Raw genomic sequence first — 230,686 nt, 5'->3', positions numbered from 1 at the left:
GTATAAACTAGCAAGCCGGGCACCGTAAGGGTCCGGCTTTTTTTATACTTGTTACTTTGTTTACACTTACGTTATTAAAAGGATAAATGGAATGAAGGTTCTACAGACCTTTGCTGCGGTAGTTATCACCTCAATGAGCTTAGCCGTTACCAGCACATGCATTGCCAGCGATGAAAGCGTCAGTTTTGACGAAGTGACCATTGCTATAAAAGGCAATGAATACAAATTAGAATATGCAAAACATTTCGAACAGCGAGCGCAGGGCTTGATGTTTCGTAAATCTTTATGTGCTGATTGCGGCATGTTATTTTATTTTTCTCCACCTAAACAAGCCAGTATGTGGATGAAAAACACATTTATTCCCTTGGATGTAGCATTTTTCGACAGAAATGGCGTGATTACTGACATAAAACCATTACAGCCCCACGACTTAACTTCAGTGGGAGCCTCTAAAATGGTGACGTACGCGCTCGAGATGAACCAGGGTTGGTTTGCCGAACACAACATCAAAGTCGGTGACCAAATTATTGTTAATCCATAGCGTTTGGCCCGCTGCTAACGCAGTGTTGCCAGGCCGAAATCGGAGATAACCGTGAAAAATGCTTTAACCATTGCCAAATTTGGCGGTACCAGTGTAGCTAACTACAAAGCAATGCAAAATTGCGCTCGAATTGTTGGCAGTAACGACAGTACGCGGATTGTTGTGGTCAGTGCTGCAGCAGGTGTGACTAATTTGCTGGTGAGTCTTGCTCATACCCCTATGACGCAGGAACAAATTACCAGCACGTGCCAGTCAATTATCGATATTGAAATGGCTATATTCGCCGAACTTAAAGATAAAGCTTCCGTTGAGCCAAAGCTAAATGAACTTATTGATGAGCTGCGCGCTTTAGCGCTACATGAGGAAATTTTGCACCGCAACGATTTAAAAGATCAGTTGCTTTCTATGGGTGAACGGATGTCGTCACTGCTGTTCAGCGCTGTGTTGGCTGAAGAAAATGTGCAAACCTTGAATTTCGACGTTCGTAAGGTACTTCGAACCGACAGCGAATTTGGTGCGGCGGCGCCTCAACTGGAGATTATTGCTGAACAGGCAGAAGCCCTGTTACGGCCGGAAATAGCCAACGCCATTGTGGTAACTCAGGGGTTCGTGGGTGCCGATGCCGAAGGACGTACTACCACGTTAGGACGAGGCGGTTCTGACTTCACCGCTGCTTTGCTGGCAGAAGCATTAAAAGGGGATGTATGCGAAATATGGACTGACGTTATCGGCGTTTACACAACCGACCCCAGAATTACCCCGGCGGCCAAACCATTACCTGAACTGAGTTTCGAAGAAGCCGCTGAAATGGCGACTTTTGGCGCTAAAGTCTTGCATCCGGCCACGATGGAGCCAGCGCTAAGACAGGATATAAAAGTTTTTGTGGGTTCAAGCAAAGAGCCGGAAAAGGGCGGAACCTGGATAGTTCGGGATTGTGAACATGAACCTGCGTATCGGGCAATTACCCGCCGTAAAGAACAAGTCATGGTAACGGTAAAAACGCCGAAAATGATGTATGCACAAGGCTTTCTGCAACAGGTTTTTGCGATTATTGCTAAACATAAGCTTAGCGTGGATTTAGTTACCACATCGGAAATCTCGGTGTCTTTTACTTTAGACAATCCCGCCAATTCTGTAGCCCAGCGTCTCAACAAAGAAACCATCGCTGAACTGGAAACCATCTGTGATGTGAAAGTTGAGCATGGTTACGACCTGGTAACTGTAGTAGGTAACCATATGCAGAGCGCGAAAGGCGTGTCGAGCAAGATTTTTGCTGCAGTTGCCGATTACAATTTACGCATGATTTGCTTTGGCGCAAACCCCCACAATATGTCGTTTCTGGTGAATGAAGAGAATAGCTCGGAAATTGTTACGCAGCTACACCAAGCTTTATTTGAATAACCTTTACATTGACGGGCAGCTTTTGCTGCCCGATTTCTCCAATCAAATACCTGGTGCAACTTCCACACGATTTCTACCCGCGCGCTTAGCAGCATAAAGAGCAGCATCTGCCTGGTCGAATAGTTTCTCTGCTTGTAGTGGCGTACCAGGAGGTTTTCCTGCCACACCGACTGATAAAGTAAGAATATCTACACCAATGGCTGATTCGTGATGTATTTTGGCGGCTCTCACTGCCACGCAAAGATTTTCTGCAACTTTTACCGCTTCATCTTCGGCAGTGTTCTGAAGTACCACTACGAATTCTTCGCCGCCATAGCGACTTACCAGGTCGGTTGCGCTGTGGGTAGACTGCTGCAATAGAGATGAAACCTGCTTTAATACCTGATCGCCCCGGCTATGGCCGTAGTGATCGTTATAGGCTTTAAAATAATCGATATCCATTACTAATAAAGCCAGCGGACGAGACTCCGTAGACGCATGACTGGCAAGAGTTTGCAAATATTGGTCAAGGTAACGCCGATTCGCCAGCCCTGTTAGTGGGTCGGTATTACTTATCCTCTGAAGTTCCTGGTTTCTCGCCACCAGCTCGCTACGCTGTTTACCAATTAGCGCAAACAAATCATCTATACGACGCCCCAGCTTGAAAATCTCATTGCGTCCCTGCATACCACTACGTATAGAAAAGTCTCTGCTTCGCGTGGCGAGACAGACGGTATCTAATAACCGCTCCAGTGGCCGTAGCAGCTGAAAGTGCATAAACATGTAGAACAGAGTCAAAATAGTGATGGAAATAACAATACCGCTTATCAGGGAGGCGTCGAACAGAGCGCTGTCAAAAGGACGTTCCCGGATGGCAACGGATACGGCAAAAACCGGCGTCCCTTGCGTATTTTGTATACCGATATAAAGCCGATTTTGAAAAGGCACAGCCTGATTGGGAACCCCTTCACCAAACACCATCGTAAAGTAAGGAGCCAGTTGCCGCACCTCTTCTCCTGTATGTAGTTGAATGTCTCCGGGGATACCAGGCGTTAGCGTTTCGATAAACCTTTCATCCATGTATCGCCATAACACGGCAGTGCCATGGGAATTTCCCTTTGCGCCAGACGGAGCAATACTGTGGGAAACCACTACCGCTGGCATATCTAATATGTCGATAAAACCAATTTTTGATACTGGCATTAGACCATTTTGGCGGACTGACTCTGGCGAAATCAGAATATCGCTTAATTCGGATGACCTGCTGCTTTCAAAAAAGGGCACTTTCAACTCAGCAGTTGCATGTTCAGTACTAAAACCAGCAATAGGGGCTCCCTTAATGTCATAGAAATACCAGCCATTAATCCCTAAGTGTTGAAACGACTCCGGTATGAAAAAGGTCTCCTGGAACCAGTTTACGTCGCGTTCTGCCGAAGCCTGATAAATTTTATCCCACACAGCATTGTCATAGACAAGGTTTTTCAGTGAGGTGATTTCTTGAGTAAGCTGGCTTTCGACCCTTTTTAAATCCAATAGATCGTTATGCGCAGCCATGGCCTCAAAAGCAGGTAATGTCCAGAATTGGCGGATGAGCGTTTGCGCTGCCAAGATGGATACACAGGCAAAAAGAACAGCAAAGAAAAGTTGAAAACGTAAATTATTTTTCGATAACATAGCCAATCGTCATACACTCATCGTGGGCGAACCCTAAAGGGTGACGGTATGAGTAATTATATATGGGTTCTGGTGAGATGCAGTAATGTTTGGCAGATAGCCAGATCTTAACTTCGCTGCTTTGGGCTTAAACAAAAGCGAGCCGGAAATCAATTGCACGTACTTAGTTCGGAATGGCTTTTTAAAATCTTGCTCCCGTCTTCCTGCTCAATAAGATATGCCGGATTATCTGAACTTGCGTTGCGAGTAACCTCACTCCCTTTAAGGGTTTTAGTGACTCGCTCTTGGTACACCTCATGGATAAAGCCGGTTCCTTCTCCTTGACCCCATGCCCATTTCACTTTGGCGTTCTTTTGATAAGCTTTGCTCATTTTAACTCTCCTCTACCTTCGCCAATTTTTCAACTATTGAGCTGCGCCTAATGCGTTCAATTTAGCCCTAATAAACCTTCACAAAATTGAATTGTCAAAAGATGAAAAATTCTCGTGAGCACACGTCAAAGCGGACTAATATTAGTTTTAATTTAGTACGTGAGGATGAAATGCCTGGATTAATGACCATAAAAAAACCGGGCAGAGCCCGGTTTAGCTAAAGAGCAGGTTACTACACTTTAAATTGACGAATAGACTGCTGCAGTTCTTCTGCTAATCGAGCCACTTCCTGGCTAGAATCTGAAGTCTGTTGCGCGCCCGAGGTGGTTTCTTCCGCGATGCCCACAATTGTTTCGAGCTTTTCACTTATTTCCTGAGACACCGTATTTTGCTCTCGTGCTGACTGTTCAATTTGCGAGCTGACATCGTGCGCTTTATGCACGGCTTCAGAAATAATATCTAAAGCTTCCGTAGCTTTTTCTGTCTGTGCAACACATAACGCCGTCTGATCCTTCCCTTGATTCATTACCGATACCGCTTTTTCTGCACCCGCTTGCAACACTTCGATCATCGCATTGATTTCCTGGGTCGACTGCTGCGTACGACTAGCCAGCGTTCTTACTTCGTCGGCTACTACGGCAAATCCCCGGCCTTGTTCCCCTGCGCGCGCAGCTTCAATAGCAGCGTTCAGTGCTAACAGATTGGTTTGATCCGCTACGCCGCGAATAACATCCAGGATCCCGCCGATACTGGCGCTGTCTTGATGAAGCTTGTTAATAACCATAGCGGCTTCTTCAACATCTCTGGCCAACACTTCAATGGTATTTCTGTTTTCAATAGAGATTTGACGAACGTTTTTCGCCTCAGCATCAGCGTGTCGAATTTGGTTAAGTGTATCTTCTGCATTATGCATAACCAGTTGTGAGGTGGAATGCATTTCTGTAGTGGCAGTCGCCACCTGAGCAATTTGCGACTTCTGATCCTGAATAGAATGCGTGGTTTGTGCAGTAACCGTAGACGTTTGTTCTGAAGCGGCGGCCAGCTGCTCGGCCCGTGTATTAATTCCGGTAATAAGCGATTTCAGGTTACCAATTAACTTATTGCAGTTACGCGCTAATTGACCAAACTCATCGGCGGCTGAATCATCTAAACGGTGCGTCAGATCGCCAGATGATGCTACGTTTAATAATTGATTTACGCGATTAAGTGGACGAGTAATAGCAATAACAGTGAAATAACCAATACCTGCTGCAATTGCCAGCGAAACCAATACCACAACAATTACCACCATGTTGCCTGTAGATACTTTCTCACTTACCTGATTGTCGATATCATTGGCGCGCTGGTTAGCCAGTTGCAAAAGCGCTTCCAAGTCAATCACGGCTTCTTTAATGTTTTCATCAGAACGATTAAGCGCCTGCTCAGAAGCATTCCGAAACCCGAGACGTTCAACATGTAGTTGCTTAACTCCATCCACGGCGGTAATAGCATTTAATGCTTCACCGACTAATCCGTTTATATCTTCCAAAGTGCCTGAGGTATCTTGATTATTGGCAACTCTTAACATGTTAGAAAGTTGCTCGGCGACATTAGCGACAACCAAATCTACTTCGTTGCCCAGCGTCTGCGCACGGACCATGGTTTGCGTTTTAATGTATTCGGAAGAAACTGTGAGTAAAGAGAGTAGCGAGGTTTCCAATTTGCTTCCAACTGCAGCAGCTTCTTGCAGCGCAGGATTGGTTTGAACGGCATCCAAATCGGAAAAATCAAGTAAATAGGTAGAGGCATCATCGGCGCTGTCTTCTGCAACGCCTAATCGAGCTTGAATGGTGTTACGCATCTGCATATAGTTGCGGTGACTGGCATACATATCGTCAACATTCGCAACATACTGCTCGTACGCTGCTTTTACGTTAGCTAACTTTTTCTGTAATTCTTCGTCGTCAGTTACCACTTGCTCAAGGTTATTATATTCCTGCTCAAAGTTGCTTTTGCTCTGGTTAAAGCTTGCTTGTTTCGCTTCTAAACCTTGCAAGTCTTCTTCAATATAGGCTTCAAACGTTAAACGGCCCATATTCAAAAAATTCGCTTTTAAAGCATTACTACCCGATAACGTGGGAATGGCTAGCTTATTAACCTCATCGGTGGCAGAGCCCACAGAGTTCAGATTGTAAAGAGACGAAATACTGATAATAATCAATAGAAGGCTGATGGTAAGAAACCCACCGATAATGCGCATTGCCACCGTAACTTTCATCGAAACTCCTGATTTTTATGATTTTTATTCTTATGGGTATAAAAAATAATCTACGAATTCTGGCAAAATTTACCAGAACCACATTTGAATTAAAGAAAATAGCTCTTGTAAGTGAATGAGTATACAACCACTAATACATTTTATCGTCAATGTGAGGCGATACTTTAGTGTAAGAGTGCATACTTTTTTACCATGTCGAGCAGAATATAGACACCAAGACGACATGGGAAGGAGAGCAGGAGGCCAACATTACCTAACTTATATCGATGCGGAGTTATCGCGAGAAAAAGGGCGCTAACCCTTTGCTTCTACTTTAATAATGGCATTGTCTTCTAACCGCAGTGCTGTCATAGTTTGGCCCCACACATAGCCGGTATCCAGTGCAATAAACTGCGACGATTGCGTTTTGCCGTTTAACGCAGCCCAGTGGCCGAAAATAATCTTTTCGTCTGTTTGCAGGTGCGGATTTTCAATAGCAAACCATGGCTTTAAACTTTTGTTTGTTTCTTCTGGCGTACCCTTAGAATCAAAATCAAGCTTTCTATCGTCGGTTAAAAAACGCATTCGTGTGGCAGCGTTGATGATAAAGCGTAAGCGCTTGGTGCCAGTGAGCTCATCTTTCCACTTACGGGGGCTGGACCCATACATATCGCTTAACAGATTCTTCCAGTTGGAAGCTTGGAGCACTTGGCTCACTTCACCACTATAGGCAAGAAGGCGGGAGGTCGACCATCCGGGGTAAAGGCCAGCGTGTACCAAAGTGTGATTGTCATCAATAGCTAGCGCCAGCGGAAACTGGCGAAACCAATCGATGATGTCTGGCAATATTTTACTCGATAATAGCGGGCCAAGCTTATCTTTCTTTTTGCTATTCTTAATACCCAGAGCAACGGCAAGAAGATGCAGGTCATGGTTGCCCTGCACGCTGGCAAAGCGATCCCCCAGTTCCATCAGATACTTGACCGTTTCCAGCGAATCTTCACCCCTTGCTACCAGATCTCCTACGGCATAGAGACGATCCCGTTTTGGATCAAAATTTGCTTTTTCAAGCAATCTCATCAGTCCGGTATAGCAGCCTTGGATGTCACCAACAACCAAAGTTTGCGATTCTGGCATAAAAGCTCCTGCGTAGGGGAATGAATGGAAGAGGATCAGTTAACGGCGTGTGGAACCGCAAGACGAAATACGTTGATGTTTACTTTAAACATACTGCCATCCGCTTTTTTCATCTCATAGAAACCTTGCATACTGCCAACCGGCGTATCAATGATGGCACCACTGGAATACTGAAAATCTTCGCCGGGCGCCAGAGTCGGTTGTTTACCTACCACTCCACTACCTTGTACTTCCGAAGTTTTGCCGTTGCCATCTGTGATCAACCAACACCGGTTTATCAACTGCACCGTTTCATTAGAATTATTTACAATTGTAATTTGATACGCAAAAGGGTACTTATCTGGTTCATCAAGGGGATGATTTGCTAAATACCGAGTGCTAACATTAATTGCGATTGCGGGATCATTCATCGGGATTTTGAAGATTTTCCTGTTCGTATACCACATTAGCAATACTCGCAAAATCTGCTAAAGAAAGTGTTTCTGCGCGAGCAGTGGGATCCAATCCCAGCAAAGAGATCTGCGCTTCTGTCATGCAATCTTTGAGGCTGTTGCGGATAGTTTTACGCCGCTGGTTAAACGCCATGGCACATACTCGTTCCAAAGTATGAGCGGAAGCTACCTCTACCGGCGGGCTTGCATGGGGTACCAGACGCACTACCGCAGAGTCTACTTTGGGAGGCGGTTTAAAAGCATCAGGCGGCACGCTTAGCACTGGAATGACAGAGCAATAATACTGCGCCATTACCGAAAGGCGGCCAAAGTTCTTGTTTCCCGGTACTGCAGCAAGCCGGTTTACCACTTCCTTTTGCAGCATAAAATGCATATCGCTGATGAGATTCGAAAATGTAAAAAGATGAAACATCAGCGGCGTGGAAATATTATAGGGTAAATTGCCAAACACCCGTAACGGTTTTTGTGGATGCGGCAGATGCTCTTTGAGAGAAGAGAAATCCAGTGCAAGCGCATCTTGCTCAATGACCGTCAATTTCTCAGCATTGAAAGGGTGGTGACGCAACCGCTTTGCTAAATCTCTATCCAGCTCAATGACAGTGAGTTTATCAATGCGCTCGCAAACAGGATCGGTTAACGCGCCAAGGCCAGGGCCGATTTCCACTAAATTCTGTTCGTTTGTTGGATTGATAGCGCTGACGATTTTATCAATGACATACTCGTCATGGAGAAAGTTCTGGCCAAACCGTTTACGGGCGGTATGACCTAAATGTGTTTTACTCATTGATGGCGATTCGCTAATTCTATGGCTTTTTGTAAGGCTTTACGAAAACTTCCTGCGTCTGCTTCGCCGGTGCCGGCAAGCTCAACGGCTGTGCCGTGGTCAACAGAAGTACGGATAAACGGTAGCCCAAGCGTAATGTTTACAGCAGCACCAAAGCCTTTGTATTTTAATACGGGTAACCCTTGATCGTGATACATAGCCAGCACTACATCTGCGTCTTTCAGATATTTTGGCTGGAATATGGTATCAGCCGGTAACGGGCCTGTTATTTGAATCCCTTCTTCGCGCAATGCATCCAGCGCCGGAATAATGGTTTCAATTTCTTCTTTGCCAATGTGTCCTCCTTCACCCGCGTGTGGATTTAAGCCACAAACGAAGATATGAGGCTCAGCGATACCGAATTTTAACTTCAGGTCCGTATTGATAATATGGATGACTTTATGAAGGCGTTCAGGCGTGATGGCTCTTGAAACATATTCAAGCGGAATATGGGTAGTCGCCAGCGCCACATTCAGCCCTTCCGTGGCCAATAACATCACTACATCAATTGTATTCGACTGATGTGCAAAAAATTCGGTATGACCGCTAAATGACACTCCTGATTTATTTATTATTCCTTTGTGTACAGGCCCGGTAACGACCGCGGCAAAAGTGGCGTCCATATTTGCCTGACAGGCCAAACGCAATGTTTCCACAACATAACGGCCATTGTCGCTATTAAGCTCGCCGGGTACCACATCCACAATCGCATTTACTTGTTGGATATACAGTTCACCCGGCTGCTGTATCTGCGGATTATCGACGCTAAAAGGAATAAGCGTCAGCGGCAGGCCAAGCTGCCTGGCTCGCGTTCGCATTACATCTGCATCAGCAAACACAACGAGCTGCGCATCCCACTGCTCCTGCGCAAGGGTAATAATAAGATCCGGCCCGATACCCGCAGGTTCACCGGGCGTAACGGCTATTCTCAGTGGAGTCATTTACACTTGCCCGTTCAGTCAGTTATTCCAGTACTTCTATATAGGCAGCGTCGCGCATTTCTCGCAGCCAGGTTTCGGTCTCTTCTTGAAACTTACGGTTAAAGAGCAACTGAGACGCTTTATCTTCTTTTTTCTTTTCAGTCGCATCGTCGAACCGCCGGTCTAACAGCTGGATAAGATGCCAACCGTGAGTCGAACGTATAGGTGCACTGTATTCATTGGGCTGAAGCTGCGCTAGTGCATTTTTAAATGCAGGAACATAGAGGTTCGGATCCGCCCAACCTAACTCTCCACCCTTCAATGCAGAGCCGGGATCTTCAGAATGTTCTTTCGCCAAATCAGCAAACTTAGCCTCTCCGGCATCAATCTGTTTCTTGAAGTCTTCCAGCATTTTCTTAGCTTTATCTTCACTTAGGATGATGGACGGTTTAATAAGAATATGACGTGCATTAACTTCTTCTATGGTGACTTTTTCAATGCCGCGGGTATCTTGAATTTTTAGTATATGAAACCCAGCACCGCTACGAATAGGGCCAATTAACTCACCTTTCTCTTTACCTTGTACTGCTTCAGCAAAAAGAGTGGGCATGGAATTAATGTTCAACCAGCCCATATCTCCACCTTCAAGAGCTTCAGAGCCGGAGGAAGAGGCAATGGCGATTTTGGCAAAATCGGAGCCGCCTTTTAGTAATTCAATAACTTTATCTGCGCGGTCGCGGGCATCAGCAACGTCGGCGTCGGTGGGTTCAGAAGGAAGACCTATCAGAATATGACCTAAATCATACTCAGCCTGTTCTGCACCTTGTTCGTCCATGAGCTTAACCAGGCTTTCGATCTCCTGAGGCGTGATGTAAATTCGGCGGCGTACGTTCGCGCGGCGAACTTCTCCCACAATAAGCTCTTCACGCACATCTTCACGATAGTCATCGTAACTTACGCCTTCTCTCGCTAATTCCTGACGTAAGTCTGCGACGGAAGCATCCTGACTAGCGGCAATATTCGCGATAGTTTGCTCCAGTTGCGGATCGCTAACCTGTATGCCCATGCGCTCAGCCATCTGCATTTGCAGACTTTTCAGTATCAAGCGTTCAATCGCTTGCGTACGAAGTGCACGATCAGAAGGAAGCGATTGATCGTTTGTCTCAGCATTACGCTTAACTTCGTCGATCAGAGCCTGGATTTCACTTTCCAGAATAACACCCTGATCAACAATCACCGCCACGCGGTCTAGAGGAACTTGTTGCGCCCAACTCGTAAAAGATAAAAGGGCACTTAAACAGATGGCCCGGATAATGAACTTCATAATCTCTCTTTTTTTTGATTAATTCTGTGCGCGTTGTTCACCAAAACAGGCGCAATACGCTAATTTAAACTATAAGGCTGCCGGTAGCCAAACATACCATCTTCCAGCATGCGGCGGCTAGAACGGCTTGAGCCAATTCCTTTGAATATAAATTGTAATGCTACGCCTGAATCATAATCATCCGTCGACTGCAGGCCTGCTGCGGTGTACCGGTTGCTAAGATGGCGCTGGGCGATAACCTGAATTGCCCAGCAGCAGGACTCATACTGCAACCCAAAGTAAGATTCAACACTTCGATTGCGTTCGATATCCCGATAGGTTCTGCCAACCCACTGCCAGTTTTTCGAAATGGGCCAACTTGCAGATAACCCTACTTGGTCAATCGTTTCGCCTGACAGTTCCCGCACATAACGATGAGTAAGCTGAACCAGGCTGTCTTGATTTTTACGATATTCCAAGGTTACGCTGCTTCGTTCCACTTTATCTGTCTGTGTTGTCACCTGCACATCGCTATGGAAATACCAACGGTCGTTCATCCGCCAATTGAACTCGGCTGCCAACGCCGAACGGTCGACTTCCTTACTTGCCGCAATAACCCGATTTCTCTCAAGGTAGAATATCTGACCCAAACTTATAACAAATCGTTCCCTATTGGCACTATCAATCGTACGGGAAGTGACGCCCAGGGTGATTTGGTTATTATCACTGATACGGTCAAGGCCCGTAAATTCCTGCCCGCGGAATAAGCCTTCAACATCAATAAGCAACGGCGTTGAATCGTACATCCCGATATTCGACTGGTCTTCATAGGAAGTATATAAATATTGGATTTTGGGTTCCAAGGTCATGCGCATATTGTCATCAAACCAGGCTTCATCCCGCTCAAAATAAAGTGCACCGAAAAGCCTTGCCTGTCCCAGAGTCCGGTTCACTTCCTCTTCAAGTTCAGTACCTTCGATATTATCCTGTTGATAATAGGTATTCAGCAAAGAGGCTTCGGCCGTTAACTCACCCCAATGTCGTTGGTAAGGTATGGCAATGGTAGGAGCAACGTGCCAACGGACTGCTGTAGGCTGTTCGCTTTCGGAGGTGTCAAAATAAGCGAGTTCAGAATCCAGTTTAAACTGCAGTAAACTTCCCAGCTTCTTTACGTAATTTAGCTGCGCTTCAGGCAGTGCACGATAGGCAGATTGCTGATCGCCAATCGTGACAAAATCTCGCACATTAACGTTAAACAGCAAATTATCAGAAAAATAATTCAGCCCCGCGGTACGAGAGAGGTGGGTATCGGCACGATTATAAAATTCAGACCCTAAATCCACAAAGTAATTGTCATCACTGATGCCGTTAAGCTCAACGTTCATCAACCAGCTTTCATTTAGCTCGCCTTCGTGTACCAGTCGATAAAAATACCGGTCGGTGTCCGCGGCCATATCGTTGTCGTTTGGCAAATATTCAACATCAATCTGGCTATAGCTGCTTTGCGTCAAGTAGCGGAATTCCGTTTGCAGTTGTACGCCGCGCTTTGTCATGTAACGTGGCGCAATAGTCATATCGTAGTTGGGCGCCATATTCCAATAAAACGGTTGGGTAAAATCGACGCCGGTTGTACTGGAACTGGTCAGTTCGGGAAACAGCAGCCCTGTTTGTCGCTGATTACTGATAGGAAATGCAAAATAGGGCAGATAAAAAACGGGCACGTCGCCGACATAGAAACGGGTATGCTTTGCCTGACCCCAAAAGGTTCCGCGACGAACGCTGATTTCAGAGGCGCGAATCATCCAATCTTCTTCACCTGGTGGACAGGTAGTAAAACTCACGCCATCAAGAATGGCGCCTGCCTCACTACTCAGATTAATACTTTCAGCTGTCCCATGTCCGTTTGAGCCGTTTAATTGGTACTGTGTATTTTCCATATCCAGGGTTTGGGCCAGCGAATTGACGTCAACGGAATCACTGCTAACCCGCATTTGTTCGTCCTGATACACTACGTCGCCTTGCGCATGTAACTGGCGACCGTTATCTTTTACTTCCGCTTGTCGCGCCTGAATGGTGGCGCGATCAGAGATAATATCCACATTACCGACAAAAGAGGCTACCCGTTTCTCAATAATTTCAGCGCGATCAGCTTCAACCTTCACCTGACCAGCAGGCATAAGCTTAGTGCTGGAAAACCGTACTGGCGCAACTGAACAAAAACCCATGGCGTTACCGGTGTCAGAATTTTCAGCAGTCTGTGCCTGTTGCGCTTGAGCGTATTGCCAGCTCAATGCAAGGACCAAAAAGGATGCGCAGGTCTTTTTCATGCGATGGTGAAGGGCCTGTTGTGTTGCGTAACAGTCTTGGGTACATACACCTTTCGAAGCAGGTAAATATGTAAATTAAAGTACTGTGTTCTGGTTAATGTTCTACTCGCTAAACGGCGGCTATAGGCGATATAGTAAAGCGTTAATTCTAAGCACTTATTTCCCAATAACCAACCGCTAACGCTAAAAAATTAGAAAAAGACCTTAACGCGCCTCACGGTTGGGTGAAATTTCAACAATAACCCTGGCGAATGTGCCTTTTACAACGTTTCTGGATTCTCACCTTTAAAAATCGTGGCTTAGCACTATATCTGTTTGTTCTGCCACCTGATATGGCTTTGCCTGAGCAACGAAAAGTCGTGGGATCAATAATTTCAGCGGAAAAAGTTGATAAGCACAGTCGCTTCTCAGCCGGGTTATCAAAAGGTATAGTGCAACACATATCCGTTCTATGGAGACTCCAACATGCGATTTTGGGGAAAAATCCTCGGTTTTCTTTTTGGTTTCATGTTCCTAAAAATACCTGGTGCCATTTTAGGCCTCATTGTCGGTCACTTTTTTGACCGGGCGTATTCGCAGGATTTTAGCCAACTGGGTGGCTTTGGTCGATTTTTTACTGATCAATCGGCGTTAAAGCAACAGGCAATTTTTTTCCATAGCCTGTTTGCCTCACTAGGACATCTGGCAAAATCAGATGGCCAGGTAACAGAAAGAGAGATTCAGATTGCCACTGCGCTAATGGATGATATGCGCTTAACGGGCGATGCGAGAAAAGAAGCGCAGCAAGCGTTTCGCGAAGGCAAGTCGCATGATTTTCCGGTTGTGGAAACTTTAAAAGGTCTCTATGAAGCGTCGCATGGACGCCGCGATATTCTTCAGGTGTTTTTGGAGATTCTCATTCAAGCCGCCTTTGCCGACGGAAAAATCTCTCCACAAGAGTATAAAGTGTTGGAAAAGGTAGCCCGTCCACTTGGGTTTAAACGCCAGGATCTGGATTATCTCATTTCAGCCTATGAAGCGGAAATACGTTTTCGTCAGCGGGAATACGCGCAGGGTTCGGGCCACCAACGTGGTGACAGGCAAGGACAGCAGCGTCAGCGCACATCATCTTATTCAGCCACCCAAACCTTGGACGATGCTTATCAAATTCTGGGTGTAAATGCTGCCGACGATGATAAAACGATAAAAAGAGCCTACCGTAAACGTATGGCTGAACATCATCCGGATAAATTGATTTCAAAAGGTCTGCCGCAACAAGCGCTGGAAATTGCCAAGGGCAAAGCGCAGGACATACAGGCAGCTTACGAACTTATTAAAGAGAAGCGAGGCATCTAGGGCGGAATAAAAAATACGCCGAATTGCGCCAGGGCTGGATGGTTATGCCTGCTCATGCCAGGTCACTGTGATATTATTAGCGTTAATTAACAAATTTGTTTACTGAGTTGGCGGGTTCAAACCAGCTAAAGCAGTAATTAGGAGTTGAGGTAATGAAACAACTTTTCAGAACATCAGTATTGATGTTAGGACTTTTTAGTATCTTTGCGCTGCAAGCGGCAGATGCTCCAGTAGACATTAAAGCCAAGGTGGAAAATACGCTGGGTCTGGAAGTAAGCAGCGTTGCTGATTCTCCTGTTAAAGGTTTATTGCAGGTGAATACCAGTCAAGGTTTGTTTTATATCAGTGAAAACGGGCAATATTTATTACAGGCGCGGGTATTTAATATTGACGAAGGCATGCGCAACGAAACAGAAACCGCACTTTCTGAAATGCGTCGGCAGGGAGTAGAGGAATTCGCGTCATCTGCTATCGAATTTAAGGCGAAAGACGAAAAGCATGTGCTGACGGTATTTACTGATATTACCTGCGGCTATTGCCGGAAACTTCACAGTGAAGTGGGCCAGCTAAATAAGAATGGGATTACTGTCAGATACCTGGCGTTTCCTCGTAGCGGTTTAAATAGTCAGAATTATTTGGATATGGTGTCGGTATGGTGTGCCGCAGATCCGAAAAAAGCATTAACCGAAGCGAAAAACGGTGAAGATGTGAAAATTGCCAACTGTAAAAATAAAGTGGCGCAGCAATATCAATTCGGTCAGCAGGTCGGTGTGAACGGTACACCTAACATTATTTTGGAAGACGGGACCATGATTCCCGGCTATCAGCCCGCCAAGGTGCTAATTGATGCCCTCGAGCAGTCAAGCTGATAATTCTTCAATCAAGCTGCCGGCTCTCAGGGTTGGCGGCGTTGTTCTTGTTCCTCAAATCCCGCTATCATAGTCTTTCAGTTATATTATCAGGTGCCAAGTCGTTATGGGATTGCCTATTGTCCGTCGCAACATTGAATACAGCCCGTTATCAAATGAGTTACATCCGGTATTGGATCGTATCTATCGTGGCCGCCAAATTGCTTCCATAAATGAATTGGATCACCGGGTTAGCGGGTTACACCATTACCGCGAATTGAAAGGTATTGACGAGGCTGCCTCTCTACTTGTCGCGGCAATTCAGACGAATAAGCGCATTATTATTGTCGGAGATTTCGATGCCGATGGCGCCACTAGTACGGCTGTTTGTATATTGTCTTTGCGGCAGATGGGCCACTCTAATATAGACTATCTGGTTCCCAACCGTTTTGATTTTGGCTACGGATTAAGCGAAGGGATTGTAGATGTTGCTCATTCCCAAGGCGCAGAGCTGCTGCTGACAGTGGATAATGGTATTGCCTGTCTGGCAGGGGTATCACGAGCCAAATCGCTGGGAATGCAGGTTATTGTTACTGATCATCATCTTCCCGGCAACGAACTTCCTCTGGCCGATGCTATTGTTAATCCCAATCAGAAAGAATGTACTTTCCCTTCAAAAAATTTAGCAGGAGTGGGAGTCGCTTTTTATCTGATGCTGGCATGTCGTGCGCAGCTGCAAGAAAAACAGTGGTTCTCCTCTCATAACTTGCCAGTTCCCAATCTCGCCACCCTGTTAGATATCGTAGCGGTTGGTACTGTCGCAGATGTGGTAGTGCTGGATAAAAACAATCGTGTGCTGGTCCATCAAGGGCTCCAGCGTATCCGTAGCGGCAAGTGTCGCCCTGGTATTCGGGCTCTGGTAGAGGTCGCCAGGCGGGAAATCAGCCACTTGAGCGCCGCAGATTTAGGTTTTGTTGTGGGGCCACGGCTTAACGCTGCCGGCAGATTGGAAGATATGGCGCTGGGTATTGAGTGCTTATTGTGCGAGGACGATACGCAGGCGCGCCATATGGCAGCGGAACTGGATGGGCTTAATCAGCAACGTCGTGCCATTGAAGAAAGTATGAAAGCCGAGGCGGAAATGGTTCTTCAGTCAGTGGTGTTGGGGGAGGCTACAATGCCCTCAGCACTGGTAGTCTATAAGGAAGACTTTCATCAAGGGGTTATCGGGATTGTAGCGGGCCGAATAAAAGAAAAGTATCGCCGCCCGACTATTGCCTTTGCGCATCAGGATGAGCAAATCATTAAGGGCTCTGCTCGCTCGGTGCCAGGTCTGCATATTCGCGATGTGTTGGACGAAGTGAATAGACTTTATCCAGGCATTATTATTAAATTTGGCGGTCATGCCATGGCGGCTGGATTAAGTTTGCCAGCGATAAAATTAAAAGAATTTGAAGTTGCTTTTCAAACAATAACTGACAGATACATGGCAAAGGCCGGTGAGTTGTTTACCATTGTGAGTGATGGTGAATTGGCGGATAACGAGCTCGACCTTTCACTGGCTAAGACACTCCGTCAGGCAGGCCCTTTTGGACAAGGGTTTGAACCGCCGTTATTCGATGGGATATTTGAACTGGTTTCGCAAAAATTATTGCAGGAAAAGCATTTAAAAGTCGTCTTTCGTTTACCCTCGGGCAATGAAGTCGATGCCATTGCGTTCAATGTAGATAACAAAATTTGGCCGAACATTGCAGCAAAATGGGTGCAGGTGGCATATCGGCTGGATGTGAATGTATTCAGAGGCAAAGAAACCGTTCAGCTAATGATTGAGGAGTTGAGTGTTTATGAAGGATAAACGTAATCCTCTGCTTGAACGGCATAATTCCCTTACGCATTCTGAAGACAAAAAAGTGACGTCTCATGTTCAGCGCGATGAAGGCGAGTGGATTCGTCATACATTAATGTTGGAGAATGTTGATGTGCCGTTTGTCTTTCGCCGTAAAAAACCGTACCAGAGGCTGGTAGGCGCCAGAGTGAATGTAACCTATTATCCTCAGAGCGAAATCGTTGCCGGAATCGAATTTGAATTTATGAAAGTAGTCAGAATCAGGCGCGCCTGAAAGCAGGAACAAGAATATGGCAGAACGCCAATGGCTTCAGGCTTATGTACTTCATCGAAGGCCCTATCGGGAAACCAGCTATATTGTTGATTGCTTTACGTTAGAACTAGGCAAAGTGAGTGCTGTGGCAAAGGGTGTCCGTAACAGCCGCTCTGATCGAAAAAGCCTTTTGCAGCCGTTCCAGTCGCTACGCATCCAGTTAACCGGTCGTTCGGAACTAAAAAATTTAGTACAAGCTGAAGGGGAGCGAGGGCAAATATTGCTTCAAGGGACCTCGCTGTTTTGCGGGTTGTACGTCAACGAATTGTTGAACCGGGTAATGCCCGCAGGACTTGTCAGCGAAAGTCTCTATAGTCATTATCAGAAAGCGTTAGGTGAACTCAGTGCCGCGGTAGATATTGAACTTACCTTACGCCGGTTTGAATTTGCAGTGTTAAAAGAAATGGGGCTGCTTGCGGACTGGACGCAGGAAGGAATAACTGGCGAACAGGTGCAGGCAGAGAAATGGTATGCGTATTCCTCCGAAGAAGGAATTGTGCCTGCGCTACCAGATATCATTAAAAATCCAATTCCCGGTTATGCGTTGTTGGCTGCGGTAGCCGAAGACTGGACGCCGTCAGCGAGAAAAGTGGCGAAACACCTTAACCGACTGGCGCTTCTGCCACTGGTGGGGGATAAGCCACTCAAAAGCCGCGAACTTTTCGTAATCCGGTAGTTCTACAGCAACAGGCATTGCGCCTTCTTTTATATTAAACCCACCTTGATGTGCGCTCTGAGCTGATTACACATCAAGGCGGATGAGTATTACATGATTTTACTCACCTACAGGAGTAATTTTGGTACACTTTAGTTGTTATCAATAACTCTGGCTTTAGGTGAATGAACGATATCTTTCTTGGCGTTAATATTGATCATATCGCTACGTTGCGAAATGCACGTGGTACTCGTTACCCTGACCCGGTACACGCTGCTGATATAGCAGAACGTGCTGGAGCGGACGGCATTACCGTTCATCTGCGTGAGGACCGCCGCCATATTAAAGATCGCGACGTGCGACTACTGGCGCAAACCATCAATACGCGGCTGAATTTGGAAATGGCAGTTACTCCTGAGATGCTTGCTATCGCCACCGATGTAAAACCAGCATTTTGTTGCCTGGTGCCTGAAAAGCGTCAGGAACTGACAACAGAAGGCGGGCTGGATGTGGCAGGAAATATTGCACAGGTAAAAGACGCGTGCCTTCAATTGGCCGATGCAGGTATCCAGGTCTCTTTGTTCATTGATGCCGATGAAAAGCAAATAGATGCCGCTCAAGAATGTCGTGCGCCATTTATCGAAATTCATACCGGACAATATGCTGAAGCGAAAAACGAACACGCAATGCAGCAGGAACTTATCCGCTTAACGCAGGGAGTTCGTTATGCGGCCAGTCTCGGGCTGTCTGTTAATGCGGGGCACGGACTGCACTATCACAACGTGAAACCTATTGCCGCCATTTCTGAAATCATCGAACTGAATATCGGTCACGCCATTATTGGGCGAGCAGTGTTCGACGGTTTACATAATGCCGTGGCAGAAATGCGAAGCTTAATGCAGGAAGCCCGGCTGGCTTCGTTATCCCCGCGTTAATGCTATGGCTATTGCCGGTATGGGAACAGATATTATTGAAATTGATCGTATTGCGCAGAATCTTGCGCGTACTCCTCGTTTAGCAGCCCGAATTCTAACCTCAAGAGAAATGCAAATATTTGCTGAGCATTCAGAGCCAGCCAGATATCTTGCAAAACGTTTTGCAGCCAAAGAAGCTGCGGTAAAAGCGTTAGGCACCGGCATCGGCAGAGGGATAAGCTGGCAGCATATTGAAGTGTGTAACGATCAATTAGGCGCACCGTTTTTATTGTTCTCGGGCGAGTTCGCCGTACACTGCGACAAGCGAGCAATAGTGTCGAGTCATCTTTCTATTTCTGATGAGAAGCATTATGCCGTCGCTACCGTCATTCTGGAAACTGCAACAGCCTAGGATTTAAAGTGGCTAATTTTTACACTCCTACAAAGCGTAAACTGGTTAAACAAACGCCCATTACGGTTTATATCGATGAAATGGATATGCAAGGGCAGGGGGTGAGTACTTCTCATTCGCCGGTGCTGTTTGTAGAGGGCGCGTTGCCGGGTGAAACCTGCGAAGTGGTTATCTTTCAACGTCAGAAACAATTTGCCAAGGCGCGGCTATTAAAGGTACTGATACCCTCTGCTCAACGTACTACGCCCTTTTGTCCGCTGATCGCCCGGTGCGGCGGCTGCCAGTTGCAACATGTTTTTGCAGAAAGTTCATTGGCAGGGCGTCAAAAAGCGTTAGGAAGCTACTGGCAAACCCGGTTGGGATTAACAGATATTCCTTGGCAACCACCGCTCACGGGTAGGAAGCCTGATTATCGCCGTAAGGCAAGGTTGGCGGTAGATGCCAGAGACTGCAATAACGTAAAAGTGGGCTATCGTGAACAAGGCGGCAAAAACATAGTTAATGTGCCTGCGTGTCCTATTCTGGAGCCTGAATTATCGGCAGTTATTGCGCCTCTGAAGCAGTTGCTTACCCGTCACGCTGGCCGCCACAATGTCGGGCATATCAGCTTACTTAAAGGTGATAATGTCGCGCAAGTTACCGTAAAAATTGTTCGTGCTTTAGGCCAGGAGATGATGAACGCGTTGGTGCAGCTGGGGAAATACCACGCAGTCAATATTGTCCTGGAGCGACCCGATGGGGAATTTGAGGTTGCTTATGAACACGCGCCGCTTCTTTGCCAGACCGAACCCGGAATAACTTTATCGCCTATGCCCAACGATTTTGTACAGGTGAACAGCGATGTAAATCGCCAAATGATTGAACGGGCGATGGAGTGGCTTGCGCCTCAGCCGGACGATAAAATTGCTGACTGGTTCTGTGGTCTGGGTAACTTTAGCTTGTCATTGGCGAAACGCGCCGCTTCGGTGCAAGCCATAGAAGGGGTTGCAGAAATGGTGCGTAACGCCAGGAATAATGCACTCCAGCAGGGCATTACAAATATTGATTGGCTACATCTTGATCTTGGTGATCCGGCGGCAGTTAAAAATGTATTAGCTGAACCTGTAGACAGTTTACTCCTGGACCCTTCCAGAGAGGGAGCCCAGAGTGTGTGTGAGCTGCTGGCAAGGCAGCCAGTGCCAAAAATTTTGTACGTTTCTTGCAATCCCAGCTCTTTCACAAGAGACGCAAAAATTTTGTTAAGTGGCGGATACCAAATGGATAAAGTAAGTGTAATTGAAATGTTTCCCTATACGCGGCATCTTGAAACCATGGCTTTATTTACGCACAACAAAACCACCTTAGCGAGTTGATGTTTTATGGTGTCAACACGGAAAGTACACGAACCCGATAGACCCTCCTTTGAAAGCTGGTTAGACAGCTTGTCTTTGGCTGAAGAAAGCAAGCGTAAGCTGCGCGCGATTTCCACAATTCCCGAACGCTTATTGGTAGGGCAGGAGATGGTGGAAATTCTACACCAGCTTAATATGGATGATGCAACGCTTCAGGCCGCACTAGTTTATCCTTATTGCGAGCAGCATCAGCTGTCTGACGAGGATATTCTGAATGAGTTTGGCAGTGATATTGAACAATTGATCGTCGGTGTGCGACGTATGGATGCCATCAAGGCGCTGCATAGTCGGCGCACAGATACTGGTAAACACATAGGTGGCGTAACCGACGAGCAACATATCGACAATATCCGTCGGATGTTGCTGGCGATGGTAGAAGATGTACGTGCTGTGGTTATTAAAATGGCGGAACGCATTTGCGCGCTACAGCAAGTTAAAAAGGCCGATGAAGAAACGCGGGTGATGGTGGCGCGTGAATGCGCTACTATTTATGCACCGTTGGCGAACCGTCTGGGAATCGGGCAGCTAAAATGGGAACTTGAAGATTTAGCCTTTCGCTATTTGCATCCGGTTTCTTACAAACAAATCGCTAAACAACTCGACGGTAAACGCAAAGAACGCGCGCTTTATATCGACAATGTGGTAAGCCACCTACAGGCGCTGGTGGATGAAGAGCACATAAAAGCTGAAGTACATGGCAGACCGAAACACATCTACAGTATCTGGAAAAAAATGCAGAAAAAGCGGCTCACTTTCGAGCAGCTTTTTGATATTCGGGCAGTGCGGATTATTGCCGAACGCTTGCAGGATTGCTATGCGGCTTTAGGTACGGTTCACGCTAATTATCGCCATATTCCCACCGAGTTTGATGACTATATCGCTACGCCTAAGGCGAATGGTTACCAGTCGATTCACACTGTCATTGAGGGGCCCGAGGGAAAGCCGGTAGAAATTCAGATCCGGACCCAGAAGATGCATCAGGATGCAGAGCTGGGCGTTGCTGCACATTGGAAGTACAAAGAAGGCTCAACGGGGAAAACATCGGGTTACGATGAGCGCATCAACTGGTTACGCCGGATTCTGCAGTGGCAGGAAGAAGTTGCGGAATCAGGCGACTTAGTAGAAGAACTGCGTAGTCAGGTATTCGATGATCGGGTTTATGTGTTTACCCCGAAAGGTGATGTTATTGATTTGCCGCAAGGTTCGACACCGCTAGATTTTGCCTACTACATTCACAGCAATGTAGGTCATCGTTGTATTGGTGCAAAGGTAAATCAGCGAATCGTTCCCTTTACCTACCAGCTGCAAAGCGGCGATCAGGTGGAAATTCATACGGGAAAAGCGCTTAATCCCAGCCGCGACTGGATGCATCCCGGCCTTGGCTATGTCCACTCTTCCCGTGCCCGCGCCACAATCCACTCTTTTTTTAAAAAGCAGGATAAAGAGAAAAACCAGGTGGCGGGTAAGGAGTTACTTGAGAGAGAGCTTGGTCGCGCCCATCTACCGGTAAAAGTTCCTGCAGAGGCATGTGAAAAATTTAATTTTCAGCAGGTTGATGATTTATACGCGGCGATTGGCGCTGGCGATATTCGTGTCATGTCGGTGGTGCACCAAATCGGTCAGCTATATCAACCTGCTCCAGAACCGGAAGTCAGTCCTAAACTGAAAACCCGTAAAGCTGCAGGAGCAAAGGGTAAGAAAAATACTGTGGTGGTGGAGGGAGTCGGTCATCTTATGAGCCAGTTAGCAAACTGCTGCCAGCCGGTGCCGGGCGAATCTATTTTAGGCTATATTACGCAAGGGCGGGGCGTTAGCGTGCATAAGGAATCATGTGATCAGCTTCAGCATCTTTTAGAGCAACACCCAGAGCGTCAAATTGAAGTCAACTGGTCGCAGCAGCTAAATGTTGGGTTTGAAACCGGTGTGGATATTTATTGTACCGATCGTACGGGGATTTTGCGGGATATCACAACTGTACTTGCCAATGAAAATGTTGCTTTGCTGGGGGTTAACAGTTTGAGCGACAAACCTCGTCAAACCGCCGTTATCTCTATTTCCATTGAAGTACCTGATTTAGAGACTGTCTCTAAAGTGATGGTGCGGTTAAGACAATTAAAAGGCGTTGGCGATGTTAAAAGAAAAACTCATTGATATTGATCAGTTGGAGCGTCTTCTTAATATTATGGCCACGCTGCGCGACCCGCAACATGGATGCCCCTGGGATGTAGCGCAAACAATGGCGTCGCTTACGCGCTACACAATTGAGGAAGCTTATGAAGTTGCCGATGCAATTGCTCGCAATGATCCGGCCGCTATTTGTGATGAACTGGGCGACTTGCTCTTTCAGATCGTGTTTTATGCCCAGGTAGCCAAAGAAAAGGGCGATTTCGAATTTAATGATGTGGCCCGCGCCGTTAGCGATAAAATGGTGCGTAGACACCCCCACGTATTTTCGAAGAAACCTGCATCCGGTTTGCCACCAGAAACGCCGGTCGCGCTAAACAAGCAATGGGAAGCGATTAAAGCACAGGAAAAACGAGCACAAGGCACCACTGAGCAATATCATCTTGATGACGTTCCTGAAGGATTACCGGCATTAATGTATGCGCAAAAGCTCCAACAACGTTGTGCAAAAGTTGGTTTTGACTGGAATGACATCGCACCCGTATTAGCGAAGGTGCGAGAGGAAATTGAGGAAATTCAACAAGAGATAGATGCCGACGAGCCTTCTCCGGCAGCAATTGAAGAGGAAATTGGTGATGCGCTGTTTGCCTTGGTAAATCTTGCCCGGCACAGCGGCGTAGATGCCGATACCGCCTTGCGAAACGCCAGTCACAAGTTTCGGCGGCGTTTTAACGGAGTTGAAAAAATGGCTGTCGCGAGTGCAAAGGGATTGCAGGATTTATCCTTAGAAGATATGGAAAAACTCTGGCAAGCTGTAAAAATGTCAGCAGATGATTAGACCTGTTGGCCTTTGCTGTCCGTTTTTCTTCTAAATAAACCTGCTTGATCACGGTGCGAGCTAGAAGCCTCTTCACGGCAAAACGCCTGGGCTTTCTTAAAAGAACCACAGGCCCTGCTAGACATATTAATCAAGAAGTTCTGCCACTACCGCGTCGGGGTCTTCTAACCAATCTGAATGAGGAAGCTCATAAGATAAGTGAGGGTTGATGATTTTAAAGGTAACTCTTTTCGGATCAGCTACTAATTTCAGCGCCTGTGCATGGTTTTTGTGCTGGTTAAATAATTTTTCTAACTCACCATTTGTCACTAATCTTGCCAGTCCGGTCTTCACGCGTTTTACCAGCTCTGGTTTATGTGGTGAGACAAAAAAGTACTCGTAATTCGGATAACTTAAGATATGGTACTTTTCCAGTGTTACCTGCTTATTGTTATGGAGTTCCAAATCATTGAAGACTTCAATAACGTTGCGGGGGAAATAATCGACCATATCCTTTTCCACCGCGATAAACATAGCAGTAGACCACCTGCTCCAGTCTGCCGCGGTGACTGTGAAGCCATTGGCGCTTAATACATCCAGATCCGGCCAGCCAATCCCTTGAACAGCCGTTTTTCGCTTTAGTTCCTGAAGGGTTAAGGTAGAAGGAAAATTTTTCTGCTTATCGGCTTTTATTATCAACACTCGCTTGCCTGCTAAGCCTTTTATCAGAGGAAAGCGCACCGGAATGAGATGTTTCTCGCGCTCGTCACTGGTGACGCACCACATAACGTCAGCTTCGCCGTTAAGCAACGTAAGTATTTGCCGCGCCTGAGTCATAGGCTGAGGATGAACCACTGCTTCTGCCGCACCAAAATCAGCAGTGGCGCCAAGCACTGCGTGTAACACTGCCGCCTGATAAGAGCCATAATACTCGTTATCGAATCCCTGCGTGTAAACTATCTTTTGAGTATCTGCTTGAGACTGCGCGGCGAAAACCAGCCAACCAAACAATAAATAAAGTAAATGGCGCATCAGTTTGTCGTTGTTATTCTCTCTTCTTTAACTTAATCCATTTTCTGAACATTACCAGCAGAGTTTTTTGTTTTTGGGGGTTCGCTTTTTATTCAAATACTGTATAATTCGCGCCCTGCCCAGTTACGCCCACCTTTGGGAAGGTGGATGAATCAATCAGCTCGAAGGGGCTTTAGCATTGATTTTTAACTTGATTTCCAATGGTTGGGAGTCAGTAACGACGATATTTTTCGGGTGAAATATAAATGAAAACTTTTGTTGCAAAGCCAGAAACGGTAAAACGCGACTGGTATGTGGTTGATGCCACAGACAAAACCTTAGGCCGTTTGGCTTCTGAAATTGCTATGCGTTTACGCGGTAAGCATAAGCCAGAGTACACGCCTCACGTAGATACTGGTGATTACATTATTGTAGTTAACGCAGAAAAAGTGACGGTAACCGGCAATAAGGCAAAGGGTAAAATGTATTACTCGCATTCTGGTTATCCAGGCGGTTTGAAAGAAACAAACTTTGAAAAGCTGATTGCTCATAAGCCAGAAATGGTTCTTGAGAAAGCAGTAAAAGGAATGTTGCCAAGAGGTCCTTTAGGCCGTGCAATGTTCCGTAAATTGAAAGTTTATGCTGGTGCAGAACATTCGCATGCAGCACAGCAACCACAAGTTTTGGACATCTAAGGGGCAACTGACATGGCAGATACTCAATATTACGGCACTGGCCGCCGCAAAAGTTCTACTGCTCGTGTGTTCCTGCGTCCAGGCTCAGGTAACATCACAGTAAATTCACGTGCTCTTGACGAGTACTTCGGCCGTGAAACCGAGTGCATGGTTGTTCGTCAGCCACTTGAACTGGTAGAAATGGGCGAAAAATTCGATTTGTACATTACCGTGCGCGGTGGTGGTTCAAACGGTCAAGCTGGTGCAATTCGCCACGGTATTACTCGTGCTCTTATGGAGTATGACGAAGCTCTTCGTCCTGCACTGCGCAAAGCTGGGTTTGTTACCCGTGACGCGCGTCGTGTTGAACGTAAGAAAGTGGGTCTACACAAAGCTCGTAAGCGTCCTCAGTTCTCAAAACGTTAATTGTTACGCTTTACGCAAGAGCCCGGCAATGCCGGGCTTTTTTATATATATTTTTTTTCCTGCCTTTTGTCGGATTTAGAAAAAGCTTTGGCTATACTTGCTATTCGATTTACCAATTCAGCCTGCCCAGAAGAATAATGTCATTGAAGAGAAGCAAGGCAACGATGCAAATTATGGCAGCACGTGAAAATGCTTTTACATTTTAATTACGATCTTCTCCATTTTTTGTCTAATTATCACTGCGGACTGATCTCATTACGCTCGTTTTTTTATTCTCATCCAAATACTCTGCAAATCACATTGAAATATCAGCTAAAAATCAATAGCCTCAGTGAAATAGCATGGCGTACCAATGGAAAATTTATAGCGTTTGTTGAATACTTTTCACACAAAACCTTAAAAATAGAAAAAAGAGAATCAATTTTTAAAGTTTATTAATAAAAATTAAAGCAAAGTTTCTATGGTAGTTAGCTAAAATATCGCTTTAATGCCAGTAAAACCTTGTAACAATCAGGGGTTTTCACTTATCATTCTGCGTTGAAAAATTTATAAATTATCGTGAAACGCAAAGGCATTAGAGTGCTTCAACGCGTCACTCATGACAAGTCGATATGGATACCTGACTCTGACCAAACTTGATATGGTCAGGTGCCATAACTATCCGAACCTGGAGAAATGTGGATGAGCAATGTATCTATAGATGCAAAAGAGTCTGCACATAATGATAACCAGCCAGAAAACAACACACGTCGCAGATTTTTGACTGTTGCTACATGTGTCGTTGGTGGAGTGGGTGTTGTTGGTGCGGCAGTACCTTTTGTTGCGTCCTGGAATCCTAGCGCTAAAGCCAAGGCCGCAGGTGCTGATATCGAAGTCGATATCAGCCAAATTGAACCAGGCCAGCTTATACGAGTCATGTGGCGTAGTAAGCCGGTATGGATCGTTCGCCGTCCGCCAGCCATGCTAGATGAACTGGCGAAACATGAAGATAAGCTGAAGGATCCGAATTCGGAAGCGGAACAACAGCCTACTTTTGCCAAAAATCGTTATCGCTCTTTAAAAGAGGAATATCTGATCCTGGTCGGCATCTGTACTCACTTAGGATGCTCGCCACAGTACAAAAAAGAAGGAGCCTTTGAGGAAGCCGTAGAAGGCGTACCTGATGGTTTCTTTTGTCCTTGTCACGGTTCAAAATTCGATATGGCTGGCCGCGTATTTGAAAGTGTGCCAGCGCCACTGAATTTAGTTGTGCCGCCTTATCAATATGTTGATGACACGACCGTAATCATCGGCTCCGAAGCGGAGGTGGCGTAATATGAAAGGTTTTTTAACCTGGGTTGAAGAGCGCATCCCGATGATGCGAGTAGCAAATATGCATGCTATTCAGTATCCCGCGCCGTTCAACATGAACTTTTGGTACGTATTTGGCTTTTTGGCCACTATCGTATTAGTTAATCAGATCCTTACTGGTATCTGGTTAACGATGAACTTTGTACCTAACGCAGAAGGTGCGTTCAGGTCAGTTGAATTTATCATGCGGGAAATTGACTACGGTTGGATTATTCGCTACATGCACAGTACTGGTGCTTCAGCGTTTTTCATCGTGGTTTATTTACACATGTTCCGTGGCATGATTTACGGGTCTTATCAGAAACCCCGAGAGTTGCTATGGGTATTCGGCATGTTTATCTATTTGGCGCTGATGGCTGAGGCTTTCATGGGATATGTACTTCCCTGGGGTCAGATGTCGTACTGGGGAGCCCAGGTAATTGTATCGCTGTTTAGTGCAATTCCTGTTATTGGTCCAGACCTCGTCATCTGGATTCAAGGTGATTATGTTATTTCCGGAGCCACGTTAAACCGGTTCTTTGCCTTGCACGTTATTGCTCTACCTCTGGTTATAGTGATTCTTGTTTTCCTACATATTATTGCTCTGCATGAGGTTGGCTCTAATAATCCTGATGGAATTAACATCAAGTACAAGAAAGGCTCGCTGAAAGAAGATGAAAAAACTCAGCACATAATTCACGAGTATTATACTGACAAATATGACATCGTTGACGACGTAGTGCCGTTCTTCCCCCATATCGTCCTTAAAGATATGGTGGCATTCTGTGTCTTCCTGTTTATCTTTTGCTATATCATGTTCTTCGCACCGGAAATGAGCGGAAAATTCCTGGAGCATCCAAACTTTGAAATTGCAAACCCGCTGAAAACTCCTGAGCATATATTTCCTGTTTGGTACTTCACGCCGTTCTACGCAATTCTTAAAGCCGTACCTGACAAACTGATGGGTGTGCTTGCAATGTTTGGCGCAATTGCTGCCCTGTTTGCCTTACCATGGGTCGATAGGGGACGGGTTAAATCCTGGCGTTACCGTAGTGGTTTGCATAAAGTAAATCTGATTGTTTTTGCTATTGTATTTATCTTCTTGGGTTACCTTGGCGGTACGCCACAGGAAAACTGGAAAATTATCGCGTCGCAAATTGCTACGGTGATGTATTTCGGTTTCTTTGTTGCGCTGTTCCTGTACAGCAGAAATGAAAGGACTAAACCTGTACCGGCGAGGATCCCTAGATGAAAAAATTGATGTGCTTTTTTGCTTTCTTTTTGCCAGGTGTTGTTTTAGCCGCTACCGGGCATGAGGTTCACCTTGATGAAGCGCCTATCGATTTAACCGATAAAGCTTCGTTACAGCGCGGCGCTAAGACATTTATGAATTACTGCTCTGGTTGTCATTCAATGAAATATCAGCGTTATCAGCGCACCTTCTCTGATTTGGGTATTTCGGATGAATTAGGGGAAGAATATCTGCAGTTTACGGGTGATAAAGTCACAGATTATATCACCCGAGCCATGCCTGAAACGGCGGCAGCTGGTTGGTTTGGAGCTGCGCCGCCGGATTTGACGTTGGTAGCCCGCGTTCGCGGTGTAGATTGGCTATATACCTATCTGCGTACTTTTTACGTAGATCCTGAACGTCCTTTTGGGGTAAACAACAAAGTTTTCCCTGAAGTCGGTATGCCGCACGTGCTGCAACCTCTGCAGGGAACGCCAGTTGAGACCTTTGAAGAGGTGATGGTCGATGGTGAAATGGTAAAACGGTACGCAGGGATCAAATCGGCTGGTGACGGAGCTCTATCTCCAGAGGAATATGATCAACTGGTTGGCGACTTAGTAAACTTCCTGAAGTACACCGGCGAGCCTTTCCGTCTGCAGTCTGAAAAGATTGGGAAATGGGCACTGGTATTTATTATTGTGCTGTTTGTGTTTGTTTACTTGCTGAAAAAAGATTACTGGCGAGAAATACACTAAAGCCAGTAGATTTATGTATAATATGGGAAGGGGCGTCTTGCCCCTTTTTTAGCATCTTGCGTATTACCTATTATGGGCAGGGTAATGCAAACTCTCTCGACGGAGGAAATTGAATGGCCGTAGCCGCGAATAAACGCTCTATTATGACGTTGTTCTCAGATACCATTGATATTTATAGTCATCAGGTACGTATAGTATTGGCTGAAAAAGGAGTGGGTGTAGAAATCAGTTATACCGATCCCAATAATCTGCCAGAGGATCTGATTGATTTAAATCCCTACGGTACAGTCCCAACCCTAGTTGATCGTGAATTGGTGTTGTATAAATCTCACATCATTATGGAATATCTTGATGAACGGTTCCCGCATCCACCATTGATGCCTGTTTATCCCGTGTCACGAGGTCAAAGCCGCCTAATGATGCATCGCGTTGAAAGCGATTGGTATTCGTTAGCCGCGCAAATTTTCCGGGGTGAAGGGGATGTTGAAACTGCTCGAAACGAATTGCGTGAAGCTTTGCTTTCTCTTGCGCCTGTCTTCGCTGAAATGCCATACTTTATGAGTGAAGAGTTTAGCTTAGTTGACTGCTATTTAGCGCCTCTGTTATGGCGTTTACCGGCTCTGAACATTGAGTTAACCGGTGCAGGCAGTAAAGAAGTAAACGGCTATATGACGCGGATATTCTCTCGTAGCTCATTTAAAGCGTCACTTACGGATCAAGAACGCGAAATTCATAATCCATTATGAGCAAAATGACGTCAAACCAGCCTTACTTGTTAAGAGCGTTCTTTGACTGGATAGTGGATAATCAGTTAACGCCTTATATTGTTGTTGACGCAACAAACGAGCTAGCTAATGTACCACAAGAGTTTGTCAAAGACGGGCAGATAGTGCTTAATGTTTCACCTGCAGCTTGTGTTAACTTTGCGTTGGATCTTGAGTCGCTGTCTTTTCAGGCGCGTTTCGGTGGGCAACCGAGAGTGATAAGTATGCCTTGCCAAGCAGTCCTGGCTATCTACGCCAGGGAAAACGGCGCGGGCACTGTCTTCGCGGTGGAGGACGAAATGATTCCTGATCCTAATCCTCAGGAGCCGAAAACCCGACCTTCTGGTGATACTAAAGATGGCGATGCGGAAAGTGCGCCGGTACCTCCTAAAAAAGGTAAGCCTACTTTAAAAGTAATTAAATAAAAATTTATAATAATAAATCCGGCCTAGCCGGATTTATTATTTATAACGCTATTTCTCTAAACAAGCTTCTGCCTTTCATTACTCTTCTTGTTCTACACTCAAGCTCCGGATGATGCCACTTTTAGCCGAGGATTCCTTACCCTCGTAGTCTCTGAAACAATAGAGCATTTCGTTTGTAGCGCCACCTTTTCAATCCCTTTTTTGATCGCATACAAAAAGAAGAAGGCGGTATAAGCGCAAAATATTTCGCTTTGGGCAAACGTATGAATCAGGGTGTCGTCAGACTAAACAAGAAACAGCGTTGCAGTACCTAAAAACGCAAAGATACCGACAACATCGGTAATGGTCGTAAGAATAACGCTACCGGCCAGAGCAGGATCGATCTTCAGCCGTTTCATCACAAGAGGCAAGGTTGCACCCGATAACGCCGCTGCAATCATGTTAATCAGCATCGCAAACGCAATCACTACGCCTAACATGAAATCGCTTTTCCAGACGGCGATTACGGTAGCAATGAGCACCGCCCATAGCATGCCGTTAAGAAATCCCACTGCTAATTCTTTGCTTATCAGCCAGCGGGCGTTGCTCATGTTTACATGTCCTAATGCCATGCCGCGGATCACCAGCGTCAAGGTTTGATTGCCGGCTACGCCACCCATGCTTGGTACAATGGTGTTCAATATTGCCAATACCGCCAGTTGACTTAATGTTGCCTCAAATAAGTCACTTACCGCAGCAGCGAGCAGCGCGGTAACCAGGTTTACTGCTAACCACACCGACCGGCGTTTGGTACTTTGCCACACTGGAGCAAAGGTATCCTCTTCATCATCCAGACCGGCCATACTCATCATGGAATGCTCAGCATCCTCACGAATAATATCTACCACATCATCAATGGTGATGCGCCCAACTAAGCGATTTTTTTCATCGACTACGGGCGCAGACAGCCAATTGTACCGTTCAAACAGACTGGCAACCTCACCATCTGGCATATTGACAGGAATGGCTTCAGCGTCATCATCCATGATTTCCGAAATTTTATCTTCAGGATCAGCCGTTAACATTCGCGTGACTGGAACAATACCAATAAGATTATCAGTGCGATTTACCACATAAAAAGTATCGGTATTTTCCGGCAGATTGCCTTTCAAGCGAACATAACGTAACACCACATCTACCGTCACATCGGGGCGCAACGTAATGGTATCGGTGTTCATAACAAAACCGGCGGTTTCTTCGCCGTAGGAAAGCGCTTGTTCGGCCCGCGCTCTGTCTTGCGTACCCATTGTTTGCAGTATGCCCTGCAACACTTCATCGGGAAGACTGCTGAGAGTTTCAGCAAGATCATCGGTGTCCATTTCTTCCAGGGCATCGACCACTTTTTCTGGCATCATCTTAGTGATAATGCCGTTCCTCACATCTTCTGAAAGCTCTTCCAGTACATCCCCGTGAAAATCGGCATCTAGCAGTTCCCAGAGCTCATCACGGGTGCGGGTGGGGCTGGACTCAAGAATAAGCGCTACGTCACTGGAAGCCAGCTCATGAAGCAATTTACGCACAGACACAAAACGACCGTCTGCCAAGGCGGCATTCAGTTGTCTTAGCTGACTTTGGGCGTATTTTGTTTCAAGGGCTTCGGCCATAGCAGACCTTCAAAAAACGGGAAAAATTAACGACTTATAGGTTACATCAGCACCCACCAAGTGTCATGAAATTTGTGCGATTTATCCAATGGCAACGAGTGAAACGCTCGAGCGCTAACGGTGCAGTAAAGCGAGGCAGATCAGGTTAGCATTTAGCGAGTAAAAGTCGGGCTACAATGGCGTGTTGTGAAGAAGAAACTCGGCTAACTTAGCATTGAATTCACGCATGAAATCTTTGGTGACTGCGCGCTTGCTGAACATAAAATGCACATCTTGAACATTAATTGGGGTCTCGCTTATTATAAGGTTTTTAACATTAAGTAACTTAGCATTTGCTTTCAGCACCTGCCGGTCATCCACGATCAGTTCTACGCGATTTTGATTCACCAGGTTCAGACGTCTGTTAACACTTTCAACGTGCACAATCTGTTTTGGATAGGCTTTAATGACATTGTCGGCAAACCATTCGCCATACCAGCCGCTTTTATTTATCGCGACCATATGCCCTTCGTCAAGCAACATAAGCAGGCTCTTGTCTGCATAGGCGGATTGGTGTTTTTTCAGGTAAGCAAAAGTAATTGTTTCTTTGCGATAAGGCAGCGAAAAAGTATTGTTTCTGCTTCTAACTGAATTTTTCGCTGCGCCGAGAACGACTTCAATATCGCCCTGCTCAATTTTCCTTCCCATTCGCCGCTCAGGAAAGGTGGAGGCGCGAAGTTGATACCCCATCTCGTTCAGCAAATTTTTAAGGATGGTATAATCGGAGCCTCTTACTTTGCGCTCACTGTCATAGTAAACATAGGGATACCAGTTATTCGTCGCTGTCAGCTCTATCACCTTGTCCTGCGCCGCCAGCAGGGAAGGGGAAAAGACGGATAAAATGAATAGCCACACAATACGATGATTCGCGAAGCCTTTGTAGGCGTTTATAACTTCCATTATGATGCGCAATCAAGACCTCTCTACGAAATTAGCAGGAGAAGTTTTTCAGTAAGGAATAGAGAAGAAGACTTTACGGGCGTAATACTGCTTTAGCAAAACAAGCGCTATTCTGCTTCATTGAATTTACCAGCGATAAGCGCTTCAATCGCCTGCATCGCAGCCTCAGCATCCGGCCCATTGCTGATAACGGTAACTAGTTCGCCTTGATGACTTTCCATCATCATCAGCCCCAGTACGCTATTCGCATTGGCCTCTTTATCGCCCTTTATCAGGGTGACTTCAGCATCAAATTGGTTTGCCAGTTGAACTAACTGAGTCGCTGCTCTTGCATGAAGTCCAAGCTTATTCACTATAGTAAGAGATTTTTCTATTCGCATTATTTGTTTAACTCACGATGACGGATCTGAACATCAGGATGAATATCACTGAAATTCTTGGCAAGCGTTTGCGCTACGAAAACAGAACGATGTTGACCACCAGTGCAACCAATAGCAATAGTGACATAGCTACGATTATTGCGCTCTAAATGAGGCAGCCAGGTGGTGAGTAGATTCTGTATTTGCCAGATAAACTTGGTAACAATGGGCAGTGAGCCAAGGAACACTTCAACTGGCGAATCCAATCCATTCAGATGCTTTAAATCAGGCTCCCAATGTGGATTGGGCAGGAATCGCGCGTCAAATACATAATCGGCATCTTTAGGTATACCGTGCTTAAACCCAAAAGATTCAAATACCAATACCAATCTGGAGCTTTTCTTCCCCAGGATGCGTTCTCGAATGAGTTCTGCTAATTGATGAATAGATAAGGAATCTGTATCAATATATAAATCCGCTCGCTCCGCAATGGGAGCAAGTAAACCCGCTTCGGTTTTAATCGCTTCAGACAAGGATTTGTTTAGCTTTGCCAACGGGTGTAAACGACGAGTTTCGCTGAACCGCTTAACCAGAATATCATCGCTGGCGTCGATATAAACTATGGTCATATTCCAAGACGCCGGCAGATAATCAAGAATTTCTACCAGTTCAGCGGGATCTTTGGGCAGATTTCGAACATCAATGCTAACTGCAACCTGATCGTATTCTTCTGCAACAGTATGGGTAAGGGCGGGAAGCAGATTAACCGGAATATTATCGACGCAGTAGTACCCTAAATCTTCCAGCGCGCGCAGGGCGACAGATTTTCCTGACCCGGAACGCCCACTGATAATAATAAGCTTCAATGCCCATCTCCCTGTAAACGTAGTGACGGCTTATTTCAAGGCCGTCACTATATCATCGCTTGTGGTGGCTTTCCGAATTGCTTTAACTGTGTCTCTGTCACTAAGTTTAGAGGCAACCGTAGCTAATGTTTGTAGGTGTCCTTCAGTTTGTTCTTCTGGTACCAGTAATGCAAAGAAAATATCTACCGGTTTATTATCAATAGCATCAAAATCGATAGCGGGTTCAGTGGTAACGACAATGGCAACCACGCGATCCAGGCCCGGCAACCTGGCATGCGGTAACGCAATACCGTTTCCGATTCCAGTACTTCCCATACGCTCTCGAGAAAGCAACCCAGTGAGAACCGCAGCCTCTTCTACCTGAGGATTATTTTTGGCCGCTATACCACTGATGATTTCCAGGATGCGTTTTTTGCTATTGCAATGGACCGCACATTCAGTGCGGTCCATGCTGATTAGAGTTTGAATATCCATGACGGGCATTAGTGCTTTTTCAACTTTTCCTTGTGCTTGATAACTTGCCTGTCAAGCTTATCTACCATACCGTCAATTGCCGCATACATATCTAAGTTTTCCGCAGATGCAAACACCTCAGCACCGCTGAGATGCATGGAGGCTTCAGCTTTTTGGTTAAGTTTTTCTACGTTAAGTATTACATGAACATTAGATATGTGATCGAAATGACGCTCTAACTTGCTGAACTTTGTTTCGACATAATTACGCAAAGAATCAGTGATCTCGACATGATGACCAGTAAGGTTGATTTGCATATTTCGTCTTCCTTATTTTGAGCCGCCTTATCAGATAAGGCTTTTACGTTGGTTAGACGGTGGGATCGATAACGACTCCCGATATTTTGCTATTGTTCGCCGAGCAACTTTTATACCCTGTTCGGCCAACAATTGAGCAATCTTGCTGTCGCTTAGCGGCTTACTCGGTTTTTCTGCTGCCACCAGCTTTTTAATTAATGCGCGAATAGCGGTAGATGAGCACTCGCCGCCAGAATCTGTCGCCACATGGCTGGAGAAGAAGTACTTCAGCTCAAAAATCCCACGGGGCGTGTGCATGTATTTCTGGGTGGTTACCCGCGAAATAGTAGATTCATGCATGTCTACCATCTCTGCGACATCATTTAGCACCATAGGTTTCATCATTTCAGGGCCATGTTCAAAAAAGCCCATTTGCTGCTGAACAATACAGTTAGCCACTTTCAGCAATGTATCATTGCGGGATTCTAAGCTTTTTATGAACCATTTCGCCTCTTGCATATGAGAGCGAATGAACTGTGAGTCACTGCTGTTTCTCGAACGACGACTCATAGCGGCATACTGCTGATTCACACTTAGCTTTGGCAGGCTGTCAGGATTAAGCTCAACTGCCCAACGGCCGTTTTTCTTGGTAACCGACACATCCGGTATTACGTATTCCGGTTCTTTGGTTATTAAGGCGCTGCCGGGGCGAGGATTCAGCGTTTGCAACAAGCGCATGGCCTCGCGCAACTGATCTTCTTTAAGCTTCGATTTGCGCATCAACGTACGATAATCTTTGCTGCTCAACAAATCAGCATATTCATCGATGATCATTTTGGCTTCTTCCAGCCAGGGCGTATCAGGGGAGAACTGCTTTAACTGCACCATCAGGCATTCCCGCGGATTACGGGACCCAGAACCAAGAGGGTCGAACATTTGAATCCGCTTAAGTACACATTCAACTTCGTCTTCTTCGATAGGATCTTCCATATCTTCGTCGTTTACACTTTGTAGAATGTCTTCAACGGTGACAGTTAAATATCCCGATTCGTCTATGGAATCAATAATGGCCATAGCAATTGCACGATCGGTATCAGAAAAATGTGTCAGACGCATCTGCCACAAGAGATGATCCTGAATGTTATCTGTGGTCTCACCCTGAAAAACCTGTTCATCGTCGCCACCACTACCACCAGAAGAGGAAGACGCTGCGGGGGCAGAAGACGCGGAATAATATTCATCCCAGGTACTATCAATAGGAAGCTCGTCAGGCAGGTCGTTTTTCTCTAACGCTTCGCCGGTATCCATATTGTCCGACGGCGTACTTGCCGTTTCATTAAAGTCGTCATTGTCGAGATTGTTTTTCTCACCGACATCATCGTTCCCTTCATCCACCTCCAATAGGGGATTGGAATCCAGAGCTTCCTGAATTTCCTGTTGAAGATCCAGCGTCGACAATTGCAGCAGTTTAATTGCCTGCTGCAATTGGGGCGTCATAGTTAACTGTTGACTAAATTTTAGCTGTAAAGATGGTTTCATCTACGTCTTAATTTCAATGCTCGTGTACGCTTGCATCCGTTAATAAACAATAAGATATGCAGGTTCTTCATATCTTTACTATAGCCTGAATTGTTCACCAAGGTATACATCCCGTACTTTTTGATTACTTAATACCTGTTCAGCACTACCTTGAGCGATCAACTCGCCGTGACTTACAATGTAGGCTTCTTCACAGACGTCCAGGGTTTCACGTACGTTATGGTCTGTGATTAGGATCCCTATTCCACGGTCACGCAAATGTTGGATGATCTTCTTTATATCATTAACCGAAATCGGGTCAACTCCGGCGAAGGGCTCATCGAGTAAAATAAATTGAGGGTTGGCAGCCAGCGCGCGTGCAATTTCGACTCGGCGCCGTTCACCGCCTGACAAACTCATACCCGTACTATTACGTATATGGTTGATATTAAATTCATCAAGTAGCGCGTCGGCTTCTTCTTCCTGTTGTACAGAGGATAAGCCTTTCCGCGTCTGCAGGATAGCCATAATATTTTCATGCACTGTCAGTTTTCGGAAAATAGAGGCTTCCTGCGGCAAATATCCTATGCCTTTTCTGGCCCGTTCGTGCATGGGTTGATGGGTTAACTCGTTATCATCGATAAAGATTTTACCTTTATCTAATGATACGAGCCCTACTATCATGTAAAAGGTGGTGGTTTTTCCGGCACCGTTAGGGCCCAATAATCCGACAATCTGCCCGGTGGATACAGAAAGGCTGACATCTCGTACTACCTGACGGGATTTATAGGATTTCGCCAGATGACTGACGGACAAGGTGGCCATTACTTCTGTGATTCCTCTGATTCTGGGTTCTCTTGTGGTTTTTCCGATTGGTTTTCACCTTCACTTTTTTTCGGGCTGTTCACTGCGTCTGGCCGAAAAACCGTGGTAACACGACCAGGGCTTGATTCATTTCCACCGGTGGCAGACAACTGCTCTTTCGCCATATCGTAGGTAATGGTATCGCCTTTTACTACGCTATCGTTTTGTTGGATCTCAGCATTTCCAGTCAAAGATATAGTACGTTTCGCTACCTCATAACGGATTTCATTGCCGCTGGCTTTCACCTTCGTGCCATCATCCATAATTTGCTGGTAACGTGCAGGTGTACCGCGTGCAATAAAAACCTCTCGCCCTTCACCTTCAGAAGCAATTACCTCTACCTCGTCCGCATTAATAACCAAGGTTCCCTGAGAAATACGTACGTTGTCCTTAAACACTGAGGTTTTATTTTTCCCGTCAATAAATTGTGATTTGGAATCGACTTTGATGGGTTTGCCGAAATCCTTAACATCCGCTAAGGCTGAAGTCGCCACCAGAAGCGAAGCAAAAATACTAGCGGTCAGGAGAGTAAATAGTTTGTACATGATCGATTAACTCATATTTGCGGGTTTGGAGATTGGCTTTAAACCCATTGCTGTTAATAACGTATTCTACACCATGAATTTCCACCGGTTGATCGGAAGCCATGGTTTTTGCTTCAAGATTTATTTTAATAAAGTCGGTCGTAATGGTTTGTACAAAGTCTTCCTGACTTAAGCTTTTAATAATTACATCAGATTCCAACTGAATTAAATTGTTGTTATACAAAGTGCCTTCATTGGCCGTGACCTGCCAGGGTGGAGCGTTTTCTTCGACATACACGGTATATTCGGGCTCCTCAAAGAGCACAAATCCCAATAGATCGTAGTGCTCCATGGATTTTGCGAACACCTGATGGTTAAGCTTACCGTTTTCATCATATAAGGTGGTGGTGAGATTTTTAGCCAGATAAGCAGGGCGTAAGGCATCTAGACCTTTACTTCGTTGCGTCTCATCGGGTTCAGCCAGCCACACGGGCAGGTACATAAGCAATGCCATTACAAATAGCGCGGCAATGCTGATGCCGAGTCGGCTCATATACTCGCTCCGTGGATGCTATTTAGCTTTCCATGAGCCTGCAGAATTACGTCACACACTTCGCGCACAGCACCATAGCCGCCGGGCTTTGTGGTTATCCAGTTTGCTTCTCTTGTAATTGCTGGATGAGCGTCTTTAACGGCAATTTTGGTGTCGGCAAATTCGTAAAGACCTAAATCTGGCATGTCATCACCCATTGCAGCTACTTGCGTAGGAACTAAGGCTAAATCTTTACACAGTTTTGCCATTGCAGTGGCTTTATCTTCTTGTCCCTGAATAACATATTTTACTGACAATGTTCGCATACGGCGTTCGACAATTGCCGACTCACGGCCGGTGATAACGGCAACCTCTACGCCGCTTTTTACCAGTGCCTTAATACCGTATCCGTCGCGAGTATGAAAAGCTTTAAGTTCCTCGCCGTCATTGCCTAAATAAATTCTGCCGTCTGAAAAAACGCCGTCTATGTCGCAGACCAAAAGTTTAAGCGCCTTGAGCTTTTCGAAACGTTCATCTGAAATTACACCATAAAAGGTGACTTCCGGTGCCATTTATAACACTCCTGCTTTAAGCAACATGTGCATATTGAAAGCCCCAATGGGGATGTGATTATCGTCGACTACCATTAACGCACTGATTTTATACATTTCCATTAAATTTAACGCTTCGACAGCCAGTTCTTCCTCGCCGATGGTTTTTCCGCCCCGAGTCATTATTTGCGCCACACAAGTCGCATGAATATCCACCTTGGCATCCAGAATACGGCGTAAATCACCATCTGTAAAAATTCCTTGCATGACTTGATGGTCGTCGACTATCGCCGTCATACCTAATCCTTTGCGGGAAATCTCAAGCAGCGCATCAGACACTGTGGCCGTGGTTTTCACAATTGGCAGTTCCGGACCAGTCAACATGATATCGCTGACTTTTAACAGCAACTTGCGGCCCAAGCTGCCCCCTGGGTGGGATAACGCAAAATCATCAGACGTGAAGCCTCTGGCATCAAGCAGGGCAATAGCCAATGCATCGCCTAACACCAGTGTGACGGTAGTACTGGAAGTAGGAGCCAGCCCGAGAGAGCAGGCTTCTTCTGCCACACTAATATCCAGAACAACATCGGCATATCGGCCAAGCGTGCTGGTTTTGCTGTTCGTCATCGCAATAACGGGCACATTCAGTCGCTTCAGTACTGGCAACAGATTAATAAGTTCGACAGTTTCACCGGAATTGGAAATCGCCAGCAGCACATCATTTTCGCTGAGCATTCCCAAATCACCGTGATTGGCTTCACCGGGATGCATAAAAAACGATGGTGTCCCTGTGCTAGCTAAAGTGGCGGCAATTTTGTGGCCGACGTGACCGGATTTACCCATGCCACTGACAACTACTTTCCCTTTACAATTAAACAAAATATCGCAGGCTTTCTCAAAAGCACTATCTAGCCTGGCTTGCATGGCTTGTATCGCTTTGGTTTCTATCGCGATAACCCGCTGTGCTGATGCCACAAATGAAGAATGCATTTCTGTCATTTATTTAAACAACCAATATTGATACAGCAAGAAACACAGCACGAGTATGGTGCCTTCTGTCCGTCCGATATGTCGCTTACCGAAGAAATTAAAACTAAATATAAACAGCAGCAGGGTCATGCCAAAAACAATATATATATCCCGTCCGTAGACATCAGCGTCCAAAATTCCTGGCGCTATAAGTCCCGGCATACCCAAAACTGCCAATAAGTTAAAGATGTTAGACCCGATAATGTTACCTAGCGCCAGATCATCTTCACCTTTCAGCACACCCGCTATGCTGGCTGCAAGTTCAGGAAGGCTGGTGCCAAGCGCAATAACTGTTAAGCCGATAACTAAATCGCTCACGCCAAAGTAATGCGCAATACTCACCGCGGCCTGAACCATAAAATGGGCGCTTAACAGTAATAAAACAAGCCCTACGCCAATCCAGGATACTGCAGCGCCCATGCTAACGCCTGAAGGAATTTCGTCAGCGGTCTCAGCCATAATGGGATCTTCTTTATCAACTTTTAAAGATATCCAGGCTACACCAGCTAAAACAACAATAAAGAGACCAAACAGAACGATACCTTCAAAATGAGAAAGATGACCGCCTGAAACGAAAAACATCGCTAATATCGTTACTCCCAGCAATAAGGGAAGTTCTCTTTTTAAGGTGGTAGAAGATACCAATAGCGGCTTGATAAGTGCGGTCACGCCCAATACGAGGCCAATATTTGTAATGTTGGACCCCAGCGCATTTCCCACCGCTGTATTTATATTGCCGTTAATAGAAGCAAGGGCTGAGACCCCAATTTCTGGCGCTGAAGATCCCATGGCAACAATAGTCAAGCCAATCATCATGGGCGACATGCCAATATTTTTTGCCAAAGCGGAAGCGCCATAGACAAACCGGTCAGCGCTCCAGCTTAAAGTGGCTAATCCAACCAGAAAAATAAAGACTTGTAAAAGCACAGGCGCTCATTTTATGTGAATTTCTGAAGATTGTCGCAAAAACAAAGGCTTTTGCCTATGGGTAATGCGTATAATCCCCCCACAGTTTGCCAAGAAGCTGACGTGATAAGGAAATTAACCCAATAACCGGACGTCATTCATTGTTATATTGGCTACAATTGTGGCTGGTACTGCGTCCAGTCTCGTCTTGCGTTATTCAGGGGAATAGCTGCAAAGCGTTGAATAACGCTTTCCGATTACCAGTAACAGCAGCCAAGTCTTCAGGTTTAACTTGCTGGAGCGGGACGAGTATTCGTTAAATTAGAACATAACTTGTAACTTTTTACTTTTGGACCGCGCATCAAAAAAGCGTACAATACGCTAAACTACACTGGTCAGTGAACTTTTGAGGCCGAGGTGGCATTATTGCCGCAGTAAAGTCGCTCTGGCAGTGACATCCCATTCGTAACCGGCAAGGACACAATTCTCTTTGGGTATGGATAATTTAGTCGAAATAGACAATATGACATTTCGTCGCGCGGACCGCATGATCTACGACGATGTGTCTATCAAAGTGCCGAAAGGCAAAATTACAGCCGTGATGGGCCCTAGTGGAATAGGTAAAACCACGCTTTTACGCCTAATTGGGGGACAACTGGAACCGGACGAAGGCGATATCCGTTTTGACGGCAGGTCCATCGTTAACATGCGTCGTAGCGAACTGTACCAAATCCGCCGGCGCATGAGTATGTTGTTTCAAAGCGGTGCGCTTTTTACCGATATGAGCGTGCATGACAACGTCGCATTTCCGCTGCGCGAACATACTAAACTGGCAAGCGACATAATTGATACCATCGTTGCGCTTAAGCTTCAGGCAGTAGGCCTTCGTGGTGCTGCCAAGCTGATGCCCAGCGAGCTTTCCGGAGGCATGGCCCGACGGGCTGCTCTGGCTCGTGCCATAGCGCTAGACCCTGATTTGATAATGTATGACGAGCCTTTTGCCGGACAGGATCCAATCTCAATGGGTGTGCTGGTAAAACTTATTCGCCAGTTAAACGATGCGCTCGATGTTACCAGTATCGTAGTAACTCATGATGTCACCGAAGTCCTTACGATTGCGGACTATATTTATATTCTTGCCGATAAACGGATTATTGGGGAAGGTACTGCCGATGAAATCCGTAATAGCGATTCGGAGCTGGTGCAGCAATTTCTGCAAGGAAAAGCAGATGGTCCCGTGCCGTTTCACTATCCCGCCGATGATTTAAAAAGCCGCTTGTTTGGAGATGGTTTATGAACATTTTTCAAACCATCGGCGCAAGCACCATTGAAAAAATTGTCAGCGTGGGACGGGCAGGAGTAATGCTTTTTGGCGCGCTGTTTGCGCTTCCCAAGGCAAAAAATATTTCGCTGACCATTCATCAGTTGTATGTAGTGGGCGTTCAGTCACTGCTGATTATTGTGGTGTCGGGGCTGTTTATCGGCATGGTTATGGCTCTTCAGGGCTATACCATCCTGGTGGGATATGGTGCCGAAGGAAGCTTAGGGCCAATGGTGGCGCTGTCTTTGCTGCGAGAACTCGGGCCGGTTGTAACCGCACTGTTATTCGCGGGGCGGGCCGGTTCTGCACTTACTGCGGAAATTGGTTTAATGAAAGCCACCGAACAATTAAGCAGCCTTGAAATGATGGCTGTGGATCCTCTTCGTCGAGTCGTTGCGCCGCGGTTTTGGGCAGGCATGATATCTATGCCTGCATTAGCCCTTATTTTTAGCGCTGTAGGTATTTTAGGTGGACATCTGGTAGGTGTTGATTGGTTAGGCGTTGACGGCGGCAGCTACTGGTCGTTAATGCAGTCGACGGTAGAATGGGATAAGGATGTCATTAATGGTGTCATAAAAAGCCTTGTTTTTGCCTTGGTTGTGACTTGGATAGCCATATTTAAAGGATATGATTCCATTCCAACCTCTGAAGGAATTAGTAAAGCCACAACAGAAACTGTGGTCTTTTCGTCATTAGCTGTTCTGGGGCTGGACTTCGTGCTGACTGCCCTGATGTTTGGAATCGAGTAAGGGGATAATATGAACAAATACCGTGTGGAACTGATGGTGGGAGTATTTGTCGTACTGACTATCGGTGCCGTTTTGTTGCTGGCACTAAAAGTTGCTAATACTACCATGACCAGTGACGGCGACACTTATACGTTGTATGCGAAATTCGACAACATTGGTGGTTTAAAAAGCCGTTCAGCAGTAAAAGTAGGGGGCGTAACAATAGGGCGGGTAACGTCTATTGCTCTTGATGAAGATGATTACACCCCTGTGGTAACGCTAAGTATTTCCAAACAATATAATGAATTCCCGGATACAAGTTCTGTCTCCATTCTTACTTCAGGATTACTTGGCGAACAATATATTGGTTTCCAGCCAGGTTTTTCTTTTGAAGGCGTGGCTAATCTGGAAGAAGGCGATTATCTGCAAGATACAAAATCCGCATTGGTTTTAGAAGACCTGATTGGACAGTTCCTGTTCAATCGTGGGAAAAACGATTAAAAGCAATTCAGCCGCTTACGCTCATAAGCTGGATTAGAGAATTTTAGGAAATTTAGGAGAAGTCCGTTGAAAAAGATATTAGTGATAGCTGGATTGTGGTTATTTAGCATAGTTGGCATTGCAAGCGCGCAAGAAATAAATGAGGACAATCCCTATAGTTTAGTTCACGGCGTAGCGATGAAAACCTTTGACCGTATTAAAGCCAATCAGGCAGAAATTAAGAAAAATCCGGAAATCATGCGCACCATTATGAAGGAAGAGCTACTTCCGCATATAGATTATCAGTTTGCTGCGTTTATGGTGTTGGGTAAACATTTTAAATCTGTTCCTAAAGACAAACTTTCTGAGTATGTTCAGGTTTTCAGAGAGTATCTAATCACTACTTATGCAGTAGCAATGGGATACTACGATAATCAGGAAGTCTTGTTCGAGCCGGAAGTAGCGTATGATGATAAAAAGTCAGTAACTGTGCGAGCAGTGGTCAAAGATCCTTCCCGTCCAGAAATTAATGTGGCTTTTAAAGTGCGCAAAGATAGCCGCACCAATGAATGGAAAGCCTATGACATGGTGGCCGAAGGTATCAGCATGTTAAACAGTAAAAGAAGTGAGTTTGAATCTATACTGCGCCAGCAGGGAATTGATGCGGTAATTTCGCTGATGCGCGAGAAGATCGAAAATCCAATGGAAATAAAAAAAGAACTGGAGAAGGATAACGCGTGAGCCTATTCCAGTTAAACAGTAACGGCAAAGTAAGTATTCACGGTCATCTTGACCGTGACACTCTCGCCAAAAACTGGTGGAACATGTTAAGCTCAGACGAGAAGAGCGCACTACAACAACTAAAACGCTGTGTACTTGATTTAAGCAGCGTTGAGCGCATTGATAGTGCTGGTCTGGCTTGGCTGATTAATGCAGTCCGGGACGGTAAGAAACAGGGTGTACAGGTCATATTAAACGATGTGCCTGAAAAACTGATGAAGTTAGCAAAAATCAGCGATGTCGATACGCTTTTACCGTTAGAATAGATTCCTGGCAAAAATATCGAGTGTAAAATCTATGGATGTAACTGAAATTGAAGCATTGCTGAAAAAAGAACTGGGACTGGCTGAAGTCTATGTTCGCGGCGAAGGTTCTCATTTTAATATAATCGCGGTAAGCGACCAGTTTAATGATATGAGCCGCGTCAAACGTCAGCAGATCATTTATGCGCCCTTGGCTGATAAAATTGCTGACGGTTCTATGCATGCCATTTCGATTAAGACTTTTTCTGAAAAAGACTGGAAGCGCGAGCGTCAGTTCAATCTTCCCCAATAATTGGTCACCGCCATCGTGGATAAATTAGTTATAAAGAAAGGTTCTCCGTTACGTGGAGAAGTGACAATTTCCGGCGCGAAAAATGCGGCGCTTCCGCTTTTGATGACCAGTTTACTGACCAATGAACAGTGTCGGTATACCAATGTTCCGGCACTTCGCGATATCAATACCACGGTAGCGCTACTGAAAGAGCTCGGTGTGGGAATTGAGCGTCCGGCTGATAATGAAATTATCATTAACGCGAACAGCATTAAAAGCGTTACTGCGTCCTATGAACTCGTTCGCACAATGAGAGCTTCAATTTTGGTGCTGGGGCCGTTATTAGCGAAACATGGCAAGGCCAATGTCTCTCTTCCTGGTGGCTGTGCTATCGGCGCTCGTCCAGTCAACTTGCATCTCGCTGGCCTTGAGCAAATGGGCGCTACCATTGAAGTCGATGAAGGCTATATCCGTGCAGAAGTTAATGGTCGCCTGAAAGGCGCTCGAATCTTTATGGATATGGTAAGTGTGGGCGCAACGGAAAATCTGATGATGGCTGCGGCTCTTGCTGATGGTCACACCGTGCTTGAGAATGCAGCCCGTGAACCCGAGATCGTGGATTTAGCGAACTGTCTGAACCAGATGGGCGCAAAAATTACTGGCGCAGGAACGGTAAATATTCACATTGAGGGTGTGCCTGAACTGAAGGGTTGTAATTATCGGGTCTTACCCGATCGAATTGAGACAGGCACTTTCTTGGTAGCTGCAGCGGTAACCGGTGGAAAAATACGCTGTGTAGCAGCGGCACCAGAGACGCTTGATGCAGTGTTAAATAAGCTACAGCAAGCAGGGGCCGAAATTACCACCGGGGATGATTGGATTGAGCTGGATATGCAAGGGAAAAAGCTTACCGCCGTGCACGTAAAAACTGCTCCGCATCCAGCTTTCCCTACCGATATGCAAGCGCAGTTCGTTACCCTTAACTGCGTGGCAGAGGGAACCGGAGTAATTACTGAAACTATTTTTGAAAATCGCTTTATGCATGTACCTGAACTGCAGCGTATGGGCGCAGAAATTTCCCTTGAAGCCAATAGCGCGGTATCCAGTGGAAGTTCAAAGCTTAAAGGTGCTCCGGTGATGGCTACCGATCTTCGTGCGTCTGCCAGTTTAGTTATCGCTGGTTTAATTGCTGATGGCGAAACTCACGTTAATCGTATTTATCATCTAGACCGCGGATATGAGGCGATTGAAGCAAAACTTAATGGGCTCGGTGCCAATATAAAAAGAGTCAGTGAGTAGACATTTCGGCACAGAATAGCGAATTCTAAGGCAGAATATTCTGCCTTTTTTATACCTTGCGTAGCCGGTTAGCTGTATCTATGCGGATTGGTCTTAAGGCTTTGTTTGGGATCAGGAGCAAACAGTAAGATAAAATCTGCTCCGCCCAAAGAACTGTCCGTTACCCAGCAGTCTCCCGAATGCCAGTGTTGAATGCGCTTTACAATAGCAAGCCCTAAACCCGCCCCACCGCGCTCACGTGAGCGCCCTGAATCCGGACGGTAGAAGGGGGCAAATATTTTCTCTTTATTTTCGTCGGTCACGCCCTCTCCGTCATCTTCTACATGCAAAAGTAATGATGAATTTACAACTTCGGTACGAATTAGAATGTGGCTATGGGCATAACGAAAGGCATTCAACAACAGGTTCTCAAGGGCCCTTTCAATGAAGTGTCCATCACCTAAAATTTCTACATCGCTTTCAATTATGGTAACGGGGATCTTGCGAAGATTATGCGCCGCGATACGTTGTAATATCTGCTCTACAAGCGCCAAAAAAGGAATACTACTGAAATTGAGTTCAGGCACTGAATTTTCTGTTCGCAGATAATCCAGCATTTCCTGCACTAATCGTTCAAGATCGTTTACGTCGTCGCGCATTGCTATCCAAGCGTCAGACCTAGGAGGAGAATCCGATGCCAGAGCAAATTTTAAACGCGCCAGCGGGGTACGAAGTTCGTGAGCGACAGCGCCGGTCATTTCTTTGTGCCGGGCGAGCAATTCTACTACCTGATTGCTCATCTGGTTAAGTGCTTCGGCAATATTGCTAACCAGCGAACGCTTAGGCAGCTTGATAGTATCAAGTTTACCGTCGGCATTAAGGTTCTTCAGTGAAGACGCTATTGCCGTAAGATCGCGCCATAACGGCCACAGCCACAGCGCTATCAGCAAGCCCAAGAGAAGAAAAAACACGCCACTATACAGGCTCACGTTGCGGTGTAACGGAGCCGGTTTATGAATCGAAATTTCATACAGAGTATCGGCAGAAGCCAGCGTGTAGAGTTGAGTAGAATCCTGAGAATGTAACGGTACTATTTCGCCAGCTTGTAGCGCAGTTAAGGCGTCAGAAGGCCATGCAAACATTGCGAGTGGCACCTGTGCAAAGTCTATGTCTGCCTGCTGCAGAAAATGCTCTAAATCTATTTTCTGATATTTAACTTGTTTAAGTATTTTAACCAGTTGCTGTAGTTCTGGCGAGGGTTCTGCTGCTTGCTGTTCAAAAACCTTATCAAGAATGGCGCTGAGAGAAACTAGCGTCAGTGCGATAAAAATATACAGGCTGATGAACAGTTTCGCCATCAGGCTTCCCAAGCGTCTGCTACAAAGAAAAACCCTTTTCCCCAAATGGTTTTGATGCGAAAGGGGTTACTGGGGTTGTCGAACAGCTTTTTACGCAGGCGGGAAATGCGGACATCGGCAGAACGATCGAGGCCGTCGTATTCTCGGCCAATGATTTCCTCATAAATGGTATTGCGATCCACGACTTGCGACGGACGACAGGCAAGTAACCAGAGCATGTCAAATTCGTGGCTGGTAAGAGTAATTAACTGCCCGCCCAACTTTACTGAACGGGCCGTTTTGTCAATAACGAGTCCGCCGTAAACCAGCTTTTGTGGAGTATTGCTAGCAGTCGTCGCAGGTTTCGCGTTCACCCGGCGCAGGAGCGCGTGAACCCTCGCCAGCAGAACCCGTGGCTCGATAGGTTTAGTGACATAATCATCAGCGCCAATTTCAAGCCCTAACACCTGGTCAAAATCATCGTCTTTGGCGGTCATAAACAACAGTGGCCCACTATATTCTTTGCGCAGCGCCTTACATAACGTAAAACCGTCTTCGCCAGGCAGCATCACATCCAAAATTACAAGTGCGGGACGGTGCTCTCGAACTGCATTTACCAAATTACTACCATCAGGATACTCCAGCACCGTAAACTGGCTGACAATCAGGAAATCACTGACCAGCTTACGAAGTCGGTCATCGTCTTCTACGAGAATGATTTTGTCCATTAAAATAGGCTCCAGGGGCTTCTAACCCGTTGTCTAACACGGGACTTCTCTGATTTTACAAATAGTTGCTGAGAAAAAAGTACATCGTCTCGGCCCGTTTTAATATAAAGCCAGGTGTCTTGCTTAAGCGAGATCTTGAAGGTGCTATGTTTGGGCATGCTATCCCAGCATTTTTGCTTCCTTGTATCCAAGAATAAACATAGCCTGCCGGCTGGTAGCGACGGAGGGGAAGTCTCAGAAATCGTTATCTGCATCTGGCAAACTGATCCTGCGTGATCCACAATACAAACCTGTGGCGCTACTTCCCAGGGAGCTGTGGAAGCCTGTGACGATTGTGTGAAAAGCAAAATAACAAGCGTGAAGACTATCCTTAGCAACGATACGCCCCGTTAAAAATGGTAAGTAACTCCGGCGAATATACTACTTATATGGTTGCTTTTCACTAACGGACTGTGAGTTAACGATGATGGCAAGTGCTGGTAGCGAAAGAACAGCAACACGCCCCAGTTTTCATTTATCGGCCGGGCTGCAGAAAGATTGACGCCCGGACGGAAGCCGCTGCCAGCGTGGTAGTGTAGCCGTTCATCCAGCGTATCTTCAGCACCTACGCCGTAGTAGTAGTCGTTAAACGCAGCGCTGTTCCAAGCCAAATTTGGGGTAATACCTATTTGCCATTGCCCCATTTGAATATTCTGCTGATATTGCAGGTTCACCAATTGACCCTGATGCACACCACTAGCATCGGTTTGTATCGCTAATTGCCATTCGCTGGCGGGATTACGCCAGTGGGCGCGAATACCAGCATGAACAGCCCAATCGCGAGATTGAATTTGGCGTAAGCTGATGCGGCTTACCGGCTGACCAAACGAGGGGCTCTGCTGTGTATCATTGTCACTGCTTAGAAAAGCCTCGGTACTGAGTACATCAAAAGAATGCCAGTCTTTGAAAGCCCGCGCTTCCCGATTGAGAACAAAATATGTATCGAATGCAAAATTCTCATCGCTTTGCCATTGATATCCGGCTTCCAGATTATCAAAATAAAAGACATCGCCGTACCACGCAACATCCGCCACCACAACCAGCGGTTGATCATCACCGCCACGCAGCGGATTACTGCGTTCACCTAAGCCGCCCGCTAAACCTATTTGCCAGGAGTCGGAAAAAATGCAGTTGTTGTTGACGCACTCGCCACGAGCGAAGTTCGTAAAAGCCAATAGCAATAAAAGTAAGCCGTGCTTTAACAATAGAGAGATCCCGCAAACGTAATCTGTCACTAGATTACCAAACCGCAGTTAGAAGGACAGCTAGCGATTACAATTATTCACAAATTACAACGATTTGTGGCTGACATCCAAACCGCGGGAATTTACTCTCTTATAAAGGATTTTCCTCTGAACATTTCACTTTGAAATTGGCAAAACGGAGTTGCTGAGGCAAGGGAGTTTACAAGTGTATGTGTATGAGGCGGGTAATGTCACAAATTATGAATATTCGAAAAGAACAAAAACGGAGGTTTTGCGTGAATGGCTGGTGTAACCGTTTTCGAGTTGATCCCCGAAGTGCCATACCATCAATCTTATTTGCGATGATGGTACTGACAATGGTGCTGTTAGGCGAGCCGAAATACGCTATGGCGAAAGCGAAGGGTGATAAACAAGTTTCCTCTTCTGCAAAAGTGCTGAAAGTAAACAAAAAAGGCAGTTACATAAACGGCAAAAATCTGCAAGAGAGCTCTGCAGATAGTTAGTTGAATATATAGCTTATTGAGCTCCAAGCTCAGCTACAATCACTTTCATTGTAACTAAATTGCCACTTCGGCTGACCTTTAATTCCAGTTCGGTTCCCGGTTCGGTTTCAGCGATCATATCCAAAGTTTTTGAAGCGCTTTCCAAACTAATTCCATCAATCGCCATGATAACATCACCTGCGCGTAAACCTGCTTGATCCACCGGGCTGTTATTGGCTACAGCGGTAACTTCGATACCGGGACGATCTCTGACTTCACTTCCGATAAATCCTAACTGCCCGCGAGTTACTTTACCGTTGGTGATAATTTCGTTCATTACCCGGTGGGCTAATTCATAAGGAACAGCAAAGTTGATGCCGTCAACATTTCTGACACGATTTCCAGCATCGCGGACCTGAAAATTAGCGTTGGTAATACCAACTAATATGCCATTGCTGTCGACCAGCGCACCGCCCGAATTCCCTTGATTCAGTACTGCATCCGTCTGTATGAAATCGACATAGTTAGACAGCCCGTTTCTTCCTGCTCGACTGACAATACCGTGGGTGGTGGTTTGGCCAAGATCAAACGGATTACCAATCGCCATAACAATATCACCAACATGTAAATCATATTCGCTGGTCTGGGGAATGACGTGCAGATTGTCATCATTTACTTTTAGCACGGCTAAGTCGGTAAGCTGATCGGTGCCTACAATTTCTGCTTCCAGTATACGGCCATCCTGAATGGCTACAAAAATGCTATCAGCATTTTGCACCACATGATTGCAGGTAAGAATATATCCATTTGCAGTCATAATGACACCCGAACCCAGGCTGGTACGCTCCCGGGGCTGATTGCGGAAAAGCCCGGTGTCGGTTTCAATACTCACACTATAAATATTCACTACCGCAGGCGCTGCCCGACTTAAAGCATTATAGTAAGATTCGCGATTGATATGATCAGCTGAGGCACTGAACCAGCCGAGGCCTACGCCAGAGCTGCCACGTAAATTTGGGATAAGAAATAACACCAGGGCGGCTACTACCAGCCCCAGGCCCACAGATTTTGTGAGGAATAATAAAAATTGCCTGCCTGCCACTTTATGTTCTTATTAACGCGCCTCCGGCATCAAAGAGGAGGGAGGCAGAAAATCTAAGATAAACAAAGAATAACATTCTTGTCAGGTAATACCAATTGCAAAAATGAGCCGGGTGATTATTTAGGAAAAGGGTGATAGAAAAACAGCGCCCGCAGGCGCTGTTTTCATGTTAATTACTATTATTATATTAACGCTTATTCAATGGAACGAATCAACAGATATAACGTCGAGTTGCCGCGTTCAATATTGAGCGCAATTGTGCCATTGGCTTCTTCCAGCGCGTTTCTGAATTCAGCTACGGAAGTCACTCTACTGCGATTTACGCCCACGATAAGGTCTTTTGACTGTAAACCGATTCGGGCCGCCGGACTACCATTGGCCAGCTCAGTTACCTCAACTACCGCGTTACCCGCTTCATCTTTACTATTCGCTAATGTAGCACCTTCCAGCGCCGGATGAATTTGTGCTGCGGTAACTTCAGTTGTAGTAGCATCATCAAGGACGACATCGATATCCATCTTCTCGCCTTTGCGTAAAAGCGAAAGCGTAACTTCGGTGCCTGGCCCCATGCTGGCGATTTTTGCACGAAGCTCCAGGAAGCTGTGCAGCTTATTACCATTGATCCCGGTAATAATATCTCCGGCTTTTATGCCGGCCTTTTCTGCGGCCGTGTCTGGTTGCACTTCACTAACGAACGCCCCTTTATTTACGGACGTGTCCATGGCTTTCGCAAGGCTGGAGTCTACGTCGCTGCCCATAATGCCAAGCAGGCCGCGGCGCACTTCACCAAATTCCGCAATCTGTTTGACGAGGTTTTTCATCATATTGCTGGGGATGGCAAAACCAATACCCACGTTGCCGCCGTTAGGACCAAATATGGCGGTGTTAATTCCTACCAATTCACCGCGTAGATTTACCAGCGCGCCGCCGGAGTTACCGCGGTTTATAGCAGCATCGGTTTGAATGAAATCTTCATATCCGCCGATGTTTAGTCCTGAGCGTCCCATCGCACTAATGATGCCCGAAGTAACTGTTTGAGACAGCCCAAACGGGTTTCCAATCGCCACCACATAATCACCTACACGCATGGCATCAGAGTCAGCAACAGGAAGAGCTTTCAAATTATCAGGATCAATTTTTAACAACGCGATATCGCTTTGTTCATCGGCGCCCAGCTTTTTCGCTTTAAACTCGCGGCCATCGGTTAGTTTGACAGTAATCTCATCGGCGTTTTCAACCACATGATTATTGGTTACCACATAACCTTTGTCTGCGTCGATAATAACGCCGGAACCTAAACCACGAAATGGCCGTTCTTGTACCTGCTCTTGTGGCCCGCCGAAGAAGTAGCGGAACATCTCAGGCACTTGTTGTTTGGCTGTTTGCGTTCCTTCAACCGCTATACTGACTACGGCTGGTGTAGCTTCTTCAAGCATCGGAGCAAGTGAAGGCATGTCATCCTTCTTGTCATTACCAAAAAAAGGAAGGGCCGCATTTGCCGAAAGCGGCATGCCTAATGTGCTGACTACAATACCCGACACCAATAACATCTGGCGAAAAGACTTATTCATAATCGCTTACACTCCTCATGTTCATTGCGATATGTGCTAGTTCAACAAACAGACTCAGACCAAACAACAAAGTTCCGCTACCGATCTTTCTCTGCGGTAGACTGTCCAGCAGAGCCGACAAATAGCCCTGAGCCAGTATTCGCAAAATCTTTCGGTTGCGTAGCCGAAACGGACTGAATCTGCACTTTTTCTTTTCCTTTTAGGTTGTTGCGCAGGTACGTGCTCGCCTGCTCTCCATAAAAGGGCACCCGCGGCGCATCTTCATCGGTATTTTGCACCAGCAGAGTTTCGTATTCATCAACCTGTTGTTTCAATGACTGACACTGCTTTTCTATTGATTCAATGGTTTGGCGGGTCTGATGCACATGATGCTCAGCTTGTTGCGCCATAATTTCTTTAATATTTTGCTCTGCCGTTTTATTGGCTTTGCCCGCCACACCGTCGCGGGTATATTGATAGCGTGCGACAAAAAATCCTATAATTAAGCCTACGACTAACAAGGCTAAAGGAATTAACACATCCATTGGGGTCTCCAAATAATCCAACTAATCACAACAGCGAAGCTGTTAAACCTGCGATTTACTTACTAATACATCTTTGACTATAGCAAGTTCACTTTCCTTTTACGCTTCGCATTGTATCGCAATCTACGTAAAAACTGCGTATGAATCCTATCAAACAGAAAATTTTCACCGTCTGCTGCCCTTCATACTTTGTCGTTGAATGCGGTATAATAGCGTTATCACAGCGTTAGAAGTAAGTGTTAAGCCATTTAAACAAACAACTGGCGATAATTGTCTTGCTCGTGCACGCTGCAATTCTACCGTGATTTAGCCAGAAATTAAGGCCATAATTGTAAAATTCAATAAGACCCGAGCCTTATTTTGTATTCATCTGTGACAAACCAGGAGTAGTATCGGCGATGACGCCATGGGAAAAGTATCAACAGGATCTGGAGCAACCGGATTTTCATTACGATGCTGCTCAGGAAAATGCAGTACGAGCATTGCAGCGCTTATACGATGATCTCACCAAACCTGTCGCCACCGGTGGATGGGGAGCCAAAATTAAGGCGTTTTTTGGCAGTGAACCTGAACGAGCAACTATTAAAGGCATCTATTTTTATGGTGGTGTAGGAAGAGGTAAAACGTATCTTGTCGATACGTTTTACGACTGTCTGCCGTTTGATGATAAAATGCGCGTGCACTTTCATCGGTTCATGCATCGAATTCACGATGAGCTTCGTCAGTTAAAAAATGCGCAAGATCCTTTAAAGACCATCGCCACAAAATTGGCAAAAGAAGCCAGAGTAATCTGTTTCGACGAATTTTTTGTTTCTGATATCACTGACGCCATGATTCTCGGCACCCTGATGGAAGAGCTATTTGAGCATGGCATTGTGTTGGTGGCGACTTCTAATATAGTACCGAATGACTTATATAAAAATGGCTTACAGCGGGCACGTTTTTTACCTGCAATTACATTGATAAATACCCATACTGAAGTCATTAATGTAGATAGTGGTGTTGATTATCGTTTACGCACATTAGAACAAGCGGAAATTTTTCATCATCCCCTTGATGACGCGGCGACCGAAAATCTGCATGCATATTTTGCCCAACTTGCGCCAGAGTGTGGTACAGAAGGGGAGACTATTGAAGTCAATAATCGGAAAATAAAAACCTGTCGCAATGCCGACGGAGTATTAATGGCGGAGTTTAAAGAACTTTGTGAAGGGCCTCGTAGTCAGAGCGATTATATTGAACTCAGTCGGTGCTATCATTCGGTACTGATTGCCAATGTTAAAGCGATGGGCCAGCAAAATGACGATGTTGCGCGGCGTTTTATTGCCATGGTGGACGAATTTTATGAGCGTCATGTGAAGCTCATCATGTCTGCTGAGGTGGCAATGGAATCGCTTTATAGTGAAGGCCGCCTGAGTTTCGAGTTTAAACGTTGTTTAAGTCGGCTGAAAGAAATGCAGTCTCATGATTATCTGTCGACTCAGCATTTGCCATAGCCCTGTTATAACAGTGTTAAACTCGGTAGAATCCGTATAATTCAGATCCCGCCAGCGATATCCTCAGGTGGGGAATTGCCTAACGCAAATCAAGAGAAAGTAAGATGGGTAGAGCATTTGAAGTAAGAAAGAACGCCATGGCTAAAACGGCTGGGGTGAAAACGAAAGTATATTCTAAATATGGGAAAGAGATTTACGTAAGTGCCAAAAATGGCGGTGCGGACCCTGACACGAATTTGTCCTTACGACGGTTAATGGACAAAGCCAAGAAAGATCAGGTGCCAAGCCATGTCATAGAGAAGGCAATAGACAAGGCTGCCGGTGGTGCAGGTGAGGATTTTGTGCCAGCTCGCTATGAAGGTTTCGGACCAGGAAACTGCATGGTCATTGTCGATTGTTTGACAGACAATAACAATCGCACAATTACCGACGTTCGTAATTGTTTTACAAAAACAGGTACGAAAATAGGCGCTCCCGGTGCAGTGGCACATATGTTTGATCATCAGGCAATTTTTGTTTTTGCCGGAGATGATGAGGACGCTGTTTTAGAAGTACTGATGGAAGCAGATGTGGATGTCAGTGAAGTCGAGTGCGAAGAAGGCAAGATTACTGTTTATGCGCCTCAGACCGAATTTTATAAAGTTAAAACTGCATTGACTGAAGCGTATCCTGACATTAATTTTGATGCCGAAGAAATAAGCTTTATTCCTCAGGTTGAAACGCCAATCAGCGATGAAGATTTACCGATGTTCGAGAAGTTCATGGATATGCTAAACGATTGTGACGATGTACAGGACGTTTACCATAACGCTATTTTGCCAGAAGCATAATATATTTGGCGGTGTCGGTTTAGCGGCACCGCTTCTGAAGTTCAGGCTTAACAGCTGGAACTGGCGCTAAATGATAAAACCTCCAGTTAATTAAACCAAGCCTTGCCATGTTCCATGGCCTTATTTTTACGATCAATTAAATTGTAAATTTGAGCATTAGAGGCAACAACCGTGTAAGCAGGAGCCAGCCACTTTTCTTGTTGTAATTCCTTTAGAGCCTGGGCATCCAGCGCTGCCAATTTATCTTCATCAACAGTATATAGCCCATTTACAATGGTTTTGCTTTTATCCAAAAAAACAATGTCTAACGAAAGTGGAGTAATAAGATCATACTTTTGCATGGCGGTAATAAATGCTTTGGTATGACTTTGACCATCGACCCACTGCGCCAGCATTTGCTTTTTCTCTTTTAATAATGTTGTTGCTTTACCTTGGTTATCGAATATTGCATCGCCCTCTTCTTCACTGATGGCATTGCTGCTGCTATCAACACAAATTGTATGCTTAGCCTTCCCTTCCCCTGTTTTTTCCTGAGCCACAAAAAAAGGATGGCGTTCTATTTGGATGGGGATATAGATACCGTTCCAGCGCCCCCCTTGCCAGAAGAGGTTTTCCCCTTCTTCAAAACCTGTTAGCGCAAAAGACTTGAACTCACCTGTTTCGTCATTTTGGGTGAAAACAATGGGGTAGTGCACAATCAATTTGGCAAATTCAGACACCACTACCGGAATAATATGTTGCTTGGCACCGACAGCTTCCACCTGGGCTTGCTGGACTTTTATGTTTGCGTGCTTAGGATAGTGTAATGCCACCATATTTGTCATTGTGTTACCTCTCATTTTTTGAGCCGATGTAACTCGGCATTACTTATCTTTTCATCAGCCCCGGGGGCAGTTGGCATAGCCAGTTAACCGTTTACACGCGGGTGCTACATCACTAATTTTTCTCATCAGTCTCAATACCAGTTTTACAAAGGGGAAGATCAGAAACGTGCCGAGCCAACAGGTACACAGAAACCGTCTGCGTATACTCAACTGGATGTTTAAAACAAGGTTATATGAAAGGAATTGAATCGGGGCTGCGGAAGGTTGTCGCATGATGGAGTAAACTCCGGTAGAATGCGCGGCGGAGTTGGCCAGGCAATCGCCGCTTTCGTTTTGCGAAAGGGGAGGAAAGTCCGGGCTCCATAGGGCAGGGTGCCAGATAACGTCTGGGCGGCGCGAGCCGACGACAAGTGCAGCAGAGAGAAGACCGCCTAAGCGCAGCAATGCGCCGGTAAGGGTGAAAGGGTGCGGTAAGAGCGCACCGCGCGCCTGGCAACAGGTTGTGGCGAGGTAAACTCCACCCGGAGCAAGACCAAATAGGCCCCTATAACGTGCGGCCCGCATGGGGGGCGGGTAGGTTGCTTGAGCCAGTGAGCGATTACTGGCCTAGACGAATGATTGCCCTCGACAGAACCCGGCTTACAGGCCAACTCCACCTTTTTTTTCGGTTCCTAGACATATGTGCTGATATGTGGAAAAGGACCGCAGCGTTAGCGCACTTGCGCTACGGCCGCAAATGCTGCTTTCTTCATTGTGGTTCTTTCCATATGAATTACTGAGCGGGTATTTTCTCTCTGATATAAGTTCAAATGCTTCGTTGATATTGTTAAGAATGGCTTCGCTTTAAGATGGCTTGGGGAACTGCAGCTTTTTCGTTCGAGTCTGCCACTAACGCGTCACTGGTGCGGCGATGAAACAGCAAGATTACATTGCCTAAAGCGAGGATCAATATGAAGCAAAACGGCAGGTAATAAACTGCAGCATTAACATCATAAACAGCCTGAATCATATACGCCACAATTGCACACCGGCATCCCAGCAGCAGACCGTTAAACCTGGTATCCACATTTTTAAATAGATGCACCAGCAGATAACCGATACTTAACCCCAGTAGTGAAAACCCGATTATTCCCTGGGTAGCAAAAGTTTCTAAATAATCATTATGCGCACGTTTTGACATTTGCGAATTGCCCAGTTGCAACGGCTTAAAATAATGCTGAATATAGGGATAAGTGCCTGGCCCCGTGCCAAATACAGGGCTGTGCTCAATAACCTGCACTACTGTATTACGAAGTAAGGTTCTTCCGTTATCTTCTAACTTATCACTACCAAAGCGCTTGAAAATAGACGATTGCGTAAACAAGGCTGCAGCAATAATAAGGGCTACAGCGCCAAGCCCGAGTATTTTCCTATTAAAGATCAGCTTCCGAAAGACGCGGTTTGTCAGTAGATACAACCCCAGCGCTATAATTGCTGCAACAATCAGTGATACCACCGCTCCGCGTGAGCTGGTGTTAAGCAAAGTGATGTAAAGAACAACAATGCTGATTAACAAGATACAGGCGCTGGACTGCATCACCATTTTTACTTTCGCTGTAAACGATGAGTGCCCGGAGAAGTGGAATGCCTGTAGCCGATCAGCAAGTAAGCCTGTTGCCACTGCAATGGTCATTGCAAGATAAATAGCGTACTGGTTTTTATAGCTAAAGGTCCCGCGGATACCGTTTTCCCATTCAAAACCCCAGGGAGGAATGGCGGCTACCCATTCAAACTGTCCTTTAGTACCAAAATTTAACAGCGAGTACAATGCAGTTAAAAGACAGCCCGCCACCAATATCCAGGCTAAACGATGAACGTTTTTTTCCTCCCGAAATAAGGCGGTTACCAGCAAAAACAGCGCTGCCAGGGCAATATATTTGAACAATTCAATAAGCGAGGCTTGCTTATATACCGAAAGGTAAATTTCTTCCGGCGGCTGCCCGCTGTTATACCAGGCGGCGATATTGGGACTTAACACTTCTACAACGGCAAAAGGTAAGGGAATGATATACAGGCAACAGTAGGCCAGCCAAAGGATAAAAAGCATGAAAAACGTTTTGGACGCGGCAGGTAAGTCAACCAGAAGATTGCGTTGGGTAATTGCTAACAGTAGTGCTACAAAAATAAATCCGGCCATGCTTACCTGTTCCCAAGGTAGCTCAGCACCGTGTAACCAGGGATACAGTAGAATCGCTATAGCGATAACAATTCGGGAACATGTGCTGAGAGAGTTATCGATAAGTGGCATTTTCTGTGTGCTTCATCAACGAGCTTGCCATCTCCCTAAGCTCCGCAGATGTTTTCTTATTTGAAGAATAGCTAAGAAAAGGCGTTACCAGAGCATATTCACGCATAGCGGAGTACATACGTTGTTTGGTGTCTTCTTCCCGCAAGGCGCTTTTCACAAAGGGGCCAGCTAACTCTTGCGCATGGGCGGATAGATGCTGCCATTTTTTCACAATCAGCGGGCCGATAGTTAGCTGTGTTTCTTTCTCGAATGCTCCGGCACTTAATGCCTTTTCAATATTCGGCATTGCATCTGCAATGGGAATATTTTGCATGTCATCCAATAGCACAAGCAGGGCTAGGGGCTGGAAGTGAGTGGGTTGAGCCAGGCGGATATCATTCAGCGTGGTACGGGCTGCCTCGTAAAATACTTCAGAATTTTCCGCTTGTCCCCGTAGCAAATATAAACGGGCAAGAGCTAACTCCACACCAGCATCGCTGGGTAAAATTTCGCTAACGCTTTCCAGGTTTTTTTGCATTAGTTCGATATCTGTTGCAGCCGGAATTTCCAGACCTTTAAACCAACGACTCACCGTGGCTTCGGAATGTTGGGCGGTGAGGTATGCTGTACCAAATTGCAGACAAAGCACAGATAAACCTAATGCCACGCAAGCTACCGCTACGCGTAACAATTGCGTTAGCGCGCTCGCCTGCTGTCTTGCCTTATCGGTATTAACCGACAGGTCAGACTGGAACGGGGATTGGGTCATGTTACTACCTGGCAGCGTGAGTAAAATTCTGTGATATCTTCAATTTTAAGCGATTACCGTGCCAAAACACCAGATTATTGCATTGGTGTCGGCTGTGTGCGGAAGGAAAAGTTACTTAGGCGCAACACTGATATCCTCTTTCCCAGGACCTAAAATGTGACTTTGGGAACGCTAATGGCAAAGTAAACTTGCACAAGCGGCCGTCTGCACGTAGCGTATCATTTATATTCCTTTAAACAAACATCAGGCTGTGCGTTCTCGACAATATCCCCCAAGTATCTTAGATATGGAAGCCAGCGGTTTTGGCGCCAGCAGCTACCCCATCGAAATTGGGGTAAAGCGAAGTGATGGCGAACGATTTTGCATGTTGATAAAGCCTTACGACGACTGGAAGCACTGGGATAACAGCGCAGAAGCGTTACACGGTATATCACGGGAACATCTGTTGCGCTTTGGCTCTGATGGCGGCGTGGTGTGCGATCGCCTCAACGGATTCTTGAATGCGCAGACAGCATATTCGGATGGCTGGGTAGTAGATAATCCGTGGCTCATTCAACTATTTGCGCGCGCTGGACGTATGATGACCTTCAGGTTGTCTGCGTTAGAGCATGTACTTAGCGAAGCTCAGATGAAGTCATGGCATAAGGTAAAATCGGACTTGTACTCCCGTCAGTCCCGCTCTCGTCATAGAGCCAGTGTTGATGCTGAGTTGATTCAGCAAACATTCCTTCAGACGTCTTTGGCATCATCGTAATTAAGCAGGAGTTGAAATGGCAAAACAACGTACTGTCGGCATTATTGGTGGCATGAGTTGGGAATCTACGGTTAGTTATTATCAGGCAATCAACCGTGGGATTAATGCGCGAATGGGCGATTTGCATAGTGCCAGTTTGCTGCTTCACAGCGTCGACTTTCAGCCGGTGAGCCAGTGGCAGCATAATAACGACTGGACATCACTTACAGACCATCTGGTAAAAATCGCCGTTAATCTGGAAAAGGCCGGGGCGCAAGGAATGGTGATAGCGACCAATACCATGCATAAAGTCGCGCCTGAAATTGAAGCACAAATTTCCGTTCCATTAATACATATTGCTGATGCGACCGCTATGCAGTGTCAGCTTACCGGAATGCGCAAGGTCGCGCTGTTAGGAACCCGGTTTACCATGGAGCAACCTTTCTATATTTCGCGCCTGAAGCAGCAGGGTATTGATGTGATCACCCCAGATGTGGCCGGCAGACAGGCAATACACGATATTATTTATCAGGAGCTTTGCCGGGGCGAAATTCGTGATAGCTCCCGCCAGATATTCCAGCAGATTATTGAGCAGATGGGAGTGGATGGCGCTCAGGCGGCGGTTCTGGGTTGTACCGAAATCGGATTGTTGATTGGGCAGCAGGATGTGAGTATTCCGGTATTGGATACAGCGCAAATTCATGCAGCCGCTATCGTGGATTTTATGCTTGCTGAATCTTAGTTTTACTCTTGAAGCGATGACCTAAAAGTAATATTGCACGCCCAATAACAGGGAGCTTATATCCACTTCTCCTACTTCCCGATATTCATATTCAACGGCAAGATTTAAATCCTGGGACGCTCCTAATTGCCATCCCAGGCTGGCAGCAGTACCGGCATTGGCAGGTAAATATACCCAATCATGTACATCAAAGTTATGATCGTTACTGGTTTGTACAGATGCGAAAATTCGCTGAGATTTCGTCATTGGTATCATTCGCGCGGCCGATAAGCGAATAGAGTCAATGCTGGGATTTTCACTAATGCTGTCGACCCAAAGCGGATGGAAGTTTACCTTTCGATTATATTTAACGCCAAACGACCATTTAGGCAGACGTTTGCTGCGATAAGAAATTTCCGTTTGATAGGGCGATGCATACAGGCTGGTAATTGAGCTGATACCCTCAGCCTCACCCGCGGTCGCATTGGCAACTACCATCATCGCAATAGTGACAAAACTCCATGTGCTTTTCATTTGCACGTTTCCATAACAGTTGAGCGTTTATCGATTTGTTTATTTTTAGTGTAGAAGGCATAAGTAAATTTCGCAGTAAGAATTGTTTGTTTTTTAATCTCCCGCTGATTTTATATGTGTACGGGAGTTTTAAAAATTTGATCGCCTTATTTAAAATTTCGTTCTGTAGGGGTTGTATTCAGTACTAACCCACCTTTATGTGTGCTCACTCAGCGCGTATTAGTATAATTTACTGGCTCTAAATTTTCGGCTGTTGATGTCGGGAAAGAAGAAAAATTGACGCGACTACCTGATGAGGCGGGCTCGTGTTTTGTCGCGTTATGAGTAAGGAGGTGAGAAAGTACGCTGACGGGATTTGCAGAGCCTTCGCCCATAGAGCAGCGAAGGTTCGCAACAGTGAATAGAACGCCCATAGCGTAATTGATACAGATCTATCAATCAGAAATTTTTGGACAGCCAAGGGCATACGCCCTTAACTATACGGAAGCTCTTAATGCCTCGGCTTTATTGGTGGCTTCCCATGGAAAGCTCTCGCGGCCGAAGTGTCCATACGCGGCGGTGGCTCGATATATCGGGCGCTCCAGGTCGAGCATTTTCAGCAGTCCGAAAGGACGCAAATCAAAATGTTCCCGCACCAGTGCGACCAACGTTTTCTCATCCACTGTACCTGTACCAAACGTTTCTACGCTGATGGAAGTTGGTTCAGCCACACCTATGGCGTAGGAAATCTGGATCTCGCAACGCTTTGCTAATCCTGCAGCTACGATATTTTTAGCGACGTATCGGCCTGCATAGGCGGCAGAGCGATCTACTTTAGAAGGATCTTTGCCGGAAAACGCTCCGCCTCCATGACGCGCCATGCCACCGTAAGTATCAACTATGATTTTGCGGCCCGTTAATCCGCAGTCTCCCATTGGCCCCCCGATGACAAAACGCCCTGTAGGATTAATATGAAAGCGGGTTTTCTTTAGCCACTCAGCAGGTACTACCGGTTTAATGATTTCTTCCATCACCGCTTCACGCACTTGCTCAGTAGATACTGCATCACTGTGTTGCGTTGAAAGCACAATGGCATCAATACCGACAGGCTTGTCATTTTCATACCTAAAAGTAACCTGGCTTTTCGCATCCGGACGTAACCAGCCCAGCTTACCTGACTTTCTTACCTCAGCCTGACGCTGAACTAAACGATGAGCATAGGTGATAGGGGCGGGCATTAATACATCGGTTTCATCGCTGGCATAGCCAAACATGAGCCCCTGGTCGCCAGCGCCTTGATCTTCTGGTCTTTGACGGTCGACACCCTGATTAATGTCCGGTGACTGTTTTCCAATAGCGTTAAGCACCGCGCAGGAATCTGCATCAAAACCCATGTCGGAGTGGGTATAACCGATATCTTTTACCGTTTGGCGGGTAAGTTCTTCAATATCAACCCATGCTGAGGTGGTAATTTCTCCCCCAACCAATACCATGCCCGTCTTAACATAGGTCTCGCAAGCTACACGTGCGCGCGGATCTTGCTCTAAAATGGCATCAAGCACGGCGTCAGAAATCTGATCGGCAATTTTATCCGGATGTCCCTCAGACACGGATTCCGAAGTAAATAAATGCGTTGCCATAAACTCTCCGTAATGGTTAATCACCAAAAATAAGCGCAGTATTGTATCAATATTGCTTTAAATTACCAGTCTTTACTTCTGGACGTCTACAAGTCTATCTGTTACGAATTGTTGACGTTTTTGGTTTACTTTCTTTCCCGCAGTGCTGTCTGTCCGTTACGTCTGTATTCGAAACAATAAATTCCGCAAAATTTATTGAACTGGTTGTGCGCCTGGGTAAGAATAAGCCGAGGTCGTTGTAACGGCAGAGAGGCCAGCTAAATCAAACCACAGTGATGCTTACTCCTGGGAAATTTAGTTGAGCTAAACGCTGGTGATCACGTATGACATTTCTAATGTGTAAAATACAAGGAGACATCATGCCAACTCGTCGTGAACTCGCCAACGCCATTCGGGCGTTAAGTATGGACGCAGTACAAAAAGCTAAAGCCGGTCACCCTGGAGCACCCATGGGAATGGCTGATATTGCTCAGGTTCTCTGGTGCGATTATTTGTCTCACAACCCGGGTAATCCTGCCTGGCCCAACCGAGACCGCTTCGTGATGTCCAATGGTCACGGTTCCATGTTGCAATATTCGGTACTGCATTTAACCGGTTACGATCTTCCTATCGAAGAACTAAAACAGTTCCGCCAGTTGCATTCAAAAACTCCCGGACATCCCGAATATGGTTATACTCCCGGTGTAGAAACCACCACAGGTCCTTTAGGACAAGGTCTTGCCAACGCTGTGGGCATGGCATTGTCAGAAAAGGTTCTGGCCGCACAATTTAATAAAGGTAGCCACAATATTGTCGACCACTACACCTATGTGTTTTTAGGCGACGGCTGTTTGATGGAAGGAATATCCCACGAAAGTTGTTCGCTGGCTGGAACTCTAGGGCTTGGAAAGCTGATTGCGTTTTATGATGATAACGGGATTTCCATAGATGGTGAAGTTGAAGGCTGGTTTACCGATGACACGGTTGGACGGTTTCGCGCCTACGGCTGGCACGTAATAGCAAATGTAGATGGTCATGATGCAGAGCAAGTTCGCAAAGCGATTGAAGAAGCCCGCAAAAATACCGGGCAGCCGACCCTGATTTGCTGTAAAACCATTATCGGTTTTGGCTCTCCTAACAAACAAGGGACTGAAGCCACTCATGGTTCGCCTCTCGGCGATGATGAAATTAAAGCCGCACGGGAAGAGTTGGGATGGACTGCCGCGCCATTTGAAATTCCTGAAGACATTTATGCCGAATGGAACGCCAAAGACAGCGGCGCTAAAGCTGAAAGTGACTGGAATGCGCGCTTTGATGAATATGAAAAAGCACACCCTGATCTGGCCAAGGAATTTAAACGCCGCATAGCTGGTACCATGCCTGCTGATTTTATCGGAAAAGCCGACGAATATATTGCCAGGCTACAAGCAAATCCGGAAAAAATAGCCACGAGAAAAGCATCGCAAAACTGTTTAAATGCTTACGGGCCGTTGCTACCCGAACTGCTGGGCGGTTCGGCTGACCTCGCAGGCTCCAACCTTACCCTATGGGATGACAGCGAAGGAGTAAGCGCCAACAACGCCGCTGGTAATTATATCTACTACGGAGTACGGGAATTTGGCATGTCGGCAATGATGAACGGAATCGCGCTGCACGGCGGCTTTAAACCGTACGGTGCGACCTTTCTGACTTTTATGGAATACGCGTGTAACGCAGTTCGTCTTGCAGCATTAGCAAAAGCGCCTGTAAACTTCGTTTACACCCACGATTCCATTGGATTGGGCGAAGATGGACCCACTCACCAGCCTATCGAGCAGCTTGTAGCGCTTCGCGCAACGCCGAATTTAGATAATTGGCGGCCATGTGATCCGGTTGAATCCGCTGTGGCGTGGAAAGCTGCGCTGTTACGCAAGGATGGACCGAATACGCTGATCTTCACCCGCCAGAGTGTTCCTCAACAGGAACGGTCTAAAGAACAGGTGGCGTCGATTGAAAAGGGCGGGTACATTCTTAAAGACTGTGACGGTACTCCTGATGTACTATTAATTGCAACAGGTTCAGAAGTTCAACTTGCCGTTGAAGCTGCTGACAAATTAAAAGAAAAGGGCAAGGCTGCAAGAGTTATCTCTATGCCGTGTACGGATGTCTTCGATCGCCAGGACGAAGCCTATCGGGAGTCGGTTCTGCCTTCCAATGTTGAACGCCGGGTGGCAGTTGAAGCATTGGCAAAAGAATCCTGGCATAAATACGTGGGCTTTAAGGGCGCAGTTGTCGGTATGGATACTTTCGGAGAATCTGGCCGCGCTGAAGACTTGTTTAAGCACTTTAACATTACAACCGATGCTGTGGTTGAGGCTGCACTTGCACTGAAGTAATCACCGGCAACAGGCGGGATATATGGTAAGAGTTGCCATCAACGGGTTTGGCCGGGTTGGCCGTAACCTGTTGCGTGCGCTGTATGAAACTCAACGCACAAATCTGATACAGGTGGTGGCAATAAATGATATCGCCAAACCTGAGGGCATTGCCCATCTTTTAAAATACGATACCGCTCATGGGCGTTTTGGCTTTCCTGTAGAGCTGAGACAAAACGAGCTGCATGTTGATGGAAACCCCATTCGTCTACTTGCTCAACCCGCTATAGATATGTTGCCGTGGCGGGATTTGGGCGTAGATATTGTGCTTGAATGCACGGGGGTTAATGATGATCGCCGCGCCGGCCAGGCACACTTGGATGCCGGAGCTAGAGCGGTGCTATTTTCTCAGCCCGGGAGTGCCGATCTGGATAACACGATTATTTTTGGTAGTAACGAGGATACGTTAACTGCTGATCATCGGCTGGTTTCCAACGGTTCTTGTACCACTAACTGTATAGTGCCCGTAATTCAGGTGCTGGATAACGCTTTTGGGGTGCTAAGCGGGACTATCACCACGATTCATGCCTCCATGCATGATCAACAGGTGATTGACGCGTACCATGATGATTTAAGACGCACCCGGGCGGCCAGTCAATCCATCATTCCTGTTGATACACGCTTGGCACGAGGGATTGAGCGGATTTTACCTAAGTTCGCAGGGAAGTTTGAAGCCATTGCGGTGCGCGTACCGACTATCAACGTGACGGCAATGGACCTTAGTGTCACACTTAATACCGAAGTCACCATTGCTGATGTGAATAATGCGCTTAAGCAGGCACGCGAAGGGCGGCTCGAGGGTATTTTGGAATACACCGAAGAACCTCTGGTCTCTGTAGATTTTAATCATGATCCTCATTCAAGCATTGTTGACGGCACCCAAACCCGGGTCAGCCACCGTCAACTGGTAAAAACACTGGTTTGGTGTGACAACGAATGGGGATTCGCCAATCGCATGATCGATACGACTTTGGCAATGTATCGTGCTGGCGTAACGAATTCGTAGTAAACCTCATTAAAGGGAAATAGTATGACGATTCCAACTATGCAAGATTTCTCGCTGGACGGCCAGCGAGTCCTGATCCGTCAGGATCTGAATGTGCCGATAAAAGAAGGCAAAGTCACCTCTGATGCAAGGATCAAAGCGTCGATTCCTACTCTTCAAGCCGCTTTGGATGCAGGCGCAGCCGTCATGGTTATGTCTCACCTGGGGCGCCCGACTGAAGGGAAGCCGGAAGAAGAATTTTCTTTACAACCCGTCGTTGACTATCTCAACGATGCGCTGGATGTACCGGTAAAACTGGTAAAAAATTATCTTGATGGCGTAAAAGATGTGTCGCCGGGCGAAGTCGTTATTCTGGAGAATGTGCGCTTTAACAAAGGCGAAAAAGAAGATGATGAAGCGTTGGCAAAGCAATATGCAGCCCTTTGCGACATCTTCGTAATGGATGCTTTTGGTACTGCTCACAGAGCTCAGGCTTCTACCCACGGTGTGGCCAAATTTGCTCCTAAAGCCTGCGCGGGTCCTTTACTTGCAGCAGAGTTGGATGCTTTAGGCAAAGCATTAGATAAACCTGCACGTCCGATGGTAGCGATTGTCGGGGGCTCGAAAGTGTCCTCAAAATTAACCGTACTGAAATCGCTGGCAGAAAAAGTCGATCAGTTGATCGTCGGCGGCGGTATAGCTAACACTTTCATTGCTGCCCAAGGGTATGAAGTGGGTAAATCATTGGTTGAAACCGATCTGATTGAGGAAGCCAAGCGTCTTGTTGCTGATGCCAAGGCTAATGGTGGAGATATTCCTGTACCTACTGATGTTGTGGTGGGAAAAGCCTTTTCAGAGTCGACGCCAGCAACTTTAAAAGCTGTCGACAGTATTGATGCCGATGACATGGTATTTGATATTGGTCCGGATTCCGTTGCTGTGTTAGTGGATATCTTGAAAAATGCCGGCACGATTGTATGGAACGGCCCCGTCGGTGTATTTGAATTTGAGCAGTTCAGCGCAGGTACAAAAGCAATCGCGCAGGCCATTGCAGAAAGTGAAGCGTTTTCGATTGCGGGGGGCGGCGATACGCTGGCAGCGGTAGATAAATACGAAATTGCAGATAAAATATCTTATATCTCGACCGGTGGTGGTGCTTTTCTGGAATTTTTAGAAGGGAAAACATTACCCGCAGTTGCCGTGCTAGAAGAAAAAAATAAATAAAGCACGCAACTGTCTTAGGTAACCTGTTACCGAATTCGCCGGTGCTACAGTGACGTACATCGGCAATAATAATCATAAACCCTACACCTGCCTTTAGGCAGTATAACAAAAAGGAGTGTTGCAAATGGCATCACAAGCTCAACAAGCCATGCTTAATAAAATCAAAGTTCAAAAAGGTTTTATTGCGGCCTTGGATCAAAGTGGCGGAAGCACACCAAAAGCGCTACGTCTTTACGGCATTGAAGAATCAGCTTATCGTAATGATGAAGAAATGTTCACAACCGTGCATCAAATGCGTACCCGTATCATTGCCAGCGAGGCGTTTAACGGCGATCGTATATTAGGCGCTATTTTGTTTGAAAATACGCTTGAAAGAGATATTGAAGGCATACCCGTAGCGAAGTATCTCTGGGAGAAAAAGCGCATTGTGCCTTTTCTTAAAGTAGATAAAGGTTTAACTGATGAAGTTAACGGCGTGCAAACAATGAAACCCATGCCCGCTCTTGAAGCGCTGTTAGCAAAAGCCACCGCACAAAATGTCTTTGGCACAAAAATGCGTTCGGTAGTAAAGCTGGCTAATCACGAAGGCATTAAGGCCGTTGTTGAGCAGCAGTTTGAAATAGGTAAGCAGATTCTTGCAGCTGGACTGGTTCCCATTATTGAACCTGAGGTGGATATCAAAAGTCCGCAAAAGGCCGAAGCAGAAGCCTTACTCAAACTGGAGATTTTGACGCAGCTTAACTTGCTGAACGAAGACCAGCAGGTGATGCTTAAACTTACTCTTCCTGCCAAACCTAATTTTTATAAAGAATTAGTGGATCATCCGAAAGTATTAAAAGTAGTGGCGTTATCTGGCGGTTATTCCCGTGAAGATGCTAATGCCAAACTAAAGGAAAACAAGGGCGTGATTGCGAGCTTTTCCCGTGCTTTAACTGAGGGAGTCTCTGCTACACAATCTCAAGCGGAATTCGAAAGCACCTTGGACAAGGCGATCGCGTCTATTTATGAGGCGTCAAAGTCATAGTCATTGGCGTGGTTGAAGACATTTGTCCTCATCCACGCCTTATTCCATTGAATTCTTTTTAGTAAACCTTCTATAATCGCCTTACGATCAAAGACGATCACCTAATTCTGCAGGAAGCGGAAGTGCGCGTGTCCTGACAGTTGTTTAAACTCACGGCGAGGCGAAGAAATTCGGGCCTTGCCTTAAGTAGGTAAAAAGTTGTTAAGCGCATACGAGTTTATTCTATTTCAGGCTGTAATACTCGGCGTAGTAGCATGCATTGGTATGCTCTTCACCTTTGCGTTACCTCCATCTTCTCATTTTGAAAAAGGACGTTCTGTCCACTTTGCCAGGCTATTTCTTCTATGTATGTGGCTAGGCCATTGTTGCTTATCTGCGCGTCATCTCGATCAAATGATGATATACGTAGTCGGATACAACTTCTTTACCCTCGCAAGCGCCTACCTACTGTTCATGACAGTGATTAAGCGCTATGGGCATGTTATACGCCGCCGTAGCTTTCATTTGATACTGGCACATATGGCAGTAAACCAATTTGCCACGCTGTTTTTCTACCTTGTTTACGATATTGTAGCGGCAAGAGAAATGATTTTGCTGGTCAGTTGTTCCATCCCATTGATCATGACTACGCTGCGTATTCGTCACTATATTGGAAATGACAGCAGCGGAGACAGAGTAATATTTGTAGGGATGCTGTGCGCACAGGGAATTTTGTTTTTGGGCTCTCCCTTATACTTATTTAATGGAGCCGGATCTGAGCTTCGCCAAACCTTCATTCAATTCGGCCTTATATTGGTAATGATGATCTTATTTATGCTGGGGTTTGTGGTAAGTGTGTTGCACTCTCTGGTGCGGCGACTGCGTTCCCAGGTCTACATCGACCCGTTAACCGGTTGTAAAAATCGCCATTATTTTTATGATATGGCACCTAAGTTTGGTGCACATGCTGCACGTGCAGGACACGATTTGTCGGTGGTGGTTTGTGATATCGATCATTTTAAAGCAATCAATGACAAACACGGGCATGTCGTCGGTGATAAAGCATTAAAGCAGTTCGCCAAAATCGTAGGCGCAGGATTGCGTAAAGAAGATTCACTCATTCGATTAGGTGGTGAAGAATTTCTTATTCTTTCACCCAATTGCAGTTTAAATCAGGCTTACGCCATGGCAGAACGCCTCAGAGAACTGGTGTGTGAGCAACCCATGCGCTTTAAAGAAGCCTCTTTTACGCTTACCGCGTCTTTTGGCGTAGGAGCAATTGCTCCCAAAAGCGATATTTTTAAAGGTATAAGCGAGGCCGATGGTGCGTTATACGAAGCGAAATCTCAGGGGCGTAACCAGGTAATAGCAGTGGGAATCTAAAGCGGCTTTACATTACCTGTAATTTTAAATCCAAAGCTCTCCAATAGGCGCTTTCTCGTTCTAGATCAGCAGAGATAATGGGACGTTGCGCCAGCCAGTCTTCAGGAAAGGTAATGGTGAGAGAATTTTTAGTAATATCTGCGACAAAGTCAGGGACAAAGGTTTCCTGACGCTTGATGTTCAGCAACACACCCAGCCGCAATATGGCGATTAGCTTTTTTACTACGTTTTCCTCATATTGATAAAACGCAGGTAACTCATTAATTTTGATTTTCTTGCGATGGAAGCGCAGTAACGTGGCCAACAGTTCCTGTTGTTCCTGCGTAAATCCAGGCATGTCTACATTTGCCAGAATGTAAGCAGAATGTCTTTGTACGCCGCGGGAATTGATTTGCAACCCGATTTCATGCAGCAATGCCGCCCATCCCAGCATGCTTTTATAGTCAGTTCTGTCTAACTTCCAGTTCTTGGCGCAGCGGTTCAGTAAATCTAATGTGGTATTTAATACCATATTCGCCTGTTTGGTATCGACATCATAGCGGGTAGCCAGGCTGGAGGCGGTGCGACTACGAATATCTGCGTTATGCAGTTCGTCCTCCATCTGGTATAGCACACCTTCACGCAACGCCGCTGGCGAATACACCATCCCTTCAATATCAAGCAGTTCAAAAATGGCTATCAGAATTGCCAGGCCTGCAGCAATCACCGTGCGTCGATCTTCGCTGATTTCAGGCATGGATAAATGATTGATATGTCCGACTCTAATAAATTCGCTCATAAGCGATTTTAAGCTTTTCAGGGTGACTGGCACATCGTGACTATTGGTCCTATCTGTTTGCACCAAATTAAAGAGAGTCTTAATGGTGCCTGAGGTGCCAATGCAGTGAATCCAGCCCAGGCGTTTGAACTTAGCTTCAATATGCTCAAGCTCTTGCTCTGCCGCCGTAATAGCCTTAGCAAAAGATGTCTCGTCGAGTTGGCCATCGGCAAAAAAACGTTTGGTATAGCTGACACATCCCATTTGCAGGCTACGACAAACTATGGGATCAAAACCTTCGCCAATAACCAGCTCTGTAGAGCCGCCGCCGATATCCACAACCAGGCGCTGACCATCACTGTGATTGGTATGCGCAACGCCAGAATAAATTAGCCGGGCTTCTTCCGTCCCTGAGATGACATCAACAGGGTAGGGCAAAATTCGCCTCGCCGCATTAATGAAGTCACGGGCGTTTCGCGCACGACGAAGGGTATGGGTGGCGACGATACGTACTGAATCAGGCTCAAAGCCCTGTAGACTTTCAGCGACAATCCGTAAGGTTTGCAGGCCGCGATCAATGGCATCCTGTGACAGAATGTCATTATCATCAAGACCTGCCGCTAAACGAACTTTCTGCTTTACACGATGAAGTATTTGCACGGATCCGGCAACCACTCTTGCAACCACTAAATGGAAGCTGTTCGAACCTATGTCTAACGCCGCAATTTTACTGATTTCACGGCTTTCTACACTGTCAAAAGCAGATTCGTGCTGTGTCATTAATAGAGTTACTCTTTTTCAAGCTGTTGTAGATAGACGTAGGTTTCGATCTGCGAGCGCAATTTTTTACGGTTCCCGCGCCGAACGTAGCGGTTTGTTTGATCTTTATCGATGACACGGGCTTTAAGGGTGTCTTGAAATTGCATTTCCAGAATATCCACGATACGTTGTTGCAATCGCCTGTCATAAATAGGGCACCCCACTTCTATGCGGTTATCCATATTTCGCGTCATCCAATCGGCTGATGAAATATAGACTTTTCTATCGCCTCCCCCTTCAAACACCATAGCACGCGGGTGTTCTAAAAAGCGATCTACAATAGAAATTATCTCAATGTTTTCACTTATACCCGCTAGTCCGGTGACTAATGAGCACATGCCACGGACAATTCCACGAATTCTTACGCCAGCCTGACTGGCGCGGTACAAATCATCAATCAGTTCTTTATCCACCAGGTTGTTAATTTTAAAGGTAATTTGTGCTTCATGACCTTCTTTAAGAAACTGAATTTCCTGACGAATGAGTGATTGTATACGGGTGCGCGCGTTCAGCGGAGAGATCTGCAGATGATGGAATTTATACCGCCGGTAAGGGTACTGGATAAGGTCAAATACGCCTACTGCTTCTTCTGCCAGTTCCTGATTGCGTGTGAACAAACTAAAATCGGTGTAAATTTTCGCGGTTTTTTCATTGAAGTTACCGGTACCAAAGTGCGCATAATTAACCAGCGCCCCACGCTCCTCCCGCGTCACAATACATAGCTTACTGTGAATTTTTAAGGTCGGTACTCCCAGCACCACGCGAATGCCAGCATCGGTCATACGTTTTGACCATTCAATGTTGGCTTCTTCATCAAAGCGGGCACGCAGTTCCACCACAACGGTAACTTTTTTGCCGTTGTCTACGGCGTCTATTAACGAATTAACAATACGAGAATTACTGGCAACCCGGTAAATATTGATGCGAATAGTTTTTACGCTTGGATCGAAGGCTGCCTGACGCACGAATTCGGTAAAATGCAAAAAACGGTGATAAGGGTAGTACAGCAGGATATCGTGAGCAGTAATTGCATCAAACACCGTATTGTATTGCGAAAACTCCCGCGTATCGATAGCGGGAAGTTTGCTGTGTTCGAGATAATCTCTGCCCACATTCGGAAAACTGATAAAGTCTTTAAAATTGCGATAATGCCCAGCAGCATGCATAGTATCAAGACGCGTTACCTTCAAGCGCTTGCGCAGATCCTGAACCATGTCTTCTGGCATGTGGTTGTCATAAATTACCCGCACGGGTTCAGCAATTAAGCGCTGCTTCATGCTTTCCGACATCTTTTCTACGTAACTTTCATCAATTTCATTATTAATGGAATATTCAGAATCCCGGGTAACTTTAAAAGAAAAAGCTTCCAGAGAATCATACTTAATGAAACCGCGAAAAATTTCCTCCAGGCAAAGCTGTATAATGTCGTCTAGCAGCACGATATGTTTTTTCTTGCGGCTTTTTTCCGGCGGAATTTGCACAAAACGCGACATTTCCGCCGCCGGTACCTGTACTGCGGCGTAGCGTGTGGTTCTGTCTTTGCGGCGAATGGCAACATAGAGATAAACCGCCGTGCCATTTATCCGCGTAAGTAGGTCTGTTTTTTTATCAATGAGGATAGGGGCGATGTGCCGTAGTATTTTGTTGACAAAGAAGTTTTTTGCCCAGGTCTTTTGATAGTCGTTGAGATGGTTTTTACGCAAAATGTAGATGTGATATCGCGCCAGCGTCCGCAGCACTTCTTTGTGTATTTCATCGAACTTAACCGATAACTCCACCACTTTCTTTTGGATTTGCTCCATTAGCGCCATCAGGTTGGCGGCTTCTGCATCCTGCTCTTCGTTCTGGGCAATAGTAATCTGGCGTTTTACATCGGCGGCGCGGACCCGGTAAAATTCATCCAGATTATTTGAGTAAATACCTAAAAATCGAATGCGCTCAACTGCCGGATTATTTTTATCAGCAGCTTCCTGTAAGACGCGCTCATTGAAAGCAAGCCAGCTAAGTTCTTTCGGATAATACAACTCTATGTTTTCCATACTTATTGCTACTTCAACTTAAAATGGAGAAAGCCTGACACTTACTTGTGACATAAAGGTGACAGAGAAAAAAGCTAATCTTAAAGCCGTGGAGTGATATCGACAACCAAATCGTTGGCAATGCCTTCCAGCGATGTTTTTAATGCTGAATTATCAAAGGAATCGGGAACCGCAATGACAGTTTTGGCTTTGAACATCAAGCTGCCCCAGTTTGGCGCACTTTCACAATGGGAATCAAAAGAAACGATATTCAGGTTGAACTGGTTCAGAATGCTGGTAAGTTCCTGAACAATACCAGGTTTATCATTGCCCATCACTTCGACGATAAGGGTGTCACTAAACGGAGAACTTTGGGTAGTGGCAGAAACCGATTGCACCGTCAGGTCAGGTAGCGCGTTTAGGGCTTTAACAAGTTTATCATGTTGGTCCTCTGGCACATGGACTTCAACAAACCCTGTAAACAAGCCCGCCATATGCGCGAAGCTGCTGCCTTGCCAGTTGCCGCTGTGTTGATACACGCACTTGGCGACAGTGTCGACCAGCCCGGGCTTGTCCTTGCCCATAATTGTGATAACTAATGACTGCATGAATCCTCCTTCCCCATTGAGAATAATCGCAAGTACCGCCACAAACTGCTATGGTTCATGGCTACTTAACCGATACCAGTAGCTGGTACTCACGGGAATTTGCCTCACCAGCGGCAAACACCAATAGACCAGCGTCAAACTTTCACTTGATAATAACTATTAAAATACCACATCATTGGCGGCTAACCAGTGCAAATTGCGCAATTGTTGTGATGAACCAATGAAGTCTCCGACGACCCAAAGACATAAACAACGCCAGCAGAGGGATACCCGGCTACGGATTGTGGTGACTGCCTTTGGTGCACTGGTGTTGCTGACTCTATTGATTCTGATTGCGCATTTGGTGAGCCAGGCGACACCACTAGCTCTGCGACCGACGCTTACCTTAAACCACCACCTCTACGTGCCAGCAAAAGAGACAATTCTGGCCACTGCTGATGTGGCAGAAGGCGAACCATTAATTATTCGCAGTAGTGATTGCCGCATTTCTTTAAAAACCTTGGTGAAAAATACGCTTACGCCTTTTCACGATTATATACGTCCCTGCCAATATGCGCTAAAAGTAATCAGTGCTGCCGGGCAAAATTACATTGTGGACATTTCTCCTGCAGGTTTAGTGCGCGTGGTGGCGGTAAGAACATTGCGGTTACAGAATAACATCCCTGACAACCTATCCTCATTGGTCAGGATGTCAGCCGAAGCACCGGTAGTGTCCTTTGCTGTGCCTGAAGCTATTTGGAAGGATCAACAGTCATGGTCTGTTTTCCTCTCCGATGAATGGGCGGTTATTAGTATTACGACCCCGGATAACCATCATGTGCGCTGGATTAACCGCCAGAATCCCACCAAGATAATTGAACAAAATTTTCCTGTTGATTTAACGGTGTTGCCTCTGCCGGGCACGCGGCAAACCGCTGTGCTCACTCCTGAGCGGCTATCTTTTGTTGATATTCAACGAGGACTACAAACTTCCCAAAGCTTAAAGGAGCCCATTGTCTGGTGGCAAAGCCTGCCCAAAGACCGAACACTTCTGACGGCTTCAGGCACTGGCGAGATCACGCGTTGGATCTTACGAAATGAAGGTGGCAAGCTGGTGTACAGCCCCACTTACCGAATTCATTTGGCCGATAAGGAAGTGCCGCTGGCTGTGCGAGCGCATGCCAGTTCCAATGCTTTGGCTTTGCTGACAAACAACCAGCGTTTGCTTATATTAAATCGTGTAACCGGGGAGATTGTGTCATCGACTCCCTTGCCGCAGGCCGACACTGGCTTAGCCTGGTTTGGTAGAAAAATCTATTCGTATAATTCGGCTGCGGTGTCAGTGTGGAAGGTAAACTATTTATCGGGAATTACCACTTGGGCCTCACTTTTTGAACCGCAAATTTATGAAGGGTATGATAGTCAACAAACGGTGTGGCAAACCTCCAGCGCCTCGGATTATCAGGAAGAAAAATATAGCTTGATTCCATTGCTGGTCGGAAGCTTAAAAGCATCGCTTCTCGCTTTATTCATCGCGATCCCGGTGGCGCTGGGTGCGGCGGTCTATTCGGCTTATTTCGCTCACGCTAAATTGCGCCAGTGGATAAAACCTACTATTGAAATGCTTGAGGCCATTCCTTCGGTGTTGATAGGCTTCATTGCTGCTATCTGGTTAGCACCGATGGCAGAGCAATTACTATTTTCATTAGGTTTCTTTCTTGTGATTCTGCCGCTGATTCTGTTTTTCTTCGCGCTGCTACAGCACCGGCTGTCGCACTATTTCCCCAAACTTATGAAGAGCGGCACCGAGTTGCTGTTTGTTTTCTTTGGTGTACTGCTGCTCGGGTTTATCAGCATGAAATTCGCGCCGCAATGGATACAAGTTTTGGCGGATTTTATTGGCGTGTCGTCGCTTACCGCGGATTCTGACAGTCCATTAAGTAAAACCACTGTCGTCGTGGCAATTGCCTTAGGAATTGCAATTTCACCGAGTATTTATTCGTTGACGGAAGATGCCATTAGCGGCGTGCCAGAGCACTTGAAACATGCCTCTTTTGCGTTGGGAGCCACGCGTTTACAAACGTTACATCGCGTGGTGTTACAAGTGGCGTTACCGGGAATTTTAGCAGCCATTATGCTGGGGTTTGGCCGCGCTTTTGGGGAAACCATGATTTTGCTGATGGTGACGGGAAATACGCCAGTTTCCAGTTGGAGTTTGTTGGAAGGCTTACGGGCGCTGACGGCTAATTTGGCGATAGAATTGCCAGAAGCTGACGTAGGAAGTATTCATTATCAAATTCTTTTTTTCACAGCCTGTATTCTGTTCGCCTTCACATTCATAGTGAATACCTTTGCTGAATTGTTGCGGCATCGCTTACGGAAAAACGCTCATTATGGTTAGAGAATGGTTGGAGCGTTCAATTTCGCCGGTACAGCGGCAATCGTTTGTGATCAGCTTCACAGCGTTTCTCGCCACTTTGTTGTTAATGGCGTTGTTTAGTGTGCTCCTACTAATATTTGTACGCGGCGGCGCATATTTTTGGCCGACGCCGGTTTATGAAGTCGTTTTTACTCATCAGGCAACCGGTAAGTTAACGAAAGGCTATGCCCAGGTGCACAGTCGCTATCAGGAAAAAGGCGGGGAGGTATGGTGGTTACATTACTCCCATAAAAGCAGCCCGTATGGTTCTCAGGCGCGGGTGGAAAGAAAGGATGTGCAGTTCATTGAAGAAGCTGCAAACGCCGCGCAGATTACGGTAAAAGACGGGCGCACAGTGCTAGGACAGCCTGTCTTCCTGCAGGCACAGCAATCCACCCTGCCGCTGGCAGAATATCAGCAGTTACAGCAGCAGGTTGGGGAGCTCAGTGAGAAAATAGAACTCATACGAGCGCAGCAATTAGCTGGTATTCATCAGCAACTGGCAGATTTAGATACACGAAAAGTGGCTTATGATGCGCCTGCTCGCCAGCGGTTAAATGATGCCTTTCGTAAGTGGCAGGCAAAAATTGAAGTATTGGAGCGGGAGCGTGCAGGGTATCAGATGAGGGTGAGGCTGGCGGACGCCAGCGAGGTGCAGTTATCCCTTTCTGACATTGCCGATGTCACCTATTCCGGTAAATTAAACTATCTGGAAAAGTGGCAGGTAGTACTGGGGCAGATTTGGGAATTTCTCACCCAGTCGCCGAAGCAGGCGAATACTGCGGGCGGCGTATTTCCTGCACTTTTTGGTACGGTATTGATGGTGTTTCTGATGACAATCATAGTTACCCCTTTTGGTGTGCTGGCGGCGGTGTATCTGAATGAATACGCTCCGAATAATGCGCTTACTGCTATTATTCGCATCAGCGTGAGTAATATGGCCGGAGTGCCTTCCATTGTTTACGGCGTGTTTGGGCTGGGCTTTTTCGTTTACGCAGTAGGCGGTAATATCGACGCTATTTTCTTTGCCGATCATTTACCGGCACCGACCATGGGCACGCCCGGTGTTTTTTGGGCGGCGTTAACGATGGCGATACTGACGCTGCCGGTGGTTATTGTTGCCACCGAAGAAGGACTGAGGCGAGTACCGGAAGGATTGAAGTCAGGTAGTTATGCCTTAGGTGCGACAAAAGCGGAAACCATTCTTCACACCGTGCTACCCATCGCCTCGCCGGGCATTATGACAGGCGTTATTCTGGCTATTGCAAGGGCGTCTGGTGAAGTGGCGCCACTGATGCTGGTGGGAGCGGTGAAATTTGCGCCCAATCTGCCCGTTGACGGAGAATTTCCCTATCTGCACCTCGACCGCCAGTTTATGCACCTTGGCGTATTAATTTACGATGGCGCGTTTCATAGCCAGACTGATGCAAAGGGAGCCTCTATGATGTTTGCTGCCTGTTTGCTGTTATTGGTAGTGGTATTTGTGCTGAACATTCTCGCCGTACTCTTACGGACTCGCTTACGAAGACGGTACTTACAAGGCTGAAGGTTTAATTATGCTGAAACTATTCGACTATGACAGGCAGGATGTTGCTAATCTGAGTGACGATGAGACAGCGATTGCCGTCAACCAGCTCAATTTGCGGTTCGGTACTAAACATGTTTTGCAGAATATCAACATGCGTATTCCAAAGAATCGGATTACCGCCCTTATCGGACAAAGCGGGTGCGGTAAATCTACGCTGCTGGGAAGTTTTAATCGTATGAACGATCTTTATCCTTCCTGTCATTATGATGGTGAAATCATCATTAAAGGGCGCAATATCAATTATAAAAAGGAGAATGTGTCGCAGTTACGTACTCAGGTGGGCATGGTATTTCAGCGGCCAAACCCGTTCCCGATGAGTATTTATGAGAACGTTTGCTATGGCTTGCGCTTACAGGGAATTAAAGTCCGAAGGCAGTTAGATGATGCCGCAGAACAAGCATTAAAAGAAGCGGCACTATGGGATGAGGTTAAAGATCGGCTTTTTGAATCTGCCAATACGTTATCAGGCGGGCAGCAACAACGGCTGGTGATTGCACGTGCACTGGCACTCAAACCGGATATTCTGCTGCTTGATGAACCGACGTCTGCGTTGGATCCACTTACCACCTTATTTATTGAAGAGCTTATGGCCGGTTTGAAGAAGCGCTGCACGATTGTAATCGTTACCCACAATATGCAGCAAGCCGCTCGCGTTTCAGATTACACAGCATTTTTACACCAAGGCAGACTGATTGAATATACAGACAGCGACACGCTTTTTACCATGCCCGAGAAAAAGCAGACTGAAGACTATATTACAGGGCGTTATGGTTAATCTGCGGTTTTGAGGAAAAGACGATGAGACAGGTTGCACTAAACACCCATATTTCTGGCAATTTTAATATTGAGCTGGAAAATTTACGTAATTCCGTGTTGACCATGGGCGGGGAAGTTGAGCAACAGCTCATTGATACCCTCAGTGCGATTAAAACAAATAATGCCGGATTAGCAGAACGGATTATTTTAAACGATCTGAAAATCAATTCGATGGAAGTGCAGATAGATGAAGAATGTTTGCGTATTATCGCCAAGCGTCACCCAACGGCCAGTGATCTGCGTCTCATCATGACCGTAGCAAAAGCAATTACCGACATTGAGAGAATTGGCGATGAAATAGAGCGCATTGCGCGACTGGTAACCAACAACAAGTTGCCAGCGTCAGAGACCATCAAAAGCAGCATGTTGTTGATCGGAGACAGAGTCGTTGCGATGATGCGTGGTACATTTGACGCTCTTGCCAGACAGGATGAACAGGCAGCGCTGGAGGTATATGATCAAGACAACCGTATCGACAGCGAATATAAAAAGCTACTGACATTTACGAGTTCCGAAATGGAAAAGAGTTCTGCTGGAATGGAAGATTGGCTTGAGGTGCTTTGGGCCTTGCGCTCACTGGAGCGGATTGGCGATCGGTGTAAGAATATTTGCGAATATGTCGTTTACTTAAGCAGAGGGAGAGATGTAAGACATGTTCCTCTGGAGAACATTCAGCAAAAATTAGAGGGTTTATTTTAAACAACTTTTGTTATTGTCATAAATATGAAACATCTGGCGTTTTAATGTACGTTCGACGAATAAATTGTTTTATTTCGTCATTTTGAACCAATTTCCTCTATGGCAACTGCGTTGATTACGTTATTATGCGCCGCAGCCAAGACGAGAAAAGTATAATAATTGACCTATGCAAAAGCTCGGATATTTATTGTCAATGACTATTAATCACTGCCTTTATTGGCACACTTCACTTCGACGCCAACGGGTGTTCATCAACCCTGATCGCACGTAACTCAGGAGCGATTATCTGTGGAATTACTGCAAAACTATGGCATGATCCTCATCATCATGGCCGCTGTCGTAGGCTTCATTATGGCCTGGGGTATTGGGGCTAACGATGTTGCAAACGCTATGGGAACCTCGGTGGGTTCCAAAGCGTTGACTATCAAACAAGCTATTTTTATAGCAATGATTTTTGAATTCGCTGGCGCTTATCTAGCCGGCGGTGAAGTTACCTCTACGATTCGTAAAGGCATAATTGATCCCCTTTATTTTACTGAGCGACCAGATTTACTGGTACTTGGAATGATTGCATCACTCCTTGCTGCCGGTATTTGGTTAGGACTGGCATCATGGTTAGGATGGCCGGTGTCGACTACACATTCCATCATAGGTGCAATTATCGGGTTTACCGCTACCGGTGTCAGCATGGACGCTGTGTCGTGGGACAAAGTCGGCGGCATTGTGGGTAGCTGGATTGTTACGCCCGCTATCTCCGGGGTTATCGCTTACCTGATTTTTATGAGTGCGCAAAAGCTCATATTTAGCACACCTACGCCTCTGGCAAACGCTAAACGGTACGTGCCTTTCTACATGGGTCTGGCTGGTTTTGTCATGTCATTGGTCACAATCAAAAAAGGGTTAACCCACATTGGCTTAACATTATCGCCAGTTGGCGGTTACCTATTGGCGATTGGTATTGCTGTTTTGCTGGGTATCATGGGTAAATGGCTTATCGGCAGAATGTCTTATACACAGTCTCATGACGCCGACTTGCAAACTGCCAATGTGGAAAAAGTTTTTGCTATATTAATGGTAGTCACAGCTTGTTGTATGGCATTTGCGCATGGTTCTAACGATGTCGCGAACGCTATCGGTCCTCTGGCCGCAGTTGTCAGTGTCGTAAGTTCAGGTGGACAAATTAACGCCAGTTCTACGCTGGCACCTTGGATTCTTCCTCTGGGAGGCTTGGGGATTGTCGCCGGCCTTGCACTATTTGGTCATCGAGTCATTAAAACCATCGGTCAGGGGATTACCCATTTAACTCCTAGTCGCGGTTTTGCTGCTGAACTGGCTGCGGCATGTACGGTTGTTATCGCATCAGGCACCGGATTACCTATTTCTACTACGCAAACGCTTGTGGGTGCAGTGTTAGGAGTGGGAATGGCGCGGGGTGTTTCGGCGCTGAATCTGGGCATAGTGCGCAATATCGTGGTGTCGTGGGTTATTACTTTGCCGGCAGGTGCTATTCTCTCGATTATTTTCTTCTTTATGCTAAAAGGTGTGTTTGGCGTAGCGTAAGAAGCTTCAGAAATAAAGTTGAAGCCAGGCTTTCAGGCCTGGCTTTTCTATTTCACCGCTTTCTTTTTGGTGTTGACGGGTGTAATAAATCCTTCTGGTTTAATACCAATAACGGCACATTTAAGATGCTGAATGGTTTCCTCTGCGGTTCCACCCATAATGAACCCGGGAACACCTAGACGCGAAATTGTACCCATTACAATGGCATCCGCGCCCAGCGATTTTGCGGTAGCTGATATTTCTCTGCGTGGATAACCGTGAACAAGATGCGCATGCGGTTGGAGGTATTCCAGCACGCCAGGTTTCAACTCTTTTTGTAGCTCGAATAACAGTCTTTCAAGTTCATTTTCACGTTCTAAATGGATTTTTGCCAAATCCCGCTCCATGGCATCTTCATCGACACTGATAAATCCGTCTCGCAAAATATTTTCCGGAACGGCATCAAACACGTGAACAATGTGTAGCTGAGCGAATTCCAGTAAGGCAATTTGGGCGGAATAACGCAAGATATCGAGGTTAAGCTTTTTGCGTACAGACACTTCATGAGCAGGATAGTGATAATTTAAATCTATTGCGGCAACGACATTTTTGTACTGATCGGTTTGTCCACGGTGAATCACCCATACCGGGCAGGGGCACTTGCGAAATAGATGCATGTCGTCACTGTTAAACAGCCGTTCGACAAACGCAGACTCCGACAGTTTAATGACCAAATCGTGCTCATCGTTTACTACTTTGCTAATAATATCGACAAATGAATGACCCACGCAGACGACACCGCTCATCGGATACTGGCGAGACCATCCGGCTATTTGATCTTGCAGCCAGTCATTAGCTGCCGCGCCCATTGTATTACTGGATTCTAAATACGAAAAAGATTGCATAATCATGTTAGCGTTAGGCGGCAATGCTTCAAGCGCTAACATGATAGTAAGTTCAGCCTGGTGATTTTTGGCAATATGAATAGCCTGAGCGACAACCTCGTCTTGTTTGTGAGTATCATTTAATACGCAAAGAATATTCTTGAAATGTCCTTTCATCATCGCATCTCCTAGCTTATTTTAATTATAGTCTTCGCTTCCTAAAGATTTTTCGTACCCATAAACCGACTTAAGGCGGCATACGGGGGCGGTCATCAGGAGCTGTACCATGTTACTACATTATAGTTTTTATAAGCGCTACTGCTGCCATTCGTTGATGAACAGTTTATGACAATAAATGAGCATTTCTTTATCGCTAACAGCTGTCCTGCAGAATTAATACCATTGATGCAGCAATGACTAGTTTAATACGAATTGGTGCTTTTGTAATCCTTATGATAGATTACAAATCAAACTTTTAATCTAAAAGGTTGAGATATGAAATGGCCGAATCTCAAGCACCTGCACTACCTGGTGACACTACACCAGGAGCAGCATTTCCACCGCGCAGCACAACGTTGCAATGTCAGTCAATCTACATTAAGTACGGCAATTCAAAATCTTGAAGATCATTTTGGTAGTCAGCTACTAGAGCGGGAACATAAAACCTTCGTATTTACCTCGCTCGGACTTGATGTGGTGGAACGCAGCAAAATACTACTTCAGGAAGCAAGTGAACTGGTTGAGTACGCGCAAAATGCGGGCAATTGGCAACGAGGCAAATTGAAGCTAGGCGTGATCCCCACTATAGCGCCGTTTCTTTTTGAGGGAATGATAGGGGCGTTTAGCACCTTTCTACCCGATATATCGTTAGAACTTCAGGAAGATACCACCGACAACTTGTTGCAACAATTGGCCGATGGCAGGCTGGATCTGCTTATTCTGGCGTTGCCTATGCAAACGCCGGGTTGTAAACAAATGGTGCTGGGGCATGATCCCTTCCATTTAGTTGCGCATCAAGATCTTGCGTGCAAATTACCCGATCCTATGGATATTACTTCGCTTCCCAAAAACAGCATTTTTTTACTGCAACAGGAACATTGCATGACGGGGCATGCTGTTAGTGCATGTGGGCTGCAACACCGTGAGCAGGTAAGTAGTCTCGCTGCCTCCAGCCTTTACACCCTGGTACAACTTGCTAACAGCAAACTGGGCTATACGTTCTTACCCGAACTAGCATTAAATCAGAATATTCTAAGCAATACAGCGTTGAAGGCGCTTCCCGCTGAAGAAGAAGCGTATCGCGAGATAGGCCTGGTATGGCGTGGGGGAACTACTCGTATGCGATTATTCCGCCGCATCGGCGAAATTTTCTCTCCACTACTTCCCATTCCCACTTTGAAATGATCAGGAACAATCCGTAAGCCGACTTATCTCTTAATGAGGTGGCGGTAGAGTATTCGCCCCGAAAGAACGGCATCGGATAGTGGGATTGCTGCTATCCGAAATCGATAGCAGCAGAATCTTACGTTTCTTAGCCGAACTTCTGGAGCAGGGAAGCGCCAGCAGAGCCAACTTAATAACGCAACTACAAATCCTGTTTCCAGCAGCAAACACATCATGACTTTCTACTTATTTGACGCTAAAGTTAGCGCACAAAATGCAGTGTCGGTTCAATGATGAATCCCATAATTATCAGTGTTTCACTACTTGTTGTAAGTAATATTTTTATGACGTTTGCCTGGTACGCGCATCTGAAGGAGTTAAACCACAAGCCGTGGATTATTGCTGCGTTGATAAGTTGGGGAATCGCGCTGTTCGAATACCTGCTGCAGGTACCGGCTAATCGAATTGGCTATACAGCGCTGAATGTTGGCCAGCTGAAAATTCTGCAAGAAGTTATCACCTTGATGGTATTTGTGCCTTTTTCAGTCTTTTACCTTCGGGAACCGCTAAAGCTGGATTACCTGTGGGCTGGCCTTTGTCTGGTTGGCGCTGTGTATTTTGCGTTTAGGAGCAAGTTTGCCTAAGGCCAAAAGAGCGCGGCTTTCAGCTTTCGAGTGCGCCAATTGCGTTCGATTTAGCCCCACTAAACCTTCACGAAATTGGCTTGTCAAAAGTTGAAAAATTCTCGCGCTGAGTGAGCACATATCGATGCGGATTCGCATTACAGGTTTTTTGCCAACATAGACTTACGTAAAGGCCGCCGCGTTTCCCTTTTCAGCCCCACCAGTATCCGCAGTACAGAAACGCGTTTAGCCAGCGCGTAGCCGAATAAGCAACCCAGGCAGGTCAGCGCGATAATAATAACGCTTTCCACACCGGGAGCGATGTCAAAGGGCTTTAGCCACCAGGCAGCCAATACAATCAGAGTTTGATGCAAAATATACCAAGGCAAAATGGCTTGATTTGCGTAACGGATAACCGAGGAGGGGCGGTTGAGCCAGTAGCCGGCATATCCTGTCACGGCGAAGATCCACGCCCAGTGATTCAGTGATAGCAGGCATCCGTGAATGAATTTAATTATCAGCAGGTTGTCCAGCTGTTCCCCGACATTCAGCAGGCCTTGTCTGTCAACTAAGAGCCAACTGTATCCGGCAACCGCCAAAACTCCAAATGTCCTGCGGTTGGTGATAACGGCTTGCCACCAGTTGCCCTGTAACACGAACAGATATCCGGCAACAAAAATTAGAAAATATTTACCGTGATTGTACCCGTCATCAACCAATGCGTGTGTGACTGGAAAATGTTCACGTAACGCTACCCACACGCCTGCCAGCGCAACAACAATAACAATAAATGCGAGCCGCGGCGATGCATTGCTAAGCGCAGTCGATTGAGCCAGCTTCTTCAAAGGCACGCTCATTCCTGACAGCAAGAGGCTGTATACCCACAAATAAGGCAAAAACCATAGATGGTTCCATGTGAGTAGCCCAATGGAAGTGTGATGTTGCGCGAGTAGTGAAGTGCGGGGGTTAATATACTCAGCCCAGAATGCCAGAAAACCTGGCGCAATTGCGGATTGATTGCGTGCTTCAATATAAACTTGCGGTGCAACGATGACAAACATACCAAATAGCAAGGGGATCATTAAGCGTAAAGTGCGGTTACTGATCAGGCGCCAGCCAGAGTACTTATGTTCTACTAATGCTAAAGCCATGGCACTGATAAAAAACAGTAATGACATCCGCCATGGGTTGGTCAATATCATTAGGTTCTGTAAAAATTCCGACGTTTCGTCGCTTTTGATATGCCATTCCCAATCAGCAACATAGTACATTCCCACGTGATACAAAATGAGGATGCCAAAGGCCAGAGTTCTCAACCAGTCTACGTCGTAGCGACGCTCATTTACAGAATTTTTCATCATTGCGCTCCAAGTGATTTTTAGAACATACTGCGCGATGTAGTTACCTAAAAGTAGAGCCCTATTATTGAGTTGCGGGGTTTTTGTGATAAGCGGTGGAATAGTGGGATGAGCATTTTTGAGCGTTTTGATAAACATAAGACAGGTTACTGTTACTTATTAGCGGCGCTATATTTTATTGTCAATAATGGTATCAACGCTTCTTCTGTATGGATGGAATACAGCCGAAATGGCAGCCCCACCGTTGAGGTATGGGAGCCTGTGACCTGGGAGTATTCCAGTGCGATTTCAGTGCTTCTGCTACTGCCAGCACTTGCCTACTGGTTTGCCAGTAATCCTCCACGATTAGGTGATATCAGCCGACAAATTGTATTGCACCTAATCGGCTCGCTGATCTTTTCCATCTGTCACGTGGTCCTGATGGTGTGGTTACGTGAGTTGATTTACGCGCTTCGTTCAACATTGTCCTCCTTCACTGATCGATTCTCCTCGAAAGGCTTTAGCCGCATCCATCGCAGCCACATAATTAATAATCAAGCCATCGACAATATCCGTTATTATTCCAGTGGAGATGGAGAAGTTACGTTAAGAAGCGGTAAGATTCTTAGCTTGTCTCGTCGTTATAAAGATGACTTTAAACAAGCTTTTTGCTGACGCAGAGAGAGCGAGTAATTTTTAAACAATAAGTGAGGATTTCTTAGCCGAACTTCTGGAGCAGGGATGCTCCAGCAGAGCCATCAGTGATGATTTTACGGCATTTCGGCGAAGAAATTGTTGCTTAGTTTCAAGACTGCTGAATTTTTATTCATTCATGCTCTTGCCCAGATCGCTGACGTAATAGTCACTATCCGCTCAACAAAAAAATACTCTCGTAATCTGCGTGAACTTAATGTTGCGGTGGAAAAAATATAAAAAAGTTAAAACTTTTTCGGCCGCCCTCTCGACTTTCTCTACAAATGTAATAACAACATCACTCACAGGAACAACACGTGTTTGAAAAGCGCGATGAAAAACTCATTGAACAAGCCCTGAGTGGAAACAAGAAGGCTTGGCTTGCGCTGATAAAACGCTACGAAAAATCCATTTATCATTATGGAATTCGCATGACTGGAAATTCTCATGATGCTGCAGACTTGATGCAGGACATTTTTATTTCGGTCTTTCGTAGTCTGGGAAATTATCGCAAAGAAGGCAGCTTTAAAAGCTGGCTTTTCCGCGTCGCCCACTATCGCTGTATAGAGTTTTATCGGCGCAAACGCCCGGAACAGGGGATGGACGATGTTCCTGAACCTGTATGTGAAAATAATGGCCCCGAGGCAGATGTACTCAGCGATCGCGCCAGCGCGTCATTAATCAGGGCGATGCAGAAACTACCGCTGACGCAAAAAGCCATTGTGGAGTTGAAATTCTTTGGACAATTTACTTTTGATGAGATTGCCCAGCAGCTAGGGCTTTCTGCCAATACGGTAAAATCGCGACTCTATAGTGCATTATCAAAGTTGAAGCTGGATTTGGAGGTGGAAAATGCATAATTTGAAGTACGAAGCACTATTTGCAAAATGGTTGAATGGGCCGCTTTCGGATGACGAGCAACAGGAGTTTGAGCGTCTTTGTCTGGAAGATCCTGGCTTTGCTTCGCAAGTGGAAACGGCAAATCAACTGAATATGACCGCAGAGCAGTTTGAGTCAGTTCCTGTGCCTCACTGGCAGCGAGAAAACACTTTTCTGGTAGCAGATAAGCCTAAATGGTGGCAGTGGCAGGGACTCCCTGTAGCGTCGATGGCAATCTCTGCTTTTGCGCTGGTCTTAGTAATTACCGGCTTTCATGTAGAAGTAGAAGGCTCAAAAATATCTATGGGATTTAATTCAGCGCCCGATGAACAGGCTGTAGCGCAACTGGTCGACGAGAAACTCCACACCTATCAACAAGCCAATCAGGCACTTTTTGGAAAGTATGTTGATGCAATAGTGGCTCAGCAGAAAGAAGCCAGTACGCAACTTACCCAATACCTGCTGAGCTCAAGTCGGCAGGAAAGGCGTGAGGATTTCTCCGAACTGGTGAAGTTTATTAATGAGCAGCGTAGCGACGATCAACGTTTTTACGCCCGTCAAATAAACAAAATGCAGCAAGAAATTGATGTAATTGCAACGGAATATTCGCAACAGGATATTTCCCGACAAATGAATATTGAGTAAAGGCAGGAAACAGTGATGAAACCTCTGATATTAGTAACCTTGATGGGTCTTTCTACCGTGGCACACGCCGCCGGTAGATACCCGGAGTTAAATAAAGAACTCGAAATTATGACTGGTGTTATTGACACTGCTTTAAAACAAAGTGTCGAAAAACAAAGCATTGGCTACCGTTCGCTGGAATCACTTTATTTGGCAGGCCAAGGGGTCGTATTTACCGTTAATACCCATTCAGGTGGAATGGGAGTGAATTTCAACCTCTCCGATATTCTGGGAAACATTTCAGCTGCGCCTATGCCACCCATCCCAGCTTTTAATAGCGGGAATATGGAATTTGAAGTGGATAGCGAATGGGAAGACATTGCCGAAGACGCTGTTCGTCGGGTTGAAGAAGCGTTTAGAGAAACCAATGAAGAGATTCGCGACTTACGTGAGCAGGAACGGGAAATCGCGTGGGAGAAAAGGGATCTGGAGCGGCGAAAAAGGGATTTGGAATTTGAGATGCGCCAGGTAAACGGTAAACGCGTTAAAGATCTGGAGCGCGAATTAAAAGAGCTAAATACAGAAATGCAAACCCTGGCCACCCGCGAGAAGAAGTTGGCGACGTATGCAGAGCAAATGGAAAAAGAGCAGCAGAATCGCGTAGATAAACAAAAAGAAGCGCAAGAAAAAATGGTGAAGCAATTTCTTGCCAACTTTGAAAGCAGTGTAGGAAATGCGCTTTGTCGCTTTGGCGGCGGCATGCGCGAGCTTAAAGATAATGAAAACATTAATTTTGTTCTGAAGAATTTTTTTCGTGGAGACAACCGTGAATATTCCGACCGAATATATGTTTTTACGAAAGCTAACATACACAAATGTGTGCAGGAGAAAATTTCTTCATCAGATTTACTGTCGACCGCGTCTGTATACCAGTTTTAGGTGCCAAGTCATAAACCACAGCTACGTTGAGAAAAGAGCCACGGTCAGTGGTTCTTTTCATTCATGTTACGCCATAATCTCTTTCGGATCACAAGAATTAACATATCGTTAGCAATAGTTGGCATCTACGGTCAGAGGTATTTTGTATATTTTTCGAAACGTCAGTTTGACAGGAAAATATTACACAACGTAGTTTTATTACATAAGGTTACATATAGCCGCATCTGCTGCCGAAGTGTTGTAATTTTACTACAGTTAAATTTTTTTTAGTAAGTGTATTTAGCTTCCACCGACGCACTGCCTGGAAGTGAATGCCATCAATGGCGTGAATGGAACTGAAATAAGCAGCCTTGGGTAAATAAAATTTTTTATCGGAATGACCCAAAGTCATTCCTGATGGCGCTGCCGAAGTAGCATTGCTCGAAAGCCTGGTTAATCAACCCTTTTTTTAAAAAAAGTATTCGCGATCTTCCCCTGAGGTTTAGATGCTTGATTAAAGATCAGAGGAGTCAGTGGAACGCGAAACCAAAAAAAGCCTTACTGAGCAGGCATCTTCTCATCCAAATAAAAAAAGCGCTGGTATCAGCGCTTTTCCATAGAATATTTAAGCTTAATAAGCGTTTTTATCTGAAAATCCGCCGACTACTGTTTTCAGGATAATCTTGATATCAAACAGCACTGACCAACGATGCATGTAGTCCAGATCAAACTCCACCCGTTTCGCCATCTTATCGACTGTCTCAGTTTCGCCACGTAAGCCGTTAACTTGTGCCCATCCTGTAATACCTGGACGAACCTTATGACGCAGCATGTATCCGGTGATAAGTTTACGATACTGTTCGTTATGTGCAACTGCGTGAGGGCGAGGGCCGACTATGGACATTCTGCCCTGCAACACGTTGATAAATTGCGGTAGTTCATCGAGCGAGGTTTTACGTAAAAACGCACCTAACCGGGTAATGCGAGGGTCCCCTTTTGTCGCTTGTTTGACCACAGACCCATTATCCTGCGTAGTCATAGACCGGAATTTGTATACAGTGATCTCTTTCCCATCCAAACCATAGCGCTTTTGCTTAAAGATAGCAGGACCTTTTGAAGTCAGCTTAACGGCGGCAGCGATGGCTAACATAGGAATGGCCAGCAATAGTAAAATCAAACTGCTCACCACCACGTCTTCAATGCGTTTCAGTACATCATTCGCACCTTGAAACGGAGTATCGTAGACGCTTAGTGCCTGCACGTTACCCACGCTCTGCCAGCGAGAATTCAACAGACTATACATAAAGAAGTTAGGAATAAGATAAACGTTAGCGGTAGTATCACTACACTTTTCAAGAATCGCTTTAATGCGCTCTTCTGCTGCAGTGGGTAACGCAATATAGATATAATCTACTTTATGATTTTTCGCTAATTCGATTGCTTCATCAATATTACCCTGGATTTGGCTGTGAAAATTTTCGGATAAACGGTCTTCGCCGCGATCTTCGTAAATGCCTTTAAAATGAATACCTAACTGGTCGTTTTCCATCATCTGCAACGCCATGTCGTAGCCGATTTGAGTGGCACCGATTATAATTGCAGAACGACTATTTAAACCGCTGCGACGAACCGTGAAAAGGAATTGACGCATTATCATTCTCCAGCTCATCAGCAACAGTGCAGATAACATGAACCACAACAACACTGTGCCAGGGGCGAGGGTCATGCTATGGGAGAAGAAGTAGCCGATAGTTAACGTCACCGCAAAACTGATTATCCAGGTTATTGCGGCGTTTTTTAACATTGCGCTGGTGTGACTACTTCTCCATGAACGGTATAGATCCATAGCTTCAGCTGACAACTGAAAAGAGACTACATTAATAAACAGTAGCACCAGGCCTGTGGTTGTAAGCGTCAGGCCGTAATAAAAAACAGCGGCATAAAAACACACAGTAATGATCGATAAATCAATCAAGCGATATACCGTCGAAAAACTGCTTTGGTAATAGCCTGTGATACCACTTTTCTTCTCATTACCTGAAGTCGTGTTGCTATTTAGCGTCTGACTTTGCAGTAAATTAAATTTCATAACACGTTCGCTCCATCAAGTGGTAAACCAGGAAACACAAGGACTGTAGACACCACACACATATAAGTTCAAAACTTCTGGAAAACTGAAAAAGGCTTCTGAGTGGATATAAAGCAATAACTGTTCCAGTTGTTCTTGGTTTGTACAGAATGTTGATTTACAGGAGAGGGTGAGAGAAGATCATAACAAGCTATTGTGAAAGAATTATTTTGCTGTCCAGATGGCAGCCGATATAAGGGAAGCTACAAATAAAGTGCTAATTATAGTAATCATTTTTTCACGATCCTACGTTTAACTAAGGAAGTCGTCGTGCGAGCAGTAGACTCTTGGCATGTAAATAGCATGGCGTTCACCGAAGCCAGGAGCGGGTAAGAACAATCTAAACAGTGGCCTTTTTGGTAAGGGAGAATCTCCCCTACATTATGTTAGGCGACTTCAAGCTTCTGTTTATTCCATTAAAAATGCGGAGATACCATGTTTAAAAGGACTTCCTGTGTAGTAGCACTTTCACTTTTTGGAGCCTCCGGCGTTACCAACGCTCAGGAAGAAGGCAGAATTCAGATGGGCAACGTAGATTTTGTCCCCGATCTTACCACTGAACTTCTGCATATAGATAATGTAACTTACGCTAACGACAGCCAGGAAAATATCAGTAGCTGGGTTGGTATCATTTCGCCACAAATTAATGCTGTTACCGAGTTTCGTGGAAATGAAGTAGAATTCGGCTACCGAATCGAACGTGGCGAATACTTTTCCAGTGAAGCTGACAACTATACTGACCACTTTGGCCACTTGGCGGGTAAGTATGAAATTAATGACCGCAACCGTTTACGCGCCAGTGCGCGCTATGAAGATGGTCATGACGAGCGGGGCCGCCGCTATTCAAACGGGTTTGGTAACGAATTAACTTCACCCGATACCTATAAAAACTCCGAGGTTGATGCAACCTATTCTTATGGTGCCATGTCAGCGTTTGGCCGTATTGATATAACCGCTGGCTACGAAGATATGAACTATGACATGGACGACGGTGTGTATCTTTTCCGAGACAGAGAATACTTTAAGTACGGCGCGCAGTTGTTCTACCGGGTTGCTCCTAGCACTAATTTGGTACTAGATGCTAATCATCAGGAAATTGAATATGATGAGGCTGCCAGACCGGAAGCGACCTTAGACAGTAAAGAGAATAAAGTTCTTGCTGGCTTGACCTGGGATACCAACGAATATACCCGTAGCTTCGTTAAAGTGGGATATAAGCAGAAAAAATTCGAAGCAGTGGATCGGGAAGATTTTTCTGGGGTGGCGTGGGAAGTAGGCATGACTTGGGAGCCTATGACTTACTCTCAGTTTAAGGTGAATACTAAAGCAGATACCCGCGAAACCAACAGCGAAGCCGACTATATTCGTAGCCGTGATTATAGCTTGAGCTGGGAGCACTTCTGGATCGATCGGTTCTCTACCACGGCACAAGTTGCCTACATGACTGATGATTATATTGGAGATGTCGAGGATTTGCGTGAAGATGACACTACCCGACTGACATTGTCAGCAGATTACGAATTTCGCCGCTGGCTAAATTTTGGTTTGTTCTATCAAATGAATGAGCGAGACAGCAACCGTGACATTATCGACTACGACCGGGATGTCGTAGGTATCACTGCAAAGGTAACGTTGTAATGAAAATAGTAGTAAAGCTTATCGTCGCGATCACTCTGACGTTTTGCTTTCTTAACGCGTTTGCACAGGAAGGCAATTTAAGTATGTCCCACTACCGATTGGGTGTGGGCGATAAGATTCTGATTAACGTATTTGGTCAAAGCGATTTATCCATGGAGACGCGTTTACCAGACGTGGGTAAAATCAATTATCCTTTTTTAGGGGATTTGAAACTGGTGGGGTTAACCCTTTCTGAGGTGGAAAGCCTTATATACAATGGCTTGAAAGGCGACTACCTTGTCAATCCATCAGTGGCCGTTTCGATAATTGAATATCGCCCTTTCTTTATCGATGGTGAAGTGAAGCAACCTGGCGGATATCCCTATCAGCCAGGTTTATCAGTGAATAAAGCCGCAGCACTGGCTGGTGGTTATACAGAACGCGCCTCTCGTTCTGATATTCAGATTGTGCGGGAAAAAGACGGCAAGCAGATTTCAATGGAAGTCAGCGTTAGTCACCAGATCCAACCCGGTGACATTATTACCATTCCACAGCGCTTTTTCTAATTGAACAGCCAGCGCTTGTATAGCAAGAGGACGAAGGAATAGCTATGTCTATAAAAATGAGGGATCAGCTTCAGGCTAATATTCTCGACGATGAAACCATCGATTTTGCACATTACTGGCAAGTTTTTAAGCGGTATGCAGGTCGTATCATCGTACTGGCGATTTTGTTTACTTTACTCGTAGCCCTGGTGGTCATGAAGATGACGCCTATTTACTCAGCTACCGCGAGTCTGTTAATTGAATCTCAGCCTGCCAACGTGATGTCTATTGAAGAGATATACAAATCTGACACCACCCGTAAAGATTATATGCAGACCCAATACGAAATCATTCAGTCGCGCCAAGTGGCGTCTCGCGCTGTAGATGAACTTGATTTGGCCAACGATCCCGTTTTTATGCCACCTTCGGATGGTGGAATCGCAATTCTAAATAAAGCTAAAAACTGGATTAAATCTGCCATTCCTTTCTTACCAAAGCAGGAAAAAACCGAACTCACGGAAGAGCAACGTGCCGATAAACGTCGTCAGGCAGCAATTAATAAATTGATGCGGTCCATTAAAGTGTCTTTGGTAGACAATACTCAGGTAATTGAAATAACCGCCATTAGCGATTCACCACAGTTAGCGGCACAAATTGCCAATACAATGGGCGACGTTTATATAGAAAATTATCTGCAGGCTAAAGTTGACATGACCACCAAGGCGACGTCATTTTTAACAGAAAGTATGGATGGTCTGCGTGATAAACTGGCTGAAGCAGAGAAAAAGCTGTCGGAATTTTACGAAGATAACCAGTTGGTCAATTTGAGTAATGGTGTGGTGGGATTAACTGCTGAAGAACTGGAGCAACTCAGTGATCAGCTTATTGACGCGCAAACTACACTCAAGCAGAATCGCACAATTTATGAGCAAACGCAGCGCAATGGTGCAGATTATGGTGCGCTGGCGAGATTACCTGAAGTGCTTAACCACCCCAATATTCAAAGTGTCCGCAGGCAAGAAGCGGCGGCATTGAGCCGGGTATCAGAACTTAGCAAGGTGTACGGAGCGAAACATCCGCAGATGGTAGCGGCTAATGCCGAACTGGCATCAGTCCGAGACACGCTACAAACGCAAATCCGCGATCTTATTTCCAGTATTACTACACAATTTCGCGCCGCGCAGGAGCGGGTTGCCACGTTGCAGGAAGAAGTTTCTACCGTTAAAGCGGAGTATCGCAAGTTATCTAATTTAGAAAACCAGCGCCGCGCATTGCAACGCGATGTGGACATAAATCAACAACTGTACAACTCGATGTTTACCCGCTTAAAAGAAACCAGTGAAATTGGTGGCTTTGAATCGGTTAACGCGCGCATTCTTGACCCTGCTGTGCCGCCTAATAACCCTACCGCGCCTAATAAATCTTTGTTAATTGGAGCCGCACTGGTAGTGAGTTTTGGATTCGGCGTGCTGCTGGCCTTTGTACTTGAAGCACTCAACAGTGGTGTACGTTCCGTGGATGATGTTGAGAAGAAGCTGGGGCAGCGTATGCTAGGCTTAATTCCCATCTTGGTTCAAAAGCGCAAAGAAGATGTACCGCTTCGGGCTTTCTTCGACAACAAGTTTCATCAGTTCAGCGAAGCGGTGCGTACCTTGCGTACCAGTTTATCGCTTATCAATATTGAAAAGCAGAACCAAGCGATTCTGGTTACCTCAAGTGTGCCGAAGGAAGGGAAAACTACCGTGTCCATTAACCTGGCATTTGCTTTGGGACAGTTAGATAAAACGATTTTGATTGATGCAGATTTACGTCGCCCTGCTGTGGGCAAACGGTTCAATGTTCCAAATTATCAGCCAGGGCTGTCAAACCTGACAATGAAAACCCATTCTTTGGATGAATGTCTGGTACATGATGAGCAATCGGGCATTGATCTTATTTGCGCCGGAAGCATTCCGTCAAACCCGCAAGAACTTCTTGCCGGTGATGGCTTCCGTGCTCTTATCAATTATTTGAAAAAGCATTATAAATATGTTGTCGTTGATACGGCACCTACGCAAGCGGTAAGTGATGCTATGGTGGTGTCTAAATCCTGTGATTCCGTAATTTATGTTGTGCGGGCAGACAGTACCAGCGAGAAAATGATTAAGAATGGTTTGGGCCGTTTTCTTCAGGTGGGTCACCGCGTCGATGGTGTGGTGCTGAACCAGGTAGATTTACGCAAATCAGATGTTTCTGAGCGGTATGGCGGTTTCTACGATCAGTATGGTTACAATGCCCATAGCTAAAGTTGAGGTAAAGTAGTGATTGATGTACATAGTCACATAATTCCCGGTATCGATGATGGCGCTCGTACCATGGATATGGCGCTCGCCATGGCTCGCCAAACGGTAGATGCTGGTGTCACGCATCTGGTATGTACGCCGCACATACACTGGGGGCACTACGATAATACCATTGATACCATTAAAGCTGGCTTTCTTGGCCTGCGAGAGGAAATCATCAAAAACGGCATTGAATTGAATATTTCGTTTGCCGGTGAGGTGCGGGTCAGTGAATTAATACCTGGCTGGATGGCAGAAAAGCAGTTGCCTTTTTTAGGTCAGCATAACGGTAAATCTGTGTTGCTGCTGGAAATGCCTCATAGCCATATTCCGGCTGGGTTTGACAATCTTCTGCGATGGCTCCAGGCGTCTAAGGTTCAGCCTCTTATCCCGCATCCAGAGCGTAATCGGGATATTCTTAAACGACCGGAGAAAATCCAGTGGTTACGCAATCAAGGGTGTTTGTTGCAGGTCACAGCGGGTGCACTCACCGGACGGTTTGGTGAGCAGGTAAGGGATGTAAGTCTGGAGATGCTGGCGAATCGACAAATTGATTTGGTGGCGTCTGATACGCATGATACAGAGCGCCGGCCCAACGATATGGGACAGGCTTACGTCCTTGTCAGCGAGCAGGTCGACCAGGAATACGCAGATAAGTTGTTTAAGCTAACACCGGGAAAAATCGTCGGCGTTTACACTGCTTAGTCTGTAACTGCACTCAGGTTATACAAAAAAGATATTTCAGGCAGCTCGTTACCACAGCTGCCTGAATTTATCCCAAATCCCCAGCGAGATGCCATCGAGCAAGTCGATGCCCAGAGCAGACTTAAGTAAATACAAGAACAGCATTCCCACTGCAAACGAAAATACTAAAAACAGCGTTCCCAGCAGTGCTAGGGTGATACGACTGGTTTGTTGCTCCAGGCGGGTTAACTCACGAACATTTTTTCCAGCTAAAAAAACAAAATAGTAGCTGCCACGCCAAAAATTAAACGATCCCCGGCAGTCGATTTTGTGCCGCGCCCAACTTCTTCCCCCCAATGCTTTATTCAGGTGACGAAGCTGATCATCCGAAAACGTATCAGCCACTTCTGGCGGCATTTCTCTCAATACACGTTGAATAGTGGGAGATTCCCGTACGGTTTGTTCAATTACATACACAGATTAAGCTCTCTGATACTTTCGACACTGGAAACTGGATAGTGATAAAGCAAGCAATACAGTAACATACGCAGCATTTGCTGGCGACTGCAACGGCGTGCTGGCGATCATCTGGATCATCGTTCCCGATAATCCGATAACGCAGGCAAATGCCGCTCCGCGAAAAACCACATGACGGCGTTTCGCCATAGCAACCACAGCATGACCAAAACACCACCCAAACATGGCAAGAAAAACTAAACTAAGAGGGAGGCCGAATTCGATTAGAAACTGTCCGTAATCATTTTGCGGCGCTGCTAAGTGACCAGGAATGGGAATATCCTGAAAAGCGGCCGCCGTGTCTATTGCGGTTCCCGCCCCAGCACCTAGTACGCCAAAATGAAAAACACCAGGTGAGGAAGGCTTTTTAAACAAGTTTGGGTTTAACGACGGCGCCGCGGTAATTGTCTTTTCAGGCAGGTCGGGAGGTATCAGTGCGTGGGTTCCAATTCCCACCACAATATCTACAACTACAAGTAGACCTACAAAATATGTGTAATACGTAGGGCGCGGTTTAAAAACTTTTAACCCGTACAACGCGCAGCCGGTTGTTGCTATACACGCAGCCATTACGCCGATAACAGATTCTGACACCAATATTCCGAAAACAAGAAATAGCACCCCGAGCCGAAACGCGGCTTTTCTGCTGAAAAAATATTTAACCAGTCTTCTGATTTTTTCTCGTGCTGTTGAGGTAACAGAAGGTTTAATCTTTAAAACCAATAAACCGAGTGCCGCGCCTAAGGTTAACAGTAAGAAATGCGAAAAATAGGCGTTCGAAAGAAAGGTGCCGGAGGCGCCGTTCGCAACGGGAAGATCGAGGATCAGACTGTGTGATTGTCCTGAACCACGTGAAAAGCTTCCATACAACGCCTGGAAAATGCCCATTCCGAAAATAAATTGAAGTAGCAGTTTAGTTTTCCGTGCAGAACGGATCATGAGTAGTGTCAGCAAGAAAAGACAGAAAAAACTAAGGGTGCGCAGGAGCGATAAAAGCGTATCCTGATTATTAAATGTCAGTGAAAGCCACTGGCTATCTAAGACAGCCAGATTATGTAGGCGCTCCGGTCTTACCCACTCAATAATAAATAGCGGCAGAGGCAGCAATTGCAATAACTGTCCACAGAAGATGGCAATCCAGCCCCAAAAAAGATAACGGTTGCGCCGAATAATCACGCTAGCGACAGCCTGATGCTGCCACCCGTATATTGCGGATATAGTCACTAGTAGCACAGTTAATGTTAACCATCCCCAAGCTGTCGCAGAACCCAGCGGAAGAGGGAGCCACAACAAAATTAAAATTGTTGCGATGAAACAAGAACGGCTGGGTGTTGCTATTTTCTGAAACTTGGACAGGTGAAAGTTCACCAATGCCTCCCTTCTGGTTATTCCCTTTTATGCTGTAGTAGCGAGGTGAATGCATAAAGAAATACAGGGCGTTATCCTGTCATAAGCCGCATGATTCATTATCAATAATCCTTTCACCACTAGCAAATGCCTGACCACATCGACAAGAATGTCATTCTACCATTATTTTACGGGTGAAAAGCAGATAGCTCAATCATCGGCGCATTGGCAGATAAAGTCTTACCTACATCAAATTTATTGAAGGTCTAGACGACTCTTTTTTTGCATTTCGAATCATAAAAGCTTCAACTAAACATGATATATTATTGCACTCCGGCCAATTCCCTATTAAATGAAATACATGCTATCTGGTAGGTTCGTAGTATTTTGCGAACTGGTACAGTTTGTGAATGGCAAATAGCTTAAGTGAGACTTCGGCATTATTAGAATAAGGACATTTCCCATGCAACAACAGCGCAAACGCGTGGCATTTCTGATCAATTCATTAGAAGGAGGTGGTGCCGAACGCGTAATGTGTAAGCTGTTAGATATCATGGAAGGCTATTTTCGTGAAGAAAACGCCGAAGTTTATCTAATACTTTTAGATGATGTTGAAGAAGCCCATTCCTGCCCGGCGTATGTCGAAAAACGGGTATTAGATACAAAAGGAAGTTTACTCTCAGGTTATTCACTTTTACGTAGCGCGTTGCAAAATATACAACCTGAAATTTGTGTAAGCTTTTTAACTCGCAGCAATATGTTAAATGTAGTGCTAAGCAAGCAGCTAAAATATCGCGCCGTTATCAGCGAGCGGGTAAATACCAGCAGTCACTTTTCAGGGGGCTTGAAGGATACCTTCAGCAAGAAGCTGGTGTCGCTGACTTATCCCTATGCAGAACGAATTATTGCTGTGTCAGAGGGCGTTAAAGCAGATTTGGTCAAGAATTTTTCCGTTGCGTCAGAGCGCGTTGATATCGTTTATAACCCCTATGACATTTCCCAAATCCAGACGCTGGCATCGCAGGCAGTCGAGGATTTACCTACCAACGATTATATTATCGGCACCGGTCGTTTAACCAAAAATAAAAACTTTGGTTTGCTGATTGAAGCGTTCGCGCATTCAACTTTGACCGATGATCTGGTTATTTTAGGGCAGGGGGAAGACAAAGAAGCACTCATTGCCAAAGCTGCATCTTTAGGTGTTGCTGAAAGGGTACATTTTCTGGGATTTAAAGCTAACCCTTACCCCTATATTCAGAAAGCGAAGTTTTTTGTTTCCACCTCAAACGCAGAAGGTTTTCCCAATGCCATAGTGGAGGCTATGTGTTTAGGGAAAGCTGTAGTGGCGACTAACTGCGAATCTGGTCCGGCGGAAATACTGTCCGGTCAATACCCTTTGCAGGTAGAGCATTTTGCTGCCGAGAAATACGGATGTCTGTGCGCAGTAAATGATGTGGCAGGAGTAACGCAAGCGTTAAACTATTTACAGGATGACATTCAGTGCGAAGCCTACGCTTACAAAAGCGCTGCCCGGGCGAGAGATTTTAGTAATGCAATTTTCCGCCACAAAATTATTAATGTGCTAGAGCCTGCAGAGCCGACCGGAGAGAGGTCATATGTTTCTGTTGGTTAAAATACTATTTGGGCTTATCAGTGCTTATTTAGTTTATAAAACCGTTTCCAGACGTTGTAACAAATACCTTGCTTTTGCGGTGTTAGCGGTATGGCTGCGGTACTTTTTGTCTGCTTTTCATCAAATTACTTATACTCCTATTGCTGCTGGCTTCTCGATAAACGCCATTGCCTCCATTGGCATTGCTTTCACGGGGCTATTATTGCTGCCGCCTAAGGTGCTATCGCTGCGTACTTTGTCGGTAATTTATCTGTTTTTTGCGGCAATCATCGTGAGCGGCGTGATTAACGGCAATCTGGTGGGGTTGGTAAACGTAATGGTGAAGTGGGTTTTCTTCACTGTCATTGCGGGAGCGCTGTTTATGGCGATTCGCAAAGTGGGAAAAGACGAAGTCTTGCGCAAGTTGCTGGTCGCGTTTTTCCTGCCGGTATCGCTGGAAATTATGTCCATCATTCTGGGCGAAGTAAAGGCGACAGAAGCTGACGGCTCCACCAGTTACATTGGTGGTTATAATCATGAAGCTGCCTTTTCCATGATCATCGCCGCATTTGTGCTGACAGTCGGATTGATCGCAGACAAACAGATTAAGTACCGGGGTGTCCTGTTTACCCTCGGCTGTGTCTTGCTGCTGTTAGTTAACTATCGCACCTCAATTTTGGCTATTCTTCCACTCACCGCGTTTTTTATTTTTAATGCTGCTGAAGCGAAAATCGCGCAGCGTCATAAACCAGTATTTTTTATCACGTCGATAATCGGTATGGGATTCGTTTTCTTAGCTCTCTCTTACACCATGCAAAATCGTTTCGCCGATGTATTTGTGTTTCTATCGAGCTGGGACGATCTGATAAAAGCGCCGGCATATTATACGGAAGAGGAAAAAGATATTTTCTCAGCCCGGGTTTATCTCTGGAGCATGTACATTAACGCCTATGTAAATGGCGACGCTATTCGTATGTTGATCGGTTATGGGCCTGAATCCTGGTCGGGCGTGTTCCCTAAATATGCACATAATACTTATGTCTCATTTCTTTATGAGTACGGCATGATTGGGCTGGTGTGTTTCTTACTCGCTGTAGGGAGTTTTGTAAAGCACTCGCTAAAAATCAAAAATAAGCGTTTTGCGCTGATGTTATTTTCATCCATGGTGGGGTTTCTTATCATGAATCTGGCCACCATGCCGCTTTGGAATATTGAAGGACTTATTCTTTACGCCATTCTCATTGGCAATACAATTGCGCCTGTTAGATTACCGCAAGCACAGGAAACTAAAGGCCCAGAGTTTTTTTCGAAGCTAGTAAAGCTGTAATTCCTGCCCCGCATTCGGGGAGGAAATTTTTTGGAGAGTACTATGAAACTTTGCGCCGTGGGTTTAAGAGGGATCCCCAATGTCATGGGAGGGATAGAGTCTCACTGCCAGCAACTGTATCCGCGGTTAGTGAAAGCCGGGATGGATGTCACTGTGATATGCCGCTCTCCCTATGTCGACACTTCTGTGAAAGAATATAAGGGTGTAAAGCTACGGTCTGTGTGGACGATAAAGCACAAGTTCGCAGAGACATTTTTGCATACCTTTTTAGCGATTTTCTATGCTCGCTTTGTGATAAAACCAGACATCTTGCATATTCACGGTATTGGCCCGGCTTTGTTTACGCCTCTGGCAAAAATATTGGGTATGCAAGTAATGGTGACGCATCACGGCGCGGATTACGACAGACAAAAATGGAATACTTTTGCTAAAAGTATGCTGCGCTTAGGCGAATCAATGGCAATAAAATTCGCAGATCGGGCCATTGTAGTGGGGCGTTCGCTCACCCAACGCTTAAAAGAAACGTTCAGCAAACGCGCCAATCGTATCCTGTTTGTTCCCAATGGCACCATGGCAGATATGGACGACAACATGAGCCGCGACAAGCTTCCTAAAGATTTAACACTTGAAGCGGAAAAATATATTCTGGCAGTGGGACGGTTGGTTCCAGAGAAAGGGTTTCACGACCTGGTCAAAGCCTATCAAAATAGCAGTACGCCTTTAAAACTGGTAATTGTTGGTAACGCCGATCATGAAGACGATTATTCACGAAAATTAATGGCGCAGCGAAACGAAAACATAATCTTTGCCGGACGTCGGCAAGGTGATGAGCTAAATGCGCTATATAAATTTGCTCGTGTATTCTGTCTGCCGTCATACCACGAGGGCTTACCCATTGTGGCTTTGGAAGCAATCAGCGCTGGCACTGACGTGATTATCAGCGATATTGTGCCAAATGCGGATATTGGCTTACCGGCTGACTGTTACTTTGCGGTGGGCAACGTAGAAGCATTGACCCAGAAAATTAATCAAGTTGAAGCCTTAAATCTAAAAATCAACAAAGAGACTTTTCTGAATAAATTTAACTGGGACACCATTGCGTTAGATACTCATCAGATAGCAAAAGAACTTGTAGTTGGCGGGCCTGCCCAGAGACAGACCGTAAACTGATGCGCAACAATAAGAGTTTGTATATGTACCCGATAGAGCACAACAACAGCTTTATCGCGCGCACGCGAACAGTATTTGAGGAGCTAAATTTTAGGGTAAAGCCACTTAAGCGGTTATTCGCTCTTAGCAATGTTCGTAACCGTAAAGCGAATACGGTGGTGCTGAACTGGTATGAAGATCAGCCTTACCGCAAAGGGCTCGGCGGCGCGAAGCGATTGCTATTTGTGATTGGGTTTTTCATCAGTATTTTGAGTTTGCGGCTTTTCAGCAATAACATTCAGTGGGTGCGACACAATTTTAAACCTCATAACACCGCTGGCAAGCCGTTACTCTTTCGGTTTACCCTGCGGTTGTTATCTGCCGTAACTGATCAAGTTGTGACGTTGGAAGCGACCGATAAATTTGATTCCAGCGTCGTTAAGCATCCGCTCTACAAGAACGAGGGGCAGCTTTATCAGTACATCGCCGCTCTTGGCAGTGGCGCGAGAAATATCGAATATCTTTATTTTGGCTCTATCAAGCCTTACAAAAGACTGGATGCGTTACTGAATGTCTGGCCGCAGCCATTGCCGCTAAAGATAATGGGTTTTTGTTCTGATAAGTCTTACACCCAGCAACTGCATGAAATTGTAGCTGCAAGAAGGCTATCAGTAGATTGGGTGAACGAGTTTGTGGAGGATGCCGCACTGGAGGAAGCCGTGGCGACGTCTCGATTCGTTATTATGGCGCATGATGACGACGCTATGATCTCTTCTGGCACCTTCTACATGGCCCTGAGCCTGGGCGCAAACATCTTGTGTTTTGATTCTGCTTTTGCGCGACTGAAATCGAAAGAGTTCTCTTTTGTAAAGATTATCAGCCCTGAGAACCTGCAGATGCAGCTAGCCGCAATAGATTACGTGGACTCCCATATTGTTATCAGCAAAGCTTTAGAAAAGTATAATGAGCAGGCGATAAGAGAATCGTGGCAAGCGATTCTCTCGACGTAGGAAAAATTATTCTGCCAGAGCGAGATTGTGAATATTTATTAAACAGTAAGTGAAGGTTTCTTAGCCGAACTTCTGGAGCATGGATGCTCCAGCAGAGCCATCAGCGATGATTTTACGGTGTTTCGGATAAAAAACTTTTACCTATTTTCACAGCTGATCGTCTTTCGCTCACTCATGCGGTTGCCCCGCTTATTCTGCTTCAACCAGAGCGGTGACGCGAGAATAGATAGCGTTATCGATGTCGCAAAGCGTATGAATTTTATCCATTATTGCGGCGTTACCCGTGATATCCGATGAGGCAGTTTGGTTAGGGCTGGCGTTTTTATTAGCAATTTTGATAGTGGTGTTAAAGGTTTGATTGAAGCGAGCTTGCCACTTATCCATGTTGTCTAAGGTACCAAATACGGAGAATCGTCTGATATTGGCAACAGCTTCTTCTATAACGGTGTCTCGATTGGCGATAATTTCATGAGGATTAGTGTATCCGGAAAAATATTTCGCATACGTTAATCCTGCGGTTAAACCCTTCTCTGAATCGACATAGGTTTCAATGTCATCATCATGCTTGAGCCATTCTGACTTCTTAAACTTGTTGTAAACAAATTCGGATATAAAACGGTCAACCGGGTTACGTAATATAGTAAGAAAGTGCCAGTCTTTGGCAAAATTTCCCACTACCGACGGACGGGCAATACAGTGACCATGGGTGAAAATCATCTTAGGATCATTAAGGTGGAAAATAAGATGCGTCTCTCGAGCGGTCATCATATCAACGTTTAATAGCTCGCTGCACACGCGGCTGCTTTTAAGGTCGATGCTGCCGGTGAATTTGGTGGCTTTTAAAAATGAAGGATAAATTGAAGAATAAATAGCGTTAGAAAGTGAAACCCCTGCGCATTTGGGAACGTGGCAGAAGAATATCTTCGGATACCTCGCCAAATACTTTTCCGACTGCTGCTTTAAGATTTCTTGCATGATTCTTGCTCCTGAATTTTCATGAAATGGAAATCTCCACAGACTTCCTTGGTCAATTGGAATAACTTTAATCAAAATTCACAGGGACATTATGAGCTTAACTGTTAGCGTAGTAATAACCACATTTAACCGACCGGCAGAATTGAAAGAAGCGTTGGACGGTGTTTTTGCTCAGATTGTGCAACCATTAGAAGTGATTGTTGTTAATGATGCATCTTCCTTGCCATATGATGATGTAATTAAAGAATTTTCTGACAAGACCAATTTTGTTCATAAGCTGTTACCAGAATCGTCGGGTGCAAATAAGGCGCGGAACATCGGTGTGGATTCAGCGGTCGGCGACATTATCGCTTTTCTTGACGATGACGACATCTGGATGCCGGATTACTTACTTGAGCATGTTAAAGCGTATGAAGATGGCGCCGATGCGGTGGTCAGCGGCTATCAAAACTTAGGGAAAGAAAGCGAAATTTACGTCCAACCTTCTCCGGTTGTCGACGCAGACGTTTTACGTACAGGGAACCAGTATTGTGGAATGAGCGGGTTTAGTATTCGCCGCCAATTGGCCTTGAAAGAGCGGTTTGATGAGACACTGCCGAACGGACAGGATTGGGACATGTATGTTCGTCTGTATCAGTTGGGATATAAACTGGTGAATATTCCTCGGGCGATTTTCTACTATCGCTTTATGAACATGGATGGTATCGGCGCAAAAGTTGCCAGCATGACACCAGAAGAGGCGGTTTCACGCTTACGTTCGGCCCAGAAACACAAACTGTTTCTTGGAAAAACCCATTACAGAAAGAGGGTTGCGGCGCAGTTACTGGTCTATCTGCCACTGAAAAAGCATAAGGTAAAGTGGGTAACAAAATCCATTCACATGGCGGGTTTGAAAGTGACCCTCAGTCATATCGCCAACGTAACATTGAAGAAGCTAAGACAGCGAGCCTAACTGACTCAGCTTCACCTTTAACGCCACTACGAGGAATGGAACATGGAGCTCTACGAGGATCAGTTTGCGGATAAATACGATTATCCTCATCAGACGGCGACCAGTAAAATTCTGGTTATTGCATCAACGGTTCGCTCTGGTAGCCATATGCTAGGTCATGTGTTGCGCGAGACGGGTGCATTTGGTTTTCCGCTTGAGTACGTAAACGCCAAAAACCTTGAGAAGTGGAAGAAAAAGTTCGGTGTAAATGATGTAGCCTCTGTATTGCAAGAGCTCAAGGCCAGACGTACTTCTACGAACGGTGTGTTTGGCATTAAAATTCATTATTCTCACGTACAAGCGGCGTTTGGCGGGTTTGAAAAATTAAAGCAACTGCTACCTCAGGCATATTTTGTTTTACTTAGTCGCGATGATGTAGTGGCACAGGCCATTTCCTTAGCCATTGCACGCCAAACCGGATCATGGATAGCCGGGCAGGGTGACAGTGACAAAACGCCGGAATACCGTTTTGAGGAAATTGATAACGGGCTACGGCGAGTGATATTTGAAAACGCATCCTGGCGTTACACTTTTGCTGCTACCGGCAGCCGGTATATGGAGCTGAATTTTAAGGACGTAAAAGCCGATCCTGCCAGCGCTGTATTACGCATTGCTGACTTCATGGACCTGCAAATTGATCCTCAGTCTGTTCCCATGGCGCCGGTGACTAAGAAGCAGAGTAAAGCGATAAACCAGCAGTGGTCAGAGCGTTTTCATAAAGAATTTAATGGGAATGACGAACTTATGCGCTACAACGGCGAAAGCGTCATTCATAGATTAGCCAGAAGATTTTCTTAACGAGTACCGGCCAAGCGCGGTAGTGAAAGGAAGTTTGTAAGTAAGGACAACAGATGTTTTATAACTGGGCAGTAAAACAAAAGCATAAAGAAGAGAAAAAGCTGATTTTCTGGTGGCAGTCCAAGAAGGACCCTCGCCCCAATATCGGCGATTATGTCGCGTACGACTTGGTTAATCGAATCATTGCTATGAAAGGAAAGCAGATTACCGACAAAAAAGATCATAGCAACAAGCTGGTCAGTGTAGGATCTGTTTTGCACTTCGCCAACACCGGTGACACTATCTGGGGCACGGGTTTAAATAAAAAAATGGCTGACAAAGTTAATCGCTTTAAAAAGTTGGACGTGCGCGCCGTACGCGGGCCGTTAACCCGTGATTACCTGATGAAGCGCGACATTGAAGTACCGCAAATCTATGGCGACCCGGCCATTTTGCTTCCGTACTTTTACCCTAAAAAGTTAATGGAGCAACCGCAGAAAAAAGACTTCATCATTATCAATCATATGAATGATGACATGGCTAAATATGCAGGTCATGAGGAGCACTTAGTCACACCGATGCAATATCCCGGTTCTTTCATTGAAAGCATCGTCAATTCAAAGCTGGTCATTTCCAGCAGCTTGCATGGGGTAATTATTGCAGAAGCCTACGGCGTCCCTGCTATCTTCTTTGACTCGGGAAGTGGCGAAGCTATGTTTAAGTACGAGGATTATTATCAGGGAACCGGCCGTAGAGACATTCCCAAAGTAACGACTATTGAAGAAGCGTTAAGCCGCGAAATAGTCTCGCCACCAGATTTCACTCCTATTGCGAAAAAACTGTACAACGCGTTTCCGTTTGATTTATGGATGTAATATTAATCCGCCTTTGTCTCTGAGCTGAGCACACATCAAGGGGGATTAGTATAACCGCAAAAGGCCGATGAACTTTTTCACCGGCCTTTCATTTACCATTTCCTGATCACGCCTCTACCTGATTATCTTTTACGACCTTCTTTGGCATAGGATTCCTTTTAAGTTCGCCAATGACAGAGAAGGTTTTTTGTCGGAAGAACAATAACAGGATAAGACCGTAAATTATCGCTCCAATACCTACCAAGGCCGCTAGTTCAAGAAAGACGTTGGTAATAGGCAGCACATGCATACGCTCAAGATAAAGCACGCTGGCAAACATGGTAAATCCCGCTAATGAAAACATCCAGGTATGTTTAATGGCATCGCTAATTCCAATGCCTAAATGCTTCTTCACCACATTAAACTTCAGAATCACAGTGACGTAATTCGCCACGACCAGTGCAACAATAACCGCATATAGCCCCCATGGAACCGCCATAATTGGCAGAGCCATATTCACCACAAGGTTAATCATGTTCAGCTTGAATGCCTGGCCCGGTAATCCGCGGGAAATTAGCAGATTAGGTAAGTAGTAAGCCATTACCTGTGTGGGAGCCATGATGGCAAGAATAGACAAAAGATACGCACTGGAAGTCCATTTATCGCCAAACACCAAATCGATAAAAGGATGAGCAACTGCGCCAATTCCAAAATAAATAGGGGTAACAAATATAGCAGTCATGCTGACGATTCGATTAAAAGTTTTCTTCAACCGTAGTTCGTCAACCCGCGCTAACCCAGCCAGTGCTATTCTGTTTAACGGCTGGAAGGTAAGATTGTTAATCACAGAAAAGCCTTGTCTGGCCACTGATGAATAAGCAAAAGTCGCGGCGCCGAGGAAAAACGCAATCACGATATTAGATGTTTTCTGCGAAAAGAAGTTTACGAAAGACATTGCAATAAGCGGTTTAGAAAAAGAAATAATTTCCGGTAGATGACTTTTGTCTTTGACCTTTTGCGGACGAAAATCAGATTTGGCACAGGTTAACGCGGTAGACACCACGCTTTGCGCAACCTTCCCATAGATAATCGCCCAGGCTCCGAAACCCTGCAAGGCTGTTACTACAGACACAATACCGCCGATTATTACGCCAGCGGTATCGTAAGCCGCTAATTTCTTATTTTGGAATTCCCGCTCCAGCTTGGATTTATGAATTAATCTGAATCCATTAGAAATGGGAATGATGGCAAGTGCGGCAATAAGTTGCGCCGCCAGCTCAGAGTAGGTGTAATAAGCTATAGGCACTGCTACGGCAAAGATCAGCGCCGCAATGCCTGCCGAGACCACCATCAGTACCCAAAATGAGAGACTGGCAAAATCGTTGTCCCACTCTTTGCGCTGAATAAGATTCTGGCTTATACCCACAGTGACAAATAAATTACAAAACTCCACCACCATTAAACAAATGGCGACCAGGCCGAATTCTTCTACGCCGAGAATGCGAGCCATAATGGCGTAAACAATAAAATTTATGATTTGTGCAAAGCCGTTGGCAGATAAACTGAAAAATGCCCCGGCAATGGATTTGGCTTTTAACGACATGGGCTGAAATACGTTCCCTGTAAGAATAACTGATTGTTGCAATAGGCGAGCCAATTGCTCGCCTTATTTGATGATCCCATAAATATAGTTTTTGCCATCTTCAGAAAGTTGCGTGATGTTATTAATGTAGTATTTGTCGCATACCGGCAACAACATACTGCCTTGCGCTTCCAGTACCTGCTGAACGCCATGAAGAGACTGAAGCTTTTCATAAACGTATGGTTCGGTGATTACGGCATTAACCTTGGGCTCGCCGCTGGCGACATTATACATAAAGTTATTGATGAAAAGAGAGCCAGCGAACTGTTCCGGATCATACACGTTATAGCCCACCATATTGTTATCTTTTTCAGTGACAATAATATTGTTCTGCGCCAATATCCAAAACGTACTGTCGTCCTGAAAGCGTGATGCCGTTAAACCGTTTCGGGCCACCGTGATGAGGTTGTGCAGAATATAGGCTCTGCCCATGGGTGCGGTTAGTAAGCCTCCCAGTTTTATTGCTGCCCACTGCTTGCCGGTTTGATCGCCAAGATCGTGGATAAAGTTGTTAAAGATAAAGCTCGGGCCTACTCTTACTGGAATGGCGCTTATGCCTGTATAAGTGTGCGACACGTCATTGTTGTAGAACAATACATTGCTTTGTCCGCCGTCCAGTTCAATACCGTCGTCGTTGGCGTAGGCTAAAATGTTGTTGTAAATTGCTGAATCGCGGACAAATCCGCCTAACGCCTCTGCGTTTTTTCTACCCTCTATCACATCATTGAAGCGATGATCCGGTGCGCCGGTAAAGACATTGTTGCGTAGGATTATCTGCCCCTTAAATTCAGGATCTGGATGATTGGCATGGGCCAGAAATGCTGTGGGCCCTTTAGGATGGGCAACGGACCAGTCATTGGCCGAGGGAACAGGATCATGAACGTAGCAATTTTCCACGGTAATGACACCCGACTGACGAAAATAAAGACCTGCATCATAGTTTATTGGCCCGGCGCCTTCTTCCTCAAAGGCAATGCCATTCTTCATGATTTTTGGCTCTCGGCCCCAATTCGAAATATCACACTTGTTTATCCAGAGGTGGTGAGCGTTTTCACCATATACTGCATGTACGCGACCGCCACGAACGGTGATATTTTCGAAATAAATATAGCTGTTGTCACCAACGAAAATAGCGTGCTTGTCATCCTCGTCGGCGACAATGGGCGTGTTTTCATCGCCAACAATTTTTACCCAGCCGTCTGGGCTTCCCTGAATATTGAGTTCCTCTAAATCCAGCGTTCCGCCGCGGTAAATGTCGGCTAGCTTGTAGGTTTTAGCAGGGTCAAAAGGCGGCTTATCAGGGCGTGTAGTAAATTTCTGGGATATTTCATCCGTTACGCGGTCACCTTCCTTCAACGAAATTTTTATTTCATAAGAGGTGGCGGGTTGTAAATAGACAATGGGACCTGTCAGCACACTATTTACAGGCTCCCAGACCAGCTCCCGGCCACTCTTCCATGGTGTATCAGAATTTCCCGCTTCGCGATATTGTAATGTGGCTTGCGTTGTTTCGGTCACGCCTGAAAGTGTAACGCTGGCTGATTCGATTAGTGGCTGAATAAATACACTGCCATCATTTGACAGTGCAACAGGGACGGTCTCTGCGACAAGAACGCCCGCCGAAGATGCCCATTTATTCAATTTTCCTGCTTCAATTTCTGATGAGGCTTTTAAACTGCGATAAACCTCATACCTTTCGAGCGGGAACAACACCATAGCGGCTTTAACGTAAGCTCTAGTAGCTTCAGGATTATCAGCAACGAGCTGATTTACCGCCTGGAGAAGTGGCGTGCCAGAACGCAATTGCATAAGTAGCTCGGCAGCCTGAGTATTGTCGGCTGTAGGCAGGTTCTTCATCAATCGGCTATATTTTTTTGCTGCCGCAAGATTAGCAACCAATGTGGTCGCCTCTTCCACTGTTGTAATTTGTTGTTCTTCAATCTTTTGCAGCGCAGCGTTGCCAGGTTGACCAGGAAAAGAGGGCGCTTGTGTTGTCTGCGAACTTACTGGAGCACAGGCAGTCAATGCTGAGCCGGCAGACAGAAGAAAAATGATAAATAGCGAGTAAAAAGGGGATATTTGCATCCTGATCTCCTTAGAGAGGGAATGGGGAATCAGCTGGGTAAATACATACTTGATTTACCGCCAATTCGGTTTAGTTACTTTGATATATTTCAATCTTCTTTGGTGGAGCGTTTCCCGTTGCTGTGATCTTCATCGATCTTCTTCTAAAAACGCTTACCGATCAGAGCAAGAGCATGAATGCTAAAAAAATCAGCAGTCTAAAGAAATAAGCTAAATTTCTCATCCGAAACGCCGCAAAAACATCCCTGATGGCTCTGCTGGAGCATCCATGCTCCAGCAGTTAGGCTAAGAAATCTTCACTTATCGCTTAAAAATCAACGGCAATCTCTCCCTGGCTTACCTATGAGGCTCAGCAAAACAGGTTTTACCTTGCTCGCCACGGGCCTTAAATGGGCATGAATGATAACTGGCAGTCACGACCGGATTGTCACTGCGTCAACTTAAACAGTTGAAGCAACTTACGCAGTTTAAGCAGAATTGATGCCACGGCCATCACAGTAGATCGTAATTATGGCAGTAGTATTAACTGTTCATCCACCCAGAGAACAATTGAAGCGAAAATTCGATGTCTTGGGGAGGCAAATTTAGCGCAATGAAGAACCTAATGCCGCGGCCCATTCCAACTCTTGGCGAGGCAAACCGTTGGCACTTTTGGCATCAAAGCAGTGTAAAGCGGAGTACGCATTGGCAGAGGGCAGGCGCAGATAGTGGCAAAGAGCAAAGAAGAGCAAGCCACAACGTCTTAATGAATTATCGCAATGAAGGTAAACGCTACCGGCTTTTTGCAGCGTTTGTTGAAGCTCAACGATATATTGTTGTAGGTGGGCCTGCTCGCTTTCGCTACATTGGATGGTATGTTCAAAAGGGAGCCAAATCCATGTAACCCCGCTCTCCTGGACAGCATGTTGCACTGTTCTTGCACTTTCGTCGGAGGTTTGCACCGTGGCAATATGGGTAAATCCAGCATTGCGCAAAGCAACGCAGCGCTTCGCATCAGGCGCAGTACCCAGGCAAATACTTCCGCCAGCTATTTTAAATCCAGAGAATGATTCGCTGTAATCTATATCAGGGGGGTGAGCCATAAATCCTTATTTGCAACGTAGCCGCCGATGTCATACCACGTAATAATAAATTGAAAAGTAGTGGCACACACAACCACCGAGAACAAAAAGATGCCAAACGGCATGAGTGTATTTTACTTTTTTCGCCACGTAAAATAAAACCCCGACGCTAAAACAAAGCCACCAGCAATAATTAACCATAAACCGGCGCCTGGAAGCGACATGTATAATGGGTAAATCAGCCCCAGCGCAAACCATCCCATCATTAAATACGTGGCTACCGATACCTTTGGAAAACGGTGCTGGGCTACTATTTTAAAAGTTACGCCGATGAGCGCAAATGTCCAAATTAGTGCTGTCATAGTTATTCCCAACCAACCGCCGATAGACACTACGAGAAAGGGGGTGTAGGTTCCCGCGATGAGAAGATAAATAGCGCTATGGTCGAGAAGCTTAAGCCAGCCTTTTGCCCGCCAATGATGGATACCGTGGTAAAGAGTAGAGCTTAAAAACATGAGAATGAGCGTTGAGCCGTAAACTGCCGAGGCAGTAGTTGATAGCGGATTTTCAGCTCTTAACAACAAAAAGAGCGTGCCGGCGATGGCGGCAATAAGCCCCAGTCCATGACTCAGACTATTCAGTCTTTCTTCAATAACGGAATACGCGCAATGGGGAAGATACGACATGGTACTTCCTTTTCTGTTGTATCTGTGGTCAGTCTAAAATTTCAGCGAACACTTGTAAACTTACTTTCTAAGCCGTTAACACTAACTTAGCCGCTCATTTTTGTCGTATCGGTTATCGTAAATTTATTTTGGCTAATGCGCTTTCCACAGCAGTGTATATGCTTTTCATCTTAAAGGGTTTAGCAATAAACAGATTCATTCCCGCTTTTTTGCATGCTTGTTTATCAGCGTCTGCGGTATTTGCAGTAAGTGCAGCAATGACCGTTTCATCTGCCACTAACCCCCGCTGTCGCAATATCCTAGTGGCATCCAAGCCATCTAGCTCTGGCATTACACAATCCATAAAAATTAAGTCGTAGCTATTTTCCTCGCACTTATAAACTGCGTCTCTACCGTCTACTGCGAAATCAGGCGTTATATGGAATTTATTTAAACTCGCTTCCATTACGAGCCGATTGATTTCGTTATCATCGACAACTAGCACATTTAACCTTGAACCGTCTATTAAAGCAGTGTCGTTGTCATTTCTGTCGGAAAGATCTTCTTGTCCAGTAGCGACCGTAAGCTCCACCCTAAATGTAGAGCCTATATTTTTCTCGCTTTGGACATTAATACTCCCGCCCATCATGTCCACCAGTTCCTTTACGATGGAAAGCCCTAAACCCGTTCCTCTATTTTTCACCGAAATATCTCTGATGTCTTGCCGAAACGGTGTAAATATTGATTTCAAAAATGGCTGAGTCATGCCAACACCGGTATCCTCTATCACAATAGCTAAATGTACTTTACCATTCCCCCCTTTTGCAGATGCAGTTAATTTGACTTCGCCTTTATCAGTAAATTTTAGCGAGTTACTCAATAAGTTTGACACGATCTGGCTCAAGCGTGTGCTATCTACGTATACCCAACAAGAATCGGATATATCCAAGTTGACAAAGAAGTCTATCGATTTTTTAGTAAAAAGGGGTAGGTACATGGACGCAAGGTCAACAAATGACGTCTTTAGCAAAAAGTGGCTGGGCTCTAACTTCATGCTGCCATGGCTAAGCTTGGAGTAATCAAGCACTTCATTGATTATTTTTAACAGATTGTCTGAGCTTCTCAAAGCGACCTGAAGCATTTCCTTTCGTCGTTCAGCATTCCCTTCATCAACTAACGCCGTAAGCATACCGGTGATGCCATTTAAGGGAGTTCTTAGTTCATGGCTAACCTTTGCAAAAAGAATGCTTCTGTCCCTAAGCGCTAGTTCAGCTTCGATTTTTTGTTTCTTTAATTCGTTTCGCAACGTAACCGCTTCAGTTATATCTTGAAATGTACCAAATAACCTTTTGCACTGTCCGTCTTCAAATTCAGCACTGCCATGTGTGGAAACCCAAATATTTTTTCCTTTAGCTGTAATGAGTTCAACTTCCAGATTCCAATCTTCACCATGCGCAACAGCGCTTTCAACAGCTTTAGTTACGGTATCTCTACTGCGATCTTTGTAAAATTGAATCGCTGAATTTAACTCAGGTACGTAATCGCTTGCGACTTCGTGAATTTTACGTGTTTGATCGCTCCATGTGATTTTATCAGTGGCTAAATCAACCTCCCAAGAACCAATTTTCGCAACATTTTCCAATTTGTTAAGCATCTTATTTGCTTGCACTAACTGGGAGACCGATTCTTTGCGCGCGTATTCTGAGCCTAACCACTGGGCTAGAAGTTCAACATAATCAATATGGGTCTCGGTAAAAGGTTTAGAAGCTTTAGCTGAAGAAAAGTTAACTGTGCCAAAAACTAACTCGCCAACTCGAATTGGTGCACCAATGTAAGATTCCAGACCAAAGTTCTTGTAGCAAGGATGTTCCGCAATATCGGTTTCAGAAGCTTGGTGAAAACTAATAGCAGAATTTGCTTCTAACGTATGTACGCAATAGGTTCCTTCTAAATCAAAGGATGTACCTGCTGTAAGTGAGTTATCAGGCGTTTGTGCAAAGAGTACCGTATAATTTGTTCCCTGAACGCGACTAACCAGACCAATATCTAGTCCGAAGACAAGTAAGCCAAGTGAAAGTAACTTTTGTACTTTTTCATCAAAATCCAGCTGTTGATTAGAAACAATATTTTGTAAATCGTGAATAAAGTTCAACCATCGCTCCTTTGGAAAATTTGCCTAAACCTTCTGTCAACAGGAATAACCTGGAAGATATAGCCGGAATTAATTCTGCCGCATGAAAATTGAAGTTAAAAAGGCGAGTCCCCCTCTACGTCTCAGAGATGAAGACAACCTTATTTCTCCCTCTTTCTTTGGCTTTATACAAAGCATTATCTGCAGTGTCTATTAGTTTTGTTAAATTCGTTTGGCTGGTTGTCGATACAGTATTTATCGTTGCCCCCGCGCTTATGGTGACGTGCCCAAAGCCGCTACTTTCATGACGAAGCTTTAGTTGAGCAATATTTATTCGCAAGCGTTCTGCCACAGTAATAACACCGGCCTCATCAACAAAAGGAAGCAGCACCAGGAATTCTTCTCCGCCAAACCGAATTAGCCGATCTAAAGGTCTATGCAATGATTTCTGAAGTGAGGAAGCCACCTCCTTTAAACATTTATCCCCTTGAAGATGGCCCAGCGTATCGTTATATTTTTTAAAATAATCTATATCAACAACAATAACGCCCAGTCTACGTCTATCTCTATTGACTTGTTTGATGATATGGGGAACTTCTTGCTCTAAATACACCCGATTGTATACCTCAGTCAGTGGGTCTTTGTATGTCATCTTCTGAAGAAGATCTACGCGCAATTTACTTTGCAGTTGATTTTTTATACGGTGGATTAACGTTGAAGGTGTAACAGGCTTGACAACAAAATCTGAGGCTCCTACTTCCCAACACTCATTTTGCGTTTGTTCATCTTGTGATGAGGTGACAAAGATAACAGGAATATTCTTTGTTTTTACTGATTGTTTAAGAAGAGAGCAAGCCGCCTTCCCGTCGAATTCTGGCATTACCATGTCGAGTAAAATGAGATCTGGCTGGTAACTTTCACATTGAGACGCTATGTCAAAGGCACTCTCAGCCAATTTCACAATAAAATGCGGGCTGAGTAAGTTCTCAAATATGATGCGGCTGGAAAGTTCGTCATCAATAACTAGAACTCTGCATTCATGAAACGGTTTGATATGCAGATCCATAGACCTCCAAATTTGTAAGGCATTAACATAAAAAGATGATAGTGCTGATTGGATTAACTTTTCAATATTTATATGAGATTTAGACGAATTGAGGACGGATTATCCTTGGGGAAAACGTACAATCTATTACTTTGCCAGCTTACCGTGTTACGAAGTTCTGATATTAGTTTGGGTAACGTCGACGTGTTACTGTGTACCGTCTATCGCTTTTTCACCAGCAATTAAATTTGAATTCAATATTAAAATAAACGTATTGTTCAGCTAAACTGCTTACAGTAATCAACGTATATTTGCGAGTTTAGCGAGCGATTTTTTACAGATTAATAAGGAGCTACCTTTGGATTTTGAAAAGGAACAATATAAGCTGTGGAATCGGGAGGCGGCGTTATCTCGATTAATGGGCAATGAAGAATTATTACAAAGAGTAGCATCCATATTTGTAAATTCCGCGCCTGATAAAATCAATCTTCTTGAGGAAGCTATTGTAAGACATGACCAAGACGCTGTGCGCCTACTCAGCCACACATTGAAAGGATCCGCTGGTGAAATAGGGCTTGAGCGGTTATGGGCCTCAGTCGCCCAGCTTGAGACTCTAGCATCAAGCGCACAGGTAGATGAGTGGTATAAACAATTTCAGTTAGTTAAAGAGGACTTCATGTGTTCTATGGAAATCCTTCGATAACGTCTTAAATAAAAGAGGAGCTTTTATAAGTCGAGAAGATCTCACCCGTTTGATATTTGTGGGTAAGCCAAAAAATATTCTTTCATTATTTCTCTGGCTGAAGGGAGAACATAAGCGAATAAAGTACAGGTACAACCCCCAATGACAACACTGTACCTATCGCCAGTCCAAAAGAAATAGCGGAAGCCATGCCATAAAACAGTACGTCGCCACTTAACATCAGCGGCAGTAATCCCAAAATAGTGGTGAATGTTGACATCAGAATAGGGCGCAAACGCCTGACGCTGGCCTGAATTACTGCTTCCGCTTCCTCTTTTCGCCCGGTATCGCCTTTTTCGCGAACAATATCATCACGTTCAGTATCAATTCTTTCAATAAGAACAATGCCGTTGTTTACGATAATGCCCGCCAGCGCGTACAGCCCCAGAATGACCATAAAGCCGAAATTACCCTGCATAATGAGCAGGCCCAGTGCGGCGCCAATAATAATTAAAGGTATGGTAAATAAAATAATCAGTGTTTTTCGGTAAGAACGAAACTGGGCAATCAGAATGAGGATAATCAGCCCCAGGCACATAGGCAGATACTTATTAAGCGACGCCTGAGAAGTAGCCGATTCTTCAATAACGCCGTCGTATTCAATTACATAACCGTAGGGAAGTTGCTGTCTTAGTTTAGCAACAGCATCAGCAAGCTTTGGAACCATTTCCTCAGCGTTGTAGATGTGACTTTTTGCTTCCACGGTAATGGTGCGAAACAGGTTTTCACGGCTTATGCGGGAGAATCCGGTTTCGTAGCGGATTTCTGCTACCTGCGTTAAAGGTACGCTCACGTTACGTGACTGTGAGTAAATATTCACACTCTCAATGCGGGCAAGATTAAACCGCTCATTGTCGTTAGCGCGAATTACAATAGGTAGAACGTCGTCGCCTTCCAGGAACTCCGAAATAACGCGCCCGCTAAAGTAAGTGTTCAAAGTACGGGCGATATCGCTGGAACTCACCCCAGCGCGGCGGGCCTTTTGCTGGCTGATATCAAGTTTTATCTGCGTAACACGATTCTCCCAGTCATTTTTAATGTCAAAGCTGCCGGGAAGGTTTTGAAGAAGGTGCTCCATTTTTTGCGCGGTTTGAAACAGCAGATCTTTATCCGGGCCCTTCACCTGAATTTCTATTTTGCTGGAATCAGAGGGGCCTAAAAACATTTTTGTCACTTGGGCAAACACGCCGGGATATTCCGCGGCAAACATTTCCCGCAACGCATTAATAGTGGGCTGCGCATACTTACGTTCGCCCACGTCAACCATAATGAAACCTTTCGAAGGTTCTGGATCAACAGGTGTAAGGGAAAGCACAAATCTGGGGCCGCCAAATCCACCATAGCCCACATGTTTCTTCACGTGGGGAAACCGCTCCTTATCATCCAGCTGATGGAAAACCCGTTGTAATACTTGCTCAGTTTCACGAATGGAACTACCCGCTGGCAAGTCGAGATAAATCAGAATCTGTGACCGATCGGAATCGGGGAAAAACTTAGCAGGCACCTGACTGAGTCCAAAGCCTCCTAACAGAAAAAGAAGTACCATCAGCGCCATAAACGTAATCCGGAAGTTCAAAATTTTACGGAGCAGAACTTCATAAAAAGGATTAATTTTGGCAAATAGATCCGTTAGGTCAATTCCTTTTTCATCATGATTTTTCACCGCTTTTGCAGAAATAAAGTGATAGCAGAGGTAGGGCGTAATGGTTTGGGACAATAGCCATGACACCAGCAGCGACACCAAAATGATGATTGAGATAGATCGGGTGTATTCACCGGCAGCACTGTCGGCAAGCATCAACGGCAGAAAGGCTAATATGGTAGTAGCCGAAGAGGTGAGCAACGGAAAAGCCAGAGACCGGCTGCAGTTTGCCAGAGCATCTTCTTTGGATTCCCCGTCTTCCAGTCGGCGTTTGTAGTCTTCGGCAACAACTATGCCGTTATCCACCAGAATGCCCAGCGAGATAATCAGGGTGGCCAGCGACATGCGTTCCAACACCATTCCGCTAAACGCCATTACGGCAATGGTTAGCAGGATTACGCCCGGTACAATAGCACCTACAATTAACCCGGCCCTCACCCCCAGAAACAGAATAACTACCGCACACACAATGGCTAGCGTTTCTAACACGTTAATGCTGACGCCATTAACTGCCTGTTCTACTACATCCGCCTGCCGGGTAATGGTTTCCAGGGAAAATCCCGCAGGAAGCGTCTGATTCAGCTCATCGATCAGAGCTTCCATTTGCGGTGAAAATTTTAATACATCAACATGGTCATTTTGGGCTATGGCAAAGACAATCGTTTTTCGACCGTTATACCATGCAGTGCGCGTGGGCGGATCTACCGGTTGGCGTTTAATGGTGGCAATGTCCTTTAACAGCATGGTTTCCTGCTGACCCGGAACGGCAATTAACGCATTGGCTACAGCCTCTACCGATTGAAAATATCCTGAAGGCTGAATAGTATAATTGGTACCGTGAGTATCCACAGTTCCGCCGGGCTGAATAATATTTTGCTGTTGCAACATGTCGACCAGTTGTGCCGGCGACATATTCATTTGCGCCAGCTTACTGTTGTTAATTTCTATAACAATTTGTTCTGGCAATACCCCAAGTAAGTCAATTCGTTTTACGCCTTCAATGCGAAACAGGGAATCACGTACATGCTGGGCAATATCGAATTGCTCACCCATTGTGTAGCTGTCCTCAGCCACTAAAGCCACAGTCAGGACGGCAACATCGCCGAAATTATCGTTAACCAATGGCGTAGAGGTGCCTTCCGGTAAATCGCTTTGTACTTGCTCCAGTTCATCCCGTAAGTCATCCCAGATTTGTTCAAGCTCAAAATACCGGTCTTGAATCTTCACATGGAGGATCGACTGGCCGGTCATGGAAATAGAACGAATTTCTTTAATTTCTGGTAACTTACGAGCCGCCTCTTCAAGAGTTTTGGTGATCAGTAATTCTACTTTATCTGCAGGTAGACCTGGGTATTGTGTGGTTACTACCGCCTCGCGGATGGTGATGGTAGGGTCTTCCTGGGCAGGTAAACTAAAATAACTGAATAACCCAAAGCCCATCAGCACAAAGACAACAGCCAGCATCAAGCGATTGTGTTGCAGGCTGAGTTGAGAAAACGACTTCATAAAATCAGCCCTTTACTCGTTAAATAATCGAGGTTTGTCAGAAGTCAGATTCACCGCTTCCCCTTCTTTTAAAAATTCCACACCAGAGCGAACCACAGGAAGATCAGCAGTTAAATTTCCCTGAATGAGAGCCGTGTCTTGGTTTAACGAAAGTAGCGTAACGAGCTGCCGGGTGACGGTATGAGTGTGATTGTCGGAGTTGGAAACAATTTTCCATACAAAATGCTGATTTTTATCAGCGGCGCCTAAAGCGCTTAATGGCACCACAAAGGTATTGGTGGCGACTGTCGCTGTATCAAAAGTGAACTTTACCTCGGCGCTCATTCCCGGTTGTAGTGTCGAGTAGCCGTCGTTAAGTCTGACAGTAACAGGAAACGCATTGGCACTTTGCGCTTGGCTGCCAACTTCAAACACTTTGCCGGGAATGGGCGCTTCCTTTAACGCAAATACTGTAACATCAACCTGATCGCCCGGGTGTAGTTGACTGATCAGATTTTCAGGTGCCAATACCGACACTTCAATGCCTCCTGTTCCCTGAATAGAAAAAGCAGGTTCGGCGGGTGTTACCCGTTGTGAAGGCTCAATGTGACGTTCTGCAATGGTACCGGCATAAGGCGCAACAAGTTTGGTATCAGCAAGATCTTCTTCTGCCAGTTCGAGCTGAGCCTGGGCAATGTCGACCTGATCATTAAGCGATTGTAGCTGCGTGGTCGCTACATCAAGAACAGCTTGCGATACCGCACCAGTGGCAATGAGCTGCTCTTTTCTCTCAAAATCAGCTTTGGCTTCGCGAAGCCGTGCGTTAACTTCAGACAATTGCCCTTTGCGCTGCTTTACGTTGAGCGCGAATATTTTAGGATCGATAGTCGCAAGCACATCGCCTTCAACAAAAGTGTCGCCTAAATTCACATTGACGGTTTTCACAATTCCGGAAATTTCAAAGCTTAACTGGCTGGTTTCTGCTGGCTGGGTAATACCTGAAAGAATATGCTGACTTTTGCCATCATAGGGCGCGACATCCACGCTGACTACTGAGCGGTGCAACGGCTCTGGAGGCTGAGGCTTGCTGCACGCTATTAAAATGAAAATTACTGGAATTAAAAGAGAAATACGCATTAACACCGTTCATTCCTTGATTCGAAGGTCCCGTTGATTGTAACCTTTTTTCACCTCCTATGTAACGCTAGCATGAGGCGGGAAGAAGGGTATGTTAGGCAATATGCTTGCCAGATAAAATTGTACAGCCCAGACTGCCTGTAAGATCTGGAAGTGCTTCAAACGCTGGAGCGGGAAGAGCCAGCGTCATCACTACCTGTTCGCGATAAATGCAGTCTTTTATCTTGCCTTGCTGTAACTCAACCCAGTGTCGCAAATATTGCTCATGTCGAAAATCGGTACACAACGTCACGCTGCGCATTGCTATTTGTTGTTGTACAGGAAGTAGCTCAATGGCTTGCTGAGCAGCGGCAGAATAGGCGCGAACTAATCCTCCCGCACCGAGTTTTATACCACCAAAATAGCGCGTAACCACTAGCATAATGTCGCCAATATTTTTATGCTGCAACACATTTAGAATCGGCTTACCCGCCGTTCCACTGGGTTCGCCGTCGTCCGACATAGCAGCGCTGGCAGGAGACTCAGGGTTTCCCAATATATATGCCCAGCAGTGATGCCGCGCATCTGGATACTGGTGCTGGAGATCATCCAGCATCGCCATGGCCGCTTCGCGGGTATCGGCAAATCCAGCGCTGGCGAAGAATTTGCTTTTCTTTATTTCTAAGCGCACTTCATTGCGCTGTGCGGGAATAGGGTATGTCATCCGGTGTATTATAACCATAAATGTCTACGCCGACGAAGACTCTGTTGGCAGACGCCCGGCTTCCCCCCAAAAGCGTGTTGACCTTTCTTACAGGATCGCGCGTAACAACCGTCGTGAAGATTAGGTTAAGTTTAAAAAGCTTAAGCTGGCCTCTATATTGCTTGAAATCGCTCTAATCTGCTGTAATTTGGGTAAAATCGAAATAGTCTTGTCAGAGAGAATAGCCGCTTTGGGTTTTTACAGTACAAGGCATAGCAAAACCTTGTTGGTGACGTAATGTTCGTTAACCCAGGTATCAAAAGGAATAGTATCGGTATGATAAAGGTTTGCGTGATCGGCGTTAGAGGAGTGCCGCTATGTATTGGGGGTATCGAAACCATATGCAGAGAGCTTTATCCTCTTATCTACCAGCTGTCTACTGACTGGGATATCACCATTCTGGCAAGAAACACCGTGAGTGAAAAAAGCTACACCTATAAAGGAATCAAAATTAAGGTGATTCCAGCGCTAACCTTGCCTGGGCTGGAAAATTTCGTGCATACTTTTGTGTCGCTTATTTACGCTCGCCTGTTTCTTCACCCAAAACTGGTTCATTTGCATGGTATTGGGCCGGGTTTCTTTAGCTGGTTTGCTCGTTTGCTGGGCTTTAAAACCATTGTTACTCACCACGCACAGGACTATCTACGCCCCAAATGGGGTTTTGCCGGGCGCAGTATTTTGCGCCTTGGCGAAATTATTAGCTGTATTTTTGCGAATAAAGTGATTTGCGTAAGCGAATCGTTGCAGATATACCTTGATCAACAGTACCGTTTTTTAAGAAGTAAGCGGGTGGTTATTAGAAACGCAGGATCACTAAATTTTGACGCGGTACAGAGTGATCTGACAGTTCTTGAGCGTATGGAACTTGAGCCAAAAAAATACATTCTGGCGGTGGGGCGGTTGGATGAAACGAAAGCGTTTCACGAACTAATCGAAGCGTATAACCTTGCGCAAATTCAAAATTATAAACTGGTTATTGTAGGAGGCGGACATGGCACAACCGCCTATATTCGAAAGCTGGAAAAGCTAAGTTCCGATAATGTGGTGTTTGCGGGTTCTTTTTTTGATGACGATTTAGCAGCAATTTATCGTAATGCGGCCTTACTGGTAAACCCTTCTCACATGGAAGGTTATTGTCTGGTAGTTGCCGAAGCGTTATCAGCCAATCTTCCGGTTTTGGTATCAGATATTCCGCCACACCGGGAATTCGGTTTACCCGGTGAGTGTTTCTTTAATGTGGGTGATGTTGCCGCACTGGCGCGTAAAATATCTGTAGAAGATTACGAGATTTATTATTCCGTTGAAGCATCCAAAAAGCAAATGCTGAACACCTGGCAGAGTAACGCCGAAAAGCACGTGCAATTATTTACTGAAATGATCAGGTAAATTGCGCTATCTGTTGCCAATATTCGCTGGCAATTTTCGTTAATGCGAAATCCTGGCTGCGTTGGTAGGCGGCGTCAGAATACCGTTTGCGTTCCTGCGCATTTTGCATAAAGTTAATGGCTGCCGTCATTTGCTCATTAGAATGCATTGGCACCAGTATTCCATATTTCACCGGCGCAAATTCGGCGCTGGTAAAACGCGAGTTTTTTGCAAGTATTTCCGCAGGACCTGAAGGGCAGTTACTCATAATGATCGGGCGTTTCAAAATCATGGCTTCTACCATTGCATTAGGAAACCCTTCGTTTAGCGAAAAAGATACGTAGTATTTCGCGCGGCGAATAATGGCAAAAGGATTGTGGCTATAGCCCGCCAAAATAACGCGTTTCTGCAATTGTTGCCCAGCAATATAAGCCTTAATTTCCTCTTCCTGCTCGCCGGTGCCTAGAATGACCAAGGGCGCAGTTTCTTTTGAGGCAATAAAAGCATCAATCAGGTTAAAAACATTTTTGCCTTTCGACAAGCGCCCAGCGCTGATGACATACTCCTTGGGCAGGTTCTCTGGCGCTGCGCGTTTTGCCTGTTGCTGAATAAAATCGATGTCGTAAGGGTTAAACACGGTTCCCGCTTTCTCTCGACGTACGTTGAAATTGCCCACCAAATCTTCTGTCACGCCAGTAGATACGCCAAGTGCTTTGGACGCAAAGCGGTACGTTAACGCTGGAAGCTGCTTATAAAGCTTTCGTTTAAACCCCGAATATTTTCCATCCAGATGACTACTCAGGTGCATTCGCTCGCAGATGATGGCCTCTGACGTAGGACTAAAGCGGTTGATGATGGCATTGCAGACATTTGCTCTCACCAGAAAGCTGATACACACCTTGGGCTTAATTTGCTGGTGCAACTGATACAACTGCAATAAGCTTTTACCAAAGCCGCGCTCGCCGTTTAGTACATGAATAATAATATCTTCAGGTAGCGGCCGAACGATTTCCTCATTATCCAGCAACGCAAGATGGATCTGATACTGCGGATAACGATGACGAACACTTAGTATATTGAGCAACGCGCGCTCAGCACCGCCGTAGGCAATGGAGTTTATAACAAACAGAATCGGTGTTTTGGCATGCATAACGTGCGATGTTGAATCCATGTGTGAATCGTCGTCTCTGAAGATATTGAAGTATCCAAAATATAGTGAAAAGATTGAGCCTTTTTCGGTCTCAGTGTTTCCAGGTGGTATCGTTCATTAATAAATAACGCTTAGACAAAGTCCTCTTTTACCGCGATGGCCCGTAAAATTCCTGCACAGTTTTCTGCGCTACCTGTTGTAAAAACAGCGCTTTTTCGGCTCCTAAACCTGCATGGTAGGGATTTCCTACCGGGGAATTTTCAAAAAAAGCGGCATAAAAAACACAGGCCGCTAAGTAGGTTCCTGCCAGGTTAGCGTGTTTATCATCTGCATACAGGTTCAGTTCGGGCTGGGCCTGTAGTGCTTTTTCAAATGCCGGGCCTACGGGCACAACAAAAGCTTTTGTTTCATTGGCTATGTCAAGATAAGCATCATGTAGCGGTGCGGTCATTTCAGGTTTACCGTTGTATGCCCAGGTCATAAAAAACACCGGTTGGGCCTGCTGGGCTTCAATGGTGCTCACCAAATCCCGGGCATATCTTTCAAAACGGGCGTTGTCGGCAAGCGGCCTGTTGCTGTAGCCCTGAATAACCACAGTGCTCCACGGAAAGGCTTTAATGACATCCTGCGAGCCTTGCTTTTCCACGTGCCCCTGCAATGTTTCGCCAGGAAATGTCTGGCGATGAACCACCGGGTTAAGTTTCGGCGCGGTCATGCGCGCCAGCTCTACCATGTGATGTTCAATACCACCGTTGAAATAGGTAAAGCTGTTACCGATAAACAGAACGCTGGTGGGTTTTTCAATGTGAGTAACCAATGGTTGACTGTTGGCAAGGGCTGCTGAAAGCATCGACGCCCACAGCCACACAACCAGCGTTACCCAACGCAAGGGGTTATACAAAACATGTTTCATTTCAATTCCTTTAAGATGAAGGCGTTCTTGTAGTGAGAATCACTCTCCCTACCAGCCATGGGAACGGTTAGCTGCCAAACGGATCGGTAATAGAATTGGCAGGCTGGGTAAACCATTTGGCTCCCGATTCTGTCATATAGAAATGATCTTCCAGTCGAATACCAAATTCGCCTGGCACAACAATCATCGGTTCATTGCTAAAACACATACCAGTGGCTAACGGTACCGGGTTGTCTTTAACCAGGTAGGGCCACTCGTGGATGTCCATGCCAATGCCGTGGCCGGTGCGATGGGGCAGACCGGGTAGCATATAATCCGGACCTAATCCGCGAGTTTGCAGATAGGTTCTTGCTGCGTTATCTACATCGCCACAGGTAACGCCTATGTTGGCAGCATCGAAGGCTTCAAACTGTGCCTGCTTTTCGCTTTCCCACATAAAGCGCTGTTTTTCAGTGGGCTCACCAAACACATAAGTACGGGTGATATCCGACAAATACCCGTGTAACTTACAGCCGGTATCGATCAGCACCAAGTCGTTTTTTTGTAATACCTGAGGATCTTTTACACCGTGAGGGAACGAGGTGGCTATGCCAAACAGTACAATACAAAAATAGTTACCACCGGGGGCGCCAACCTGCTTATGCGCCTGATGAATAAACTGCTCTACCTCGGTGGTGGTAATGCCTTCGCGCAAAATACTGGCCGTGGCTTTATGCACAGCCAGGGTCATGTCCATGGCCCGTTGAATTAACGCAATTTCATTCGCCGATTTATGCATACGGCAGTGGGCGGTTACTTCACTGGCATTAATAATGTCAAAGCCCGCCTGTTGCTTATTTATACCGTCAACAATGAAAAAAGCGGTAGACTCATCAATGCCTATTTTATCGCCGGCAACAGCACCATTTTGCTTCAGCAACTGGCAGAAAAGCGCATAGGGATTCTCGTGTTCCTGCCACCCTTCAATATTGCCAGAAATTATCTGACGCTCTTTCAACGAGTCGATTTCAAAAGTGGGCGCGATATAAATTATGTCTCCCTCTGCAGGCAAAATGGCGCCTACCAGACGCTCGCTGGCGTACCACTGCATACCGGTAAAATATTCCAGATTGGTGCCGGCGTTAAGGTAAATGGCGTTGATTTGGTGTTCACGCATATAGGTTTGCGCTTTGGCGACACGTTGTTGCAGCTCATCAAGCGCGATAGGCGTAGCTTCTGTCGTCATATCGCTTAACGTTGCCAGTGCCTGCTGCGCTGTTTTTCCACCAATACCGTTTCCTGTCATTTTTCCCCCAGAGTTTATTGTTGAAGCCTTACTATAAAATAAATTAATCGTAACGTAACCCACAGTCGCCGGATAAACTCTGTGACCTGCCTTTTGTCCTTTTGTTGGTCAAATATTCACCGGTTAATAGCCTGACAGCCGAATTTTATTTCGTCTTGCCGCGAGTATGGTAACTTTTACCCCGGCCACACCAACCAACGCGCGGACGAAAAATTAATGAAGGTACTGCACACCTCAGACTGGCATCTTGGGCAAAGTTTTTTTACCAAGAGCCGCAAAGATGAACATCAGGCTTTTTTGCAATGGTTGCTCACACAGGTGGCTGAAGAAAAAATTGATGCTGTCATTGTTGCTGGCGACATTTTTGATACCGGCACGCCGCCAAGTTATGCGCGGGAAATGTACAACCAATTTGTGGTGGACTTACAGCGTCTTGATTGTGTGTTAGTCGTGCTGGGCGGAAACCACGATTCGGTTTCTACATTAAACGAATCCCGTCAGTTATTAGCCTGCCTGAATACTTTTGTTGTTGCCAGTACCGGTGTCAGTATTGATGAGCAGGTTTTTGTAATACCGGATCGTGCAGGCAAACCGGGCGCGGTACTGTGCGCCGTTCCCTTTATTCGCCCGCGCGATGTGCTGGAAAGCCGTGCAGGTGAAACCGGTGTCGAAAAACGCCAGGCGCTGGAGGCGGCGATTAAGCAGCACTATCACCGGCTTTACAGCAGGGCGCAAACGTTAAAAATCAATGATAATCTGGATGTTCCCATTATTGCCACCGGCCATCTCACCGCCATGGGCGTGTCGCAAACAGAAAGTGTGCGCGATATTTATATTGGCACCCTTGACGGCTTCGGTGCAGATGGCTTTCCACCGGCGGATTATATCGCTCTTGGGCATATTCATAAGCCGCAAATTGTCGCTAAGTCTGAGCATATCCGCTACAGCGGCGCGCCTATTGCCATGAGTTTTGATGAGCTAAAATCAGCCAAACAAGTGGTAATTGTGGGGTTCGATGGCGCTAAAAGAACCGCTATTCGCAGTATCAATGTTCCTGTATTTCAGGCTATGGCTGTTATTAAAGGTAATCTTGATCATATTGAAAAGGCGCTGCATCAAACGTATGGCGAGCATGATGGCGCCCCCGTCTGGTTATGTATTGAAATAGAGCATCAGGATTATTTATCTGACTTACAGCAACGTATTCAAACTATCACCGACGGGCTGAATGTGGAGGTGCTGCAACTGCGGCGGGTAAAAAATCCTCGGCGTAAGATGTTGAATCAGATACAGGCCGAAACGTTATCAGAGCTTACTCCTGAGGAAGTATTTACCAAACGTCTGGCGATGGAAACCTTCGACAGCGAAGAAGAAAAAGCGCAGATACGCCAGCGTTTTGCGCAAATTCTTTCGGATGTGCAAAGCGAGGGGGCGAGCCAATGAGAATACTTACGCTGCGGCTTAAAAATTTGAACTCGCTTAAAGGCGAGTGGAAAATTGATTTTACTCAATCCCCTTTTAGTGACAATGGATTGTTCGCGATTACCGGACCTACGGGGGCGGGGAAAACCACGTTACTCGATGCTATTTGTCTGGCGCTATATCACCAAACGCCGCGGCTGGGGGCCATTTCCACCTCGTCTAACGACATCATGACCCGTGGTAGTGCAGAGTGTTTGGCAGAAGTGGAGTTTGAAGTAAAAGGCAAAGCCTACCGCGCGTTCTGGAGCATGCGCCGTTCGCGAGGGAAACCAGACGGCAACCTGCAGCAGGCCGACACTGAGCTGGCAGAAGTTGAATCAGGAACGGTGCTGGCAACGCAAATTCGACAAAAGTGCGAAGAGGTCGAGCGTATTACAGGTTTGGATTTTGCGCGCTTCACCAAGTCAATGATGTTATCACAAGGCGATTTTGCCGCTTTCTTAAATGCCAATGACCGAGAGCGGGCAGAGCTGCTTGAAGAGCTAACCGGCACAGAAATCTATGGTCAGATTTCTGTGCGTGTACATGAATACCACAGCGCCGCCAAACAGACATTGCTTCAACTACAGGCGCAAGCTGACACCTTTCAATTATTATCTGAGGAAGAAAAGCACGCGTTACAGCAAGAGCTGGAAACTCTGGCGGGTAAACAATCTCAATTAGACAGCCATGCAAAAGATTTGCAGGCACATCAACAGTGGTGGCAGCAATGTCAGGTGGCAAAGGAGCGCCTCAGCGAAGCCCATAACTCACAGCAGCAAGCCGAACAGGAAATTAAAGATGCTGAGCCGCAACTGGCTCGGCTAAGGCAAAGCGAACCCGCTGAAAAATTGCGCATGCAATTCACTGCATTAACACAAGCCCACGAGCGTTTGCATTCAGTGGCGCAGCAAATTGACTCCGAACAAGCCAATGAACAAGAACTGCGTAAGCAATGCGGCCTTACCGCTACCGAACTTGCCGCTGCGCAACAAAAACTCACGGCTGTCCGCGAGGCTCAGGAGCAACAAGAAGCGCTGATCACCGAAAAAATAATACCGCTGGATTCGGATCTAAGAGCAGCCCAAAAACAGTATTCTGAAGTTAATAGCAACTACCAGCAGCTACAGCAGGAACAGCAAAAGCAAACACAGGAGCAAGCCCGCTTAGCAGCCTCAGAAAAGACATTATCTGGCAAGCTGGAAAAGATACAGGATTACCTGCACCATCACAGTGGCGACAGCAAGGCGGGTGAGCACTTGAATGAATGGGCGGTAACGCTGACGCAGCTCAATCAATACGAAGACGACCTCAGTGACCTGAAAAAAGATGCCGCCGCAGTTGAATCGACGCTGCGAGAGTCTGCTGCTCAGCATGATGGTATGACAGAGAAGCTTACCACAGCCAACGCTGAGGTAGCGCAGTGTCAGGAAAAACTCAGCGAGTTTCAGCAACAGCTTCAGGCAGTGAGCCACGATGCAGATTTACCCACCATGGAGAATCGGCAGAACGACATCAATACGTTGTGGCCGCACTTGCAGCAAGCGCAGGATATTCAGCGGCGATTTTTGCAGGCGAAAGAACAAAGCGCTCAGATATCAGAATCTATCACTGATAGCCGGGCCATCGCCGCACAATTAGCAGAAAAGCGCGCGGCGCTGGTCCATCAGTACAAAGCTTGTGAGCAGCAGGTGAGCGATCTCAGCCTGCTCATTACGCAGGAAGAGCAGTTAGCGCACTACCGCAAACAATTGCAGCAGCACGAACCCTGCCCGTTGTGCGGCGCAACGGCGCACGGCAACGTTGCCGACATGATTGTGGACGTGCCCGATACGCTACTGCGTAAGCAGCAGGCAGAACAGCGTTGTCAGCAAATAAAAGATGAAGGGCAGGCGGTGCGTGATTCTTTGGAAGCGGTAAAGCACAAGCTGCAAGCGCTTGAGCAACAGCAGGCGAGGGTAAACGAAGAATTCGCCGGTTTGCAGCAGGACTGGCAAGGTGTTGCAGAGGTATTAAAACCCGATATTCCCATTGATGACATCCCCATTGGAGATAAGGACCAGCTGACCGCGTGGGAAGCATCACTTAAGCAGGAACTACAGGCGCTCAGCGCGCAGATCAAGCGTTGTCGCGAGTTAGAAGCGGCGTTCCAGCAACAGCGTAAACAAACTGATATCGCTGAGCGCCACGTTGAAAATATTAACAACGAATTAAAGCTACTTACGCAAGCTCGTGAGCATCAACACAATCAGAAATCTCTACTTGCCGGGCAAATTGATAAACTTACCCAAACCACAAAAGCGCAGCGAGATAACCTGAACCAGCAAATCGCAGACGCAGGATTCACACCGACAGCAGGCGCCTTACAAAGCTGGCTTGAAACTAAGCGCGAAGATGTAAAACGCTTGCAGACACAGTTGCAGCAAAAAGATGACATCACGCAACAACTGTATGAGGTTACCAGCCAAAGTAAAGCTCTTAACCGCGAAGTGGAACAGCGCAGCCAGCAACTGGCAGAAATGCAGAAACAGCATCAGTCATTGCTACAAACCATCAAGGAATTACAGGCTACGCGCAGCAGGCTGTTTGGAGATAAAGCTGTTATTGATGCGCGTAGCGATGCCAAGCAAGCGGTGGAGAGCAGCAATAGCATTCATCAAACCCAAGCGCATGCCCATCGCCAGGCCGAACAAAAGCTCGGTGAGGTCAGCGCAACGCTTCGCACACTGCAACGAAGCAAAGATACACTGGCTTGTGAAAAAGCGCAGCACGAAGAGGTGTGGCAAGAGCAGTTGCTGGCAAGCCCGTTTGAGGACCAGCAACACTTTGAGCAAGCACTGTTACCGGAAGCAGAGCGAATCACACTGCAAGATTTAAAAAATCGTTTGGACACCCACCTTCAGCGCGCCGTTACGCTGGTTGAACAGGCCACTAAGCAGCAACAAGCACTGCATCAAACCGAACACGCCTCGCGATGGCAGACAGTGCCACTGGAAAAGGTGCAGGCGTTATTAGCTGATGTCAGTGAACAACTTCAAACCCTGTACAGCCGTAAAGGTGAAATTACTCATCAACTGCATACCGATGCAAAAGAAAGCGGCCGCCAGCAGGCGCTGCACGATGATATAAGCCGACAGAAGCAGGTATACGATGAGCTTCATTACCTGCATGGTTTAATTGGATCGGCCAACGGCGACAAATTTCGTCGTTTTGCACAAGGGCTGACACTGGATAACCTGGTGTATCTGGCGAATAAACAGCTGGAGCGATTACATGGCCGATACCTGCTTAAGCGCAAAGATGAAGAGGGTCTGGCTCTGGCTGTAATGGACACCTGGCAAGGCGATGTTGAACGGGATACCAAAACCCTTTCCGGCGGAGAAAGCTTTTTAGTAAGCCTGGCATTGGCCTTAGCGCTGTCTGATCTGGTGAGCCATAAAACCAGCATCGACTCATTATTTCTCGACGAAGGTTTCGGCACTCTGGACACCCAAACTCTGGACATTGCCCTTGATGCCTTGGATAACCTTAACGCTTCGGGAAAAATGATTGGCGTTATCAGCCACATTGAAGCCATGAAAGAACGCATTCCCACCCAAATTCAGGTAACCAAGAAAAGCGGACTGGGCGTAAGCCAGCTGGCTGCTTGTTTTAAATGTGGATGATAGAATAATAGGTCGTCGTTTTCATAAAGTGAATCTGCGACTCTGAGGTGCAGGGCGTTTTATTGCGGTCTGTGCTTTTCATAAATTTTTTATTCGCAATTGCAAGGAATGTAAGTGAAATACTATTTAATGGCTTTATCCATTATTTTCGCCTTTTCGTCACACGCGGCAAACAATATTTTAGATTCTAAAAGCTGCTTTAGAGGACCCTTCGAAAATCATAGCAATTGGTTAGAAATGCTAAAGTCCCATAAAGTGAACTTTAACGAAGAGCGATTTCTCAATTACTTTTCAGAAAGTAAATTTGAAGAAAGGAAGTCTGCACTTGAGTGTGTTGATTTTAAGTATCGCGTCGATGACTTAATCATCGAAGGATATTACGTAAAACCCAAAGGCACTGCGTTAGCTGCGTCATTACCGGTAGTCATTTTTAATCGTGGCGGTAATGCTGGTTACGGATACGTAGTGTTTGGGGAGAAAATGGGTTTTATCTCTGATATTGCAGCAGGCGGTTATATTGTTATTGGGAGTCAATATCGAGGAGCAAGCACAAAATTTATCGCTGAAAATGGAAGAGACGAATTCGGTGGTAAAGACGTCAATGATGTTCTGGCGTTAGTTGAACTACTCAAGGAAATTCCAGCGGCAGACCCTTCTAGAATAGCATTAGTGGGCTGGAGTAGAGGCGTAATGCAATCCTATCTTGTTGCGAAGCAACTTCCCAAAGTCAAAGCTATTATTTCCATAGCGGGACCCTCAGATGCAAGAAAATTGTTAGAGCGGCGGCCCGCGATGGAAAAAGTTTTTAAGGCCAGAATACCTGATTTTGAAAAAAATCGAGATGAGGCGCTCTCAAAACGTTCTGTAATCGATTGGGCGGACGAACTGCCGTTAAGCCCGTTGCTACTCGTCCACGGCACTGCTGATCGGAGGGTAAGTGTTCACCAGTCGAAGGAACTTGCAAGAGTGCTATCCGCAAAGCAACATCCTCATAAGCTAGTTATTTACCAAAATGATAATCATGCGCTCTCCAACAACCGTGAAAGCCTGGTTAACGAAGTACATGCATGGTTAAAAGAATATCTTTGAAGATGGTTACGAGACTCCTTTTTAAAGGCGTTGACGATCCTTATAAATTGAGCGAGGGCAGAGTACAACAACTAATGACTTCCATGCTTACACTTTAAATATTGAGGTACTGAAATAAGTTTTTTCAGTCGTCACTGGAAAGGACTAATTAGTACCGTTAATTAAAATAACGAAAAATAGATATCTTAAAGCCCACATAGACAGTGGAAACGAGCCAATCAACCAATTAAAAGGCCACAATCGACTCAACGAAAACAAGAGCGCCTGGCTCAAAAGCGCAGTTATTTTCCGCAATACTTTCAAAAATATTTCATTTGTCATACAAATGTGAAATCATTGTAACTCACATTGTAACGCTACTGCCTTTACAAAGGAGAGAGAATGATTCGGTATTTGGTCCTTGCGCTATTAATTTTCCCGGCTATAGCTTTTTCTTGCAAAAGCTTTGGTGAAATTACAGCTTTCAAAACATTGGACAGTGGCGGTAGCGGTAAATTCAAAGCCATTGCTGCTTCGGAATCAGGCCTACCAGGCTATGTGTTTTATCAGCCAAAAAACATCGGTGAAGCTGTAGCACAAGAACATGGTCTTCCGGTTGTAATCTTCGCTAATGGCGGCTGTAATGATACTTCTTTTCCATTCGAACGCATGTTGTCGGAAATAGCGTCCCATGGATATTTAGTTATTGCGCTTGGCGCAATGCAAAACCGCTTAGATGACCGCCCTCTTAAAAAAGCCGCGAACGAAATGATGACTGAGGCTTTGGATTGGATTGGCCGCGCGTCCCAAACTAAGGGCGGTCGATACTTTAGTTCAGTTGACATGAACAATGTGGCTTTCGCTGGTCAGTCTTGTGGTGGAGCACAAGTATTGGCCGTTGCGTCTGATCCTCGGGTAAAGACCTATTTAATGTTCAACTCAGGTATTGGTGATATGACCATGGCGAAAGCGGACAGACAGTCTCTAAACGCACTTCACGGCCCAATACTTTACCTGGTAGGCGGCGATTCTGATGTGGCGACAGACAACGCAAAGTTAGACTATCAGCGAATAAATCATGTCCCCGTTGCTTTTGCCAATCTTCCCGGTGGTGGGCATTCAGGCACGTTTGAAGAGCCTTTGGGCGGTTCCTTTACTCGCGTGGCGCTAAAATGGCTGGACTGGCACCTGAACGGAAAAGATGCAAATGCCTCGACTTTTCTGAAGAGAGACTTAGCAGGTTTTGACGACTGGGAGATAAAAGCAAAGCGCTTCAGTGGAACGTAAGTGAGGCTTTAACAGAAAAGGTCAACACGCCCTAAATAGCTGTTCGTCACTGTGCTACACATGAAAAGGCAGAAAGAAGATATCATTCAGAACTTTCCGCAGGCGCTGTGCAGCAGGCGCTGTGCAGCAGGCGCTGTGCAACAGGCGCTGTGCAACAGCATGGATGCTGCGGCTGAGCGCCCAAGGGTGGGGTTACAGCGTGTTCTCAAAGATCTCCCCGTTATGACTCATACTTCTTACGGACATTAAAAAGTAGTCTCACCCCTTCTGTCTTCCAAGATTCTGCAAAGCCAACAGAATTTTCATTTATGCGGGAAATTTAATAAAGAATTAATCTCATTGACCCCAATCATTCACCTTCTGCGTCTTTGACTAACAAGTGCCGTAAATTAACAATCTAAAAATTAATAAAATCAGTAACAACTGATTAGAACGAGGTACATTTAAACTTTTCAATATTTGTCAGTTTCTTATAAATTCGTACGATGGGGTGGTATTGGTTCTTTGAGGTATGTATGAGCGGCGGCATGTTTAACGCACACAGATAAAAATAATGTCTGTATGCAGATGCGCTGACAAATGAATGACGGTACGAGCTCAACGCACATAAAAATGATTCTGTAAAATAAAGGAAGAAGGATCATGTTTAAAGTTTTTGTGTTTATGAGTTTGCTGGTCTTATCAGGATGTGACAATTATCCCCGGGACACTGAAGCAACACTACAAACCGTACTTGATAGCCAGCGCTTGCGGATAGGTGTCATAGAGCACAAACCATGGGCTTATGGAAGCAGCTTGAACCCTGAAGGTGTTGAAATCAGAATTATTTCCGATTTCGCACGCAGTTTAACAGCTCGTCCGCAATGGGAATTTCTCTCTGAAGCAGAGGCGTCAGACAAAATGGAGCTCAGAAAGCTGGACCTGGTATTAGGCGGACTGACGGCGGACAACCCGCGAATAAAAAAGATGGCCTTGACGAGGCCATACCTGAAATTGAGTGATGATAAAAAGGATCAGCATGTTTTCGCCGTTTCTCGAGGTGAAAATGGCTTCATAATAACACTGGAAAAGTTTTTAAAAGCGCATGAAAAAGAAATAGTAGCCATTTATAAACAGGAGCAGCGAAAATGAAGCTTGTTCCCCAGTATGAATTCACTGAGGAGCAGACGAGAGCTCTTCACAAAGCCCGGGTTCTCGAATACATTTCCATCGCCTATCTGATCAGCGTGATTATTTTGATGTATATCGTGATGGGATCGTCACAAGCTATGAAAACAGCATGGATTGAAGATTGTCTGAGTTTGATTCCGCCCATCTGTTTTCTAATCGGAACTCACGTTTGCTGGCGAAAACCTACAGTCCATTATCCCTACGGATTTCATCGGATCATTTCCATCTTGTTTTTGTGTGCAGCACTGGCGCTTCTGCTGATGGGAAGTTTTTTGCTCATCGACGCGCTCATCAAGCTTTCTACGCAGGAACACCCAACGATAGGAATGAAGGAGTTTTTTGCTAAGGACATCTGGCTGGGTTGGTGGATGATACTGGTCCTGCTATGGGGCATTTTTCCCCCTGTCATACTTGGGTTGGCCAAAACAAAACAAGCCAGAATGCTAAATGATAAGGTTCTATACACTGACGGTAAGATGAATAAGGCCGATTGGCTGACTGCGGTGGCAGCAATTGGCGGGGTACTGGGGATTGGAATGGGCTGGTGGTGGGCAGACGCCGTTGCGGCCGCTTTCATTTCATTTGATATTCTTAAAGACGGGTGGTCTCAGACTAAAGATGCGGTCACTGGCTTGATCAACCGGGTTCCTACCTCTCTTGATAACAACTACCTTGATCTTGTTGATAAAGCAGAAAAGATGTTAACTGAGTTTAGTTGGATAAAACAGGTACAGGTTCGGCTTTTCGAGCATGGGCATCTAATTTACGGCGAAGGATTTGTCAACACTTACGATAATGCTTCCATTTGCCCAGAAGATCTGCGGGACGCCATGAAGAAAGTCCGTGAACTCGACTGGCGCCTGCAAGATTTCGCTCTCACTGTCGAGCCACATGTTGACTCGAAGAAGTGAGTTCGTAGATCAGCAATATGTTGTCGATTCCTTAGGCTAGTGCCAATCGAGCTGTTTGATAGAAACTTTTAATACAAGACTACAAATCTCAACAAGTTTTATTTCGGCAAGTGCAGGATTTGACATAACATGTGTATTCGAACAGAAAGTACTCCATTCGAACAGAAGGTTGCGCGCATCTGGCGCCATGGCTAAAAAACCCTTGATCTAGAGGGTGTGTTTTCCCAACTGGCCTCCAGCTCCTCAAACGCTGTTTCGTTCGATTTAGCCCGACTACACCTTCACGATATGGGATTGTCAAAAGTGAAAACATTCTTGCACTGAGTGAGCACGCATCAACGCGGATTAGTGTTAGGTAACCCCAATCCTGTTTAAGAAATTGAACTAAAAGCCTGTTCCAAGATCGGATCTTTCGACAAAGAAATGACCAAATCAACAAGGAACAAGCATGAAGAATCTAGTTGAATTATTTTGCGATGTCGATGACTTTTGCAAAGTGTTTATTCCCCAATGGCAAAAGCAGCTACTTGAAGACGGCACCAGAAGACGACGACGTGAGTGCCGTATGTCAATGAGTGAAATGATGACAATCATCATCGGTTTTCACATGTCACATCATCGCGATTTTAAGAATTATTACTCGGGATATGTAAGAGTATTTTATCGCAACGCATTTCCTGATTTGCTTAGTTATACGCGCTTTTTAGAAGTAATGCCGCGAACAATTGTGCCCATGTGTGCCTACTTCAGTACTTTAAAGGGAAAGCCTACAGGCATTGAATTCATTGACTCTACCAGCCTAAAGGTTTGCCATAACATTCGCATACCTCGCCATAAAACCTTTGACGGGATAGCGCAAAGAGGAAAAGGAACAATGGGCTGGTTTTACGGCTTTAAACTACACTTGATAGTGAACCATCTGGGTGAAATCGTGGCGACAAAAGTGACGACGGGGAATGTCCATGACACAAAACCTGTCGAAGAATTAGCTCGACATTTACCCGACAAATTGTATGGCGATAAAGGGTATTTGAGCAAAGCATTAGAAGCTAATTTATTTGAGAAAGGCGTCAAACTTATCACCACGGTTCGCAAAAATATGAAAGCAAAAGCGATGTCTTTATGGGACAGAGCGATGCTATCGAAGCGCTTCATTATTGAAACTATCAACGACCAATTAAAGAACATTTCATACATTGAGCACTCAAGGCATCGCAGTATAAATGGTTTTACACTCAATTTAATGGCTGGTCTGGTGGCTTATTGTCTTAAAGAAAACAAGCCATCCCTTAATATCAGTGACATTGAGCGCAATGCCATGGTTGTTGCTTAAGCCGATCTGGGGTTAGGTAAATTATTTTTAATCCTATATCTTATGCACCACCTCCTTTTACTGCTTTAACAGCACTGGTCTTCCCTGTGGTTGTTACAGTTGCATCAACCAACGGCTGTGATAACCTCAGAGCCGCAAAAAATAAAAAAAACAGGCAGAACATCACCACACAGGGGCTTAAAGGCAATAAAATGAAAACGTTTACACTATTAATGTCAGGCTTGCTACTTGGCGTATTTAATTCATCAGGCTACGCCCAGGAAAATCAATTAACTGCTAATGAAAAGCAGGATGGCTGGCAACTTCTGTTTGACGGCAGCGATATGAGCCAATGGCGTAATTATCAGAAGTCTTCGGTCAGTGATAAATGGCAAATTGAGAATGGCGCTCTCAAGCTTACCGAAGCGGGCGCGGGCGACCTGATCAGCAAAAGCAAGTATGAAGATTTTGATCTTAAACTTGAATGGAAAATCTCTGAGGGCGGCAACAGCGGCGTGCTGATAATGGCCGACGAAGAAGGCAAGTACATTTATTCCCATGCACCGGAAATTCAGATTCTGGACAATGAGAAGGCCCACGATAACAAAATAGACACCCATCTTGCCGGGTCGCTTTACGATATGGTTGCGGTGCATAAATCTGCTCTTAAACCGGCAGGGCAGTGGAACCAGCTCCGCATAAAGTTGAATGACAAGTTACTGCAAGTTTGGCAAAACGGCGTTATTACTACCAACGTCGTTATCGGCAGCTCTACCTGGGATACCCTTATTGCCAACAGCAAGTTCGCCGATTGGAAAGGCTTTGGTGAGAATCGCAGCGGCCATATCGGTTTGCAGGATCACGGCAATGTTGTGTGGTTCAAGAATATCAGAATCAAGGAACTGAATTAATGGCAGATGTTAAGCACGATGTTATTGTTGTTGGTTCAGGTGCTGGCGGCGCCATGGCGGCTTACGAACTGACCAAATCAGGCGTGAAAGTGCTGATGCTGGAAGCCGGGCGTGATTACGATCCTAAAACCGAAACCCCCATGTTTAAACGCAATGGCGAGGCGCCGCTGATGGGGGCAGGGAACGTTGATAAAGATTTTGGGTTTTACGATGCCACGGTGGATGGCGGCTGGACCGTACCTGATGAACCCTACACAATGGCAGAGGGGACCGAATTTTTATGGTGGCGGGCGCGTATGCTCGGTGGTCGAACCAATCACTGGGGCCGTTATTCTCTGCGCTTTAGCGAGCATGATTTTAAGGGTAAAAGTCGTGATGGTTTAGGGGCCGACTGGCCGTTTGAATATGATGAATTGGCGCCCTGGTACGACAAAACAGAAACCCTGGTGGGGGTTTGTGGAGCAAACACGGGCCACGAAGACATGCCACCGTCTTCCCCGGGCGTGTTGCAAACTCCGCCCACGCCGCGAATTACGGAATTGCTGGTGGCGGCTGCAGCCAAAAAAGAAGGGATTGATTTAGCGCCGATGCATCGGGCGGTGTTGACTGCGCCAAAAGATATTCGTTCAAAATGCTTTTACGCCACACCCTGTGGTCATGGATGTTCTATTGGCGCGGCGTTTCAAACCACCACATCGTTGATTCCGCTGGCAAGAGAAACGGGTTTGCTAGAGGTTGTTACCGATGCCATGGTGCGTTCTGTAGATACAGACGATGACGGCAAGGTAACCGGCGTGACCTACGTTGACAAGAAAACCGGCAAGGATGAAAAACTGTCTGCCAGAGTCGTTATACTGGCGGCAAGTGCCTGCGAATCGGCCCGAATTCTGCTGAACTCGAAAAGCAAAAAGCACCCCAACGGATTAGCGAATTCCAGCGGTCAGGTTGGGCGTAATATAATGGATTCAACCGGGGCAAATATCGGCGCGATGGTGCCAGCCCTGCGTAATCGCCCACGTTATAATGAAGACGGTCATACCTCAAATCACCTGTTTATTCCCTGGTGGGGACATCAGGCTCAGGCGAAAGGAGAGCTGGATTTTCCTCGCGGTTACCACTTTGAAATCGGCAGTGGCTTTCGTGAACCCGGATCTTCAGTAGCGGGCGATCTGCAAGGCTATGGCAAAGCGTTAAAAGATGAGGCGAAAGCCAATTACGGTGCATATATCGGATTCGCTTTACGAGGCGAAATGCTACCGAACGAACACTGCTATATGGAAATCGACGACAAGGTAACGGATAAGTGGGGCATTCCGGTAGCTAAGTTTCACTGGAAATGGTCTGAGCACGAGCTAAATCAGATTAAGCACGGACTGGAAACCGCCAAAGTCATTTTTGCCAATATGGGCGCTGATGTGGGTGAGCTGCCTACTCCCGAAGAGGCCATTCTTAAAGGCGGTGAAATTATCCACGAAGTGGGTTCTACGCGTATGGGCGAATCCCCTACTGATTCGGTAACCAATCAGTGGGGGCAAACCTGGGATTGCAATAATCTGTTTGTTATGGACGCCGGGGTATTTGCTTCTAATCCTCATAAAAACTGTACGTTGACGATTATGACGCTGGCAATGAGAAACGCCGATTGGCTGGCAACCCAGATGAAGCAGGGGGTAATTTAAGATGACTGATAAACAACCCGATCAGGATTATCAATATCTTCCGCGGCTTAGTCGCCGAGAGTCTCTGAAGTGGATGGGTATACTAGCTGCCAGTGCAGCGCTGCCTGGTCTTGCTGCATGTAGCGATAACACTGCGGTAGCGGCGACTCAAGCTGGACATTGGCCAGAATTGAGCTTAGCGCCTGTTACGGCCAAAGGGTACGGTAAAGATCCAAACCTGATAATACCGCCTGAAACGCCGTGGCCGCGCACGCTTACGCCTGCGCAACTTACCACTGTGGCGGTGTTATCCGATATTCTGGTGCCAAAAGACGGTAACGTTCCTTCTGCCTCGCAAGTTAACGTGCCCGATGTGGTTGATGAGTGGGTAAGTGCTCCTTACGCCAGTCAGCAAAGAGACAGAATTACCATTTTGTCTGCCCTTGCGTGGATTGACGATGAGGCCGAGCTGCGATTCCAGAAGCCGTTTACCAAGCTAAGTTCGGCGCAACAAACTGCCATTATTGATGATATCGCCTACGAGAACGCAAAAACGCCGGAGCAGTTCCAGCGTATTGCCACGGCGTTTAGCCGTTTTCGCTCGTTGGTGTTAGCGGCATTTTTCTGCTCGCCGGAAGGAACCAAAGATATCGGTTACTTAGGCAACGTGGCAATTGCAGGGGATTACCCTGGTCCGACAGAAGAAGCTAAACAGCATCTCGACAAGATGCTGCAGGAGCTTGGCTTAAGTGACTACGCATATCAGGAACAAAGGGCCTGACGGATCAAGCGTGATCGCAAAAAGCCTTGTTGCTCACCAAGCTGCTTAAAACTACCTGCCGCAGTAATATCAGTGGCAGGTAGTTGTATACCAATAAAAACATTCGTCAGTTATCCCGGTTATTAAACGCGGCACGTAAATCCCCCTGCTAAACTGCGCCAGCCCGTGTATCATATCCCTCTTGCAACATTGCTTTGGCAAAAAAATAGTTAATTGGTTGAGTATAAAGAATATATGGAAAACCCGTCCTTAACCCGCTTGAACAAATACATTAGTGAAAGTGGCATGTGTTCCAGGCGCGAAGCTGATCGTTACATCGAACAGGGCAATGTATACCTGAACGGAAAGCGTGCGCAGGTGGGGGACAAAGTGGCGCCGGGCGATACCGTTAAAGTTAATGGAAAACCCATTGCACCTAAGGCCGCCGATGATTTTGTTTTTATTGCGGTAAACAAGCCGGTAGGTGTTGTTTGTACCACTGAAAGAAGCGAAAAAAATAACATCGTCAGTTTTGTTAATCACGGCGTGCGAATTTTTCCGGTCGGACGATTAGATAAAGATTCTCAAGGTCTTATTTTTCTTACCAGCAATGGCGATTTAGTGAACAAAATACTGCGTGCTGGCAACAATCATGAAAAGGAATATCTGGTCACGGTAAATAAACCCATTACCGATGACTTTATTTCCGGCATGGCTGCGGGGGTGCCGATATTAGGAACGGTAACCAAAAAATGTCAGGTAAATAAAGAAGGTCGCTTGGTGTTTCGCATCACCCTTGTGCAGGGACTGAATCGCCAGATCCGGCGGATGTGCGAGCGCTTTGATTATGATGTAGTCAAATTAGAGCGCGTAAGAATAATGAATGTCAGCCTTAAAGGCTTACCCGTAGGGGAGTGGCGAGATTTAACAAAAAAGGAGCTGGATGTGTTGCTTAAATCTATTGAACATTCTTCTTCAGAAGCGCCGCCGGGACACAGAAAGCCCAAGCCTAAACCGTCAAAATCTCCATCATCTGGCTCAGGTAAACAGGGCGAGGAAAAGCGTCCATCAAGGCGGTCAAGATCGGGCGGTAAAAGCCACAGTGCAAGACCGACAGCCACCGGAGCGGGCGCAAAAAGAAGCCCACGTTCGAAAGATCGTAAATCCAGAGCTAAATAAAATAAAAGTTGTGCGCAGCAACGCGCTGTCTTCAGCGGTATATTGGTCTGACAGCGCGACCCGTTTTCTTTAAAAGTTTGGTTGGGATGAAGTAATGATAGAAACATGGCGGTGGTTTGGTCCTTCAGATGGCATTTCACTTGAAATGATAGCGCAGGCAGGCGCTGTCGGAGTTGTCTCTTCTTTACATGAAATTCCCACCGGCCAGGCGTGGCCGCTTGATGCCATTATCGAAAGGAAAACATTGATTGAAGAAAGCGGGCTGGAATGGTCGGTGATCGAAAGTATTCCTTTACATAACGACATCAAAACCCGCACGGGAAACTATCGACAATATATCGATAACTACAAGCAGTCTGTTGAAAATGCAGGCAGAGCAGGTGTTAACACTATCTGCTATAACTTTATGCCGGTGGTGGACTGGACCCGCACCAACTTACTTTATCTGCTTCCAAACAATAGTCTGGCGCTGCGATTTGAAATGACAGATTTTGTGGCTTACGATATTTTTATTCTGCAACGTGAAGGTGCCGAAAAAGATTATTCTGAAACGTTAAAAGCCAAAGCGGCAGCCAGGCTTGAAGCAATGAGCAGCAAGGAAAAAACGCTGCTGGAAAAGAATATTATCGCCGGCTTGCCGGGTGGAGAAGGTTCTTATAGTCGCAATACAATCAAAACAACAATTGAACAATTTATCGCGTTGGGTACAGAAGGTCTGCGGCAGAATCTCTTTCTTTTTCTTCAAGAAATCATTCCTGTTGCAGAACAATACCATGTCAAAATGTGCATTCATCCGGATGATCCGCCGTTTCCATTGTTTGGTCTGCCACGGGTGCTTTCTACTCAGGAAGATGCGAAGAAATTGCTTGATGCCATCCCTAGTCCTGCAAACGGTTTGACATTGTGCGCCGGATCATTTGGCGCAATAGCCGACAACAACCTGATAAGCATGGTGAAAACATTTACGGATCGCATCCATTTTGTTCACCTTCGCAATGTCATTCGTGAAGAGGACGGTTCATTCTACGAGTCTGATCATTTGAGTGGCGATGTCGATATGGTGGGCCTCATTTCAGCACTATTAGATGTTGAGAAAGATACAGGCATTGCCATACCAATGCGTCCTGATCATGGGCATCTTTTAACTGCGGAATTAGAAGCAGAAAACGCGAAACCCGGCTACTCCTATCTTGGTCGATTGAAAGGGCTGGCTGAACTGCGAGGTGTGATGCGGGCTTTCACATATAATAGTAACCCGCAGTAAGAATCGACCGCTCATTGAGAAAAGGGCATCTAATTCAGTCGCTTTAATTGAAAGTTCAGTCGCACGAATTATAGTGCAGAATATGCTCTTTCTCGTAAATCCTGAGTCCGCTAATCGCTAGTTTGCTTTTCCTGATAAAAGTCGCGCAGAACATACCAGGCTTTTTTTCTGATCCCTTTTTCAGAGACTAAACCTTTCCTGTTCCAGAAATCCTGGATATCGTTTAATGGTCTTCTGGGGGAGCGAAAATCTTTCAAAATCCATGGTGTCAGGCCCCGCAGAGCGCTAATGTTTTTTACCATTTCCAAATTATGAATATAAACATTTTCCTGAAATTCTTCCGTCCAACGCTCATGAATACCGCCATGTTTCCCTTGCAGCGCTCCTGCACCTAATTCACTCATAATAATTGGTTTATGGTAATTTGATTGCCAGGTTAACTCTGCGCAACTTTCGGCAGTGTCAGAGTACCAGCCGCAATAGCTATTGATGCCAATAACGTCGACTACGTCTGCTAGTGGATCATCAATGACTTTACCCTGCGTAGAACTGCTTTGAGTATCCATAGCCGCAGTAATCAGCCGTGAATTATCAATGGCGCGGGCTTGATTAACCAGCTTGGTAAGAAACGTCAGTCGCTCAGAGGTATTGGGCGTTTCATTAGCCACCGACCACATAATGATGGAAGCACGATTTTTGTCGCGGGAAATCATCTCCTGCAATTGTCTTTCTGCTTTTTGATAAACAGTGGCATCGTCAAACAATACCGTCCAATAGACGGGGATTTCTGACCACACCATCAGGCCCATTTCATCTGCCATTCGAAGCATTGCTTCGTTGTGTGGATAATGAGCAAGGCGCACAAAATTACATCCTAACTCTTTGGCCCATGACAAAAGAAGACGTGCATCTTCCTTGCTCCATGCGCGGCCTTGGGTAAGAGGCGATTCCTCATGAATGCTAATGCCACGAAGAAATATCGGCTTTCCATTTAGCTTAATGTCTTCACCCTCAACCGCAATAGTTCTAAATCCAATACGATCTTTAACTTCTTCATCTTTATAAGAAATGACGACATCGTAAAGGGTCGGGTTTTCCGGTGTCCATAGAACGGGGGATGCAGAGAACTCAAAGTCTGCTGAACCATCAGGCCCAATCGCCACTTCCTTAGAAAGCTGTAGTGCCGGAATCGCGACGGCTACTGTTTCATTATTCGCTGCTTCGGCATTCAGCTTGAGGCTGCCCCGGATAACCGAATTGTCTTTGCCTACGCTAAATCGATAATCTGCAAGATAGTGTTTTGGTAGCGACAATATTGCCACGCTTCGGGTAATGCCGCCGTAGTTCCACCAGTCGGTATTGACGGTGGGAACCTGATCCCTTTCCCGACGATTATCCACTTTCATCGTAACGAAGTTATCGCCATTTTTCAGGTAATGAGAAATATCAAACTGAAAGCTGGTAAACCCCCCTTCATGCACACCTACTTTCCGCCCGTTTACATAAACAATAGCGTGGTAATTGACAGCGCCAAAATGCAGCACGTAGGTACGATTCTCTTTTTTATCGTAGTGAAAATTCTTGTTGTACCAAACTGTGCCTTCATAGAAGAATAGATCGTCGTACTGCGTGTTCCAATCGCCGGGAACAGAAATTTTCTTAGCAGTATCAAAGTTGTATTCCACTAGATCGGAAGGAGCCCGGGCCTTTTTGTTTTGGAAGTAACCTTCTTTTTCATGAGGCTGATAACGGTGGTTGTAATAGCCGTTTTCGTAAGGATCCACAATAAAAGTCCATTGACCATTTAAGCTGAAAACCTCACGGCCGTACGGGTTTTGAATAAATGGATTATCCGGCATTGCCGTTGACGCATCGGGCTGGTTGGCGCCGTAACTGGCTGACGTCGTAAAGAGCCAAAACATCCAGATGCAGACGAAAACGAGAGTGGCTTTATTCATGGTCTTATTCTAATCCTCTAGCTCTGAGTGAGCACACATCACTGCGGACGAGTATTACAATCCTTGTGGGGCGAGTGCTTTAACAGGCAAACGGTAGCGCGGTCGCAATTACTATCAATAATAGCAACGAAGTGAGATAACACCACCGGATCGAAAAATTACATTCGTTTACGAAATTAAACTAATTGCGACAGTAAGTTATGATTTTTCAGCGTAGGCTGAACTATCCACTAAACGGTAGGTTAATTATGCTTAGTAAACCGCTCTTCGCTTTGTCAGTTTTTACTTTATATGGTTGTAACTCAGACGATATCTCTCTTCCTTTAGCGCCAGACACGGTGAATGTGACTGCTGATTTTGAATCCACAGATAACGGCTGGATACCGGGCTTTTCCGATTTCCCGGCAGGGGAAGATAATGATCACTACGAGATGCAAAGTGATCTTGAAGCGCTGCCCACAGACGAGAAAAAGCATGGTTTGAATCTTTCTGCCTATAACCGCAGCGACGACCTTTTTATGTATATCAAAAAGGAGATCAAGGGACTGGAGCCAAGCACCAGGTATACCGCCACGATAGAATTAGATTTGGTGTCTAACGCTGCTCTTGGCTGTTTTGGCGTAGGCGGTGCTCCGGGAGAGGCGGTGACCGTGAAGTTTGGTTTTGGAGAAGAAGAGCCAAAGCAGTCTGATTATTACATGAATATTGATATCGGTAGTCAATCAAATGCGGGCGCGAATACCGTCGTGCTGGGCAATGTCGGCATAGAAGGCCTGGACTGCTTAGGTGAGGAGTTTGGGGCAAAGACCTTAAAATCGACTACAGAAAATACCCTTGATTTTACCACTAACGTAGATGGCACTATCTGGCTGCTTATTGGTACCGATTCAGGGTACGAAGGTTATACCAGCGTTTATTACGACGATGTACATATTGTGCTGTCGAGATAAAAGGTTTTCCCGTGTAATGCGGTAGCGTGCTTTAATGCCATTTATGGTAATTCCCATAAAGCACGCTTTTTTCCAGATTTCCCGATAACTGGAGGCGACAGCCTTCATCATCGGTGTTCAGTTTCCTCATAAAGGCCAATTACGCTCGCTTGAGCAAGAATATGTCCCTCCATGGCATTTTCCAGCGTATTAGCATCAATACCCGATTCCGCATCAATTAATGTATCCAGCGCATAAACGGTAAAAAAGTATCTGTGAGGGCCGGCGTTTTCGGGCGGGCAAGGGCCGCTATACCCGACATGACCAAAGCTGTTTACTCCTTGAGAAAACGTAACTTGCAAGGTTTCATCAATTTGCCGCTGGTCGGCGGGAATGTTAAAAACTACCCAATGTACAAAGACCCGGTTGGGCACATCGGGGTCGTCCATGATTATGGCAAAACTTTTTGTCTCCTCCGGAGCGTCACTCCATGATAACTGGGGCGATCTATTCAGGCCTTTACCTGTGAATTCAAGAGGGATGTGGCCTTCCGGTTCAAAAGTGGTGCTGGTAACTTTCATGATGATTTCCTTTTGTTTCAGAAAGGGGATCTAACACGGCCTCTATACACCAAATGGGAAGGTGTCACTGCCACCGTGCTCTTTAATGTGAGCCAAAGGAGTAACGGCGTGGGTATCGGCTATCCATATATAATCGTCGAACTGGTTTGCTACTGACGTTTCAAAGTAGTGGCTGGCTCTTTCTGTTTCAGGCCGGTAAATAACCCCGATTGCGCGTTCGAGATAGGGTTTAGACAGAGCTTGGAGTAACGCTGTATCAGCATTGTCTTTATTTAAATAAGCGCAATGAAGACCGGTTTTCTGCCACACCTTTTCAATACTGTCATCGATAGGTGGGCGAACGGTCTTTACTTCCATTTTACCGCCCCAGTAACGGGAAGCGGCAACTGTTCCTTCAGCAGTACCAAAGCCCACCAACCGCGCTTGGTCGCCGAAGGCTTCTCTGCATAACTGGCCCAGATTCAGTTGCCCGTGGAGCTTGCCCATTTCCGTTGCTCTACCATCGCCGATATGTGAATTATGCGCCCATACGATGGCTTTAGCGCTGCTGCCGCGACTGTTCATAATCGCTTTAAGTGTATCGAACATATGACTGTCACGCAGGTTCCAGCTTTCTGCAGAACCGCGGTACATAGCGCGGTAATATTCTTCCGCTCGAGCCACCGTCATGGCATTGCGGATAACATCAAGAAACTCATCGCCATCATTGCCACTGTCGTTGAAACCTTCCCGCTCATTCAGCAATTTTATCAACATATCTACAGCTTGTTTTTCACAGCCGGTAAATTCTGCTGAAGTCACCGAATGGCCATAAGAAGCCGGATCCGCCAGCCAGGGTTCAAAACAGCTATAACAATCTTGTGCAATGTCAGCAAGTTCGGGTTTTGTGGTGGTCAGATAATCTATTACGGCGTGTAGCGATGCTTGCATGGAATACAGATCCAGCCCGTACATCGCCACTTTACGTTTATCGACGCGCTGTTCGTTGCGCTGGCGAAGCTGATTTACAAATTCGCGGAATTGCTCATTCCGCCACATCCACTCGGGAAAACGGGAAAAAGAAGGTTGGCCAATGTGCGGCACTTTGCGGTTTCTGATATAGCCATCGACAACCGCCACATCAGGCCAGTCCGCTTCCAACGCAACAATATTGAAGCCGTGCTCCTGTACCAGAAAGTCAGTTATTGCTGCGCGTGCCTGATAAAATTCAGCCGTGCCATGACTTGCTTCACCTAACAGCACAACTTTGGCATCGGCCAGATGTTCAAAGTGCTCGCCAAAGTCCGCGCTGGTGGGGTCGGGTAGCGAAATAGCCTGGCTTTTCAACAATTCGACTGGACTTTTTTGGGGGCTAATTTTGCTGGCGGTTGAAGAACTTTCAGGTGGTTCTGCAGGCGGCACGTTGTTGTTTCCCTGCCAGCCAAAATCGCCAATAAGCGGTACGAATCTGACGGCGCCAAAACTTGTAGTGGTAAACGAATCTTCCGACGTGCGCCGGATTTGCAATAGTTCCTGCGAATCTGCTGTGCCTACCGGAATGATCAGTCTTCCTCCTTCAGTCAACTGTTGTTGCAGCTGCAGCACAATGGTGGGCGCGGCAGCAGTGACTACGATAGCGTCGAAAGGGGCCTGTTCAGGCAGCCCATAAGTGCCGTCACCCTCCACGATAGTTACGTTAGCGTAGCCTAGTCTGGCTAAGGTCTGGCGCGCATTTGCCGCTAACGAGGCATGCCTTTCTATGGAATATACATGTTTGGCAATACGTCCGAGAACGGCAGCACCGTAGCCTGAACCTGTACCCACTTCCAGAACCGTGTCTGAACTTGTCAGCTCTGCCAGTTCGGCCATTTTGGCAACAATGTAAGGCTGCGAAACGGTTTGTCCTTCTGCTATTCGAACAGCGGTATCTTCAAAGGCCAAATTGCTTTCATCTTCAGGTATAAATGCGTCTCGTGGCACAGTTTGCATAGCATGAAGCACGTTTTGGTCTGTTATTCCCCGGCGCGCTATCTGCCGTTCCACCATGGTTTTTAAATTGCCGCGAGAATCATTATTTTGTAAAGTCATTGAACCGTTACCCTATGTTGATAAGTATCAGCTTTACCTTGATACGATCCCAACGACGTGCAGTAAGCTGGGCAAAACAGAACTACCGCTGTTTCCGCTCCTTAACCAGATTAAGACTCGGACTTCACCCTTTACCAATGTAAAACAAACGGCCCCTTAACATTATGTAGTTGAAGGTTTAGCATGGTTCGGCCCCGCTTAGGTACATCAGCAATTTGGTGAATCAATCACTGTAATGATCGATAACAGACAGTACCTTCTACGCACTAAGCGCAAAATCAGACTTTCGGCGACAAAAAATTTGCGCAGCGCCCGGGGCTATTTTCTTTTCGGTTCTGTCAGTGGGTTTCTCCTTTTTATCCTGTAGCTTTAATGGTAGTTTCTGGGCTTTGTGCCCGATTTTTATTTTCAATAGAAAAGGACAGCTCCGCGGCTCTTTCATGCATACCAAACGTTCTTTATCATCTGCTTCTACACAGTTCCAGTTTAGTCGGGTAAAGCTTTTTCTATTTGTCTTACTGTTTATTTCGCTAAGCGCTTTGGTCCCCTGGACAATTCAGCGGGAGCTGGAAGGGCAGTTCAGTCAGCTTTGGGATAAGCTTGCCACCGCATCGTTTATTTTACCTGCGCTCGCTTTATTGTTTATTTATTATCTGAGTGATGCGTTACGGCTATGGTTTGCGCTTAGGGCGGTGGGACGAAAGCAAGCGTTCCTTTCGATGATACCCATGATATTCATCAATTTGCTGTTTTCCAATGTTACGCCAATGGCCACAGGCGGCGGCGTGGCTCAAGTCTGGTTTCTACACAAACAAGGTGTGCAGGTCGGGGCTGCTGTGGCGGCAACCACCTTACGTACATTAATGGCAAGTATGATGATTTTTATTCCTGCGCCACTTGTTTTGTTTAGTATAAAAGGCTTGTCCGACTCTTCGTTGAGCAGTCGATGGGGAACGTCTTTGGCGATATTTGCGCTGCTGTACGCGTTGTTTTTTATCATATTGCTATGGCGACCCCGCTGGCTGGCTAGCGCAGTGGATAAGGGACTTGCATTAATTTGCATGACAGGAATGTTAAGTCAGAGCCGCCGTCATAGATGGCGACTTCGGTTTTTGCGAGAACTCGTTCGCTTTACGCATTACTTTCGAATCTTTTTTAAAGGTAAACCCGTTAACAGTTTATTTGCCGTTATCTCCACCATGGTCTTTTTGTTGTCTCTTTTTTCTTTCCCTGCACTTATTCTTTGGACTTTAGGCTATTCATTCAACTATTTCACCGTATTGATGTACATGTTGGTAAATACCTTCGTTATGTATTTTGCGCCTACTCCAGGAGCCGCTGGCGTGGCTGAAGGCGTATTCGCGCTTTTGTTTGCCACTGTAGTGGATTCTGTGGATCTGTTTGTACTGGTAGTAGGCTGGCGTTTTCTTACCGTGCACCTGGGAATGTTGATTGGGGTTCCGGTATCGCTTTACGCGATATTCCATCAGGAGCAAAAACTTGGCTAAAAATGCGCTGCGGGTTCTATTTTGGCTGAATCTGATATTAGTGGCAGCACTCGTCACGTACAAAATTTATTTAAATTTTTTTGAAAGGGACTTTGCTGCCGAGCATGCATTTCAGGTAGAAAATATTGAAGAACGTTTGAACGGCAAGAGCAATTATCGTTTTGCGGTAGTGGGGAATGTCAGTAATTCGGTGGGCATTTTCGAACGTAAAATTATCCCGCAGCTCAATCGCGGCAATTATGATTTTGTGGTGTCTGCGGGTAATGCAGTTTCTAGCGGCGGTGAAGATAAATATCGCGCCATTTATCGTACATTATCTCGTTTAAAAATGCCGTACTTGCTTGCCTTTGGACCGCAGGAAGAAAGTCGAATTGGCGGTTATCGGTTCTATGATCATTTTGGACCTCTTCATTTTAGTTTTCCTGCGGGTAATAGCCGCTTTATTTTTCTCGACAGCACTGGCACCACCGATTTCGGCTGGCAATATCGCTGGCTAGAAGAAGATTTGGATGCGGCCGATGAAGCTAATCTAATCCTATTTAGCGCTCACCCTTTTTATCCTGTCGATTTATCCCAGCTATTTGAATTGAATAAAAATTATTTGTTCAATGACAGTGATCGCCTTCGTTTTACCCAACTCATTGAAAGCACCGGCGTAGATGCCGTTTTTTCGGCCAATTTGCCTCGCTACGAATTACAGCAGCATGAGGAAACTCAGTATGTGGTAACCGGTGGAGCGGGAGGCTTAGTGATCAACAATGAACAAAGTCATTACCACTTCGTCGCCGTTACTGTCGAGGGTGATACCATCACTATCGAGGAAAAAAGAATAGACAGTGGGCAGCATCCGGTATGGCGTACGCTGGAAAGTTTTTGGTTTTTTGTTCACTCGCTGTTTTATGTGGGCTACCTAAACTTTATTCTCCTGATAAGTGGCTTCGCTGTTATAGCCACTTGGCTGTATAACCGGGTGTTTACAGAGCGTAACTATTATCCGGACTTCGATAACGATCCCGATGCCCTTAACGGCAGGCTACTTCGCATTGCCATGTTTACCAACAACTATTTGCCTTATGTTGGCGGTGTTCCCATTTCCATTGATCGCCTTCGCCAAGGGCTATCAAAACTTGGGCACAAAGTGCTTATTGTGGCGCCAAGCTATGCTAAGAATGAAAAGAAGGAACGCCTTGTTTTCAGGGTGCGGGCTCTTCTACCTTTAAAGAAGAAAAGCCAGTTCCGTTTAGGCAATGTCTTTTCCGTTCGAACCTTCCGACGTATTTACCGCTTTCGTCCTGATATCATTCATGTACATCACCCGTTTTGGCTTGGAAAGCTCGGCCTGATTATCGGAAACTGGTTAAACGTACCGGTAATATATACTTATCACACGCGGCTGGAACATTACGCCCATTATGTGCCTCTGCCAGGGCCGCTGTTTCGTAATCTGGTGTCGCATACCATAGTACGGCGGTTTGCCAATCGCTGTGACGGTGTGGTGGTGCCAACTGAGTCGGCAGAAGAGTACCTGCGGGCCATTGGTGTCAGAAAACGAATTTTAGTACAACCTACCGGTATCGACTATCAGGCATATCAGAATGTATCTGAAGATGCGATAGCTTCTCTTAAGGCAAAATATGCACCCAACGGGGAGCGCATCTTAGTGAGCATTAGCCGACTTAGCCAGGAAAAAAACTTAGGTTTCCTGCTTAAGGCAATTCGCCAACTACAGGAGCAGGCAGAGCAGCCGTTCAGGCTGCTAATCATTGGTGATGGGCCAGTAAGAAATCATCTCGAAGCTACTATTAAAAAGATGGAATTGACTTCTTCGGTCATACTTATTGGCGCCGTTCCTCCAGATGAAATACCAGCCTACTGTAGACTCGGTGATATTTTCTTATTTGCCTCTCGTTCGGAAACGCAGGGAATGGTGATTCTTGAAGCTATGGCTGCGGGAATGCCGGTGGTAGCCGTTCGTTCAAGCGGTATTGACGATATCGTGGAAAATGGCTACAACGGGTTTAAAACTAAAGTCGACAAGGTAGAGTGGGCGTCACGTATTGAACAACTGCTCAGCGACACATCGTTATATGAAAAACTCTCCACTAACGCGAAAAACTTCGCTGTAGGCTTTAGCATTAACCACTTTAGTATCAATATAAACAAATTCTACGGCAGCGTACTTTGTAGTAAAAAGAAGTCGAAATAGTTTTTGCGCTGGAAAGCTCAAGCTGGGGGCTTTGCAAAGGTAAAACATTAAGGCTGGAAGAGAAAAAGGGCCACATGATGTGGCCCTACAAAGAGCGATTACATTGTGTATCTGGCTCCAAGGAATATCTGGGTTCCGGTGTGGTTATATTCCCGGATAAGGTTTTGTGAGCCGTATCCGGTAGTGAACAGACGCTCATATTCGTCGGTTAAATTAATGCCTTCGATGGTAAAGGTCAGATTCTCGTTGTAATTATAGAACGCTGACAAATCCAGATACGTCGGCCCGGTTGTGCCTTCTTCGGCGTTACCGTTACTGCCTGAATAACTGGTGATATAATCATCCCGCTTATTCAGTGACAAGCGAATACCGTAGGCATCGCGTTCATAGTACAAGGTGGCGTTATAAGTATTTTTGGATAAGCCGGTAATTTCTCCTGCAGATACTCGCGTATAGTTCATCACCACACCTAAACCATCGAATGGCGCTGGCAGGAATCGGAATGGCTGTTGATAAATGAATTCAACGCCTTTAACCGATGTACCTTCACCGTTTACTGGAGAAGTATGAGTATAAGGAACCGTTCTGGGATCCAGAGCCATTGCAGGATCGTACTGCGGATCGGAATCAATAAAGGGTAGATAGACTTCATCAATCAAGCGCTCCTCGGTGGAGCTGGTGATAAAGGTTTCAATATCTTTATAAAAATAATTAGCCGCAAGCAGTGATTCCTCGGCGAAATACCATTCCAGTCCTACGTCCACGTTGTTAGAGGTAAACGGGTCCAGATAAGGGTTGCCTGCGCTTACCGTACCATTAACGTAAGAGAACGAGGGGTTGCCCGGGTTAAGAGAGCCCAAACTTGGACGCGTCATGGTGCTGGAAATGCCCAAGCGGGTAACGACATCGTCGGTGACTGACAAAGCCAGGTTTAACGCCGGTAAGAAGTTGTCGTAATCATTTTCAACGGTGACTTCGTCCAGTTGAATGTAGCCGGTGGCAGTAGAGGTGGTTTTGACATACCGCATGCCGAAATTAGATTTCAGATTCATTCCCGCGATATCCTGGTCGTAATTAAACTCAAGATAACCCGCTAGTGTTTCTTCGCCTATTTCCCAACTTTGCTCAGTGCGTGGCGTCCAGTTTTTCTCCAGTAATTGATCTTCAATTGCAGCAAAATCCGCTACTAAAAAGGTGTTTAACGGACCATCAAAGCCGTGACCGAAATCGTCGTAGGGCAATATTTGCGTAAAGCCTTCAGCCGAGTCCTGATCGGGAAAGTCGTTAATTTGTTCTTCTCTGTAGTTCACCGATCTATCGTTATATGCCAGCCCCATTTTTACCTCGAGCTCAGCGCCCTGGTATGCCAAATCTATCTTTGCAGTATCATTGTCACGATCGACGGCAGTGGCACGCAGGCGGCCATCAGATAAATCATACAAGGTGGGATCGGTATAATCGTAGCCATATTCCATCACGGGAACGTTCGGATTACCGGTAAAGTCAAAGCTGAAGCGATGCGGAGTTAAGTTGGTCATATTGTAACGGTACTGTTCAGAGCGAGCATCTGAACTGGCGGTACCTACCATAGCATCAAGACGCAGGGCATCGGTAAGAAAGAACTCACCTGATAAAACATACTGGCTAAAATCTGTCTCTGATACCTGCTGTCGGTTTTCTACTCGCGAGGTAAGGTTATCAAATGTACCTGCAATGACCTGCTGCCCACTGTCATCAATGGTAATGGCAACCGGAGTAATTTCACTGAACGTGCTGCGAAACATTTCAAAGTTGTTATACATGGTACGGTCGTTTTCCAGTTTCGACTGGAGCGTATCAAACGTAACTGTACCAATGTCTCCCACGGCAAACTGCAGCGTACCGGTTATTCCCAATCTTTCCTGTTTGTTCCCAAAAAAATCGTAGCGCGGCAGGCGGGGAGTCCAAAGGCAGTTGATTGGCGAGACGTTTTCCTCTTCATATTCGCAGTTGTCACTGGCTGGTGAGCCGGTTATCTGTGTGTTCGCCGTAGCTGCACTGGTATAGATACCGCTACCGTCGTCCACTGGTGTGGTCCATCTTACCGTGCCGTACCCTTCCTGTCTGACGGTACGTTCAGATTTCGCCACCGAAAACAGAGCACCAATGGTATCGTCCGCAAAGGTATTGCTGATCATAAACACCATTCTCGGATCGACTTCTTCCGTAACATCATTGTATCCACCCTGACCTGCCGCAGTGACATGAAATCCAGGGTTGCTGAAAGGCTTGGCAGAGTATAAATCTACTGTGCCGGCAATACCGCCCTCTTCGGTAGACGCAGTAGAAGTTTTCTGAATATCCACGCGATTGAATAACTCTGAGGCAAACACATTGAAATCGAATGCACGGCCGCCGTTAACGCCGCCGCCAGAATCGGTACCATCGGTGCTGGCTGGCACTTCCATTCCGTTTAGCGTGGTTCGGGTGAACGCTGGGCCCAGACCTCGCAGGGTAATTTGCCGACCTTCGCCACCTTCACGGGAAATTGCAACCCCGGGCACGCGCTGTAGGGATTCTGCAATATTCAGATCAGGAAATTTACCGATATCTTCGCTCAGTATGGTTTCCTTTGACGTAACAGCACTTCGTTTCTCGAAAAGCGCCCGGTTCAATGCGCCGCGAAAGCCGCCGACTTCAATGACTTCGATGTCAGCTTCAGACGGCGTTTTTGATGTTGTCTCTTGCGCCAATACTGCCGGTGCATGACTTATTCCCAACGCCAGTAATATTGCTGTACCCAGTTTGTTGTATGTTAAGCGATCGGTTTGCATGTTTTCTCCTAGCTTTCTGTGTCCTGGTGATAGTTCGAACAGGGAGAATGCAAGCAGACGCCTTTTCCTGTAGCGTCGAATTTGGACGCGGAAAAGCAGCATTCAGCGAGCACATTCCCTGATATAGATAACATTCAAAACACCTCCTTACGCTACCGGTGGCATTTTTTTGCTATCCTGTTTTTGGTTGTTTTTCATACTCATTATCTGTTATTCGTTGTGGGCTACGGCGCTCATTACCCCGTCGTACCGCTGAGGGCCAATTTGCACATTTTCGAAGGTGAGATTTTTCGCATTTTCAAGAATAAACGGGGTTTTTGCCCGGCGTATTTGAATATTTCTAAAGGTGACATTGGATACCGGTGAAGCGTCAGGCGCATGAATTTCAAGCACTGTTCCTATGTCTTCAGCGCGAATATTTTCAAAGACGATATCTGTATAGGTGGCGGGAAAGTTGCCATTCAAATTGCTTGGGTAGTTAAGTTGAAACCAAAACAGATTGGTGAAGGAGGAAACCTGGCTATTACGAATCCGCACCATCTCGACACTGCCGCCACGATCGAGGTTGCTCTTGAACCGATAGGCTGAATCGCCTTTACGGAAGGTGTTGTCGCTGAAAAATACGCGTTTAATTCCGCCCGACATTTCTGAACCTAATCCGACACCATCTTCACCGCCTAAGTCATTATGCCGAACCACAATATCGGTGCTGGGAATACCAATTGATCTTCCGTCTGCGTCTCTGCCGGATTTAATGACAATGGAATCATCTCCAGTGCGAAAGCGGCTATTTTCCACCAGCACATGCTGGCTTGATTCGATGTCCAGGCCGTCGTTATTGCGCTGATGGCTATCTACGGAAACGCCCTTGACCGTAGCGTGAGAGGTATATAACAAATGATTTACCCAAAATGGCGAATTAATGGCTGTGTAATCTTGTAGCAACACGCGTTTGGCATGAAAAAACTGAATGAGCGGGGGGCGCAGGAAATGTCCCTCACCAAACTGACGCTGCCCAACGGGAACCAGATTAAACCCCATGGACCGCAATGCTGCTACATCCTTGTCCTGCTTATTAACCCAGTCGATAAAGGCAGAATCGGCGTTGCCGTCGATAACACCTTTACCCGTTATGGCGACATCTTCCACATTGGCAGCGTAAATCAAAGGCGAATAGGTAAACACTTCGGTGCCTTCCCAGCGGGTCTTCACAACGGGTAAATAATCTGCTGGCGTTGCAGAAAACAACAGGGTTGCGCCTTTTTCCAGATGCAGGTTCACGCGACTCTTAAGTTGAATGGGGCCGCGGCTAAACCATTTACCTTTAGGTAGTACCACCTTGCCGCCGCCTGCTTCACTAGCTGAGTTGATAGCTGACTGAATGGCTGCCTGATGATCGGATGATTCGCCGTTGGTGACAAAATCAGTGACGGTAAAAGTGCGATCCGGTATTTTCGGTTGTTGAATTTCCTTTACAATCGAATCAGCCAGAGCCCAGTCAGCATCGGTATTAGCAACGCCGTTTTTTATCGAAAGCGCGCTGATGATGAGCAAGCAGCTTAATAAATTGTATTTGCCGGAGAACCTTTGCATAAACAACTCAATGTATTCTATCTAATGTTAAGGTTGTGTTAATATGCCACCGGTGGCACCAAAAGGAAAGGCCTTGTCATAAAAAAGTTAAAAAAATGTTCTGTGATTGTCGAGGTGTTATCAGATGAATAAAAGCTCGCCGATGCGGGAATGTCGGCGGGAGAGAGAAGAATTATTTTGGCGGGGTTCAGCCGTGATAGGAGTACATCATTTTCGCTACCTTGGAAAATGAACAGTGGTAACTGGAATCAACACATTGATTGCGGTGTTAGTAGCAGGCAAAGATTTCTGTCTGGGCCGTCTACAACAACTACGCAAAATAAAACTGGTCATTGTGTGGAGGCTAAATGATTGCGTAGATATACGCTCATTACGGTTAAACATGCTACACCCCCTAACCCTACAAGCGGCGGAGAAATTATTATAAGGCATGCAAACAACGGTAAAATACCTTTAGCCGCAGAGCCAAGAACGTACCGATCCCTTACAAACCATATTCCCCCAAAATAAGCAGCAATGGGAATTGCCACTGCATAGTGAGCGATTAATATTGAGGTGGTGGAGTGACCGGCCAGAATATCTACCTGTAAGGCAAACCCTGCTCCCACGGCTGCGCCAGCCAGATAAATAACCAGGTGGCCATAACCCCAAATAAGTGCCAGCTTTAATTGCTTGTGTTGCAGTTGTTCTTCACGGGAAAAATACAACCACCACAGCGAAAACAAAATAACCAGAGATGAAATCGCCAAATAAACAAAGCGAGTATCAAAGTTATCCAGGTTTATCTGATTGAGGGCCATCGAGCCGGCTAAAAGAGTTTCGCCCAGCACAATAATATTGAGCAAACCATATCGCTCGACAATATGGTCACGATGCCAGGGAGTGGTGCCATGGCGCTCTGCAAGTGCTGGCACAGACAGTTCTAACCCTATTCCAATAGCAAAACCGCCGAAAAATAAGCTCAATGATGACATGTCTGCCAATAGCAGCCCAACCCAATATAACTGTACTAAGGCAATGCCGACGGCATAGCTTAAGGTGGTTTTTCTTCTGGCTCTATCATGTTTTGCCGCTCTTAGCCAAAGTGCGACCATTGCCAATCGTATAATCACGTAGCCCATGACTACCAGACCAAAATCCAGCTGCTCGAAAAACTGTGAGATGCCTGCGGCCAAGGTTAGGGCACCCGCCATAATGACCATGGTTAATAGTCTGAACAACGGATCGTCATTATCGTAGGCGGAAGCAAACCAGGTGTAATTCATCCACGCCCACCAGATAGCGAATATTGCCGCAATGTATTTTGATATTCCGTCAATATAATGAGCTTCAGCAAGTGCGTGATGCAACCCTGCTGCGGCCGCTGCTATGGCAATAACTGAAACCAAATCAAAAAGTAGTTCTAAGGGGGTAGCAGCACGATGTTCCTGTTGCATATCCCGTGGCGACATAGGTTTCAGTCGGATCTTAAATAAACGATGCAGTTGCCCTTGTTGCTTTTCAATTGAAGGTTTTGATGCAAGCATAAAATTTATCCTGGCGCTAAAGATGTAAGTTTGTTTATTTAAACCATTGCTGTTGCTGCAATTCCTGGCAAATCCAGTTTAACGCCTTGCCGCGTTTGCCTTTTACAGTGGCAAAGTAAGCCGGAATGGGTGGGCGAGGTATCGCGGAGGCTTTTGCCACCAGCTCTCCGCTTGCGAGTTGCGCGTTAATCAAATGCAGTGGTAAAAAGCCTATGCCCACGCCAAGCACCTGCGCTTGAATCTTGCTTTGCATGCTGCTTACGCGGATAACTTGCTTACTGTCAAATAATCCGGAAGAACGCCCCGGTAAGGTGCGCGAACTGTCGGCGACTATAATACTGGGATACTGCAATATATGCTGGGGTTCAAGCAGACCCACAAAATCAGCTAGCGGATGGTGTCTGGCAACCGCGAACACAAATTCAATGGTTCCCATTTCACTTATATCAAACTGACCTTTGGGTAACTCGCCGGTCAGTCCAATGGCAATGTCGGCGCGCTTGGTGTACAACGCGTCCCAGCCGCCACCCAGCACTTCTTCAATAACGGTAATTTCAACCTGCTTATCAAGATGACAAAAACCGCCGATAAGTGCCAGCAACTGCGCATCCGGGATCAGCGTATCTTTGGCAATGGTGATTTTTGATTCCCAGCCAGATTCAAGCTGATGCACCTTTTCTTCCAGTCGTGCGGAGGCTTGTAATAATGCAATGCCTTCTTCCAGCACTAATTTTCCTGCAGAAGTCAGTGCTGCTCGTTTTTTAGATCTGTCGAAAATTAACACGCCTAAATCGCTTTCAAGCTTTTGCATGGTATAGGTAATAGCGGAAGGAACTTTCGCTAACTTTGCGGCAGCGGCAGCAAAACTGCCTTCCTGCGAAATGGCTTCTAAAACTCTGATTGCATCGAAGGTGATGGCGTGGCGCATTATCTTATCATCCCTAAAGAAAAGCTGAGCTACTTTACCGGCTGTATTACAACCTGAAATAGCCCAGCAAGATCGCATATATCACGGCAATTCAAGCACTAAAGCAAGAACTTGTTGCTCATTTTGGTTGCGTAAATCCAAAGTGGCCAAATCGGCAATTTGTGCGCCGTCGCCAGCATTAAGTGTCTTTTCATTTACCTGCAGTTCTCCTTCAACCACATGAATATACACTTTGCGACTATCTTCAATCGTTAGCTTTTCTGCAGTGTCTTGCGCAAGGTAGAGCTGTCTAAGCGTGGCTTGCTGCTTTATTTTCAGCGTGCCATTCTCACCTGTTGGAGTAATGATGGTTGTCAAGCCTTGCTGCTGTCCAAAATCCTTTTGTTGATAGCCCGGCGTGCCACCTTTAGTCTCAGGCTCTATCCATATCTGAAGAAACTTGAGCATATCAGTGCCGGAGCCGTTGTACTCGCTATGTGTGACGCCACTGCCAGCAGACATGAGTTGAAACTCGCCTTTTGGTAGTTCCTGCACATTGCCCATGCTGTCTTTATGGGCAATGATTCCTTTCGTAACAAAGCTGATAATTTCCATATCGCGGTGCCCGTGGGTACCAAAGCCTGCGCCAGGGGTAACAGTATCATCATTAATTACGCGTAAAGCGGAAAACCCCATATGTTTTGGATCATGGTACGAGCCAAAAGAAAACGTATGTTTGCTGTCAAGCCAGCCAAAATTTGCTGCGCCGCGTTCGTTAGCTAATCTGATATTAATCATAATAATTTTCCTTAAAAATTGAATTAAGCCTGAAGCTTTTTGTTGATAAGAGCATCGAGAGCAAGTTTGCCACTACCTGAAACCACCAATGACACTGAAGCGGCTAAAAGCGCCAGGCCAAACTCAATGCCGTTACCGGTCATAAAAAACCCGTTGGTAATATGCACAGTAAATATGGCTACCAGCATCGCCAGCGCCAGCACCAACGCCGCTGGCCGGGTGAGTAAACCAAGCAGAATGAACAGACCGCCGAAAAATTCTGCACTACCTGCCATCAATGCCATCAGGTAGCCCGGCTCCAACCCGATTGACGCCATCCATTGCCCGGTTCCTTCAAGCCCGTAACCCCCAAAAGCACCAAAGAGTTTTTGTGCGCCGTGGGCGATAAATGTGATGCCAATAGGAATACGCAGTGCCACCGGCGCAAAGCCTGCATGGGAAGCGGTTAATTTAGTGAAATTTTGTTTGAACATGGTTATTGTCTCCCTTTAGTTAAAATATTTCGAACCGGGTTGCTACATTCTTTTCTGACCGAACCCTTGCCTCTGCTGATGAATGTAATATAGACCTTTTTGAATTAATTAAAATCAGAACAATTTGCATTGATAGTTCAATATTTTTGAATGTGCGGGTGGGGTGAAAAAAGCGTTTAAGGCGAGGTAAACTTCGCTCAGTTGGTTAGCTTATTTTTAGCTGACGAATACGTAATTGCGCTGCTGGTAAGATTTACCGTAAAGTGAACGGCATTAAGTGTAAGGGGGCCGTTGAAGACATCAAGTCTGACCGGCAGACCCCAGTAAGCATGGATTAAAATGGATAAATTTTTAGCGTTAAAAATGTTTGTAGCAACGGTAGATGCCAAAGGTTTTTCGCAAGCAGCACGTAATCTTTCCGTCGCGCCTTCTACCATTACCCGAATCGTTGATGCGCTTGAAGCTGAGTTGGGCACGGTATTACTTAATCGCTCAACCAGACAGGTTACGGTGTCTGAAGCGGGTATGACCTATTATGTAAATGCGAGAAAAATCATCGACAGCGTCTTAGAAGCCGATGAACTGGTTAAAGACTCGCAAGAGGAAGTGTCGGGTCCGCTACGGGTAACCGTGCCGATGTCGTTTGGTCGTCATGTTATTGCCCCACATTTAGGTAGCTTTTTACATCGCCACCCAAAGCTCGACCTGGACATTGTATTAACTGATGACGTCGTGGATTTATCCACGCAGCGCATTGATGTGTCTATCCGGTTGGGATCTGTAGCTCCCATGGAAGATTTAGTCAGCCGAAAGATAGGAGCATTTAAACGACTCGTGATTGCCAGCTCTGTTTATATTCATCAATATGGGCAACCGCACGAGCCAGCTGATTTGCTGCACCATCAATGTTTGCGTTATGACTATGGCAACAGCCAGTTTATGTGGACTTTTCTTGCTAACAAAGAAGAACAGCGTATACCGGTAAAGGGAAAGCTGAAGAGCAATAATGTGGAGGTTTTACACCAGGTGGCTCTTGGCGGGCAGGGCATTGCCTTGCTGCCGGAGTGGTTAATCCGCCAGGATGTAATTGATGGCAGGCTGATGCAAATGCTCAGCACTTACCAGGTAAGCCCCAACAGCGCCAGCTCTGCAATTTCTGCAATTTATCTGCCCAATCATCGTGGTTCAAAACGGACTAGTGCATTTATCGATTTTGTTACGCACCTATTGAAGTCGGATCCTCAATAGTCGTTTAGTCAAGACTCTCCGCCTGACAGGGGGGGGCGAAATAAGCAACAATGTTTTGCGTCTGCACGGTATTCTCTGCACATATAAATGCCCCTATTATATCTGCTTGCGTCGCACTCAAACAATTGACGACACCCAAAATAGCGCCATTACTAAAAAGCCCCGTCAGATTGAGTAAAATCAAAAGGCAAAACCGAACAGAGCTAATGCATGGTAATAAAATTACTGTTTCGGCAAAAGAATCAAACAAGTGTATTCGCTTTTCGCATTCGTATAAATCCGAGTGTAAGCATCTTCTTGTATTAGATGTTCCAGACAATGAGCTCGCATTATTTTTATCAAAAATATGCTTCACAATAAAATTTTCTACAGCTTTTTGTGTTCGAATTTAAAAGTTGCAGACACAAATTTTTTCAAGAACCCGGTAAATTTTTCATAAAAAATTTGCTTAAATTTTCTTTTATTTGCTTCACCTGAATATCTATCTACACTTAATAAGTGGGCACGGTGGTTGCATTTATCCAACCGAAACTTCACCGCCGTTTTCTTTCTACAGAAAGTATCGGCACATTCAATAAACACAATAAAGGGATTATGATATGGCGACAACGAATACTCATACTACTGAACGGCGCACCGGTCTGACTGCCGTAGATTGGATTGCCATGGTGTTGGTAATTGTGGGTGGTATAAACTGGGGTTTGGTGGGTTTACTAAGCTTTGATTTAGTGGCTGCCATCTTTGGAGAGATGTCCGTGCTTTCACGCATCGTTTACACGCTCGTTGGATTATCTGCAGTATGGATGATATTTACTTGCACGAAGATGTCGAAAACCACCTGAGAAAATATTCGCCAAGGAAATAGGCGAATATTATTCTATAAACAGTCATGGGTTAGGGTTGATTTGCTCTTAAATCTAAACGCTAAACACTGGCATAAAGTATTGTAGCTACTTCCACCGACGACAGACTAATAAAGCACCTGATGTTCGCCACAGAAGCTAGGTAGAAGGGACGTGCATTGGGGCGCTTTTTTTCTTAATCGGAATATCATTGCTATCTAACTATTCTATTTCTAAACGATTAACACAGCGGTAAAAATCAAAACCACAATGATTCGTGAACACCTCGTAGCCTTCGTGAGCGTCTTTTCTTTCATCGATTTTGTTACGCACCTATTGAAGTCGGATCCTCAATAGACGTTTAGTCAAGACTCTCCGCCTGACAGGGGGTTTTGCGAAATAAGCAACAATGTTTTGCGTCTGCACGGTATTCTCTGCACATATAAATGCCCCTATTATATCTGCCTGTGTCGCACACAATGTATTGACGAAAAACAGCGCGTAACCGAGCCGCTGGTTGTCTCGGCAATTAACAATTTCTAAGGAATTTAATGAGCCATCTGTTTCAACCCCTTAACCTGGGCAATCTAACATTATCAAACCGCATTATTATTGCGCCTATGTGCCAGTATTCTGCAGAAGACGGTGCCGCTACTGACTGGCATACCATTCACCTGGGAAGATTGGCTTTATCTGGGGCGGGTTTGTTGATTTTAGAAGCGACGGCTGTTAATCCCCGAGGTCGAATTAGCTATGCGGATTTAGGCTTGTGGGATGATAGAACGGAACGCGCGCTGGCTACATCATTAACAGCAGTAAGAAAATATTCTTCCATGCCTGTTGGCATACAATTGGCGCATGCCGGGCGTAAAGCATCGACACAAAAACCCTGGGACGGCGGGAAGGTAATTACGCCCGATAACCCCCATGGCTGGCAAACTATTGCTCCCTCCGCTTTACCTTATGGTGATGAGGAACCCGCCCCAGACGCCGCGACTCCTGAACAAATTACCGAAATTATTACCGATTTTGTTGAAGCGGCAAAACGAGCGGAGCGTCTTGGTATCGAAGCCATTGAACTGCATGCGGCTCATGGCTATTTATTACATCAGTTTTTATCGCCTCTAGCTAATCAGCGGAGCGACCAATATGGTGGCAGCCTTGAAAATCGGATGCGCTTATTGCTGGAAATTACTGATAAAATAAAAGCGGCGGTATCAGATAATATAACCTTGGGTGTACGCATCTCTGCTACAGATTGGGTGACTGGTGGATGGGATGTAGAACAAAGCTTGGTGCTGGCAAAAGCGCTGGAAGAAAGAGGCTGTCAATTTATTCACGTGAGTACCGCCGGCTTAAGCCCCTTACAGCAGATTCCCGTGGCGCCAGGTTTTCAGATACCGTTCGCAACGGCTATTAAGCAGGCTGTTAACATTCCGGTTATCGCGGTGGGGCTTATCACTGATGCGCCAGAGGCCGATAATATTATTGCTTCTGGTCAGGCTGATGCCGTTGCGCTGGCGAGAGGGATCCTGTACAACCCTCACTGGGTATGGCATGCCGCTGCCGAATTGGGTGAGCAAGTGACGGCACCACCGCAATATCTGCGCTCTTCACCACATGGTATGCCCTCACCAATAAAATAATAATAGCGTCAGCCTGAGCTGTGAAAGTTTCAATGTCGTCAGTGCTCACTATTTCAGTGGGCGCTGTTTTTGTAATTGTAAACTCTCTCTGGTTGCGCCCAAGTAAGGCAACGTCCAGTTGTTAATAAGTGCATTGCGTCAATCGCAATAGCGTTTTGCATTTAAAGAGGATTCTCTGCAGGTATAAGGCGCTTTACTATAAGTGTATTGAGAGCTGGTGAGCAGGATTCTCAATACCAAAGCTCATTATTCCAGCAAGTTTATTTTCTCTCTTGGTGCTGCATCGAAGAGCAATCAGGTAATTGCATGTTTGGAACTGTGAGTGTAACCATAGTTTATCTGGAGAACATTATGACAGCTCAAGCTCAACCGGTACTTAGCAGTACGTTAGTCACACTATTTTCTATTTGCTGCGGTGCAATTGTTGCCAATATTTATTATGCCCAACCTATTATCGAGTTAATCGCGCCGGATGTAGGAATTTCTACTGCCAACGCCGGATTTATCGTGTCGCTGACCCAGATAGGCTACGCGTTAGGGCTGTTCTTTCTGGTACCACTGGCAGATTTGCTGGAAAACCGGCGGTTAATGCTCGCGACCCTTGCCGTGACTATTACTAGTCTTGTCGGTATGGCACTAACGGATAGTCCGGCAGGTTTACTGCTGATGTCCACGCTTATCGGCTTCAGTTCGGTATCGGTGCAGATATTAATACCCCTGGCTGCGCATCTGGCGCGCGAGGAGAATCGCGGCCGGGTAGTGGGCAACATCATGAGTGGCTTACTGTTAGGGATATTACTGGCAAGACCGGTATCCAGTCTTATTGCCGATCACTTTGGCTGGCGCGCCGTGTTCTATTGTGCCGCAGTGTTGATGCTGATAATTGCTGTTGTTGTAATTTTTACGATCCCTTCCCATCAGCCGCAGCATAAGGTCAGCTATCGGCAATTAGTGGCTTCACTCGCACATTTGTTTAAACGGTATGCGTTGCTGCGTCAGCGCGCTTTTTATCAAGGGCTTATGTTTGCCGCCTTTAGTTTATATTGGACTGCCGCGCCGCTGTTTTTATCTGAACGTTACAATTTGAGTCAAACTGAAATTGCGATTTTTGCGCTGGTGGGAGCGATAGGCGCCATTGCTGCGCCCATGGCCGGACGTTTGGCAGACGCAGGGCTTACTGAGAAAATGTCTAAGCTGGCGATGATTCTGGCAGCGGTCAGCTTTGTTCCAGGCTTATTCAACCTGCCGTTCGGGCTGATGTTTCTGGCCCTAACCGGAGTGTTGTTGGACTTTGCCGTGCAAATGAACATGGTATTAGGGCAGCGCGAGATTTACGCCCTCGATCCTCATAGTCGCGGCCGTCTGAATGCGTTGTACATGACCAGTATCTTTATTGGTGGTGCGGCGGGCTCGACAATGGCTGGTGCGCTCTACGCGTACGGCGGATGGTTTGCGGTGGCGATTATGGGAAGTGCGTTGCCGCTACTGGCATTATTGGTTTTTTTGAAAAAGTCTGCATCGCGTCCCTTGCACGCGTCAGAAGATGCCACGTGATAAGTAAATTTTTATAGTCGCGAACACAGTTGTGAAGTATTTTTGATATTAACTTCATCTATCATTAATTATCTGGCAGTCGGTTATGTTGCCAAACAGATGAAAACTTCATTTACAGGGAAGAAACGCATGAGTATTGAAACAAGCCAAATAGAATTAGATTGCGATGTTGATAAGGGCTGTAACGCAATCGAAATAATCATTCAGCCCAGAGCAAAAGATTTAGGGGACTTTTCCGTGCGTCGCACGCTTCCCACAAAAGAGCGTCAAATGGTCGGGCCGTGGATATTTTTCGATCATATGGGGCCGGCACATTTTCCTGCAGGGTCGGGTATTAATGTACGCCCACATCCGCATATAAATTTAGCGACCGTGACGTATTTATTTGAAGGTGAAATTCTGCATCGGGATTCCCTGGGAAGCCTCGCCACCATCACCCCGGGCGATATTAATTTAATGGTCGCCGGTAAAGGTATTACGCATTCTGAGCGCGAACGCCCTGAAGTAAAGCATATTGATCATACTTTGCATGGTCTGCAGTTATGGCTGGCGTTGCCGGAAAAAGATGAAGAAATTGACCCTGCTTTTTATCATTATCCAGCTGCAAATATTCCTCAAACTCATATCAACGATGTTGCTGTACGCGTGTTAATGGGTTCCGCGTATGGTTTAACTTCTCCGGTACTGACATACGCAGAAACCTTGTATGTTGAGGCTCATCTGCAAACCACTCAAACGTTAGTGTTGCCCAACTGTGAAGAGCGCGCCATTTACGTTGCTAAAGGCGGCTTAAAAATAAAAGACAGAGTGATACCAGAATTTGCCATGGTGGTGTTATCGGCGGCTGAAGGGGTGGAAATTGAAGCCACAGAAGAAACAAGAATTGCGCTGATCGGTGGTGAGAAAATGGGTAAGTGTTTTATCGAATGGAATTTTATCTCCAGTAGAAAAGAGCGTGTAGAACAGGCCAAACAGGAATGGTTGGCGGGAAATTTTCCTCAAGTAGTTGATGATGTAAAAGAGTTCATTCCCTTTCCTACAAATTAAACCTTCAGGAATAACTTATGAGCGTTATTTTACATAAAAGCGAAACCGGTACCTATTTACAAACTATACGCATTCACCAGCATACCTTGTTTGCCGATGTTGCTGCATCATTGGGAGGTGAAGACAACGCACCTGATCCTCACGATCTTTATGACAGTTCTCTGGCAGCCTGCAAGGCTATTACTCTGTTAATGTACGCAAAGCGCAAAGATATTTCTCTTACCAGCGTGGATATCGAAATTACGCGGGATAACAGTAAGGAAAAAAGCGGTATTTACAGACTCAATGTGAACCTTCAACTTAACGGCGAACTCAGTGTACAGCAACGCCATCTGTTAAAGGACATTGCGGAAAAGTGCCCCATTCATAAGCTGATGGAGTCAGTTGAAACTGAAATACATTCTTCTGTGCAATAGCGTTATAAATGAGGAATGAGCGAAAGATATATTCCCTTCAACCGGGCTTAAATAGGCCCTGCTGAAGGAAAACTGGCATTAGACAATAAGTAAGCATTTTCATTCCTAAAGCATGCCTCCCGGGCTAATATCTCCAGTAGGGTGGAGAACCATACACTTCTACTAAATAATCAATAAAGCACCGAACGTTTAACGATGGTGGCGAGCCTGAGGGTAAAGTGCACTGATATTTTGTGGCTCTTTTTTTATGGCAACTTCATACTTTCCTAGCAGGCTTATCAACTTACCTTCCTTCAGATACTTACCTATTAACCAATCGGGGAACAGGATAATCCCCATACCATTGATTGCAGAAACGAGCAGGGCTTCCGCATTATTTGAAACAAGAGAGGGAGATAATGATTGCTGATACCACGATTGATTGAGACTTTTAAAATACCATTGATTGTTACCTGAGTACCCACTGTATATAAGGCAACGGTGAGTTGCCAAATCAGAAGGCGACTGAGGCTTTCCATATTGTGCTACGTAATCTGGAGATGCAGCTAAATAGTAGGTTTGTTTTCCCAACTCTCTTGCTCTTAACGATGAGTCTGAAAGTGTGCCAATACGAATGATGATATCTGCTGCGTCCGTATGAGGATCAATGTATTCATCAGTAAGAGTTAAGTCGATTTTTATTTTCGAATATCTGCGATAAAAATCTGCAAGCCAAGGAGTGGTATGCGGAACGGGCGTATTCGATAAACATGCGCCCCGATTCTGTAGGGATCACAGCTCGGGTATTTCGTTAAAATAGCTGATACCCAAGCGTTTCCTCCAACTGCGTTATCACCCGGGAAACTAAAGACGGCTTCAATGAAGAGTTTTAACGCTCTAATACTGGCTGAATCCGGGTTCATTTTTGATGCCGAGCAATGAGAACAAGCGCAACGCTAGCAGCAGCGCTTGCTCAAGCCGCTAAACACCAATTGCATGATACTGCAAAAGGCATTGCTTAGAACCACTCCAGAGGCTTGCGGCAATCACAAGTGGCGGGGTTGCTTCACTCTGAGTGGGTTTACAAGCACTAAAACCTGTTCTCGATGCACAGAACGGGTGTCACTTTTAGCAGAATACGCACAATATAGGCAGTAATTTATTCCGCTTACTGTTTTTCAGTTTCATGGCAGGCACAGTATATCATTGCTGGTAGAGGATTTTATTGCCTGGAGCACGTTGCATTAAAGTTTATTCAGGAAAAAAGCTCAAGTAGTGGACCCTCTGCTCCGATACACTCTTTGTCATAGGTAACAGATAATAAACAATGGCTGGTGTGGTAAATCGGCCAGTCATTACTTGTCTTATAAGCACCAGTAGCTAAGCTTCGAAGGTTCTTAGGCTGTGGGTGCACCAGATAGTTTTTCCTGAAGAGGTTTTATGATCAGTTTGTCTAGTATTCGCAACAAACTTATATTAATTAGCGCGCTTGTTTTTACGGGTATGGTGGGTATGACACTGTTACAGAACGTGACAGGAGCAAAGCTGAGTAACCTTAGTCTTCTCGAAGTCGGTATCTATAAAGTCAATAATGGAATGTTGTCCCTCAGACGTGATGAGAAAGATTTTCTCCTGCGACAGGACCTTGATTATCAAGAAGACTTTAACGCCGACTATGATTCGCTGGTATCTGAGGTAAACACGCTGCAACAGGGATTACAGCGCGCTGGTTTCGGAGCACATGAAGCCAGCCAGTTAAAAGCGATTTTAGCTGAGTATAAGAAAACGTTTAATGTCTTTGTGGCAAAGAACATTGCGCTTGGTCTGACACCGGAGGCAGGAATTTACGGCACCCTGCGAGACGCTGTACGGAATGTCGAAGATCAGGTAAATCAACTCGGGAATACCGCGCTAGAAGCTGACATGCTGATGCTCAGACGCCATGAAAAGGACTTTATGCTGCGCGAGGATATGAAATACAAAGCGAGCTTTGATGATGCCTTTGCGGATTTCAACACAACCTTGCGTCAAAGTAATCTTTCCGCACTGGCTAGCAGTCAAATTGCGAGCCTGATGAATGACTATCAGCGTCACTTCCACGCCTTTGTTGAAGGTCAGAATGTACTTGGATTAACCAGCGATCAAGGATTGATTGGGGAGGTAAGGCGTACGGTTCATGCTACAGAATCAATTTTGACTGAGTTATCAGAACAGGTCACCACACAGATAGATGAATACCGCGCTGCGACCAATTTTTTCTCGACATTAATAAGCGCGTTGGCCGTCATATTAATTGTTATAGTAATTGTTTTTGTATCCCTTAGCATCTCCAAGCCCGTTAAATACTTAGCCGGTCTGATGCAAAATATCAGTGATAATAAGGACCTTTCTCAGCGCTATAAGTATGATGGGGCAGATGAAATTAACGCTGTTGGTAAAGCGCTTAATCAAATGCTTGAACGGTTTGAAGAGTCAATGTATGAGGTGTATCAGTCTACTACCATGTTAAGTAGCGCCGCTGAAGAACTGAGCGTTATTACGGCGAGTACCCGTGACGGCGTCAATCGGCAGCAACACGAAACCGAGTCGGTGGCAACGGCAATGAATGAAATGACAACCACCGTACAAGATGTTTCTCACTCGGCTTCAGAAGCCGCTGCTGCGTCTAAACAAGCAGACACCGAGTCAAAGAAAGGGACTCAGTTGGTAAATGATGCAGTCAACGGCATCCGCGAGCTAGCGCAACAGGTAGAAAAAACGGCTCAGGAGATAAATGCGCTAAAGGATGAGGCTGCGAACATCTCTACGGTACTTCAGGTGATTAGCGAAATTGCCGAGCAGACTAATTTGCTTGCCCTTAATGCGGCGATCGAAGCGGCCAGAGCCGGTGAACAGGGACGAGGTTTCGCAGTGGTCGCCGACGAAGTGCGTACGCTGGCATCGCGGAGTCATGACTCCACAGATCAAATTAGAACTATCATTGAGCGTTTACAGCAAAAAACCGGGTCTGCCGTACAGATTATGCAGCAAAGCCGCCACCTGGCAGATAGCGGCGTGGAAAAAGCAGATATAGCTGGTCATGCGCTTGAACAAATTACCCTTGCGGTATCAGCCATTAGTGAAAAAAATTACATGATTGCCAGTGCCGCAGACGAACAAAAAATCGTTTCCGAAGAAATCAATTGCAATATCGTTAATATCAACGACATCGCAAAGTCTTCTACAGAAGCGGCCTCTCAAACTCTGGAAACCAGTAATTCATTGGCGCAATTGGCTACGGAGTTACAAAGCGTGGTGCAACAATTTAAAATAAGTCCAAGGCATGCCTAAAGTTCGTTCGGCGCGTTAAACAGACGCGCCGGCACATCTGCACTTCTGTTCCACTGACGGGGGCAGCGACAGACTTCCATCGATGTAAAGTGCTTTTTAAAGAAGAATGCACCAGCGGGCTTAACGGTCCTACACGCCCGAAGGCAACGGATTTTGAAAAGATAGTGTAAATTTTTTCCATGTTAAAATTAGAGCGTGTTGATCTTTGTGGTATAAAAAATAAACGGCATGAAGACTGGTATAATCCATTTCGCCAAAAACAAACAATACCGAAATCAACATGCCGAGAACTATGTTAACAGATGCCCAATGGGCGATGCTATCCCGCGTAATGTATTTGAGTGGCCGAGTCTATTCAAAGCCGGAACACAGAATGACATTTGAAGGAATACTTTATCGTATGAGAACAGGTATTCCATGGCGTGACTTACCCTCAGAGTTTGGTGATTGGAGCGCCATCTTCCGGCGATTCAATTTATGGTCGAAAAAGGGTGTGTTGGCCTATATGTTTGAAATATTAAGCCGCGACAGTGATACCCAATGGCTGTTTCTCGATGGCAGTATCGTTAAAACACATCAACACGGGTGCGGTGCTGCGAGTGATCATGATGAAGCGATAGGCAAAAGCCGGGGCGGGAACTCGACGAAAATCCACTTAGCAGTGGATAGTGGAGGATTACCTGTCTATTTTGAATTATCGGGTGGGCAAGCGCATGACGTACGCTTTGCCGAGTCATTAGTGTTCAACTCGCCGGCAGCCGAAATAATTGTGGCAGACAAGGGGTATGACAGTGATGGTTTGAGAGAGACCATTGAGGCAACAGGTACAGTATCTAACATCCCGAGAAAGGCGAATAAAAAGCGTGGTAATGCGCATATGGACTGGTGTCTATACAAATATCGCCACCTTGTTGAAAATGCATTTTTGAAAGTGAAAAAATATCGGGCCATTGCGACGAGATATGAAAAACTAGCCAGAAACTACCATTCGATGGTATCTCTGGCTTTTATTATGATGTGGTTACCGATGTATGCTGAATAAAATATGTACAGCAAAGATCAACAGACTCTAGTGGCTTAAATTTAATCTTGGCCAAATAGAGGTATCTAGCAAGAAAACCTAATCCGGCTTTTCTATATTCCGAATCATGCAAAGAAATCGAACTCCCGAACCCGTTGCTTATATAATTTGTTTTAATGTGGCGCGATCATCGGCATCTTTTAACTGTTGTTTTGACAGAGCCAGATACTTGTGCTGGTGCCGTGCTCTCATCGTGCTGACAAAAAGACCAAGAACTTTCAGTCAGCTTTCCTCGTATTGCAGCTATATAGAACGGCTTTACACAAGTGAACGCGGCACGTTGCTGCGACCGTTTCCTGGCGCAAGCCTCATTTACCGAAAATATCGCTAGAACCTAAGCGACAAAAGGGCCTTTTAAGCACATGGCTAATTTAAAAACTAATGATTTTCCTACAAAAATATTCAGGTTTGATGATCTTGCTAAGTTAGCAGATTACTCTTTGCTGGATACTCTCAGCCCTGATCCTGAAGCCACTCAATCCGGTGAGGACTACCGCCCGCGCCAGGTTTTCTCAGGCCACTATGTCCCTGTTAAGCCAACGCCTATAGGCAATCCTAAATATATTGCTCATAGTAAAGAGCTATTTCGCGAATTAGGGGTAGATGACAGTCTCGCGCTGACAAATGATTTTGCCCGATTTTTTTCCGGTGATGTTACCCATGTACCAGAACCAATGCGGCCCATTGGTTGGGCAACAGGGTATGCGCTCTCAATTTATGGTAACGAGTACATCCAGCAATGTCCTTTTCAAACCGGCAATGGTTATGGAGATGGTCGCGCGATTTCCGTTCTAGAAGTTGTTGCTAATGGTAAACGGTGGGAAATGCAGCTAAAAGGGGCCGGACGCACCCCTTATTGTCGCGGTGCAGATGGTAGAGCAGTATTGCGCTCAAGTGTCAGAGAATTTCTGGCGCAAGAGCATATGCACGCGCTTGGCGTTCCTACCTCTCGGTCGCTATGCCTGTTTACTTCTGAGTCGGAAAGCGTTGAACGTCCATGGTATTTGCCTGGGTCAAAATCGGCGGATCCGGAAGTTATGGTGTCAAACCCCGTTGCTATATCAACACGTGTTGCGCCTTCTTTTCTGCGTGTTGGGCAATTGGAACTGTTTGGCCGTCGTGCTCGCAGCAACGCGCATCCTGGCGCAATGAAAGAGCTTGAGATGATTGTTTTGCATTTAATCGAGCGAGAGTACAAAATCGAGATAAATGAAGACCTTCCCATTGCAGAAAAAACATTGCAATTGGCTATGGCGTTTCGGGATCGGCTTACATCACTAGTCGCTGACTGGATTCGTGTGGGATACTGCCAAGGCAACTTTAATAGTGATAATTGTGCCGGGGGAGGATTTACGTTGGACTATGGGCCGTTCGGTTTTTGTGAACGCTTCGATCCTTTCTATCAGTCCTGGACCGGCGGTGGTCGCCATTTTTCTTTCCTTAACCAGCCATTTGCTGCTGAAAAGAACTTCGGGAGTTTCTGTTCGGCATTGCAGCCTGTTCTGCAATCACATCCTACTGCTTTAGCTCAGCTCGATGAGATACGTTCAGGTTTTCCTGCCGTTATGGAAGAGAAGCTGCAAACGATGTGGGCCTCCAAACTGGGACTTGCCGCTTACGATTCAGAACTCACTGTTCAGCTTTTACAGTTAATGGCGCAAACCCCTGTCGACTACACCATCTTTTTTCGGGAACTCTCGACAATCCCCAATGACATTACAAGCATCAGTAAAAGCTTTTATAAAAAAGCCACAGATGAATCAAACCTGCAATGGGACCAGTGGCTTCAAAAGTGGCGCACGCAGATTGATAACCGCAATTCTATTGACATCATTTCGCAACGGATGAAGCGAGTTAACCCGAAATATATTTGGCGAGAATGGCTGGTAGTGCCAGCCTATCAACAGGCAGAGGATGGGGATTTTGCACTTATTAAAGAGATGCAGGAAGTCTTGACCAAACCTTTTGAGGAACAATCAGAAGCGGTAGAAAAGAAATTCTACCGGTTACGCCCTCAGGAATTATTCGGCGTTGGCGGGATATCCCATTACAGTTGTTCTTCATAAGAATTCCAAATAAAAAACGCATTCGTTCAACTTCAACCAACGGCTGGTTTTTTTAAAGCCTGCCCCAAAGCGCTTGAAGGAGCGCATTGACATCATCCAGATTCATGGTGGTAGGGGGCTTTGGCTGATGTGCTTTAAGCGGTATATTACCACTTTCATACGCTGAAGGGGCCGGTCAATAGCATTTTTCATGATCACTCGGTCGCCATGCCTTGGGCGTGCTCTTAATAAGGTAGCGTTCAGACACAACAAAACGGCTCTTGTCGGCTTAATGTTTCTCTCTTCTGTAGACTTGAAAAGAAAGGTACCAGAGGCCAGATTTTGGCCGGGCCACCACTCGGACAGCAAGTCTTTGAAGGCAAGAGATTTTTTATCCATGAATGCGAAACATCCGCCAGCGGACAATTGAATTCATCACTGTGGTTTTAGGTGTCTTTCGGCGTTCTGGCCTACTGGGCAATTAAAAAAACGCCGCGACAAAGAACCGCCTCAGAGGCGATTAGTATTCAATTGCTCTCATTAAAATCAACAACGTTTCTAATTCAAAAATCTCTGATACAAATAAGCCAGTATAAAGATCTATTAATCCATCTGTGCTATCGATTCACTCATTAGAGATGGCATTCTCAGAGGGTTAACTATTGAATAAATTCACATTAACCATGTGTTTCAGTGCATTAGCAATCATTAGTCCAACCGCTTGGGCAGAAGTCGAGGACGTTAGTGCAGATGATTCTCCTAACCGTAATTTAACCGGATTTGAAAGGCTCAATGAAACACAACCTCTTTGGGAAGTTGGCGTTGGCGGCGGCATGGCCGAGGTACCCAACTACCCGGCATCCGGCGAGAGGTACCTTGTTACATTGGCACTCCCATATGCCATATACCGCGGCGATATATTCCGGATTGGAGGGCAAGGTGGTGTCCGCGCCGTATTTGTCGAACAGAATAACCTTGAAGTCGATGTGAGTGTGAGTGGCGCTTTTTCAGCAGAAAGTGAAGAAGGTAGTGTGCGTGAAGGGATGCCGGAGCTCGACTACATGTTCGAAGTAGGCCCGCAATTTTTATGTAAAATAAAAGACTTTAAGTTTGAGGGCGGCGGCAAGGCTAGGCTCAATGCCCGTATGCATACCAGAGCCGTGTTCTCAACTGATTTTAGCGGACTTAATAGCAGAGGCTACGTACTTGAACCGACAATAAGGTATCAACAACGTGGCGTTTTTCTCCCAGATACCGGACTCAGCCTTGCGGCACGGATGACCTGGGGTACAGAAAAGCTGCACGATTATTTTTACGAGTTTGCGCCAGAGTATGCAACAGATTACAGGCCAGCCTACAATGCTAAAGGTGGTTATTTAGGCGCCGAAATTTCCGCTGGGTTGGCATTTCCGATGGTCAAAAATTTGCGTGGCTTTTTGGGGGGCATCAGTGCAATTCAATCAAGGATCCGCTAACGAGGATAGTCCTCTTTACGAGAAGGATATTGTTTATAGCTTCGGGATTGGGTTTGTCTGGCGTGTATACATGAGTGAGGCAAAGGCGAACTGGTAGTCGGACTCAAGTCCGTAATAATGGTTATTTCCGGCTACAAAAAAACCGATGGTAAAGTCGGTTTAGAAGCTAAAATCTCTTGCAAAGAGTGGTACCAGTGGGCGGACTCGAACCGCCACGCCCGAAGGCAACGGATTTTGAATCCGTCATGTCTACCAATTCCATCACACTGGCATTACTTTTCTTATTAAAGCTTCGCTGTAAGAACATTGCGCAATCATTCGCGTATATGCCTCAACAGGAGCCGCATTATAGCGCTGTGAGAGGGGCTTACAAGTATTTTTTCTATTTCTACGGGATTATTGAGGTTAACTGGTTATTTATTATTCAAGGTAATGCTGGGTGGGGGGGAGTGCATCTGTGCATTAACAGAAGTGACGAGAATACGCAGATTATTGTGATTTTGCGTTTGCTCTTAGTGTGGCAAACTATACGGTTTCCAAAAAGACAGTTAGTGTGGAGTGAGTGTTGCTGTGAAGAAAAAAGATGTTGCCGCGACAAAAGAAGAAAACCGCGTTGAGAGGCGTGCCGGTTTCTTCCGGCGTTTACTTGCCATGGTGTACGACACTTTGGTGGCAGTAGCAGTAGGGATGTGCGCGGCGATGGTTATGATTGTTACTATCGTCATTTTGTTGTCCAACGGGGTTTTGGATTCAAGTGGCTTTGAAAATCCCTCTGAACTTATACAATCCTCGCCCGGCTACCAGGCATTAATTCAAGTGTGGGTAGGGATATGGGTAGTGGGATTCTTTCTGTGGTTTTGGCGCCATGGCGGCCAAACTATCGGCATGCGAGCCTGGAGGCTGCGTATTTTCAGTACGGTAGAAGAGCCGGTAACCTGGAAGCGTTTAATTATTCGACTACTTGCTTCTTTAGGCGGGTTGGGCACATTACTGGTATTGTTTGATATTAAACATAAACAATCATTGCAAGATAGATTGGCAAAGACTGAAGTCGTACATCTGACAAAAGCGGCGAACGATCACAAGAGCTGGTAGGCCGCTTTCTGAGTTGCCCCAAAGTTTGCAAGAGCATTATCGTCGAAGCAATAAGGCTGCTACTGCACCGAAAATCAGGCTGGGTAACAATGCGCCTAAATAGGGCGGTAGTTCATATACCAGACTAATCGGACCAAACACTTCGTTGGAGATGAAGAAGCCAAACCCGACCAATACTCCCATAATCACTCGCGCTCCCATGGTCACGCTACGTAAGGGGCCGAAGATAAACGAAAGCGCCATCAGCAACATTACGCCAATAGAGACGGGTTGCAGCACTTTACGCCATAACGCCAGCTCGTAGCGGGAACTATCCTGATCGTTGGAATCAAGATATTGAACATATTCTACCAGCCCGCGGATAGAAAGCGCTTCAGGTTTAACCGCAACAATGCCTAGCTTATCCGGTGTAAGCGTAGAAGCCCATCGCACCCTGGGTTCATTTTCAATATTGATTTCAGTTTCGGAGAAGGTGGTTACGCTAACAGTATTAAGCCACCACGCCTTGCCATCAAAGCTTCCGCGGCGGGCATAGGTGATACTATCGAGTGTAAGATCAGCATTGAAACTGAAAATATTAATATCTTGCAACGATTCTCTGGTGATCACGCGACCAATACTGACAAAATGATCGCCATCTTTTGCCCATACCAGTTGGTCAGAGGAAAACAGGCTTCCGCCAGAAATAGCTTCTGTGCGAAGCTCTTTGGCTTTTGTTTCGCTCAGCGGCGTTACCCATTCGCCCACAGCCATAACAAAAAGAATCATTACCACAGCGGATTTCATCGCCGAGTTGATAATATTCCAGCGGCTAAGGCCAGAAGCCTGCATAACGACCAACTCACTGTTGCTCGCCAGCAGGCCCATGCCAATGAGGCCGCCGAGCAGCGTTGCCATAGGAAAAAATTCTTCTAAATCACGGGGCAGGCTGAGCAGCACGTACAATGCCGCGATCATCATATCGTAGTCGCCTTCACCGACTTTTCGAAGTTGTTCAACGAACTTAATCAGTGCGCTGAGTCCTATTAATACTGAAAGGGTAACGGTGACGGTTCCCAGCAGGGTACGGGCAATGTAAAGGTCGAGTATTTTAAACATCATTTCTTCCCTAGCAGCTTCGCGCGCAGCTGGGTGCCGGTTTTGCGATCTCGAACAATTAATGTCATACCAATTATCAACATAATTCCGTGCACCCACCACAGCCCGAGTTGAATGGGAAGTTTGCCATCTTCAAGTACCCGGCGGCTGGCGAGCAATAACAAAAAGTAGCCCAGGTAAAGCAGAATCGCAGGAAACATTTTACCGAAACGCCCTTGCCGTGGATCGACTGCGCTTAAAGGCACCGCAATCAGCATAAGGAAAGGAATAGATAAAGGAATAGCAATACGCCACTGCAATTCGGCTCGAGCCTCTATGGAATCATCATTCCACAGTTCATCGGTAGGCAACACACTGACTTTCCGTCGTTGTTGATCCGGCGCTTGATCCGCTATTTGAATTTGATACTCATCAAAAGCCACTTTGCGATAATTCTTTTGGGTCTGCACGCCTTCGTATTGCACGCCTTTTTTAAGAACAAGGTTTCGCGTGCCATCAGGATTGTTCTTGATATTGCCGCTTTGCGCATAAACTACCCGCACTTTTGATTCAGTGAGTTCTGCTTGATGTTGCGACAAAAACACACGCTGCAATGTATTGTCACTGGAATTGATATCGTGAACAAAAATCACTGCTTTTTCATTACCGGTTTGTTGGAATCTGCCGGGAATAATGGCAGAAAAACTCGCTTCAGAGCGGGCCTTCTCACGTAGGTGATATTCATTCTCAGCCGCTGTGGGCGCCAAATACAGGGTAATCACGCCGGTAATTATCATAATGAATACAGACAGCAACAACATCACCCGTGTGATATACCATTCACTGATGCCACACGCGCGCATGACTGTCATTTCACTATCAACATACATTCGCCCGTGCGCTAGCATTATACCCAGATAGGCGCTGATCGGGAGCACCAAGGATGCGAGAATGGGAGCGTACAAACCAAGGAAGCCAAGCACGAGACCGGCGGGAATATCGCCATCTGATGCATCACCCAATACCCGCACGAAGCGCAGAGTGATAAATATGGCCATCAATATGCAGAAGATAGCCAGCTGAGACTTCAAAGTTTCCTTTATCAAATAGCGGAATATCAGCATTTCGCCTCTACTGGAAAATTTGGATTTATAGTGAAAGAAAGCACAATTTTGAGTAAACTTACTGTTTTTACAAGTTTTGGCTGTAAATTAACAAACCGTTTGCATGAAATCTGCGCATAACGCGCGTCCTCTAGTATAGTTGAGGAAACTATGCGTTACACGTTCTACCTGCAAGTTTGGCTGCGTATTAAAACATAAAGCAGCACAAAACGTTACGGGATTTTGTGTTCATGCAATCCAAGAAAGTAAAAAGCGAGGTGTTATTGTGGAGTTTAGTGTAAAGAGTGGCAGTCCGGGAAAACAACGTAGTGCCTGTATCGTGGTGGGCGTGTTCGAGCCACGACGCTTAACTGCTGTCGCTGAGCAACTCGACGAGATTAGCGAAGGCTATATTAGCAATTTGCTGCGCCGGGGTGATTTAGAAGGTAAACCCGGCCAAATGCTGCTGCTTCACCATGTTCCCAATGTCTTAAGCGAGCGAGTATTGCTGGTAGGTTGCGGCAAAGAACGTGAGCTGGATGAACGTCAATATAAGCAGATTATTGCCAGAACAATTAAAACGCTGAACGAAACCGGGTCAATGGAAGCCGTCTGCTTTCTGACCGAACTTCATGTTAAAGGACGGGATACCTACTGGAAGGTCCGTCAGGCAGTTGAAGCTACGCAAGATTCTCTTTACACCTTTTTGCAGCTAAAAACCAAAAAAGGCGAGCCGCGCCGGCCACTGCGGAAAATCGTGTTGAATGTACCTACCCGCCGTGAATTGACTGTGGGCGAGCGAGCTATTGAGCATGGGCTGGCGATTTCGAAAGGCGCGAAAGTTACCCGCGATGTGGCTAACATGCCGCCAAATATCTGTAATCCAGCCTATTTATGGTCGCAGGCTCAGCAGTTAGCTAATGAGCATGACTCAGTGACCGCTGAAGTGGTCGATGAAGCTCAGATGGCTGAACTGGGAATGCAGGCCTATTTAGCGGTAGGACGCGGCTCCGACAATGAATCTTTGATGAGTGTCATTCATCACCGCGGCGGCCGTCCTGACCAGGCCCCTATTGTGCTGGTGGGGAAAGGCTTAACCTTTGATGCGGGGGGAATCTCTCTTAAACCCGGCGAAGGCATGGATGAAATGAAATACGACATGGGCGGTGCGGCAGGAGTGCTGGGTACTATGCATACCATTGCTGCGCTTAATTTACCGCTTAACGTTATTGGCGTCTTGGCAGGCTGTGAAAACATGCCTGACGGCAAAGCTTATCGCCCTGGTGACATTTTAACTACCATGTCGGGGCAAACGGTAGAAGTACTTAACACCGATGCTGAAGGCCGCTTGGTGCTATGTGATGCTCTCACCTACGTTGAGCGCTTTGAGCCTGAACTGGTGATTGATGTTGCCACGCTAACCGGCGCCGTCATTATTGCGTTAGGGCACCATGCAACTGGTGTGATGAGTTCGCATAACCCGTTGGCACATGAATTACTCAACGCCTCAGAACAAAGTTCTGATCGCGCCTGGCGCCTGCCAATCTGGGATGATTACCAAGAGCAACTGGAAAGCCCGTTTGCCGATATGACTAACCTTGGCGGACGCCCGGCTGGGTCTATCACTGCGGCATGTTTCCTATCTCGTTTTACCAAGAAGTACAATTGGGCGCATCTGGATATTGCTGGCACTGCATGGCGTAGCGGCAAAAACAAAGGCGCAACAGGCCGTCCGGTACCTATGTTGACACAGTTCCTGATGAACCGTGCAGGCGTGAAGCAAGAGGATTAACCCTAAATGCCGCAGGTGACCTTTTACTCACTGCCTGATGAGAATAACGCTGCGGCGGTGAAAGCATGCAATCTGATTGCTGAGGCTTATTCCCGCAAGCAACGTTGTGCGGTGCTGTGCGCATCCCAGCAAGCGGCAGAAACTGTGGATGACTTGCTTTGGCAGTTACCTGCCGATCGCTTTGTGCCGCATAACATGGTGGGAGAAGGGCCGCCTACAGGTACGCCGGTGGAAATTTGCTGGGAAGAATCTCAGTTATCACGCCGCAATATGGTGGTTAATTTGAGCGAAAAAATGCTCAGCTCACTAAACCATTATCAACACATTATCGATTTCGTGCCCCATGCCGAAGAGGCTAAAAAGGCGGCGCGGATCCGTTATAAACAATATCAGCAAGCCGGTTGTAGTATGCAGTTTCAATCGGCCGACAATTGAGAGTAAGTATGGACAAAACCTTCGAGCCGCAATCGATTGAACAGCAGTGTTACCAGCAATGGGAATCAAAGGGACTGTTCAAGCCCTCGGGGAGCGGAGACCCGTATTGTATTTTGCTGCCACCACCTAACGTGACCGGAAGCCTGCATATGGGGCACGGCTTTCAGCAAACTATAATGGACGCCCTCACGCGTTACCACCGCATGAAAGGTAACAATACATTATGGCAGGTGGGCACTGATCACGCCGGTATTGCTACCCAGATGGTAGTGGAACGTCAATTGAATGCCCAGGGCCAAACTCGCCACGACTTAGGGCGTGAAGAGTTCTTGAAGAAAATCTGGGAGTGGAAAGAACACAGTGGCGGCACCATTACCCAACAGATGCGCCGTATGGGAACGTCTGCAGATTGGGACCGCGAAGTATTTACCATGGACGAAAATTTGTCTGCGGCGGTCACAGAAGTTTTTGTAAAACTACATGAAGAAGGGCTGATTTACCGCGGGAAAAGATTGGTCAATTGGGATCCTGTACTGCATACCGCCGTGTCTGATTTAGAAGTTCTGAATGAAGAAGAAGCGGGGTTCATGTGGCACATGCGTTATCCATTGGCAGATGGAAGCGGTGAGTTAGTGGTAGCCACCACTCGTCCTGAAACCATGCTGGGCGACACTGCAGTGGCTGTTCATCCTGATGATGAGCGCTATCAAAGCTTCATTGGCAAGGAAATTAAGCTGCCGATTACCGGTCGCCTTATTCCTATTATTGCCGATGATTACGTCGATCCGGAATTTGGTACCGGATGCGTAAAAATTACGCCTGCTCATGACTTCAATGATTACGATATGGGCAAGCGCCACGACCTGCCTATGATCAACATTCTTACCGATGATGCTAAAATTAATCGCGAGGCACCAGAAGCGTATCAAGGTTTAGATCGCTTTGAGGCCCGTAAGCAGATTGTGGCTGATTTGGAAGCGCAAGGTGCGATGGTCAAGATAGAAGACCACAAGTTAAAAGTGCCGAGGGGTGATCGCACTGGCGCCGTTATCGAACCTTATCTAACTGATCAATGGTATGTGGCGGTGGAATCGCTGGCGAAACCGGCAATTGAAGCCGTGGAGTCAGGCGAAATACGTTTTATTCCTGAAAACTGGAATAAAACGTATTATCAGTGGATGCACAACATTCAGGATTGGTGTATTTCCCGCCAGTTGTGGTGGGGCCATCGCATTCCCGCGTGGTATGACGACCAAGGCAATATTTATGTGGCTCGCACTGAAGAAGAAGTGCGCACTAACCATAATTTGTCTGCCGACGTTACGCTTCGCCAGGATGAAGACGTGCTCGACACCTGGTTTTCCTCCGCATTATGGCCGTTTGCGACCATGGGGTGGCCGCAAAATACACCAGAGCTACAGACTTTTGTTCCTTCTTCTGTACTGGTGACGGGTTTTGATATTATTTTCTTCTGGGTAGCAAGAATGATTATGATGACGAAGAAGTTTACTGGCCAAATTCCCTTTAAAGATATTTATATTACCGGTCTTATTCGCGATGAAAATGGCGACAAAATGTCCAAGTCAAAAGGCAACGTGCTCGACCCTATTGATTTGATTGATGGTATTGATATTGAGTCGCTGGTTAACAAACGTACGTCGGGAATGATGCAGCCTCAGTTAGCAGAAAAAATTGCTAAACGTACTCGTAAACAGTTTCCGGAAGGCATTCATGCCTATGGCACCGACGCATTACGTTTTACCTTTGCTGCCATGGCGTCTACCAGCCGGGATATTAATTTTGATATGGGCCGGGTTGAAGGCTATCGTAATTTTTGTAACAAGATCTGGAACGCGTCCCGGTTTGTGTTGATGAACACAGAGACAGAGGATACCGGCCGCGAGGGCGGTGATATTGTTTTAAGTCTGGCAGATCGTTGGATTTGGGCCAAATTTCAGCAGACGCTAAAAGAATTCGAAAGCGCGTTGGCAGATTATCGCTTTGATATTGCGGCACAGACCCTTTATGAATTTACCTGGAATCAGTTCTGCGATTGGTATCTTGAATTAACCAAACCGGTACTTAACAGCGACACCAGCAGCGAAGCAGAAAAGCGCGGTACCCGTCATACATTGATCAACGTACTGGAAAGCCTGCTTCGCCTATTACATCCATTCATGCCGTTTATTACGGAAACAATTTGGAAGCGGGTGGTGCCGTTAAGCGCAGTGAAAGTACCGGCAGACGCCAGCATTATGGTACAGTCTTTCCCGCAGGTTGATGCCAGCAAAGATGACGATCAGGTGCTTAGTGATATTGAGTGGGTGAAGCGGTTTATTGTAGGTATTCGTAATATTCGCGGAGAAATGGATATCAGCCCGAACAAGCCCCTTAGCGCTTTGCTGCGCAACGTTAGTCAGGACGACCAACGTCGCCTTGATCTGGCTCGCGGATTTTTGGATAAGCTTGCCCGATTAGAATCGGCTAAAATTTTAGCTGCTGGTGAAGAAGCGCCAGCGAGTGCTACAGCGCTGGTGGGGGAGATGGAAATCCTGATACCCATGGCCGGTCTTATCGATAAGGATGCTGAACTGGCCCGTCTTTCTAAAGCCATGGACAAAGTGGAAAAAGATGTGGCACGTACAGACGGCAAGCTTTCAAATGAAAAATTTGTTAGTAACGCACCAGAAGCTGTTATTGAAAAAGAACGCGCAAAACTTGAAGATGCGAAAAAGCAACTGTCGAAACTGAAAGAGCAATACACCACTATTAGCGCATTGTAAGACCGCGTTGATAGACCAAAATTTTAAGCTCTGTTCAAAAACCATCGGCCCAAGGCCGGTGGTTTTTTTTAGCGTGCCGCCAGCCGTTTCCAACCAAATATTTCTGTATGACAGCCGATAGCTAAATCTTAGGAGGCATAAAACTCTTTATCGCCTACATTTAAGATAGCGACTTTATAATCTACGTTAATCTGCCAGGGAAGGCGAAATTTATAAAAAGATAATCGGAGCCAAATATTTATGTTGAGAAAAATTTCGATTGGGAAAAGATCTGCGTTTGCTTTTTGCTTTTTGCCTTATTGGCTTGATTGTGCTGGTAGTCGCAGCACTGTCTATAATGAGACTCTCTCATCTTAACGATGAAATCTCTGTAGTGGCAAACCACCGGGTGCCCGCCCTTGAGGCTTCGGCAGGAATTTTAACCAGCTTCCTAAATTACCGATTGCAGAATTCCAACATTTTAAGTGCAACTAGCGCTGAGGAACGAATTGAGTATGAGCGGATACTTACGCAGGCTAAAACCCAGCTGAGCGACCAGCTCAACAGAATGAGTGAACTCGCCAAAGCTGAAGAAGCAAAAGCGCTAACCGATGCTCTCATACGAGATATTAGTCGTTTTTTTGCGTTGCAAGTTGAACAGATGACATTGCTGGATACAGCGGGACTGGACGAGGCTTTGCTTATGCAGAATCAGGAAATGAAGATGTTGCGAGAAGCCGTTACCAACGATGTCAGGTCTCTGGTGGATTTTCAGAAACAACGGATTAGAGATAGCGATGATCAGACAAATCAGGTGTATGATCAGTCTCTTATGTTTTTAGGCATCATCTTGCTGATGTCAATTGTGCTGGTATTTCTGCTGGCGACGCTGTTCACAAAAAGTATTCTGCGTCCTACCCGGGTGGCGTTGTCGGCGGCAGAAAGTATTGCCAACGGTGATTTAACGCAACCTATTGAAGATGACGGCGACGATGAACTGGCGCAACTGGTTGCGGCGCTAGTTCAGATGCAGTCAAACTTAAGACACGCAATAGAAGAGATAAAAGAATCTTCGGATATGTTGGCTTCTACGTCAGAAGAGTTGAGTATCGTTACTCAGCAGTCGAATAATGGGATTAACGAGCAAAACCAACAGCTGGAAATGTCGGTTTCTGCGGTAACCGAACTCACAGCAGCAATTGCAGAGGTTGCCCGAAATGCAGTGGGCACATCGAAAGAATCTGAAAACGCTAATCAGAAAGCAAGCACGGGTAAAATGCAGGTACAGAACACGATATCTGAAGTCCAGGCGGTTTTAAAAAAATATGGATGCAACCGTTATTGGACTTGATGATCTGGTACAGGAAATCCAGAAGATTTCCGGCGTTCTGGATGTCATTGGTACTATTGCAGATCAAACCAACCTGCTGGCGCTAAATGCGGCTATTGAAGCGGCTAGAGCGGGCGAATCGGGTAGAGGCTTTGCGGTGGTGGCAGACGAGGTAAGAGCCTTGGCGTACCGCACCCAGGAATCGACGCAGGAAATAGAAACTATGGTCCACTCGATTCAGGCTGGTGCGAAGACCACAGTAGACTCAATGGGAACCAGTCAAAATTCGGCTAAACAAACGCTGCTAGTAGCGACTTCAGCGGGAGAGGCGTTGAATGAGATAGCTCAGTCAGTCGCTCGAATTAGTGAGCAAAACGATGCCATTGCAATTTCTGCCGAGCAGCAGGCCACTGTATCCAACGAAGTCGATCGTAGTCTGGTAAGGATTAAAGATCTCAATACTGAAATTGTTGCTGGAGCAAGTCAGACTAGCTCCTCAAGTTCCGAGCTGGCGCGTCTGGCAGAAAATTTACGCGTTCTCACTAACAAGTTTGCCGTGTAGGTTTACCTCGCCAACAACAGCAAATATTTAAGGTTGAAAAAGCGCAGCGTTCAGCAAACTAGTTTATTGTTGCTGGCCGTTGCGCAATTCTTCGACGCCAATATATAAACCCCATCAATCCGGCAAGTACAGGGAGAGTTAAGGCGCCACCATGCTGTTCGACAACCACCACTGTTTCTTCCTCAACATAAGGCTCATCGTAATCATTGCTTTCAAGGCTTAAAAACGCAAGGTCGGCGTCGTCGTAGCCGTCAGTCATGGCGATAAGCTCATCAGTATTGGCATCGTAAAGCTCCACCATTACATCATATTCATACGGCGCATAGCCGGTAACCAATTCGGTTTCAACAACAAAGCTGTCGTTACTGTCCTCACCGTAAATATGAAACACGGAAGACACATGCACTGACTGAAAACTTTGCTCATCTCCCAGATAAATGACCGCGTACACCGGCACATTTGCATACACGGTATCGGCATCAAACTCTACACTAAACCATGTATAGTAACCGTCATAGTCGTAGTCGGCACTGACTGACGTCCAGCTGTCGAAAATCCAAAAATCAGCTTCTTCGTAAGTCGCCACACGTTCCCGGCTTTTTGACGGAAAAGAGGAAATTGAAGGCTTAACTTTTTTGCTATTGTGGTGATTTGCAGCCGCAACAGGATCGACAGGTTTATCAAACTGAAATTCCTTTATCTTGGCAACGCCTTCTGCAGCCTGTACAGTAGATGATAAACCTGCCGCTAACAGTAATGCAGTCATAACAGCTAGTCGGGTTGAATTTTTTCGTTTCATTGTCTTCCCTTCGTACAGAAATAGTGTAAGCACATTGTGGCTGGGCAAACATGAATGAAAACTGAAACCTTCCTTAACTTAAAATTTTGCTTGCTGGAGCACCATATTGATACGGCTGATATCGTTGATTACGTTACTGCTTTCACAGTTTTTTGTCTGGGCTGTTACGGCCCCCGTCCCTGAAATGGAAATTTCCCAGCTGAAGACCAACGTATTTCTGCACATTTCTTATAAAAATGTTGAAGGATTTGGTTTGGTCTCCTCAAATGGCGTAATCTTGCTCCACGACGATCACAGCGTGCTGATCGATACACCCTGGACTGCTGAAGAAACAATCGCGCTGCTTAAGTGGGCTGAGGAAATGGGAAAACCTATCAGCAAAAGTATCTCAACGCATTATCATGATGATCGTACGGCAGGAATGGCTGTGCTAAACACGGCTGGTGTTGCCACTTACGCGCTGGGACTGACCAACAGGTTGCTGGAAGCAAATCACAAAGCTGTCGCAAAGCATGCAGTCGAAGGAACTCCCACTCAAATAGAATCACACATTGAAGTTTATTATCCTGGGCCGGGACACACAAAAGACAATGTGGTGGTATGGCTGGAAGAAGATAATATTTTGGTGGGCGGGTGCTTAACCCGTGCGACAGAGGCCGATAGTTTAGGCTATACCGGTGATGCATTTGTATCTGAGTGGCCGCAATCGGTAAAAAATGTGATGCAGCAATATCCACATATAAGCCTGGTAATACCAGGGCACGGGGAAGTTGGAGACAGCCACGTGCTTACTCACACCATTAAATTGGCGGCTACATACGGCGAACCGTAGTCGTCAGAGCAGGGATAAATACTGGTTGAAATCTTTGGACAAAACGATCCGGCCGTCTGAATCAGTCATCTATATAATCTTCATCGAACTCTTCGCCATCGTTAGGCATGAAATACGTACCCCAGCCGTCATAATGCACTTTATGTTTGTCGGCTATCTTCAACAAGGTATCAATATCTCTGTCCAAAGGCGACCGCTCGAGCTTACGTTCCACAACGGCGTCAAAGCAGAACACAATGCCGCCGTCATCTAAGACCAGTTCTTCCGCGTCGGAAACCTCAAATCCTGCTTTAAAGGCATCTACCGCAGCTTTTTCCAGTTGATCGAATTGGTTACTGGCAAAGTGATGCTCAATAGTATAATCCGCATCGGCTTCGCTACCGTCTTCAATCAGGGCGTCTATAGTTTCCTGATTAAATTCGTACCATTCTTCTCGTTCTTCAAATTGAGTCATAAAATTTATCTGCGGCTTCTGTTAGCGTAAGTTTAACTGTTTTTTTCGATTTCAGCGACCTGAGCGTTTAGTTCGGACATTTTTTGCTGCATCTGCTTATAGAAGATATCGGTCCACTCTTTGATGGTGTGTTCATCCGTCAATCTTTGTGGGGCATAAAGCTCAACCAGCACTACGCCATTATTCCACCGGTTCCATTTTACCTTATTGTGAAGATTACTAGCTACCACCATTACTACAGGTTCTTCAGTGGTGCGAGCCAGACGAAAAGCACCAGATTTAAAGGGCAATAAGCCGCGGCCATTACTGCGTGTGCCTTCGGGAAAAACCCAGACAGAGGTTTTTTTCTTTTTAATTTTTTGACCCGCCAAAGCCAAGGTATCGCGCGCTTTGCCTGTGTTTTTGCGATCAATCATAATGTTGCCGGATAACCAGTAAATCTGGCCAAATATCGGGATCCATTTAAGACTTTTTTTGCCTACGGTGACCACTCCAGGCAACGCTGCCTTGCAAATGGTTACAATGTCATAACTGTTCTGGTGGTTGGCAATAAAAACATAAGCTTCTTCACGTTTGATAGCCGATGATTTTTTCACAATAACCTTCAAGCCCAAAATGTTCGCCAGCAGAGCGTACATTTGGCCGGCAAAGTTTACGTTGTTACGGTGAAAAGGGCGGCAGACACAAACGACAAAAACAATGATATTAATAAAAACAAATGCAACGAGGAGTACAATAATGCGTAAAATTGCGAGCACTTCGGGTCCTTTTATAAATTTTGCGGCGCAGTATAAAATATAGAACAGGCCTCACATGTCCGATCAGTGTTATTAATAACCAGACGATAGTACTAAAGCCACGGTTAGCGTAACCGATAGCTTAGTGATATAACATCAATGATACCTATAAAAGCGGTAAAAGCCATGCAGACATTTGTTCCAGAAGAACTTGAAGAAGATATCCTTAATGATTTGATGGAGGAAATCAACGAACTGTATGAAGCCAGTGAGCAAACGCTCATTGAATTAGAGTTACGTCCTACTGATAATGAACTGCAACGCTCACTGTTTCGGTCAATTCACACCATAAAAGGCGATTTGGGGTTAGTTAACTTTACACCGTTGCTTCCGTTGTTACAGCATGTGGAAGACTTGCTCGATTATCTTCGCAAAGGGCAAGTTGAATACACCAGTACCATGAGCGATTTGGTACTGCTGACAATGGACCGCGTAAAAGCCTTTGTTGAAAGTATTATGGCAGCCGGGCGCACAGAATACGACCAGACGCTGCATGAACAGCTTGCCATGGCGATTGCTCGTATCACGCCTACTAATCACAGCGCTCATGAACAATTACTGACAGATGCGGTATTGTTGCTGAACCCGAAGCTGGATATCCGCAGCGATGGTAATAGAGATAAATCGTCTGACAAGAACTCAGGCCCCCCGGCGACCGTTGCCAACACTGGCATTTTGAAAGATATCAGCGGCGAAAAGCGCGCCGACATGTTGTTTTTCCGCGATCTGATGCAGACCATAGAACATCGCTCTAACTACTGGGTGGGAAGAGGCGATCGTATTGCCAAGCTGGCGTTATATATCAATCATCAGGCCGACAGTCCCATAGACGACGACCAACTTTCTGTTGCTTGTTATGTGCATGATTTTGGAATGGCATTTATGCCGTTATCTCTGCTTAACAAAACCGAAGCGTATGCGGAAAATGAATTTAACTTAATGCGCTCCCATGTTTATAAAAGCTCGCGGTTGCTTGAGCATCTGGATCAGTGGGATCATGCGCGTAAAATTGTTATGCAACATCATGAACGGATAGATGGCAGCGGTTACCCGCTGGGATTAAAAGAAGATGATATTTGCGATGGAGCGAAACTATTAGCAATTTTAGACACTTACGACGCAATGACACACTCCCGATCCCACAATAAAGACAAGCAACTCTCCAAGAAAGAAGCGGTGATTGCTATTAACCGGCAAGCTAAAGGCCAGTTCAGTATGAAGTGGTTACGCACCTTTAATCAGGCCATGACAACCTTATTAACTAAAAGCAGCTAATTTGTTCTACAGAGCAAAAGAGGCGAATTTTGCCTCTTTTGATTTAGCTAGGCGTTGATATCAAGCTCTTTTAGCTTACGGGTAAGCGTATTGCGACCCCAGCCCAGGCGTTTTGCTGCATCCTGCTTGTGCCCATGAGTGTAGTGAAGTGCCCGCTCCAGCATGACTTTTTCAAATGTCAGCATAGCGTCGTTTAGAATATTATAATGGCCGTCCCGAAGTAATTTGTCCGTCCACTTGGCCAACATGTCTGGCCACTCCCCAGCTTGTCCACTCGCTTTTTCAATGGTGCCATCGCTATGAATTTCCGGTGGTAAATCGCTGGGTAACACTTCCTGACCACTGGCCATTACTGTCAGCCATCGGCAAACGTTTTCCAGTTGTCGCACGTTGCCGGGCCAAGCCAGTTTTGCCATTACTTTTTCGGCCTCTTTGCTTAATAACTTGGTTTCAACATTCAGTTCTTTCGCTGCCCGGCGAAGGAAATGCCGGGCAAGCAGGGGAATATCTTCGCGTCGCTCAGAAAGGGACGGAATATGAATACGGATAACGTTCAGGCGATGAAATAAATCTTCGCGAAACTTTCCTTCTGTTACCCTTTTTTCCAAATTTTGATGCGTGGCGGCTATGATTCTCACGTCGACAGTAACTGATTGATGTCCGCCTACGCGATAAAACTGTCCGTCAGCCAATACCCGCAACAAGCGGGTTTGCACATCCAGCGGCATATCACCTATTTCATCCAGAAATAAAGTGCCGCCATCAGCTTGTTCAAACCGGCCTTGCCGCGCTGTCTGGGCCCCGGTAAACGCCCCTTTTTCGTGTCCGAACAATTCCGACTCTACCAAATCTGCCGGAATTGCTGCCATGTTGAGTGCGATAAATGGACTGGCAGCCCTTGGGCTATGGCGATGTAAGGCGTGAGCGACAAGCTCTTTGCCGGTGCCAGACTGCCCATTAATAAGCACGCTGATAGAGGAACGGGAAAGCCGACCAATAGCACGAAAAACTTCCTGCATGGCGGGTGCTTCGCCGATAATTTCTGGTACTGTCTCATCAGGCGGTGCCTGGTTTTGACGGCTCTGTTCCCGGGCATGAGCCAACGCTCGCTGCGTTAATGTAACAGCTTCATCAATATCGAAGGGCTTGGGAAGGTATTCAAATGCCCCGCTTTGATAGGCGTTAACGGCGCTATCTAAATCAGAATGAGCAGTCATAATAATGACAGGAATCGTCGGCTCAATGTCATGAACTTCTTTGAGCAGGGTCATTCCGTCCATCTGAGGCATACGAATGTCAGAGATAATAACCTCTGGGCTTTGTCCGCTTTGCAACTGTAAAAGAAGATCTTCGGGATTTTCAAAAGATAAACAGGCAATATTGGCGGCCTGAAGCGCCTTTTGTAACACCCAGCGGATGGAGCTGTCATCATCCACGATCCATACGGACTCGTTATTCATTCTTCCGACTCCTTTCTGTCTATGGGTAAGTAAAGGACAAATGCAGTGTGACCAGGATGGCTGTCCACTTCAATTTTTCCTCTGTGATGGTTGATCATCGTTTGTGCAATGGACAAACCAAGCCCGCTGCCATTTTGTTTGCTACTCACCATCGGATAAAACAGCGTGTCTTTAATTGCCATCGGAATACCGGGGCCGTTATCAACTATCTGGATTTTCGCAACGAGGGCATGGCGCTGACCTTGAATAGTCATCTGGCGACCGACGCGGGTTATTAAACGAATTTGCGGGTTAGCGGTTTGCGATTCACTCAGCGCCTGCACGCTGTTACGAACAATATTCAGCACAGCCTGTTGAATCATATCCTGATCAACCCGAACGTCAGGGATGCTGGGATCATAATCACGGATGATAGTAATGGGTGTATCAGAATCGACCTTCATCAGGTTCCGCACTCGCTCAAGCGTTTGATGCAGATTACTCCACTTCAAGCGGGGGAGGGAGTTCGGTCCGAGCAAGCGATCGACCAGCATCCGTAACCGATCGGACTGCTCGATGATCATCTGCGTAAATTCTTTCTGCTCATCATCGTTCAGTTCCTTTTCCAGCAACTGTGCGGCGCCACGAATACCGCCAAGCGGATTTTTAATTTCATGGGCCAGACCCCGAATTAACTCCCGAGCAGCAAAGTGTTGTGCGTTTTGCTGATTTTCACGGGAAATACGCCGCTGCTGATCAATTTTCCGCACTTCGAAAAGAAGACGCGGCCCTTCTTCTGTTTGTAGGTTAGTGACGGTTAAATCAGCCAGTACGAAGCGATTGTCTTTAAAGCTTAACCGTACTTCGTTTTCGGTAAAGTCTTCACCGCGTCTTAAAGCAGCGCGTAGCCGTGCCTTATTAATTGAATCGGGCATAAAAAAATCAGACAGCGGATGACCATAGAGCTGCTTGGTGCCGGTTTCAAATAAGGCTTCGCTGGCGTGATTGGCGTACACGATGTTTAACCTGTCATCAATCATTACCAACACGGTATTGAGATTATTTAAGAGGTTATTCATTTCAAACTCGGTGGCTTGCATGCCGAGCGCGTCTCCTTGCACTTGTTTGGTGCATTATACCTAATATTGCCAACTGAGCGGGAATATTACGCCGCAGAGAAAAATTATCATGTTCTTCTATGGTGCGGGGCGTGCGCTACAATTGACCGCTAGTTCGTATTAATTAACGCTGAAGCCTGATGCAGGTACAGTGTCTGAACTTCGGTAGATGCAAGAGTCTTGCCCTTATTATCGAGTAAATGGACGGAATAGGAGTGAGCGCCGCGGTCGATACCCGTTAGCGAGAATGTGCCAGAGTTATTGCGCTGTATGGCGTTACCGTCGAGCCAAAGTTGATATTGCGCTTTGGCTTTAGGGGATGCTTGTGCCTGAATAGTCAGATTACCGCTATTGTTACGAATGGTCGCCTCTGGTTGGGGGGAAATAATACTGACAGAGTACTGCCTGGCATTGTCTGACGCGGGAGGCGAAGGGGGGGAGACCGGATTGGCGAGCTTATCAGTGGTATTTTGAGTGGTCGCATCAAGTTCCACGGGTTCGCTGTTTTTAACAGAAGTGTCAGTATACAGAACGGTGCCGTCTTCAAGCTCCACTTTATAGAGTGGTTCTTGCTCAGCATGAGTGGCAAAAACTACTGCAGGTAGCACCAGTAGCAGTGTGGTAAAACGAAGCACTGTAATCATAACCGTAGCATAGTAGAAAAACCGTTAAACGTATATTAGTACAATCAGACAGTCACAAAAAAGCCCGCATAAGCGGGCTTGGTATCATTATGGATAACGAAGAGTTTATACGCTGTAGTACAAGTCAAACTCAACTGGGTGAGTAGACATCTTCAATGTAAGGACTTCTTCATATTTAAGCGCGATATACGCATCAATCATGTCATCAGTCATAACGCCGCCTGCTTTCAGGAAGTCGCGATCATTATCCAACGCTTGCAAAGCCATTTCCAGTGAATCGGCTACGGTTGGAATATCCTTCGCTTCTTCAGGAGGCAAATCATACAAATCTTTATCCATGGCGTCGCCAGGGTGAATCTTGTTTTTAATACCATCAAGACCCGCCATCATCATTGCAGCAAAGGCTAGATAAGGGTTGGCAGTTGGGTCAGGGAATCGCACTTCGATACGGCGCGCTTTGTCACTCGTAACGTAAGGGATTCGAATTGAAGCCGAACGGTTGCGGGCGGAATAAGCCAGCATTACCGGTGCTTCAAAGCCAGGCACTAAGCGCTTGTATGAGTTAGTCGATGCATTGGTGAATGCATTAAGCGCACGAGCATGCTTGATAATGCCGCCGATATAGAACAGCGCTTCGTCTGACAGACCCGCATATTTATCACCAGCAAAGATATTCTTTCCATCTTTAGAAATGGATTGGTGAACATGCATACCTGAACCGTTGTCGCCGACAATAGGCTTAGGCATAAAGGTGGCTGTTTGGCCATAAGCGTGAGCAACGTTATGGACCACATACTTATAGATCTGAATTTCATCCGCCTTTTTAACCAGCGTATTAAACTCACAGGCAATTTCATTTTGACCTGCGGTAGCCACTTCGTGATGGTGAGCTTCAATGCGCAGACCCATTTCTTCCATTACCAGACACATTGCTGCACGTGTATCATGCGCACTGTCTACAGGAGGTACAGGGAAATAACCGCCTTTGACACCAGGACGGTGAGCCATGTTACCGCCTTCAAAATCTTCACCTGAATTCCATTTTGCTTCTGCAGAATCGATCTTAAAGAATGAGCCTGCCATATCAGTGTGGAATTTTACATCATCAAACAGGAAGAATTCTGGTTCCGGACCAAAAAAGGCTGTGTCACCGATACCGGTCGACTTTAAGTATTCTTCCGCACGGCGCGCAACTGAGCGCGGGTCACGATCGTAACCTTCCATTGTATTTGGCTCAAGAATATCACACCGGATATTTACCTGCGTTTCTTCAGCAAACGGATCCAACACCGCTGTGGTTGGGTCCGGCATTAGGACCATGTCTGATTCGTTGATGCTTTTCCATCCAGAAATAGAAGAACCATCAAACATCTTTCCTTCTTCGAAGAATTCTTCGTCGACAAGGGATGCAGGGATAGATACGTGTTGTTCTTTCCCTTTAGTATCGGTAAAGCGTAAATCTACAAATTTCGCCTCACTCTCTTGTATCAGTTCTAATGCCTTTTCTACTGACATCGTGTCCTCCAGGTTTTTATGTAAAAATGCAGAGTGAAAATTTTCACCCCAACAAGATAAGAAATTTTGAAGCGATATTCATGCCAGCTGCACAAAAGCCCGCCCATCAAGCATAGCCCGAAGCGAATCCACCAATACAGAAATAATTCGCACCAATTTGGTGCTTGGTTGTTCCATAATCGTGCAAGCGGTGCGGCCGCTGATGTCTTAGACTAGAGGAATCTACAAACGATCGCTACTGCATTTGCAGATTCTACTGCCGCTTCTATAATTTACTGCTTACAGGAGATTTTCTGAACATGTCACAGATGGTGTCGGGTTTTGCTTTATACAGGTTCCTCGCGTAAAAATAATTCGTTAAAAAAAGATGCGCAAATGCAACGGATTTTCTGTACAATCCGCGCACATTTTTATTGTTCAGATCAAGCAATCAAATCTTCGCGGCATATCTCCTTGCACTCGCGCCGATTTAAACAGGCTCTAACTCCATGATTACCACTGATATTACGAAATTAAGAAACATCGCGATCATCGCGCACGTTGACCACGGTAAAACTACCTTGGTTGATAAACTGCTTCAGCAGTCAGGCACCCTGGAAAGCCGCGGCGAAGTCCAGGAACGAGTCATGGACTCTAACGACATTGAAAAAGAACGCGGCATTACGATTTTAGCTAAAAACACCGCTATCAACTGGAACGATTACCGCATTAATATTGTGGACACCCCAGGACACGCTGATTTCGGTGGCGAGGTAGAGCGGGTAATGTCTATGGCTGATTCTGTGCTGTTGCTGGTTGACGCTCAGGAAGGCCCAATGCCACAAACACGGTTTGTAACGCAGAAAGCTTTTGCTCAAGGGTTAAAGCCAATTGTTGTTATCAATAAAATTGACAAACCCGGTGCGCGTCCTGATTGGGTTATGGACCAGGTTTTCGATTTGTTTGACAACCTTGGCGCGACAGATGAACAATTGGATTTCCAGGTTGTTTATGCATCTGCTCTGAATGGTTGGGCATCTTTGGATGCTGACAAACAAGAGCCTGATATGACGGCGTTGTTCCAAACTATCGTCGATCAAGTAGAAGCGCCGCAGACGGATCCGAATGGACCGTTTCAGATGCAAATTTCACAGCTGGACTACAACTCTTACGTTGGCGTTATTGGTATTGGGCGTGTGGCCCGCGGTAATGTTAAAGTTAACCAGCAAGTCACGATTGTTACTGCTGAGGGTAAAAAGCGTAATGGTAAGGTAGGTCAGGTATTAGGCTATCTTGGTCTTGATCGTCATGATGTCGATTTGGCTCATGCCGGAGATATTATTGCTATTACCGGCCTTGGTGAACTGAAAATTTCCGACACCATTTGTGACGTGAATACCGTAGAAGCTTTACCGCCGTTAACGGTAGATGAACCCACAGTGACTATGACCTTTCAGGTTAATACCTCGCCGTTTTCCGGTAAAGAAGGTAAATACGTAACCTCGCGTAATATTCTTGACCGCTTGAAAGCAGAACTGGTTCATAACGTGGCACTACGTGTTGAAGAAATGAACGACCCTGACAAATTCCGCGTATCAGGCCGTGGTGAACTTCACTTGGGTATCCTGATTGAAAATATGCGTCGGGAAGGCTACGAACTGGCGGTATCTCGTCCTGAAGTTATTCTTAAAGAAGTTGACGGCCAGTTGCAGGAACCTTTTGAAAGTCTGACTATTGATGTCGAAGACGAAGATCAGGGGTCTGTTATGGAGCAGTTGGGTCTGCGTAAAGCAGAAATGCGTGACATGTCACCAGATGGAAAAGGCCGTGTACGCATGGACTTCATCATCCCCAGCCGTGGCTTAATTGGTTTCCAAACTGAATTTATGACAATGACGTCAGGTTCAGGTTTGTTGTACCACACGTTTGACCACTACGGTCCGCATAAAGGCGGCAAAATCGGCAAGCGTAAAAACGGTGTGCTGATTGCGAACGCGCCTGGTAAAGCGTTGACTAACGCCTTGTTTAACTTGCAGGAGCGTGGCCGTTTGTTTATCGGTCATGGTGTGGAAGTTTACGAAGGTATGGTTATCGGCATCCATAGCCGTGACAATGACTTAACGGTAAATGCATTGAAAGGTAAGCAATTAACCAACGTTCGTGCTTCAGGCACAGACGAAGCGCAAACCCTGGTGCCGCCAGTATTGATGTCTCTTGAACAAGCGTTAGAGTTTATTGATGAAGATGAACTGGTAGAAGTGACGCCTAAGAGCATCCGTATTCGCAAAAAGCTGTTAACGGAAAACGATCGTAAACGGGCGTCTCGCTCAAAAGCATAATCATTACGAAATTGAAAAGGGCGCTGGTATTAAGTACCAGCGCCCTTTTTGTTTATGCGCATTATATGATGCTGCTCACTAGGACCTAGTAATACTAAGCCACATTAAGGTGGATTAGTATAAAGTCTGCGCAAGAATCCTTGCATATATAATGTCAGCACTTATCCTCTAGATAATATCTGCACCAGAACGACTTGCCATGAAAAACATTACAGTTGCCGTTATTGAAGATGACTCTATTACACTTGAATTAATCACCCAGGGACTAGAGCAACAGCTATCCGCAACGGTATACGCCTTTTCCCGCAGTAAAGCAGCGCGTGAATTTTTACTTAAACAAACTGCCGGCACCCTGGACGTTGTGATAAGTGATCAGCGGATGCCCGAGTATGATGGCCTATCATTGCTCCAGGCTTGTCGTTCTGCACACATAAATATTCCTTTTATTTTATTAACTGCTGATACGACTCGCGAAACTGTCATGCGGGCCAAAGAACTAGGGGCGACTCACTTTCTGGCGAAGCCTTTTGTCGTTGAGGATGTGGTGAATAAAGTTGTAGCGATTGCAGCAAAAGGCGAGTGAATTTTCCACTCACCTCTGGTAAGCATCTAGACGAATCATTACACTGTTTCTAAGGTTTTTCGTAAATACAGGAAGAAAGCGTGCCGTTCGATTTTGACAATACCCCCTCCCGTGAAAATACTTATTCTTTCAAATGGCAGAAATATCAAGGACAAGACATCATACCTGCCTGGGTGGCCGATACGGAATTCCGCTGCGCACAGCCTATACTGGATGCGCTGCAGGCAAAAGTGGAGCACGGTAACATGGGATACGTGCTTCCTGGCCAGCATACTCCAGCCAACGAAGCGGTTGTTAGATGGCTAAAGGATAAACACGATTGGCAAATTTCTGCTGAGTGGATTGTCTGGATGCCCGGTGTGGTGCCCGCTTTTAATGCGGCCTGTAAGGCGTATTGCGAGCCCGGTGACAAAGTGATGGTACAAACGCCCAATTATCCACCACTTCTGGCTGCGCCGAAGCTGAATAATCTTGAACGGGTGGATATTGGCACAGTTGAAGTTGGCGGCAGACATACGCTGGATTTTAATGAACTTGAATCCCAGGCGGCAGATCCTAAGTGTAAGTTGTTGATCCTGTGCAACCCGATGAATCCTGTAGGCTCAGTGCTGACGCAAACAGAACTGGATCAGGTTGCGCAGATCTGTGAGCAGAACAATGTCTTGTTATGTTCTGACGAAATCCACTGTGACCTTGTGCTTGAACCAGGGTGTAAACATCTGCCTGCTGGTCGTGAGGCCGCGTTACGAGATAACAGTGTTACCTTAATGGCCGCTAGTAAAACTTTTAACGTGGCTGGCTTAGGTGCGGCATTTGCTATTATCCCGAATCGTAAATTGCGCCAGCAATTTACTCAGGCAACTGCAGGCATGGTACCCTGGGTAAATGTACTGGGACTAGTAGCTACACAGGCCGCGTTCACGCAATGTGATGACTGGCATCGGGCGCAACTTGACTACCTTCGCGGCAACCGGGATCGGGTTTTTGAGGTAGTAAACGCCGTCTCTGGCCTGCGTATGTTAAAACCCGAAGCCACCTTTCTGGCCTGGGTTGACGCTACTGAATTACAGGTCAGCAGTGTACAACAGTGGGCTGAAAACCGCGGGGTCGGACCCTCTCCCGGCGCAGATTTTCATGCATCAGAGTGTTTTCGGATTAACTATGGCTGCAGCCGAGCTATGTTGGAAAATATATTGTCTCGCCTGGCAGGGAACCGCGCATCAGATAGATAACGATCCCAGTTTGTAGAGCCCTAGACAAACCACTACAGTTACCACCAGTAGCCCCAGCAGGTTGCTGGTGGTACCGTTTCTGAATGCTCCTAGCTGCTTGTTCTTGTTCATTACTATCAGCAAAAAAACGGCAATCACAGGAAGTAGTACGCCATTGGCGGCTTGGGCAAAGACAATGGCTGCCAAAGGTTTAAAGCCGGCTGCGGCAATAGCCACTCCGGTAATAATTATTGCAAGCCAGATAGCGCGAAACGGCCAGCTCGTTAAATCTTCCTTTAAATTTAGTGCACCACAAACTGCAAAAGCCGCTGCCAACGGAGCGGTAATAGCGCTGGTTAGTCCGGCAGCAAATAAACCCATAGCGAAGAGCCACTGAGCCCACTCTCCTAACACTGGCGAGAGCTGGTTGCCCATGTTTGTGACATCCATAGTGGCGGCCTGATGAAAAAACGCCATCATTGCTGTTGCAACTATTACCAGTGTAATAAGTCCGCCTACACCAATAGCAATTGCCGATTGCCGGCGGCTGGCTCGAATCGCTGCCGCTTTTTCAGCACCTTGATAATTTTTGGCGACCAAGGAAGCGTGCAGGAAAAGGTTGTAGGGCACGATTGTGGTACCGATCAGCGCAAGCACCATAGTAATGGTATCAACGTCGAGTTGGGGTGATAACAGTTGTAAAAACATAGCCTGCCAATCAGGCTTAGTAAAAATCAGGGTGAGTACAAACACCAGCGCCATAATAAACACCAGTACAACAAGTACGGTTTCGATCAACCGATAACGACCTGTCCACATAAGCATGACGGCCAGAACGCCTAACAGTAGCGCCCAGGTACCGGTTCCTAAGTCTGCGAAGGCGTTTAGGCCAATAGCGGCGCCAGTGAGATTGCCTGATTCATAGGCTGCGTTGCCGATACCAATTGCAGCAATGATTAGTAGCGTAAACAGCTTTTGTAGCCATGGCGCTGTAGCCATGTCTCGCAAATTTGAAGCCAGTCCTTTACCCGTTGCAACGCCTAGTCTGGCGGCCATATCTTGTAATACCATAGTAGCCACTATGGAAAAAAGCAGCGCCCACACCAAATGAAAGCCAAAATTGGCTCCGGCTAAACTGGCTGTTGTTACAGTGCCGGGGCCGATGAACGCCGCAGCGATGATGTAACCCGATTTATCTTTTGCCATGCTCGATTATCACTTCTTCAGCTTTGTTGTTATGCTTTGCTTCAGTGACAAAGGTAGTTGTCACCCATTACGGCGCTGTTGAAATGTCAGCATAACGAGGAACTGTGCGTAGCCGCAAGCATAAAGATCGGAGCGTAAGATTGAGCGATTTAAAGCATTTATATGCAAATCAGGAAGTAGCCACTCTATTGCCGGATGAGTATTTCACTCGAGGCTTCATTTTTGCTGTTGCCACGGCTCCCGATATTCCTCTTCCCGAAGTGTGGATGCCTTGGTTAATTCAGGGGCAGGGCAATACGCTTAGTACGCATATTATTGATAACCTGGCAGACGGATTAATGAATACATTGCGCGATTGTTTACAGAATATGCGCGATGAAAATAAGCTGCTTCCAGAAGGTTGTAAATGGGCGAAGGAAAAGGCCGGCCGCCGCAACTTGGAGCATTGGCTAACCGGGCTGCTGGAGGGGCATCGTCAACTTGAGCCTTGTTGGCAAAAAGCGTGGAAGCTGGCGCAGGAAAAGCCTGAAAAAGCGCCTCTGGCGACAGGTGAAGATCCCGCAAAACGGCTGCGGCGGTGTCTGAAACTATTTACTCTGTTAGCTGATGTGGAATTAGCTAAAGCAGCAAGAGACGAAGCTCAAGTCAGCGCGTTGGAAGATAATCTTCCCATCTTGTATAAGCAGCTTCCGTCAATGTTAGCAGAGTACGTGAGGCTGGCGGGTGAGTTGGCGCAGGCGCTTCCGAACCAATTTGAAATGTTTAATCCGCCGAAATAAGCGCTCGCCGTATTTAAAGTTTCTCGCTTGCTGACAGGGGGAAGGGGGCGACTAACGCTGCAGTGCGCGCTGCGCCAGGGTCTGACGCAGTGACACAATATAGCTGTCAAGTTCCTCTTTGGCTTTTTCATAGGCGATGTTCAGATCGTAAGAATCAGGCTCTTTAAGAAGCTCCCGAAAAGCCGTATCAGTGCGCTCAAGCAGTGTTTTAAGATGTTGATTATTTACGTCCATGTTTGCCCTCAATTTAAGGTGGCAGTTGGCGAACATCCTGGTGCCGACTGTTTTCACCAGCCATATTGCAATAAGCTGGACCGCAATTCATTTAAGTACTAAAACGGTTTTACTACTGCGAGGATCACAACTATCAGTAATACGATAACAGGCGCTTCATTTAAAAACCGGTAAAAGCGTGTGCTGTGTGTATTTGCGTCACGGGCAAATTGTTTCAACAGTTTATATAGATAGAAGTGATACCCGTAAACTGCAAGTAAAAGCGTTAATTTCAGGTGCAGCCATCCCGATGCTTTAAGCCACTCGACGCCGTACGTATAAATAAGTAGAAGCCCGAAAATTAGCGTAAGAAAAGCAAATGGCGTGACAAAAAACCACAAGCGCCGTTCCATTACCTTGAATTGATCTTTGACAGCTTGATTATCGGTACCTGCATGATACACAAATAGCCGGGGTAAATAGAAAATGCCCGCCATCCAGGCGACCATAAAAAAGATATGTAATGCTTTAAACCACAGTATCATGATTACTGCCTCATCATTAAATTTGCATCGAACGTAAGCCTGCGATTACGGCTAATATTGAGCGCGTTGCAAAAAAGTCTGCAATACATTCCAGGTGATTACTCCCAGAATTTCGTGGGGTTCACTATCGTAAACATAAATAGCGCCGGAGCGGCTGTTTTTTAGTTTTTCATACACTTCATGCAGCGTTGTCTGCGCACTGAGGCCTTCCATCTGCAAGTACGAAAGTGGCTGGGCGTTGTGCTCCAGGCTTACATCATACTGTACCAGTTTATACTGAATTTCTAACTCCAGTTGAGACTGCTGCACCACAATGTGAGTAGGATTTTCAGAAAGATAATCTTCAATGGCTTTTTCCGGCGCATCGCGAAACAGTTTATATTCAGTGGCCATAGCAGCAAGCACTCCTGTTTTTTCCAACGCTTCGCGTATTGAAGTAATCGCATAGGGAAGATTCTGATAATCCAGTTGTTGAATAAAGATAGAGCGGTTACCCAAAAACTGGGTGGCTGTGACATAAGCAGGAACGATAACCAGCATGGCCGGAAGAATTATCTGGGGGCTGTAAGATAACTCCATTACCGCCGATAACGCGGCCAGTGGCGCATGTAGCACTGCGGTTAGCATTCCGGCTACCCCCAATAATGCAAAGCTGCTGGTAAGTTCATTTACGTTTACGAAAGGCTGCAACGGCAACAACAGCACGGCCCCGGCCAACATACCGATTATCATCACCGGCCCCATAATACCACCTGGGACACCCAACCCAATGGCAAACACCGCTAACACAAATTTGGCTAGTAACACTGAAATAAGTACAACAGTACCAGGCTGTTCGGTAAAAAGGTGTTCCACATCGATAAAGCTGGCGCCCATGGCCTCAGGTAAAATTATACCTACACCTCCGGTGATAAGCGCTGCCAATATTAACCGCCACGCCATGTTTAGGGGGCGGAAGAATCGCATAATACGCATGAGCTGAGTGTTAAACAGGGTTGCGAGCATTCCCAGTACAATGCCCAAAAGAATCAGGTATAAGTACATCCATTCACTGAACACCGCGAAAGAGAGAAAAGATAGTTCGTTTACCTCTCCAAACACCATGCGAGTCAGCACCGACCCGCATGCCGCAGCCAGCATTACGGGCACAAAAATATGGATTTTGTATTCTCTTAACACTACTTCCATTACAAATATCACAGCCGCAAAAGGTGTGTTAAAAGAGGCGGCAATCCCTGCCGCAATACCGCAACCTGCTAAAATTCGAATACTGTTGTAGGGCAGTCGCAGCCATTGACCAAGAAAGCTGCTGCCTGCAGCGCCAAGGTGCACAGAAGGACCTTCCCGGCCAACGACAAACCCTCCTGCCAGCGCCAACATGCCGCCGAAAAATTGATTGATGGTGGTACGTATGGGAACCTGGCCGTAGTGATGCTTCACCCGGTGAATAATAAAGGGGATACCCATTCGATAATGTTTAAACCCGGTGATAAATGCGATAATCAGCATAAGTGCGACAGCACAAAGAGGCATAAAAAACATGACCGGCCAGTCTTCAGAAAAGTATTGCGTAAGTAGAGCAAGGCCTTTATGTTGCACCCATTCAACGCAGAGTCGCAATAGGATTATCAGAGCAGCGGCGCTTAAGCCTCCGACGATGCCGAGCAGACACACTTGCACCGAGGTGCGTGGATGAGCAAGTTCTTGTCTGAGACGCGAAAGACGCATGGCTTAGAAGAGATTGACGGCAGATGCGAATAGCTTACCACAAGTGCTTACTTTTCCTATGCTTATATGCCGATTGCTTAATGTATTGCCGTCTTGGCCGACACGAGATAAATGATGAAGTTAGCGGAACTACAGAAAAACGTAGGCGGTTATCGCTTTTCACTGTTGCTGATTACTATAATGCTAGCCATGGTATTCTTTGGGTATCAACTTGCGGGCTATCAGCATAAGCAAAACACACTGGCATATGAAAATGCCACGACAACTGCGCAGATGTTAAAAGCCGAAAATGATATTCTCAACCTTCGGGTGAGCCGGCTAGAAGTGGAATTGGCACTGGAAAAAAATGTTACCAGTGCCGCACACCAACAGAGGCAAGAGGCGATATCGACTGTGCGGCGTCTGGAGGAACAATTAGCGTTTTATCAAAACGTGATGGCGCCGGAACTCACCCAGGATGGCTTCTTAGTTGATGGTTTGCAGGTAGTGGCAGCGGCAAGCGAAAGGTTCTACAGGCTGAGCCTGGTGTTATTGCAGCAGCGCCAGAATAAAGCCATTGTTAAAGGGGACTTGTTCATCCGGATTAAAGGAAGCCAGGATGGTAAACCTGCTGTAATTGAGCCCGGCCAACCGCAGTTTTTACCGGAAGGGCCGGTCGTTTACCGTTTTAAATATTTTCAAACCGTCAATGTGTCTTTTCAGCTACCGGAAAATTTTGTTCCTGAATTTATTGAATTTGCTTCTGAGGTTTATCAATACACCACTAAACGTGGCGATTATATGCGGCGGTTTCCGTGGAGTCAGGTATTCGACGAGCAACCTGAATCTACTGATACAGTCCCAGCACATAACTGATAACCAAACATACTTGGGTAATAGTTGATAGAATTACTCAAGTATTAGATAATTGCGCACAGTCAAAGGTGTACTGCACCAATTTGAGAAAGAGGTTTATATGTCTGTAGAAATGGCTTTGCCCATTGAATTTTCCGATGCCGCGGCGCGAAAAGTTAAAGATCTGGTTACGGAAGAAGAAAATCCAAATTTGAAACTGCGGGTGTACGTTACCGGAGGCGGTTGCTCTGGCTTCCAATATGGGTTTACCTTTGACGAAAAGGTAAACGATGGCGACATGACTATCGAGAAAGAAAGTGTAACCCTGGTAGTCGATCCCATGAGCCTGCAATATCTTGTTGGCGGAGTGGTGGATTACGTGGAAGGTCTGGAAGGCTCGCGTTTTTTAGTGGAGAACCCCAACGCCACTACTACCTGTGGCTGTGGTGCAAGTTTTAGTATTTAGCGTTAATTCCGCCGCTTTTATCCCGCCAGTCATCACCGGTGGGCGTGCAACTATCGAGTGTTAACGCATGCTCACTGAGACTGTCTCCACCTTGCTTTATTCTAATCAAATCTGGATCTATCGGCCGACGACATTATAACTACTGTAAGCTGCCGATTCTTTGTGCGTACACGGTATAAACTACCAGCAGCAGTGATCAATTATCACTGCTGACTGGTATAATTACGTTCCATACAAGAAGGTTTTGGCTTATGAAATTATACGGCTCTCTTACGTCTCCTTACGTCAGACGTATCCGCATCTTACTGTCGCAAACTCCTCACGAATTTTTAAACCTGAACATATTCGAAGGTGAAGGACGAGAGACTCTGGCGGCAAAAAACCCAATAATGAAAGTACCTTGTCTGGATGATGAAGGACAAGTGATTTACGATTCGCGGGTCATTTTTAGCTATCTTACCGCGAAGTTTGATTATTCTGCATTAACCTGGGATCAGGAAAACCAGCTGAGCTTAATAGATGCCGTCAATGATTCCTTTGTCGAACTGTTTTTACTCAAACGTTCGGAAATTGAGGCTAGTGACGATAAGCTTTTTGTAAGGCTGCAAAAGGAGCGGATCGCAACCTCATTGCAGGTGCTAAACCAGCAAGTAGCCGACGGGCAATTTGATGGCTGGGATTACCCCTCCGTTTGCTTGTACACATTAATCGATTGGGTAGAATTCCGGCAGCTACACACACTTAAAGGATTAGACCACCTTAAAGCGTTTCGTGAGCAGCATGTGGATCGTATCGAAATTACAGCGACAGATCCTCGCCGTTAATCTGTTAATAGCCTTTCTCAAAATCGAATTGATATTTAAGCGGCTCGCTGTTTTGGAAGCGGGCTGCGTTTTCAAGAAATATATTGATGATATCCTCTGGAAAGGATTCCGCGGCAGAGTGTTGAGTAACCCAGACCTTCGGATGAGCCCAAAACGGATGTACATCGGGTAGCGGCTCAACTGAAAATACATCGAGCACCGCTGCCTGTAACTGATTATTGTTGAGGGCATGTAACAGGGCATCATCATCAATGGCGCTGCCGCGGCCGGTGTTAATAAGAACAGAATGAGGTTTAGTCGCGTTAAAAAAATCGCTGTCTATAATATTATGGGTGGCCGGCGTATCGGGCAGCAGGTTCACAATGTAATCGCATTGTCCGGCAAATGCTTTTTTGTCCACCGCAGTAAAAATACCGTCAAATCCTTCAACGGGATCACCGCTGTTATTAAGCCCAATTATGTTCATGTTGAAAATCTTTGCGGCAGGAAGCAGCGCTTTTGCAATAGAACCTGCCCCCATGATTCCCAGCGTTTTACCACAAAGGCGCGAATAATCAGGTGAGCACCATTTATCTGTTTGAGTATGAGTTTGAGCTGCTCTAAAAGCGTCAATATTGCGGGAAAAATGCAGCATGTAAGCAAATACAAACTCCCGCATTTGTGCACCAAAAACGCCTTTTACCCCGGTTAGCTGATAGTCTTGCTTTGCCAGCTTAAGCAGCGGCGCATTTCCTGCCCATGTCGACTGACACCAAACAAGTTTGTTACATTCAGGAATAACTTGTACTGCAAGACCTGGGTCTGCAAGCAATATCGTCACGTTCTGCGGGTCAATATCGTTTGCAGAATCTGCACACTGCGCAATGCAAACATCCGGGGAATCAGCCTTGTTTAACAGTTCCTGATAGTCGATAGCTCTGGCACTAAGTACCGTAACAGAAAGCGGGGCAGAAGGCGCATAGTTGGTCATAGTAAAGAATTCTTTCCTTTTGTGGGGCAGCAAAAAAATGGCAATGGTTTCTAAATTGTTGCAGGCAATTTAAATTCATGTAAACGCCGTAACATGAGAATATAAAAATGACAGATACCCTGCAACACGCCCGTGTGCTTTCTCCGCGCCGCAATACTTCTGAAGCCTCATCTGTGGCCGAACTGGTCAGTGAGCAACTGCGCCATTTTGGTATCGATGAAAACAGCGACTACGGTCAAGCGCTTAGTCGCACCGCCAGCCACCTGTATGACGCCCAATCGGATGTTATGTCGCTTTGGGATATTACCAACAAAACGCTTGGAACTCTGGGTAAAGAAGACAGAATGGCTTATTTTAATGCTAAAAAGTTTCTGTCTTTTCAGATGGCCAAAGTTCTTGATACCTTACAAAACCCGTTTCGAAAAACCTATCAGAGTCTATCTTCTGGCAATGGCGCGCAAGGGCATTATCCGTTATTCGATAATGTGACCGCGTTGTTTTCGGCGACGCCAGTGGTGGTAAGAACGGCAACTTATATCTATGCCTGCACCGAATGGGTAGATGATGCCTTTCAAGGTAAGGAGGCCACGCACCAGATTTATTCACGCCTGTTAAATCCGACCAATATTTCTCTGGCAAATGCCATTGTCGATCTTGAGGCTGGTCCTTATGCTGGCGATTATCTGGCGTGGAATTTTAACTCGGGAATGGCCGCTATCGACGGGGTGCTGTCCAATGTGCTGACGCACGGTGACGTGTTAATTGTCTCTCGAAACGTGTACGGAGGCGTTTATCAACTGCTGCATGATTACTTTGCCAGAGAGAACCGTCTAAATATTCAAATCGCCTGGTTCGACGGCTACACCAAAGAAGAATTCAGCCGTTTTCTTGCAGATACTCGCCAGCAGAATCAAGGCCGTTTGGATAAAGGTGCAAGTTTACATGTTTATCTGGAATCGCCGTGCAATCCGCACGGGTATGTTTTGGACGTACCGGGTATTACCGTAGAAGCTCATGCTGTGGGCGCTTTGGTCATGTTGGATTCCACCCTTGCCACGCCGGTATTACATCAGCCGTTACAGCATCCAGACAAAATGGCGCGTCCCGATTATGTGATGCACAGTTATACCAAGGATATCTGTGGCAGCGGTGCAACGACAGCGGGTGTGGTTATTGGCGAAACTTATCGTATGTTCCAGCCGAAAGGTAGCAGTATGAACGGTGTGGAGTGGTCGCAGACACTGTTTTGGGATGTGTATTACATTAAAGGCGCCTTTCTCGATTCTGAAAAAGCGTTTGATGTACTTAACGGCATGAAAACGCTGGAGCAGCGTTTAATGTCCAAAGTCATCAATACACTGATTTTCACCGAATTTCTTAATGCGCATCCGCAAATCAGGGTGAACAGCCATGCTGTAGCCAAACATGAAAATGCCAGCTTACGGGAGCAGTTGCATAATAACGGCTGGCCGTGTCCGTTGTTCACTGTTGATATGGCACCGGCTCAGCTTTCCAAAGCAGTATTTACCTCCTTCTTTGATTCGCTGGAGCCTGCATTTAGTCATCAGGTGAGTATTGGCCAAACCAACACCATTATTCTTTGCCCGGCTCTAACGTCACATTCAGAACTGAGTACGGAGGAACAGAAAAAGGCGGGAATTGAGCTGACTACCATGCGCATTGCGATGGGAACCGACAACGTTAAACAGCTAATGGCACAGTTTATTTTAGCTGCTCGACATTTTATTGAGCCCGCCGCCCCGGGATTTTGTGCGGCTTTTTTAGCCCCTGCAGAAATAGATGACATTTACCGGCGGGTCTGCATGCAGGTGTGCGAGCAGTATCACGGCGGCGTGGCGAGCATGACTGAGGTGTTGCAGGAATAGCCAGGATTGCCGATACTTAATTACCATTCTTTTTATGAGTATCGGTGTGTTCGATTTTTCTCTTAGTGCTACCCTTGCAATGCCTGTCACCCATCTTTTTGAGGCTTTTCACAAAACCGAATTGTTGGTGCAGTGGTTCGCCCCGGGGAACATTATCATTACCCAGGTTATGTCTAATTTTGAAGAAGCTGGACGCTACCGTATCACCATGCAGGAACCGTCAGGTGTGCAGTATGTTTTAACTGGCGAATATTCGACCATCAGGCCCAACGAGAGCTTAATGTTTTCGTGGGCGTGGGAAGATAATCAGGAAGAAAGCGTGATGACGAGCGTGAATGTGAGCTTTGAAGAGGTAGATGCACATACCTCTCACCTAACGTTGATTCACAGCGGCTTTAGCAATGAGCAGGAAAGAGATCAACATCAGCAAGGATGGGTAGCGTGTCTGGAGAAGCTCTCGAAGCTTAAAGCATAAATAGCTCATTATGGTACAGACTGGCACGTGCTTCATAGCTGGTGGAGCTAAGAGTGAAACTATTGAGCTGGCGTTAGCGTGCCGAGTACGGCTTCGCGGCTAGCACCAGTCACGGAAGGCACATTTCCCGGATGACGATTAACGAATGCCCAGGCAAGCCACGCAAATGCAGCACCTTCAACATGTTGAGGATGTAAACCCAGCGTATCGGTACTACTGACTGTGACATTCAAAAGAGTTTCTCGCAGGGTTTGCATTAGATGCAAATTAAAAGCACCACCGCCGCAAATATACACTTCGCTGAGGGAGGGAAACAAGTTGATAGCGTTGCAGATACTGTGAGTGGTTAACGCTAACAGCGTGGCTTGTACATCCTGGGGCGACAACTGATGAACCAATGGGAACTGATAAAGCCAGCCGCTGTGGAAGTACTCTCGCCCCGTGCTTTTAGGGTATGGCAGCGCAAAATATTTATCCTCAAGCATTTGGGATAGCAGCTGTGCGTGTACAACACCTGACGCAGCCCACGCCCCGTCGGCATCATAACTATTGCCGGTGTGCTTACGACACCAGACGTCCATTAATGTATTGCCCGGCCCGGTATCAAACCCGATAATGGGGGCGTTAGTATCTGCGGGTAAAACGCTGATATTGGCAATACCACCAATATTCACCACTGCCCGGCCAACATCGCCACCAAAAACCGCACGATGAAATGCTGGCACAAGAGGCGCGCCCTGGCCTCCAAGCGCAATATCTTTACGTCTGAAATCTGCTACTACGTCTATGGAACTCAGCACGGCAAGAGTATGAGGATCGCCAATTTGCAATGTGAATCCAGGTGTAGCAAAACCGTTTTGCTGTGGTAATCCGGTGGGGAAATGACGAATGGTTTGGCCGTGGGAGCCCAGTGCCACAATATCGCTGCTTTTAATACCTGATGTTTTAAGCACAGCCTCAACCGCCTGATGAAATGCATAAGCAATGTCGCGGTCAGCCTGACCCATTAGGTTAACTTCGTTAGCGGAGTGTGCGCAAAGCTGGTGCAGAGTAGCGAGTAAACCTTCGTCAAAGGCAACGGAGGCAGCCGCTATAGTATTGATGTGATCAGCGCAAATGTCACAAAGAACGGCGTCTACGCCGTCCATGCTGGTACCTGACATCAAACCAATGAAGTAGGCCATAGGCTTACTTCATTGCTAACATGATGCGCTTGGTGGTACCCAGTTGATTCAGCCTATTTTCGGCAATTTCCATAAAGGCCGCGCGTTCACTTTCTGCAATAGGACGCGCCTTTGGCAGTTCGACAGTTCTGGGATTTCTGTGCACGCCGTTTACCAGAAACTCATAGTGTAAATGCGCGCCAGTTACCATACCGGTGTTACCGAGGTAACCCACGGTCTGACCTTGCTTAACAACATCACCCACTTTAACCGCACGTTTTTTAAAGTGCAGATACTTGGTTACATATTTATCGCCATGGCGAATAAAGACATAGTTGCCGTTAAACTTGTTATAACTGGCTTCGATTACTTTACCATCGCCAGCAGCCATGACCGGTGTGCCAATAGCGGCAACATAGTCGGTGCCCCGGTGTGCTTTCCAGCGCTTCTGAACAGGGTGGAACCGCGCAGTGGTAAAATTGGAACTAACGTACTTGAAGTTAATAGGGGCGCGCAAAAAGCTTTTACGCATGCTACGACCTTCAGGCGTATAGTAATTGCCATCAGAATGCTGAATAGCGGTAAATTGTTCGCCCTGGTTCACGAATTCGGCAGCGACAATATCACCGTAACCAACAAACTCGCCATCAATGTAATGTTCTTCAAACACGATATTAAAGGTATCACCACTGCGAATACCTACTGCAAAATCGATATCCCAGCCAAATATTCCCGCCAGATGCATTATCTGATTGCTGGATAAGCCGGCGGTAACGCCCGCATTCCAAAAGCTGCTATCAATTTCACCCTGAGCAAAGTTATAACGAATATCGACATGTTTGGTTTCCAGATCGGCAACCAGTTTGTCTTGTCCTTCTTCGGGTTTAATATGCAACGTTTCAGTAGGCGACACGCTGTACTTTAAGCCAGCAAACGCGCCTTTGTCATCTGCTAAAAGATAAAGTTCGTCACCAGGAATGAGTGTTACCAACGTCTTAGCTAGCTCGCCGGCCTGAGTGACATTGTAGGTATCTCTTGCGGAGAAACCCGCGCGCTTAAATATCTGCGCTAAGGTATCGCCACTGCCAACCTTGTAAAGCTGCCAGTTGCTTTCTTCTTCTTTAAGCGTTACATCGGGGGAATCAATAACTTTCATTTCCAACGGGTAGCGTACGCCTGCATCAAGAACAAAGGCTTCCTGATGACGGCTCGCTTCTACCGGATCGGATGGAAGAAGAATTAATCCACCTAAAACGAGGGTGGCAAGTGCCAATCCGGTGCGATGTGGTTTGGGTAAATTTTTCAACATAGTAGAAGCCACGGTAGTCTTTAATTTCTTTCTCATAGTACAGCCCAGCCCGAGAATATCGTGTTCATTATCGACTTTCTACACCGGCTGCTCAAAAAAACAACTTTTATCGTAGAATGTCTTGTCAGAATCCGGTTTTTGATTCGCAAACCTTTCATTGGTTCATTCTCATGCGTAAAATGCCGAGCCTGGTAATAACGTGAATGACGTAAGGTGCGGAGCAAATCCATGAGTAACTGGCAAACAGCATTAGCTGAAATAAAACGGGGTACCGACGATATCCTGCCTGAAGAGGAGTTAATTCAAAAACTCAAATCAGGTAAAACGCTGACGGTAAAAGCCGGCTTTGACCCAACCGCACCTGACTTACACTTAGGTCATACGGTACTCATTAATAAGCTGCGTTCCTTTCAGCAACTTGGCCATAACGTGGTCTTCCTGATCGGTGATTTTACAGGCCTTATTGGCGATCCTACAGGGAAAAATGTCACACGCAAGCCTTTAAGCAAAGATCAGGTATTGGAAAACGCAAAAACGTATCAGGAACAGGTTTTTAAAATTCTGGACCCTGACAAGACGCAAATCCGCTTTAATTCCGAGTGGATGGATAAACTGGGTGCTGACGGGATGATAAAACTGGCAGCCAGTCAGACAGTGGCCCGTATGCTGGAACGCGATGATTTTAAAAAGCGTTATGCTAATGGCCAGCCTATCGCCATTCACGAATTTTTGTATCCACTAGTGCAGGGGTGGGATTCGGTTGCGCTTGAAGCGGATGTTGAACTTGGCGGTACTGATCAACGCTTTAACCTGTTGATGGGAAGAGAACTGCAAAAAGAAAACGGACAAGCGCAACAAGCGATTGTAATGGTGCCGCTGCTGGAAGGCCTCGACGGCGTTCAGAAAATGTCTAAGTCGCTGAACAATTATATCGGTATAACCGATACACCCAATGAGATGTTTGGCAAAGTAATGTCAGTGTCTGATGATTTGATGTGGCGTTATTACGACCTGCTCAGCTTCCGTCCTTTAGAAGAGGTAGCAGAACTAAAAGCACAAGTGGAAGCTGGAGCCAATCCCCGCGACACCAAAATTTTATTGGCAAAAGAACTGATTGCCCGCTTTCATGATGAGGATGCCGCCGAAGCCGCGTATCAGGATTTTATTCAGCGTTTTCAGAAAAATGCTATTCCAGACGACATGCCAGAGGTTTCGATTACCTTGCCTGCAGATGGTATCGCCATCGGCAATTTATTAAAAGAAGCCGATTTGGTGGCGTCCACCTCTGACGCAATGCGCATGATCAAACAGGGTGCGGTAAAAATTGACGGCGATAAAGTTGAAGATAGCCGTCTGATTATTACTCAAACCGGAGAACAGGTATATCAAGTGGGTAAACGTAAGTTCGCCAGAATAACGCTGGAAAGCTAACCGCAGATTGTTTAATCATTACTAATGGTTGTGAAGCCGCCTGGGACTAAAAGGCGGCTTTTTCAGCTTTTGAGCTGTGCCAAATGCGTTCGATTTAGCCCCACTACACCTTCAGGAAATTGGCTTGTCGAAAGTTGAAAAACTCCCGCGCTGGGTGAGCACACATCAATGTGACTAGTATTATACGTTTAAAAAGGAATAGCTGGTGAAAGGCAAAGGATCACTCATTTTTCTAGTTTTATTCCTAGCTGGCTGTGCCAGTCAGCCGACGGTTTATTTGTATGGTAAATACTTGTCCGATGAACAAAAAACAGCGCTTATTCAGCAACTTCGTAGCAAAGAGTATAAAGTTAAATTAAACGACTTTGACTTCCCAACCGCTATCAACCAAAAACGATTATTTACTCCCTGTTCCTAAACGACCCCAGCATGATAAATCAAGTGGAGCAAATCGCAGCCGAAGCAGGAATGTCAATACATAGAGCTCAGGCCATGACGGCAGGAAATCATTGGTACAATAAAGACTCGCTCGCCATTTTTCTATTACCTGATAATCCTGCTGGCGCTTCCGATATTTTTCGACAGGACCTGATTCACAACTTTATCGGCGAAAATTGTAGTGGGCTTTCGCTTAGGCTTATGGAAAATGGCAATTACGATTTTGTTGGCAAGGACAGTTCTTTACTGGGTACTGGACCGCTAAACGGCACGTGGAAATACCGTCAATATCCGTATCTAGAACTTAAGAAACAAGGTTCTCAATACGCTGATCACTATTTCGAGATTTCCCGCTTTACCGACAGGGATAAAGTGAGTGAGATCGTATTTATAAAATTATCGCCGATGAACGTAGATGACTTTGCGGACAATTGCGTGTTTCTTTACGGACTACGCCAATAGTTCCGTTTTAAACTTTGAAAGCATGCCACAGACAAACGAAATAATAATATTTATCACAGGAATTTGCTCTGGCTGCTAACGCAGCCAGAAGTGGCTATTACTTTTTAACAGGAATCGGACTCAACGCTGCTCTAAGACTTCTTTAAATTGAAATTCAGTAGTAACATACACTGGGATCTTAGTAGGGTTGTCTTTTGAAGGCAGATATTTTAGCTCTTTAATTGCTTCCATTCCTTGGTCATCCCATACTCCAGATGGTTCTGACTCAACAACTTTAGGTTCAAACACGTTACCAGTTGAATCTATTAAATACCGGATCTTTACGTAACCCTTTGGCCGGTTCTTATATTCCGCTGAAGAGTCGAAGCTAAAGGATTCATATTTCATCTCCCAATACTGCTCTAGTTCATCAAGTGATATGTCGGCGGGTTGCGATGCAAGAGTCATTTGTTTTGGCGATGAGGAACAGCCAACGCCTAAAACCAGAATCAGACCAAAAATATATTTTCTCATAAACATCCTTATTTCTCGAAATCCCTTAGCGCGTATTGTAGAACGACAAAGCCCAGCTTGTTGTATAATGATGCTGTCTCCAGCTTCTAACATACATGTTTCGGTAGCAGGATTCAATTGGTGGGCGCAAAAACGCGAACTCAGATTCCTGAAGAAGCAACAGGAATTGCTGGCATTGAAGCAGGAGCTGTAATACTAATCGGCATTGATGCGGATTAGTATTATCTCTGCGATAAATTTGCCCAGCCGTATAGCGCGGCTAACCCTAAACGACGCAGGCTCGGTAACGGGAATTTGGGTAGCGGGTTCGCGTAAATGGGAAGCGCCTGATTTAAGCGCTTTCCATTTAGTCGCTGGGCCAATCGAGTGCCGGCGAGGCTGGCAAACGAGACGCCTGAGCCGCAGTAGCCCATGGCGTAACCGATATTTTGGCTGTCGTCATAGTAGATTCTGGGCATGTTATCCAACGCCACGCTTACCCAGCCGCTCCAAAAATATTCGGCCTTACTTTCCTTTAATGCAGGAAAACTTGCCACCATCGCATTGTAAAGTCGCTGCTTTGAAACACGGATGTCGCCTTGCTTGCCGGTAACAGCACCGCGCCCGCCAAATAGTATTCTGCCATCGGGTAATGTACGGTAATAAAACTTCATCATCCGTGTATCCATCATGGTTAATGGCTTGGATAACCCCGTAGCGGCTCGTTGCTGAGCGGTGAGTTTGTTGGTGACCAATATGCTTGATTGCACCGTAAACTGGCGGCCGTCTACCAGAGAATGAAAATGCCGCGGAGTATAAGCATTACTGGCAATCAGCAGTTTTTTCGCGCGGATGGTGCCGCGGGGAGTGGCAATTATGTGCCCACCGGCCACACTTTTTATACTTAATGCCGGGGTATGAGTCAGTAGCCTTACCCCTTTTAATGCCGCTATTCGGGCGTAACCGTCAATCAGCTTCAATGGATGTAGCGCCAGCCCTGGCTGTTCAATTGCACCGTAGGCATTGGCTATAGGCAGGCGATTGTATAGGGCTTGTTTATCGAGATAGCGGGTAGCAGTGCCAAACGTTTCGTTTTGTAAGGGGGTGGCTTTGCACAACGCCTCCGCCTGCTTTTCATTGTGGGCAATTTTTAGGTAGGTGCCGCTTACCATGTCGCACGAAATATTATGTTGATTAACACGATCTTTTACCAGCTCAACCGCAGCGTCAAATTCCTGCTGCATGCCTAGCGCAATGGTGAGATCCCATTTTTCTTTAATGGCAGATAAACTAAGACGGCCGCTGCCACTTAATACAAACCCGGCATTGCGTCCGGCGCAGCCGAAACCAATGGCATGACTATCAATAACAGTTACATCTAAGCCTTCGGTATCGCCCAGTTCACACGCGGCGGAGAGACCGGTATAACCGGCACCGATGATCAATACATCGGTTTCCAGATCATTAACCAGTGTCGGGTAATCTACGGGAGTGAATGTATCGCGCCAGTAACTTTGGACGTGAGGTGCCTGAGGGGAAACGGAATGACTGACTAACGGGTCATAAATCATGAGAAAGGCAGTATCATTTCTGCCGCTTCACATTCGCAGTGACCGGGACAGACCGGGCAAATATAACCTTCAAATAGTGAAGCGTGACGCCATTTTCCTGGATGCTTCTTTATCAGTTTTCCGCCGTTACTACTGAAATAGCGAAAAGCACTGTTCCCAGGGCTGGCTAACCAGATGTGTGCCAAACCCGCCTCAGCACCTTGCTTTTTGGCCTGTTCGATGGCCATACTCAACATTTTGCTACCAATGCCACAGCCTTGCAGGTTTTCATCTACCGTGTTGCATTTAAAGTAACACACTTTATCAGCAGCTACGGGCCACTGACCAGGGCTGCACCATTGGTCAGGTTGCCAATGGTGCGGAGCAAAGGTCAATCGAAAGCCTACCACTGCGGTTTGGTGTAACGCCACCAGGCTGGCATTAATGCCGTTGTGCCAGCTTTTTTCATACATCTGAACAAGAGATTCTGCGTTAAGGTAATTCTCGCCCTGCACCTCATTTCCTAATTTAATGACGGCAGCAAAATGCTCCGGCGCCAGCAATTGGTACTCAATGTGCGCGCAGGCTGGTTTATTTCCCATTCTTTTTTATACCGTCAAGATGAAAGTCCAGCGCCTCTACTGAAATTAAAATTTCCCTTACCGACATCCACAGCGAATACAGCAGGCACACTAAACTGGCGGCAAAAATCCAATTTCCTGCAGTTTGGTAGGTCAGGTAAATCGCCAGCATCGACACCACACATAAAAAGAAGCTCATAACACCGGCAATTTGCATGCGTTTAATAAACTGAATGCGCTGTCGGAGATTACGGATTTGCGCTTCTGTGGTTTCATCCCTGTCTTCTCTGGCAAAATTACGGATGATGGTGGCCAGGGTCAAAAAGCGGTTGGTGTAAGCCAGCAGCAGCAGAGAAATAGCCGGAAACAACATGGCCGGTGTAGCAATATCAATTATCATAGGAAATCAGGTAGTGGGGGTTCTTTCGTCGTAAAGGTAAAAATAACAAATGCTCGTTGCACGACACATTATTGCTCAATACATTACATGCTATCTACTGGCAAGCCAGTATCATACCACCCCATCATATCACCTTCCAGATGACTTAGATCACTGAAATCTGCAGCTTTTAATGTTTCGATTGCTAATTGGGCGCGCCGGCCTGACCGGCAATAAATAATAACAGGCGTATTTTTGTGATCTTGAAGTTGGCTGACGTAGTGTTGAATCTCGCTGTGCGGAATATTAATAGCGCCGGGAATATGACCCTTCTGATACTCTGCGGGTGAGCGAACGTCAATCAGCAGCCATTCATCATTTTTTACCCGCTCCAGCAAAAAAGCAGACGCTTCCACATGCTTAGTTTGTTGGATCTGCGCAGAACAATACAGGGTGGATGCCGCAAAAATACTGCTGATAACAAAAGCGATAAGAAAGAGCTGGCGCATAAGGTTACCTGTAAAGGTGTCAATGGCAGTGGGTTGCTAAAAAAGGGGCCCGATTAAGGAATAATAATAACCGTTATCCGACGAAAGTGAAATAATTTCCGATGAATTACCACTCGCCTTTACTTTTTACGGATGCAGCTGCTGACACAATGTTTCCAGCTCTGACAACAGCCGAAGCGTAAATCTACTGGAAATATCCGGGTTTACCATTAGCAGGGGAGCCGACAGCACCTTGCGGTGAGGTTGCCAATAAGCTTTCTGAGAGGCTATCGATTGTGAAGTGGCCGCGACGAGAAAGTCCGGCTGTCGGCGAATAACCTCCTGAATACTCACTTGAGGATAATCCACCGGGGAGTCAGCAAACAACGTTCTGGCACCACAGTGAGAAAGTAAAGCGCTTGCCCATGCATTCGGTCCTACCGTCATTAACGGCTGTGTCCACATATAATAAAATACCGACACTCCCGGCTGAAGATCGTAGGTGCGGGTAATGGCTGCCAGCTCGGCGTCGAATTCGTCTGCTAGTTTATCAGCTAAAGATTGTCGCTCCAGCAGCGGACCTAACTTACGCAGCTCGCGGCTGATATCTTCAGGTTGCAACGGCGTAGAAATAAAAACTGGTATCCCCAGCCCCTTTAATCGAGCAATGTCCTGGGGTTTATTGCCGCCACCCCACGCCAATACAAGATTAGGTTCGAGAGCGACAATGGCCGCAATGTCAGCACCGTTGAAGTCTGCTATCCGGGGCAGGGCTTTTGCCGCTGCTGGATAGTCACTCGCTTGACTGGCACCAACAAGAAAGTCGCCGCGCCCTAGACTGTACACCCATTCGGTAAGATGCGGAGAAAGTGACACAATACGCATTTCCTTTGCACTTACAACATTGATACTAATGATGGATGCACAGAAGACCGTGAGTGTGAGAAAAAATAACCGCTTATGCATTAGAGTAAACTTCCGTATGGTCGGTTGATAAACCAGACAAGTAGCAGCAACAGACTGGCTAGCGCGATCAATAGCAGGGTGGCGCGCGTAATAGCGCGTTGGCAATAGGTCAGATCGGAATATCTTACGTCGCGCGGACCGCCTACACGAGGATAGCGATACTTGGAGCCGTGATACATAACCGGGCCACCAAGCCTGATACCCATGCCGCCACCAAATAAAGCCAGCAGCACTGACGTAGTATCTTTTGCCGGACTGCGTTTTGCTGCCCGCCATGCAGTAGAAGGGTTGGTGACAAGCATAAGTAAGAATGCGCTGAAACAAAGCGGAAGAAATGCCGCCACTTTAGCCAGATTACGCACCGGTTGTACAAAATAAAGAAAACCCGGTCTGCGCCAATGCCACTGCCAGGCGAACAGCAATATCATTCGATAAGTGAGAGCTGCGACAGGGCCGGCTAATATAAACCAGATAATGACGCCACAGTACTGGTAGTGGAACCGTAGTAAAAGAGACTCAATAGCCGCTTTTGCAATTCCTATTTCGCTCAGCGCGTGACAGTCTCGAGCCACAATATGACTAAGCATATCCCGCGCCAGCAGCTTTTTCTGTTGCCCCAGTGCGGTGACTACGCGCTGGTAACGCCAGCGTATATGGCCAAAATCAATAATGCTTGCGATTATAATTGCCTCAAAGAAGACTGGATACTCGGCCATATACACGAGCATCGCTATCAGCACTACGAAAGGAACAATTAACACGCCAGCCCCTAATGCACCGGAAATGCGGTGCTGCGTGCGTCCATCTTGACTGGACGGGCGTACCTTGGTTGCCATGCCCTCTGCAAGATGACGCAGCAAGGTTAACGGATGGCTGCTTAGCGGCCAACGCCAAATTCCGTCAACAGCCGTAACGGCTAGCAAAATAAGCAACGTTTGTAATGAAGAGTGGGTAAGCAGAGCTTCCATGAGTAATTATCCTGATCCTGGGTAAGCAGCGCCCCTCAATAACGCTATTTATGCGCCTGTCATCGTTGCGCTTGCTGGTCATAGCCAGCTATGACGTAGTCGCGCGTTGCTATCCCCATAAATATCGTCACTAAATGACATACCGTCATCGCTAACTAAAATTACGCCCATTAAGCTATCGTTTGTACAAATATGAATTTAATCGACACTTCTTATCCAAGATTCAGGTTAGTTAGGTGACTCAGTGCACAACGGGCGCTACGCTAACGCCTTTATCATGCCGATCACCAATTGGGCCGAGTTTTTTGCAGCAGTTTGAAGGTATTCCTGAAACGACACAGTTGATGTTTTGCCAGCAATATCTGAAAGTGACCGGATCACCAGAAACGGCGTTTGCAGCATAAAACAGGTTTGGCCAATGGCTGCACCTTCCATTTCACAGGCTTTCATAGCGGCGAAGGTACTGCGCAGGCGCTGGGCGGCTTCATCAGAGCCTATAAAAGCATCACCAGTGCATATTAAACCAGTTTTATTTTGCACGTGTTCCAGCACAACTGCTGCCTTTTTTGCTGCGTCCACCAATGTTTTGTCACAGGTATAGGTGGCTGGCAACCCGCCGGCACATTGGCCCGGAGCGTAACCGAAGTGGGTAAGATCCACATCATGATGTTGGACCTCAGTGCCAATAACGATATCACCAATGTTCAGGTTAATATCGAACCCACCAGCGGAACCGGTGTTGACCACATAATCTGGCGAAAACTGCTCTATAAGTATCGTAGTAGCAATTGTTGCTGCTACCTTTCCAATGCCACACCTGACCACTACAATTTCTACGCCATGCAGCGTACCTTGGCAAAAGCTAAGATGCTTGTGTTGTACGGTAGATGAATTGTCCAGTGAAGACTGTAACAATGCCACTTCTTCGTCCATGGCACCTAATATTCCTATTCTCATACTTATTTTTGTTCCGTGTCTGCGTGTTGCATGTTCACTCGTACAGCGAGATTTTTTGCCTGTGAAGGTGCGCAACGTTGGGTAGATGGGGTTGTATCAATCCGCATAGAAAAATGCTAAGTCAGCGTCACGTTTCTCTAAGCTAAACACTTCTCTTTGAGGATTGAAATTAGACAGTATAAAGCCTGGCAGTAAAAAGAAAAGGACGACAGCCTGGGGGCGGCTGCCATCCGAAGAAATTAAAGTAACTTACGCGGCCGCGCGGCTGGAGCGAATCGGACGAGTAGGGCGCTTAGGCGGCGCTGGATTGTGCGACGGTAACTGCGCTATGCGTTGCAGTTTTCTGCGATAAGGAATTAACTTGTTTTCCAAACACTCTCGAATTTCTTCGACACTGTAGCCGGATTGCACTTTAATTCGCGCATGAGGAACTCCCGCAGCATCAAGCGCACCGCTAACAAACCAGTCGCGTTGGGTTTTATATCCTTCTTTGCCACTGCTGTGGACAAGATCAATGGCCAGAACTGGCGTCATGTCTTCTTTATCGCAAAGCACAAAGTCCAGCTGACGAGAAGACGCCCGCGCCAATGCTGCGCTAGCCTGCTTTTTGTTTGTTTGTTGAGGCACCGTGAGTAAATCGCTTAACCGGACACGACAGACAATCCGGAACTCTCGTCCCATCGACTGCTCTATGAGCGTTAAAAAGGTGTGTTCTACCGGGGTGAAAAGCTGGTTTTTCCGACGAAAAGGAAAGGCAACACCCTGATCCGATAATTTCATAGCGCCCAATGCCACTACGATCAGCAGCATCATTAGAATTATAGCCAATTCCATAACAGTCCTCGCGAATAAAAAAGACGGATAGCGTCAGAATTCTGACACAACCGCAACATTAGGTTGTTCAGAAGAGAAATAGCAAAGGAAGTGCCAGGTTCATCAGCTGAAGGAATTTTTCTCAAACGCGTGCAGATTGTAGACGGGGAAGGGCTAGGTTTATTCTAAATAGCTGTTCCTAAATATAGATCACCCCCTAAGGGAACTCAGTGTGATTTCTGCGATCAGATCGGTCGCCAAACAGAAATTACCGAGAACCACACTGAGCATGAACAGAATATCACTGATAGACCGGCCTGAGCGACGCCGATTAGAAAAAATCGTTCAACGTAGTAAAGATAAACGTTTTAGCCGTAGAGCTAATGCGGTGTTGCTGGTTAGCCAAGGGCATACCCGCTCTCGTGTGGCGAAACTATTGAGCGCAGCCCGCTCCTCGGTAAACCGTTGGTGCAAGTGGTATAGCGAAGTTGGTATTGAAGGTTTAAAGGATGCAGAACAAGGAAAGCCAGCTTACCTTCCGGGCGCTGTGATAGTGAAGTTGCTTCACTTTCTTATTCCCTGCTCACCGCAGGACTTAGGCTACCAGCGTAGTCGCTGGAGTACCGAGCTGTTGTCAAACGTGATGTTTAAACATGCCGGTATCCAGGTTCATAGTTCAACATTGCGACGTTGGATGCCAGAGCTGGGGATAGTGTGGCGACGAGCCGCACCCACATTGCGAATTCGCGATCCGCACAAGGAAGAAAAACTTGCTGCTATTAAGGCCGCACTGGATAAATGTGATGCTGATAATCCAGTATTTTATGAGGATGAAGTGGATATCCATCTGAATCCTAAAATAGGCGCAGACTGGGGTTTTAAAGGCAAGCAGCGACTGGTGCCAACACCTGGTCGTAATGAAAAATACTATCTTGCCGGAGCCTTACACGCCGGAACGGGTGCCGTGAAATATGTGGGTAGCCATTCCAAATGCTCGGAGCTATTTATCAAACTGATGGTGTACCTGAGAAAGACATATCGGAAAGCCAAAACCATTACGTTAATAGTGGACAACTACATTATCCACAAAAGTAGAAAAACTCAGGCATGGCTGAAGCAAAATCCGAAATTTACATTGCTGTTTCAGCCGGTCTATAGTCCTTGGGTGAACAAGATTGAGAAGCTATGGCACGCACTACATGAAACCGTGACGCGCAACCATCGGTGTTCACAAATGTGGGAGCTACTACAGCAAGTAAGACGATTTATGGAAACTGCTTCGCCATTCCCCGGCAACCAACATGGACTGGCTGAGGTGTAGCAGACTTAGGATCAGTTATTTAGATATTGTTGGAAATGGAACAGGGAGGGGTAAAAAGTAAGGTGCCGGAAGCGGATCCCGGCACTTAAATAGGAAATTACAGGCTTGTGATCAGTGTTTCCTGTGGCGCAGTAACCATAATATCTACCTGAGAGCCAGTGCTATCAGGAGAAACAATAACGCGAATTTGCTGGTTCTCTGCCATCAGCAGCGTACGACCATTAAACGTAGAATGAACCTTCAGTGACGGCATGGTGGACTGATAGTATGCAATCAAATCTGCTTTGCTCTGAGGCGCAAAGTAAATCATGGTAGCAGGCATCTCGACGTCAAAACGCTGACACTGTTTAGCGTTGTCAGGGAGCACAACTGTGTGAAAGTCTACCGGACATAATTTGGTATCAGGCGCAGAAATTGCGGGTTCAGCCATCAGGTTACCTGAGACAGTTACACCGGCAATCAGTGTGAACAGGGCGCTACGTAATTTCATAATATTCTCTGACTTCTTTTAAAGTTATTCAACATGGTGGGGTGGGAAACCCTTGTGATGAATATAAGTTGTGCAAAAAGTCAGCGCAATGCAGGAGGGGGAGTTATTAGGTATGTGTAGTAGTATATAAGTATAGGGTAAGCCAGATAGCTTACCCTATTGAGATGATTAAACGCCCAGATAGTCCATGATACCATCGGCCGCTTTGCGACCTTCATCAATTGCGGTTACCACCAGATCACTGCCGCGAACCATATCGCCACCGGCAAAGATCTTTGGATTAGAAGTCTGAAACGCGAATTTACCCTTGGCAGGTGCAATTACACGTCCTTTTTCATCCAGAACAATACCGTAATCAGCAAACCAGCTAGCGGGACTGGGCTGAAAACCAAACGCGATGATGACCGCATCTGCTTTCACCACATGCTCGGACCCTTCGACCTCGACGGGACGACGACGTCCATTAATATCGGGTGGGCCCATCTCGGTTTTCACCATTTTCACACCAGCTGCCGTACCGTTGTCGTTCAGCGCTATATCTAAAGGCTGCAAGTTGAACATAAACTCTACGCCTTCTTCCCGCGCATTGATAACTTCACGGCGCGAGCCCGGCATACTTTCCTCGTCACGACGATACGCACAGATTACCCGCTCAGCGCCTTGACGAATGGAGGTTCTGACGCAATCCATGGTGGTATCTCCACCACCAAGCACCACCACCGTTTTTCCTTTCATATCCACAAAATCAGCAGGGTCTTTCTCCAGCCCCATAACCCGATTAGTGTTAGCAATAAGGAAAGGCAGTGCGTCGTGTACGCCTTCAACATGTTCATGTTCAAAGCCACCTTGCATCGACCTGTAGGTGCCCATCCCCAGAAATACTGCATCGTAATCTTTAATTAAGGTTTCGATGGCAATATCTTTACCAATTTCCGTATTTAAAACAAACTCCACTCCCATCTCGGTAAAGATTTCGCGGCGTAGTTTGATGACATCCTTTTCCAGCTTAAACGACGGAATACCAAAAGTAAGCAGGCCGCCAATTTCTTCGTAACGGTCGTAGACTACCGGTTTGACGCCATTACGCACCAGTACATCTGCACAGGCTAAGCCAGCCGGGCCAGCACCAATCACTGCCACTTTTTTGTCGGTCCAGACAACGTCCGACATGTCTGGCCGCCAGCCCATCTTAAACGCGGTATCAGTGATATATTTTTCAATACTACCAATGGTGACCGCGCCAAATTCATCATTTAATGTACATGCGCCTTCACATAACCTGTCCTGCGGACAAACCCGGCCACAAACTTCCGGCAAGCTGTTCGTTTTGTGGGACAGCTCAGCCGCTTCCAGAATGCGTCCCTGATTCGCCAGGTCAAGCCACTGCGGAATATAGTTATGTACCGGACATTTCCATTCACAATAAGGGTTACCACAATCAAGACACCGATCTGCCTGACCTTCTGTCTGAGACTGGCTCAACGGCTGGTAAATCTCAGCAAATTCCTCTTTGCGCATTGTGATGGGCTTCTTCGGTGGATCTATCCTTTCCACGTCAACAAATTGATAGACATTTTTCGCCATAAGTTTACTGCCTCCCTATTGAGCCTGAATTCGCAGTTCGTCACTCGAACGGCTGATGTGGCCCAACAGGTTTTTCACATCACTGGTTTTCGGTTTGATCAGCTTAAAACGCGTAAGAGCGGTGGTGAAATCGGTCAACAATGACAGCGAATGCTCACTACCCGTTTCTTCATAATGCTGGTTTAACAAGCCACGAAGGTGCTCGGCCAAAATGACTTTGTCGTCAATTGGCATAACTTCAACAAGCTCTTGATTGACCCGGTTATCCAAATCTTCGCCTTCGTCATAGAGGTAAGCAAAGCCGCCTGTCATACCGGCACCAAAGTTAACCCCTACAGGGCCAAGAACCGCAACAATACCGCCGGTCATATATTCGCAGCCGTTGTCACCAATGCCTTCGACTACTGCAATAGCACCGGAATTCCGTACGGCAAAGCGTTCACCGGCACGACCTGCAGCCAGCAATTTACCGCCGGTAGCTCCGTACAAACAGGTGTTACCCATAATCGTACTGCTGTGGGCGTCAAAACTGATTTTTTTCGGTGGATAGATAACCAGTTTACCGCCAGTCATGCCTTTGCCGACGTAGTCGTTGGCATCACCTTCAATACGCATGTGCAAACCGCCAGCATTCCACACCCCAAAGCTTTGTCCGGCAGTACCCGTAAACTGTACTTCTACCGGCATATCTTCCATATCATGATTACCATGATGCTTGGCAATTTCCCCAGACAGCAACGCACCGACTGAACGATCCGTATTGCGGATTGGGTAAGCTAGCTTTATGCCTTTACCTGCGGCAATTGCGCTTTGCGCATCTTTTAGCAGTTGACCGTTTAGCTCCCCTTTATCCATGGGTTGGTTGGTGGTCTGTGAACAGAATAAACGTGTGTGTTCACCTTCTTTGGGACGAACCAGAAGTGGCGATAAATCCAGCTTATTCTGCTTAGCAGTTATACCGTTAATAACTTTTAGCAAGTCGGTACGGCCGATTAATTCGTCAAATTTACGTACACCCAGAGTCGCCATAATTTCGCGAACTTCCTGTGCAATGAACCTGAAGTAGTTCATTACCATTTCAGGTAAACCAATAAAATGTTCGTCACGCAGTTTTTGATCCTGCGTTGCTACACCTGTCGCGCAATTGTTCAGGTGGCAAATTCGCAGGTATTTGCAGCCCAAAGCCACCATAGGTCCAGTACCAAAGCCAAAGCTTTCCGCACCCAGGCAAGCGGCTTTCACAACATCTAAACCTGTTTTTAGACCGCCATCTGTCTGAACACGTACTTTATGGCGTAAACCATTTTCAATTAGTGCCTGCTGTGTTTCTGCCAGACCGAGTTCAAACGGACTTCCAGCATACTTAACCGACGTCAGCGGACTTGCGCCGGTGCCGCCGTCGTACCCAGATATGGTAATTAAATCGGCATAGGCTTTAGCCACGCCAGTAGCAATGGTGCCAACACCAGGTTCAGAAACCAGTTTTACCGAAATCAACGCTGCCGGATTAACCTGCTTAAGATCGAAAATAAGCTGCGCCAAATCTTCAATTGAATAAATATCATGATGCGGCGGTGGTGATATTAGGGTCACGCCAGGCACCGAGAACCGCAGTTGCGCAATATATTTATTTACTTTATCACCAGGCAACTGCCCACCTTCGCCGGGTTTAGCGCCCTGAGCGACTTTTATCTGGATCACGTTAGCGTTCACCAGATAATGCGGTGTAACACCAAAACGGCCGGAAGCAACCTGCTTAATCTTAGAGTTCTTTTCCGTTCCGAAGCGGGAAGGGTGTTCACCACCCTCGCCCGAGTTCGATTTACCGCCGAGACGGTTCATAGCAATTGCCAAGGCTTCATGAGCTTCCGGGCTCAATGCGCCAATAGACATCGCTGCGGTATCAAAGCGAGGAAACAGATTTTCCGCTTCTTCTACTTCGCTTATATCGATAGCTTCACTGTTAGGTGTCAGCGCCAGCAAATCACGAAGATGCGCAGGTGAGCGCTCGTTAACCAACTTTGCAAATGCCTGATAGTCAGCATAATCACCAGAGACCACCGCTTTTTGTAACGTGGTAACTACATCAGGGTTGTACGCGTGATATTCGCCACCGTGCACATACTTAAGCAAGCCTCCATGAGATAAAGATTTTCGCTTAAGCCAGGCAATACGAGACTGATTCATCATATCCTGCTCAAAATCTTCAAATCCGGCGCCCTGAATACGTGAAGGTACGCCCTGGAAGCACAGTTCAATCACATCCTGATTGATACCAATTGCTTCGAATAACTTTGCGCTGCGATAGCTGGCTACAGTGCTGATACCCATTTTCGACATGATCTTATAAAGGCCTTTATTGATGCCTTTACGGTAGTTTAATGTCGCCTGCATAGCAGTGATACCAAGCTCGCCTTTATCACATAGCTGCTCAATAGTTTCGTAAGCCAGGAATGGGTAAATAGCTGTGGCGCCAAGGCCAATCAGAACAGCAAAATGGTGTGGATCGCGAGCACTTGCGGTTTCAACCACTACGTTAGCATCGCATCGCAGTGCTTTATCGATCAATCGACGTTGAACCGCACCTACAGCCATTGCTGCAGGAATAGGCAAGCGGTTTTGCTTAATTTTACGATCTGACAAGATAACGAACGCAGCGCGTTTTTGCTTAACCAGGTATTCAACTTCATTACAGATCCGCTCGATGGCCTTTTTTAAGCCCTCTTCCGGCGAATACTGTAGCTCCACCACTTCCGAATAATAGTTATCAGGATTAAATTCCCGTAACTGTTTAAGGTCGGTATACATAAGTATGGGCGAGTTAAACAATACCCTGTCAGCATAGCCCGAGGTTTCGCTAAATACGTTTTGCTCACGACCAATACAGGTAGCGAGCGACATGACGTGGCTTTCCCGCAGCGGGTCGATAGGCGGGTTTGTCACCTGCGCGAACTGCTGGCGGAAGTAGTCAAAAATTGTACGATGTTTAGAAGACAGCACAGCCATAGGTGTATCATCACCCATTGAGCCTACCGCTTCCTGGCCATCTTTTGCCAATACCTTAATTACCTGCTGAATCTCTTCATAGCTATAGTTAAATAGCTTGTGATATACAGCCATGGTGTCGTCATCAAATACGCGCTGCCCAATTAAGGAAGCATCCATTTTTTCAATGGGTTCAAGATGACGGATGTGCTTTTCCAGCCATTCCCGGTACGGGTGGCGATCTTTCAGTTCATCGTCAATCTCATTAGAGCGCCAGATTTTGCCGTTGTAGGTATCCACCGCCAACATTTCGCCAGGGCCTACGCGACCTTTTTCAATAACATCATCCTGACTGTAATCCCAAATGCCGACTTCTGAGGCAAGTGTAATAAAGCCGTTTTTGGTAATAACGTAACGCGCCGGTCGTAAACCGTTGCGGTCCAGATTGCATGCTACGTGCCGGCCATTCGTCAATACGATGCCAGCGGGACCATCCCAGGGTTCCATATGCATGGAGTTAAATTCATAGAAGGCGCGCAGGTCGTCATCCATGGTTTTATTATTCTGATACGCCGGTGGCACCAGTAATCGCATGGCACGGAATAAATCCATGCCGCCAGCCAAAAATAGCTCCAGCATGTTATCCAAAGAAGATGAATCCGACCCTACGGTGTTGACATACGGAGCAGCGTCTTTCAAATCAGGAATAAGAGGCGTAGAAAACTTCGCGGTACGGGCCTTGGCCCAGTCGCGGTTTCCTTTAATAGTATTAATTTCGCCATTGTGCGCTAAAAAGCGGAATGGCTGAGCCAGCGGCCAGCGCGGCAAGGTATTGGTAGAAAAGCGCTGATGGAAGACACAAATTGCGCTTTGCATCCGCTCGTCGGCTAAATCTGCATAGAAAGCCGGCAGATCCCGTGGCATCACCAATCCTTTATAGATAGTGACAAGGCCTGAGAGACACGCTACGTAAAAATCGGGATCAGTTTCCAAACGTTTTTCGGCGCGGCGACGCACCATATAAAGGCGGCGTTCAAGATCTCGTTTGCGCCAACCCGCAGGTGCGTTTACAAACACCTGTTCAATTAATGGCACGCCGGATAGAGCAAGCTCACCCAACACGCTGTTATCAACCGGCACTTTACGCCAACCGACCACGCTCAGGGTTTCTCTTTCAAGCTCTTCATTCATGACGCTACGAGCGACTTCTGCAAGTTTTTCGTCCTGACTTAAGAAGATCATGCCGACGCCATATTTCTTGCTTAATTTCCAACCGTTCTCAGCTGCAACAGAATGAAAAAAAGCATCTGGCTTTTGCAGTAGTAAACCACAGCCGTCACCGGTTTTACCGTCGGCTGCAATACCTCCGCGGTGCTGCATTCTATCCAGGCCATGAATAGCAGTCTTCACCAGCAGGTGGCTAGCTTCCCCGTGAGTATGGGCGATTAACCCAAAGCCACAGTTATCCCGGGAATCACTGGGATTATATAAACTCATCTCTTAACTCCTTCAACCTTCGACTGGGCAAGGTACCTAGTGCTTGGATGCGCAGAGGTTCGCGTATCACAACATTTTACAGACAACTAACCACGAGTTTGGAAAATCACCATACTCCAAGTGTCATTTTTTGTCGTTTATTATTATTTGAGGAAACCAGTCATTCGCCGCATTTTTATGCATTATTGCGTTGCGGGCCGTACAAAATACCTATATTGCAATATAAAATCAATTGATAATCAGCATTCTCCCCGAAGGAAAAAGCGTTTATCTTGTTATACCTCTTTATTTCAGCGACTTACCAACCTTTATGAAATATAGATAAAAACTTATGGATATTATATTTTCAGGGAAATTAGGATGTATATTCTAAACTTAGAAAGGTGAATAACTGATTGTTATGAATATATATTCAAAAATTAAGGGATATTATCTACTTTTGGAAAGCCGTAAAGTGAGGTGCACGATAACTCTTTGTTTATTCCCACATTTAACTGACGTCAGGGGCCAACCTGACTATAACCTATATTTTTGATTTGAGTGGTTGTTAAATATACAGCGGCGCGCAGCGGGAAGCAAAAATTTTTCGATGTAGAGGTTCCGCCAGTGACTGCTACCATTCTTCGCGAAGATGCTATAATGCTCATCCACATTAATGCGAATTGGTGTAAAAACCGCCCCGATTCACTTAGCAAAGAGGTTTTGCGTTTTCCGCATCATCAAGACCTGCTAGGATAAACCTACTCAAATATTTGTTGTACAGAAACTATGCATCAAGATTCTCCAAACGATTCATGGGCCATCCGTTTTGCGCAGTTCGTAAAAACCTTTGGCACATTAAAGCTCAGTGTTCTGTTCGTGATACTGACGCTGGTATTTACTCTTGGGGGCTCTTATTTGATTCGAGTCAGCCTGGGCACCGAGGTACAGCCGGACGATTTTATCATTGCTATTATTCTGACGATGCTTTCTGCACCCTGGATACTCTACTTTGTCAGCGAACTGGTTAAACAGTTAGAAACCTCCCGCACTAATCTAAAAGAAGTGGTCAGTCAGTTGGAGCGGCTGCGCGAAGAAGATGTTTTTCTTAATCGCGAGTTGCAGAGTAATATCCGCCAGCTCAACCATGAAATTGAGCAGCGAAAACGTGCGCAGGAAGACAGAGAAGCCGTTTTTCAGGATCTGGAAAAAGAGATTGAAGATAAATCTCAGTCAGAAGAGCAAGCACGCCGGCTTTCTACATTGTTACGCTCCATTATTGATGCGTCACCCGATCTGATCTACTACCGCAACGAAGAAGGACGTTTTGCAGGTTGCAATCGTGTGGCTGAAATGATGACGGGCAAAACCGAGCAAGAGCTGCTGGGTTTGACTTTACACGATGTTTTTGAAGAAGAACTGGCCCGGCAGATTGTGGCCAGCGATCACGAAGTCTTGGAAACCAACGCCAGTATGACAGAAGAGCTTTGGTTGCGCTTTGCCGATGACCGTCGCCGTTACTTCGAAATGAAACGGGTACCCTTCTTTGACAGTGACGGCAACCGCCTTGGATTGCTGGCATTTGGCCGGGATATGACCGAACGCAAACAAGCTGAAAACGCTGCCGCAAAGGCCAGTACCGACAAAACCCGTTTTATTGCTACTATTAGTCATGAGCTACGCACGCCCTTGAACGGCATTGTGGGGCTAAGTCGTATGTTACGCGACACCGACCTGACGGAGGAGCAATTCAACTGGGTAAGTACCATTTACGCCAGTGCAATTACGCTGGGCAATATTTTTAACGATATTATCGATCTGGATAAACTGGATCGGGATAAACTGGAACTTAGCCTTAAAACCGTATCGCTGCGGGATTTTACCGAGGAACTAAGCAGTATTATTCGACTGCTAGCGGCGGATAAATCTTTAGAATTAATTACTACAATTAATCCTCCACTTCCGCAGTTAGTAGAAGTGGACGGTACCCGTTTGCGGCAAATATTGTGGAATATTTTGTTTAATGCGGTGAAATTTACTCATAAAGGGCACGTCAGTCTTACTGTTTCGGCCAGCCGTCCAACCAACGATATCAGCATAGTAACGTATGTAATTGAAGATACCGGCGTGGGAATTCCGGAAGGCGAACTGGATAAGATATTTGCTATGTATTATCAAGTGGATCATCCAGATCATCAATCTGCTACTGGTACCGGTATCGGACTGGCTATCTGTAAGCAGATGGTAGAATTGATGAGCGGTGAAATTGAAGTTTCCAGTGAGGTGGGCAAAGGAACGCGGTTTGAAATTAAGTTACCCCTTCAGATCTCACAGCGCCCGATGCAGGTAGAAAAACTTCAAGTCACGGGTCTACAGATATTGTTGGTTGAAGACATTGAACTAAATGTGATGGTCGCAAAAGCGCTGCTGGAGAAACTGGGGCAGCATGTCGATGTGGCAATGACTGGTCAGGAAGCCATCGATAAAGCAAGAGCTAACCAATATGACCTTATTCTGCTGGATATTCAACTGCCTGACATGACTGGTTTTGATGTTGCCAGTACGTTGATGGAAGAGGATCTGGTAATGCAAACGCCGATGGTAGCCTTAACTGCGAATGTCATTAAGAAACGCGAAGAATATCTGCAAAACGGCATGGACGATGTTATTGCTAAACCGGTGAAGAAAAGTCGTGTTATTGAAGTATTTAATAGTCTCTTCGCCGAGCCAGAAGTTTCGCCTGTTGCCAAATCGACTGGGGTGAAAAAAGAAGAAAGTTCTAAAACCCTGAATAACATTCTGGATATGGATTTACTGCAGATGCTGGTAGATACCATTGGGGAAGACATGGTTAGAGCCAGTGTAAAAGTGTTTCAGGATAAAATGCCGGAGTACATGGAAATTCTGCAGTTGAGCCTTAGCGCCGACGAAAAATCTGAAGTTTGTTCTCAAGCTCATAAGATAAAAGGCGCGGCGGGTTCCGTAGGCTTGGCACGTGTACAGCGCATCGCCAATCAGATTCAACAAGGTGATCATCCCGCGTGGTGGCAAAACGTTCATGACTGGGTTGAGGAATTACAAATGGCGGTGCAGCACGATATGAAAGCGTTACAGGAATGGCTAAATGAGCAGATGGTCGATGATTGATCACACTTTCTTCAGGCAAGGCGTTTCATGACAGAAGACGCTTTTAGCAATCATGTCGTCGATCTGGAAGCGCTACCCGCGATAGAGGAGGTGGCAATGCAAGCCATTTCTCCTCGCTACCGGGTGGTCAATCTTGCTGTGACCGTGTTTCTGGTGACATTGCTGATGGCGATTGCCAGTGCTGTACGATTTCAGCCGTGGGTGGATATACCTGAAGCACTGCGAGAGGCTTATCCTGTTGTGGCTGGGCTGCTTCTGGCGTATGGAGTGGTGTCGTTCGGCTATCACTTTATGGCTGATAAACGCATTCGTTTTGCTGTGCGGCAACAGGATATCGTGCTGCAAAGCGGGCTCTTTTTTTGCAAAACGGTTTGCCAGCCGATATTGCGCGTGCAGCACGTAGAGTTAAAACGAGGACCGATAGAGCGTATGGCGGGATTAAGCAAGCTTCAGGTTTTTTCTGCAGGGGGTGCAGGACACACCTTTGAAATTCCGGGTTTACCGAGTGCAACTGCACAAAAGATTCGCCAGTTTATTCTTGATCATAAAGATTTAGATGCCAAATAATCTCACGACAAAAGCAAGCAGTGTGGCATCAACACAAGCTGAGGGAGAAACCGGG

The 230,686-nt window shown here is 46.1% G+C and carries 203 protein-coding genes, 1 tRNA gene, 1 other RNA gene and 1 pseudogene (1 of these 206 cut by a window edge); 111 read left to right on the top strand and 95 right to left on the bottom strand.

The window, feature by feature from the left end; genetic code table 11:
• Positions 1 to 91 precede the first annotated feature (91 nt).
• Both CA267_RS05560 and lysC read left to right on the top strand, forming a co-directional pair.
• The gene (locus CA267_RS05560; RefSeq protein WP_075608408.1) at positions 92 to 541 is read left to right on the top strand and encodes a DUF192 domain-containing protein; all 450 of its coding nucleotides are present in this window, start codon (positions 92 to 94) and stop codon (positions 539 to 541) included.
• 51 nt (positions 542 to 592) lie between these two features.
• Positions 593 to 1,942, top strand: a complete 1,350-nt coding sequence (lysC, locus tag CA267_RS05555) for a lysine-sensitive aspartokinase 3 (protein ID WP_075608409.1) — start codon at positions 593 to 595, stop codon at positions 1,940 to 1,942.
• A gap of 42 nt (positions 1,943 to 1,984) precedes the next feature.
• Here the strand turns inward: lysC and CA267_RS05550 are convergent, their stop codons facing one another.
• From CA267_RS05550 to lptD, 9 genes are all read right to left on the bottom strand, one after another.
• A complete protein-coding gene (locus CA267_RS05550) occupies positions 1,985 to 3,595 on the bottom strand; it encodes a diguanylate cyclase (RefSeq protein ID WP_075608410.1) in 1,611 nt (536 codons plus the stop codon).
• A gap of 149 nt (positions 3,596 to 3,744) precedes the next feature.
• Positions 3,745 to 3,966, bottom strand: coding sequence for a hypervirulence associated TUDOR domain-containing protein (locus CA267_RS05545; RefSeq protein ID WP_075608411.1), 222 nt, complete (start codon positions 3,964 to 3,966; stop codon positions 3,745 to 3,747).
• A gap of 232 nt (positions 3,967 to 4,198) precedes the next feature.
• The gene (locus tag CA267_RS05540; RefSeq protein ID WP_075608412.1) at positions 4,199 to 6,223 is read right to left on the bottom strand and encodes a methyl-accepting chemotaxis protein; all 2,025 of its coding nucleotides are present in this window, start codon (positions 6,221 to 6,223) and stop codon (positions 4,199 to 4,201) included.
• A gap of 294 nt (positions 6,224 to 6,517) precedes the next feature.
• The gene (locus CA267_RS05535; protein ID WP_075608413.1) at positions 6,518 to 7,339 is read right to left on the bottom strand and encodes a symmetrical bis(5'-nucleosyl)-tetraphosphatase; all 822 of its coding nucleotides are present in this window, start codon (positions 7,337 to 7,339) and stop codon (positions 6,518 to 6,520) included.
• 35 nt (positions 7,340 to 7,374) lie between these two features.
• On the bottom strand, positions 7,375 to 7,749 hold the full coding sequence (gene apaG, locus CA267_RS05530) for a Co2+/Mg2+ efflux protein ApaG (protein WP_075608414.1): 375 nt from the start codon (positions 7,747 to 7,749) through the stop codon (positions 7,375 to 7,377).
• Entirely contained in the window at positions 7,742 to 8,575 is an 834-nt protein-coding gene (gene rsmA / locus CA267_RS05525) for a 16S rRNA (adenine(1518)-N(6)/adenine(1519)-N(6))-dimethyltransferase RsmA (RefSeq protein ID WP_075608415.1), read from the bottom strand. The genes apaG and rsmA overlap by 8 nt, the downstream gene beginning before the upstream one ends.
• Positions 8,572 to 9,555 carry a 4-hydroxythreonine-4-phosphate dehydrogenase PdxA gene (gene pdxA / locus CA267_RS05520; RefSeq protein ID WP_075608416.1) on the bottom strand — a complete coding sequence of 328 codons (984 nt, stop codon included), beginning with the start codon at positions 9,553 to 9,555 and terminating at the stop codon, positions 8,572 to 8,574. Before pdxA ends, rsmA begins: the two co-directional genes overlap by 4 nt.
• 22 nt (positions 9,556 to 9,577) lie before the next feature.
• Positions 9,578 to 10,858 carry a peptidylprolyl isomerase SurA gene (surA, locus tag CA267_RS05515; protein WP_075608417.1) on the bottom strand — a complete coding sequence of 427 codons (1,281 nt, stop codon included), beginning with the start codon at positions 10,856 to 10,858 and terminating at the stop codon, positions 9,578 to 9,580.
• Between the two features lie 59 nt (positions 10,859 to 10,917).
• A complete protein-coding gene (gene lptD / locus CA267_RS05510; protein ID WP_075608418.1) occupies positions 10,918 to 13,164 on the bottom strand; it encodes an LPS assembly protein LptD in 2,247 nt (748 codons plus the stop codon).
• A 465-nt stretch (positions 13,165 to 13,629) separates the two neighbouring features.
• Between lptD and djlA the strand changes: the two genes are divergently transcribed.
• From djlA to mazG, 10 genes are all read left to right on the top strand, one after another.
• Positions 13,630 to 14,499 (top strand): co-chaperone DjlA, encoded by an 870-nt coding sequence (djlA, locus tag CA267_RS05505; protein WP_075608419.1) that lies wholly within the window; start codon positions 13,630 to 13,632, stop codon positions 14,497 to 14,499.
• A gap of 152 nt (positions 14,500 to 14,651) precedes the next feature.
• Positions 14,652 to 15,368, top strand: a complete 717-nt coding sequence (dsbC, locus tag CA267_RS05500) for a bifunctional protein-disulfide isomerase/oxidoreductase DsbC (protein ID WP_075608420.1) — start codon at positions 14,652 to 14,654, stop codon at positions 15,366 to 15,368.
• Positions 15,369 to 15,474: 106 nt separating this feature from the next.
• The gene (gene recJ, locus CA267_RS05495; protein WP_083638307.1) at positions 15,475 to 17,202 is read left to right on the top strand and encodes a single-stranded-DNA-specific exonuclease RecJ; all 1,728 of its coding nucleotides are present in this window, start codon (positions 15,475 to 15,477) and stop codon (positions 17,200 to 17,202) included.
• Positions 17,192 to 17,467, top strand: a complete 276-nt coding sequence (locus CA267_RS05490) for a hypothetical protein (protein WP_075608421.1) — start codon at positions 17,192 to 17,194, stop codon at positions 17,465 to 17,467. Before recJ ends, CA267_RS05490 begins: the two co-directional genes overlap by 11 nt.
• A 16-nt stretch (positions 17,468 to 17,483) precedes the next feature.
• Positions 17,484 to 18,182, top strand: a complete 699-nt coding sequence (gene recO, locus CA267_RS05485; RefSeq protein WP_075608422.1) for a DNA repair protein RecO — start codon at positions 17,484 to 17,486, stop codon at positions 18,180 to 18,182.
• A gap of 164 nt (positions 18,183 to 18,346) precedes the next feature.
• Complete coding sequence (gene pdxJ / locus CA267_RS05480) at positions 18,347 to 19,096, top strand: pyridoxine 5'-phosphate synthase (RefSeq protein WP_075608423.1); 750 nt, start codon at positions 18,347 to 18,349, stop codon at positions 19,094 to 19,096.
• A 4-nt stretch (positions 19,097 to 19,100) separates the two neighbouring features.
• Positions 19,101 to 19,487, top strand: coding sequence for a holo-ACP synthase (gene acpS, locus CA267_RS05475; protein WP_075608424.1), 387 nt, complete (start codon positions 19,101 to 19,103; stop codon positions 19,485 to 19,487).
• A gap of 8 nt (positions 19,488 to 19,495) precedes the next feature.
• Positions 19,496 to 20,839, top strand: a complete 1,344-nt coding sequence (locus CA267_RS05470) for a hypothetical protein (protein ID WP_075608425.1) — start codon at positions 19,496 to 19,498, stop codon at positions 20,837 to 20,839.
• A 6-nt stretch (positions 20,840 to 20,845) separates the two neighbouring features.
• Positions 20,846 to 23,029: a GTP diphosphokinase gene (relA, locus tag CA267_RS05465; RefSeq protein WP_075608426.1), complete on the top strand. Its 2,184-nt coding sequence runs from the start codon at positions 20,846 to 20,848 to the stop codon at positions 23,027 to 23,029.
• A complete protein-coding gene (gene mazG / locus CA267_RS05460) occupies positions 23,007 to 23,840 on the top strand; it encodes a nucleoside triphosphate pyrophosphohydrolase (RefSeq protein ID WP_075608427.1) in 834 nt (277 codons plus the stop codon). The genes relA and mazG overlap by 23 nt, the downstream gene beginning before the upstream one ends.
• A gap of 126 nt (positions 23,841 to 23,966) precedes the next feature.
• On the opposite strand, the gene CA267_RS05455 is transcribed toward mazG, so the two are convergent.
• Entirely contained in the window at positions 23,967 to 24,851 is an 885-nt protein-coding gene (locus CA267_RS05455; protein WP_075608428.1) for a type 2 periplasmic-binding domain-containing protein, read from the bottom strand.
• Between the two features lie 245 nt (positions 24,852 to 25,096).
• Between CA267_RS05455 and rplM the strand changes: the two genes are divergently transcribed.
• From rplM to CA267_RS05420, 7 genes are all read left to right on the top strand, one after another.
• Positions 25,097 to 25,525 carry a 50S ribosomal protein L13 gene (rplM, locus tag CA267_RS05450; protein WP_075608429.1) on the top strand — a complete coding sequence of 143 codons (429 nt, stop codon included), beginning with the start codon at positions 25,097 to 25,099 and terminating at the stop codon, positions 25,523 to 25,525.
• 12 nt (positions 25,526 to 25,537) lie between these two features.
• Positions 25,538 to 25,930 (top strand): 30S ribosomal protein S9, encoded by a 393-nt coding sequence (gene rpsI / locus CA267_RS05445; protein ID WP_075608430.1) that lies wholly within the window; start codon positions 25,538 to 25,540, stop codon positions 25,928 to 25,930.
• Between the two features lie 681 nt (positions 25,931 to 26,611).
• Positions 26,612 to 27,244, top strand: coding sequence for a ubiquinol-cytochrome c reductase iron-sulfur subunit (petA, locus tag CA267_RS05440; protein ID WP_075608432.1), 633 nt, complete (start codon positions 26,612 to 26,614; stop codon positions 27,242 to 27,244).
• 1 nt (position 27,245) lies between these two features.
• Positions 27,246 to 28,511, top strand: coding sequence for a cytochrome b (locus CA267_RS05435; RefSeq protein WP_075608433.1), 1,266 nt, complete (start codon positions 27,246 to 27,248; stop codon positions 28,509 to 28,511).
• A complete protein-coding gene (locus CA267_RS05430) occupies positions 28,508 to 29,245 on the top strand; it encodes a cytochrome c1 (protein WP_075608434.1) in 738 nt (245 codons plus the stop codon). Before CA267_RS05435 ends, CA267_RS05430 begins: the two co-directional genes overlap by 4 nt.
• A 113-nt stretch (positions 29,246 to 29,358) precedes the next feature.
• Complete coding sequence (sspA, locus tag CA267_RS05425) at positions 29,359 to 29,991, top strand: stringent starvation protein SspA (protein WP_075608435.1); 633 nt, start codon at positions 29,359 to 29,361, stop codon at positions 29,989 to 29,991.
• Positions 29,988 to 30,434, top strand: a complete 447-nt coding sequence (locus CA267_RS05420; RefSeq protein ID WP_170669020.1) for a ClpXP protease specificity-enhancing factor — start codon at positions 29,988 to 29,990, stop codon at positions 30,432 to 30,434. Before sspA ends, CA267_RS05420 begins: the two co-directional genes overlap by 4 nt.
• Positions 30,435 to 30,718: 284 nt before the next feature.
• Here the strand turns inward: CA267_RS05420 and mgtE are convergent, their stop codons facing one another.
• From mgtE to CA267_RS05355, 13 genes are all read right to left on the bottom strand, one after another.
• Entirely contained in the window at positions 30,719 to 32,077 is a 1,359-nt protein-coding gene (gene mgtE / locus CA267_RS05415) for a magnesium transporter (protein WP_075608436.1), read from the bottom strand.
• A 171-nt stretch (positions 32,078 to 32,248) separates the two neighbouring features.
• Positions 32,249 to 33,016 (bottom strand): substrate-binding periplasmic protein, encoded by a 768-nt coding sequence (locus CA267_RS05410; RefSeq protein WP_075608437.1) that lies wholly within the window; start codon positions 33,014 to 33,016, stop codon positions 32,249 to 32,251.
• Positions 33,017 to 33,123: 107 nt separating this feature from the next.
• On the bottom strand, positions 33,124 to 33,396 hold the full coding sequence (locus CA267_RS05405; protein WP_075608438.1) for an HPr family phosphocarrier protein: 273 nt from the start codon (positions 33,394 to 33,396) through the stop codon (positions 33,124 to 33,126).
• Entirely contained in the window at positions 33,396 to 34,241 is an 846-nt protein-coding gene (gene rapZ, locus CA267_RS05400; RefSeq protein WP_075608439.1) for an RNase adapter RapZ, read from the bottom strand. The genes CA267_RS05405 and rapZ overlap by 1 nt, the downstream gene beginning before the upstream one ends.
• A 30-nt stretch (positions 34,242 to 34,271) precedes the next feature.
• On the bottom strand, positions 34,272 to 34,715 hold the full coding sequence (gene ptsN / locus CA267_RS05395; RefSeq protein ID WP_075609981.1) for a PTS IIA-like nitrogen regulatory protein PtsN: 444 nt from the start codon (positions 34,713 to 34,715) through the stop codon (positions 34,272 to 34,274).
• 8 nt (positions 34,716 to 34,723) lie between these two features.
• Positions 34,724 to 35,011: a ribosome hibernation promoting factor gene (gene hpf / locus CA267_RS05390; protein WP_075608440.1), complete on the bottom strand. Its 288-nt coding sequence runs from the start codon at positions 35,009 to 35,011 to the stop codon at positions 34,724 to 34,726.
• Positions 35,012 to 35,041: 30 nt separating this feature from the next.
• Entirely contained in the window at positions 35,042 to 36,529 is a 1,488-nt protein-coding gene (locus CA267_RS05385; protein ID WP_075608441.1) for an RNA polymerase factor sigma-54, read from the bottom strand.
• A 78-nt stretch (positions 36,530 to 36,607) separates the two neighbouring features.
• Positions 36,608 to 37,333 (bottom strand): LPS export ABC transporter ATP-binding protein, encoded by a 726-nt coding sequence (gene lptB, locus CA267_RS05380; RefSeq protein WP_075608442.1) that lies wholly within the window; start codon positions 37,331 to 37,333, stop codon positions 36,608 to 36,610.
• Positions 37,333 to 37,917 carry a lipopolysaccharide transport periplasmic protein LptA gene (lptA, locus tag CA267_RS05375; RefSeq protein WP_075608443.1) on the bottom strand — a complete coding sequence of 195 codons (585 nt, stop codon included), beginning with the start codon at positions 37,915 to 37,917 and terminating at the stop codon, positions 37,333 to 37,335. Before lptA ends, lptB begins: the two co-directional genes overlap by 1 nt.
• A complete protein-coding gene (gene lptC / locus CA267_RS05370; RefSeq protein ID WP_075608444.1) occupies positions 37,886 to 38,449 on the bottom strand; it encodes an LPS export ABC transporter periplasmic protein LptC in 564 nt (187 codons plus the stop codon). Before lptC ends, lptA begins: the two co-directional genes overlap by 32 nt.
• Entirely contained in the window at positions 38,446 to 39,000 is a 555-nt protein-coding gene (kdsC, locus tag CA267_RS05365; RefSeq protein ID WP_075608445.1) for a 3-deoxy-manno-octulosonate-8-phosphatase KdsC, read from the bottom strand. Before kdsC ends, lptC begins: the two co-directional genes overlap by 4 nt.
• Positions 39,001 to 39,969 (bottom strand): KpsF/GutQ family sugar-phosphate isomerase, encoded by a 969-nt coding sequence (locus CA267_RS05360; protein ID WP_217358060.1) that lies wholly within the window; start codon positions 39,967 to 39,969, stop codon positions 39,001 to 39,003.
• Positions 39,970 to 39,978: 9 nt separating this feature from the next.
• On the bottom strand, positions 39,979 to 40,935 hold the full coding sequence (locus CA267_RS05355) for a calcium/sodium antiporter (RefSeq protein WP_075608447.1): 957 nt from the start codon (positions 40,933 to 40,935) through the stop codon (positions 39,979 to 39,981).
• 475 nt (positions 40,936 to 41,410) lie between these two features.
• Here CA267_RS05355 and mlaF point away from each other — a divergent pair, with 475 nt between their 5' ends.
• The 7 genes from mlaF to murA all read left to right on the top strand — a co-directional run bounded on the left by mlaF (position 41,411) and on the right by murA (position 46,056).
• Positions 41,411 to 42,211: a phospholipid ABC transporter ATP-binding protein MlaF gene (gene mlaF, locus CA267_RS05350; RefSeq protein WP_075608448.1), complete on the top strand. Its 801-nt coding sequence runs from the start codon at positions 41,411 to 41,413 to the stop codon at positions 42,209 to 42,211.
• On the top strand, positions 42,208 to 42,984 hold the full coding sequence (gene mlaE, locus CA267_RS05345; RefSeq protein ID WP_075608449.1) for a lipid asymmetry maintenance ABC transporter permease subunit MlaE: 777 nt from the start codon (positions 42,208 to 42,210) through the stop codon (positions 42,982 to 42,984). Before mlaF ends, mlaE begins: the two co-directional genes overlap by 4 nt.
• A gap of 9 nt (positions 42,985 to 42,993) precedes the next feature.
• A complete protein-coding gene (mlaD, locus tag CA267_RS05340) occupies positions 42,994 to 43,464 on the top strand; it encodes an outer membrane lipid asymmetry maintenance protein MlaD (protein WP_075608450.1) in 471 nt (156 codons plus the stop codon).
• Positions 43,465 to 43,530: 66 nt separating this feature from the next.
• On the top strand, positions 43,531 to 44,184 hold the full coding sequence (locus CA267_RS05335; RefSeq protein WP_075608451.1) for an MlaC/ttg2D family ABC transporter substrate-binding protein: 654 nt from the start codon (positions 43,531 to 43,533) through the stop codon (positions 44,182 to 44,184).
• Complete coding sequence (locus tag CA267_RS05330) at positions 44,181 to 44,489, top strand: STAS domain-containing protein (RefSeq protein ID WP_075608452.1); 309 nt, start codon at positions 44,181 to 44,183, stop codon at positions 44,487 to 44,489. The genes CA267_RS05335 and CA267_RS05330 overlap by 4 nt, the downstream gene beginning before the upstream one ends.
• A 31-nt stretch (positions 44,490 to 44,520) precedes the next feature.
• The gene (locus tag CA267_RS05325; protein ID WP_075608453.1) at positions 44,521 to 44,778 is read left to right on the top strand and encodes a BolA family protein; all 258 of its coding nucleotides are present in this window, start codon (positions 44,521 to 44,523) and stop codon (positions 44,776 to 44,778) included.
• A 15-nt stretch (positions 44,779 to 44,793) separates the two neighbouring features.
• Entirely contained in the window at positions 44,794 to 46,056 is a 1,263-nt protein-coding gene (murA, locus tag CA267_RS05320) for a UDP-N-acetylglucosamine 1-carboxyvinyltransferase (protein ID WP_075609982.1), read from the top strand.
• Between the two features lie 68 nt (positions 46,057 to 46,124).
• On the opposite strand, the gene CA267_RS05315 is transcribed toward murA, so the two are convergent.
• Genes CA267_RS05315 through CA267_RS05300 form a run of 4 tightly spaced genes read right to left on the bottom strand, consistent with a single transcriptional unit; the run spans position 46,125 to position 49,374 of the window.
• Positions 46,125 to 47,393: an ATP-binding protein gene (locus CA267_RS05315; RefSeq protein ID WP_075608454.1), complete on the bottom strand. Its 1,269-nt coding sequence runs from the start codon at positions 47,391 to 47,393 to the stop codon at positions 46,125 to 46,127.
• Positions 47,393 to 48,100, bottom strand: a complete 708-nt coding sequence (locus CA267_RS05310; protein ID WP_075608455.1) for a response regulator — start codon at positions 48,098 to 48,100, stop codon at positions 47,393 to 47,395. The genes CA267_RS05315 and CA267_RS05310 overlap by 1 nt, the downstream gene beginning before the upstream one ends.
• The gene (locus tag CA267_RS19215) at positions 48,100 to 48,447 is read right to left on the bottom strand and encodes a DUF3019 domain-containing protein (RefSeq protein ID WP_408609417.1); all 348 of its coding nucleotides are present in this window, start codon (positions 48,445 to 48,447) and stop codon (positions 48,100 to 48,102) included. Before CA267_RS19215 ends, CA267_RS05310 begins: the two co-directional genes overlap by 1 nt.
• 42 nt (positions 48,448 to 48,489) lie before the next feature.
• A complete protein-coding gene (locus CA267_RS05300; protein WP_170669018.1) occupies positions 48,490 to 49,374 on the bottom strand; it encodes a MipA/OmpV family protein in 885 nt (294 codons plus the stop codon).
• Positions 49,375 to 49,571: 197 nt separating this feature from the next.
• On the opposite strand from CA267_RS05300, the gene CA267_RS05295 reads away from it, so the two are divergent.
• Entirely contained in the window at positions 49,572 to 49,847 is a 276-nt protein-coding gene (locus tag CA267_RS05295) for a hypothetical protein (RefSeq protein ID WP_075608457.1), read from the top strand.
• Positions 49,848 to 49,860: 13 nt separating this feature from the next.
• Here the strand turns inward: CA267_RS05295 and CA267_RS05290 are convergent, their stop codons facing one another.
• The 3 genes from CA267_RS05290 to CA267_RS05280 all read right to left on the bottom strand — a co-directional run bounded on the left by CA267_RS05290 (position 49,861) and on the right by CA267_RS05280 (position 53,023).
• Entirely contained in the window at positions 49,861 to 50,928 is a 1,068-nt protein-coding gene (locus tag CA267_RS05290; RefSeq protein ID WP_075608458.1) for a trypsin-like peptidase domain-containing protein, read from the bottom strand.
• A gap of 194 nt (positions 50,929 to 51,122) precedes the next feature.
• Positions 51,123 to 52,499: a DegQ family serine endoprotease gene (locus CA267_RS05285; protein ID WP_075608459.1), complete on the bottom strand. Its 1,377-nt coding sequence runs from the start codon at positions 52,497 to 52,499 to the stop codon at positions 51,123 to 51,125.
• A gap of 77 nt (positions 52,500 to 52,576) precedes the next feature.
• On the bottom strand, positions 52,577 to 53,023 hold the full coding sequence (locus CA267_RS05280) for a ZapG family protein (RefSeq protein WP_075608460.1): 447 nt from the start codon (positions 53,021 to 53,023) through the stop codon (positions 52,577 to 52,579).
• Positions 53,024 to 53,421: 398 nt separating this feature from the next.
• On the opposite strand from CA267_RS05280, the gene zapE reads away from it, so the two are divergent.
• Together zapE and CA267_RS05270 are read left to right on the top strand one after the other, a co-directional pair.
• Positions 53,422 to 54,519: a cell division protein ZapE gene (gene zapE, locus CA267_RS05275; protein ID WP_075608461.1), complete on the top strand. Its 1,098-nt coding sequence runs from the start codon at positions 53,422 to 53,424 to the stop codon at positions 54,517 to 54,519.
• Positions 54,520 to 54,623: 104 nt separating this feature from the next.
• A complete protein-coding gene (locus tag CA267_RS05270) occupies positions 54,624 to 55,349 on the top strand; it encodes a YebC/PmpR family DNA-binding transcriptional regulator (RefSeq protein ID WP_097349116.1) in 726 nt (241 codons plus the stop codon).
• A gap of 86 nt (positions 55,350 to 55,435) precedes the next feature.
• Here CA267_RS05270 and CA267_RS05265 read toward each other — a convergent pair whose 3' ends face one another.
• The gene (locus CA267_RS05265; protein WP_269748482.1) at positions 55,436 to 56,164 is read right to left on the bottom strand and encodes a SapC family protein; all 729 of its coding nucleotides are present in this window, start codon (positions 56,162 to 56,164) and stop codon (positions 55,436 to 55,438) included.
• Positions 56,165 to 56,476: 312 nt separating this feature from the next.
• On the opposite strand from CA267_RS05265, the gene rnpB reads away from it, so the two are divergent.
• Positions 56,477 to 56,831: RNase P RNA component class A (gene rnpB / locus CA267_RS05260), an RNA gene on the top strand.
• 168 nt (positions 56,832 to 56,999) lie between these two features.
• Here the strand turns inward: rnpB and CA267_RS05255 are convergent.
• Together CA267_RS05255 and CA267_RS05250 are read right to left on the bottom strand one after the other, a co-directional pair.
• Positions 57,000 to 58,460: an O-antigen ligase family protein gene (locus CA267_RS05255; RefSeq protein WP_075608464.1), complete on the bottom strand. Its 1,461-nt coding sequence runs from the start codon at positions 58,458 to 58,460 to the stop codon at positions 57,000 to 57,002.
• The gene (locus CA267_RS05250) at positions 58,444 to 59,208 is read right to left on the bottom strand and encodes a hypothetical protein (RefSeq protein WP_075608465.1); all 765 of its coding nucleotides are present in this window, start codon (positions 59,206 to 59,208) and stop codon (positions 58,444 to 58,446) included. The genes CA267_RS05255 and CA267_RS05250 overlap by 17 nt, the downstream gene beginning before the upstream one ends.
• 286 nt (positions 59,209 to 59,494) lie before the next feature.
• Between CA267_RS05250 and CA267_RS05245 the strand changes: the two genes are divergently transcribed.
• Together CA267_RS05245 and CA267_RS05240 are read left to right on the top strand one after the other, a co-directional pair.
• Positions 59,495 to 59,962, top strand: a complete 468-nt coding sequence (locus tag CA267_RS05245) for a hypothetical protein (RefSeq protein WP_075608466.1) — start codon at positions 59,495 to 59,497, stop codon at positions 59,960 to 59,962.
• A gap of 16 nt (positions 59,963 to 59,978) precedes the next feature.
• On the top strand, positions 59,979 to 60,683 hold the full coding sequence (locus CA267_RS05240; protein WP_075608467.1) for an aspartate/glutamate racemase family protein: 705 nt from the start codon (positions 59,979 to 59,981) through the stop codon (positions 60,681 to 60,683).
• A 21-nt stretch (positions 60,684 to 60,704) separates the two neighbouring features.
• Here the strand turns inward: CA267_RS05240 and CA267_RS05235 are convergent, their stop codons facing one another.
• Positions 60,705 to 61,196, bottom strand: a complete 492-nt coding sequence (locus tag CA267_RS05235; RefSeq protein WP_075608468.1) for a hypothetical protein — start codon at positions 61,194 to 61,196, stop codon at positions 60,705 to 60,707.
• Between the two features lie 476 nt (positions 61,197 to 61,672).
• Complete coding sequence (metK, locus tag CA267_RS05230; protein ID WP_075608469.1) at positions 61,673 to 62,815, bottom strand: methionine adenosyltransferase; 1,143 nt, start codon at positions 62,813 to 62,815, stop codon at positions 61,673 to 61,675.
• A gap of 359 nt (positions 62,816 to 63,174) precedes the next feature.
• On the opposite strand from metK, the gene tkt reads away from it, so the two are divergent.
• From tkt to CA267_RS05205, 5 genes are all read left to right on the top strand, one after another.
• On the top strand, positions 63,175 to 65,169 hold the full coding sequence (gene tkt / locus CA267_RS05225; protein ID WP_075608470.1) for a transketolase: 1,995 nt from the start codon (positions 63,175 to 63,177) through the stop codon (positions 65,167 to 65,169).
• A gap of 22 nt (positions 65,170 to 65,191) precedes the next feature.
• Positions 65,192 to 66,214 carry an erythrose-4-phosphate dehydrogenase gene (gene epd, locus CA267_RS05220; protein WP_075608471.1) on the top strand — a complete coding sequence of 341 codons (1,023 nt, stop codon included), beginning with the start codon at positions 65,192 to 65,194 and terminating at the stop codon, positions 66,212 to 66,214.
• A gap of 24 nt (positions 66,215 to 66,238) precedes the next feature.
• The gene (locus CA267_RS05215; RefSeq protein WP_075608472.1) at positions 66,239 to 67,417 is read left to right on the top strand and encodes a phosphoglycerate kinase; all 1,179 of its coding nucleotides are present in this window, start codon (positions 66,239 to 66,241) and stop codon (positions 67,415 to 67,417) included.
• 124 nt (positions 67,418 to 67,541) lie between these two features.
• Positions 67,542 to 68,441 carry a fructose bisphosphate aldolase gene (locus CA267_RS05210; protein WP_075608473.1) on the top strand — a complete coding sequence of 300 codons (900 nt, stop codon included), beginning with the start codon at positions 67,542 to 67,544 and terminating at the stop codon, positions 68,439 to 68,441.
• Positions 68,442 to 68,705: 264 nt separating this feature from the next.
• On the top strand, positions 68,706 to 69,803 hold the full coding sequence (locus CA267_RS05205) for a GGDEF domain-containing protein (RefSeq protein WP_083638310.1): 1,098 nt from the start codon (positions 68,706 to 68,708) through the stop codon (positions 69,801 to 69,803).
• Positions 69,804 to 69,810: 7 nt separating this feature from the next.
• Here the strand turns inward: CA267_RS05205 and ppx are convergent, their stop codons facing one another.
• The 3 genes from ppx to CA267_RS05190 form a co-directional block, all read right to left on the bottom strand.
• Positions 69,811 to 71,340 carry an exopolyphosphatase gene (ppx, locus tag CA267_RS05200; protein WP_075608475.1) on the bottom strand — a complete coding sequence of 510 codons (1,530 nt, stop codon included), beginning with the start codon at positions 71,338 to 71,340 and terminating at the stop codon, positions 69,811 to 69,813.
• Between the two features lie 8 nt (positions 71,341 to 71,348).
• A complete protein-coding gene (gene ppk1 / locus CA267_RS05195; RefSeq protein ID WP_075608476.1) occupies positions 71,349 to 73,418 on the bottom strand; it encodes a polyphosphate kinase 1 in 2,070 nt (689 codons plus the stop codon).
• 80 nt (positions 73,419 to 73,498) lie between these two features.
• Complete coding sequence (locus tag CA267_RS05190; RefSeq protein WP_075608477.1) at positions 73,499 to 74,005, bottom strand: glycine cleavage system protein R; 507 nt, start codon at positions 74,003 to 74,005, stop codon at positions 73,499 to 73,501.
• A 220-nt stretch (positions 74,006 to 74,225) separates the two neighbouring features.
• Here CA267_RS05190 and CA267_RS05185 point away from each other — a divergent pair, with 220 nt between their 5' ends.
• The 5 genes from CA267_RS05185 to CA267_RS05165 all read left to right on the top strand — a co-directional run bounded on the left by CA267_RS05185 (position 74,226) and on the right by CA267_RS05165 (position 81,066).
• The gene (locus CA267_RS05185; RefSeq protein ID WP_075608478.1) at positions 74,226 to 76,385 is read left to right on the top strand and encodes an ABC transporter permease subunit; all 2,160 of its coding nucleotides are present in this window, start codon (positions 74,226 to 74,228) and stop codon (positions 76,383 to 76,385) included.
• Positions 76,378 to 77,949, top strand: coding sequence for a phosphate ABC transporter permease PstA (pstA, locus tag CA267_RS05180; RefSeq protein ID WP_075608479.1), 1,572 nt, complete (start codon positions 76,378 to 76,380; stop codon positions 77,947 to 77,949). Before CA267_RS05185 ends, pstA begins: the two co-directional genes overlap by 8 nt.
• Before the next feature lie 10 nt (positions 77,950 to 77,959).
• Positions 77,960 to 78,766, top strand: coding sequence for a phosphate ABC transporter ATP-binding protein PstB (gene pstB / locus CA267_RS05175; protein WP_075608480.1), 807 nt, complete (start codon positions 77,960 to 77,962; stop codon positions 78,764 to 78,766).
• 23 nt (positions 78,767 to 78,789) lie between these two features.
• Positions 78,790 to 79,506 carry a phosphate signaling complex protein PhoU gene (gene phoU, locus CA267_RS05170; RefSeq protein WP_075608481.1) on the top strand — a complete coding sequence of 239 codons (717 nt, stop codon included), beginning with the start codon at positions 78,790 to 78,792 and terminating at the stop codon, positions 79,504 to 79,506.
• A 312-nt stretch (positions 79,507 to 79,818) separates the two neighbouring features.
• Complete coding sequence (locus tag CA267_RS05165) at positions 79,819 to 81,066, top strand: inorganic phosphate transporter (protein WP_408609416.1); 1,248 nt, start codon at positions 79,819 to 79,821, stop codon at positions 81,064 to 81,066.
• A 47-nt stretch (positions 81,067 to 81,113) separates the two neighbouring features.
• Here the strand turns inward: CA267_RS05165 and CA267_RS05160 are convergent, their stop codons facing one another.
• Complete coding sequence (locus CA267_RS05160) at positions 81,114 to 82,109, bottom strand: universal stress protein (protein WP_232367600.1); 996 nt, start codon at positions 82,107 to 82,109, stop codon at positions 81,114 to 81,116.
• Positions 82,110 to 82,424: 315 nt separating this feature from the next.
• Here CA267_RS05160 and CA267_RS05155 point away from each other — a divergent pair, with 315 nt between their 5' ends.
• Together CA267_RS05155 and CA267_RS05150 are read left to right on the top strand one after the other, a co-directional pair.
• On the top strand, positions 82,425 to 83,333 hold the full coding sequence (locus CA267_RS05155; RefSeq protein WP_075608483.1) for a hydrogen peroxide-inducible genes activator: 909 nt from the start codon (positions 82,425 to 82,427) through the stop codon (positions 83,331 to 83,333).
• A 272-nt stretch (positions 83,334 to 83,605) separates the two neighbouring features.
• Positions 83,606 to 83,956, top strand: coding sequence for a DMT family protein (locus tag CA267_RS05150; RefSeq protein WP_075609984.1), 351 nt, complete (start codon positions 83,606 to 83,608; stop codon positions 83,954 to 83,956).
• A gap of 137 nt (positions 83,957 to 84,093) precedes the next feature.
• On the opposite strand, the gene CA267_RS05145 is transcribed toward CA267_RS05150, so the two are convergent.
• Positions 84,094 to 85,296 carry an acyltransferase family protein gene (locus CA267_RS05145; RefSeq protein WP_217358053.1) on the bottom strand — a complete coding sequence of 401 codons (1,203 nt, stop codon included), beginning with the start codon at positions 85,294 to 85,296 and terminating at the stop codon, positions 84,094 to 84,096.
• A 105-nt stretch (positions 85,297 to 85,401) separates the two neighbouring features.
• Between CA267_RS05145 and CA267_RS05140 the strand changes: the two genes are divergently transcribed.
• The 4 genes from CA267_RS05140 to CA267_RS05125 all read left to right on the top strand — a co-directional run bounded on the left by CA267_RS05140 (position 85,402) and on the right by CA267_RS05125 (position 88,407).
• Positions 85,402 to 85,947: a LytR/AlgR family response regulator transcription factor gene (locus CA267_RS05140; protein ID WP_075608484.1), complete on the top strand. Its 546-nt coding sequence runs from the start codon at positions 85,402 to 85,404 to the stop codon at positions 85,945 to 85,947.
• A gap of 335 nt (positions 85,948 to 86,282) precedes the next feature.
• Complete coding sequence (locus tag CA267_RS05135) at positions 86,283 to 86,825, top strand: RNA polymerase sigma factor (protein ID WP_075608485.1); 543 nt, start codon at positions 86,283 to 86,285, stop codon at positions 86,823 to 86,825.
• Positions 86,818 to 87,489 (top strand): hypothetical protein, encoded by a 672-nt coding sequence (locus CA267_RS05130; RefSeq protein WP_075608486.1) that lies wholly within the window; start codon positions 86,818 to 86,820, stop codon positions 87,487 to 87,489. The genes CA267_RS05135 and CA267_RS05130 overlap by 8 nt, the downstream gene beginning before the upstream one ends.
• Positions 87,490 to 87,504: 15 nt before the next feature.
• The gene (locus CA267_RS05125; RefSeq protein ID WP_075608487.1) at positions 87,505 to 88,407 is read left to right on the top strand and encodes a hypothetical protein; all 903 of its coding nucleotides are present in this window, start codon (positions 87,505 to 87,507) and stop codon (positions 88,405 to 88,407) included.
• 610 nt (positions 88,408 to 89,017) lie between these two features.
• Here CA267_RS05125 and CA267_RS05120 read toward each other — a convergent pair.
• On the bottom strand, positions 89,018 to 90,475 hold the full coding sequence (locus CA267_RS05120) for an undecaprenyl-phosphate glucose phosphotransferase (protein WP_083638312.1): 1,458 nt from the start codon (positions 90,473 to 90,475) through the stop codon (positions 89,018 to 89,020).
• A gap of 474 nt (positions 90,476 to 90,949) precedes the next feature.
• Between CA267_RS05120 and CA267_RS05115 the strand changes: the two genes are divergently transcribed.
• The 4 genes from CA267_RS05115 to CA267_RS05100 are packed head-to-tail and all read left to right on the top strand — an operon-like array spanning position 90,950 to position 95,702.
• Entirely contained in the window at positions 90,950 to 92,152 is a 1,203-nt protein-coding gene (locus CA267_RS05115) for an outer membrane beta-barrel protein (RefSeq protein ID WP_075608489.1), read from the top strand.
• Positions 92,152 to 92,697, top strand: coding sequence for a polysaccharide biosynthesis/export family protein (locus CA267_RS05110; protein WP_075608490.1), 546 nt, complete (start codon positions 92,152 to 92,154; stop codon positions 92,695 to 92,697). Before CA267_RS05115 ends, CA267_RS05110 begins: the two co-directional genes overlap by 1 nt.
• Positions 92,698 to 92,741: 44 nt before the next feature.
• Positions 92,742 to 94,961, top strand: coding sequence for a GumC family protein (locus CA267_RS05105; RefSeq protein ID WP_075608491.1), 2,220 nt, complete (start codon positions 92,742 to 92,744; stop codon positions 94,959 to 94,961).
• Positions 94,962 to 94,976: 15 nt separating this feature from the next.
• Positions 94,977 to 95,702 (top strand): tyrosine-protein phosphatase, encoded by a 726-nt coding sequence (locus CA267_RS05100; protein ID WP_075608492.1) that lies wholly within the window; start codon positions 94,977 to 94,979, stop codon positions 95,700 to 95,702.
• Between the two features lie 48 nt (positions 95,703 to 95,750).
• Here CA267_RS05100 and CA267_RS05095 read toward each other — a convergent pair whose 3' ends face one another.
• Complete coding sequence (locus CA267_RS05095) at positions 95,751 to 96,158, bottom strand: hypothetical protein (RefSeq protein WP_075608493.1); 408 nt, start codon at positions 96,156 to 96,158, stop codon at positions 95,751 to 95,753.
• Between the two features lie 3 nt (positions 96,159 to 96,161).
• Positions 96,162 to 97,565 (bottom strand): hypothetical protein, encoded by a 1,404-nt coding sequence (locus CA267_RS05090; RefSeq protein ID WP_139316222.1) that lies wholly within the window; start codon positions 97,563 to 97,565, stop codon positions 96,162 to 96,164.
• Positions 97,566 to 98,007: 442 nt separating this feature from the next.
• On the opposite strand from CA267_RS05090, the gene CA267_RS05085 reads away from it, so the two are divergent.
• The 4 genes from CA267_RS05085 to CA267_RS05070 are packed head-to-tail and all read left to right on the top strand — an operon-like array spanning position 98,008 to position 102,642.
• Complete coding sequence (locus CA267_RS05085) at positions 98,008 to 99,177, top strand: glycosyltransferase (protein ID WP_075608496.1); 1,170 nt, start codon at positions 98,008 to 98,010, stop codon at positions 99,175 to 99,177.
• Entirely contained in the window at positions 99,161 to 100,483 is a 1,323-nt protein-coding gene (locus CA267_RS05080) for an O-antigen ligase family protein (protein ID WP_075608497.1), read from the top strand. Before CA267_RS05085 ends, CA267_RS05080 begins: the two co-directional genes overlap by 17 nt.
• A gap of 42 nt (positions 100,484 to 100,525) precedes the next feature.
• The gene (locus tag CA267_RS05075; RefSeq protein ID WP_075608498.1) at positions 100,526 to 101,653 is read left to right on the top strand and encodes a glycosyltransferase family 4 protein; all 1,128 of its coding nucleotides are present in this window, start codon (positions 100,526 to 100,528) and stop codon (positions 101,651 to 101,653) included.
• Positions 101,654 to 101,676: 23 nt separating this feature from the next.
• The gene (locus tag CA267_RS05070) at positions 101,677 to 102,642 is read left to right on the top strand and encodes a glycosyltransferase family protein (RefSeq protein ID WP_097349114.1); all 966 of its coding nucleotides are present in this window, start codon (positions 101,677 to 101,679) and stop codon (positions 102,640 to 102,642) included.
• A 189-nt stretch (positions 102,643 to 102,831) separates the two neighbouring features.
• Here CA267_RS05070 and CA267_RS05065 read toward each other — a convergent pair whose 3' ends face one another.
• Entirely contained in the window at positions 102,832 to 103,617 is a 786-nt protein-coding gene (locus CA267_RS05065; RefSeq protein ID WP_075608500.1) for a sulfotransferase family 2 domain-containing protein, read from the bottom strand.
• 91 nt (positions 103,618 to 103,708) lie between these two features.
• Between CA267_RS05065 and CA267_RS05060 the strand changes: the two genes are divergently transcribed.
• The 3 genes from CA267_RS05060 to CA267_RS05050 are packed head-to-tail and all read left to right on the top strand — an operon-like array spanning position 103,709 to position 106,260.
• A complete protein-coding gene (locus tag CA267_RS05060) occupies positions 103,709 to 104,569 on the top strand; it encodes a glycosyltransferase family 2 protein (RefSeq protein WP_075608501.1) in 861 nt (286 codons plus the stop codon).
• 42 nt (positions 104,570 to 104,611) lie between these two features.
• Positions 104,612 to 105,406, top strand: coding sequence for a Stf0 family sulfotransferase (locus tag CA267_RS05055; protein ID WP_075608502.1), 795 nt, complete (start codon positions 104,612 to 104,614; stop codon positions 105,404 to 105,406).
• Positions 105,407 to 105,459: 53 nt separating this feature from the next.
• Complete coding sequence (locus CA267_RS05050) at positions 105,460 to 106,260, top strand: polysaccharide pyruvyl transferase family protein (protein WP_075608503.1); 801 nt, start codon at positions 105,460 to 105,462, stop codon at positions 106,258 to 106,260.
• A 106-nt stretch (positions 106,261 to 106,366) separates the two neighbouring features.
• On the opposite strand, the gene CA267_RS05045 is transcribed toward CA267_RS05050, so the two are convergent.
• From CA267_RS05045 to CA267_RS05020, 6 genes and pseudogenes are all read right to left on the bottom strand, one after another.
• Complete coding sequence (locus CA267_RS05045) at positions 106,367 to 107,896, bottom strand: lipopolysaccharide biosynthesis protein (RefSeq protein WP_097349113.1); 1,530 nt, start codon at positions 107,894 to 107,896, stop codon at positions 106,367 to 106,369.
• A 9-nt stretch (positions 107,897 to 107,905) separates the two neighbouring features.
• Positions 107,906 to 109,966 (bottom strand): right-handed parallel beta-helix repeat-containing protein, encoded by a 2,061-nt coding sequence (locus CA267_RS05040; protein ID WP_075608505.1) that lies wholly within the window; start codon positions 109,964 to 109,966, stop codon positions 107,906 to 107,908.
• Between the two features lie 584 nt (positions 109,967 to 110,550).
• Positions 110,551 to 111,048 carry a protein-tyrosine phosphatase family protein gene (locus tag CA267_RS05035; protein WP_075608506.1) on the bottom strand — a complete coding sequence of 166 codons (498 nt, stop codon included), beginning with the start codon at positions 111,046 to 111,048 and terminating at the stop codon, positions 110,551 to 110,553.
• Between the two features lie 30 nt (positions 111,049 to 111,078).
• Positions 111,079 to 111,713: pseudogene (gene trhA / locus CA267_RS05030) on the bottom strand (PAQR family membrane homeostasis protein TrhA).
• A 112-nt stretch (positions 111,714 to 111,825) separates the two neighbouring features.
• Positions 111,826 to 113,844 carry a hybrid sensor histidine kinase/response regulator gene (locus CA267_RS05025; RefSeq protein WP_075608507.1) on the bottom strand — a complete coding sequence of 673 codons (2,019 nt, stop codon included), beginning with the start codon at positions 113,842 to 113,844 and terminating at the stop codon, positions 111,826 to 111,828.
• A 115-nt stretch (positions 113,845 to 113,959) separates the two neighbouring features.
• Complete coding sequence (locus tag CA267_RS05020; RefSeq protein ID WP_075608508.1) at positions 113,960 to 114,889, bottom strand: diguanylate cyclase; 930 nt, start codon at positions 114,887 to 114,889, stop codon at positions 113,960 to 113,962.
• A 337-nt stretch (positions 114,890 to 115,226) separates the two neighbouring features.
• Between CA267_RS05020 and CA267_RS05015 the strand changes: the two genes are divergently transcribed.
• Complete coding sequence (locus tag CA267_RS05015; RefSeq protein WP_075608509.1) at positions 115,227 to 115,571, top strand: Hpt domain-containing protein; 345 nt, start codon at positions 115,227 to 115,229, stop codon at positions 115,569 to 115,571.
• 85 nt (positions 115,572 to 115,656) lie between these two features.
• Here the strand turns inward: CA267_RS05015 and CA267_RS05010 are convergent, their stop codons facing one another.
• The 3 genes from CA267_RS05010 to CA267_RS05000 all read right to left on the bottom strand — a co-directional run bounded on the left by CA267_RS05010 (position 115,657) and on the right by CA267_RS05000 (position 120,577).
• Positions 115,657 to 118,758, bottom strand: coding sequence for an efflux RND transporter permease subunit (locus CA267_RS05010; protein WP_075608510.1), 3,102 nt, complete (start codon positions 118,756 to 118,758; stop codon positions 115,657 to 115,659).
• A 12-nt stretch (positions 118,759 to 118,770) separates the two neighbouring features.
• The gene (locus CA267_RS05005) at positions 118,771 to 119,874 is read right to left on the bottom strand and encodes an efflux RND transporter periplasmic adaptor subunit (protein ID WP_075609987.1); all 1,104 of its coding nucleotides are present in this window, start codon (positions 119,872 to 119,874) and stop codon (positions 118,771 to 118,773) included.
• A gap of 94 nt (positions 119,875 to 119,968) precedes the next feature.
• The gene (locus tag CA267_RS05000) at positions 119,969 to 120,577 is read right to left on the bottom strand and encodes a YigZ family protein (RefSeq protein WP_075608511.1); all 609 of its coding nucleotides are present in this window, start codon (positions 120,575 to 120,577) and stop codon (positions 119,969 to 119,971) included.
• A gap of 315 nt (positions 120,578 to 120,892) precedes the next feature.
• On the opposite strand from CA267_RS05000, the gene CA267_RS04995 reads away from it, so the two are divergent.
• Positions 120,893 to 122,002 (top strand): glycosyltransferase family 4 protein, encoded by a 1,110-nt coding sequence (locus tag CA267_RS04995; RefSeq protein WP_075608512.1) that lies wholly within the window; start codon positions 120,893 to 120,895, stop codon positions 122,000 to 122,002.
• Here CA267_RS04995 and CA267_RS04990 read toward each other — a convergent pair.
• The 3 genes from CA267_RS04990 to CA267_RS04980 form a co-directional block, all read right to left on the bottom strand.
• On the bottom strand, positions 121,995 to 123,152 hold the full coding sequence (locus tag CA267_RS04990; RefSeq protein WP_232367599.1) for a glycosyltransferase: 1,158 nt from the start codon (positions 123,150 to 123,152) through the stop codon (positions 121,995 to 121,997). The genes CA267_RS04995 and CA267_RS04990 overlap by 8 nt on opposite strands.
• A 127-nt stretch (positions 123,153 to 123,279) precedes the next feature.
• On the bottom strand, positions 123,280 to 124,044 hold the full coding sequence (locus CA267_RS04985) for a DUF4886 domain-containing protein (RefSeq protein ID WP_083638317.1): 765 nt from the start codon (positions 124,042 to 124,044) through the stop codon (positions 123,280 to 123,282).
• Between the two features lie 67 nt (positions 124,045 to 124,111).
• Positions 124,112 to 125,329 (bottom strand): M24 family metallopeptidase, encoded by a 1,218-nt coding sequence (locus tag CA267_RS04980; RefSeq protein WP_075609989.1) that lies wholly within the window; start codon positions 125,327 to 125,329, stop codon positions 124,112 to 124,114.
• A 216-nt stretch (positions 125,330 to 125,545) separates the two neighbouring features.
• Between CA267_RS04980 and sbcD the strand changes: the two genes are divergently transcribed.
• From sbcD to uxuA, 13 genes are all read left to right on the top strand, one after another.
• Entirely contained in the window at positions 125,546 to 126,772 is a 1,227-nt protein-coding gene (sbcD, locus tag CA267_RS04975) for an exonuclease subunit SbcD (protein ID WP_075608514.1), read from the top strand.
• Positions 126,769 to 130,455: an AAA family ATPase gene (locus tag CA267_RS04970; RefSeq protein WP_075608515.1), complete on the top strand. Its 3,687-nt coding sequence runs from the start codon at positions 126,769 to 126,771 to the stop codon at positions 130,453 to 130,455. The genes sbcD and CA267_RS04970 overlap by 4 nt, the downstream gene beginning before the upstream one ends.
• 114 nt (positions 130,456 to 130,569) lie before the next feature.
• Positions 130,570 to 131,544, top strand: coding sequence for an alpha/beta hydrolase family protein (locus CA267_RS04965; RefSeq protein ID WP_083638318.1), 975 nt, complete (start codon positions 130,570 to 130,572; stop codon positions 131,542 to 131,544).
• 381 nt (positions 131,545 to 131,925) lie between these two features.
• The gene (locus tag CA267_RS04960; protein WP_075608516.1) at positions 131,926 to 132,810 is read left to right on the top strand and encodes a dienelactone hydrolase family protein; all 885 of its coding nucleotides are present in this window, start codon (positions 131,926 to 131,928) and stop codon (positions 132,808 to 132,810) included.
• Positions 132,811 to 132,870: 60 nt separating this feature from the next.
• Positions 132,871 to 133,059, top strand: coding sequence for a hypothetical protein (locus CA267_RS04955; RefSeq protein ID WP_097349112.1), 189 nt, complete (start codon positions 132,871 to 132,873; stop codon positions 133,057 to 133,059).
• Positions 133,060 to 133,452: 393 nt separating this feature from the next.
• Positions 133,453 to 133,941, top strand: a complete 489-nt coding sequence (locus CA267_RS04950) for a transporter substrate-binding domain-containing protein (RefSeq protein ID WP_075608518.1) — start codon at positions 133,453 to 133,455, stop codon at positions 133,939 to 133,941.
• Entirely contained in the window at positions 133,938 to 134,891 is a 954-nt protein-coding gene (locus CA267_RS04945; RefSeq protein WP_075608519.1) for a cation transporter, read from the top strand. The genes CA267_RS04950 and CA267_RS04945 overlap by 4 nt, the downstream gene beginning before the upstream one ends.
• Before the next feature lie 448 nt (positions 134,892 to 135,339).
• Positions 135,340 to 136,224 (top strand): IS982 family transposase, encoded by an 885-nt coding sequence (locus tag CA267_RS04940; RefSeq protein WP_170669017.1) that lies wholly within the window; start codon positions 135,340 to 135,342, stop codon positions 136,222 to 136,224.
• A 191-nt stretch (positions 136,225 to 136,415) separates the two neighbouring features.
• Positions 136,416 to 137,114 carry a 3-keto-disaccharide hydrolase gene (locus CA267_RS04935; RefSeq protein WP_075609991.1) on the top strand — a complete coding sequence of 233 codons (699 nt, stop codon included), beginning with the start codon at positions 136,416 to 136,418 and terminating at the stop codon, positions 137,112 to 137,114.
• Complete coding sequence (locus CA267_RS04930; RefSeq protein ID WP_075608520.1) at positions 137,114 to 138,793, top strand: GMC family oxidoreductase; 1,680 nt, start codon at positions 137,114 to 137,116, stop codon at positions 138,791 to 138,793. Before CA267_RS04935 ends, CA267_RS04930 begins: the two co-directional genes overlap by 1 nt.
• A gap of 1 nt (position 138,794) precedes the next feature.
• A complete protein-coding gene (locus tag CA267_RS04925; RefSeq protein WP_075608521.1) occupies positions 138,795 to 139,553 on the top strand; it encodes a gluconate 2-dehydrogenase subunit 3 family protein in 759 nt (252 codons plus the stop codon).
• 234 nt (positions 139,554 to 139,787) lie between these two features.
• Positions 139,788 to 140,711 (top strand): 23S rRNA pseudouridine(2604) synthase RluF, encoded by a 924-nt coding sequence (rluF, locus tag CA267_RS04920; protein WP_075608522.1) that lies wholly within the window; start codon positions 139,788 to 139,790, stop codon positions 140,709 to 140,711.
• 94 nt (positions 140,712 to 140,805) lie between these two features.
• Positions 140,806 to 141,975: a mannonate dehydratase gene (gene uxuA / locus CA267_RS04915; protein ID WP_075608523.1), complete on the top strand. Its 1,170-nt coding sequence runs from the start codon at positions 140,806 to 140,808 to the stop codon at positions 141,973 to 141,975.
• A gap of 110 nt (positions 141,976 to 142,085) precedes the next feature.
• Here the strand turns inward: uxuA and CA267_RS04910 are convergent, their stop codons facing one another.
• A complete protein-coding gene (locus tag CA267_RS04910) occupies positions 142,086 to 143,933 on the bottom strand; it encodes a glycoside hydrolase family 2 protein (protein ID WP_075608524.1) in 1,848 nt (615 codons plus the stop codon).
• 248 nt (positions 143,934 to 144,181) lie between these two features.
• Between CA267_RS04910 and CA267_RS04905 the strand changes: the two genes are divergently transcribed.
• Positions 144,182 to 144,883 (top strand): hypothetical protein, encoded by a 702-nt coding sequence (locus CA267_RS04905; protein WP_075608525.1) that lies wholly within the window; start codon positions 144,182 to 144,184, stop codon positions 144,881 to 144,883.
• 107 nt (positions 144,884 to 144,990) lie between these two features.
• Here CA267_RS04905 and CA267_RS04900 read toward each other — a convergent pair whose 3' ends face one another.
• Both CA267_RS04900 and CA267_RS04895 read right to left on the bottom strand, forming a co-directional pair.
• Positions 144,991 to 145,443, bottom strand: a complete 453-nt coding sequence (locus tag CA267_RS04900) for a YbhB/YbcL family Raf kinase inhibitor-like protein (protein WP_075608526.1) — start codon at positions 145,441 to 145,443, stop codon at positions 144,991 to 144,993.
• A gap of 42 nt (positions 145,444 to 145,485) precedes the next feature.
• A complete protein-coding gene (locus tag CA267_RS04895) occupies positions 145,486 to 147,510 on the bottom strand; it encodes a protein-L-isoaspartate(D-aspartate) O-methyltransferase (protein WP_075608527.1) in 2,025 nt (674 codons plus the stop codon).
• A 440-nt stretch (positions 147,511 to 147,950) separates the two neighbouring features.
• On the opposite strand from CA267_RS04895, the gene CA267_RS04890 reads away from it, so the two are divergent.
• Together CA267_RS04890 and CA267_RS04885 are read left to right on the top strand one after the other, a co-directional pair.
• Positions 147,951 to 149,018, top strand: a complete 1,068-nt coding sequence (locus CA267_RS04890; protein WP_075608529.1) for a lysylphosphatidylglycerol synthase transmembrane domain-containing protein — start codon at positions 147,951 to 147,953, stop codon at positions 149,016 to 149,018.
• The gene (locus CA267_RS04885) at positions 149,011 to 151,224 is read left to right on the top strand and encodes a glycosyltransferase (RefSeq protein ID WP_075608530.1); all 2,214 of its coding nucleotides are present in this window, start codon (positions 149,011 to 149,013) and stop codon (positions 151,222 to 151,224) included. The genes CA267_RS04890 and CA267_RS04885 overlap by 8 nt, the downstream gene beginning before the upstream one ends.
• A gap of 98 nt (positions 151,225 to 151,322) precedes the next feature.
• On the opposite strand, the gene CA267_RS04880 is transcribed toward CA267_RS04885, so the two are convergent.
• From CA267_RS04880 to CA267_RS04855, 6 genes are all read right to left on the bottom strand, one after another.
• Complete coding sequence (locus tag CA267_RS04880) at positions 151,323 to 154,037, bottom strand: TonB-dependent receptor (RefSeq protein ID WP_075608531.1); 2,715 nt, start codon at positions 154,035 to 154,037, stop codon at positions 151,323 to 151,325.
• A gap of 210 nt (positions 154,038 to 154,247) precedes the next feature.
• Entirely contained in the window at positions 154,248 to 155,630 is a 1,383-nt protein-coding gene (locus tag CA267_RS04875) for a glycoside hydrolase family 28 protein (protein WP_075608532.1), read from the bottom strand.
• 329 nt (positions 155,631 to 155,959) lie between these two features.
• Positions 155,960 to 157,156, bottom strand: a complete 1,197-nt coding sequence (locus CA267_RS04870) for a low temperature requirement protein A (RefSeq protein WP_083638320.1) — start codon at positions 157,154 to 157,156, stop codon at positions 155,960 to 155,962.
• Between the two features lie 34 nt (positions 157,157 to 157,190).
• Positions 157,191 to 158,084 carry a LysR substrate-binding domain-containing protein gene (locus tag CA267_RS04865; RefSeq protein WP_075608533.1) on the bottom strand — a complete coding sequence of 298 codons (894 nt, stop codon included), beginning with the start codon at positions 158,082 to 158,084 and terminating at the stop codon, positions 157,191 to 157,193.
• Positions 158,085 to 158,165: 81 nt separating this feature from the next.
• A complete protein-coding gene (locus CA267_RS04860) occupies positions 158,166 to 158,861 on the bottom strand; it encodes a pirin family protein (protein ID WP_075608534.1) in 696 nt (231 codons plus the stop codon).
• 23 nt (positions 158,862 to 158,884) lie between these two features.
• Positions 158,885 to 159,334, bottom strand: a complete 450-nt coding sequence (locus CA267_RS04855) for a DoxX family protein (protein WP_075608535.1) — start codon at positions 159,332 to 159,334, stop codon at positions 158,885 to 158,887.
• 339 nt (positions 159,335 to 159,673) lie between these two features.
• Here CA267_RS04855 and CA267_RS04850 point away from each other — a divergent pair, with 339 nt between their 5' ends.
• The 6 genes from CA267_RS04850 (at position 159,674) to CA267_RS04825 (ending at position 166,087) form a co-directional block, all read left to right on the top strand.
• Positions 159,674 to 160,582 (top strand): LysR family transcriptional regulator, encoded by a 909-nt coding sequence (locus CA267_RS04850; RefSeq protein WP_075608536.1) that lies wholly within the window; start codon positions 159,674 to 159,676, stop codon positions 160,580 to 160,582.
• A 599-nt stretch (positions 160,583 to 161,181) separates the two neighbouring features.
• Complete coding sequence (locus CA267_RS04845) at positions 161,182 to 161,424, top strand: DUF378 domain-containing protein (RefSeq protein WP_075608537.1); 243 nt, start codon at positions 161,182 to 161,184, stop codon at positions 161,422 to 161,424.
• 551 nt (positions 161,425 to 161,975) lie between these two features.
• Complete coding sequence (locus tag CA267_RS04840; RefSeq protein WP_075608538.1) at positions 161,976 to 163,070, top strand: NADH:flavin oxidoreductase/NADH oxidase; 1,095 nt, start codon at positions 161,976 to 161,978, stop codon at positions 163,068 to 163,070.
• 351 nt (positions 163,071 to 163,421) lie between these two features.
• On the top strand, positions 163,422 to 164,624 hold the full coding sequence (locus CA267_RS04835; RefSeq protein WP_075609993.1) for an MFS transporter: 1,203 nt from the start codon (positions 163,422 to 163,424) through the stop codon (positions 164,622 to 164,624).
• A 129-nt stretch (positions 164,625 to 164,753) separates the two neighbouring features.
• Entirely contained in the window at positions 164,754 to 165,671 is a 918-nt protein-coding gene (locus CA267_RS04830) for a pirin family protein (RefSeq protein WP_075608539.1), read from the top strand.
• A 17-nt stretch (positions 165,672 to 165,688) separates the two neighbouring features.
• The gene (locus CA267_RS04825; RefSeq protein WP_075608540.1) at positions 165,689 to 166,087 is read left to right on the top strand and encodes an OsmC family protein; all 399 of its coding nucleotides are present in this window, start codon (positions 165,689 to 165,691) and stop codon (positions 166,085 to 166,087) included.
• A gap of 189 nt (positions 166,088 to 166,276) precedes the next feature.
• On the opposite strand, the gene CA267_RS18995 is transcribed toward CA267_RS04825, so the two are convergent.
• The gene (locus tag CA267_RS18995) at positions 166,277 to 166,762 is read right to left on the bottom strand and encodes a substrate binding domain-containing protein (RefSeq protein WP_232367626.1); all 486 of its coding nucleotides are present in this window, start codon (positions 166,760 to 166,762) and stop codon (positions 166,277 to 166,279) included.
• A gap of 744 nt (positions 166,763 to 167,506) precedes the next feature.
• Here CA267_RS18995 and CA267_RS04815 point away from each other — a divergent pair.
• The 4 genes from CA267_RS04815 (at position 167,507) to CA267_RS04800 (ending at position 173,997) form a co-directional block, all read left to right on the top strand.
• Positions 167,507 to 169,396 (top strand): methyl-accepting chemotaxis protein, encoded by a 1,890-nt coding sequence (locus CA267_RS04815; protein WP_075608541.1) that lies wholly within the window; start codon positions 167,507 to 167,509, stop codon positions 169,394 to 169,396.
• A gap of 280 nt (positions 169,397 to 169,676) precedes the next feature.
• On the top strand, positions 169,677 to 170,438 hold the full coding sequence (locus CA267_RS04810) for an IS5 family transposase (protein WP_075607988.1): 762 nt from the start codon (positions 169,677 to 169,679) through the stop codon (positions 170,436 to 170,438).
• A 401-nt stretch (positions 170,439 to 170,839) separates the two neighbouring features.
• On the top strand, positions 170,840 to 172,543 hold the full coding sequence (locus CA267_RS04805) for a protein adenylyltransferase SelO (protein WP_075608542.1): 1,704 nt from the start codon (positions 170,840 to 170,842) through the stop codon (positions 172,541 to 172,543).
• A gap of 641 nt (positions 172,544 to 173,184) precedes the next feature.
• On the top strand, positions 173,185 to 173,997 hold the full coding sequence (locus tag CA267_RS04800; protein WP_232367598.1) for a MipA/OmpV family protein: 813 nt from the start codon (positions 173,185 to 173,187) through the stop codon (positions 173,995 to 173,997).
• A 186-nt stretch (positions 173,998 to 174,183) separates the two neighbouring features.
• Here the strand turns inward: CA267_RS04800 and CA267_RS04795 are convergent.
• Positions 174,184 to 174,268 (bottom strand) — tRNA-Leu (locus CA267_RS04795).
• 380 nt (positions 174,269 to 174,648) lie between these two features.
• Between CA267_RS04795 and CA267_RS04790 the strand changes: the two genes are divergently transcribed.
• A complete protein-coding gene (locus CA267_RS04790) occupies positions 174,649 to 175,092 on the top strand; it encodes an RDD family protein (protein ID WP_083638529.1) in 444 nt (147 codons plus the stop codon).
• A gap of 36 nt (positions 175,093 to 175,128) precedes the next feature.
• Here CA267_RS04790 and lptG read toward each other — a convergent pair whose 3' ends face one another.
• Together lptG and lptF are read right to left on the bottom strand one after the other, a co-directional pair.
• The gene (lptG, locus tag CA267_RS04785; protein ID WP_075608544.1) at positions 175,129 to 176,190 is read right to left on the bottom strand and encodes an LPS export ABC transporter permease LptG; all 1,062 of its coding nucleotides are present in this window, start codon (positions 176,188 to 176,190) and stop codon (positions 175,129 to 175,131) included.
• Entirely contained in the window at positions 176,190 to 177,293 is a 1,104-nt protein-coding gene (gene lptF, locus CA267_RS04780) for an LPS export ABC transporter permease LptF (RefSeq protein WP_075608545.1), read from the bottom strand. Before lptF ends, lptG begins: the two co-directional genes overlap by 1 nt.
• A gap of 265 nt (positions 177,294 to 177,558) precedes the next feature.
• Here lptF and pepA point away from each other — a divergent pair, with 265 nt between their 5' ends.
• From pepA to CA267_RS04755, 5 genes are all read left to right on the top strand, one after another.
• Positions 177,559 to 179,064 (top strand): leucyl aminopeptidase, encoded by a 1,506-nt coding sequence (pepA, locus tag CA267_RS04775; RefSeq protein WP_075608546.1) that lies wholly within the window; start codon positions 177,559 to 177,561, stop codon positions 179,062 to 179,064.
• Positions 179,065 to 179,070: 6 nt separating this feature from the next.
• Positions 179,071 to 179,499, top strand: a complete 429-nt coding sequence (locus CA267_RS04770) for a DNA polymerase III subunit chi (protein WP_075608547.1) — start codon at positions 179,071 to 179,073, stop codon at positions 179,497 to 179,499.
• 8 nt (positions 179,500 to 179,507) lie between these two features.
• Positions 179,508 to 182,282: a valine--tRNA ligase gene (locus CA267_RS04765; RefSeq protein WP_075608548.1), complete on the top strand. Its 2,775-nt coding sequence runs from the start codon at positions 179,508 to 179,510 to the stop codon at positions 182,280 to 182,282.
• Positions 182,283 to 182,541: 259 nt separating this feature from the next.
• Positions 182,542 to 183,612, top strand: a complete 1,071-nt coding sequence (locus CA267_RS04760) for a methyl-accepting chemotaxis protein (RefSeq protein WP_083638321.1) — start codon at positions 182,542 to 182,544, stop codon at positions 183,610 to 183,612.
• Positions 183,587 to 184,153 (top strand): methyl-accepting chemotaxis protein, encoded by a 567-nt coding sequence (locus tag CA267_RS04755; protein ID WP_083638323.1) that lies wholly within the window; start codon positions 183,587 to 183,589, stop codon positions 184,151 to 184,153. The genes CA267_RS04760 and CA267_RS04755 overlap by 26 nt, the downstream gene beginning before the upstream one ends.
• Positions 184,154 to 184,211: 58 nt before the next feature.
• Here the strand turns inward: CA267_RS04755 and CA267_RS04750 are convergent, their stop codons facing one another.
• On the bottom strand, positions 184,212 to 184,952 hold the full coding sequence (locus CA267_RS04750; RefSeq protein WP_075608549.1) for a choice-of-anchor H family protein: 741 nt from the start codon (positions 184,950 to 184,952) through the stop codon (positions 184,212 to 184,214).
• A 106-nt stretch (positions 184,953 to 185,058) separates the two neighbouring features.
• Here CA267_RS04750 and bla point away from each other — a divergent pair, with 106 nt between their 5' ends.
• Entirely contained in the window at positions 185,059 to 185,784 is a 726-nt protein-coding gene (gene bla, locus CA267_RS04745) for a subclass B1 metallo-beta-lactamase (RefSeq protein WP_097349181.1), read from the top strand.
• Positions 185,785 to 185,845: 61 nt separating this feature from the next.
• Here bla and rraB read toward each other — a convergent pair whose 3' ends face one another.
• On the bottom strand, positions 185,846 to 186,238 hold the full coding sequence (gene rraB / locus CA267_RS04740) for a ribonuclease E inhibitor RraB (protein ID WP_075608550.1): 393 nt from the start codon (positions 186,236 to 186,238) through the stop codon (positions 185,846 to 185,848).
• 32 nt (positions 186,239 to 186,270) lie between these two features.
• Positions 186,271 to 186,996, bottom strand: a complete 726-nt coding sequence (locus CA267_RS04735; RefSeq protein WP_075608551.1) for a 1-acylglycerol-3-phosphate O-acyltransferase — start codon at positions 186,994 to 186,996, stop codon at positions 186,271 to 186,273.
• A 165-nt stretch (positions 186,997 to 187,161) separates the two neighbouring features.
• Between CA267_RS04735 and CA267_RS04730 the strand changes: the two genes are divergently transcribed.
• Positions 187,162 to 188,310, top strand: a complete 1,149-nt coding sequence (locus CA267_RS04730) for an HD domain-containing phosphohydrolase (protein WP_075609996.1) — start codon at positions 187,162 to 187,164, stop codon at positions 188,308 to 188,310.
• Between the two features lie 47 nt (positions 188,311 to 188,357).
• Here CA267_RS04730 and glnG read toward each other — a convergent pair whose 3' ends face one another.
• The 4 genes from glnG to glnA form a co-directional block, all read right to left on the bottom strand.
• Complete coding sequence (gene glnG / locus CA267_RS04725; protein WP_075608552.1) at positions 188,358 to 189,770, bottom strand: nitrogen regulation protein NR(I); 1,413 nt, start codon at positions 189,768 to 189,770, stop codon at positions 188,358 to 188,360.
• A complete protein-coding gene (gene glnL / locus CA267_RS04720) occupies positions 189,767 to 190,849 on the bottom strand; it encodes a nitrogen regulation protein NR(II) (protein WP_075608553.1) in 1,083 nt (360 codons plus the stop codon). Before glnL ends, glnG begins: the two co-directional genes overlap by 4 nt.
• Positions 190,850 to 190,977: 128 nt before the next feature.
• Positions 190,978 to 191,511 (bottom strand): Ig-like domain-containing protein, encoded by a 534-nt coding sequence (locus CA267_RS04715; RefSeq protein WP_075608554.1) that lies wholly within the window; start codon positions 191,509 to 191,511, stop codon positions 190,978 to 190,980.
• Between the two features lie 105 nt (positions 191,512 to 191,616).
• Positions 191,617 to 193,026, bottom strand: a complete 1,410-nt coding sequence (gene glnA / locus CA267_RS04710) for a glutamate--ammonia ligase (protein WP_075608555.1) — start codon at positions 193,024 to 193,026, stop codon at positions 191,617 to 191,619.
• A 488-nt stretch (positions 193,027 to 193,514) separates the two neighbouring features.
• Between glnA and typA the strand changes: the two genes are divergently transcribed.
• From typA to CA267_RS04695, 3 genes are all read left to right on the top strand, one after another.
• Complete coding sequence (typA, locus tag CA267_RS04705) at positions 193,515 to 195,344, top strand: translational GTPase TypA (protein ID WP_075608556.1); 1,830 nt, start codon at positions 193,515 to 193,517, stop codon at positions 195,342 to 195,344.
• Between the two features lie 199 nt (positions 195,345 to 195,543).
• The gene (locus tag CA267_RS04700; protein WP_075608557.1) at positions 195,544 to 195,927 is read left to right on the top strand and encodes a response regulator; all 384 of its coding nucleotides are present in this window, start codon (positions 195,544 to 195,546) and stop codon (positions 195,925 to 195,927) included.
• Positions 195,928 to 196,007: 80 nt separating this feature from the next.
• A complete protein-coding gene (locus tag CA267_RS04695) occupies positions 196,008 to 197,159 on the top strand; it encodes a MalY/PatB family protein (RefSeq protein WP_075608558.1) in 1,152 nt (383 codons plus the stop codon).
• Here CA267_RS04695 and CA267_RS04690 read toward each other — a convergent pair.
• Positions 197,148 to 198,344, bottom strand: coding sequence for an Nramp family divalent metal transporter (locus tag CA267_RS04690; RefSeq protein ID WP_075608559.1), 1,197 nt, complete (start codon positions 198,342 to 198,344; stop codon positions 197,148 to 197,150). The two genes, CA267_RS04695 and CA267_RS04690, sit on opposite strands and share 12 nt — an antisense overlap.
• Before the next feature lie 140 nt (positions 198,345 to 198,484).
• Here CA267_RS04690 and CA267_RS04685 point away from each other — a divergent pair, with 140 nt between their 5' ends.
• Positions 198,485 to 199,123 carry a UPF0149 family protein gene (locus CA267_RS04685; RefSeq protein ID WP_083638530.1) on the top strand — a complete coding sequence of 213 codons (639 nt, stop codon included), beginning with the start codon at positions 198,485 to 198,487 and terminating at the stop codon, positions 199,121 to 199,123.
• 51 nt (positions 199,124 to 199,174) lie between these two features.
• On the opposite strand, the gene CA267_RS04680 is transcribed toward CA267_RS04685, so the two are convergent.
• The 3 genes from CA267_RS04680 to CA267_RS04670 all read right to left on the bottom strand — a co-directional run bounded on the left by CA267_RS04680 (position 199,175) and on the right by CA267_RS04670 (position 201,609).
• Positions 199,175 to 199,357: a hypothetical protein gene (locus CA267_RS04680; protein WP_075608561.1), complete on the bottom strand. Its 183-nt coding sequence runs from the start codon at positions 199,355 to 199,357 to the stop codon at positions 199,175 to 199,177.
• Between the two features lie 98 nt (positions 199,358 to 199,455).
• Entirely contained in the window at positions 199,456 to 199,884 is a 429-nt protein-coding gene (gene hemJ / locus CA267_RS04675) for a protoporphyrinogen oxidase HemJ (RefSeq protein WP_075608562.1), read from the bottom strand.
• 48 nt (positions 199,885 to 199,932) lie between these two features.
• Positions 199,933 to 201,609, bottom strand: a complete 1,677-nt coding sequence (locus CA267_RS04670; RefSeq protein WP_075608563.1) for a chloride channel protein — start codon at positions 201,607 to 201,609, stop codon at positions 199,933 to 199,935.
• Between the two features lie 111 nt (positions 201,610 to 201,720).
• Here CA267_RS04670 and CA267_RS04665 point away from each other — a divergent pair, with 111 nt between their 5' ends.
• The 3 genes from CA267_RS04665 to CA267_RS04655 all read left to right on the top strand — a co-directional run bounded on the left by CA267_RS04665 (position 201,721) and on the right by CA267_RS04655 (position 203,733).
• Entirely contained in the window at positions 201,721 to 202,464 is a 744-nt protein-coding gene (locus tag CA267_RS04665) for a DUF6776 family protein (protein ID WP_139316223.1), read from the top strand.
• A 100-nt stretch (positions 202,465 to 202,564) separates the two neighbouring features.
• Positions 202,565 to 202,909 (top strand): iron-sulfur cluster insertion protein ErpA, encoded by a 345-nt coding sequence (gene erpA / locus CA267_RS04660; RefSeq protein WP_075608565.1) that lies wholly within the window; start codon positions 202,565 to 202,567, stop codon positions 202,907 to 202,909.
• A 251-nt stretch (positions 202,910 to 203,160) separates the two neighbouring features.
• Positions 203,161 to 203,733: a glutathione S-transferase family protein gene (locus CA267_RS04655; RefSeq protein WP_075608566.1), complete on the top strand. Its 573-nt coding sequence runs from the start codon at positions 203,161 to 203,163 to the stop codon at positions 203,731 to 203,733.
• A 4-nt stretch (positions 203,734 to 203,737) separates the two neighbouring features.
• On the opposite strand, the gene CA267_RS04650 is transcribed toward CA267_RS04655, so the two are convergent.
• The gene (locus CA267_RS04650; RefSeq protein ID WP_075608567.1) at positions 203,738 to 204,703 is read right to left on the bottom strand and encodes a D-2-hydroxyacid dehydrogenase; all 966 of its coding nucleotides are present in this window, start codon (positions 204,701 to 204,703) and stop codon (positions 203,738 to 203,740) included.
• A gap of 107 nt (positions 204,704 to 204,810) precedes the next feature.
• Here CA267_RS04650 and CA267_RS04645 point away from each other — a divergent pair, with 107 nt between their 5' ends.
• Both CA267_RS04645 and CA267_RS04640 read left to right on the top strand, forming a co-directional pair.
• The gene (locus tag CA267_RS04645; RefSeq protein ID WP_075608568.1) at positions 204,811 to 206,589 is read left to right on the top strand and encodes a PLP-dependent transferase; all 1,779 of its coding nucleotides are present in this window, start codon (positions 204,811 to 204,813) and stop codon (positions 206,587 to 206,589) included.
• A 46-nt stretch (positions 206,590 to 206,635) separates the two neighbouring features.
• Complete coding sequence (locus CA267_RS04640; RefSeq protein WP_075609997.1) at positions 206,636 to 207,064, top strand: SRPBCC family protein; 429 nt, start codon at positions 206,636 to 206,638, stop codon at positions 207,062 to 207,064.
• 59 nt (positions 207,065 to 207,123) lie between these two features.
• Here the strand turns inward: CA267_RS04640 and CA267_RS04635 are convergent, their stop codons facing one another.
• Positions 207,124 to 208,248 carry an anhydro-N-acetylmuramic acid kinase gene (locus CA267_RS04635; RefSeq protein WP_075608569.1) on the bottom strand — a complete coding sequence of 375 codons (1,125 nt, stop codon included), beginning with the start codon at positions 208,246 to 208,248 and terminating at the stop codon, positions 207,124 to 207,126.
• Between the two features lie 4 nt (positions 208,249 to 208,252).
• The gene (locus CA267_RS04630; RefSeq protein ID WP_075608570.1) at positions 208,253 to 209,572 is read right to left on the bottom strand and encodes an OapA family protein; all 1,320 of its coding nucleotides are present in this window, start codon (positions 209,570 to 209,572) and stop codon (positions 208,253 to 208,255) included.
• A gap of 192 nt (positions 209,573 to 209,764) precedes the next feature.
• Between CA267_RS04630 and tyrS the strand changes: the two genes are divergently transcribed.
• From tyrS to CA267_RS04615, 3 genes are all read left to right on the top strand, one after another.
• Positions 209,765 to 210,967, top strand: coding sequence for a tyrosine--tRNA ligase (tyrS, locus tag CA267_RS04625; protein ID WP_075608571.1), 1,203 nt, complete (start codon positions 209,765 to 209,767; stop codon positions 210,965 to 210,967).
• Positions 210,968 to 211,172: 205 nt separating this feature from the next.
• Positions 211,173 to 211,385, top strand: a complete 213-nt coding sequence (locus CA267_RS04620) for a hypothetical protein (protein ID WP_083638327.1) — start codon at positions 211,173 to 211,175, stop codon at positions 211,383 to 211,385.
• Positions 211,386 to 211,396: 11 nt separating this feature from the next.
• Entirely contained in the window at positions 211,397 to 211,867 is a 471-nt protein-coding gene (locus CA267_RS04615; protein WP_083638329.1) for a hypothetical protein, read from the top strand.
• Between the two features lie 120 nt (positions 211,868 to 211,987).
• Here CA267_RS04615 and CA267_RS04610 read toward each other — a convergent pair whose 3' ends face one another.
• The 9 genes from CA267_RS04610 to CA267_RS04570 form a co-directional block, all read right to left on the bottom strand.
• Positions 211,988 to 212,380, bottom strand: coding sequence for an energy transducer TonB (locus CA267_RS04610; protein WP_075609998.1), 393 nt, complete (start codon positions 212,378 to 212,380; stop codon positions 211,988 to 211,990).
• Between the two features lie 221 nt (positions 212,381 to 212,601).
• Positions 212,602 to 213,930: an NAD(P)/FAD-dependent oxidoreductase gene (locus CA267_RS04605; RefSeq protein WP_075608572.1), complete on the bottom strand. Its 1,329-nt coding sequence runs from the start codon at positions 213,928 to 213,930 to the stop codon at positions 212,602 to 212,604.
• Positions 213,927 to 214,511 carry a GNAT family N-acetyltransferase gene (locus CA267_RS04600; protein ID WP_075608573.1) on the bottom strand — a complete coding sequence of 195 codons (585 nt, stop codon included), beginning with the start codon at positions 214,509 to 214,511 and terminating at the stop codon, positions 213,927 to 213,929. Before CA267_RS04600 ends, CA267_RS04605 begins: the two co-directional genes overlap by 4 nt.
• Positions 214,501 to 214,890: a DUF2721 domain-containing protein gene (locus tag CA267_RS04595; RefSeq protein ID WP_075608574.1), complete on the bottom strand. Its 390-nt coding sequence runs from the start codon at positions 214,888 to 214,890 to the stop codon at positions 214,501 to 214,503. The genes CA267_RS04600 and CA267_RS04595 overlap by 11 nt, the downstream gene beginning before the upstream one ends.
• Positions 214,891 to 214,973: 83 nt before the next feature.
• A complete protein-coding gene (locus tag CA267_RS04590; RefSeq protein WP_075608575.1) occupies positions 214,974 to 215,378 on the bottom strand; it encodes a rhodanese-like domain-containing protein in 405 nt (134 codons plus the stop codon).
• Positions 215,379 to 215,504: 126 nt separating this feature from the next.
• Positions 215,505 to 216,323 (bottom strand): cobalamin-binding protein, encoded by an 819-nt coding sequence (locus tag CA267_RS04585; RefSeq protein WP_083638332.1) that lies wholly within the window; start codon positions 216,321 to 216,323, stop codon positions 215,505 to 215,507.
• Positions 216,323 to 217,291 carry a cobalamin biosynthesis protein CobD/CbiB gene (locus CA267_RS04580; protein WP_075608576.1) on the bottom strand — a complete coding sequence of 323 codons (969 nt, stop codon included), beginning with the start codon at positions 217,289 to 217,291 and terminating at the stop codon, positions 216,323 to 216,325. Before CA267_RS04580 ends, CA267_RS04585 begins: the two co-directional genes overlap by 1 nt.
• Before the next feature lie 258 nt (positions 217,292 to 217,549).
• The gene (locus CA267_RS04575) at positions 217,550 to 218,248 is read right to left on the bottom strand and encodes a 5'-methylthioadenosine/adenosylhomocysteine nucleosidase (protein ID WP_075608577.1); all 699 of its coding nucleotides are present in this window, start codon (positions 218,246 to 218,248) and stop codon (positions 217,550 to 217,552) included.
• Positions 218,249 to 218,497: 249 nt separating this feature from the next.
• Positions 218,498 to 219,082 (bottom strand): DUF2726 domain-containing protein, encoded by a 585-nt coding sequence (locus CA267_RS04570; protein WP_075608578.1) that lies wholly within the window; start codon positions 219,080 to 219,082, stop codon positions 218,498 to 218,500.
• Positions 219,083 to 219,350: 268 nt separating this feature from the next.
• On the opposite strand from CA267_RS04570, the gene CA267_RS04565 reads away from it, so the two are divergent.
• Positions 219,351 to 220,382, top strand: a complete 1,032-nt coding sequence (locus tag CA267_RS04565) for an IS630 family transposase (RefSeq protein ID WP_075610000.1) — start codon at positions 219,351 to 219,353, stop codon at positions 220,380 to 220,382.
• Positions 220,383 to 220,479: 97 nt separating this feature from the next.
• On the opposite strand, the gene CA267_RS04560 is transcribed toward CA267_RS04565, so the two are convergent.
• The 3 genes from CA267_RS04560 to gltB form a co-directional block, all read right to left on the bottom strand.
• Entirely contained in the window at positions 220,480 to 220,872 is a 393-nt protein-coding gene (locus CA267_RS04560; protein ID WP_075608579.1) for a hypothetical protein, read from the bottom strand.
• Between the two features lie 168 nt (positions 220,873 to 221,040).
• Positions 221,041 to 222,456, bottom strand: coding sequence for an FAD-dependent oxidoreductase (locus CA267_RS04555; RefSeq protein WP_075608580.1), 1,416 nt, complete (start codon positions 222,454 to 222,456; stop codon positions 221,041 to 221,043).
• A 15-nt stretch (positions 222,457 to 222,471) separates the two neighbouring features.
• Positions 222,472 to 226,938 (bottom strand): glutamate synthase large subunit, encoded by a 4,467-nt coding sequence (gene gltB / locus CA267_RS04550; protein ID WP_075608581.1) that lies wholly within the window; start codon positions 226,936 to 226,938, stop codon positions 222,472 to 222,474.
• Between the two features lie 768 nt (positions 226,939 to 227,706).
• On the opposite strand from gltB, the gene arcB reads away from it, so the two are divergent.
• The 3 genes in view from arcB to CA267_RS04535 are tightly spaced (at most 27 nt apart) and all read left to right on the top strand, a layout consistent with a single transcriptional unit that may run on beyond the window.
• Positions 227,707 to 230,064: an aerobic respiration two-component sensor histidine kinase ArcB gene (gene arcB, locus CA267_RS04545; protein ID WP_075608583.1), complete on the top strand. Its 2,358-nt coding sequence runs from the start codon at positions 227,707 to 227,709 to the stop codon at positions 230,062 to 230,064.
• A 27-nt stretch (positions 230,065 to 230,091) separates the two neighbouring features.
• Positions 230,092 to 230,631 (top strand): PH domain-containing protein, encoded by a 540-nt coding sequence (locus CA267_RS04540; protein ID WP_075608584.1) that lies wholly within the window; start codon positions 230,092 to 230,094, stop codon positions 230,629 to 230,631.
• A gap of 22 nt (positions 230,632 to 230,653) precedes the next feature.
• On the top strand, positions 230,654 to 230,686 hold the 5' end (the start) of the coding sequence (locus tag CA267_RS04535; protein ID WP_075608585.1) for a PH domain-containing protein. Its footprint extends 1,554 nt past the window's final position; only the first 33 of its 1,587 coding nucleotides appear in the window; the start codon lies at positions 230,654 to 230,656; its stop codon lies off the right edge, out of view.

The organism is Alteromonas pelagimontana, from assembly GCF_002499975.2.
GTDB lineage: Bacteria > Pseudomonadota > Gammaproteobacteria > Enterobacterales > Alteromonadaceae > Alteromonas > Alteromonas pelagimontana.
This window is presented reverse-complemented; position numbering and strand designations above follow the sequence as displayed.

Bases quoted from the DNA above. Each gene is read 5' to 3' on its own strand.
- CA267_RS05385 (WP_075608441.1), bottom strand. From the start codon at position 36,529: ATGAAACCATCTTTACAGCTAAAATTTAGTCAACAGTTAACTATGACG.
- CA267_RS05155 (WP_075608483.1), top strand. From the start codon at position 82,425: ATGAAATGGCCGAATCTCAAGCACCTGCACTACCTGGTGACACTACAC.
- kdsC (WP_075608445.1), bottom strand. From the start codon at position 39,000: ATGGCACCGGAAGTCACCTTTTATGGTGTAATTTCAGATGAACGTTTC.
- dsbC (WP_075608420.1), top strand. From the start codon at position 14,652: ATGAAACAACTTTTCAGAACATCAGTATTGATGTTAGGACTTTTTAGT.
- rsmA (WP_075608415.1), bottom strand. From the start codon at position 8,575: ATGAGTAAAACACATTTAGGTCATACCGCCCGTAAACGGTTTGGCCAG.
- CA267_RS04585 (WP_083638332.1), bottom strand. From the start codon at position 216,323: ATGCATAAGCGGTTATTTTTTCTCACACTCACGGTCTTCTGTGCATCC.
- CA267_RS04970 (WP_075608515.1), top strand. From the start codon at position 126,769: ATGAGAATACTTACGCTGCGGCTTAAAAATTTGAACTCGCTTAAAGGC.
- lptD (WP_075608418.1), bottom strand. From the start codon at position 13,164: ATGAAAAAGACCTGCGCATCCTTTTTGGTCCTTGCATTGAGCTGGCAA.
- CA267_RS04815 (WP_075608541.1), top strand. From the start codon at position 167,507: ATGATCAGTTTGTCTAGTATTCGCAACAAACTTATATTAATTAGCGCG.
- CA267_RS05245 (WP_075608466.1), top strand. From the start codon at position 59,495: ATGGAAGCCAGCGGTTTTGGCGCCAGCAGCTACCCCATCGAAATTGGG.
- CA267_RS05560 (WP_075608408.1), top strand. From the start codon at position 92: ATGAAGGTTCTACAGACCTTTGCTGCGGTAGTTATCACCTCAATGAGC.
- CA267_RS05120 (WP_083638312.1), bottom strand. From the start codon at position 90,475: ATGAAATTTAATTTACTGCAAAGTCAGACGCTAAATAGCAACACGACT.
- recO (WP_075608422.1), top strand. From the start codon at position 17,484: ATGGCAGAACGCCAATGGCTTCAGGCTTATGTACTTCATCGAAGGCCC.
- CA267_RS04855 (WP_075608535.1), bottom strand. From the start codon at position 159,334: ATGTTCAAACAAAATTTCACTAAATTAACCGCTTCCCATGCAGGCTTT.
- CA267_RS04715 (WP_075608554.1), bottom strand. From the start codon at position 191,511: ATGATTACAGTGCTTCGTTTTACCACACTGCTACTGGTGCTACCTGCA.
- CA267_RS05240 (WP_075608467.1), top strand. From the start codon at position 59,979: ATGGCAAAACAACGTACTGTCGGCATTATTGGTGGCATGAGTTGGGAA.
- CA267_RS05250 (WP_075608465.1), bottom strand. From the start codon at position 59,208: ATGACCCAATCCCCGTTCCAGTCTGACCTGTCGGTTAATACCGATAAG.
- CA267_RS05130 (WP_075608486.1), top strand. From the start codon at position 86,818: ATGCATAATTTGAAGTACGAAGCACTATTTGCAAAATGGTTGAATGGG.
- CA267_RS04770 (WP_075608547.1), top strand. From the start codon at position 179,071: ATGCCGCAGGTGACCTTTTACTCACTGCCTGATGAGAATAACGCTGCG.
- CA267_RS05105 (WP_075608491.1), top strand. From the start codon at position 92,742: ATGTCTATAAAAATGAGGGATCAGCTTCAGGCTAATATTCTCGACGAT.
- CA267_RS05315 (WP_075608454.1), bottom strand. From the start codon at position 47,393: ATGGCGAAACTGTTCATCAGCCTGTATATTTTTATCGCACTGACGCTA.
- CA267_RS04765 (WP_075608548.1), top strand. From the start codon at position 179,508: ATGGACAAAACCTTCGAGCCGCAATCGATTGAACAGCAGTGTTACCAG.
- CA267_RS05430 (WP_075608434.1), top strand. From the start codon at position 28,508: ATGAAAAAATTGATGTGCTTTTTTGCTTTCTTTTTGCCAGGTGTTGTT.
- gltB (WP_075608581.1), bottom strand. From the start codon at position 226,938: ATGAGTTTATATAATCCCAGTGATTCCCGGGATAACTGTGGCTTTGGG.
- CA267_RS04960 (WP_075608516.1), top strand. From the start codon at position 131,926: ATGATTCGGTATTTGGTCCTTGCGCTATTAATTTTCCCGGCTATAGCT.
- CA267_RS05010 (WP_075608510.1), bottom strand. From the start codon at position 118,758: ATGAAGTCGTTTTCTCAACTCAGCCTGCAACACAATCGCTTGATGCTG.
- CA267_RS05085 (WP_075608496.1), top strand. From the start codon at position 98,008: ATGCAACAACAGCGCAAACGCGTGGCATTTCTGATCAATTCATTAGAA.
- lptF (WP_075608545.1), bottom strand. From the start codon at position 177,293: ATGCTGATATTCCGCTATTTGATAAAGGAAACTTTGAAGTCTCAGCTG.
- lptA (WP_075608443.1), bottom strand. From the start codon at position 37,917: ATGTACAAACTATTTACTCTCCTGACCGCTAGTATTTTTGCTTCGCTT.
- pstA (WP_075608479.1), top strand. From the start codon at position 76,378: ATGGTTAGAGAATGGTTGGAGCGTTCAATTTCGCCGGTACAGCGGCAA.
- CA267_RS05255 (WP_075608464.1), bottom strand. From the start codon at position 58,460: ATGCCACTTATCGATAACTCTCTCAGCACATGTTCCCGAATTGTTATC.
- petA (WP_075608432.1), top strand. From the start codon at position 26,612: ATGAGCAATGTATCTATAGATGCAAAAGAGTCTGCACATAATGATAAC.
- CA267_RS05540 (WP_075608412.1), bottom strand. From the start codon at position 6,223: ATGAAAGTTACGGTGGCAATGCGCATTATCGGTGGGTTTCTTACCATC.
- CA267_RS04730 (WP_075609996.1), top strand. From the start codon at position 187,162: ATGCAGACATTTGTTCCAGAAGAACTTGAAGAAGATATCCTTAATGAT.
- CA267_RS04635 (WP_075608569.1), bottom strand. From the start codon at position 208,248: ATGGCCTACTTCATTGGTTTGATGTCAGGTACCAGCATGGACGGCGTA.
- apaG (WP_075608414.1), bottom strand. From the start codon at position 7,749: ATGAATGATCCCGCAATCGCAATTAATGTTAGCACTCGGTATTTAGCA.
- CA267_RS05490 (WP_075608421.1), top strand. From the start codon at position 17,192: ATGAAGGATAAACGTAATCCTCTGCTTGAACGGCATAATTCCCTTACG.
- CA267_RS05035 (WP_075608506.1), bottom strand. From the start codon at position 111,048: ATGGCTCACCCCCCTGATATAGATTACAGCGAATCATTCTCTGGATTT.
- CA267_RS04650 (WP_075608567.1), bottom strand. From the start codon at position 204,703: ATGACCAACTATGCGCCTTCTGCCCCGCTTTCTGTTACGGTACTTAGT.
- CA267_RS05270 (WP_097349116.1), top strand. From the start codon at position 54,624: ATGGGTAGAGCATTTGAAGTAAGAAAGAACGCCATGGCTAAAACGGCT.
- CA267_RS04925 (WP_075608521.1), top strand. From the start codon at position 138,795: ATGACTGATAAACAACCCGATCAGGATTATCAATATCTTCCGCGGCTT.
- CA267_RS04865 (WP_075608533.1), bottom strand. From the start codon at position 158,084: ATGCGCCACGCCATCACCTTCGATGCAATCAGAGTTTTAGAAGCCATT.
- CA267_RS05435 (WP_075608433.1), top strand. From the start codon at position 27,246: ATGAAAGGTTTTTTAACCTGGGTTGAAGAGCGCATCCCGATGATGCGA.
- pstB (WP_075608480.1), top strand. From the start codon at position 77,960: ATGCTGAAACTATTCGACTATGACAGGCAGGATGTTGCTAATCTGAGT.
- CA267_RS04630 (WP_075608570.1), bottom strand. From the start codon at position 209,572: ATGAGAAAGAAATTAAAGACTACCGTGGCTTCTACTATGTTGAAAAAT.
- CA267_RS04845 (WP_075608537.1), top strand. From the start codon at position 161,182: ATGGCGACAACGAATACTCATACTACTGAACGGCGCACCGGTCTGACT.
- CA267_RS05070 (WP_097349114.1), top strand. From the start codon at position 101,677: ATGTACCCGATAGAGCACAACAACAGCTTTATCGCGCGCACGCGAACA.
- zapE (WP_075608461.1), top strand. From the start codon at position 53,422: ATGACGCCATGGGAAAAGTATCAACAGGATCTGGAGCAACCGGATTTT.
- CA267_RS05110 (WP_075608490.1), top strand. From the start codon at position 92,152: ATGAAAATAGTAGTAAAGCTTATCGTCGCGATCACTCTGACGTTTTGC.
- CA267_RS04755 (WP_083638323.1), top strand. From the start codon at position 183,587: ATGGATGCAACCGTTATTGGACTTGATGATCTGGTACAGGAAATCCAG.
- CA267_RS05000 (WP_075608511.1), bottom strand. From the start codon at position 120,577: ATGACATACCCTATTCCCGCACAGCGCAATGAAGTGCGCTTAGAAATA.
- CA267_RS04700 (WP_075608557.1), top strand. From the start codon at position 195,544: ATGAAAAACATTACAGTTGCCGTTATTGAAGATGACTCTATTACACTT.
- CA267_RS05310 (WP_075608455.1), bottom strand. From the start codon at position 48,100: ATGGACAAAATCATTCTCGTAGAAGACGATGACCGACTTCGTAAGCTG.
- CA267_RS05360 (WP_217358060.1), bottom strand. From the start codon at position 39,969: ATGCATTCTTCATTTGTGGCATCAGCACAGCGGGTTATCGCGATAGAA.
- CA267_RS04605 (WP_075608572.1), bottom strand. From the start codon at position 213,930: ATGATTTATGACCCGTTAGTCAGTCATTCCGTTTCCCCTCAGGCACCT.
- djlA (WP_075608419.1), top strand. From the start codon at position 13,630: ATGCGATTTTGGGGAAAAATCCTCGGTTTTCTTTTTGGTTTCATGTTC.
- rpsI (WP_075608430.1), top strand. From the start codon at position 25,538: ATGGCAGATACTCAATATTACGGCACTGGCCGCCGCAAAAGTTCTACT.
- lptC (WP_075608444.1), bottom strand. From the start codon at position 38,449: ATGAGCCGACTCGGCATCAGCATTGCCGCGCTATTTGTAATGGCATTG.
- CA267_RS04840 (WP_075608538.1), top strand. From the start codon at position 161,976: ATGAGCCATCTGTTTCAACCCCTTAACCTGGGCAATCTAACATTATCA.
- CA267_RS04990 (WP_232367599.1), bottom strand. From the start codon at position 123,152: ATGGATTCAACATCGCACGTTATGCATGCCAAAACACCGATTCTGTTT.
- CA267_RS05005 (WP_075609987.1), bottom strand. From the start codon at position 119,874: ATGCGTATTTCTCTTTTAATTCCAGTAATTTTCATTTTAATAGCGTGC.
- CA267_RS04870 (WP_083638320.1), bottom strand. From the start codon at position 157,156: ATGCTTGCATCAAAACCTTCAATTGAAAAGCAACAAGGGCAACTGCAT.
- ppk1 (WP_075608476.1), bottom strand. From the start codon at position 73,418: ATGGAAAACATAGAGTTGTATTATCCGAAAGAACTTAGCTGGCTTGCT.
- CA267_RS04680 (WP_075608561.1), bottom strand. From the start codon at position 199,357: ATGGACGTAAATAATCAACATCTTAAAACACTGCTTGAGCGCACTGAT.
- CA267_RS04830 (WP_075608539.1), top strand. From the start codon at position 164,754: ATGAGTATTGAAACAAGCCAAATAGAATTAGATTGCGATGTTGATAAG.
- CA267_RS05215 (WP_075608472.1), top strand. From the start codon at position 66,239: ATGACGATTCCAACTATGCAAGATTTCTCGCTGGACGGCCAGCGAGTC.
- CA267_RS05325 (WP_075608453.1), top strand. From the start codon at position 44,521: ATGGATGTAACTGAAATTGAAGCATTGCTGAAAAAAGAACTGGGACTG.
- CA267_RS05285 (WP_075608459.1), bottom strand. From the start codon at position 52,499: ATGAATAAGTCTTTTCGCCAGATGTTATTGGTGTCGGGTATTGTAGTC.
- typA (WP_075608556.1), top strand. From the start codon at position 193,515: ATGATTACCACTGATATTACGAAATTAAGAAACATCGCGATCATCGCG.
- CA267_RS05210 (WP_075608473.1), top strand. From the start codon at position 67,542: ATGGCATCACAAGCTCAACAAGCCATGCTTAATAAAATCAAAGTTCAA.
- CA267_RS05190 (WP_075608477.1), bottom strand. From the start codon at position 74,005: ATGCAGTCATTAGTTATCACAATTATGGGCAAGGACAAGCCCGGGCTG.
- CA267_RS05080 (WP_075608497.1), top strand. From the start codon at position 99,161: ATGTTTCTGTTGGTTAAAATACTATTTGGGCTTATCAGTGCTTATTTA.
- CA267_RS04595 (WP_075608574.1), bottom strand. From the start codon at position 214,890: ATGATAATTGATATTGCTACACCGGCCATGTTGTTTCCGGCTATTTCT.
- glnG (WP_075608552.1), bottom strand. From the start codon at position 189,770: ATGAATAACGAGTCCGTATGGATCGTGGATGATGACAGCTCCATCCGC.
- CA267_RS05075 (WP_075608498.1), top strand. From the start codon at position 100,526: ATGAAACTTTGCGCCGTGGGTTTAAGAGGGATCCCCAATGTCATGGGA.
- CA267_RS04935 (WP_075609991.1), top strand. From the start codon at position 136,416: ATGAAAACGTTTACACTATTAATGTCAGGCTTGCTACTTGGCGTATTT.
- CA267_RS04805 (WP_075608542.1), top strand. From the start codon at position 170,840: ATGGCTAATTTAAAAACTAATGATTTTCCTACAAAAATATTCAGGTTT.
- acpS (WP_075608424.1), top strand. From the start codon at position 19,101: ATGGCTATTGCCGGTATGGGAACAGATATTATTGAAATTGATCGTATT.
- CA267_RS04995 (WP_075608512.1), top strand. From the start codon at position 120,893: ATGATAAAGGTTTGCGTGATCGGCGTTAGAGGAGTGCCGCTATGTATT.
- CA267_RS04910 (WP_075608524.1), bottom strand. From the start codon at position 143,933: ATGAATAAAGCCACTCTCGTTTTCGTCTGCATCTGGATGTTTTGGCTC.
- CA267_RS05265 (WP_269748482.1), bottom strand. From the start codon at position 56,164: ATGGTGGCATTACACTATCCTAAGCACGCAAACATAAAAGTCCAGCAA.
- CA267_RS04540 (WP_075608584.1), top strand. From the start codon at position 230,092: ATGACAGAAGACGCTTTTAGCAATCATGTCGTCGATCTGGAAGCGCTA.
- pdxJ (WP_075608423.1), top strand. From the start codon at position 18,347: ATGAACGATATCTTTCTTGGCGTTAATATTGATCATATCGCTACGTTG.
- CA267_RS04980 (WP_075609989.1), bottom strand. From the start codon at position 125,329: ATGACAGGAAACGGTATTGGTGGAAAAACAGCGCAGCAGGCACTGGCA.
- CA267_RS04940 (WP_170669017.1), top strand. From the start codon at position 135,340: ATGAAGAATCTAGTTGAATTATTTTGCGATGTCGATGACTTTTGCAAA.
- uxuA (WP_075608523.1), top strand. From the start codon at position 140,806: ATGATAGAAACATGGCGGTGGTTTGGTCCTTCAGATGGCATTTCACTT.
- CA267_RS05235 (WP_075608468.1), bottom strand. From the start codon at position 61,196: ATGAAAAGCACATGGAGTTTTGTCACTATTGCGATGATGGTAGTTGCC.
- CA267_RS04750 (WP_075608549.1), bottom strand. From the start codon at position 184,952: ATGAAACGAAAAAATTCAACCCGACTAGCTGTTATGACTGCATTACTG.
- CA267_RS05160 (WP_232367600.1), bottom strand. From the start codon at position 82,109: ATGATGAAAGGACATTTCAAGAATATTCTTTGCGTATTAAATGATACT.
- rraB (WP_075608550.1), bottom strand. From the start codon at position 186,238: ATGACTCAATTTGAAGAACGAGAAGAATGGTACGAATTTAATCAGGAA.
- CA267_RS05140 (WP_075608484.1), top strand. From the start codon at position 85,402: ATGAGCATTTTTGAGCGTTTTGATAAACATAAGACAGGTTACTGTTAC.
- ptsN (WP_075609981.1), bottom strand. From the start codon at position 34,715: ATGGATATTCAAACTCTAATCAGCATGGACCGCACTGAATGTGCGGTC.
- CA267_RS04860 (WP_075608534.1), bottom strand. From the start codon at position 158,861: ATGATTAATATCAGATTAGCTAACGAACGCGGCGCAGCAAATTTTGGC.
- relA (WP_075608426.1), top strand. From the start codon at position 20,846: ATGGTGTCAACACGGAAAGTACACGAACCCGATAGACCCTCCTTTGAA.
- phoU (WP_075608481.1), top strand. From the start codon at position 78,790: ATGAGACAGGTTGCACTAAACACCCATATTTCTGGCAATTTTAATATT.
- CA267_RS04825 (WP_075608540.1), top strand. From the start codon at position 165,689: ATGAGCGTTATTTTACATAAAAGCGAAACCGGTACCTATTTACAAACT.
- CA267_RS04590 (WP_075608575.1), bottom strand. From the start codon at position 215,378: ATGCGCCAGCTCTTTCTTATCGCTTTTGTTATCAGCAGTATTTTTGCG.
- CA267_RS05550 (WP_075608410.1), bottom strand. From the start codon at position 3,595: ATGTTATCGAAAAATAATTTACGTTTTCAACTTTTCTTTGCTGTTCTT.
- CA267_RS04880 (WP_075608531.1), bottom strand. From the start codon at position 154,037: ATGCAAACCGATCGCTTAACATACAACAAACTGGGTACAGCAATATTA.
- CA267_RS04665 (WP_139316223.1), top strand. From the start codon at position 201,721: ATGATGAAGTTAGCGGAACTACAGAAAAACGTAGGCGGTTATCGCTTT.
- CA267_RS04955 (WP_097349112.1), top strand. From the start codon at position 132,871: ATGAAAAGGCAGAAAGAAGATATCATTCAGAACTTTCCGCAGGCGCTG.
- hpf (WP_075608440.1), bottom strand. From the start codon at position 35,011: ATGCAAATCAACCTTACTGGTCATCATGTCGAGATCACTGATTCTTTG.
- CA267_RS04945 (WP_075608519.1), top strand. From the start codon at position 133,938: ATGAAGCTTGTTCCCCAGTATGAATTCACTGAGGAGCAGACGAGAGCT.
- pdxA (WP_075608416.1), bottom strand. From the start codon at position 9,555: ATGACTCCACTGAGAATAGCCGTTACGCCCGGTGAACCTGCGGGTATC.
- arcB (WP_075608583.1), top strand. From the start codon at position 227,707: ATGCATCAAGATTCTCCAAACGATTCATGGGCCATCCGTTTTGCGCAG.
- CA267_RS04875 (WP_075608532.1), bottom strand. From the start codon at position 155,630: ATGCAAAGGTTCTCCGGCAAATACAATTTATTAAGCTGCTTGCTCATC.
- lptB (WP_075608442.1), bottom strand. From the start codon at position 37,333: ATGGCCACCTTGTCCGTCAGTCATCTGGCGAAATCCTATAAATCCCGT.
- CA267_RS05280 (WP_075608460.1), bottom strand. From the start codon at position 53,023: ATGGATGTGTTAATTCCTTTAGCCTTGTTAGTCGTAGGCTTAATTATA.
- CA267_RS04930 (WP_075608520.1), top strand. From the start codon at position 137,114: ATGGCAGATGTTAAGCACGATGTTATTGTTGTTGGTTCAGGTGCTGGC.
- CA267_RS04900 (WP_075608526.1), bottom strand. From the start codon at position 145,443: ATGAAAGTTACCAGCACCACTTTTGAACCGGAAGGCCACATCCCTCTT.
- CA267_RS04565 (WP_075610000.1), top strand. From the start codon at position 219,351: ATGAACAGAATATCACTGATAGACCGGCCTGAGCGACGCCGATTAGAA.
- CA267_RS05535 (WP_075608413.1), bottom strand. From the start codon at position 7,339: ATGCCAGAATCGCAAACTTTGGTTGTTGGTGACATCCAAGGCTGCTAT.
- mgtE (WP_075608436.1), bottom strand. From the start codon at position 32,077: ATGGCCGAAGCCCTTGAAACAAAATACGCCCAAAGTCAGCTAAGACAA.
- CA267_RS04850 (WP_075608536.1), top strand. From the start codon at position 159,674: ATGGATAAATTTTTAGCGTTAAAAATGTTTGTAGCAACGGTAGATGCC.
- mazG (WP_075608427.1), top strand. From the start codon at position 23,007: ATGTTAAAAGAAAAACTCATTGATATTGATCAGTTGGAGCGTCTTCTT.
- mlaF (WP_075608448.1), top strand. From the start codon at position 41,411: ATGGATAATTTAGTCGAAATAGACAATATGACATTTCGTCGCGCGGAC.
- CA267_RS04645 (WP_075608568.1), top strand. From the start codon at position 204,811: ATGACAGATACCCTGCAACACGCCCGTGTGCTTTCTCCGCGCCGCAAT.
- CA267_RS05410 (WP_075608437.1), bottom strand. From the start codon at position 33,016: ATGGAAGTTATAAACGCCTACAAAGGCTTCGCGAATCATCGTATTGTG.
- CA267_RS05165 (WP_408609416.1), top strand. From the start codon at position 79,819: ATGATCCTCATCATCATGGCCGCTGTCGTAGGCTTCATTATGGCCTGG.
- CA267_RS05055 (WP_075608502.1), top strand. From the start codon at position 104,612: ATGGAGCTCTACGAGGATCAGTTTGCGGATAAATACGATTATCCTCAT.
- CA267_RS04600 (WP_075608573.1), bottom strand. From the start codon at position 214,511: ATGGGAAATAAACCAGCCTGCGCGCACATTGAGTACCAATTGCTGGCG.
- CA267_RS05455 (WP_075608428.1), bottom strand. From the start codon at position 24,851: ATGCGCCATTTACTTTATTTATTGTTTGGTTGGCTGGTTTTCGCCGCG.
- CA267_RS05125 (WP_075608487.1), top strand. From the start codon at position 87,505: ATGAAACCTCTGATATTAGTAACCTTGATGGGTCTTTCTACCGTGGCA.
- CA267_RS04560 (WP_075608579.1), bottom strand. From the start codon at position 220,872: ATGAAATTACGTAGCGCCCTGTTCACACTGATTGCCGGTGTAACTGTC.
- epd (WP_075608471.1), top strand. From the start codon at position 65,192: ATGGTAAGAGTTGCCATCAACGGGTTTGGCCGGGTTGGCCGTAACCTG.
- CA267_RS04655 (WP_075608566.1), top strand. From the start codon at position 203,161: ATGAAATTATACGGCTCTCTTACGTCTCCTTACGTCAGACGTATCCGC.
- CA267_RS04895 (WP_075608527.1), bottom strand. From the start codon at position 147,510: ATGACTTTACAAAATAATGATTCTCGCGGCAATTTAAAAACCATGGTG.
- sbcD (WP_075608514.1), top strand. From the start codon at position 125,546: ATGAAGGTACTGCACACCTCAGACTGGCATCTTGGGCAAAGTTTTTTT.
- CA267_RS04670 (WP_075608563.1), bottom strand. From the start codon at position 201,609: ATGCGTCTTTCGCGTCTCAGACAAGAACTTGCTCATCCACGCACCTCG.
- CA267_RS04570 (WP_075608578.1), bottom strand. From the start codon at position 219,082: ATGGAATTGGCTATAATTCTAATGATGCTGCTGATCGTAGTGGCATTG.
- CA267_RS05185 (WP_075608478.1), top strand. From the start codon at position 74,226: ATGAAGTCTCCGACGACCCAAAGACATAAACAACGCCAGCAGAGGGAT.
- CA267_RS04835 (WP_075609993.1), top strand. From the start codon at position 163,422: ATGACAGCTCAAGCTCAACCGGTACTTAGCAGTACGTTAGTCACACTA.
- rplM (WP_075608429.1), top strand. From the start codon at position 25,097: ATGAAAACTTTTGTTGCAAAGCCAGAAACGGTAAAACGCGACTGGTAT.
- CA267_RS04580 (WP_075608576.1), bottom strand. From the start codon at position 217,291: ATGGAAGCTCTGCTTACCCACTCTTCATTACAAACGTTGCTTATTTTG.
- tyrS (WP_075608571.1), top strand. From the start codon at position 209,765: ATGAGTAACTGGCAAACAGCATTAGCTGAAATAAAACGGGGTACCGAC.
- CA267_RS05115 (WP_075608489.1), top strand. From the start codon at position 90,950: ATGTTTAAAAGGACTTCCTGTGTAGTAGCACTTTCACTTTTTGGAGCC.
- CA267_RS04810 (WP_075607988.1), top strand. From the start codon at position 169,677: ATGCCGAGAACTATGTTAACAGATGCCCAATGGGCGATGCTATCCCGC.
- CA267_RS05060 (WP_075608501.1), top strand. From the start codon at position 103,709: ATGAGCTTAACTGTTAGCGTAGTAATAACCACATTTAACCGACCGGCA.
- CA267_RS04905 (WP_075608525.1), top strand. From the start codon at position 144,182: ATGCTTAGTAAACCGCTCTTCGCTTTGTCAGTTTTTACTTTATATGGT.
- recJ (WP_083638307.1), top strand. From the start codon at position 15,475: ATGGGATTGCCTATTGTCCGTCGCAACATTGAATACAGCCCGTTATCA.
- CA267_RS05420 (WP_170669020.1), top strand. From the start codon at position 29,988: ATGAGCAAAATGACGTCAAACCAGCCTTACTTGTTAAGAGCGTTCTTT.
- CA267_RS05150 (WP_075609984.1), top strand. From the start codon at position 83,606: ATGAATCCCATAATTATCAGTGTTTCACTACTTGTTGTAAGTAATATT.
- CA267_RS05545 (WP_075608411.1), bottom strand. From the start codon at position 3,966: ATGAGCAAAGCTTATCAAAAGAACGCCAAAGTGAAATGGGCATGGGGT.
- CA267_RS05145 (WP_217358053.1), bottom strand. From the start codon at position 85,296: ATGATGAAAAATTCTGTAAATGAGCGTCGCTACGACGTAGACTGGTTG.
- metK (WP_075608469.1), bottom strand. From the start codon at position 62,815: ATGGCAACGCATTTATTTACTTCGGAATCCGTGTCTGAGGGACATCCG.
- ppx (WP_075608475.1), bottom strand. From the start codon at position 71,340: ATGACACAGCACGAATCTGCTTTTGACAGTGTAGAAAGCCGTGAAATC.
- CA267_RS05405 (WP_075608438.1), bottom strand. From the start codon at position 33,396: ATGCGAATAGAAAAATCTCTTACTATAGTGAATAAGCTTGGACTTCAT.
- surA (WP_075608417.1), bottom strand. From the start codon at position 10,858: ATGAAGTTCATTATCCGGGCCATCTGTTTAAGTGCCCTTTTATCTTTT.
- CA267_RS05065 (WP_075608500.1), bottom strand. From the start codon at position 103,617: ATGCAAGAAATCTTAAAGCAGCAGTCGGAAAAGTATTTGGCGAGGTAT.
- CA267_RS05050 (WP_075608503.1), top strand. From the start codon at position 105,460: ATGTTTTATAACTGGGCAGTAAAACAAAAGCATAAAGAAGAGAAAAAG.
- CA267_RS04615 (WP_083638329.1), top strand. From the start codon at position 211,397: ATGATAAATCAAGTGGAGCAAATCGCAGCCGAAGCAGGAATGTCAATA.
- CA267_RS04610 (WP_075609998.1), bottom strand. From the start codon at position 212,380: ATGAGAAAATATATTTTTGGTCTGATTCTGGTTTTAGGCGTTGGCTGT.
- CA267_RS05040 (WP_075608505.1), bottom strand. From the start codon at position 109,966: ATGCAAATATCCCCTTTTTACTCGCTATTTATCATTTTTCTTCTGTCT.
- CA267_RS05295 (WP_075608457.1), top strand. From the start codon at position 49,572: ATGTCACAAATTATGAATATTCGAAAAGAACAAAAACGGAGGTTTTGC.
- CA267_RS05020 (WP_075608508.1), bottom strand. From the start codon at position 114,889: ATGGATCTGCATATCAAACCGTTTCATGAATGCAGAGTTCTAGTTATT.
- CA267_RS04575 (WP_075608577.1), bottom strand. From the start codon at position 218,248: ATGAGAATAGGAATATTAGGTGCCATGGACGAAGAAGTGGCATTGTTA.
- lptG (WP_075608544.1), bottom strand. From the start codon at position 176,190: ATGTTTAAAATACTCGACCTTTACATTGCCCGTACCCTGCTGGGAACC.
- CA267_RS04555 (WP_075608580.1), bottom strand. From the start codon at position 222,456: ATGGCGAAAAATGTCTATCAATTTGTTGACGTGGAAAGGATAGATCCA.
- rluF (WP_075608522.1), top strand. From the start codon at position 139,788: ATGGAAAACCCGTCCTTAACCCGCTTGAACAAATACATTAGTGAAAGT.
- CA267_RS04985 (WP_083638317.1), bottom strand. From the start codon at position 124,044: ATGAAACATGTTTTGTATAACCCCTTGCGTTGGGTAACGCTGGTTGTG.
- erpA (WP_075608565.1), top strand. From the start codon at position 202,565: ATGTCTGTAGAAATGGCTTTGCCCATTGAATTTTCCGATGCCGCGGCG.
- CA267_RS04690 (WP_075608559.1), bottom strand. From the start codon at position 198,344: ATGGCAAAAGATAAATCGGGTTACATCATCGCTGCGGCGTTCATCGGC.
- CA267_RS04890 (WP_075608529.1), top strand. From the start codon at position 147,951: ATGCATACCAAACGTTCTTTATCATCTGCTTCTACACAGTTCCAGTTT.
- mlaD (WP_075608450.1), top strand. From the start codon at position 42,994: ATGAACAAATACCGTGTGGAACTGATGGTGGGAGTATTTGTCGTACTG.
- CA267_RS05205 (WP_083638310.1), top strand. From the start codon at position 68,706: ATGCTCTTCACCTTTGCGTTACCTCCATCTTCTCATTTTGAAAAAGGA.
- CA267_RS04790 (WP_083638529.1), top strand. From the start codon at position 174,649: ATGGTGTACGACACTTTGGTGGCAGTAGCAGTAGGGATGTGCGCGGCG.
- glnL (WP_075608553.1), bottom strand. From the start codon at position 190,849: ATGCAAGCCACCGAGTTTGAAATGAATAACCTCTTAAATAATCTCAAT.
- glnA (WP_075608555.1), bottom strand. From the start codon at position 193,026: ATGTCAGTAGAAAAGGCATTAGAACTGATACAAGAGAGTGAGGCGAAA.
- sspA (WP_075608435.1), top strand. From the start codon at position 29,359: ATGGCCGTAGCCGCGAATAAACGCTCTATTATGACGTTGTTCTCAGAT.
- CA267_RS04950 (WP_075608518.1), top strand. From the start codon at position 133,453: ATGTTTAAAGTTTTTGTGTTTATGAGTTTGCTGGTCTTATCAGGATGT.
- tkt (WP_075608470.1), top strand. From the start codon at position 63,175: ATGCCAACTCGTCGTGAACTCGCCAACGCCATTCGGGCGTTAAGTATG.
- mlaE (WP_075608449.1), top strand. From the start codon at position 42,208: ATGAACATTTTTCAAACCATCGGCGCAAGCACCATTGAAAAAATTGTC.